The organism is Actinokineospora sp. UTMC 2448, assembly GCF_024760565.1.
GTDB lineage: Bacteria > Actinomycetota > Actinomycetes > Mycobacteriales > Pseudonocardiaceae > Actinokineospora > Actinokineospora fastidiosa.
Map to the genome: position 1 here is coordinate 222947 of NZ_CP031087.1, position 226676 is coordinate 449622.

Annotated in this window: 217 protein-coding genes, 3 tRNA genes, 1 pseudogene and 1 riboswitch (2 of these 222 running past the window's edge); of the genes and pseudogenes, 111 read left to right on the top strand and 110 right to left on the bottom strand. The window is 72.6% G+C overall.

The features are described from left to right. From Actkin_RS01150 to Actkin_RS01160, 3 genes are all read right to left on the bottom strand, one after another. Positions 1–80, bottom strand: the beginning of a protein-coding gene (locus Actkin_RS01150; RefSeq protein WP_189208836.1) for a CsbD family protein. The gene continues 127 nt to the left of window position 1, outside the view; only the first 80 of its 207 coding nucleotides appear in the window; the start codon lies at positions 78–80; the stop codon falls past the left edge of the window. Between the two features lie 64 nt (positions 81–144). Next, positions 145–594 carry a nucleoside deaminase gene (locus tag Actkin_RS01155; RefSeq protein WP_258905529.1) on the bottom strand — a complete coding sequence of 150 codons (450 nt, stop codon included), beginning with the start codon at positions 592–594 and terminating at the stop codon, positions 145–147. Next, positions 591–1070 carry a tRNA adenosine deaminase-associated protein gene (locus tag Actkin_RS01160; protein ID WP_189208834.1) on the bottom strand — a complete coding sequence of 160 codons (480 nt, stop codon included), beginning with the start codon at positions 1068–1070 and terminating at the stop codon, positions 591–593. The genes Actkin_RS01155 and Actkin_RS01160 overlap by 4 nt, the downstream gene beginning before the upstream one ends. Before the next feature lie 46 nt (positions 1071–1116). Between Actkin_RS01160 and Actkin_RS01165 the strand changes: the two genes are divergently transcribed. Together Actkin_RS01165 and Actkin_RS01170 are read left to right on the top strand one after the other, a co-directional pair. After that, on the top strand, positions 1117–2334 hold the full coding sequence (locus tag Actkin_RS01165) for a M20 metallopeptidase family protein (RefSeq protein WP_258905530.1): 1218 nt from the start codon (positions 1117–1119) through the stop codon (positions 2332–2334). Between the two features lie 45 nt (positions 2335–2379). Next, positions 2380–4425, top strand: coding sequence for a DNA polymerase III subunit gamma and tau (locus tag Actkin_RS01170; RefSeq protein WP_258905533.1), 2046 nt, complete (start codon positions 2380–2382; stop codon positions 4423–4425). 19 nt (positions 4426–4444) lie between these two features. Here the strand turns inward: Actkin_RS01170 and Actkin_RS01175 are convergent, their stop codons facing one another. Further along, on the bottom strand, positions 4445–5284 hold the full coding sequence (locus tag Actkin_RS01175) for a WD40 repeat domain-containing protein (protein ID WP_258905534.1): 840 nt from the start codon (positions 5282–5284) through the stop codon (positions 4445–4447). Between the two features lie 117 nt (positions 5285–5401). Between Actkin_RS01175 and Actkin_RS01180 the strand changes: the two genes are divergently transcribed. From Actkin_RS01180 to Actkin_RS01215, 8 genes are all read left to right on the top strand, one after another. Then, a complete protein-coding gene (locus Actkin_RS01180) occupies positions 5402–5713 on the top strand; it encodes a YbaB/EbfC family nucleoid-associated protein (RefSeq protein ID WP_229786536.1) in 312 nt (103 codons plus the stop codon). A 2-nt stretch (positions 5714–5715) separates the two neighbouring features. Then, positions 5716–6312 (top strand): recombination mediator RecR, encoded by a 597-nt coding sequence (recR, locus tag Actkin_RS01185; protein WP_189208829.1) that lies wholly within the window; start codon positions 5716–5718, stop codon positions 6310–6312. 77 nt (positions 6313–6389) lie between these two features. Next, positions 6390–6905, top strand: coding sequence for a uridine kinase family protein (locus Actkin_RS01190; RefSeq protein WP_258905537.1), 516 nt, complete (start codon positions 6390–6392; stop codon positions 6903–6905). Positions 6906–7123: 218 nt separating this feature from the next. Further along, positions 7124–8812, top strand: a complete 1689-nt coding sequence (locus tag Actkin_RS01195; RefSeq protein ID WP_258905538.1) for an ABC transporter substrate-binding protein — start codon at positions 7124–7126, stop codon at positions 8810–8812. 10 nt (positions 8813–8822) lie between these two features. Next, the gene (locus Actkin_RS01200) at positions 8823–9845 is read left to right on the top strand and encodes an ABC transporter permease (protein WP_189208826.1); all 1023 of its coding nucleotides are present in this window, start codon (positions 8823–8825) and stop codon (positions 9843–9845) included. A gap of 3 nt (positions 9846–9848) precedes the next feature. Next, positions 9849–10814: an ABC transporter permease gene (locus tag Actkin_RS01205; RefSeq protein WP_189208825.1), complete on the top strand. Its 966-nt coding sequence runs from the start codon at positions 9849–9851 to the stop codon at positions 10812–10814. A gap of 5 nt (positions 10815–10819) precedes the next feature. Continuing rightward, the gene (locus tag Actkin_RS01210) at positions 10820–11821 is read left to right on the top strand and encodes an ABC transporter ATP-binding protein (RefSeq protein WP_189208824.1); all 1002 of its coding nucleotides are present in this window, start codon (positions 10820–10822) and stop codon (positions 11819–11821) included. A 50-nt stretch (positions 11822–11871) separates the two neighbouring features. Beyond that, a complete protein-coding gene (locus Actkin_RS01215) occupies positions 11872–12945 on the top strand; it encodes an ABC transporter ATP-binding protein (protein WP_189210032.1) in 1074 nt (357 codons plus the stop codon). Between the two features lie 51 nt (positions 12946–12996). Here Actkin_RS01215 and leuA read toward each other — a convergent pair whose 3' ends face one another. Beyond that, positions 12997–14781, bottom strand: coding sequence for a 2-isopropylmalate synthase (gene leuA / locus Actkin_RS01220; RefSeq protein WP_258905539.1), 1785 nt, complete (start codon positions 14779–14781; stop codon positions 12997–12999). A gap of 239 nt (positions 14782–15020) precedes the next feature. Between leuA and Actkin_RS01225 the strand changes: the two genes are divergently transcribed. Further along, a complete protein-coding gene (locus Actkin_RS01225; RefSeq protein WP_189208822.1) occupies positions 15021–15317 on the top strand; it encodes a hypothetical protein in 297 nt (98 codons plus the stop codon). Between the two features lie 16 nt (positions 15318–15333). After that, a complete protein-coding gene (locus Actkin_RS01230; protein ID WP_258905540.1) occupies positions 15334–15651 on the top strand; it encodes a hypothetical protein in 318 nt (105 codons plus the stop codon). Here the strand turns inward: Actkin_RS01230 and Actkin_RS01235 are convergent. Both Actkin_RS01235 and Actkin_RS01240 read right to left on the bottom strand, forming a co-directional pair. Continuing rightward, complete coding sequence (locus Actkin_RS01235; RefSeq protein ID WP_258905541.1) at positions 15632–16216, bottom strand: nitroreductase family protein; 585 nt, start codon at positions 16214–16216, stop codon at positions 15632–15634. The genes Actkin_RS01230 and Actkin_RS01235 overlap by 20 nt on opposite strands. After that, a complete protein-coding gene (locus tag Actkin_RS01240) occupies positions 16206–17387 on the bottom strand; it encodes a hypothetical protein (protein ID WP_258905542.1) in 1182 nt (393 codons plus the stop codon). Before Actkin_RS01240 ends, Actkin_RS01235 begins: the two co-directional genes overlap by 11 nt. Positions 17388–17578: 191 nt before the next feature. On the opposite strand from Actkin_RS01240, the gene Actkin_RS01245 reads away from it, so the two are divergent. Both Actkin_RS01245 and Actkin_RS01250 read left to right on the top strand, forming a co-directional pair. Further along, positions 17579–18844, top strand: a complete 1266-nt coding sequence (locus Actkin_RS01245) for an aspartate kinase (RefSeq protein WP_189208818.1) — start codon at positions 17579–17581, stop codon at positions 18842–18844. Further along, positions 18844–19896 (top strand): aspartate-semialdehyde dehydrogenase, encoded by a 1053-nt coding sequence (locus Actkin_RS01250; protein ID WP_258905544.1) that lies wholly within the window; start codon positions 18844–18846, stop codon positions 19894–19896. The genes Actkin_RS01245 and Actkin_RS01250 overlap by 1 nt, the downstream gene beginning before the upstream one ends. Before the next feature lie 40 nt (positions 19897–19936). On the opposite strand, the gene Actkin_RS01255 is transcribed toward Actkin_RS01250, so the two are convergent. Both Actkin_RS01255 and Actkin_RS01260 read right to left on the bottom strand, forming a co-directional pair. After that, on the bottom strand, positions 19937–21106 hold the full coding sequence (locus Actkin_RS01255) for an MFS transporter (RefSeq protein ID WP_189208816.1): 1170 nt from the start codon (positions 21104–21106) through the stop codon (positions 19937–19939). 84 nt (positions 21107–21190) lie between these two features. Next, a complete protein-coding gene (locus Actkin_RS01260) occupies positions 21191–22237 on the bottom strand; it encodes an alpha/beta hydrolase (protein ID WP_229786533.1) in 1047 nt (348 codons plus the stop codon). A gap of 109 nt (positions 22238–22346) precedes the next feature. Between Actkin_RS01260 and Actkin_RS01265 the strand changes: the two genes are divergently transcribed. After that, on the top strand, positions 22347–22946 hold the full coding sequence (locus Actkin_RS01265; RefSeq protein ID WP_189208815.1) for an NADPH-dependent FMN reductase: 600 nt from the start codon (positions 22347–22349) through the stop codon (positions 22944–22946). Here the strand turns inward: Actkin_RS01265 and Actkin_RS01270 are convergent. Next, positions 22891–24729, bottom strand: coding sequence for a S9 family peptidase (locus tag Actkin_RS01270; protein WP_189208814.1), 1839 nt, complete (start codon positions 24727–24729; stop codon positions 22891–22893). The two genes, Actkin_RS01265 and Actkin_RS01270, sit on opposite strands and share 56 nt — an antisense overlap. Positions 24730–24804: 75 nt before the next feature. Between Actkin_RS01270 and Actkin_RS01275 the strand changes: the two genes are divergently transcribed. The 3 genes from Actkin_RS01275 (at position 24805) to Actkin_RS01285 (ending at position 25995) form a co-directional block, all read left to right on the top strand. Continuing rightward, entirely contained in the window at positions 24805–25014 is a 210-nt protein-coding gene (locus tag Actkin_RS01275) for a ferredoxin (RefSeq protein ID WP_189208813.1), read from the top strand. A 69-nt stretch (positions 25015–25083) separates the two neighbouring features. After that, positions 25084–25692 (top strand): hypothetical protein, encoded by a 609-nt coding sequence (locus tag Actkin_RS01280; RefSeq protein WP_258905545.1) that lies wholly within the window; start codon positions 25084–25086, stop codon positions 25690–25692. Between the two features lie 69 nt (positions 25693–25761). Continuing rightward, the gene (locus Actkin_RS01285; RefSeq protein ID WP_189208811.1) at positions 25762–25995 is read left to right on the top strand and encodes a hypothetical protein; all 234 of its coding nucleotides are present in this window, start codon (positions 25762–25764) and stop codon (positions 25993–25995) included. 117 nt (positions 25996–26112) lie between these two features. Here Actkin_RS01285 and Actkin_RS01290 read toward each other — a convergent pair. Both Actkin_RS01290 and Actkin_RS01295 read right to left on the bottom strand, forming a co-directional pair. Beyond that, positions 26113–26189 (bottom strand) — tRNA-Pro (locus Actkin_RS01290). A 17-nt stretch (positions 26190–26206) separates the two neighbouring features. Beyond that, positions 26207–27154 carry a metallophosphoesterase gene (locus Actkin_RS01295; protein ID WP_229786532.1) on the bottom strand — a complete coding sequence of 316 codons (948 nt, stop codon included), beginning with the start codon at positions 27152–27154 and terminating at the stop codon, positions 26207–26209. 59 nt (positions 27155–27213) lie between these two features. Between Actkin_RS01295 and Actkin_RS01300 the strand changes: the two genes are divergently transcribed. Beyond that, a complete protein-coding gene (locus Actkin_RS01300; protein ID WP_258905546.1) occupies positions 27214–27684 on the top strand; it encodes a GatB/YqeY domain-containing protein in 471 nt (156 codons plus the stop codon). Positions 27685–27740: 56 nt separating this feature from the next. Here Actkin_RS01300 and Actkin_RS01305 read toward each other — a convergent pair whose 3' ends face one another. Then, positions 27741–30263, bottom strand: a complete 2523-nt coding sequence (locus Actkin_RS01305) for a transglycosylase domain-containing protein (RefSeq protein ID WP_258905547.1) — start codon at positions 30261–30263, stop codon at positions 27741–27743. 237 nt (positions 30264–30500) lie between these two features. Between Actkin_RS01305 and Actkin_RS01310 the strand changes: the two genes are divergently transcribed. Beyond that, complete coding sequence (locus Actkin_RS01310; protein WP_189208808.1) at positions 30501–30815, top strand: WhiB family transcriptional regulator; 315 nt, start codon at positions 30501–30503, stop codon at positions 30813–30815. On the opposite strand, the gene Actkin_RS01315 is transcribed toward Actkin_RS01310, so the two are convergent. From Actkin_RS01315 to Actkin_RS01325, 3 genes are read right to left on the bottom strand one after another with little or no spacing between them, the layout of a single operon-like run. Beyond that, positions 30801–31922, bottom strand: coding sequence for an ATPase BagB (locus Actkin_RS01315; protein WP_189208807.1), 1122 nt, complete (start codon positions 31920–31922; stop codon positions 30801–30803). The two genes, Actkin_RS01310 and Actkin_RS01315, sit on opposite strands and share 15 nt — an antisense overlap. After that, positions 31919–32923: an ATPase BagA gene (locus Actkin_RS01320; RefSeq protein ID WP_189208806.1), complete on the bottom strand. Its 1005-nt coding sequence runs from the start codon at positions 32921–32923 to the stop codon at positions 31919–31921. The genes Actkin_RS01315 and Actkin_RS01320 overlap by 4 nt, the downstream gene beginning before the upstream one ends. 45 nt (positions 32924–32968) lie before the next feature. Continuing rightward, positions 32969–33217, bottom strand: a complete 249-nt coding sequence (locus Actkin_RS01325) for a hypothetical protein (RefSeq protein ID WP_258905550.1) — start codon at positions 33215–33217, stop codon at positions 32969–32971. 49 nt (positions 33218–33266) lie between these two features. On the opposite strand from Actkin_RS01325, the gene Actkin_RS01330 reads away from it, so the two are divergent. From Actkin_RS01330 to Actkin_RS01345, 4 genes are read left to right on the top strand one after another with little or no spacing between them, the layout of a single operon-like run. Next, positions 33267–33425, top strand: a complete 159-nt coding sequence (locus Actkin_RS01330; protein WP_189208804.1) for a Sp36 family protein — start codon at positions 33267–33269, stop codon at positions 33423–33425. A gap of 1 nt (position 33426) precedes the next feature. Next, positions 33427–33882: a RidA family protein gene (locus Actkin_RS01335; RefSeq protein WP_189208803.1), complete on the top strand. Its 456-nt coding sequence runs from the start codon at positions 33427–33429 to the stop codon at positions 33880–33882. Further along, positions 33879–34466 (top strand): hypothetical protein, encoded by a 588-nt coding sequence (locus tag Actkin_RS01340; protein ID WP_189208802.1) that lies wholly within the window; start codon positions 33879–33881, stop codon positions 34464–34466. Before Actkin_RS01335 ends, Actkin_RS01340 begins: the two co-directional genes overlap by 4 nt. A 56-nt stretch (positions 34467–34522) precedes the next feature. Beyond that, the gene (locus tag Actkin_RS01345) at positions 34523–35491 is read left to right on the top strand and encodes a hypothetical protein (protein ID WP_189208801.1); all 969 of its coding nucleotides are present in this window, start codon (positions 34523–34525) and stop codon (positions 35489–35491) included. Here the strand turns inward: Actkin_RS01345 and Actkin_RS32520 are convergent. Then, the gene (locus Actkin_RS32520) at positions 35488–36024 is read right to left on the bottom strand and encodes a Gfo/Idh/MocA family protein (protein WP_309569147.1); all 537 of its coding nucleotides are present in this window, start codon (positions 36022–36024) and stop codon (positions 35488–35490) included. The genes Actkin_RS01345 and Actkin_RS32520 overlap by 4 nt on opposite strands. Continuing rightward, positions 36025–36348 (bottom strand): annotated as a pseudogene (locus Actkin_RS32525) (Gfo/Idh/MocA family protein); the annotation flags it as partial. A gap of 686 nt (positions 36349–37034) precedes the next feature. Between Actkin_RS32525 and Actkin_RS01355 the strand changes: the two are divergent. Both Actkin_RS01355 and Actkin_RS01360 read left to right on the top strand, forming a co-directional pair. Continuing rightward, positions 37035–37829 (top strand): NUDIX hydrolase, encoded by a 795-nt coding sequence (locus Actkin_RS01355; RefSeq protein WP_258907817.1) that lies wholly within the window; start codon positions 37035–37037, stop codon positions 37827–37829. Continuing rightward, positions 37826–38617 carry an MBL fold metallo-hydrolase gene (locus Actkin_RS01360; RefSeq protein ID WP_258905551.1) on the top strand — a complete coding sequence of 264 codons (792 nt, stop codon included), beginning with the start codon at positions 37826–37828 and terminating at the stop codon, positions 38615–38617. The genes Actkin_RS01355 and Actkin_RS01360 overlap by 4 nt, the downstream gene beginning before the upstream one ends. Before the next feature lie 731 nt (positions 38618–39348). On the opposite strand, the gene dnaN is transcribed toward Actkin_RS01360, so the two are convergent. From dnaN to Actkin_RS01380, 4 genes are all read right to left on the bottom strand, one after another. Further along, entirely contained in the window at positions 39349–40443 is a 1095-nt protein-coding gene (gene dnaN, locus Actkin_RS01365) for a DNA polymerase III subunit beta (RefSeq protein WP_258905552.1), read from the bottom strand. A gap of 82 nt (positions 40444–40525) precedes the next feature. Then, positions 40526–41758 (bottom strand): MFS transporter, encoded by a 1233-nt coding sequence (locus Actkin_RS01370; RefSeq protein WP_258905553.1) that lies wholly within the window; start codon positions 41756–41758, stop codon positions 40526–40528. 369 nt (positions 41759–42127) lie between these two features. Further along, the gene (locus tag Actkin_RS01375; RefSeq protein ID WP_189208797.1) at positions 42128–42802 is read right to left on the bottom strand and encodes a Crp/Fnr family transcriptional regulator; all 675 of its coding nucleotides are present in this window, start codon (positions 42800–42802) and stop codon (positions 42128–42130) included. Positions 42803–42956: 154 nt separating this feature from the next. After that, entirely contained in the window at positions 42957–43205 is a 249-nt protein-coding gene (locus tag Actkin_RS01380; RefSeq protein ID WP_189208796.1) for a hypothetical protein, read from the bottom strand. Between the two features lie 188 nt (positions 43206–43393). On the opposite strand from Actkin_RS01380, the gene nth reads away from it, so the two are divergent. From nth to Actkin_RS01400, 4 genes are read left to right on the top strand one after another with little or no spacing between them, the layout of a single operon-like run. Further along, positions 43394–44110, top strand: a complete 717-nt coding sequence (gene nth / locus Actkin_RS01385; protein ID WP_189208795.1) for an endonuclease III — start codon at positions 43394–43396, stop codon at positions 44108–44110. An 8-nt stretch (positions 44111–44118) separates the two neighbouring features. Then, positions 44119–44700 carry a TlpA family protein disulfide reductase gene (locus tag Actkin_RS01390; RefSeq protein ID WP_309569101.1) on the top strand — a complete coding sequence of 194 codons (582 nt, stop codon included), beginning with the start codon at positions 44119–44121 and terminating at the stop codon, positions 44698–44700. Beyond that, complete coding sequence (locus tag Actkin_RS01395) at positions 44697–45392, top strand: NUDIX hydrolase (RefSeq protein WP_189208794.1); 696 nt, start codon at positions 44697–44699, stop codon at positions 45390–45392. Before Actkin_RS01390 ends, Actkin_RS01395 begins: the two co-directional genes overlap by 4 nt. Continuing rightward, the gene (locus Actkin_RS01400; protein WP_258905557.1) at positions 45389–46576 is read left to right on the top strand and encodes a MarP family serine protease; all 1188 of its coding nucleotides are present in this window, start codon (positions 45389–45391) and stop codon (positions 46574–46576) included. The genes Actkin_RS01395 and Actkin_RS01400 overlap by 4 nt, the downstream gene beginning before the upstream one ends. Here the strand turns inward: Actkin_RS01400 and Actkin_RS01405 are convergent. The 4 genes from Actkin_RS01405 to Actkin_RS01420 all read right to left on the bottom strand — a co-directional run bounded on the left by Actkin_RS01405 (position 46573) and on the right by Actkin_RS01420 (position 50100). After that, positions 46573–47508: an alpha/beta fold hydrolase gene (locus Actkin_RS01405; protein WP_258907819.1), complete on the bottom strand. Its 936-nt coding sequence runs from the start codon at positions 47506–47508 to the stop codon at positions 46573–46575. The two genes, Actkin_RS01400 and Actkin_RS01405, sit on opposite strands and share 4 nt — an antisense overlap. Positions 47509–47513: 5 nt before the next feature. After that, positions 47514–47993, bottom strand: a complete 480-nt coding sequence (locus Actkin_RS01410; protein WP_258905558.1) for a phage holin family protein — start codon at positions 47991–47993, stop codon at positions 47514–47516. Positions 47994–48112: 119 nt separating this feature from the next. Then, a complete protein-coding gene (gene nhaA / locus Actkin_RS01415) occupies positions 48113–49300 on the bottom strand; it encodes a Na+/H+ antiporter NhaA (protein WP_258905559.1) in 1188 nt (395 codons plus the stop codon). Positions 49301–49371: 71 nt separating this feature from the next. Next, positions 49372–50100, bottom strand: coding sequence for a VIT1/CCC1 transporter family protein (locus Actkin_RS01420; RefSeq protein WP_396122925.1), 729 nt, complete (start codon positions 50098–50100; stop codon positions 49372–49374). 77 nt (positions 50101–50177) lie between these two features. Between Actkin_RS01420 and Actkin_RS01425 the strand changes: the two genes are divergently transcribed. Further along, a complete protein-coding gene (locus Actkin_RS01425; RefSeq protein WP_258907821.1) occupies positions 50178–50888 on the top strand; it encodes a lysophospholipid acyltransferase family protein in 711 nt (236 codons plus the stop codon). Between the two features lie 38 nt (positions 50889–50926). Here Actkin_RS01425 and acs read toward each other — a convergent pair whose 3' ends face one another. Next, positions 50927–52909, bottom strand: a complete 1983-nt coding sequence (acs, locus tag Actkin_RS01430; RefSeq protein WP_258905560.1) for an acetate--CoA ligase — start codon at positions 52907–52909, stop codon at positions 50927–50929. Between the two features lie 366 nt (positions 52910–53275). Here acs and Actkin_RS01435 point away from each other — a divergent pair, with 366 nt between their 5' ends. Further along, positions 53276–54517 carry a GGDEF domain-containing protein gene (locus Actkin_RS01435; protein ID WP_258905562.1) on the top strand — a complete coding sequence of 414 codons (1242 nt, stop codon included), beginning with the start codon at positions 53276–53278 and terminating at the stop codon, positions 54515–54517. On the opposite strand, the gene Actkin_RS01440 is transcribed toward Actkin_RS01435, so the two are convergent. Then, positions 54480–55079, bottom strand: a complete 600-nt coding sequence (locus Actkin_RS01440) for a GNAT family N-acetyltransferase (protein WP_258907822.1) — start codon at positions 55077–55079, stop codon at positions 54480–54482. The genes Actkin_RS01435 and Actkin_RS01440 overlap by 38 nt on opposite strands. Before the next feature lie 97 nt (positions 55080–55176). On the opposite strand from Actkin_RS01440, the gene Actkin_RS01445 reads away from it, so the two are divergent. Then, positions 55177–55902, top strand: coding sequence for an oxidoreductase (locus tag Actkin_RS01445; protein WP_258905563.1), 726 nt, complete (start codon positions 55177–55179; stop codon positions 55900–55902). On the opposite strand, the gene Actkin_RS01450 is transcribed toward Actkin_RS01445, so the two are convergent. The 6 genes from Actkin_RS01450 to Actkin_RS01475 form a co-directional block, all read right to left on the bottom strand. Then, a complete protein-coding gene (locus Actkin_RS01450; protein WP_258905564.1) occupies positions 55899–56822 on the bottom strand; it encodes an N-acetylmuramic acid 6-phosphate etherase in 924 nt (307 codons plus the stop codon). The genes Actkin_RS01445 and Actkin_RS01450 overlap by 4 nt on opposite strands. A 28-nt stretch (positions 56823–56850) precedes the next feature. Continuing rightward, on the bottom strand, positions 56851–57768 hold the full coding sequence (locus Actkin_RS01455; RefSeq protein ID WP_189210023.1) for a MurR/RpiR family transcriptional regulator: 918 nt from the start codon (positions 57766–57768) through the stop codon (positions 56851–56853). A gap of 167 nt (positions 57769–57935) precedes the next feature. Continuing rightward, a complete protein-coding gene (locus Actkin_RS01460; protein ID WP_396122926.1) occupies positions 57936–59642 on the bottom strand; it encodes a serine hydrolase domain-containing protein in 1707 nt (568 codons plus the stop codon). Between the two features lie 7 nt (positions 59643–59649). Next, positions 59650–60873: an exo-beta-N-acetylmuramidase NamZ family protein gene (locus tag Actkin_RS01465; protein WP_258905565.1), complete on the bottom strand. Its 1224-nt coding sequence runs from the start codon at positions 60871–60873 to the stop codon at positions 59650–59652. Further along, positions 60870–62636: a glycoside hydrolase family 3 protein gene (locus tag Actkin_RS01470; protein WP_396122927.1), complete on the bottom strand. Its 1767-nt coding sequence runs from the start codon at positions 62634–62636 to the stop codon at positions 60870–60872. Before Actkin_RS01470 ends, Actkin_RS01465 begins: the two co-directional genes overlap by 4 nt. Positions 62637–63118: 482 nt before the next feature. Next, positions 63119–63916: an HAD family hydrolase gene (locus Actkin_RS01475; RefSeq protein ID WP_373292307.1), complete on the bottom strand. Its 798-nt coding sequence runs from the start codon at positions 63914–63916 to the stop codon at positions 63119–63121. A gap of 380 nt (positions 63917–64296) precedes the next feature. On the opposite strand from Actkin_RS01475, the gene ssd reads away from it, so the two are divergent. The 9 genes from ssd (at position 64297) to Actkin_RS01520 (ending at position 71868) form a co-directional block, all read left to right on the top strand. Then, entirely contained in the window at positions 64297–65370 is a 1074-nt protein-coding gene (gene ssd, locus Actkin_RS01480; RefSeq protein WP_258905566.1) for a septum site-determining protein Ssd, read from the top strand. 646 nt (positions 65371–66016) lie between these two features. Next, positions 66017–67210 (top strand): TadA family conjugal transfer-associated ATPase, encoded by a 1194-nt coding sequence (locus tag Actkin_RS01485; protein ID WP_258905567.1) that lies wholly within the window; start codon positions 66017–66019, stop codon positions 67208–67210. Between the two features lie 81 nt (positions 67211–67291). Next, positions 67292–68080 (top strand): type II secretion system F family protein, encoded by a 789-nt coding sequence (locus tag Actkin_RS01490; RefSeq protein ID WP_258905568.1) that lies wholly within the window; start codon positions 67292–67294, stop codon positions 68078–68080. An 86-nt stretch (positions 68081–68166) separates the two neighbouring features. After that, the gene (locus Actkin_RS01495) at positions 68167–68754 is read left to right on the top strand and encodes a type II secretion system F family protein (RefSeq protein WP_258905569.1); all 588 of its coding nucleotides are present in this window, start codon (positions 68167–68169) and stop codon (positions 68752–68754) included. Positions 68755–68766: 12 nt separating this feature from the next. Continuing rightward, complete coding sequence (locus Actkin_RS01500; protein ID WP_189208779.1) at positions 68767–68943, top strand: DUF4244 domain-containing protein; 177 nt, start codon at positions 68767–68769, stop codon at positions 68941–68943. Then, positions 68940–69290 (top strand): TadE family type IV pilus minor pilin, encoded by a 351-nt coding sequence (locus tag Actkin_RS01505; protein ID WP_258905570.1) that lies wholly within the window; start codon positions 68940–68942, stop codon positions 69288–69290. The genes Actkin_RS01500 and Actkin_RS01505 overlap by 4 nt, the downstream gene beginning before the upstream one ends. Continuing rightward, positions 69274–69633: an Rv3654c family TadE-like protein gene (locus Actkin_RS01510; RefSeq protein ID WP_258905571.1), complete on the top strand. Its 360-nt coding sequence runs from the start codon at positions 69274–69276 to the stop codon at positions 69631–69633. Before Actkin_RS01505 ends, Actkin_RS01510 begins: the two co-directional genes overlap by 17 nt. 784 nt (positions 69634–70417) lie before the next feature. Further along, a complete protein-coding gene (locus Actkin_RS01515) occupies positions 70418–71044 on the top strand; it encodes a bifunctional DNA primase/polymerase (RefSeq protein ID WP_258905572.1) in 627 nt (208 codons plus the stop codon). Between the two features lie 440 nt (positions 71045–71484). Further along, the gene (locus tag Actkin_RS01520) at positions 71485–71868 is read left to right on the top strand and encodes a VOC family protein (RefSeq protein ID WP_258905573.1); all 384 of its coding nucleotides are present in this window, start codon (positions 71485–71487) and stop codon (positions 71866–71868) included. A 235-nt stretch (positions 71869–72103) separates the two neighbouring features. On the opposite strand, the gene Actkin_RS01525 is transcribed toward Actkin_RS01520, so the two are convergent. Continuing rightward, complete coding sequence (locus Actkin_RS01525) at positions 72104–74422, bottom strand: DNA 3'-5' helicase SftH (protein ID WP_258905574.1); 2319 nt, start codon at positions 74420–74422, stop codon at positions 72104–72106. Positions 74423–74653: 231 nt separating this feature from the next. On the opposite strand from Actkin_RS01525, the gene Actkin_RS01530 reads away from it, so the two are divergent. From Actkin_RS01530 to Actkin_RS01555, 6 genes are all read left to right on the top strand, one after another. Beyond that, positions 74654–76948 (top strand): sodium-translocating pyrophosphatase, encoded by a 2295-nt coding sequence (locus tag Actkin_RS01530; protein WP_258905575.1) that lies wholly within the window; start codon positions 74654–74656, stop codon positions 76946–76948. Between the two features lie 123 nt (positions 76949–77071). Further along, positions 77072–77722 carry a hypothetical protein gene (locus Actkin_RS01535; protein WP_258905576.1) on the top strand — a complete coding sequence of 217 codons (651 nt, stop codon included), beginning with the start codon at positions 77072–77074 and terminating at the stop codon, positions 77720–77722. Between the two features lie 81 nt (positions 77723–77803). Next, complete coding sequence (locus Actkin_RS01540; RefSeq protein ID WP_189208771.1) at positions 77804–78385, top strand: hypothetical protein; 582 nt, start codon at positions 77804–77806, stop codon at positions 78383–78385. Positions 78386–78457: 72 nt separating this feature from the next. Next, a complete protein-coding gene (gene topA, locus Actkin_RS01545; protein ID WP_258905577.1) occupies positions 78458–81280 on the top strand; it encodes a type I DNA topoisomerase in 2823 nt (940 codons plus the stop codon). Positions 81281–81523: 243 nt separating this feature from the next. Beyond that, entirely contained in the window at positions 81524–83503 is a 1980-nt protein-coding gene (locus Actkin_RS01550) for a bifunctional MFS transporter/dTMP kinase (protein WP_258907825.1), read from the top strand. Further along, positions 83500–84687 carry a DNA polymerase III subunit delta' gene (locus tag Actkin_RS01555; RefSeq protein WP_258905579.1) on the top strand — a complete coding sequence of 396 codons (1188 nt, stop codon included), beginning with the start codon at positions 83500–83502 and terminating at the stop codon, positions 84685–84687. Before Actkin_RS01550 ends, Actkin_RS01555 begins: the two co-directional genes overlap by 4 nt. A gap of 215 nt (positions 84688–84902) precedes the next feature. Here Actkin_RS01555 and Actkin_RS01560 read toward each other — a convergent pair whose 3' ends face one another. Then, positions 84903–86498 (bottom strand): hypothetical protein, encoded by a 1596-nt coding sequence (locus tag Actkin_RS01560; protein ID WP_258905580.1) that lies wholly within the window; start codon positions 86496–86498, stop codon positions 84903–84905. Positions 86499–86642: 144 nt separating this feature from the next. Here Actkin_RS01560 and Actkin_RS01565 point away from each other — a divergent pair. Beyond that, positions 86643–86716, top strand: a tRNA-Thr gene (locus tag Actkin_RS01565). A gap of 55 nt (positions 86717–86771) precedes the next feature. On the opposite strand, the gene Actkin_RS01570 is transcribed toward Actkin_RS01565, so the two are convergent. Together Actkin_RS01570 and Actkin_RS01575 are read right to left on the bottom strand one after the other, a co-directional pair. After that, positions 86772–87614 (bottom strand): excalibur calcium-binding domain-containing protein, encoded by an 843-nt coding sequence (locus Actkin_RS01570; protein ID WP_258905581.1) that lies wholly within the window; start codon positions 87612–87614, stop codon positions 86772–86774. Positions 87615–87757: 143 nt separating this feature from the next. After that, complete coding sequence (locus Actkin_RS01575; RefSeq protein ID WP_258905582.1) at positions 87758–88099, bottom strand: DoxX family protein; 342 nt, start codon at positions 88097–88099, stop codon at positions 87758–87760. 62 nt (positions 88100–88161) lie between these two features. Here Actkin_RS01575 and Actkin_RS01580 point away from each other — a divergent pair, with 62 nt between their 5' ends. Then, positions 88162–89037 carry a LysR family transcriptional regulator gene (locus tag Actkin_RS01580; RefSeq protein WP_258905583.1) on the top strand — a complete coding sequence of 292 codons (876 nt, stop codon included), beginning with the start codon at positions 88162–88164 and terminating at the stop codon, positions 89035–89037. Here Actkin_RS01580 and Actkin_RS01585 read toward each other — a convergent pair. Together Actkin_RS01585 and Actkin_RS01590 are read right to left on the bottom strand one after the other, a co-directional pair. Continuing rightward, on the bottom strand, positions 89009–90649 hold the full coding sequence (locus Actkin_RS01585) for a serine/threonine-protein kinase (RefSeq protein WP_258905584.1): 1641 nt from the start codon (positions 90647–90649) through the stop codon (positions 89009–89011). The genes Actkin_RS01580 and Actkin_RS01585 overlap by 29 nt on opposite strands. Further along, a complete protein-coding gene (locus Actkin_RS01590; RefSeq protein ID WP_396122928.1) occupies positions 90646–91422 on the bottom strand; it encodes a hypothetical protein in 777 nt (258 codons plus the stop codon). Before Actkin_RS01590 ends, Actkin_RS01585 begins: the two co-directional genes overlap by 4 nt. Before the next feature lie 123 nt (positions 91423–91545). On the opposite strand from Actkin_RS01590, the gene Actkin_RS01595 reads away from it, so the two are divergent. After that, positions 91546–92427, top strand: coding sequence for a hypothetical protein (locus tag Actkin_RS01595; RefSeq protein ID WP_258905586.1), 882 nt, complete (start codon positions 91546–91548; stop codon positions 92425–92427). Here Actkin_RS01595 and Actkin_RS01600 read toward each other — a convergent pair. Continuing rightward, positions 92424–93431, bottom strand: coding sequence for an LLM class F420-dependent oxidoreductase (locus Actkin_RS01600; RefSeq protein ID WP_189208763.1), 1008 nt, complete (start codon positions 93429–93431; stop codon positions 92424–92426). The two genes, Actkin_RS01595 and Actkin_RS01600, sit on opposite strands and share 4 nt — an antisense overlap. 24 nt (positions 93432–93455) lie before the next feature. On the opposite strand from Actkin_RS01600, the gene Actkin_RS01605 reads away from it, so the two are divergent. Next, entirely contained in the window at positions 93456–93971 is a 516-nt protein-coding gene (locus tag Actkin_RS01605) for a gamma carbonic anhydrase family protein (RefSeq protein ID WP_189208762.1), read from the top strand. 34 nt (positions 93972–94005) lie between these two features. Here Actkin_RS01605 and Actkin_RS01610 read toward each other — a convergent pair whose 3' ends face one another. Further along, the gene (locus Actkin_RS01610; RefSeq protein WP_258905587.1) at positions 94006–94953 is read right to left on the bottom strand and encodes a trypsin-like serine protease; all 948 of its coding nucleotides are present in this window, start codon (positions 94951–94953) and stop codon (positions 94006–94008) included. Between the two features lie 159 nt (positions 94954–95112). Here Actkin_RS01610 and Actkin_RS01615 point away from each other — a divergent pair, with 159 nt between their 5' ends. Further along, entirely contained in the window at positions 95113–96114 is a 1002-nt protein-coding gene (locus Actkin_RS01615) for a LysR family transcriptional regulator (RefSeq protein ID WP_189208760.1), read from the top strand. A gap of 680 nt (positions 96115–96794) precedes the next feature. Here Actkin_RS01615 and Actkin_RS01620 read toward each other — a convergent pair. After that, on the bottom strand, positions 96795–97247 hold the full coding sequence (locus tag Actkin_RS01620) for a DUF4442 domain-containing protein (RefSeq protein WP_258905588.1): 453 nt from the start codon (positions 97245–97247) through the stop codon (positions 96795–96797). Between the two features lie 132 nt (positions 97248–97379). On the opposite strand from Actkin_RS01620, the gene Actkin_RS01625 reads away from it, so the two are divergent. The 3 genes from Actkin_RS01625 (at position 97380) to Actkin_RS01635 (ending at position 100331) form a co-directional block, all read left to right on the top strand. Next, on the top strand, positions 97380–97859 hold the full coding sequence (locus tag Actkin_RS01625) for a MarR family winged helix-turn-helix transcriptional regulator (protein ID WP_189208758.1): 480 nt from the start codon (positions 97380–97382) through the stop codon (positions 97857–97859). Continuing rightward, positions 97841–99484, top strand: a complete 1644-nt coding sequence (locus tag Actkin_RS01630) for an MDR family MFS transporter (protein ID WP_396122929.1) — start codon at positions 97841–97843, stop codon at positions 99482–99484. Before Actkin_RS01625 ends, Actkin_RS01630 begins: the two co-directional genes overlap by 19 nt. A 130-nt stretch (positions 99485–99614) precedes the next feature. Then, positions 99615–100331, top strand: a complete 717-nt coding sequence (locus Actkin_RS01635; RefSeq protein WP_189208756.1) for an SMI1/KNR4 family protein — start codon at positions 99615–99617, stop codon at positions 100329–100331. Here Actkin_RS01635 and Actkin_RS01640 read toward each other — a convergent pair. Further along, positions 100328–100825 carry an inorganic diphosphatase gene (locus Actkin_RS01640; RefSeq protein ID WP_189208755.1) on the bottom strand — a complete coding sequence of 166 codons (498 nt, stop codon included), beginning with the start codon at positions 100823–100825 and terminating at the stop codon, positions 100328–100330. The genes Actkin_RS01635 and Actkin_RS01640 overlap by 4 nt on opposite strands. Before the next feature lie 115 nt (positions 100826–100940). On the opposite strand from Actkin_RS01640, the gene dacB reads away from it, so the two are divergent. From dacB to Actkin_RS01740, 20 genes are all read left to right on the top strand, one after another. Beyond that, positions 100941–103571: a D-alanyl-D-alanine carboxypeptidase/D-alanyl-D-alanine endopeptidase gene (dacB, locus tag Actkin_RS01645; RefSeq protein ID WP_258905590.1), complete on the top strand. Its 2631-nt coding sequence runs from the start codon at positions 100941–100943 to the stop codon at positions 103569–103571. 18 nt (positions 103572–103589) lie between these two features. Beyond that, positions 103590–104639: an Rv3626c family coenzyme F420 biosynthesis-associated protein gene (locus tag Actkin_RS01650; protein WP_258905591.1), complete on the top strand. Its 1050-nt coding sequence runs from the start codon at positions 103590–103592 to the stop codon at positions 104637–104639. Next, positions 104636–105571, top strand: coding sequence for a tRNA lysidine(34) synthetase TilS (tilS, locus tag Actkin_RS01655; protein WP_258905592.1), 936 nt, complete (start codon positions 104636–104638; stop codon positions 105569–105571). The genes Actkin_RS01650 and tilS overlap by 4 nt, the downstream gene beginning before the upstream one ends. Before the next feature lie 26 nt (positions 105572–105597). Next, positions 105598–106146: a hypoxanthine phosphoribosyltransferase gene (hpt, locus tag Actkin_RS01660; protein WP_189208752.1), complete on the top strand. Its 549-nt coding sequence runs from the start codon at positions 105598–105600 to the stop codon at positions 106144–106146. Positions 106147–106248: 102 nt separating this feature from the next. Further along, positions 106249–106617, top strand: a complete 369-nt coding sequence (locus Actkin_RS01665; protein ID WP_258905593.1) for a PE domain-containing protein — start codon at positions 106249–106251, stop codon at positions 106615–106617. A gap of 4 nt (positions 106618–106621) precedes the next feature. Further along, positions 106622–107203, top strand: a complete 582-nt coding sequence (locus Actkin_RS01670; protein ID WP_258905594.1) for a DUF3558 family protein — start codon at positions 106622–106624, stop codon at positions 107201–107203. Between the two features lie 10 nt (positions 107204–107213). Then, the gene (locus Actkin_RS01675) at positions 107214–108605 is read left to right on the top strand and encodes a hypothetical protein (RefSeq protein ID WP_189208749.1); all 1392 of its coding nucleotides are present in this window, start codon (positions 107214–107216) and stop codon (positions 108603–108605) included. 4 nt (positions 108606–108609) lie between these two features. Beyond that, complete coding sequence (locus Actkin_RS01680) at positions 108610–109359, top strand: ESX secretion-associated protein EspG (protein ID WP_258905595.1); 750 nt, start codon at positions 108610–108612, stop codon at positions 109357–109359. A gap of 184 nt (positions 109360–109543) precedes the next feature. Next, positions 109544–111829, top strand: a complete 2286-nt coding sequence (ftsH, locus tag Actkin_RS01685) for an ATP-dependent zinc metalloprotease FtsH (RefSeq protein ID WP_258905596.1) — start codon at positions 109544–109546, stop codon at positions 111827–111829. Between the two features lie 43 nt (positions 111830–111872). Next, a complete protein-coding gene (gene folE, locus Actkin_RS01690; protein ID WP_189208746.1) occupies positions 111873–112496 on the top strand; it encodes a GTP cyclohydrolase I FolE in 624 nt (207 codons plus the stop codon). Continuing rightward, positions 112493–113350: a dihydropteroate synthase gene (gene folP, locus Actkin_RS01695; protein WP_229786519.1), complete on the top strand. Its 858-nt coding sequence runs from the start codon at positions 112493–112495 to the stop codon at positions 113348–113350. Before folE ends, folP begins: the two co-directional genes overlap by 4 nt. After that, the gene (gene folB, locus Actkin_RS01700; protein ID WP_258905597.1) at positions 113329–113712 is read left to right on the top strand and encodes a dihydroneopterin aldolase; all 384 of its coding nucleotides are present in this window, start codon (positions 113329–113331) and stop codon (positions 113710–113712) included. Before folP ends, folB begins: the two co-directional genes overlap by 22 nt. Next, positions 113709–114206, top strand: a complete 498-nt coding sequence (folK, locus tag Actkin_RS01705; protein WP_258905598.1) for a 2-amino-4-hydroxy-6-hydroxymethyldihydropteridine diphosphokinase — start codon at positions 113709–113711, stop codon at positions 114204–114206. The genes folB and folK overlap by 4 nt, the downstream gene beginning before the upstream one ends. Continuing rightward, positions 114203–114667 (top strand): DUF3180 domain-containing protein, encoded by a 465-nt coding sequence (locus tag Actkin_RS01710; protein WP_258905599.1) that lies wholly within the window; start codon positions 114203–114205, stop codon positions 114665–114667. The genes folK and Actkin_RS01710 overlap by 4 nt, the downstream gene beginning before the upstream one ends. A 46-nt stretch (positions 114668–114713) precedes the next feature. Next, positions 114714–116849 carry a DUF6779 domain-containing protein gene (locus tag Actkin_RS01715; protein WP_258905600.1) on the top strand — a complete coding sequence of 712 codons (2136 nt, stop codon included), beginning with the start codon at positions 114714–114716 and terminating at the stop codon, positions 116847–116849. Between the two features lie 137 nt (positions 116850–116986). Further along, positions 116987–118081: a PrsW family intramembrane metalloprotease gene (locus Actkin_RS01720; RefSeq protein WP_258907826.1), complete on the top strand. Its 1095-nt coding sequence runs from the start codon at positions 116987–116989 to the stop codon at positions 118079–118081. Between the two features lie 98 nt (positions 118082–118179). Then, positions 118180–119088: a Rossmann-like and DUF2520 domain-containing protein gene (locus Actkin_RS01725; protein ID WP_189208741.1), complete on the top strand. Its 909-nt coding sequence runs from the start codon at positions 118180–118182 to the stop codon at positions 119086–119088. Further along, positions 119085–119948 (top strand): pantoate--beta-alanine ligase, encoded by an 864-nt coding sequence (gene panC, locus Actkin_RS01730; protein ID WP_258905602.1) that lies wholly within the window; start codon positions 119085–119087, stop codon positions 119946–119948. Before Actkin_RS01725 ends, panC begins: the two co-directional genes overlap by 4 nt. An 8-nt stretch (positions 119949–119956) precedes the next feature. Continuing rightward, the gene (gene panD, locus Actkin_RS01735; protein ID WP_189208739.1) at positions 119957–120415 is read left to right on the top strand and encodes an aspartate 1-decarboxylase; all 459 of its coding nucleotides are present in this window, start codon (positions 119957–119959) and stop codon (positions 120413–120415) included. After that, complete coding sequence (locus tag Actkin_RS01740; RefSeq protein ID WP_189208738.1) at positions 120416–121192, top strand: type III pantothenate kinase; 777 nt, start codon at positions 120416–120418, stop codon at positions 121190–121192. On the opposite strand, the gene Actkin_RS01745 is transcribed toward Actkin_RS01740, so the two are convergent. Then, positions 121189–121929: a class I SAM-dependent methyltransferase gene (locus tag Actkin_RS01745; protein ID WP_258905608.1), complete on the bottom strand. Its 741-nt coding sequence runs from the start codon at positions 121927–121929 to the stop codon at positions 121189–121191. The two genes, Actkin_RS01740 and Actkin_RS01745, sit on opposite strands and share 4 nt — an antisense overlap. A 106-nt stretch (positions 121930–122035) precedes the next feature. On the opposite strand from Actkin_RS01745, the gene lysS reads away from it, so the two are divergent. The 3 genes from lysS (at position 122036) to Actkin_RS01760 (ending at position 124499) form a co-directional block, all read left to right on the top strand. Continuing rightward, positions 122036–123490 carry a lysine--tRNA ligase gene (gene lysS / locus Actkin_RS01750; RefSeq protein ID WP_229786741.1) on the top strand — a complete coding sequence of 485 codons (1455 nt, stop codon included), beginning with the start codon at positions 122036–122038 and terminating at the stop codon, positions 123488–123490. A 112-nt stretch (positions 123491–123602) separates the two neighbouring features. Beyond that, a complete protein-coding gene (locus Actkin_RS01755) occupies positions 123603–123950 on the top strand; it encodes a histone-like nucleoid-structuring protein Lsr2 (RefSeq protein WP_189208736.1) in 348 nt (115 codons plus the stop codon). Between the two features lie 165 nt (positions 123951–124115). After that, a complete protein-coding gene (locus Actkin_RS01760; protein WP_258905610.1) occupies positions 124116–124499 on the top strand; it encodes a hypothetical protein in 384 nt (127 codons plus the stop codon). On the opposite strand, the gene Actkin_RS01765 is transcribed toward Actkin_RS01760, so the two are convergent. Then, on the bottom strand, positions 124489–125304 hold the full coding sequence (locus Actkin_RS01765) for a (2Fe-2S)-binding protein (RefSeq protein WP_258905611.1): 816 nt from the start codon (positions 125302–125304) through the stop codon (positions 124489–124491). The genes Actkin_RS01760 and Actkin_RS01765 overlap by 11 nt on opposite strands. A 332-nt stretch (positions 125305–125636) precedes the next feature. Here Actkin_RS01765 and Actkin_RS01770 point away from each other — a divergent pair, with 332 nt between their 5' ends. Next, on the top strand, positions 125637–128180 hold the full coding sequence (locus Actkin_RS01770; RefSeq protein ID WP_189208733.1) for an ATP-dependent Clp protease ATP-binding subunit: 2544 nt from the start codon (positions 125637–125639) through the stop codon (positions 128178–128180). A 234-nt stretch (positions 128181–128414) separates the two neighbouring features. Here Actkin_RS01770 and Actkin_RS01775 read toward each other — a convergent pair whose 3' ends face one another. Continuing rightward, entirely contained in the window at positions 128415–129413 is a 999-nt protein-coding gene (locus Actkin_RS01775; protein ID WP_258905612.1) for an endonuclease/exonuclease/phosphatase family protein, read from the bottom strand. Positions 129414–129494: 81 nt separating this feature from the next. Between Actkin_RS01775 and Actkin_RS01780 the strand changes: the two genes are divergently transcribed. The 3 genes from Actkin_RS01780 to Actkin_RS01790 are packed head-to-tail and all read left to right on the top strand — an operon-like array spanning position 129495 to position 131864. Continuing rightward, the gene (locus Actkin_RS01780) at positions 129495–130421 is read left to right on the top strand and encodes an efflux ABC transporter ATPase subunit, DrrA-related (RefSeq protein WP_258905616.1); all 927 of its coding nucleotides are present in this window, start codon (positions 129495–129497) and stop codon (positions 130419–130421) included. Then, positions 130418–131200 (top strand): ABC transporter permease, encoded by a 783-nt coding sequence (locus tag Actkin_RS01785; protein WP_189208730.1) that lies wholly within the window; start codon positions 130418–130420, stop codon positions 131198–131200. The genes Actkin_RS01780 and Actkin_RS01785 overlap by 4 nt, the downstream gene beginning before the upstream one ends. 10 nt (positions 131201–131210) lie before the next feature. Then, the gene (locus tag Actkin_RS01790; RefSeq protein WP_189208729.1) at positions 131211–131864 is read left to right on the top strand and encodes an endonuclease V; all 654 of its coding nucleotides are present in this window, start codon (positions 131211–131213) and stop codon (positions 131862–131864) included. Here Actkin_RS01790 and Actkin_RS01795 read toward each other — a convergent pair. The 4 genes from Actkin_RS01795 to Actkin_RS01810 are packed head-to-tail and all read right to left on the bottom strand — an operon-like array spanning position 131857 to position 137428. Beyond that, the gene (locus Actkin_RS01795; protein ID WP_258905617.1) at positions 131857–134898 is read right to left on the bottom strand and encodes an ATP-binding protein; all 3042 of its coding nucleotides are present in this window, start codon (positions 134896–134898) and stop codon (positions 131857–131859) included. The two genes, Actkin_RS01790 and Actkin_RS01795, sit on opposite strands and share 8 nt — an antisense overlap. After that, positions 134899–135687 carry an SIR2 family NAD-dependent protein deacylase gene (locus tag Actkin_RS01800; protein ID WP_258907827.1) on the bottom strand — a complete coding sequence of 263 codons (789 nt, stop codon included), beginning with the start codon at positions 135685–135687 and terminating at the stop codon, positions 134899–134901. A 1-nt stretch (position 135688) separates the two neighbouring features. Continuing rightward, positions 135689–135997, bottom strand: coding sequence for an antibiotic biosynthesis monooxygenase family protein (locus Actkin_RS01805; RefSeq protein WP_189208727.1), 309 nt, complete (start codon positions 135995–135997; stop codon positions 135689–135691). A 9-nt stretch (positions 135998–136006) separates the two neighbouring features. Further along, the gene (locus tag Actkin_RS01810) at positions 136007–137428 is read right to left on the bottom strand and encodes a M1 family metallopeptidase (protein WP_258905618.1); all 1422 of its coding nucleotides are present in this window, start codon (positions 137426–137428) and stop codon (positions 136007–136009) included. Positions 137429–137511: 83 nt separating this feature from the next. On the opposite strand from Actkin_RS01810, the gene Actkin_RS01815 reads away from it, so the two are divergent. Further along, on the top strand, positions 137512–138312 hold the full coding sequence (locus tag Actkin_RS01815; RefSeq protein WP_396122930.1) for an alpha/beta fold hydrolase: 801 nt from the start codon (positions 137512–137514) through the stop codon (positions 138310–138312). On the opposite strand, the gene Actkin_RS01820 is transcribed toward Actkin_RS01815, so the two are convergent. The 3 genes from Actkin_RS01820 to Actkin_RS01830 are packed head-to-tail and all read right to left on the bottom strand — an operon-like array spanning position 138244 to position 140141. Next, complete coding sequence (locus Actkin_RS01820; RefSeq protein ID WP_229786514.1) at positions 138244–138750, bottom strand: 2'-5' RNA ligase family protein; 507 nt, start codon at positions 138748–138750, stop codon at positions 138244–138246. The genes Actkin_RS01815 and Actkin_RS01820 overlap by 69 nt on opposite strands. Further along, complete coding sequence (locus tag Actkin_RS01825) at positions 138751–139614, bottom strand: iron-sulfur binding domain-containing protein (protein WP_189208725.1); 864 nt, start codon at positions 139612–139614, stop codon at positions 138751–138753. A 35-nt stretch (positions 139615–139649) separates the two neighbouring features. Beyond that, positions 139650–140141: a beta-class carbonic anhydrase gene (locus Actkin_RS01830; protein WP_189208724.1), complete on the bottom strand. Its 492-nt coding sequence runs from the start codon at positions 140139–140141 to the stop codon at positions 139650–139652. A 178-nt stretch (positions 140142–140319) separates the two neighbouring features. Between Actkin_RS01830 and Actkin_RS01835 the strand changes: the two genes are divergently transcribed. Further along, entirely contained in the window at positions 140320–140979 is a 660-nt protein-coding gene (locus Actkin_RS01835) for a hypothetical protein (RefSeq protein WP_258905619.1), read from the top strand. Between the two features lie 48 nt (positions 140980–141027). On the opposite strand, the gene Actkin_RS01840 is transcribed toward Actkin_RS01835, so the two are convergent. Continuing rightward, a complete protein-coding gene (locus tag Actkin_RS01840) occupies positions 141028–142128 on the bottom strand; it encodes a LacI family DNA-binding transcriptional regulator (protein ID WP_189208722.1) in 1101 nt (366 codons plus the stop codon). Between the two features lie 169 nt (positions 142129–142297). On the opposite strand from Actkin_RS01840, the gene Actkin_RS01845 reads away from it, so the two are divergent. The 3 genes from Actkin_RS01845 to Actkin_RS01855 are packed head-to-tail and all read left to right on the top strand — an operon-like array spanning position 142298 to position 145050. Then, positions 142298–143365, top strand: coding sequence for a metal ABC transporter solute-binding protein, Zn/Mn family (locus Actkin_RS01845; RefSeq protein WP_258905622.1), 1068 nt, complete (start codon positions 142298–142300; stop codon positions 143363–143365). Positions 143366–143412: 47 nt separating this feature from the next. Then, the gene (locus Actkin_RS01850) at positions 143413–144210 is read left to right on the top strand and encodes a metal ABC transporter ATP-binding protein (protein ID WP_258907829.1); all 798 of its coding nucleotides are present in this window, start codon (positions 143413–143415) and stop codon (positions 144208–144210) included. Then, entirely contained in the window at positions 144211–145050 is an 840-nt protein-coding gene (locus tag Actkin_RS01855) for a metal ABC transporter permease (RefSeq protein ID WP_189208719.1), read from the top strand. A 14-nt stretch (positions 145051–145064) separates the two neighbouring features. Here the strand turns inward: Actkin_RS01855 and Actkin_RS01860 are convergent, their stop codons facing one another. The 19 genes from Actkin_RS01860 to fabG all read right to left on the bottom strand — a co-directional run bounded on the left by Actkin_RS01860 (position 145065) and on the right by fabG (position 163670). Beyond that, on the bottom strand, positions 145065–146258 hold the full coding sequence (locus Actkin_RS01860) for a DUF445 domain-containing protein (RefSeq protein ID WP_258907830.1): 1194 nt from the start codon (positions 146256–146258) through the stop codon (positions 145065–145067). Between the two features lie 69 nt (positions 146259–146327). Next, positions 146328–148343, bottom strand: a complete 2016-nt coding sequence (locus Actkin_RS01865; protein WP_258905623.1) for a tetratricopeptide repeat protein — start codon at positions 148341–148343, stop codon at positions 146328–146330. 44 nt (positions 148344–148387) lie between these two features. Further along, positions 148388–149524: an ABC transporter permease gene (locus Actkin_RS01870; RefSeq protein ID WP_258905624.1), complete on the bottom strand. Its 1137-nt coding sequence runs from the start codon at positions 149522–149524 to the stop codon at positions 148388–148390. Then, positions 149521–150696: an ABC transporter permease gene (locus Actkin_RS01875; RefSeq protein WP_258905626.1), complete on the bottom strand. Its 1176-nt coding sequence runs from the start codon at positions 150694–150696 to the stop codon at positions 149521–149523. The genes Actkin_RS01870 and Actkin_RS01875 overlap by 4 nt, the downstream gene beginning before the upstream one ends. Before the next feature lie 12 nt (positions 150697–150708). Continuing rightward, positions 150709–151647 (bottom strand): ABC transporter ATP-binding protein, encoded by a 939-nt coding sequence (locus Actkin_RS01880; RefSeq protein WP_258905627.1) that lies wholly within the window; start codon positions 151645–151647, stop codon positions 150709–150711. Then, positions 151644–152621 (bottom strand): right-handed parallel beta-helix repeat-containing protein, encoded by a 978-nt coding sequence (locus Actkin_RS01885; RefSeq protein ID WP_258905628.1) that lies wholly within the window; start codon positions 152619–152621, stop codon positions 151644–151646. The genes Actkin_RS01880 and Actkin_RS01885 overlap by 4 nt, the downstream gene beginning before the upstream one ends. Next, positions 152621–153097 carry a holo-ACP synthase gene (locus Actkin_RS01890; RefSeq protein ID WP_189208714.1) on the bottom strand — a complete coding sequence of 159 codons (477 nt, stop codon included), beginning with the start codon at positions 153095–153097 and terminating at the stop codon, positions 152621–152623. The genes Actkin_RS01885 and Actkin_RS01890 overlap by 1 nt, the downstream gene beginning before the upstream one ends. After that, positions 153094–153864 (bottom strand): alpha/beta fold hydrolase, encoded by a 771-nt coding sequence (locus tag Actkin_RS01895; RefSeq protein ID WP_189208713.1) that lies wholly within the window; start codon positions 153862–153864, stop codon positions 153094–153096. The genes Actkin_RS01890 and Actkin_RS01895 overlap by 4 nt, the downstream gene beginning before the upstream one ends. 8 nt (positions 153865–153872) lie before the next feature. Beyond that, positions 153873–154685, bottom strand: a complete 813-nt coding sequence (locus tag Actkin_RS01900; RefSeq protein WP_258905630.1) for a hypothetical protein — start codon at positions 154683–154685, stop codon at positions 153873–153875. Continuing rightward, positions 154682–155080 (bottom strand): holo-ACP synthase, encoded by a 399-nt coding sequence (locus tag Actkin_RS01905; protein WP_258905632.1) that lies wholly within the window; start codon positions 155078–155080, stop codon positions 154682–154684. Before Actkin_RS01905 ends, Actkin_RS01900 begins: the two co-directional genes overlap by 4 nt. Then, positions 155077–155964, bottom strand: a complete 888-nt coding sequence (locus Actkin_RS01910; RefSeq protein WP_258905633.1) for an ACP S-malonyltransferase — start codon at positions 155962–155964, stop codon at positions 155077–155079. Before Actkin_RS01910 ends, Actkin_RS01905 begins: the two co-directional genes overlap by 4 nt. 12 nt (positions 155965–155976) lie before the next feature. Then, a complete protein-coding gene (locus tag Actkin_RS01915; protein ID WP_189208709.1) occupies positions 155977–156852 on the bottom strand; it encodes an alpha/beta fold hydrolase in 876 nt (291 codons plus the stop codon). Beyond that, on the bottom strand, positions 156849–158087 hold the full coding sequence (locus Actkin_RS01920) for an FAD-dependent oxidoreductase (RefSeq protein ID WP_258905634.1): 1239 nt from the start codon (positions 158085–158087) through the stop codon (positions 156849–156851). Before Actkin_RS01920 ends, Actkin_RS01915 begins: the two co-directional genes overlap by 4 nt. Beyond that, positions 158084–158797: a nitroreductase family protein gene (locus Actkin_RS01925; protein WP_189208707.1), complete on the bottom strand. Its 714-nt coding sequence runs from the start codon at positions 158795–158797 to the stop codon at positions 158084–158086. Before Actkin_RS01925 ends, Actkin_RS01920 begins: the two co-directional genes overlap by 4 nt. After that, entirely contained in the window at positions 158794–161052 is a 2259-nt protein-coding gene (locus Actkin_RS01930) for a beta-ketoacyl-[acyl-carrier-protein] synthase family protein (RefSeq protein WP_258905635.1), read from the bottom strand. Before Actkin_RS01930 ends, Actkin_RS01925 begins: the two co-directional genes overlap by 4 nt. Positions 161053–161070: 18 nt before the next feature. Next, positions 161071–162126 carry an aminomethyl transferase family protein gene (locus Actkin_RS01935; protein ID WP_189208705.1) on the bottom strand — a complete coding sequence of 352 codons (1056 nt, stop codon included), beginning with the start codon at positions 162124–162126 and terminating at the stop codon, positions 161071–161073. Between the two features lies 1 nt (position 162127). Then, positions 162128–162583, bottom strand: coding sequence for a 3-hydroxyacyl-ACP dehydratase FabZ (fabZ, locus tag Actkin_RS01940; RefSeq protein ID WP_258905636.1), 456 nt, complete (start codon positions 162581–162583; stop codon positions 162128–162130). Beyond that, entirely contained in the window at positions 162580–162879 is a 300-nt protein-coding gene (locus Actkin_RS01945) for an ApeE family acyl carrier protein (RefSeq protein ID WP_258905637.1), read from the bottom strand. Before Actkin_RS01945 ends, fabZ begins: the two co-directional genes overlap by 4 nt. Before the next feature lie 44 nt (positions 162880–162923). Continuing rightward, positions 162924–163670 (bottom strand): 3-oxoacyl-ACP reductase FabG, encoded by a 747-nt coding sequence (gene fabG / locus Actkin_RS01950; protein ID WP_189208702.1) that lies wholly within the window; start codon positions 163668–163670, stop codon positions 162924–162926. A gap of 129 nt (positions 163671–163799) precedes the next feature. Here fabG and Actkin_RS01955 point away from each other — a divergent pair, with 129 nt between their 5' ends. Next, positions 163800–165395, top strand: a complete 1596-nt coding sequence (locus Actkin_RS01955; protein ID WP_258905638.1) for an FAD-dependent monooxygenase — start codon at positions 163800–163802, stop codon at positions 165393–165395. Between the two features lie 148 nt (positions 165396–165543). Here Actkin_RS01955 and Actkin_RS01960 read toward each other — a convergent pair whose 3' ends face one another. Together Actkin_RS01960 and Actkin_RS01965 are read right to left on the bottom strand one after the other, a co-directional pair. After that, a complete protein-coding gene (locus Actkin_RS01960) occupies positions 165544–166923 on the bottom strand; it encodes an AfsR/SARP family transcriptional regulator (protein ID WP_258905639.1) in 1380 nt (459 codons plus the stop codon). Further along, positions 166920–168089, bottom strand: coding sequence for a macrolide family glycosyltransferase (locus Actkin_RS01965; RefSeq protein WP_258905640.1), 1170 nt, complete (start codon positions 168087–168089; stop codon positions 166920–166922). Before Actkin_RS01965 ends, Actkin_RS01960 begins: the two co-directional genes overlap by 4 nt. Before the next feature lie 216 nt (positions 168090–168305). On the opposite strand from Actkin_RS01965, the gene Actkin_RS01970 reads away from it, so the two are divergent. Beyond that, entirely contained in the window at positions 168306–169406 is a 1101-nt protein-coding gene (locus tag Actkin_RS01970) for a DegT/DnrJ/EryC1/StrS family aminotransferase (RefSeq protein WP_258905641.1), read from the top strand. On the opposite strand, the gene Actkin_RS01975 is transcribed toward Actkin_RS01970, so the two are convergent. The 12 genes from Actkin_RS01975 to Actkin_RS02030 form a co-directional block, all read right to left on the bottom strand. After that, positions 169390–170775, bottom strand: a complete 1386-nt coding sequence (locus Actkin_RS01975) for an NDP-hexose 2,3-dehydratase family protein (protein WP_309569102.1) — start codon at positions 170773–170775, stop codon at positions 169390–169392. The genes Actkin_RS01970 and Actkin_RS01975 overlap by 17 nt on opposite strands. Before the next feature lie 11 nt (positions 170776–170786). After that, the gene (locus Actkin_RS01980) at positions 170787–171326 is read right to left on the bottom strand and encodes a dTDP-4-dehydrorhamnose 3,5-epimerase family protein (protein WP_189208697.1); all 540 of its coding nucleotides are present in this window, start codon (positions 171324–171326) and stop codon (positions 170787–170789) included. 38 nt (positions 171327–171364) lie between these two features. Continuing rightward, positions 171365–172282, bottom strand: coding sequence for an NAD-dependent epimerase/dehydratase family protein (locus tag Actkin_RS01985; RefSeq protein ID WP_258905642.1), 918 nt, complete (start codon positions 172280–172282; stop codon positions 171365–171367). Between the two features lie 656 nt (positions 172283–172938). Then, the gene (locus tag Actkin_RS01990) at positions 172939–174141 is read right to left on the bottom strand and encodes a class I SAM-dependent methyltransferase (RefSeq protein ID WP_258905643.1); all 1203 of its coding nucleotides are present in this window, start codon (positions 174139–174141) and stop codon (positions 172939–172941) included. Positions 174142–174168: 27 nt separating this feature from the next. Next, a complete protein-coding gene (locus tag Actkin_RS01995; RefSeq protein WP_258905645.1) occupies positions 174169–176760 on the bottom strand; it encodes an AAA family ATPase in 2592 nt (863 codons plus the stop codon). A 247-nt stretch (positions 176761–177007) separates the two neighbouring features. Beyond that, a complete protein-coding gene (locus Actkin_RS02000) occupies positions 177008–178441 on the bottom strand; it encodes an MBOAT family O-acyltransferase (RefSeq protein WP_258905647.1) in 1434 nt (477 codons plus the stop codon). Between the two features lie 59 nt (positions 178442–178500). Then, positions 178501–179454, bottom strand: a complete 954-nt coding sequence (gene rlmB / locus Actkin_RS02005) for a 23S rRNA (guanosine(2251)-2'-O)-methyltransferase RlmB (RefSeq protein WP_189208693.1) — start codon at positions 179452–179454, stop codon at positions 178501–178503. 2 nt (positions 179455–179456) lie between these two features. Continuing rightward, the gene (gene cysS, locus Actkin_RS02010) at positions 179457–180842 is read right to left on the bottom strand and encodes a cysteine--tRNA ligase (protein ID WP_189208692.1); all 1386 of its coding nucleotides are present in this window, start codon (positions 180840–180842) and stop codon (positions 179457–179459) included. 62 nt (positions 180843–180904) lie between these two features. Further along, positions 180905–181567, bottom strand: a complete 663-nt coding sequence (locus tag Actkin_RS02015) for an HAD family hydrolase (RefSeq protein WP_189208691.1) — start codon at positions 181565–181567, stop codon at positions 180905–180907. Between the two features lie 25 nt (positions 181568–181592). Beyond that, the gene (gene ispF / locus Actkin_RS02020; RefSeq protein WP_258905651.1) at positions 181593–182060 is read right to left on the bottom strand and encodes a 2-C-methyl-D-erythritol 2,4-cyclodiphosphate synthase; all 468 of its coding nucleotides are present in this window, start codon (positions 182058–182060) and stop codon (positions 181593–181595) included. Continuing rightward, positions 182057–182734: a 2-C-methyl-D-erythritol 4-phosphate cytidylyltransferase gene (gene ispD, locus Actkin_RS02025; RefSeq protein WP_258907832.1), complete on the bottom strand. Its 678-nt coding sequence runs from the start codon at positions 182732–182734 to the stop codon at positions 182057–182059. The genes ispF and ispD overlap by 4 nt, the downstream gene beginning before the upstream one ends. 18 nt (positions 182735–182752) lie before the next feature. Continuing rightward, entirely contained in the window at positions 182753–183244 is a 492-nt protein-coding gene (locus Actkin_RS02030; RefSeq protein WP_189208689.1) for a CarD family transcriptional regulator, read from the bottom strand. Positions 183245–183519: 275 nt separating this feature from the next. On the opposite strand from Actkin_RS02030, the gene Actkin_RS02035 reads away from it, so the two are divergent. Continuing rightward, positions 183520–184191, top strand: coding sequence for a copper chaperone PCu(A)C domain-containing protein (locus Actkin_RS02035; RefSeq protein WP_258908097.1), 672 nt, complete (start codon positions 183520–183522; stop codon positions 184189–184191). A gap of 427 nt (positions 184192–184618) precedes the next feature. Beyond that, positions 184619–185974 carry a DNA repair protein RadA gene (radA, locus tag Actkin_RS02040; protein WP_189208687.1) on the top strand — a complete coding sequence of 452 codons (1356 nt, stop codon included), beginning with the start codon at positions 184619–184621 and terminating at the stop codon, positions 185972–185974. A gap of 39 nt (positions 185975–186013) precedes the next feature. Here radA and Actkin_RS32530 read toward each other — a convergent pair whose 3' ends face one another. The 13 genes from Actkin_RS32530 to Actkin_RS02115 form a co-directional block, all read right to left on the bottom strand. Next, the gene (locus Actkin_RS32530; RefSeq protein WP_309569103.1) at positions 186014–187927 is read right to left on the bottom strand and encodes a cellulase family glycosylhydrolase; all 1914 of its coding nucleotides are present in this window, start codon (positions 187925–187927) and stop codon (positions 186014–186016) included. An 82-nt stretch (positions 187928–188009) separates the two neighbouring features. Further along, positions 188010–189569, bottom strand: coding sequence for a polyamine aminopropyltransferase (locus Actkin_RS02060; protein WP_258905653.1), 1560 nt, complete (start codon positions 189567–189569; stop codon positions 188010–188012). Further along, positions 189566–189988: a DUF350 domain-containing protein gene (locus Actkin_RS02065; protein ID WP_189208684.1), complete on the bottom strand. Its 423-nt coding sequence runs from the start codon at positions 189986–189988 to the stop codon at positions 189566–189568. Before Actkin_RS02065 ends, Actkin_RS02060 begins: the two co-directional genes overlap by 4 nt. 6 nt (positions 189989–189994) lie before the next feature. Then, positions 189995–190717, bottom strand: a complete 723-nt coding sequence (locus Actkin_RS02070) for a hypothetical protein (RefSeq protein ID WP_258905654.1) — start codon at positions 190715–190717, stop codon at positions 189995–189997. Further along, on the bottom strand, positions 190714–191151 hold the full coding sequence (locus tag Actkin_RS02075; RefSeq protein WP_258905655.1) for a DUF4247 domain-containing protein: 438 nt from the start codon (positions 191149–191151) through the stop codon (positions 190714–190716). The genes Actkin_RS02070 and Actkin_RS02075 overlap by 4 nt, the downstream gene beginning before the upstream one ends. Next, positions 191148–191750 carry a DUF4178 domain-containing protein gene (locus Actkin_RS02080; protein WP_258905656.1) on the bottom strand — a complete coding sequence of 201 codons (603 nt, stop codon included), beginning with the start codon at positions 191748–191750 and terminating at the stop codon, positions 191148–191150. Before Actkin_RS02080 ends, Actkin_RS02075 begins: the two co-directional genes overlap by 4 nt. Positions 191751–191866: 116 nt before the next feature. After that, positions 191867–192625 (bottom strand): ESX secretion-associated protein EspG, encoded by a 759-nt coding sequence (locus Actkin_RS02085; RefSeq protein WP_258905657.1) that lies wholly within the window; start codon positions 192623–192625, stop codon positions 191867–191869. 3 nt (positions 192626–192628) lie between these two features. After that, the gene (locus Actkin_RS02090) at positions 192629–193924 is read right to left on the bottom strand and encodes a hypothetical protein (RefSeq protein WP_258905658.1); all 1296 of its coding nucleotides are present in this window, start codon (positions 193922–193924) and stop codon (positions 192629–192631) included. 3 nt (positions 193925–193927) lie between these two features. Then, positions 193928–194548 (bottom strand): DUF3558 domain-containing protein, encoded by a 621-nt coding sequence (locus tag Actkin_RS02095; RefSeq protein ID WP_189208678.1) that lies wholly within the window; start codon positions 194546–194548, stop codon positions 193928–193930. Positions 194549–194554: 6 nt separating this feature from the next. Then, positions 194555–195025, bottom strand: a complete 471-nt coding sequence (locus Actkin_RS02100) for a hypothetical protein (RefSeq protein WP_189208677.1) — start codon at positions 195023–195025, stop codon at positions 194555–194557. Between the two features lie 79 nt (positions 195026–195104). Beyond that, complete coding sequence (gene otsB, locus Actkin_RS02105) at positions 195105–197633, bottom strand: trehalose-phosphatase (RefSeq protein WP_258905660.1); 2529 nt, start codon at positions 197631–197633, stop codon at positions 195105–195107. Positions 197634–197670: 37 nt separating this feature from the next. Next, positions 197671–199101, bottom strand: coding sequence for an alpha,alpha-trehalose-phosphate synthase (UDP-forming) (locus Actkin_RS02110; protein ID WP_189208675.1), 1431 nt, complete (start codon positions 199099–199101; stop codon positions 197671–197673). A gap of 103 nt (positions 199102–199204) precedes the next feature. Next, positions 199205–200584 (bottom strand): threonine/serine exporter family protein, encoded by a 1380-nt coding sequence (locus tag Actkin_RS02115; protein WP_189210005.1) that lies wholly within the window; start codon positions 200582–200584, stop codon positions 199205–199207. A gap of 171 nt (positions 200585–200755) precedes the next feature. Between Actkin_RS02115 and Actkin_RS02120 the strand changes: the two genes are divergently transcribed. The 13 genes from Actkin_RS02120 to Actkin_RS02180 all read left to right on the top strand — a co-directional run bounded on the left by Actkin_RS02120 (position 200756) and on the right by Actkin_RS02180 (position 213911). Continuing rightward, a tRNA-Thr gene (locus Actkin_RS02120) sits at positions 200756–200831 on the top strand. Positions 200832–201333: 502 nt separating this feature from the next. Beyond that, entirely contained in the window at positions 201334–201528 is a 195-nt protein-coding gene (locus tag Actkin_RS02125; protein ID WP_189208674.1) for a DUF1918 domain-containing protein, read from the top strand. A gap of 31 nt (positions 201529–201559) precedes the next feature. After that, positions 201560–202282, top strand: a complete 723-nt coding sequence (locus Actkin_RS02130) for a PP2C family protein-serine/threonine phosphatase (RefSeq protein ID WP_258905661.1) — start codon at positions 201560–201562, stop codon at positions 202280–202282. Positions 202283–202330: 48 nt separating this feature from the next. Further along, a complete protein-coding gene (locus Actkin_RS02135; RefSeq protein ID WP_258905662.1) occupies positions 202331–203278 on the top strand; it encodes a methionyl-tRNA formyltransferase in 948 nt (315 codons plus the stop codon). Positions 203279–203363: 85 nt separating this feature from the next. Next, positions 203364–204680 (top strand): lysine N(6)-hydroxylase/L-ornithine N(5)-oxygenase family protein, encoded by a 1317-nt coding sequence (locus tag Actkin_RS02140; RefSeq protein ID WP_229786508.1) that lies wholly within the window; start codon positions 203364–203366, stop codon positions 204678–204680. Between the two features lie 10 nt (positions 204681–204690). Then, positions 204691–205473 carry a PIG-L family deacetylase gene (locus Actkin_RS02145; RefSeq protein WP_258905663.1) on the top strand — a complete coding sequence of 261 codons (783 nt, stop codon included), beginning with the start codon at positions 204691–204693 and terminating at the stop codon, positions 205471–205473. A 128-nt stretch (positions 205474–205601) separates the two neighbouring features. Continuing rightward, positions 205602–206492 carry an Abi-alpha family protein gene (locus tag Actkin_RS02150; RefSeq protein ID WP_258905664.1) on the top strand — a complete coding sequence of 297 codons (891 nt, stop codon included), beginning with the start codon at positions 205602–205604 and terminating at the stop codon, positions 206490–206492. 50 nt (positions 206493–206542) lie between these two features. Continuing rightward, positions 206543–207739 (top strand): DUF445 domain-containing protein, encoded by a 1197-nt coding sequence (locus tag Actkin_RS02155; protein ID WP_258907834.1) that lies wholly within the window; start codon positions 206543–206545, stop codon positions 207737–207739. Positions 207740–207871: 132 nt separating this feature from the next. Next, positions 207872–208375 carry a diaminobutyrate acetyltransferase gene (gene ectA / locus Actkin_RS02160; protein ID WP_189208669.1) on the top strand — a complete coding sequence of 168 codons (504 nt, stop codon included), beginning with the start codon at positions 207872–207874 and terminating at the stop codon, positions 208373–208375. A 45-nt stretch (positions 208376–208420) separates the two neighbouring features. After that, entirely contained in the window at positions 208421–209677 is a 1257-nt protein-coding gene (gene ectB, locus Actkin_RS02165) for a diaminobutyrate--2-oxoglutarate transaminase (protein ID WP_258905665.1), read from the top strand. After that, positions 209674–210072, top strand: coding sequence for an ectoine synthase (locus Actkin_RS02170; RefSeq protein WP_189208667.1), 399 nt, complete (start codon positions 209674–209676; stop codon positions 210070–210072). The genes ectB and Actkin_RS02170 overlap by 4 nt, the downstream gene beginning before the upstream one ends. A gap of 29 nt (positions 210073–210101) precedes the next feature. Further along, positions 210102–211001 (top strand): ectoine hydroxylase, encoded by a 900-nt coding sequence (thpD, locus tag Actkin_RS02175; RefSeq protein WP_258905668.1) that lies wholly within the window; start codon positions 210102–210104, stop codon positions 210999–211001. A 132-nt stretch (positions 211002–211133) separates the two neighbouring features. Continuing rightward, positions 211134–213911 carry an AfsR/SARP family transcriptional regulator gene (locus tag Actkin_RS02180; protein WP_189208665.1) on the top strand — a complete coding sequence of 926 codons (2778 nt, stop codon included), beginning with the start codon at positions 211134–211136 and terminating at the stop codon, positions 213909–213911. Positions 213912–214677: 766 nt separating this feature from the next. Here Actkin_RS02180 and Actkin_RS02185 read toward each other — a convergent pair. Beyond that, positions 214678–215445: an SGNH/GDSL hydrolase family protein gene (locus Actkin_RS02185; protein WP_258905670.1), complete on the bottom strand. Its 768-nt coding sequence runs from the start codon at positions 215443–215445 to the stop codon at positions 214678–214680. Positions 215446–215638: 193 nt separating this feature from the next. On the opposite strand from Actkin_RS02185, the gene Actkin_RS02190 reads away from it, so the two are divergent. Then, a complete protein-coding gene (locus Actkin_RS02190; RefSeq protein ID WP_229786501.1) occupies positions 215639–216277 on the top strand; it encodes a DUF3159 domain-containing protein in 639 nt (212 codons plus the stop codon). On the opposite strand, the gene Actkin_RS02195 is transcribed toward Actkin_RS02190, so the two are convergent. The 3 genes from Actkin_RS02195 to Actkin_RS02205 form a co-directional block, all read right to left on the bottom strand. Further along, complete coding sequence (locus tag Actkin_RS02195; RefSeq protein ID WP_258905672.1) at positions 216232–217137, bottom strand: N-acetylglucosamine kinase; 906 nt, start codon at positions 217135–217137, stop codon at positions 216232–216234. The genes Actkin_RS02190 and Actkin_RS02195 overlap by 46 nt on opposite strands. Positions 217138–217214: 77 nt before the next feature. Further along, entirely contained in the window at positions 217215–217697 is a 483-nt protein-coding gene (locus Actkin_RS02200; protein WP_189208661.1) for a winged helix-turn-helix transcriptional regulator, read from the bottom strand. Between the two features lie 47 nt (positions 217698–217744). After that, positions 217745–218782 carry an SIS domain-containing protein gene (locus tag Actkin_RS02205; protein ID WP_258905673.1) on the bottom strand — a complete coding sequence of 346 codons (1038 nt, stop codon included), beginning with the start codon at positions 218780–218782 and terminating at the stop codon, positions 217745–217747. Positions 218783–218956: 174 nt separating this feature from the next. On the opposite strand from Actkin_RS02205, the gene Actkin_RS02210 reads away from it, so the two are divergent. Together Actkin_RS02210 and Actkin_RS02215 are read left to right on the top strand one after the other, a co-directional pair. Then, a complete protein-coding gene (locus Actkin_RS02210; RefSeq protein ID WP_189208659.1) occupies positions 218957–219703 on the top strand; it encodes a GntR family transcriptional regulator in 747 nt (248 codons plus the stop codon). Between the two features lie 10 nt (positions 219704–219713). Further along, positions 219714–221189, top strand: coding sequence for an MFS transporter (locus Actkin_RS02215; RefSeq protein ID WP_258905674.1), 1476 nt, complete (start codon positions 219714–219716; stop codon positions 221187–221189). Here the strand turns inward: Actkin_RS02215 and Actkin_RS02220 are convergent. After that, entirely contained in the window at positions 221179–222123 is a 945-nt protein-coding gene (locus tag Actkin_RS02220; RefSeq protein WP_258905675.1) for a threonine ammonia-lyase, read from the bottom strand. The genes Actkin_RS02215 and Actkin_RS02220 overlap by 11 nt on opposite strands. 1 nt (position 222124) lies before the next feature. Further along, on the bottom strand, positions 222125–222778 hold the full coding sequence (gene thiE, locus Actkin_RS02225; protein WP_258905676.1) for a thiamine phosphate synthase: 654 nt from the start codon (positions 222776–222778) through the stop codon (positions 222125–222127). Between the two features lie 21 nt (positions 222779–222799). Beyond that, a riboswitch (TPP riboswitch) is annotated at positions 222800–222906 on the top strand. On the opposite strand from thiE, the gene thiO reads away from it, so the two are divergent. The 3 genes from thiO (at position 222901) to Actkin_RS02240 (ending at position 224928) form a co-directional block, all read left to right on the top strand. After that, positions 222901–223974 (top strand): glycine oxidase ThiO, encoded by a 1074-nt coding sequence (thiO, locus tag Actkin_RS02230; protein ID WP_258905677.1) that lies wholly within the window; start codon positions 222901–222903, stop codon positions 223972–223974. (Overlaps the previous riboswitch by 6 nt.) Further along, a complete protein-coding gene (gene thiS, locus Actkin_RS02235; protein ID WP_258905678.1) occupies positions 223971–224171 on the top strand; it encodes a sulfur carrier protein ThiS in 201 nt (66 codons plus the stop codon). The genes thiO and thiS overlap by 4 nt, the downstream gene beginning before the upstream one ends. Before the next feature lies 1 nt (position 224172). Then, entirely contained in the window at positions 224173–224928 is a 756-nt protein-coding gene (locus Actkin_RS02240) for a thiazole synthase (RefSeq protein ID WP_189208653.1), read from the top strand. Position 224929: 1 nt separating this feature from the next. On the opposite strand, the gene Actkin_RS02245 is transcribed toward Actkin_RS02240, so the two are convergent. The 3 genes in view from Actkin_RS02245 to Actkin_RS02255 are tightly spaced (at most 3 nt apart) and all read right to left on the bottom strand, a layout consistent with a single transcriptional unit that may run on beyond the window. Continuing rightward, positions 224930–225526, bottom strand: coding sequence for a DUF3558 domain-containing protein (locus Actkin_RS02245; protein WP_258905680.1), 597 nt, complete (start codon positions 225524–225526; stop codon positions 224930–224932). After that, complete coding sequence (locus Actkin_RS02250; protein WP_258905681.1) at positions 225526–226512, bottom strand: hypothetical protein; 987 nt, start codon at positions 226510–226512, stop codon at positions 225526–225528. The genes Actkin_RS02245 and Actkin_RS02250 overlap by 1 nt, the downstream gene beginning before the upstream one ends. A 3-nt stretch (positions 226513–226515) precedes the next feature. Continuing rightward, positions 226516–226676, bottom strand: the 3' portion of a protein-coding gene (locus tag Actkin_RS02255; RefSeq protein WP_258905682.1) for a hypothetical protein. It continues 130 nt past the right edge of the window; 161 of the gene's 291 nt are visible here — the last part of the coding sequence; its start codon lies beyond the right edge, outside the window; the stop codon is at positions 226516–226518.

Genomic DNA, 226676 nt, shown 5'->3' on the forward strand with positions numbered 1-226676 from the left:
TCGGTGGCGTGGCCCAGCTTCTCCTTGGCGTGGCCCAGCATCTGCTCGGCCTTGTCCTTGGCCTTGTCGAACATGCTCATGGTGCACTTCCTTCCCTCGGTTGAGGGGTGTCCAACTCGGCCACGCAGACCACTTCAATGTGACTCAAATCACATCAAAGAAATCGATCAGCAGGGCCGCGCACTCCTCCGCCAGGACGCCGCCCTCGACCTCGGGGCGGTGGGGGAGGCGGCGGTCGCGGACGACGTCCCAGAGGGAGCCGACGGCGCCCGTCTTGGGCTCCCATGCGCCGAAGACCAATCGGGAGACCCGGGCCAGGACCAGCGCGCCCGCGCACATCGTGCAGGGCTCGACGGTTACCGCGAGGGTGCAGCCCGTCAGCCGCCAGCCGTCGCCGTGGACGGCGGCGGCCGCGCGCAGGGCGAGGACCTCCGCGTGGGCGGTGGGGTCGCCCGTGGCCTCACGGGCGTTGCAGGCCGAGGACAGGACGCGGCCGTCCGCGTCCACCACGACCGCGCCGATCGGGACGTCGCCGGTCAGCGGGGCCTTCCTGGCCGCGTCGAGCGCCAGTCGGACCAGGTCGGCGGACCTCACTGCAGGATGGTGTCGAGGTGCTTGGCGAACTCGTCGGCGAAGCCGAGCCGCTGGGCGATCATCTGCAGCTGCTCGTCGGGGTAGAGGTCCATCTCGTCCACGATGACCTGCATCTCCGCGGCGGGCAGGCCCAGGTCGGCGAGCAGGTCGAGGGAGCCCTCCGGCCAGACGTCGTCGACGTCGTCGGGCGGTTCGACGCGCAGCAGGTCGAGGGTGTCGGCGGCGATGTCGTAGTCCAGCGCGGCGGCGGCGTCCGACAGCAGCAGGGCGACCCCGCCGGGACTCGGGCGCAGCACGATGAAGAACTCGTCGTCCACGGCGAGCAGTCCGAAGACCGCCCCGGTGGACCGGATCCGGCGCAGCTCGGTGATCGCCGCGTCCAGTTCGCGCAGGGCGGCGTCGTCCATCGCCGCGCAGCGCCACCGCCCGTCCTCGCGGATGACGGCGACCCCGAACCCCGGCACCTGCTCGGCCATGAGGCACACGGTATTCCGCCCGGGGAATCGGTGCCAGTATCGGGGAATGACCACACCGTTGACGGATGATCCCAGGTTCACCGGCCTGCGCGAAGCCGCCCACGCCCTGCAGCCCCGCACCGTGGCGCTGCGCAGGCTCCTGCACCGCCACCCCGAGGAGGGGCTGCTGCTGCCCCGCACCCAGCAGGCCGTGATCGAGGCGCTCGACGGCCTCGACCTCAAGATCACCACGGGCGAGTCCGTCGGCTCGGTCGTCGCCGTGCTCGACGGCGGCAGGCCCGGGCCCGCCGTGCTGCTGCGCGGCGACATGGACGCGCTCCCGCTGCAGGAGGACACCGGCCTGGAGTTCGCCTCCGAAGTGGACGGTTCGATGCACGCCTGCGGGCACGACACCCACACCGCGATGCTCGCCTCTGCCGCGCGGCTGCTGCACGAGCGCCGGTCCGAGCTGGCCGGACAGGTCGTGTTCATGTTCCAGCCCGGCGAGGAGGGCTACCACGGCGCCAAGCACATGCTCGACGAAGGCCTGCTGGACGTGGCCGACACGCCGGTCGAGAAGGCGTTCGCGCTGCACATCACGTCCAAGGAGGAGTCCGGTGTGGTGCGCTGCCGCCCCGGCCCGCTGATGGCCAGCGCGAACATGTTCACCATCACCGTCACCGGCCGGGGCGGGCACGCCTCGATGCCGTCGGACGCCTGCGACCCCGTGCCCGCCGCCGCGGAGATGGTCGGCGCGCTGCAGACCGTCGTGACCCGGCGGATCAGCGTGTTCGAGCCCGCCGTGCTCACCATCGCCAGCATCGTCGCGGGCACGACGACCAACATCATCCCGGAGACCGCCCAGCTCAAGGGCACCCTGCGCACCCTGTCCGAGCAGACCCGCAAGATCATGCTGGACGAGATCCCCAAGGTCTGCGAGCACATCGCGGCTGCGCACAGCTGCACCGTCTCGTTCCAGTTCGAACCCGGCTACCCGGTGACGGTCAACGACGACGCCGTGGCCGACCGCGTCCTGGACCTCGCGGCCGCGGTGCTCGGCCCGAAGCACGCGACCCGGATGCCGAACCCGATCATGGGCGCGGAGGACTGGTCGTACGTGTTGGAGCGCGTGCCCGGCGCGATGGCGTTCCTGGGCGCCTGCCCGCCGGAGACGACCCCGGTGGACGCCCAGCCGAACCACTCGAACCGGGTGGTGTTCGACGAGGCCGCGTTCCCGCACGGCGTGGCCGCGTACGCCGCGTTCGCGCTCGACGCGCTGCGCTAGCCCCGCTCGGTCGGGGTCGTCGGTGGTCCCCGGTAGGGTCGTGGCGTGGCGCTCGCCCTCTACCGCAAGTACCGGCCGGCGACCTTCGCCGAGGTCGTCGGGCAGGAACACGTCACCGTCCCGCTGCGCACGGCGCTGGCCGCCGGGCGGGTCAACCACGCCTACCTGTTCTCCGGCCCGCGCGGCTGCGGCAAGACCTCCAGCGCCCGCATCCTCGCCCGGTCGCTGAACTGCGAGCAGGGGCCCACCGACGAGCCCTGCGGCACCTGCGACTCGTGCGTGTCGCTGGCCCCCAACGGCCCGGGCAACGTCGACGTCGTCGAGCTGGACGCGGCCAGCCACGGCGGCGTCGACGACGCGCGCGAGCTGCGCGACCGCGCCTTCTACGCGCCAGCGCAGTCCCGGTACCGGGTGTTCATCGTCGACGAGGCGCACATGGTCACCACGCAGGGCTTCAACGCCCTGCTGAAGATCGTGGAGGAGCCGCCGGAGCACCTGGTCTTCATCTTCGCCACGACCGAGCCGGAGAAGGTGCTGCCGACCATCCGGTCGCGCACGCACCACTACCCGTTCCGGCTCATCCCGCCGGGCGCGATGCGCGAGCTGCTGGAGCGCAACTGCGCCGCCGAGGGCGCCGTCGTCGAGCCCGCGGTGTTCCCGCTGGTCATCCGCGCGGGCGGCGGGTCGGCCCGGGACACCCAGTCGGTGCTGGACCAGCTGCTGGCGGGCGCGGGCCCGGAGGGCGTGACCTACGAGCGCGCGGTCTCCCTGCTCGGCGTCACCGACTCGGCGCTCATCGACGAGATGGTCGACGCCCTGGCCACCGGCGACGCGGCGGCGGTGTACGGCACGGTCGACGCCCTGGTCGAGGCGGGCCACGACCCGCGCCGCTTCGCCGCCGACCTGCTCGACCGCCTGCGCGACCTCGTCCTGCTGCGCGCGGTCCCGGACGCGGCCTCGCGCGGTCTGGTCAGCGCGCCCGCCGACCAGCTGGAGAAGATGACCGGCCAGGCGGAACGCCTCGGCCCGGCCGCACTGACCCGCTACGCCGAGATCGTCCACGCGGGCCTGATCGACATGCGCGGGGCGACCGCGCCCCGGCTGCTGCTGGAGCTGCTCTGCGCCCGCATGCTCCTGCCCGGCGCGGTCCCGACCGACGCCGTCGCCGACTCGGCGGTGCTGCAGCGGCTGGAGCAGTTGGAGACCCGGGTGGCCGCGGGTCAGCCCGGTGTCGCCGCCCCGGCCCGTCAGCCGAGCGCCGAACCCGCGGCCCGGCAGCCACGCCCCGCCGAGGCGGCCCGCCCGCAGCGGCCCGCCGAACCGGCGGCCGAGCGCCCGGCGTCCCGTCAGCAGTTCACCCGGCCGTCCGCGCGCGCCGCGTCCGACGAGTCCGCCCGGCCGAGCACCGGCCCGGCCGACCGCTCCCCGGCAGCCCGGCCCGCCGAGGGCCAGGCACCGCGGCCCGCCGAGGGCCAGGCCGCCCGTCCCGCTGAGGGCCAGACTCCCCGGCCTGCCGAGGCCCAGGCGCCCGCCGAGCCCGCCGCAGCGGGCGCGATGGACGCCGCCGCGTTCCGCCGGGTCTGGCCGGAGATCCTCGCCGCCGTCCGCACGACCGCGACCAGCCGCAGCACGCACGCCATGCTGCTGCCCGCCGCCGTGCAGTCGGTGGAGGGCAACACGGTGGTCATCGGCCACCCGGCCCAGCCGCTGGCCGTGCGCCTCTCCGAGCCGCGCAACGCCGAGGCCATCGCCCAGGCGATCAGCTCCGTCGTGGGCGGCAGCTGGCAGGTCCGCTGCGTGCACGCGGGCGCGGGCGCCGCGGCGCCGCCCGCCCCGGCCCGCCAGGCCGCGCCCCCGCCGCAGCGGCCCGACCCGCCGCAGCGCCGCTACGTCCCGGCCGCCGACCTGCCCCCCGAGCCCCCGCCGGACCCCGACCCGCCCCCGCCGGAGCCGGAGGACGAGGAGGAGATGCTCGCCGAGGCCGCCCGCACGCCGAACCCGGCCGCCGACGGCGAGGCCCGTCAGGACCCGGAAGAGGCCATGCTCCAACTCCTGGCCGACAAACTCGGCGCGAAGCCGGTCGACAAGTAGTCAGCCGTCCACACCGGACTCAGAGCGGGATCGCGCGGACGAAGGCGGACTGGGCGACCACGGTGGCCGCGCCGTCCGCGGTGGCGACGGCGACCGTCGTCGAGTCCGGTGTCCACACGGGAGCGCCGTGGGCGTCGAGTTCGGCGGCGCGCAGGAAGTCGCCGGTGCCCGCGTGGTGGAAGCTGACCCTGCCGTCGTCCACGACCGCCAGGCGGCGGCCGTCCGGGGCGGCGACGGCGACCGCGTCCGGGGTCAGCCCGGTGACCAGGGGCTCCCAGGTGTCGCGCTCGACGTCGTAGCGGGAGACCTCGCCGTCGGCGTTGGCGATCATCCGGGCCGAGTCGGGCAGCCAGGACAGGTGGTGGTGACCGCCGTCCGCCGGTTCCGGGCAGATCAGGCGGACGTGGTCGTCCTCGGTGACGGGCATCGTGTCGACCAGGACGAGCTTGCGGGGCAGGCGGATGGCGATGTGGCGGCTGTTCGGGCTGACCGACGCGGACCGGACGTCGCCGCCTCGGGTGTAGACCGCCTGCTCCTCGCCGACGAACACGTTGCGGATCATCACGTCCCACAGCAGCCGGTGGCGCGGGTTGGCCCGGTAGACGACCCGCCCGGGCAGCACGCCGAGCAGCTCGACGGCGTGGTCGGCGCTCACCAACCGCCTGGTCCTGCCGCGCTCGCGCAGCATCAGCGCGGGGCCGTCCTGGTAGACGACGTCGCGAGTGCCGGGCAGGTAGCGGGCCTCGCCGCCCGCGGGCCCGAGCGGCGTCGCCCGGCCCGTCGTGTCGAGTTCGACCAGGCCATCGTCGGTGCTGATCAGCAAGCGGTCGGCGGCGTCGAGTACCCGGATCCCGGACATGATCTCCACCCTGTCACAGCGCCGTGACCGGGGCGCGGATGGCCCGACTAAGCTGGGTGGGAGACAGCTCCCGACCTGGAAGGGGTCGCAGTGTTCCCTGGTGGCGGCACACCCGACATGCAGGCGATCCTCGAGCAGGCGCAGAAGATGCAGGAGCAACTGCTCGCCGCGCAGCAGGAACTCGCCGACGCCGAGGTCGAGGGCTCCGCGGGCGGCGGCATGGTCAAGGCGACCGTGTCCGGCTCGGGCGAGCTCAAGGCCCTGGTCATCGACCCCAAGGTGGTCGACCCCGACGACGTGGAGACGCTCTCCGACCTCGTGATCGCCGCGGTCCGCGACGCGGGCGCCAACGCGCAGAAGCTCGCCGAGAAGACGATGGGCCCGCTCGCGGGCGGATTGGGCGGCGGGTTCGGCCTGCCCGGGATGTAGCCGTGTACGAGGGACCGGTCCAGGACCTGATCGACGAGCTGGGGCGGCTGCCCGGGGTCGGTCCGAAGAGCGCTCAGCGCATCGCCTTCCACCTGCTGGCGGCCGAGCCTGCCGACGTGACCCGGCTGCAGGAGGCACTGCAGAAGGTCAAGGAGGGCGTCGTCTTCTGCGACGTCTGCGGCAACGTCTCCGCCGAGCAGACCTGCCGCATCTGCCGCGACGCCCGCCGCGACGCGACGGTGGTGTGCGTGGTGGAGGAGCCCAAGGACGTCCTGGCCGTGGAGCGCACCCGCGAGTTCAAGGGCCGCTACCACGTGCTCGGCGGTGCGCTGGACCCGCTGTCCGGCGTCGGGCCCGACCAGCTGCGCATCCGCCAGCTGCTGGCCCGCATCGGCGGCGAGGAGATCACCGAGGTGATCCTGGCGATGGACCCCAACACCGAGGGCGAGGCCACCGCCACCTACCTGGTCCGCATGCTGCGCGACTTCCCCGGGCTCACCGTCACCCGCCTGGCCTCGGGCCTGCCGATGGGCGGCGACCTGGAGTTCGCCGACGAGCTGACCCTGGGCCGCGCCCTCTCCGGCCGTCGCACCATGTGAGCTCCGGATGATGACGTCATATGATGTCATCATCCGGATGGTGCGATCATATGACGGCATCATCTGAAATCCCTTGGATGGGCCCGCCCAAGCTGGGGGCGGTCCGGGTCGTCGCGGTCGACGGGCCGTCGGGGTCGGGGAAGTCGACGTATGCCGTCGAACTGGCGCGGAAGCTGCCCGGGCGAGTGCGCGTCGTCCGCACCGACGACTTCGCCACCTGGGACGACCCGGTCGCCTGGTGGCCCCGGCTCCGCGACGGAGTCCTCCTCCCGCTCGCCGAGGGCCGCCCCGGACGCTATCGCCGCACCGAATGGACCGAAGGCCGCCCGCACCCCGGCGCCTGGGTGGACGTCGAGCCGCCGGACGTCCTCATCGTCGAGGGCGTCTCCGCGGGCCGCCGCGCCATAACACCGGTGTTGTCCGCTTTGGTGTGGATCGAGGTCGACGACCCAGCCGTGCGGCTGGAACGGGCGGTCGCCCGTGACGGTGAGTCGTGCCGTCCGGAGTTGATCGCGTGGCAGCGGTTCGAGGCCGGGTGGTTCGCCGTGGACGGCACGCGCGACCGCGCGACACACCGGCCGCTCACCGGATGATCGATGTCCGTTATCCGGACGAAAGCTCCCGAAAACTCACGTATCGCACCCGCATCACCACATTCAGCTAATTCTGTGGATGTCACTTGGCCGGATCGTGACCTGCGGTAGTGAAGCCAGACCGATATAAGCGGCTATGGTCCCCACCACACGCCGGATAGCCGCGCGCTCGCAACACGGCCGCGGACCGACCAGACGACGTCTCAAGGGGTGGCAAGATGCTCCAAACGCGGGTAACCCGACCACGCCGCATAGCCCTGATCGGGCTGGCGGGCGCGGTCGCGGTCTCGTTGTCCGCCTGTGCCGAATCCGAGCGCGGTCCCGACGCGGGCGGCGGCGAGGGCCAGACCGGCGGCACGCTGGTGTTCGGCGCGGCTGGCGCGCCGTCGAACTTCGACCCGTTCTTCGCCTCCGACGGCGAGACCTTCCGGGTGACGCGGCAGATCTACGAGGGCCTGGTCGGCATCACGCCGGGGACCGCGGACCTCGAGCCGGAGCTGGCCACCGAGTGGACCCCCAGCCCTGACGGCCTGAACTGGACGTTCAAGCTGCGCACCGGCGTCACCTTCCACGACGGCACGCCGTTCAACGCCGACGCGGTCTGCAAGAACTTCGAGCGCTGGTACAACCAGACCGGCGCGGGCGCCACGGCCGCGCTGTCCTACTACTGGATCGAGAACTTCGGCGGCTTCAGCGACGGCAAGCAGCCCTCGCTCTACAAGTCCTGCACGGCCAAGGACGAGAGCACGGTCGAGCTCGCCCTCACCCGCTTCACCGCGCGGTTCCCGACCATGCTGTCGCAGTCGGCGTTCGCCATCCAGAGCCCGACCGCGATGGAGAAGTACAAGGCCGACGACGTCAAGGCGCAGGGCGACAGCTTCATCTTCTCCGAGTACGCCCGCAGCCACCCGACGGGCACCGGGCCGTTCAAGTTCGTCTCCTACGACGAGGCGAACGGCACCATCGAGCTGGCCCGCAACGACGCCTACTACGGCGACAAGGCCAAGCTGGACAAGCTGATCTTCCGGGTCATCCCCGACGAGACCGCCCGCAAGCAGGCGCTCGAGGCCGGTGACATCGACGGCTACGACCTGCCGTCGCCCGCGGACTGGGCCTCCCTCAAGGAGGGCGGCTACAACCTGATGATCCGCGACCCGTTCAACATCCTGTACCTGGGCATCACCCAGAAGAACAACGAGGCGCTGAAGGACCTCAAGGTCCGGCAGGCCATCGCCTACGCCATCGACCGCGAGACGCTGGTCAAGTCCGTCCTCCCCGAGGGCGCCGAGGTGGCCAAGCAGTTCTACCCGCCGACCGTCGTCGGCTACGCCAACGACGTGATGGAGTACCCGCACGACCCGGCGAAGGCCAAGCAGCTGCTCGCCGAGGCGGGCTACGAGAACCTGAAGGTCAAGTTCTGGTGGCCGACGCAGGTCACCAGGCCGTACATGCCGAACCCGCAGAGCATCTTCGGCGCCATCAAGGAGGACCTGGAGGCCGCGGGCATCACCGTCGAGACGGTCAGCAAGCCCTGGGCCGGTGGCTACGTCGACGACGTCGAGGTCGCGCGCGCCGAGCTGTTCCTGCTGGGCTGGACGGGTGACTACAACTCCCCGGACAACTTCATCGGCACCTTCTTCGGAACCACCGAGAACCAGTTCTGGACCTCCGGCTCCCCGTGGGCCGAGGACCTGGCCACCGCCATCGACGCCGCCGACGCCACCGTCGACAACGGCGAGCGCGACGCCAAGTACCAGGACATCAACCGCAAGCTGATGGCCGAGTACCTGCCCGCCATCCCGATCTCGCACTCCCCGCCCGCGATCGTGGTCTCCTCCAAGGTCCAGGGGCTGGTCCCCAGCCCGCTGACCCAGGAGGAGTTCGGCCCGGTCAGCGTCACGAGCTGATCGGCGAGCAGTGCTGCGTTACACCGTTCGACGGGTGCTGCAACTGGTGCTCGTGGTCTGGGTGCTCTCGGTGCTGATCTTCGCGTGGTTGCGCTCGCTCCCAGGAGGGCCGGTCTCGGCCCTCCTGGGGGACCGGGGCACCGCGGAGACCCGCGCCCAACTGACCGAGGCGCTCGGACTCGACGACCCCATCTTCGTCCAGTACCTGCGATTCGTCGGCCGCGCGCTGACTGGGGACTTCGGCACATCCACCGGCGTCTCGCCGGGCAAGCCAGCCATGGACCTGTTCATGGAGCGCTTCCCGGCCACCATCGAGCTGAGCATCGCGGCGGTCCTGATCGCCCTGGTCACGGCCATCCCGCTCGGCTACGTCGCGGCCCGGCGCCGCGGCGGTTGGCTGGACAACACCGGGATCGTCGGGTCGATGATCGGCATCTCGATCCCGATCTTCTTCCTGGCCTTCCTGCTCAAGTACCTGATCTCGATCAAGCTCGGCCTGCTGCCCACCGGCGGCAGGCAGTCGGCGACGATCGACGCCACCCGGGTCACCGGCTTCTTCGTCCTCGACGGGCTGCTCACCAGGGAGTGGGACGCCGCGTGGGACGCGCTGCGGCACCTGTTCCTGCCCGCGCTGGCGCTGGCGTCCATCCCGTTCGCGGTGATCTTCCGGATCACCCGGGCGTCGGTGCTGGACGTCATGGACGAGGACTACGTGCGCACGGCGCGCTCGAAGGGCCTGGCGGGCCGGGTGATCCGCGACCGGCACATCCTGCGCAACGCGATGCTGCCGGTGGTCACCACCGTCGGCCTGCAGACCGGCGCGCTGCTGTCGGGCGCGGTGCTCACCGAGACCGTGTTCGCCTGGCAGGGCATCGGGCAGGCGCTGGCCATCGGGTTCGAGCGCAAGGACTTCCCCGTGCTCCAGGTGGTCATCATCGCGGCGGCGATGGCCTACGTGCTGGTCAACCTGCTGGTCGACCTGTCGTACGCCGTGATCGATCCGCGCATCCGCACGGCGCAGAAGGGGAGCTGAGACATGGCGTCGGCACGCGCGACGAAGATTGACAGGCTCGCCGGCCTGGCCGTGCGGTCCCCGGACGACCAGGACCCCGACGGCGCCGGGCCGGACAGCGGGCTCAGCCTCGCCGCGTCCGCGTGGCGCAGGCTGCGGCGCAACCCGGTGTTCATCGTGGGCGCCGTGGTGATCGGGCTGTTCCTGATCCTGGCGGTGCTGGCCCCGCTCATCGCCCCGCACGACCCGGGGCTGCGGCTGCTGGAGGACCAGGTCTCCCGCGCCCGCAACGAGATCCCGCCCGCCCAGCCGGGCCACCCGATGGGCGGCGACCAGTTCGGCCGGGACTTCTTCTCTCGGATGCTGCTGGGTTCGCAGCAGACGCTGATGGTCGCCGTGCTCGCCACGGTGATCGGCCTCGGCGGCGGCCTCGTGCTGGGCACGCTCGCGGGCGCGTTCGGCGGCTGGGTGGACACGCTCGTCATGCGGATCGTGGACGTCATGCTGTCCATCCCGTCCCTGCTGCTGGCGGTGTCCATCGGGGCGCTGTTCAGCCAGCAGACCCAGTTCACCGTGATCCTCGCGGTGGCCATCGTGCAGATCCCGATCTTCGCGCGGCTGCTGAGAGGCACCATGCTCGGCGTGCGGGAGAGCGACCACGTGCTGGCCGCCCGCGCGCTGGGCGTCAAGGGGCGCTCGATCGTGTTCCGGCACATCCTGCCCAACTCGCTCGGCCCGGTGATCGTGCAGTCGACCCTGGTGCTGGCGATCGCCATCCTCGACGCGGCCGCCCTGTCCTTCCTGGGCCTGGGGGCCGCCGACGACGCGACTCCGGAATGGGGACAGATGCTCGGCAACGCCCAGGACTTCTTCGACAGCCAGCCGCACCTGGCCATCTGGCCAGCGGCCTGCATCGTCGTGGTCGCGCTGGGCTTCACCCTGGTCGGCGAGTCGATGCGCGAGGCGCTCGACCCCCGGCAGCGGCGGTGATGGGGATGGCGCTGCTGGAAGTGCGCGACCTGGCCGTCTCCTTCCGCCGCAAGGGGGAGGAGCCCACGGCCGCCGTCGACGGGATCAGCTTCGACGTGCACCCCGGCCAGACCGTCGGTCTGGTGGGGGAGTCCGGCTGCGGCAAGTCCGTCACGTCGCTGGCGATCATGGGCCTGCTGCCGCAGCGCGGCAACCAGGTCACGGGGTCGGTGCGGTTCGAGGGCACCGAGCTGCTCGGGCTCTCGCAGAAGGCGATGGACGAGCGGCGCGGCCGGGACCTGGGCATGGTGTTCCAGGACCCGCTGTCCTCGCTCAACCCGGTCATCCCGGTCGGGCTGCAGGTCGCGGAGGTGCTGCAGCGCCACCGCGGCCGCTCCCGCAAGGAGGCCATGGCCGAGAGCGCCGAGCTGCTCGACCGGGTCGGCATCCCCGATCCGACGCGGCGCATCGACGAGTACCCGCACCAGCTCTCCGGCGGGATGCGGCAGCGGGCGCTGATCGCGATCGCGCTCGCCTGCCGTCCCCGGCTGCTGATCGCCGACGAGCCCACCACGGCGCTCGACGTGACGATCCAGGCGCAGATCCTCAAGCTGCTCTCGGAGATGGTGACCGGCACCGACACCGCGCTCATCATGATCACCCACGACCTCGGCGTCGTGGCGGGTCTGTGCGACGAGGTGAACGTGATGTACGGCGGGCGGATCGTCGAGCGGGCGAAGCGGCACGAGCTCTTCGCCGAGCCCAGGCACCCCTACACCGCGGGCCTGCTGGCCTCGATCCCGCGGCTGGACGCGCCGCGCGGGGAGAAGCTGGTGCCGATCCGCGGCTCGGTGGCCGACAACATCCCGTGGACGCACGCCTGCGCGTTCGCCCCGCGCTGCCCGAACGCGCTGGACCGGTGCGTCGAGGTGACGCCGGAGCTGGTGGACGACCGGGGCGGGATGCTGCGCTGCCACAACCCCGTGGAGCCCGCGCTGCGGGCGGGCGCAGAGGAGGTGCGGGCGTGAGCGAGCCAGCGGAGCGGGGCGATGCCCTGCTCACCGTCGACGACCTCAAGATGCACTTCCCGATCAAGCGCGGCGTCGTGCTCGACCGCACGGTCGGCTACGTCTACGCCGTCGACGGGGTGAGCCTCGAGGTCAGGCGCGGCGAGACCTACGGCCTGGTCGGCGAGTCCGGCTGCGGCAAGACCACGCTCGGGCGCGGCATCCTCAAGCTGGTCGAGCCCACGGCAGGCCGGGTCGTCTTCGACGGCACGGACCTGTCCGGCCTGCGCGGCGAGCCGCTGCGGCGGATGCGCAGGCGCATGCAGATGGTGTTCCAGGACCCGCTGTCCAGTTTGGACCCGCGCCAGTCGGTCGAGTCGCTGCTCGTGGAGGGCATGCGCGCGCACGACCTGGACAAGGGCAAGGAGAGCACGGCGAAGCGCCTGCGGGAGCTGCTGACCGCGGTCGGCCTGCCGTCGACCGCGCTGCGCAAGTACCCGCACGAGTTCTCCGGCGGGCAGCGCCAGCGGATCGGGATCGCCAGGGCCCTTGCCCTGGAACCGGACCTGATCGTGGCCGACGAGCCGGTGTCCGCGTTGGACGTCTCGGTGCAGGCGCAGGTGATCAACCTGCTGGAGGACCTGCAGGCGGAGTTCGGCCTCACCTACCTGGTGATCGCCCACGACCTCGCCGTGGTCCGGCACATCTCCGACCGCATCGGCGTGATGTACCTGGGCGCGCTGGTGGAGGAGACGGACTCCGACAGCCTCTACGCGGAGCCGCTGCACCCGTACACCAAGGCGCTGCTCTCGGCGATCCCGGTGCCGGACCCGCTGGTGGAGGACGAGCGCGAGCAGATCCTGCTGACCGGCGACCTCCCGTCGCCAGCCAACCCGCCCAGCGGCTGCCGGTTCCACACCCGCTGCCCCTGGCGGCAGGAGACGCGCTGCGACACCGAGCGCCCGCAACTGCGCGAGATCAACGCGGGCCACCGCGTCGCCTGCCACTGGGCGGAGGACATCGCCGCGGGCCGCATCGCCAGGCACGAGGTGCGCCCGGTGTACGAGCCCCCGGACGCCGACGTCATCCCCGACGTCCCGCTCATCGGTCCGGCGTCGATGACCGAGGTCATGGACCACCACTAGAGAACGAACAGGCCCACCGGCGCGAAGCCGGTGGGCCTGTGTCGTTCCCGCTTACTTGTGCGCGCGGTTCACCGCGGAGACCACGGCGCGCAGGGAGGCGGTGACGATGGAGCTGTCGATGCCGACCCCCCACAGGATCTGGTTGCCGATGGCGCACTCGACGTAGGCAGCGGCGCGGGCGTCGTCGCCGGAGGTCATGGCGTGCTCGGAGTAGTCGAGGACGCGGACGTCGTAGCCGACGCTGGCCAGGCCGTCGACGAACGCGGCGATCGGGCCGTTGCCGGTGCCGACCACGTCGTGCGTCTCGCCCTCGACCTCGATGACCGCGGTGATCTCGTCCAGGCCCTCGCCGTCGTCGGAGACGCGGTTGCGGCGCAGGCGCAGCGGCGAGACCCGGTCGAGGTACTCGCCAGCGAAGATGTCCCACATCTCCTTCGGCGTGACCTCGCCGCCCTCGCTGTCGGTGACGGCCTGCACGACCTGGGAGAACTCGATCTGCAGCCGCCGGGGCAGGCCGAGGTGGTGCTCGGTCTTCATCACGTAGGCCACGCCGCCCTTGCCGGACTGGGAGTTGACCCGGATGACGGCCTCGTACGTGCGGCCGACGTCCTTGGGGTCGATCGGCAGGTACGGGACCTCCCACGGGAAGTCGTCCACCGGCACGTCGGCGTCGGCAGCGGCGGCGCGCAGCGCGTCGAAGCCCTTGTTGATCGCGTCCTGGTGGCTGCCGGAGAACGCGGTGAACACCAGGTCGCCGCCCCACGGGTGGCGCTCGGCGACGGGCAGCTGGTTGCAGTACTCGACCGTGCGGCGGATCTCGTCGATGTCGGAGAAGTCGATCTGCGGGTCGACGCCCTGGCTGAACAGGTTCATCCCCAGCGTCACCAGGTCGACGTTGCCGGTGCGCTCGCCGTTGCCGAACAGGCAGCCCTCGATGCGGTCGGCGCCCGCCTGGTAGCCCAGCTCGGCGGCGGCCACGCCGGTGCCGCGGTCGTTGTGCGGGTGCAGCGACAGGATGATCGCCTCCCGGTTGTCCAGGTTGCGGCCCATCCACTCGATGGAGTCGGCGTAGACGTTCGGGGTGGCCATCTCGACCGTCGCGGGCAGGTTGATGATCACCGGCCGCTCGGCGGTCGCGCCCCAGATCGCCGTCACCGCGTTGCACACCTCGGCGGCGTAGGACAGCTCGGTGCCGGTGTAGGACTCCGGCGAGTACTCGAAGCGGAAGTCGGTGTCGCCGTGCTTCTCGGCGAAGGCCAGCACGGTCTCCGCGCCGTCGGTGGCGATCTTCTTGATGCCCGCGCGGTCCTGGCGGAACACCACCCGGCGCTGCAGGATCGACGTGGAGTTGTAGAGGTGCACGACGGCGCTGTGCGCGCCTTCCAGCGACTCGAAGGTGCGCTCGATCAGCTCGGGCCGCGCCTGGGTCAGCACCTGGATGCGCACGTCCTCGGGCACGGCGTCCTCGGTGATGATCTCGCGCACGAAGTCGAAGTCGGTCTGGCTCGCCGCCGGGAAGCCGACCTCGATCTCCTTGTAGCCCATGCGCACCAGCAGGTCGAACATCCGGCGCTTGCGCGCGGGCGACATGGGGTCGATCAGCGCCTGGTTGCCGTCGCGCAGGTCGACCGCGCACCACAGCGGCGCGCGCTCGATGCGCTTGGACGGCCAGGTGCGGTCCTCCAGCACCACCGGCTCCACCAGCTCGTGGAACGGCTTGTACCGGTGGTAGGGCATCGCGCTGCCGCGTTGGCGGTTCCACGCGGGCTGGTCGGAGGGCACGTCACGGGCGGGCTTGCGGATGCGGCTCGACCCGGTGGAGAAGGTGTCGGTCATGACGGGGGCTCCCAGCGAGCGGTCGGGAAGGCGACCGGCGGCGACGCCGAACTCCGCGACGGGGGGCCGGCCTGGATCAGGCCCCGTCGCGGCAGCGAAGCAGGAGGCTGCGAGCCACGCCGCCAGGGTAGTCACGACCGGCGCGATTTCGGAAACCCGCGTCCACATGCTGGACCGCGAAAGGAGGTTGGGCCATTCGGAGCAGTTAAGGACTCGCAGGTCGGGGGCACTTTCCGGACATGGCTACTCACCGATGGCACGCTTACCGCGATCGCGGGTCCGCGGCCCGGATCATCACCGGCATCGGCGCGCTGTTCGCGCTCATCGAGGTCGTCTACATCCTGCTGGTCCTCCTCGGCGCGAACTCGGCCAACGCGTTCGTGCAGTTCATGGCCTCGATCGCCAAGCCGCTGGCGCTGTTCTTCCCCGGGCTGTTCCCGATCGCGAACGACAACCTCAACATCCTGGTCAACTACGGTCTGGCGGCCGTCTTCTGGCTCGTCGTGACGGGTCTGATCGCCCGCGTCGTCCGCTGATGCGACACTCCCCGGTATGGCCGACACCGACTCCGCCCGGGGCGCGACCCGCGCACGCGTGGTCGGCGCCCTGGCCGGGGTCGTGCGGTGGGCGGGCCTGCTCATCGCGCTCGTGCTGGTCGTGCACGTGGTCCTGGTGATGGGCAACGCCAACCCGGACAACCCGATCACCGGCTTCGTCGCCGACGCGGCCGAGCCGCTGGCGCTGGCGTTCAAGGACCTGTTCACCCCGGAGGACCGCAAGCTCGCCGTGCTGGTGAACTACGGGATCGCCGCGGTGTTCTGGCTGGTCGTCTCCTCGGTCGCCGCGCGGCTCATCCGGCGTCTGGGCTGAGGTAGGGCGTCCCCCACGCGTCGGTGAACGACAGCTCGGCCGCCGGGATCCGCCGCCGCGGCCGGGTCTCCCGCTCGCGCTTCTCCGGCGCCAGCAGCTCCGGCGGCCCGAGCACGCCGACGGCGATCGCGGTCAGCGGCCGCACGGTCTCCGGCAGCCCGAACTCCGCGCTGACCCCGGCCTTGTCGAAGCCCGCCATCTGGTGGGCGACCAGGCCCTCGGCGACGGCCTGCAGCACCAGGTTCTCCGTGGCCAGGCCGACCCCGTACTCGGCGTAGGGCACCTCGCCCTTGTCGTTGGCCGTCTGCGCGCACGAGACCAGCAGCGCGCCCGCGCGGAACGCCCACGCCCGGTTGCCGGTGTTGAGCAGCGCCAGGATCCGGTCGAACGTCGAGGTCCCGCGCGGGCCGACCAGGTAGCGCGCGGGCTGGGTGTTGCCGTACGACGGCGCCCACCGGGCCGCCTCCAGCATCCGCCGCAGCGCGTCCGGGGCCACGACGCCGTCGGGGTCGAGCGCGCGGGGGCTCCACCGCGCGGCGATCAGCGGGTGCGGCTCAGATCGCATAGCCCCACGCCGTGATCGCGTACGCCCCGAACCAGGACCCGAACAGGCCGACCCCGCAGAGGGTGGCCACCATCGTCGACGTGCGCCGCCGCGCCAGCGCGATGGCCACCGGGACCAGCAGCGTGACCGCGGGGACCATCAGCCGGGCCTTGGAGTTCATCAGCCCGTTGGAGCACAGGTCCATGGCCAGCACGCCCGCGGCGTAGACCAGCAGCGGCCACTCCAGCCGACGCCGCCAGCCGACGGCGAGCAGGACCAACGCGCCGACGATGAGCCAGACCGTGGTCACCTCCAGCACCGAGCGGCTGTCGGCGAGCACCTGGAGGCTGAACCGCACGGTGGCCGCGCCGCCGTCGAAGCGGGAGTCCCAGCCCTGGCTCTGCAGGGCGAACCAGCCGTTCCACTCGCCGGTCCGCAGCCCGACCCAGGCCAGGTACCCGAACAGCCCGACCGGGGCCAGCGCGCCGCCCAGCCACGGCCGCCAGTCGTCGCGCCGCCGGAGCGCGGCGGCCAGCGCGGCCAGCCCGACGGCCAGCACCAGCGCCGCGGCCGTCGGCCGGATCAGCCCGGCGGCGGCCGTCAGCAGGCCCGCGGCGACCCAGTTCCGTTCGAGCACGAACACCAGAGCCCACACGGCGGCCGCGCAGAACATCGCCTCGGAGTAGGCCATCGACAGCACGATCGACATCGGCGCCGCGGCGAACAGCGCCACCAGGACGAGCCCGGTCCGCCGGGACCCGCCGCGCACCAGCTCGCCCAGCCTGACCAGCCCGTACGCGCAGACGACCCCGGACAGGATCGTCACCGCCAGCGCCGAGGCGACCAGCGGGAAACCCAGGTCGTAGAGCCAGCCGACGACGGTGGGGTAGCCGGGGAAGAACGCCAGCGGGGTGTCGGCCGTCCGCCTGCCGAACGCGTCGACCAGGCCGGGCGGGACGCTGTCGTAGCCGCCCGCTGCGATGGCGAGGAACCACTGCCCGTCCCAGGACCGCAGCGCCGCGCCCGCGGTGGTGCCGTTGGGCCCGGCCATCATGGACAGCACGATCAGGCCGACCTCGCGCACGCCGAGGAACAGCGCGGCCGGGGCCAGCGCGTGCAGCACCCGCCGCCTGCCGGAACCGGCGGCCTGCGCGGCGGCGACGGGCGCGGGCGCCACCTCTGTCGCTGTCACCCGGTGCCCCTCCCTGTTCGGCCATTGAGCGCAGTCGGACAGATCATCGCAGGTCGGACAGTGGCGGACACCACAGACGCAACCTGTCGGAAACGGGCCGACCGGTACCCTTCCCCTTCGATAGGGACGGCGGCCGTCCCGAGAGCGACGTGCTGCCTCCCGCCCCGCGCGGCTTGAGGAGGGTGCAGCCAGTGGCGCTGGTCGTCCAGAAATACGGTGGTTCCTCGCTGGAGAACGCCGATCGCATCAAACGGGTGGCCGAGCGGATCGTGGCGACCCGCAAAGCGGGCCACGACGTGGTCGTGGTGTGCTCCGCGATGGGCGACACCACCGACGAGCTGCTCGACCTGGCCCAGCAGGTGAACCCGGTGCCGCCGGAGCGGGAGATGGACATGCTGCTCACCGCGGGTGAGCGCATCTCCAACTCGCTGGTCGCGATGGCCATCAGCGCCCTCGGCGCCGAGGCCCGCTCGTTCTCCGGCTCGCAGGCGGGCGTGATCACCACGTCGGCGCACGGCAAGGCGCGCATCATCGACGTGACCCCGAGCCGCGTGCAGGCCGCGCTGGACGAGGGCCGCATCGTGCTCGTCGCCGGGTTCCAGGGCGTCAGCCAGGACACCAAGGACATCACCACGCTCGGCAGGGGCGGCTCGGACACCACCGCGGTGGCGCTGGCCGCGGCCCTGAAGGCCGACGTGTGCGAGATCTACACCGACGTCGACGGCGTGTACTCGGCCGATCCGCGGATCGTGCCGGACGCGCGCAAGCTCGACTCGGTCACTTACGAGGAGATGCTGGAGATGGCGGCCAGCGGGGCCAAGGTGCTCATGCTGCGCTGCGTGGAGTACGGGCGCCGCTACGGCGTGCGCATCCACGTCCGCTCGTCGTACAGCACCAAGCCCGGGACCATCGTGTCCGGCTCAGTGGAGGACTTGAACGTGGAACAGGCGATGATCACCGGCGTCGCGCACGACCGGTCCGAGGCCAAGGTCACCGTGACCGCCGTGCCCGACCACGCGGGCGTCGCGGCGCGGATCTTCCGCACCGTCGCCGACGCGGAGATCGACATCGACATGGTGCTGCAGAACGTCTCCAGCACCGAGTCCGGCAAGACCGACATCACCTTCACCCTGTCGAAGACCAACGGCCCGACCGCGGTGGCCGCGCTGGAGAAGATCCGCGCGGAGCTGGGCTTCGGCGCGGTGCTCTACGACGACCACGTCGGCAAGGTGTCCCTGGTCGGCGCGGGCATGCGCTCGCACCCGGGCGTCACGGCCACGTTCTGCGAGGCGCTGGCCAAGGCGGGGGTGAACATCGAGATCATCAACACCTCCGAGATCCGCATCTCGGTGCTCATCCGCGACACGCAGTTGGACGACGCGGTCAAGGCGATCCACGACGCCTTCGACCTCGGTGGCGACGAGCAGGCCGTGGTGTACGCGGGGAGTGGTCGCTGATGGCGCCCACACTGGCCCTGGTGGGCGCGACCGGAGCCGTCGGCACGGTCATGATCGATATCCTCAACGGACGGTCGACCTGGCCGTGGGGCGAGGTCCGGCTGATCGCCTCCCCGCGCTCGGCGGGCAAGAAGATCACCGTCCGCGGCCAGGAGCTGACGGTCCAGGCCCTGGCCCCCGAGGTCTTCGACGGCGTGGACGTGGCGATGTTCGACGTCCCCGACGCCGTCTCGGCCGAGTGGGCGCCGATCGCCGCCGCCCGCGGCGCGGTGGCCGTCGACAACTCCGGCGCCTTCCGGATGGACGACGACGTGCCGCTGGTGGTGCCGGAGGTCAACCGCGACAAGATCGCCGTCCGGCCCCGGGGCATCATCGCCAACCCCAACTGCACGACGCTGTCGATGATGGCCGCGCTGGGCGCCCTGCACCACGAGTACGGCCTGCGCGAACTGGTCGTGGCCTCCTACCAGGCCGCGTCGGGAGCGGGCCAGGACGGCATCGACCGGCTCTACGCCGAGGCGGCCGCCGTCGCGGGCAAGCAGGTCGGCGAGCGCGCGGGCGACGTGCGCGAGGCCCTGGCGGCCGCGGGCCTGTCCGGGGACTCGCCGTTCCCCGCGCCGCTGGCGTTCAACGTCGTCCCGTGGGCGGGCTCGCTCAAGGAGGACGGCTGGGCCAGCGAGGAGCTCAAGGTCCGCAACGAGTCCCGCAAGATCCTCGGCATCCCGGACCTCAAGGTCTCGGCGACCTGCGTGCGCGTCCCCGTCGTCACCACCCACTCGCTGGCCGTCCACGCGACGTTCGAGCGGCCGGTCACGGTGGCTGAGGCGCACAAGCTGTTCGAGGCCGAGCCCTCGGTGGTCCTCGTGGACGACCCGGCGGCTGGCCGGTTCCCGACCCCGGCCGACGTGGTGGGCGGCGACCCGACCTACGTCGGCCGCGTGCGCCAGGCGCTGGACTTCCCGAACACGCTGGACTTCTTCGTGTGCGGCGACAACCTGCGCAAGGGCGCGGCCCTCAACACCTACGAGATCGCCGAAGCCCTGGTGAGCTGAGCAACCACCCGGGGCGCCCGCGCGGGCGCCCCGGGTCGGCTCACGCGGGCGCCGGGGCCAGCGACCGCGACCGGGACAACGCGAACGCCACCGCGGCGACCAGCAGGCCGCCCATCCCGGCCACCACGAAGCCCGCGGCCGGGGCGGTGTGGTCGACCACGAAGCCCGCGACCGGCGCGCCCGCGGCCGCGCCGAGGGTGAACGCCGAGCTCTGCAGCCCGGTGGCCTCGCCGCGGCTGCCCGCGGGCGCCAGCCGGGCCACCTCCTCGCCGGTCGCCGCGACCGTCGGGGCGCAGACGAGGCTCGACGGCACCAGGGCCAGCGCCAGCACCCACCAGGCGTCGCCGATGAGGCCCGCCGGGATCACCAGCGCGCTCAGCAGCACCATCAGGGTCAGCTGCGGCAGCGACCGGCGTACCGCGCCGTGCACGAGCCCGCCGATCGCCGAGGCCAGGCAGATCGCGGCGTACACCGCGCCGGTCCAGTTCAGCTGGCCGCTCTCGCGCAGCGTGGCCAGCGCCGTGACCTCCATCCCGGCCAGCACGAACACCGCGCCCGCGCCGATGGCCAGCACCCCGACCATGCGCGGCGTCAGCCACTCCCGCCTCGGCACCTTCGGCTCGGCGTCCTCGTCGGCCGCGCGCATCCTCGGGTTCATCGCGAACAGCGCCAGCCCGACCACGCCGACCGCCACCGCCATCGCCGACAGCGCCGCCACCGTCGACACCTGGGTGACCAGCGCGACGGCCGCGGCGGGCCCGATCATGTAGGTCAGCTCGACCGACACCGAGTCCACCGAGTACGCCGAGCGCCGCAGCTCCTCGCGGACCAGCGCCGCGATCGCCTGGCGGCCGATCGACATCACCGGGACCATCACGATGCCGCCGAGGAACGCGCACGCCAGCAGGCCGGGAAACGGCAGGAAGCGCGCGGTGGCCCAGAACAGCGTCTCGCCGACCGTGACGACCACCAGCATCCGGCGCAGCCCGTAGCGGTCGACCACCCGGCCCACCACCGGCGACCCGATCGCGATGCCCACGGTCGCCGCCGCGCCCACCAGACCGGCGGCGCCGTAGCCGCGGCCGAGCCCCTCGACGACGTGCAGCGTGAGCACCATCGGAGCGGCGGTCACCGGCACACGCGCGAAGAACATGACGGTCATGAGGGCGCGGACTCCCGGGAGGGCGAACATCGCCCGGTACTGCCGCATGCCCCCGATCCCACCCGGGCGGCCCGGCGGAAAGCAAGCGATTATCGCCGGGCCCCGCGTCTGGTCCGAAGTGGACCGCTCGGCTCAGGGGCGGGCCAGCGCCAGGCCGGTGCGCAGCGCGCCCGCCGCCTCCGCGGTCGCCTCCCGGAAGCGGGTGCCCAGGCCGAGGAAGCTGGCGTAGCCGTGGATCAGGTCGCGCTGGCGGCGGACGGTGACCGGCACGCCCGCATCGGCCAGCTTCGCGCCGAAGGCCTCGCCCTCGTCGCGCAGCGGGTCGAAGCCCGCGGTGGCCAGGTAGGCGGGCGGCAGCCCGGTCAGGTCCTCGGCCAGCAGCACCGAGAAGCGCGGGTCGCTGCGCTGGGCGACGTCCGGGCAGTAGTGGTCGCAGAACCAGTCGATGTTGGCGCTGGTCAGGAAGAAGCCCTCGGCGAACAGGTCGCGCGATGGCCTGCGCACGCTGGAGTCGGCGCCCGGGTACAACAGCAGCTGGAACGCCGGGGCCGGGCCGCCGTCGCGCGTGGTCAGCAGCGACGTCACCGCGGCCAGGTTCCCGCCTGCGCTGTCCCCGCCCACGGCGATGCGGCCGGGGTCGACGCCGAAGTCGGCCGCCTTGGCGTGCGCGTGCCGGAACGCCGAGACGGCGTCGTCCACGGCCGCGGGGAAGGCGTGCTCGGGCGCGAGCCGGTAGTCCACCGACAGCACCTTCACCCCCGCCTCGCGGGCGAAGTAGCGGCAGGTGTTGTCGTGGCTGTCGAGCGTGCCCAGCACCCAGCCGCCGCCGTGGTAGTAGACGAGCATCGCGTCGGTGTCCTCGGCGGGGGTGTAGAGCCGCGCCGGGACGCCGCCCAGGCTCAGCTCGCGCACCGCGACCGGCTCGATCGGCGGGCCCGCGACCAGCGGCACCGTGCGGGCGAGGTTGGCCCTGGCCTGCTCCGGCGTGCCCCGGACGAACTCGTGGTCGCCGAGGCGGTCGAGGACCAGCAGCAACTGCGCGTCCAGCGCCAGCTCCTGCCCGTCGACGCGGATCGGCGGGCCCGCGATGAGGCGGCGGACGGGACCGGGCAGGGCGAACACGGCGCGCGCGAAGCCCGCCTGGACGCCGAGGGGGACGCGGCTCATCAGCTTCGACATGACCGGCACGTTACCCGCCGGTAGCGCCGATCGGTAACCAGTCTCACACGTCTGGACCTCGACCGCGCTGGAGGTCGTACGGTGCTGGGAGCGGTGAAAGGATGGCGGAGTGACGGTCACGGTGGTGGGCATCGGCGGGTCCCTGCGCGCGGACTCGCAGTCCGAGCGCGCCCTGCGACTGGCCCTGGCGGGCGCGGCCGAGGCGGGGGCGAAGACGACCGTGCTGTCCGGCGCCGACATCGTCCTGCCGTTCTACGACCCGACGCTGCCCGAGCGCTCCGACACCGCCCGCAGGCTCATCGAGGAACTGCGCGAGGCCGACGGCGTCGTCCTGGTCTCGCCCGGCTACCACGGCACCGTCTCCGGACTGGTCAAGAACGCCCTGGACTACGTCGAGGACCTGCGCGCCGACGAGCGCCCCTACCTCGACGGCCGCGCCGTCGGCTGCGTGGCCACCGCGTCCGGCTGGCAGGCCAGCGTCACCACGCTGACCGCCCTGCGCTCGATCGTGCACGCCCTGCGCGGCTGGCCGACGCCGCTGGGGGCGTCGGTCAACAGCGCCGAGGTCACCTTCGACGGCGCGGGCGGGTGCTCGGACCCGAAGGTCGCGAGCACCCTGCGCCGCATCGGCCTGCAGGTGGCCGAGTTCGCGCTCAGCGCATCTTCAGGGCACGCAGCGCGAAGTACACCTCGATGGCCGACTGCTTGATGGTCTCCGCGACCACGAGCGAGCCGTGCCCGGCGTCGTAGCGGTAGGTCTCGTACGGCACCCCGCGCTCGGCCAGCCGGTCGAGGTAGTTGTCGATCTGCCGGATCGGGCAGCGCGGGTCGTTCTCCCCGGCCAGCACCAGCACCGGCGCGCGGACCTGGTCGACGTAGGTGATCGGCGACGACTCGACGTAGCGCTCGCGCACCTCGTCCGGCGAACCGCCGAACAGCGCCCGGTCGAACGCGCGCAGCGGCTCCATCTCGTCCTCGTAGGCGGCCAGGTAGTCGGCCACCGGCACCGCGGCGACGCCCGCGGCCCAGCGCTCGGGCTGGGTGCCCAGGGCCAGCAGGGTCAGGTAGCCGCCCCAGGACGCGCCGTTGACCACGCACCGCGCCGGGTCGGCAAGGCCGTCGGCGACGGCCCAGTCGTGCACGGCGGCGACGTCGGCCAGCTCGGTGAGCCCCGGCCTGCCCTCGATGGCGTCCCGCCAGGCCGAGCCGTAGCCGGTGGAGCCGCGGTAGTTCACGTGCACCACGGCGAACCCGGCGTCCAGCCACATCGCCCGGTAGGCCGAGAAGCGGTCCTCGTCGGCGGCGTGCGGGCCGCCGTGCAGGCTGAACACCGTCGGCAGCGGGCCGTCGCCGTCCGGCCGGGCGATCAGCGCGTGCACGGGCCCGTTCGGGGTGTCGACGAACGCGTCCACCAGCGGCTGGGACCGGGGCGCGCGGTCGCCGGGCGGGGTGAGCAGCACGCGGTCGGTGGAGTCGGTGAACAGCGCGCGCACCACGCTGGCCTCCGCAGCGCACGACCACGCGTACTCGACGGTGTCGTCCGGGCGCGTGTGGGCCGAGCTGATCGTGCCTGCCGGGGTGTCGAGTGTGGACAGTGAGCCGGTGGCGATGTCGTAGCGATGCAGGGTGTTGCGCGCCTGGTGCGTGTGCGCGATGAGCAGCGCGGTCCCGTCCATGTACCAGTCGGCGGTGACCTCGCCGGGCAGGTCGAGGACGATCTCGGTCTCGGTGTCGGCGACGACGTCCCAGATCAGCAGCTCCTCGCGGCCGCGCCGCTCGTGCGCGACGAGCAGCCGCTGGTCGCCCGCGACCGGGCTGAACGCGATGCCGTCGAGCCCCTTGCCCTTGCCGTCCCACTTCTCCGCGACGGTCGAGCCGTCGGCCACCGACAGCACGCGCAGCGCGGGGTGGCGGTTGTCGCCGTGCTCGGAGTGGGTGATGGCCAGCAGCGTCTCGTCCTCGGAGAGCGCGGTCACCCCGGCGTCGTGCTCGTTGCGGTAGACCACCTCTCCCGCGCCGTTGTCACGCGAGAGGTAGACCGTGGTGCCCTCGTCGCCGGAGACGCCGACCGCGCACACGCGATCGCCCAGCGACATGCCCGCGGGGTACCCGGCGGGCACGCCCGGCACGGCGATCTCGGCGGCCGTGCCCGACGGCCGCCCGGCGAACGGCTCGCGCCGCCACACGCCGAACTCGTCGCCGTCGGTGTCGTCGAACCACCACACGTGCTCACCGTCCGGGGAGACGGTCGCGTGCACCGTGCCGTTGGGGCGGTCGGTCACCTGGCGGTGGGTGTCGGTCGAGCGGTCCCAGGCGTAGACCTCCCAGACGCCGCTGGCGTTGGAGACGTACACGGTGCGGTCGGGGGCCTCGCGGGCCCAGTCCGGCAGCGTCACCCTGGGCGCCCGGAAGCGGGCCCGCCAGCGCGCCTCCTCGGCGTCGTCGGCGAAGAGGCGGTCGGGGACCTCGGCGGCGGGATGAGTGTGGGTCACGCCCCGATCCTGCCAGGAGTGCGCAAAAGCCAGGGAGAGGATGACGGGGTGGTTCCCGGCGCATACGGTGTCGGTGTGACCTGGAAGATCGAAGTGAGCGCAGACCGCTGCATGGCATCGGGCCTGTGCGTCGCCACCGCCCCCGACCGCTTCGCCATGGACGGCGCCGCCGCGGTGCCCACGGCCGAGGAGATCGAGCCGGACGAGAACGTCCTCGACGCCGCCGAGACGTGTCCCGCCCTGGCCATCATGGTCACCGAGAACGGTCGGGACCTACTCGCTTAGCGGCTGTTTCTGTCGTACCCCCTCGGTAACGTTTCCCCAGGTGGAGGCCCAAATCGAGGGGAGTGCGGCATGCTGGTGACGCTCAGCGCGTTGACCTTTGCCGAGTACGCGACGGGCTCGCGTGCCCGACGCACGGAGATCGTCGCGACCCGGCGCATCCCGGCCGACGAGTACGTGGGCGCCCAGTACTACGCGCCCCTGCTGGAGGCGATCCCGGTCGCCCTGGCCTCGGCCGACCCGACGGCGGTGCTCACCGTCGCCGCCCAGGGCCTGGAGCTGAGCGGGCAGGAGCGGGCGTACCAGGAGGCCACCGACGGCCTGCTGGAGTGGTGGCGCCGCGCGAAGGGCGTCGTCGTGACGGCGGGGGACTCGGTCCTGGAGACCGGCGGCCTGCGGATCGACGTCACCCCCCACCTGGCGTACCGCACGAAGACGGGCGCCGAGGTCGCCCTGTTCCACCTCAAGGAGGCGGAACTGCCCCGCGACACCGCGATTGCCGCCGCCCGCCTGATGCAGGTCTGCATGCTCGACCTGTTCCCCGACGCCACCCCCGTGGTCGTCGACGCCCGCCGCGCCCGCGCGTACCGCATCCCCGCCAACACCAACCTGGCCAAACTCGACGCCTGGCTCGCCTCCCAGGCCACGGCGTACGTCGACCACCAGCGCGCGATCTCCTAGCGGTGCGTCCTTTTCGGACAACCAGGACAAGTGGTTGACGTGTCATGTTCCCTGCGGGAGGATCTTGGCATGAAGAAGACGATGGGGGTTCTCGCGGGGCTGTCGGTCGCCGCGGGTGTCATGATCGCGAGCGCGGGCACGGCAGCGGCTCACCACGACCGCCGGGTCGTGTCCACGCACAGCACCCAGTCCGCCTGCGAGTACGAGGCGAACCAGTGGCGCAGCGGCGACGTGGGCGCCGAGTGCGTCTACTACGCCCCGTACGGCAACTGGCGGCTGATCATCTGGTCGATCCACAACTGATCCACCCGCACCACCGATGACGAAGGGGCGCCCGGGCAACCGGGCGCCCCTTCTCAGCTGATCGGCCCAACCAACGGCACAGGGCCGGTCCACATCTACTGTGGACCGGCCCTGAGCTGGTCGGGGTGACAGGATTTGAACCTGCGACCTCTTCGTCCCGAACGAAGCACGCTACCAAACTGCGCCACACCCCGGTGGAACGTCAGGAAGTCTAGCGGACGCTCGCACGGGCTCCGAATCGGGCACCCCTTGTCGCGGCCGTGCCGCCCGTCGGGCGGGGGACCAGCGTCAGCAGGCTGGCCTCCGGGGGGCAGGCGAAGCGGACCGGCGCGTACGGTGACGTGCCCAGACCCGCCGAGACGTGCAGCCACATGTGGGCGCCCCAGCGGGAGGCGCCCCGGGCGCGGCTGCGATCGAGATCACAGTTCGTCACGATCGCGCCGTAGCCCGGCAGGCGGAGCTGGCCGCCGTGCGTGTGCCCGGCCAGGACCAGGTCGTAGCCGTCCTCGGCGAAGGAGTCCAGCACCCTCGGCTCCGGGGAGTGGGTGACGCCCATCCGCAGGGTCGCCTTCGGGTCGGGCTTGCCCGCGACGTCGCCGTAGCGGTCGCGGCGCAGGTGGGGGTCGTCGACGCCCGCGAAGGCGATCGGGCGGCCGTCGACCGTCAGCAGCGCGCGCGTGTGGGTGAGGTCGTGCCAGCCGCGCTCGATGAAGGCGGCGCGCAGGTCGCGCCAGGGGAGGGCGGTGCCGTGGACGCGCTTCTCGCTCGGGAACAGGTAGCGCGCGGGGTTCTTCGGCTTCGGCGCGTAGTAGTCGTTGCTGCCGAAGACGAACACGCCCGGCCGGTTCAGCAGCGGGCCCAGCGCGCGCAGCACGGCGGGCACGGCCTGCTGGTGGGCCAGGTTGTCGCCGGTGTTCACGACCAGGTCCGGGTCGAGTCGGTCCAACTCGGCGACCCAGGCCTGCTTGGACTTCTGCCCGGGCATCATGTGCAGGTCGCTGATGTGCAGCACGCGCAGCGGACGGGCGCCCTCGGCCAGCACCGGGAGGGTGGCCTCGCGCAGCGTCCAGCGGGTGCGCTCGTACCCCGACGCGTAGGCGAGGGCGGCGGCGCCGAGCGCGGCGGCGCCGATGACGATGGACCGGACGTGGTGGCTCACACCTTCGAGGGTACGTCGCCGTCGGAAACTGACGTGCGCCAGGCGATACCGTGAGTGCCATGGCACAGCTCAAGGAGCGGTTGCAGGCCGACCTGACCGCGGCGATGAAGGACCGGGACAAGACGAGGACGGCCACCCTCCGCATGGCCCTCGCCGCCCTGACCACCGAGGAGGTGGCGGGCGACGTCGCCCGCGAACTGGCCGACGACGAGGTCGAGCGCGTGCTGACCCGCGAGGTCAAGAAGCGCAAGGAGGCCGCCGACGCCTTCCGCGGCGCGGGCCGCGTCGAGCAGGCCGACCAGGAGCTGGCCGAGGCCGCCGTCCTCGCCGACTACCTGCCCAAGCAGCTCAACGACGCCGAGCTGGCCACCGTGGTCGAGAAGGCCATCGCCGAGGTGACGACCGCCCTGGGCGAGACCCCCGGCCCGCGCCAGATGGGCCAGGTCATGAAGGCCGCCACCGCCAGGGCCGCGGGCCGCGCCGACGGCAAGCGCCTCTCCGCCGCGGTCAAGTCCCGCCTGACCGGCTGACCCCCGAGACGACGAACGGGCGGCCACGGAGAGTTCCGTGGCCGCCCGTTCGCCGTTCACGGCTGGATCGGGCCGATCGTGATCGGCGGTCCGTCGTCGTCCGGCGGACCCCCGGGGTTGGTCGGGTCGCCGGGGTTGTCGCCGGGGCCGCCGGGCGGGCGGTCGCCCGGCGGGCGGTCACCGGGCGGCGGGTTCGGCCCGGACGGCGGCGCGTCGGTCGGATCCGTGGTCCTCGGCGGCGGCACGTACCCGGTGCTCACCTGGATCGTGATCGTCTCGCCGGGCAGCGCGGCCCCGCGCGGGGACTGCCCGACGACCGTGCCGCGCTTGCGCTCGGAGTTGAGGTCCTGGGCGACGACCTTGTAGCCCGCCCTGGTCAGGATGTCGGTGGCCTCTTCCCGGGACTTGCCGATGACGTTCGGCACCTTCACCTCGGGGCCGCCCTCCAGGTACCGCTCCGTCGCCGGGGGCAGCGGCAGGTTCGGCTTGCCCTGCAGGATCTTCGACATCGACTGGTAGAACGTCCTGGCGGGCACCGAGCCGCCGGTGATGCGGCCGTTCTCCCCGCACAGGCGCACCGGGTTGAGGCAGATGCCCTCGGGCCTCGGGCTGTCGTTGAACGTCGCCACGGCCCCCGCCAGCTGCGGGGTGGCCCCGATGAACGCCGCGGACTTGAACGCCTGGGTGGTGCCGGTCTTGCCGATCGAGTGCCGGTCCCAGCCGAAGGCCCGCGCCGCGCCCGCCGCGGTGCCGCTGCCCTCGTCGTCGTGGCTCATGCCGATCGCGAGGCTGTTCGCCAGCTTCTCGTCGACGACCTGCTCGCACGGCTGCTCGGTGTAGTCGAGCTTCTTGCCGTTGCGGTCGCGCACCTCGATCAGCGGCGTCGGCGGGCACCACACACCGCCGCTGATGATCGTCGCGGCGACGTTGGCCAGCTCCAGCGTGCTCACCGGGGCGGGGCTGAGCGTGAAGGAGGCGTTGCCGTGCTTGTTGTGCTCGGAGGGCTTGAAGAACTGGGACTGGCTGATCCGCAGGTCCTTGTTCTCGGCGTTCGGGTCGGGGGTCCTGCCGAGGATGTTCGACGCCAGGGTCTTGCGCAGGCCGAGCCGGTTGGCCATCTCGACGACCGCGTCCATGCCGACGCGCTCCTCGAGGATCACGAAGCCGGTGTTCGGCGAGGTCGCGAGCGCCTGCTGCAGCGTCATCTGCGGCGGGTACTTGTCGTTGTAGTTGCCCAGGCAGTAGTAGCGCGTGTTGGGGTAGGGCGCGGCTCCACAGCGCTCACCACCGCCGAGGAACTTGCTGGACTGGTAGCGGTTGGGCGTCTTGATGACGTTGTTGATGCCGCCGCCCGCCTCCAGGTACGCCGCGGCGGTGAACGTCTTGAAGACCGAGCCAGCGCCGAACTTGTTCTCCACGCCGTACGGGTACGGGATGGTGGTCTGGCCCTTGTCGCCGTTGAGCCCGTAGTCCCGGTTGGACACCAGCGCGACGACCTCGTGCCGCTCCTTGCCGGGCCGGACGATGGCCATGGTGTTGGCCACGCCCTCGATCGACTTGGGCACCTGGGCCTCGGCCGCCGCCTTGGCCAGGTCGGTCGCGCGGCGGTCCAGAGTGGTCTTGATCGTGTAGCCACCGGTGGTGATCTGGTCGGGCGTGAAGCCGATCTCCTGCAGGTAGACCCACACGTACTGGCAGAAGAAGCCGATCTCCGGGCCCGCGCCGACGCAGTTGGCCGGGGGCTTGCGGACCTCGGGCAGGATGCCCAGCGGCTCCTTCTTGGCCTCCTCGGCCGCCTCCGGCGACAGCTTCTGCGTCTCGACCATCTTGTCGAGCACCAGGTTGCGCCGGGCCAGCGTGCCCGCCGGGTTGCGCCACGGGTTGTAGAGCACGGGGTTGTTCACCGCGCCCGCCAGCAGCGCCGACTGCGCGACCGTCAGCTTGTCCGGGGTGGTGCCGAAGTACGCGTTGGACGCCGCGCCGATGCCGTAGACCTCGTAGGCGAACTCGACGACGTTGAGATATCCGGTGAGGATCTCCTCCTTGGACATCTTCTGCTCGAGCTGGATCGCGATGCGGGCCTCGCGCAGCTTGCGCGCGATGGTCTGCTCCTGCGCCTTGTTCTGCTCGGTCTTGTTGTTCCGGTTGACGACGTTGATCAGGTAGTTCTTGACGTACTGCTGCGTGAGGGTGGACGCGCCCTGCACGTCGCCGCCGGTCTGGTTGGAGATCGCCGCGCGGATGGTCCCCTTCCAGTCCACGCCGTGGTGGTCGTAGAACCGCCGGTCCTCGATGGCGACCAGCGCGGCCGTCATCGTCGGCGAGATCTGGTCAGGGGTGACCGGCAGCCGGTACTGGTCGTAGATGGTCGCGATGGTCTTGCCCTGCGCGTCGGTGACGCGCGTGACCAGCGGCGGATCGGTGGCGACCAGGTCGGCGGACACGCTGTCGATCGTGTCGCTGGCTCGGTTTGACATCACCCCCAACGCCCCCACCACGGGGAAGAGCATGCCGGCGACGAGCACACCGGCCAGCAGACAGAGACCGAGAAGCTTCAGCAGGCTGTCTCCAACACGCACGGGCACCAGAGTACGCGTCACCCGGTTGGCTCACCTGATCACCACGGCCGCGATATTGACATTGCGTAACGTCTATGCGCCCTGGTGTTCTCGATGGAACCGACGGTCGCTAGAGTCCGTCAACGTCTCACGACAGCGCTTCTTCGACGGACCGTGTATCTGCGCGCCGGCGGGAAGCACCTGATACCGGGGGGTATCGGGTTGATGGGTCGCGACGACGACAGGGGTGGGGGATACATGTATCTCGAAGCACAGGTCGACTGGCGAGTCCGCGCGACGTGCCGGGACGAGGACCCGGACGGCCTGTTCGTCCGAGGCGCCGAGCAGCGCAAGGCCAAGCTGGTCTGCGTCGCGTGCCCGGTGCGGACCGAGTGCCTGGCGGAGGCCCTGGACAACCGCATCGAGTTCGGGGTCTGGGGCGGGATGACCGAGCGGGAGCGCCGCGCGCTGCTGCGCCGCAGGCCCGAGGTCGATTCCTGGCGCGACCTGCTCGACAGCGCCCGGCAGGACTCGCGCCGCCACGACACCGCGCGCGAACTACAGGTCGGCTAGCCGCTCCCCGATCAGCCGCAGCCCGTCGAGGTCGTGCACGTCGGCGGGCATGGCGGGGACCTCGGCGCGGGCGACCGACGGGTGGGCCTTGGTGAACCGGGCGACCAGCCTGCGTTCGCGCCGGTCGAGGGCAACGCGGTCGGCGTGCAGGCGCAGCACGGCCGCGGCCAGCGGCGCGGTGCCCGCGCTCTCCAGGCTCTCCGCGGCGGCCAGCGCCTGCGCCGAGGGCAGCTCGGCCAGCACCGGGTGCGTCCGGTTGACGACCAGACCGGCCAGCGGCATCGACTCGGCCGCCAGCCGCTCGACGAAGTAGCTCGCCTCGCGCAGCGCGTCCGGCTCCGGCGCGGCCACCACCACGAACGCCGTGCCCGAGGACCGCAGCAGCTCCGCCGTGCGCCGGGCGCGCTCGCGGAAGCCGCCGAACATGCTGTCGAACGCCTGCACGAACGCCGACGCGTCGGCCAGCAGCTGGCCGCCGACCACCGTGGACACGGCCTTGGCGAACAGGCCGAACCCGGCGCTGACCACCTTGCGCAGGCCGCGCCCGCCCGCGCGGGCCGGACCCATCAGGAGCTTGATCATGCGCCCGTCGAGCGCGGTGGACAGCCGCTGCGGGGCGTCGAGGAAGTCCAGCGCCGACCGCGACGGCGGGGTGTCGACCACGATCAGGTCGTAGGCGCCCTCCGCGGCGAGCTGGCCCAGCTTCTCCATCGCCATGTACTCCTGCGTGCCGGAGAACGACGAGGAGATCGTCTTGTAGAAGGGGTTGGCCAGCACCTCGCGGGCGCGCTCGGGCCCGGCGTGCGCCAGCACCATGTCGTCGAAGGTGCGGCGCATGTCGAGCATCATCGCGCTGAGCTCGCCCGTCGGGGCGAACCCGTCGACCTCGACCTGGCGCGGGGTGTTGTCGAGCTCGCGCAGGCCCAGCGACTGGGCGAGCCTGCGCGCCGGGTCGATGGTCAGCACGACCGCCTTGCGGCCGCGCTCCGCGGCGCGCACCGCGATCGCGGCCGCGGTGGTCGTCTTGCCGACCCCGCCGGAGCCGCAGCACACGATCACCCGCGTCGCCGGGTCGTCGACCAGCCGGTCCATGTCGAGAGTGGTCATCGGACCCCCTGATCGATCAGGGCCTCGGCCAGCTCGTAGAGCGCGGCGGTGTCCACGCCGTCGACCAGGTCGGGCAGCTCGACGGCGGGCAGGTCCACCTCGGCAAGCTGCGCGCGCGCCCGCTGCTCGGCCTGCACCCGCACGGCGTGCTCCACGGTCTCCTCGACCAGGCCGTCCAGCACGTCGTCGGCCAGCGCCAGGCCCGCGGCGGCCAGCCCGTCGCGCACCCGGCTCGCGTCGACCCGGCCGTCGGCGGCCGGGGTGACCGAGCGGGCGGGCAGCCGGGGCGGGCGGACCCGGTTCAGCACGATCGCGCCCGGGCGCAGGTCGGCGCCGTCGAGCTCGCCGACCGCGTCGACGGTCTCCCGCACCGGCATCTCCTCGAGCAGCGTGACCAGGTGGACGGCGGTGTCCCCGGAGTGCAGCAGCCGCACGACGCCCTCGCTCTGGCCGCGGATGGGGCCCACCTTGGCCAGGTCGGCCATGGCCCGGGTGACGTCGAGGAACTTCACGATCCGCCCGGTCGGCGGGGCGTCGACCACGATCGCGTCGTAGACGTGCCTGCCCCGGGTGTCGGTGCGCCGCGCGCACTCCTTGATCTTCCCGGTGAGCAGCACGTCGCGCAGGCCGGGCGCCAGCGTGGTGGCGAACTCGATCGCCCCCATGCGGCGCAGCGTGCGGCCCGCGAAGCCGAGGTTGTAGAACATCGACAGGTACTCCAGCAGCGCCGCCTCGACGTCGATGTGCAGCGCGCGGACCTCGCCCCCGCCGGGCGCGATGGCGACCTTCTCCTCGGAGTACGGCAGCGGCTGGGTGTCGAACACCTGGGCGATGCCCTGGCGGCCCTCGACCTCGACCAGCAGCACCTTCCGCCCGCCGTGCGCCAGGGCCAGGGCGAGGGCGGCGGCCACGGTGGTCTTGCCGGTCCCGCCCTTGCCGGAGACCACGTGCAGCCGCGCACGGGCGATCTCGGCGGTCCAGCCGACGACGGGAGAGGTCACCTGTTCAGGGTAAATGCCGGGTTGTCGGTCCCGCCCTGTGATGCTTCACCCTACGAGCGTGAGCGCGGCCGCGGCGGCGCACACGACGACGACGGCGCCCCAGGCCACCACGGGCGCGAGCACGGTCGCGGTCAGCAGGCACAGCAGGAGCAGGATCGTGACGGCGATCGCACCCGCCATCGCCACCGGCCCCGACCGGCGCGCGCGGTCGCGGACCTTCGCCATCGTGACCAGCACGAGCAGCAGGCCGCCCGCCCCCAGCAGCACGGTCGCGAAGATCCGCCAGCCCTCCATTCGACCACCGTAGCTCCGCGGGTGATCCGGCCTGCCCTAGGCTGCGGGCATGACTCGATGGGAGTACGCGACCATCCCGCTGCTGATCCACGCGACCAAGCAGATCCTCGACCAGTGGGGCGAGGACGGCTGGGAGCTGGTCACGGTCCTACCGAACCCGACCGGCGAGCAGCACGTCGCCTACCTCAAGCGGCCGAAGGCGGTCTGACGTGGCCATCCGCGAGCGCCTCGCCGAGCTGGGCATCTCCTTACCGTCGGTCGCCGCGCCCGCGGGCTCCTACGTGCCCGCCGCGCGCACCGGCTCCCTCGTCTACACCGCGGGCCAGGTCCCGGTCGTCGACGGCAAGGTCGTCGCCACCGGCAAGGTCGGCGCCGACGTCACGCCGGAGGACGCCGCCGGGCTCGCGCGGATCTGCGCGCTCAACGCCCTGGCCGCCATCGACGCGCTGGTCGGACTGGAGTCCGTGGTGCGGGTGGTCAAGGTCGTCGGGTTCGTCGCCTCCGCGCCGGGGTTCACCGGGCAGCCCGGGGTGATCAACGGCGCGTCGGACGTGCTCGCCGAGATCTTCGGCGAGAACGGCAAGCACGCCCGCTCGGCCGTCGGGGTCGCCGAGCTCCCGCTGGGCGTGCCGGTCGAGGTCGAGCTGATCGTCGAGGTCGCATGAGCACCGCAGAGGACTGCCACGAGCTGCTGCTGCGCTTCGCGGGCCGCATCGACGACCGCGAGCTGTGGCGCCTGCGCGACTGGGTCGCCGCGGGCGCCGTCGACGCCGTCGCCCGCGCGCTGCCGCTGATGCTGCTGCGCGAGCGGGTCGGCATCACCCCCGAGGAGTCGCGCGCGCTCGGCGCCGTCCTGGTGCCCGCCGGGGCCGACCCGGAGCGGCTCAACGCCGTGCCGTGGGTCGACGACGTGCCCGAACTCGGCTACACGTTCACCGCCGAATCGCCCGAATGGGTCAGCCGCGGCGACTCGCTCGCCGTCGTGCTGGGCGCGCTGCTGCGCGGCCGCCCCGAGGTGGTCGAGGCCCGCTCCAGCTGGCGCCGCGGCCGCTCCGGCGACACCCGCGTCGTGCTGGTCACCGTGACGGAGGGGCCCGTGCGGCTGGTCGGGGAGCTGCAGCGGGTGCTGCGCGCCCTGGGCAGCGACGAGCCCGCGGTCGAGGTGCTGGTCCGCGGCCACGAGGTGCCGCAGTACCACCGCGAGGCGCTGGCCGCGTCCGAGCCGCTGATCGCCCTGGCCCACCACTAGACCCGCCAAGTCACGACCAGCCGCCGAACTGGTCCCGACGCAAGGGGAGGACGACCGTGACACAGGTCACCGCGGGGAAGGGGTCGGCCCAGACCGCGCTGCCGATCCGGGTGCACGACCTGCTGCTCGTGCTCGCGGGCAGACTCGACGACGACGCGCTGGCCGAGGCCCGCGAGCTGGTCGCGGCCACCGAGGTCGACCGCGCGCTGGAGTTCGTCGTCGGCTGCCTGGTGGCGGGCCCGATCGCGCTCACCCAGGACGAGCAGGCCGAACTGCACGACCTGATGGTCGCCGCCCACTGCGACCCCACCGTGGCCGCGCGCGTCCCGGTCTCGGAGACCGCGGCCGCCCTGCGGCACCGCTTCGTCGCGGGCCGGGTCGACGGCGTGTCCCCCGAGGACGGCGTCGCCGAGGCCGCGGCGCGCGTGCTCGACGTCCTGCCCGACATCCGCGCGGTGTGGGCCGTCTGGCGCACCACGCCCGCGGGCGCGGTGTCCGGCCCGGTGCCGCACCGGGTCGTGCTGATCGGCGTCGGTCCCGGCGGGTTCGCGCCCGCCACCGCGTACCGCGTGCAGCACGCGCTGCGCCGCGCGGGCCTGACCGCGTCGGTCGAGGTGCTCCGCGAGGGCGCCGACCACAGCGACTACCACCACGCCGCCGTCCGGTACGCGACCGAGGTGATGGCCGAGCGCGCGTCCCTGCCGCCCGCGACCGGCTCGCCCGCGCCCGCGCAGCCCGCCGCCGCCCCGGCCGCGCCGCCCCAGCCCGACCCGGAGCCCGTCTCGGGCCCGTCCTGGATGGAGGAGGCGCCGCAGACCGGCCCGTCGGACTCGCTCAACGACAACGAGCTGGACCTGCTGCGCCAACTGCAGGAGGAACTCGCCCGCCGCGAGCAGGCCGACGGCGCCGCGCCCCAGCCGGGCTGGCAGGGCGACCTGTCCGGCGGCAACCACCCGTTCGACTGGCACGAGGCCAACACGATGGTCAACGGCGTGCCGCTGCAGCCGCCGGACCAGCGCTCCTAGCTGGCCTTCCGCACCGCGTCGACGATCCGGGCAAGGTGCAGTCCCCGGCGCACGTCGAGGTCGTGCCCGGGCTGGTTCCGCTCGATGAGCTCGATGAACCGGTCCATCGCGATCGCGAAGGAGTCGGACGGGTCGGTGGCCCGTCCGACCACCTCGCGGTACCCGTGCTCGCCGTACACCGACACCTCGGTGATGGTGGGCCGCATGGGCAACCGCATCGACAACGTGGCCGTGCTGGTCGCCCCAGTGTCGTGACCGAGCACGACGTTCCACAGATCAGGCTCGACGAAGTGCGCCCCCCGAACCTCCACGACCGTCCCGAGCGCGGCGTCAAGCAGGTCGAACACGTGCGGCCCGACGTCCGCCAACGCCCCACCCTCCTGCCGCCAGGCGGAGCCGGAGTAGTCCCCACCCAACAACGCGCCGGACAGCCACCGCGCATTCCCACCGGCCCACCCGCCGAGCCGGTGCACATCACCAAGCCACTCGATGGTCTCCGGGGCGAACCGCCGCACCAGATTCACGAGCGACACAACCCCCGAATCCCCCACCACCCCCGCCAACCGCTCAGCCCCTGGAACATCGCTGGCGACCGGCTTCTCCAAGAACACATGCTTCCCCCGCCGCACCGCCCGCTCAGCAAGCCCACCCTGCACCCCCGGCGGCACCGCGAACGCCACAGCATCCACTTCGGACAGCAACTCGCCGAAGTCCCCGAACACCCTCCCCAACCCCACAGCCCCCTCCGGCCGCCGAGCCCACACCCCCACGAACTCAACACGGGGGTGCGCAACCAACCCCGGCCCATGAACCCGCCGCGCCCACGGCCCCGCCCCAACCAACCCAACCCGCACCATGCGGCCATTAAATAACCCCACCAACCCCAACGCCCCGCCGCCACCCTCCGCCCCCACACCCTCGCCGCCACCGCCCGCACGACGACGTCCTCGCCGGACCACCCGTACCCCCTCGTCGGACCACCTTCGCCGGATCACCCGTACCCCTCGTCGAACCACCTTCGCCGGACCACCCGTACCCCTCGTCGGGCACCTTCGCCGGTCCGCCGCATCGCCGCGCCCTCACCCTCGCAACCACCTGCGCCGAGTGATCCCGGCCCGCCCACGGCCACCGCTTCCAGCCGTCTGCCGCGCCCGGCACCGCCACCACCTCCGCGCCTGCCGCAGCCCGCCACTGGCACCCACCTGTCGCCGTCACCCGCCGCCACCGCCCGGAATCGCCGCTCCGCCCGGCACCGTCGCTGCCCGGCGCCACCACACCCCCACCATCGTCGCTCGGAACCGCCGCCCGCCGCTGGCCCGCTCTGCCGCCGCTGTCGCCAGCCGCCCACGCCGGGCCACCACCGTCGTTTGGGTCGCCGCCCGCACGGCCACTGTCGCCTCACCGCCCTCGCCGGGGCACCATCCCTTGCCTCGCCGTCAGCCAAGGGGCTGGCGCCAGCGTGGGTGTCGGTGGCTTGCGCCTGCTGGTCCTCGTGGTGGGCGGGCGCGTATAGGGTCGGGGTGTGCGTGAGCTACCTGCGGAGATGGTGCTGCCCGAGGGTTTCGTGCCGCCGACGCCGCCCGAGACGCCTGCTGTGCCTCGGGATGCGGCGACCGTGATGTTGGTGCGCGACACCGCCGAGGGGCTGGAGGTCTTCCTGCAGCGTCGGGTGGTCGGTATGGCCTTCGCCGGGGGCATGACGGTGTTCCCCGGCGGCGGTGTCGACCAGCGGGACGTCGACGCGTCGGTGGCGTGGCACGGGCCCGACCCGGACTGGTGGGCGCACCGGTTCGGTTGCTCGCCTGCGCTCGCGCGTGCGTTGGTGTGCGCGGCCGTGCGGGAGACGTTCGAGGAGTCTGGTGTTCTCCTCGCCGGGACGGACGCGGGCAGTGTGGTGGCCGATGCCAGGCCGTACCACGAGGCGCGGGGGGCGTTGGTCGCCCGCGAGGTGTCGTTCGCGGGGTTCCTCGCCGACGCGGGACTCGTGCTGCGGGCCGACCTGCTGCGGCCGTGGGCGAACTGGGTCACCCCGGCCGAGGAGCCGCGCCGCTACGACACCCGCTTCTTCCTCGCCGCCCTCCCCGAGGGCCAGCGCGCCGACGGGGAGACCACCGAGGCCGACCACGCCCACTGGCAGCGCCCCGCCGACACCCTTGCCGACTGGGGCAACGGCGAGTGCGCCCTGATGCCGCCCACCTGGGTCACCCTGTCCGACCTGGCCGAGCACCCGACGGTCGCCAGCGCCATGTCCGCGGACCGCACCCTGGGCAAGATCATCCCCAAGATCGTCCGCGACGGCGGCGTGACCCGCGTCGTCCTGCCCGAGGACCCGGCATGACCCATCCCGCCTACGGCGTGGTCCGCCCCGTGACCGCGTTCGCCTCGGTGCTGCTCGAGGACAACCCCGGCACGATGACCCTCGACGGCACCAACACGTGGCTCCTGCGTGCCCCCGGGGCCGCAGAGTGCGTGGTCGTCGACCCCGGCCACGAGGACGAACCCCACCTGCGCCGCGTCCTGGAGGCCGCCGGTCAGGTGGCGGCGATCCTCATCACCCACCACCACGACGACCACGTCCAAGGCGCCCCCTGGCTGGCCCGAGCCGCCAACGCCCCGATCCGCGCCTTCGACCCCGCCCTGTGCGCGGACGAAGGCCCGCTCCGGGACGGCGAGGTCCTGACGCTGGCAGGCCTGGACCTGGAGGTCCGGCACACCCCCGGCCACACCGCCGACTCGATCTGCCTGGCGATCGCGCACGAGAACCAGACAGCCGTCCTGACCGGCGACACGGTGCTCGGCAGGGGCACGACGGTCATCGCCCCACCCGACGGACACCTGGGCCAGTACCTGGACTCCCTGCGCCTGCTCGCGGGCAGCCCGCCCGGGACGGTCGTCCTCCCGGGCCACGGCCCCGACCTCCCCGACCTCCCGACGACCGCCGCGATGTACCTGGCCCACCGCGAACAACGCCTGGACCAGATCCGCGCCGCCCTCACCCACCTAGGCCCGGACGCCACCGCCCGCCAAGTGGTCGAGGTCGTCTACGCCGACGTCGACCAGTCCCTGTGGGAGGCAGCCGAGTGGTCGGTCCACGCCCAACTCGCGTACCTGCGCGAGTCAGCCTGACGATCACTCCCTGGCCCAGTGGTGTCGCGATGCCTGGACGTGCCGAGTCCTCGGGCGCAGACCAGTGCGCTTCTCGGCCGGTGGCTGGCTGAGGGAACGGCGGGCTGCTTGCCGCTTTCGGGTGGTGAGCCGAGATGCCGAGAAGCTCGGAACTCGATTCGGCCAGATATGAAGTTGTGGGGCAGGGCTCCTGATTGGCTCCCTTCGCTGGCGGGCTGGCGGGCTGGCGGGCTGGCGGGCTGGCGGGCTGGCGGGCTGGCGGGCCGAATTCGGTGGGGTGATGGTTAGCCGGTGGGCTTGATGTAGGTGGCGGTGGGTGGGTGGCGGCCGTGAACGCGTGGGTGGGTTGGGTGGGCGCGGCTGGCTGCGGAGTGTGGATAGGTGGGGCGTTGGTGGGCAGGTGATGGGTTCGGACAGGTGGGTTGTGGACCGGCGGTGGTGTATGTGGGCAGCTGGCGGAGGTGTGGGACGAGAGCGGGGCCTGGGGTAGGTGTGGGACCGGTAGCGGGCTGGGGCAGGCAGCGGGGGTGAGGTCGATCGGTGGGAGGGGAGGGACGGTGGCTGGCGATGGCCCGGAGTTCGGTGGGTTGCGGGGTGGGCTGGGAAGTTCGCCAGGCCGGTAGGTGGGGGCGTGAGGGGGTGGTGTGGGCGCGGGCCGACCACGCCACCGTGACCGCCCGGTAGGTGAGGGGCGTGAGGGGCTGGTGCTGGTGGGTGGGATCGGCGCGGGTTTATTGGCGTGGTGGAAGGAGCGGCATCATGAGGTACTTGATGGGGACCTCCTGCTCGTCCACCGACGTGATCACTGTGGCGCGCATGCCGGGTTGGATGGAGAGGCGGATGCGGGTGCCGGTGTAGGGGCGTAGGGCGTCGATCAGGTAGCGGGACTGGACGGCGGGGCTGGTTCGGCCTCCCTCCACTGTGGCCTTTACCGACTCCTCGGCCTCGCCTGCCTGCGGGTCGGTGCCTCGGAGGCGGAGTTCGTGGTCGCCTACCTCGATCTGGAGTACGCCTCGGGCATCCGTGTAGAGGGCGACTCGGCGGGCTGCGGCTAGGAGGGCGTCGGCGTCGGTTTCGACCCAGGTGTCCACTGTGTTCAGGACGAGGCTCGACTCCGACAGGAAGACGCCGTCCAGTACTGCTGTGGTGACTGTGGTGTTGCCCCAGGAGAGGGTGAAGCGGTTGGGGTCGGTGGCCAGGGAGACCTCGCCGCTGGCTTGTTTGGCTACTTCGGACAGCAGGCCCGCGGGGACCAGGACGTCGATGTCGGGGGACAGGTCGGTCGCGGGGACGGTGGCGATGGCCATGCGGTAGCGGTCGGTGGCGCGGAGGACGAGGGCGCCGTCCTCGGCGCGGAGGCGGACGCCCGCGAATACCGGGAGGGTGTCGTCGCGGGAGGCCGTCGCTGACACTGTGGACAGTGCTGTGGACAGCTTCGCTCCCGACACCGTGCCACCGGGTGGGGGTGGGGTGGGGACGCCGGGGTGGAGGGCGGCGTCGAGGAGGGGGAGGGCGAAGCGGGCGCCGTCGGCTCGGATGGCCAGGCGGCTGCCCTCGACGACCAGGCGGACGCGGTCGACGTCCAGCGCGCGCAGCGTCTCGGCCAGGGGTTTCGCTGGCACGAGCACCGTGCCGTCGGTGTGCACGAGGGCGTCGCAGGACACCCGGGCGGTGCGTTCCCGGTCGCTGGCGGCCAGGACGACGCCGTCCCGGCCCGCTGTCAGCAGGAGGCCGCTGAGGAGCGGGTCGGTGTAGCGGGCCGGGACGAGGCGGACGATGTCGGCCGCGGCGGCGGCCAGGGTGGCTGTGGATGCGCTGAGGTCCATGCCACGAAATTAGCCCCGGCCGCCGACAGCCCGAGAAAGTTATCCACAGGTCTGGGAGTTATCCACATTCTGTGGACAAGCCCTAGACGAGGGCGGGCACCGGCTGGGTGGGAACACCGGCGAGGACCGTGTGCCGACGCAGGTACACCGCGAACGCGATCAGCAGGCCCGCGCCCGCCGCCGCCAGGTACGCCGACCACACGCCGACGTGCTCCACCAGCTGGCCGCTGACCGACTGGCCGAGGGCCAGGCCCAGCGTGACCGCCGTGATGACCCAGCCGAACGCCTCGGTGATGGTCCCCGGCGGGGCCACCTGCTCCAGCGCCGCCGAGTGCGCGGTCGCCTGCGGCGTGACCAGCGTGCCCGCGGCCAGCAGCGCGATCGCCAGCCAGACCAGCGACGTCGGGATGGCCAGCAGCGTCAGGAGCAGGGCGAACCCGGCCAGCAGCACCGGCATCCGCAGGTGCAGCGGGCGGGGCCATGGCCGCGTCCCGTAGTACACGCCGAACAGCACCGAGCTCACCGACCAGACGCCCAGCAGCACCCCGCCCATGGGCGGGCTGCCCGCCTGCGTCGCCGCCGCGGGCACCGCGACCTCGACGAACCCGATGGTGACGCCGAACCCGGCCGCGGCGAGCGCCACGGTCTTCATCCCCGGTGACGCCAGCGGGCCGAGCAGGCTGCCGCCGCCCGCCCGCACCGGGGGACGGTACGACCGGATCGTCGGCATGAGCGCGAAGGCCACCCCGCCCAGGATCATGAACGCCGCCCCGAGGACCACGCCGGTGCCCGCCCACGGCGCGGCCACCAGCACGCCGGACAGCGCAGGGCCGACGATGAAGAAGACCTCCATGCTGATCGCCTCGTAGGAGTACGCCGCCGTGCGCACCGGGCCGGGCGGGACCAGCCGGGTCCACATCGCCCGCGACGCGGAGCCGATCATCGGCTCGGTCGACCCGATGGCGAAGCCCAGCACCACCAGCAGCCAGGTCGCCGCCGCCTGCTCGACGGCGGTGATGCCCAGCGTCACGAACAGGGCGAACAGCCCGACCGTGCCGAGCAGCGGGCGCGACGGCCCGACGCGGTCCATCAGCCTGCCCTGGGCGACGGACCCGATGGCGACGCCGACGAGCGTGCCCGCCGAGACCATGCCCGCGGTGGCGAACGACCCGGTCGAGTCCTGGACGTACAGCAGCAGGGACAGGCCCACCATGGCGATCGGCAGCCTGCCCACGAGGGAGGCCAGCACCGGACCGCGCGCGCCCGGGGTGGTGAGCGCAGCGCGGTAGTCGGCCAGACCGGCGGAGTGGGACATGCGTACCAGTATGCCGGGACTGGTACGTCCGTACCAGTAATTACCGGGGTGGTTTCAACCACCGGCCGCGGTGGTATGTCTCGATCGGATAACGGAATGCGGCAATCGCGGTGAACCCGCGCAACGAACCCTGGGGAAGCGAGTCCTTGAGGGTGAATGGGCTTGTTAAGCAGGTGGGGTGCCGTGCGATGGTTTCCCTGTCACCCGCGAGTGGCCCAACGCAACTGAAGAGACTCCCTCCGGCGAACGGGTCGGGGCCTGCGGCCGGAGGGCGGGGAGCGTGGATCGTCGGGGGATGGTTCACGCAGGCGAAAGGCCGGTGCGCCGCGTCGGGGGCGGCGCCCGGCCTTTCGTTTGCTCTGCGTCCGGCTAGCGGGCCCGGCGGGCCAGCCGCTCCGGGTCCAGGATCAGCACGCTCTTGCCTTCGAGGCGCAGCCAGCCGCGGTGGGCGAAGTCGGCGAGGGCCTTGTTGACGGTCTCCCGGGAGGCGCCGACGTACTGGGCGATCTCCTCCTGGGTGAGGTCGTGGGTCACCCGCAGCAGCCCGGCCTCCTGGCTGCCGAAGCGCTGCGCGAGCTGCAGCAGCGCCTTGGCCACCCGGCCGGGGACGTCGGTGAAGATCAGGTCGGCCAGCATGCCGTTGGTCCGGCGCAGCCTGCGCGCGATGACCCGCAGCAGCTGCTCGGCGATCTCCGGCCGGTTGTTGATCCACTGCCGCAGCGCGGGCCGGTCCATGGTGACCGCGCGGACCTCGGTGACCGTGGTGGCGGTGGACGTGCGCGGCCCGGGGTCGAAGATCGAGAGCTCGCCGAACATGTCCGACGGTCCGAAGATCCCCAGCAGGTTCTCCCGGCCGTCCGGCGACTTGCGGCCGAGCTTCACCTTGCCCGACTGGATGATGTAGAGCCGGTCACCCGGCTCACCCTCGGCGAAGATCACGTGCCCCCGCGGGAACTCCACCGACTCGAGCGTCTGCGCGAGCGCCTCCGCCGCGGCCGGCTCGACCCCTTGGAAAATGCCCGCGCGGGCAAGGGTCTCATCCACCTCGGTCCTCCGTTTCCACCCGGCGCACACAGACGCTGTGCGGCCGATCACCGCATTCAGTGTAGGGCCTGACCCGTTAACGCCATCACGGCGCGCCGTCAAGGTCCGTTATGGATCCTTCAACCAAGCCCAGCCGGAGAACAATAACGCCTAGTCAGGCCCCCTTGCGACCACGCAGCTTGGCGGCGCGTCCGCCCAGCCTGCGCAGCCGGAAAAGCTCCAGCGCACGGCCGATGCCGTGGCCGTAGAGCGCCCGCACCTCGTCCGGCCTGGCCTGCTCGAGGAACTCCTCGACGTCGGTCTCCTGCACCGCCGCGTGCCGGATGCGGGTCTCCACCCGCTCCATGAAGAGCGCGAAGAACATGATCACCAGCGGCACCGCGAACACGAACCAGACAGCCATGTGTCGTAGATCCTCGCTCCCAGCCGGACCCGCCCGGTCCGACTTTCCGATGGACTCGCTTTGCTAGGACGTCCGGGGCACATCTCGGGTTGTTCGTCGGGCCGTAGGCTAGCGACGTGCCCGCGACCACCCGACGCCCGCCCCTGGATGCCGAACCCAGTCTCGCGCTCACCCGGCGTGTTCGCCGGATGACCAGGGCGTTAGCGGAGGGCTACCCCGACGCCCACTGCGAGCTGGACTTCACCACCCCGCTGGAGCTGGCCGTCGCCACGATCCTGTCCGCGCAGTCGACCGACGTCCGGGTCAACCTGACCACCCCCGCCCTGTTCGCCAAGTACAAGACCGCCGCCGACTACGCCGCCGCTGACCGCGCCGAGCTGGAGGAGCTGATCCGCTCCACCGGCTTCTACCGCAACAAGGCCGCGTCGCTGATGGGCTTGGGCGCCGAGCTGGTCGAGCGCTTCGACGGCGAGCTGCCCGCCAACCTCGACGACCTGGTCACGCTGCCGGGAATCGGTCGCAAGACCGCCAACGTCATCCTCGGCAACGCCTTCGGGGTACCCGGGATCACCGTCGACACACACTTCGGCAGGCTCGTCCGCCGCTTCCAGTGGACCGACCTGGAGGACCCGGTCAAGGTCGAGCACGCGATCGGCGCACTCGTCCCGCGCAAGGACTGGACGATGCTGTCGCACTACGTGATCTTCCACGGCAGGCGGGTCTGCCACGCCAAGAAGCCCGCGTGCGGGGCCTGCTTCCTGGCCAAGGACTGCCCCTCCTACGGCACCGGCCCCACCGAGTACGAGGCGGCCGCCAAGCTTGTGAAGGGCGAGGAGGCCGAGCACCTGCTGGAGCTCGCCGAGCGGGTGCGCCAGGGCTACCGGCCGGGCCGGTCGACCGGGTGATCCCCCGCGTGCGGTGGGTCGTGGTCGCGGTGGTCCTCGTGGTCGCCGCGGCCATTGCGCTGTGGCCCAGGGACGACGGGCCCGTCACCCGCACCGCGCCGCCCGGCCCGGACGTCGCGGACGCGCGAGCGGCGGCCGCGCTGGCAGACTGCGCGACCGGGACGCCGGGGCCGGAAGGGCTGCGCGGTGTCACCACGACCTGCCTGGGCACCGGTGAGCCGGTGGACGCCGCCGCCGCGCTGGGCGGGCGCGACCTGCTGCTCAACGTCTGGGCGACCTGGTGCGAGCCCTGCCGCGCCGAGCTGCCACTGCTGGCCGAGTACGCCGCGGGCGCGGACGCCGTCGACGTGGTGACGCTCGCCGTGCAGAGCCCGCAGGGCGACGCGCTGGTCTTCCTCGGCGGCGTCGGGGTGAAGCTGCCGACCCTGCACGACGGCGACGGCGCGGTCGCCCGGGCGCTGCGGCTGCCCGTCGGCCTGCCCGCGTCCTACCTGGTGCGGGCCGACGGCACGATCACGCTGATCAGCGACCCCAGGGTGTTCGAGTCCGTCGAGGAGATCCGAGCGGCGGTCGACGGGGGACTGGGATGAGCCACGGCCCGCTGGTCGACCCCGACACCGTGCCCGGCTGGCTGCGGACGCTGGTCGCCTCGACCGGGGACATCGACGTCGGCCTGTTCACCCGCTTCGCCGCGATCGGCGAGGGCGCGCGCGAGGCGGCCGTGCTGATCCTGCTCGGCGAGGACGAGCACCACGGGCCCGACGTGCTGCTGCAACTGCGGGCCGCGTCCGGCGACGCCCACGCCAACCAGGTCAGCTTCCCCGGCGGCAAGGCCGAGCCCGAGGACGACGGGCCGGTGGCGACCGCGCTGCGCGAGGCCGTCGAGGAGACCGGCGTCGACCCGGCCGGGGTGCGGCCGGTGGCGCTGCTGCCCGCCCTGCACATCCCGGTCTCGGCCTTCGACGTCACCCCGGTTGTCGCGCACTGGGAGAAGCCCAGCCGGGTGTGGGCGGTGTCGGAGCGGGAGACCCAGGCCGTGGCCCGGGTCCCGATCGCGCACCTGGCCGACCCGGCGAACCGGTTCCGGGTCAGGCACCCCTCCGGGTACGTCGGCCCGGCGTTCGCCGCCCCGGACATGCTGGTCTGGGGCTTCACCGCCGGTCTGCTGACCATGGTCCTGGCCGCAGGCGGCTGGCACCGGGAGTGGGACGCGCGCGATGTGCGCGATCTTGACGTAGCGTGGCGCTCCGTCCGCTCACGGGGTCCGGAGGTCAGCGCGTGAACTGGGTCGACGTTCTGGTGGTCGCGCTGGCCGTGCTCGCCGCGGTGTCCGGCGCCCGGCAGGGCGTGGTCACCGCGCTGCCCGCGTTCCTCGGCGTCCTGGTGGGTGCCATCGTCGGGATCAAGGTCGCGCCGCTCGTGGTCGCGGGCATCTCGGCGACCCCGACCCGGGTGGCGTTCGCGGTGGCGATCTTCGTCCTGCTGGTCGCCCTGGGCGAGACCCTGGGCGTGTGGGCGGGGCGGACGCTGCGCCAGCGCATCTCGTCGCCGAAGCTGGCCGGGGTGGACAGCGTGCTGGGCGCGGTCGTGCAGGGCGCGGTCGTGTTCCTGGTGTCGTGGCTGATCGCGCTGCCGCTGACCACGGTCGGCGGGCTGCCTGGGCTGGCATCGGCGATCAACAACTCGGTGGTGCTCGGCGGCGTCGATGACGTCATGCCGCAGGCGGCGCGGGGCCTGCCGGACGAGCTGCGCGAGCTGCTGGACGTCTCCGGCTTCCCGGCCGCGGTCGACCCGTTCAACCGCACGCCCAACCGCGAGGTCGCCCCGCCGGACCCGGCGCTGCAGGCCAGCGCGGTCGTGCAGCGCGTGCGGCCGAGCGTGCTCAAGATCAACGCCCGGGCCACGGCCTGCGAGCGGGCGCTGGAGGGCAGCGGGTTCGTCATCGCCCCGCAGCGCGTCATGACCAACGCGCACGTCGTCGCGGGCGCTGAGGAGGTCAGCGTCGAGTCCGGCGACCGGACCCTGCGCGCCGAGGTCGTGCTCTACGACCCGCGCACCGATGTGGCGGTCCTGCGGGTGCCGAGCCTGGCGGCCGACCCGCTGGACTTCGCCGACTACGAGGTCGAGAGCGGCCAGGACGGCATCGTGCTCGGCTACCCGCTCGACGGCCCGTACACCGCGGAGGCCGCGCGCGTGCGCGACCGCATCCCGCTGCGCGGCCCCGACATCTACGACTCACCGAACCCGGTCGACCGCGACGTCTACACGCTGCGCGCGAAGGTGCTCAGCGGGAACTCCGGCGGCCCGCTGGTCGACACCAACGGCGACGTGCTCGGCGTGATCTTCGGCGCGGCCGTGGACGACTCGGAGACCGGCTTCGCGCTGACCGGGGCCGAGGTGCGCGACGAGGTCGACGCCGCGTCCCGGCTGACCGAGCCGGTGTCGACGGGCCGCTGCGCGGGCTAGTGCGACTTGAGGAACGCCGTGATCGCCGCGCTGGTCCCGGCCGGGTCCTCCTCCGGGGGCAGGTTGCCCACCCCGGGCAGTTCGAGGTGCTCGGCAGGCCCCTTGAGCCAGGGCGCTGACGCCATGCGCGTGTACGGCAGCACGCAGGGGTCGTCCGCGCCGTAGAGCTGCAGGACGGGCGTGCGGATGCGGCGCTGCATCGCCTCGGTGTAGCGCCTGCCCTCGCTGCGGAACTGGGACCGCACCGCCCACCGGTAGTACTCCAGCGCGCAGTGCGCGACGCCCGGGATCAGCATCGCCTCCTGGTACCGGGCGACGGCGTCGGCGAAGTCCGGCGACTCGCGCCACCGCCGCCCCGACCACAGGCCGAACAGCCGGGGAAGCGTGTCCTCGCGGACCAGCCAGCGCTCGGGGGCGATGGGCAGCTGCGAGCGCAGCATCGGGCTCAGCGCGCGCGCCTGGTTGCGCGGCCGTCGCCGGAGCACGGTCCGCCTGGCCTCGTCGCGCAGGGCGATCGGGTGGGGGGCGGACACGGTGCTCACCGAGTCCACCAGGCGCGGGTGCAGCGCGGCGGCCGACCAGGCGAGCAGGCCGCCCCAGCCGTGTCCGACGAGGTGCGCCCGGGGCGCGCCGAGCGCCCTGATCAGGCCCGCGACGTCACCGGAGAGGGTCCAGGCGTCGTAGCCGCGCGGGGGCTTGTCGGAGTCGCCGTAGCCGCGCAGGTCGACGGCGACGGCGCGGAAGCCGGCGTCGCCGAGCGCGGTCAGCTGGTGGCGCCAGGTCCACCAGAACCCGGCGAACCCGTGCAGCAGGACGACCAGCGGGCCGTCGCCCGCCTCCGCGGTGTGCAGCCGGATCCCGTTGGCGTAGACGTCGCGGTGCGTCCACGGCCCGTCGATGCGGACCGCGGCGGGGTCCGGGGCGCGCCTCAGCGCCTTCAGTCCCTGGGCTCGTCGGAGCCGCGCTGGCGCAGGGTCGCCGCGGTCTCCTTGACCGAGTCGATGGTGCGCTTCGGGGCGCGGACGGTGCGGAACTTGCGGTAGCCGATGAAGGCGAAGAAGCCCGCCATCAGCAGCATCAGGAAGAACACGATCCCGAACGCCGCCGAGCGCCACAGCCCGATGTCGGCCAGCAGCTCGGCCAGCGCGAAGAACAGGAAGAACGAGCTGTAGAGGAGGATGACCAGGGCGAGGATCGCGAAGACGCTGCCCTTGAGGCCCTTCTTGACCTCCCGGGCGACCTCGGTCTTGGCCAGCTCCACCTCGGCCCGCACCAGGGTCGACAGGTGGGTGGTCGCGTCCTTGACCAGGTTCCCGATCGACGGGTCGGCGGCGGCGATGGTGCGGTCGTCGGCCAGTGGGATGGACGGCACCGGGGGCAAGCCGTCGCGTTGTCCGTTTCCGTGTGCGCTGGTCACCGGGTCATCGTGCCATGCCGCAGCTGCCAAGCGCCTGCGGACTCCCAAGCCCGCGCGCCGCACCCGAGCAGCGGACTACCGCGGGAAGTCCCGGAGGCGACCGGATCACTCAGGCGGGATCAGGAATCCGCGTGCGCCTTGCTCCGCTTCGCCAACATTCCCGCCGCCAGCAGCGAGGCCGCGGCCGAGGCGATCAGCACCGCCGCCTTCGCCAGCTCCGCGTCGGCCTCGGCGAGCGACAGCTCGGCGATCAACAGGCTGACGGTGAACCCGACGCCGCCGAGCATCGCCACCGCCCCCATGTCGCGCCAGCCGAGGCCGCTGGGCATGGCCGCGAGCTTGAACTTCACCGCGACCAGCGAGAACCCGACGATGCCGAGCAGTTTGCCCGCGACCAGCCCGATCATGATCGCCAGCCCGATCCGCTCGGTGAACACCGCGCCGAGGGCGTCAGCGCCGATCGGCACGCCCGCGGCGAACAGCGCGAACACCGGCACGGCCACGCCCGCCGACCACGGCTGGAGGCGGTGCTCCAGGCGCAGCGCCGGGGCCTCCTTCTCGTACGGGTCCTTCCGCACCCGGGTCAGCAGGCCGAGCGCGACGCCCGCCACGGTCGCGTGGATGCCGCTGGTGTGCACCGCGATCCACACCCCGATCGCCAGCGGCACGTAGAGCCACGGCGAGGTGATCCGCTTGCGCTGCAGGTACCAGTACAGCGCCAGGAGCACGACGGAGACGCCGAACGCGATGAAGTCGAACTTGGACGTGAACAGGGTGGCGATGAGCGCGATGGCGCCCAGGTCGTCCACCACGGCCAGGCTGAGCAGGAACACCCGCGCGCTGCTGGGCATGTGCCGCGCGGTCAGCGCGAGCACGCCGAGGGCGAAGGCGATGTCGGTGGCGACCGGGATCGGCCAGACCTGCCCGGCCAGCGGATCGCCCGCGGCGATGAACAGCGCCAGCAGGGCGGGCACGACCATGCCGCCGAGCGCGGCGATCACCGGCAGCAGCGCGGCCTTGAACCGGGACAGCTCGCCGATCACCAGCTCGCGCTTGAGCTCCAGGCCGACGACGAAGAAGAACAGCGCCAGCAGCCCGTCCTTGGCCCAGTCGCCGACGGTCAGGTTCAGGTGCAGGAACTCGGTGCCGACCCGGGTCTCGCGCAGGTCGCGGTAGGAGTCGCCGAGCGGGGAGTTGGCCCAGATCAGGGCCAGCGCGGTGGCGGCGAGCAGGACGAGCCCGCCGACGGTCTCGGTTCGCAGGTAGCGGGCGAACTCCGAGAGGCGCGGCGTGTGTCGGTTCGTCAAGGGCTGCTCCCGGCTCGGCGTACACGTCTCCCGTACGCCGACCAGACTTCCCGGCACACCTGTTTCGAAGCCTAACCCACGGTCACGCCGAACAGGACACCGACGAAGTACGTCACAGTCATCGCCAACGTCCCTACCAGGACGTTCCTTAGCACAGCACGACCCACGCGCGCGTCGCCCAGTCGTGCGCTGATCGTGCCGGTGAGCACGAGCCCGATGATCACCGCCGCCACGCAGGTCCACACGCGCCACTCGACCGGGGGCAGCGCGATGGCGGTCAGCGGCAGCAGCGCGCCCACCGCGAACGCGATCAGCGACGCCCATGCCGCCTGCCACGGGCTGGTGAGGTTGTCCGGGTCGATCTGCAGTTCGGCGTCGGCGTGCGCGGCCAGCGCGTCGGCCTCGGTCAGCTCCCGGGCGACCTGCGCGGCCAGCTCGGGCGAGAGGCCCTTGGCCTGGTAGATGCCCGCGAGTTCGCGCTCCTCGGCCTCGGGCATCTCGCGCAGCTCGCGCGCCTCCGTCCGCAGCGCGGCGCGTTCGGTGTCGCGCTGGGTGCTGACCGAGACGTACTCCCCGCCCGCCATCGACAGCGAGCCCGCGACCAGCCCGGCGACCCCGGCGGCGAGGATCGCCGTCCGGTCGGTCGTCGCGCCCGCGACGCCGACGACGAGGCCCGCGGTCGAGATGATCCCGTCGTTGGCCCCGAGCACGCCTGCCCGCAGCCAGTTGAGCCGGGCGCTCAGGCTGTCGTGGTGCGGCTCGGCCGGATGGGTGCCGGTCTGCTCACTGTCGGTGCTCACCTGCGTATTCTCGCCCGGTCGGGCGCATCCCGCCGATCTCCTGCCGCGAAGATGGGGGTGTGCGAAGCGACCGACCCATGGGCACCCTGCGGGCCCTGACGCTCATGTTCCGCGTGCCCCGGCGCGGCCGCGGCTTCTGGTTCAGCCTGGCGATCGACCTCATCTGGCCGCTGATGGCGCTCAGCGCCCGGCTGCGGTTCGCGGGCTCGCTGCCTCAGCGCGGCGGGGTGGTGCTGGCCTCGAACCACCTCTCGTTCGCCGACCCGGTGACCGTCACCGCCTTCACCCTGGCCGCCGGGCGCATCCCCCGGTACCTGGCGAAGGCCAGCCTGTGGAAGGTGCCGGGGATCAAGCAGGTGCTCGACGGCGGCGGGCACATCCCCGTCGTCCGCGACACCGCGCAGGCGCGCGCGGCCTATGTGGGCGCTGTCGACGCGGTGAAGCGCGGGGAGTGCGTGATGTTCTTCCCGGAGGCGGGATTCTCCGACGACGTCTCGCACTGGCCGTCCGCCCGGGTGAAGAACGGCGTCGCCCGGGTGGCGATGGAGACGGGCGCGCCGGTGATCCCGGTGGTCAACTGGGGCACGCACGAACTGCTGCCCGCGCACGCCCGCTTCCCCCGGCTGTTCCCGCGCCGCACGGTCCAGATCGTCGCCGGTCCGCCGGTCGACCTGTCGGACCTGACCGGGATCGACCGGGAGACGCTGAACGAGGCAACCAAGCGGATCATGCACGCGATCACCGAGCTGCTGGCCGAACTGCGCGGCGAGGAACCGCCGGTCCGGTGACGCGGACGGGGCCCCGCTGCCGCGGGGCCCCGACGTGATCAGTCCTCTTGCGACTTCTGGTTGCTCAGGCCTTCGGTGATGAGGTTCATGACGGTCTGGTCGGCGAGGGTGGTGGTGTCGCCGAGTTCGCGGTTCTCGGCGATGTCGCGCAGGAGCCTGCGCATGATCTTGCCGCTGCGGGTCTTCGGCAACTCCTCCACGATCAGGATCTGCCTGGGCTTGGCGATCGCGCCGATCTCCTGGGCGACGTGGTTGCGCAACGTGCTGATGTGGCTGTCGCGGTCCTCGGCCGCCTTCCCGCGGGGGATGACGAAGGCGACGATGCCCTGTCCGGTGGTGGGGTCGCTCGCCCCGACCACCGCCGCCTCCGCCACCGTCGGGTGCGACACCAATGCCGACTCGACCTCAGTGGTGGAGATGCGGTGGCCCGACACGTTCATCACGTCGTCCACGCGGCCGAGCAACCAGATGTGGCCGTCGTTGTCGTATTTGGCGCCGTCACCGGCGAAGTAGTAGCCCTGCTCGGCATAGCGGGACCAGTACGTCTCCTTGAAGCGGTCGGGGTCGCCCCAGATGCCGCGCAGCATCCCCGGCCACGGCTCGGTCAACACCAGATACCCACCGGAGCCGTGCGGGACCTCCACGCCGGCGTCGTCGACCACCTGGGCGCTGATCCCCGGCAGCGGGACCTGCGCCGACCCCGGCTTGGTCTTGGTCACCCCGGGCAGCGGGCTGATCATGATGGCGCCGGTCTCGGTCTGCCACCACGTGTCCACCACCGGGCAGCGCTCACCGCCGATGTGGGTGCGGTACCACACCCAGGCCTCGGGGTTGATCGGCTCGCCCACCGACCCCAGCAGGCGCAGGGAGGACAGGTCGTGGGCGGCGGGGTTGTCCGTCCCCCACTTCATGAACGTGCGGATCAGCGTCGGCGCCGTGTAGTAGATGGTGACGCCGTACTTGGCGATGATCTCGAAGTGGCGGCCCTGGTGGGGCGTGTTGGGGGTGCCCTCGTAGACGACCTGGGTGGCGGCGTTGGCCAGGGGGCCGTAGACGATGTAGGAGTGGCCGGTGACCCAGCCGATGTCGGCGGTGCACCAGTAGACGTCGGTGTCGGGTTTGAGGTCGAAGACCGCGTGGTGGGTGTAGGCGACCTGGGTGAGGTAGCCGCCGCTGGTGTGCAGGATGCCCTTCGGCTTCCCCGTGGTGCCGGAGGTGTAGAGGATGAAGAGCGGGTGCTCGGAGTCGAACGCCTCCGGCGTGTGCTCGGTGGACTGCCCGTCCATGAGGTCGTGCCACCAGATGTCGCGGCCCTCGGTCCAGCCGCAGTCGGTGCCGGTGCGCTTGACCACGATCACGCGCTCGATCGTGGGGGTGTGCGCGGTGGCCTCGTCGGTGTTGTCCTTCATCGCGACGGCCTCGCCGCGGCGGTACTGCCCGTCGCTGGTGATCAGCACGCGGGCCTGCGCGTCCTCGATGCGCGAGCGCAGCGCGGCGGGGGAGAAGCCGCCGAAGACGACGCTGTGCACCAGGCCCAGGCGGGCGCAGGCGAGCATCGCGACGATGGCCTCGACCAGCATCGGCATCTGGATGGCGACCCGGTCGCCCGCCTTCAGCCCCAGTGACGAGAGCCCGTTGGCCGCCTGGCACACCAGCCGCTGGAGATCGGCGTAGGTGACCGTGCGGGTGTCGCCCGGCTCGCCCTCCCAGTGCAGCGCCACCCGCTCGCCCAGCCCGGCCTCGACGTGCCGGTCCACGCAGTTGTAGGCGACGTTGAGCCTGCCGCCGACGAACCACTTCGCGAACGGGGCGTCCGACCAGTCCAGCACCTGGTCCCACTCGGAGTCCCAGGCCAGCCTCCGCGCCTGCTCGGCCCAGTAGCCCAGCCGGTCGGCCGCGGCGCGCTCGTAGGCGTCGGCCCGCACGTTCGCCGCGGCGGCCACGGCCTCCGGCGGCGGGAACGCCCGCGTCTCGGTCGACAGGTTGTCCAGCGCCGGGCGTGGGCCGGATAGCTCGGTCATGGGGTGACCTCCTCGTCGGGGCAGGTTCGCACGCCGGGTGCGAATCTAGCCCCAACCCGGGGCGCTGGACAGCCCGGACCCCCCTATTGGTTTGGACCAATATGGCCGCGTGCTCCGTTCGGTTGGCCTTGCCGGAATCAGCGGACGGTGACGCGGCGAGGACGTACCGTGGTGATCGGTACGGCCGCGTTCGGCAGCGGCGGGCACAGCGCGTGTCCGCCGTCGCCCGGACGCGGTCGCCCGGATTCCCTGGGGAGGGGAGCCGGGCGGGCCAATCCGGCCACGCCGGTCACTCCGGGTCGTCGGCGCCGCTTAAGGGGGACCATGGACCGCCGGATCAGCCCCCGCTTCCGACCATCCGCGGCGGTGGTCTGGGCGGTGGGCTGCACCGTTGTCGGCCTCGGCTGGGCACTGCGCTCGGCCGGTGGCCCGCTGCCCGACGCCGAGTCCTGGTGGCTCGCCCTCGTCCTGGTCGCGGTCGCCCTCATGCACGCCGAGGCCACCCGGCCGCCGCAGGAGCGCCGCCGGGTCGCGCACCTGGCCGTCGAACGGGTCGACCACGGCGCGGCGTGGGTGCTCGGCGGCGCGCTGGTGCTGCCCACCGCGCTGGCGCTGGTGCCCGCGATCGTCGTCACCGGCCGCGGCCTGGTCGTCCGGGAGGGCGGTCGGCACGTCGTCGACGCCTGCACCCTCATCGCCGCCGCGGTCGCCGCGCACACCGTCGCGGTCGCCAGCCCGGCCCGCGAGTGGGTGGTCGAGGGCACGCTGCCGCCTGCCACGCTCGCCGTCGCCGCGATGGGCCTCGCCGGAGCGGTCGCGGCGTTCTGGCTGGTCTGGCGGGTGATCCCGGGCGCGGTCCGGGCGCTGCGCGGAACCGTGACGTGGACGCGCGTGCTCAGCGACGGCGATTTGCTCGTGGTGCTCGCGCTCGGCGTCATCGCCGCGTGGTCGGCGGGCGTCGGGCACGGTGCGCCGCTGGTCGCGGTCGCCGCGGTCGCCACCGGGGTCACCCGGCGGACCCAGCGCATCGCCGAACTCGCCAGGGAACGCGACCGCTTCGAGGCCGACGCCCTGCACGACCCGCTCACCGGCCTGGCCAACCAGCGCGGCTTCAACCCGGCCGCCGCCCTGGCCCTGGTCGCCGACCAGGCCAGGCGCAGGCCGACGGCCGTGCTGATGCTCGACCTCGACGGCTTCCGCCAGGTCAACGCCCGGCTGGGCCACCTGGGCGCCAACGAGGTGCTCAAGAGCTTCGCGACCCTGCTGCGCGGCATGGTCCGCCGCGACGACCTCGTCTGCCGGTGGGGCGGCGAGGAGTTCTCCCTCGTGCTGCCCGGGACCGGGCGCAGCGACGCGTGGGCGGTCGCCGAGCGCATCCGGCGCTCGGTCGAGGCCATGACCGTCGAGCTGACGCCCACGCGCGGCGCGGGCATCGAGCGGGTCGGTCAGTTCACCGTCTCCGGCGGCATCGCGGTGTCCCCGACCGACGGCACCGACCTCGCCACCCTCCAGACGCACGCCGACGACGCGCTGGCGGAGGCGAAAGCGGGCGGCCGCAACCAGATCCGGCTCACGCCCGCGCCCGCCGAAGTGGACTCCCCGCACTGAGCCGCGCGGCGAGCCCGTCGCGGACCGCGGGCCACTCCTCGACCGTCACCGAGTAGACGACGGTGTCGCGGATGGTCCCGTCGGGGCGGAAACGGTGGTGGCGCAGGACTCCCTCGCGCTGAGCGCCCAGCCGCTCGATCGCGCGCTGCGAGCGCTCGTTGCGGATGTCGGTGTGCCAGCCGACGCGCAGCGCGCCGAGGGTGTCGAACGCGTGCGTCATCAGCAGCAGCTTGGCCTCGGTGTTCAGCGCGGTGCGCTGCCACGGCGCGCCGATCCAGGTGTGTCCGATGTAGATGCCGCGGTGCTTGGCGTCGACCTCGTAGTAGGACGTGGTGCCCGCGATCTCGCCGGACGCGGCGAACTGGGTGAACGGGAACCGCGTCGGGTCGGCGATCGCCTCGGCGACCTGGGCGTCCATATCGGCCTGGGACTCCGGATACCGTTTGCCCAGCCACGTCCACACGGACCGGTCCGCGCCCGCGGCGTAGAGGCCGGGGGAGTCGGCCATCGTGGTGGGGGCGAGGCGCACGTGCTCGCCGACGAGGGTGGGCTGCAGGTCCATCACGACCGTGACGGTAGCCAGCGAAGTGGCTATCCGACACCGTCCACTTCTGGTGAGTTTCAAGAGGCCACTTGACGCGCCGGTACTGTCCTGCGGCGTGAGCGATCCCCTGGCCGCGCTGCTCGACCTTCCCGGGGTGACGGACGCCGTCGCCGCCGCCCGGGACGCCGTCGCGCAGGTGCACCGGCACCAGACCAACCGCCGCGGCTGGCCCGCGACGGCCGCCGAGGCGTCGGTGCGCGCCGCCCGGGCCTCCGCCGCGCTCGACGGCGGGCCCACCGACATCCCCGCCGAGGGCCAGGTGTCCGACCCGGTGCTGGCGGGCGCGCTGCGCGCCGCCGAGGCGCTGGGTCCGCTGCTGCCGACGTGGGAGCGGGCCCCGCTGCAGGCGCTGGCCCGGCTGCACGTGCTCGCCGCGGCCGACATCGCCGGGCCCGACGCGCTCGGACGGCCCCGACCGGGCACCGGCCAGCGGCTGGAACTGCTCGCCGACCTCGTCGCGGGCGGCACCCGCGTGCCCGGCCCGGTCGTGACGGCCGTCGTGCACGGCGAACTGCTCGCGTTGGCCCCGTTCGGCAGCGCGGACGGCGTCGTGGCGCGGGCGGCCGCCCGGCTGGCCATGATCGCCACCGGCCTCGACCCGAAGGGGCTCGGCGTCCCCGAGGTGTTCTACCTGCGCCGCGCCGAGCGGTACCGGGAGCTGGCCGAGGGCTTCGCGACCGGGGAGCAGCAGCGGCTCGCGGACTGGATCGTCTTCGCCTGCGAGGGCATCCAGGACGGCGCGCGCGAGGCGACGAGCATCGCGGACGCTGCCGTCGGCTAGACCGCGTGGGCGTTCAGCAGGCCCAGCGCCGCGCGCACGTGCCCGTCACTGCTGTCGAGCGCGGCCGCGGCCCGGCGGATCTCCGCGCCGGACAGCAGGTGCACCATCGCGACCTTGAGGTCGCCGTGCGCCTCGGTCAGCGCGGTCGAGCACTCCTGCTGGGTCAGCCCCGTGGCCTCCCGCAGGATGCGCAGCGTCCGGCCGCGCAGCTTGGCGTTGGTGGCCCGCAGGCTGACCATCAGGTTCTCGTACGTCCGGCCCATCCGCACCATGACGGCGGTGGAGAACGACGTCAGCACCAGCTTCTGCGCCGTGCCTGCCTTCATCCGGGTCGAGCCTGCGATCGCCTCCGGGCCGGTGTCCACCACGACCAGCACGTCCAGCCAGCCGGGCTGGGAGGTGTTGGGGTTGTTCGACACCAGCGCGGTGCTCGCGCCGCGGTCGTGGGCGGCGGCCAGGGCGCCCAGCACGAAGGGCGTGCGGCCGGACGCGGTCAGGCCCAGCACGAAATCGCCGGGCCGCACGGTCGCCATGGCGTCCGCGCCCGCCGCCTCGTCGTCCTCGGCGTCCTCGACCGCGTCGCGCAGCGCCCGGTCACCGCCCGCGTGGTGCACGGCGAACCAGCCGTCGGGGACGTCGAAGGTCGGGCGCAGCTCGGCGGCGTCCAGCGTCGCCAGCCGCCCCGAGGTGCCCGCGCCGACGTAGTGCACCCCGCGGCCCGATGACAACGCCGCGACGGCGAGGTCGACGGCGACGCCCAGCTGCGGCAGCGCGTCGCGCACCGCGTCCGGCACGAGCCGGTCCTCGGCGTTGATCAGGCGCAGGACGTCCACTGTGGGCAGTGTGTCGATCCGGGCGGTGCGCGGGTTGCGTCGCTCCGTGGGGGAGTCGACGTGCACCGACTGTCGAGGGACGGTCATCTCGGTACCCCTTCCCGCGCACCCCCGGTCACTTCCCGGTCTCCCGGGGCTTGCGCCTGCCGTCGTGCCTGGTCTCCAGACGGTGGCCGGACACCGCGTCGCGGGTGGCGTCCAGCGCGCTGATCGATTGGTCGATGTGCCGCTGGGCGATGCCGATGAACAGGCAGTCGACCACGGTGAGCTGGGCGATCCGGCTGGCCGTCGCGCCCGAGCGGAACGTGGTCTCCCGGGCGGCGGTGGTGAGCACGAAGTCGGCGACGTCGGCGATCGGCGACGTCGGGTAGTTCGTCAGCGCCACCGTCGTCGCGCCGTGCGTGCGGGCCACGCGCAGGGCCTCGACCGTGTCGGTGGTGGCGCCCGTGTGCGAGATGCCCACCGCGACGTCGTCGCCGGTCAGCACGGCCGCGGACGTCAGCATGATGTGCGTGTCGCTCCACGCGAAGCTGGTCCGGCCGATGCGGTGCAGCTTCTGCTGCAGGTCGGCGGCGACGAAGGCGCTCGCGCCCACGCCGTAGACGTCGACCCGGCGGGCGCCCGCGATCGCGTCCACGACCTGGGCCAGCACGTCGATGTCGAGCTGCTCGGCGGTCTCCTCGACCGCGCGGGCGTCGGCGAAGGTGACCTTGCCGACGACCGTCTTCAGGTCGTCCTCCGGCGCGATCTCGCCGCCGAGGTCGCGGTCGGCCCGCACCGACGCGCGCGCGGTGTCGGCGGCCAGGGCGATCCGCAGCTCGGGATAGCCCCCGACGCCGATGGCCTTGCAGAACCGGGTGACCGTGGTCTCGCTGGTCCCGGCCGCCTCGGCGACCTCGGTGATGCTGCGCCGCGCCACGCTGGAGGGGTTGTCGAGCACGACCTTGGCCACCCGCTGCTCGGCCCGGGCCAGACCCGGCAGCAGAGAGCGAATGCGGACCAGGGGACTTGACTCGCTGTGTTCTGTCGTCATGTGACTCGCACTCACGTGGGAAACTTACTAACAGTTAACGGGTAGGACAAGGCGAAGCATCACATCCGGAAGCTACGCTACCGAAATGTGCCCGCCGAGGCAGGCGCCCCGGTCGGGGGCTTGCTACCCGCATCGCTGCGCGAACGCGGATTGTTAGCACTCCAAGGTCAACGAGTTTCGCTCGTCCACCCGACCGGCAGCATCAAGTGAGGTTGTTTCTCACCGTTGAGCAGGATTCCGTCACTATCGGTCACCAGAATGCGGTCGAGGTGAATCCCACGTCCGGTGTAGCGACCGTCCGTAGTGGACCGCCACCGAATTGTGAGCATTGCCGCGTACGGCAACTCCGCGTGGACACTCCACCAACTGCGGTGGCCTGAGCCCGCCAAACCGGTCTGGTCGCCGCGCGGCGCCCCCCGGCCCGCCGCCTGCAGGACCGCGGTCCGCCACTCCGCGCCGTCGACGGTGTATTCCACAGTCAGCGGGTCGGTGCCCTCGGAGTCGACGAAGGCGTCGAACGCGACCCGCACCGGTCCGCGCGGGGCCAGTTCGGGCGTGGTCAGGGTCGCGGTGCTCGCGTCCGCCTGCGCGGCGAACCACGTCGTCGGGCCGTGCTTGGGCGGCACGGCCATCGCGCGCGCCAGCCCGGTCGCCCAGGTCTCCCTCGCCTTGTTGATCGAGCCCCACGACCGGCTCGGGTGCACCCGGTTGGTCAGCAGGATCGCGATCGACCGCGACGCCGGATCGATGACCAGCGAGGTCCCGGTGAACCCGGTGTGCCCCGCGGTGCGCGGACCGCTGAGACCGCCCATGTACCAGCGCTGGTCCAGCTCGAACCCGAGCCCGTGGGCGTTGCCGGGGAACTCGGTGTTGTAGTCGGTCAGCATCGCGCGCACCGTCTCCGGCTTCAGCACGCGCGTGCCCCCGTACTGGCCGCCGTTGAGGATCGTCTGCGCGAGGACGGCCAGGTCGCGGGCGGTGGAGAACACGCCTGCGTGCCCGGCGACGCCGCCGAGCGACCAGGCGTTCTCGTCGTGCACCTGCCCCCGGACCATCCCGCGCGGCGGGGTCGCCTGGTACTCGGTAGCGGCGGTGCGCTCGACGTCCGTGGGGTTGTATCCGGTGTCGTCCAGCCCGAGCGGACCGGTGATCCGCTGCGCGAGGAACTCGTCCAGCCCGACCCCGGAGACCCGCTCGACCAGCACGCCGAGCGCGATCAGGTTGAGGTCGGAGTAGACGTAGCGGGTGCCCGGCTCGTCCCGGGGCGCGCGCTCCAGCGCGGCGCGCAGCCGCGACTCCCGGTCCGGCCAGTCCCGCCACAGCGGGATCCACGGCTCCATCCCGGAGGTGTGGGTCAGCAACTGCTCGACGGTGATCGCCGCCTTGCCGTTCGCGGCGAACTCCGGCACGTGCTCGGCGACCGGGTCGGTCACGGCGACCTCGCCGTCCTCCACCAGGCACATCACGGCCAGCGACGTGAACAGCTTGCTCACCGAGGCCACGTCGAACACCGTGTCGGGCCGCATGGGCACCTGCTGCTCGGCTGGTAGTTCCGTGCCCGCGGCGTCGGCGTAGCGCAGGGCCTGGCCGACGGCGGAGTGGTGCACGATCACGCCGTCGTGGACCATCAGCGCGACCGCGCCGGAGAACAGCGGCCGCTGCGGGGCCGGGCGCGTCCACGCGGCGATCGCCTCCGCCGCCGCGTCGATCGGCGCCGGGTCGAGGCCCGCCTGCTGGGGTGTGCCGGGGCGCAGGGTCGTGTCGGCGAAGCCGTGGTGTGGTCGGTCGAACCGGCTCATCGCCGGTTCGGCCGCCGCCGCGCCCGAGGACGCCATCGTCAGGACCACCGTCGCGACCACGGCCGCTGTGCGCATCTCCACCTCACCGGTACAGCAGATACGGTTGTCGAAGCCGGTTGAACTCGGCGAGCTCGTCCGCCCACGCGCCGGTGATGGCGTCGGTGTCGGCGCCCGCGTCCACCATGCGCCGCAGGCGATCGGAGCCCGACAGCAGATCGATGAAGTTGTCCGGGCGCCATGCGAACTTGTCCGGGTACAGGCGCCTTGCCGTCACGATCATCGCCACGGCCGTGCGGATCGCCTCGAAGCCGCGGTCGGGGTAGACCTGCACGCCGCCGCAGGCCACGCGGGTGAACTTGCCGAACGTCGGGACGAAGTACTGCTCCCGGAACCGCGCTCCGGGCAGGTTCAGCGCGTTCAGCTCCTCGGCCCAGCGCCAGTCGAGCCCCGGCGCGCCGATGATCTCGAACGGGCGGGTCGTGCCGCGGCCCTCGGAGAAGACCGTGCCCTCGAACAGGCAGGTGCCCGGGTAGACCAGCGCGGTCGTCTGCGTGGGCATGTTCGGGCTGGGCAGGACCCAGGGCAGGTCGGTGTCGATGTCCGTGCGCTTCCAGCCCTTGACCTGCACGACCGTCAGCTCGCGCAAACGCTTGCCAGCGTCGGCGGGCAGGTACTCGGCGTCGAAGAACCGGGCCAGCTCGCCGACCGTCATGCCGTGCTGCTGGACGATCGGCTTGCGGCCCACGCCCGAGGCGTACGCCGGGTCGAGCCGGGGACCGCGGGCGTGGCCGCCGATCGGGTTCGGGCGGTCCAGCACGATGAACGCCGCGTCCGCGATGACGGCGGCGTGCATCGCCGTATACATGGTCCAGATGTAGGTGTAGAAGCGCGCGCCCACGTCGGCGATGTCGAAGACGACGGTGTCCACGCCCGCCTTGGCGAACTGGCCCGCGAGCTTGGCCGCGCCCGCGCCGTACGCGTCGTAGACCGGGATGCCGGTGCGCGGATCGAGGTAGTCGCCCTCCGAGCCACCCGCCTGCGCCGTGCCGCGGAAGCCGTGCTCGGGCCCGAACACCGCCACCGGGCGGGGCATGGCGTCGACGATGTGAGTGCCGTCGCGCAGCACACCGGTGGGGTTGGAGACCACCCCGACCTTCCGCCCGTCGAGCAGCTGCCAGCCCTGGCCCGCCAGCACGTCCGCGCCGGGGGTTACCTGGCGGCGCGGGTCCGCGCTCGCGGTCGACGCGCTCAGCAGGGGCGCGGAGAGGGCGGTCGCGGCCAGGAAGTGCCTGCGTTGGATGCTCATCGGCCCAGCCCGTGGCCGTACGGGTAGCGGATCACGGTCGGGTCGGCGCCGTCGGGCACCGCGACCGGCAGCTTCCCGCTGGGGGAGACCTCGCCGGTCAGCACCTTCGCCAGGGACTTCATGGAGACCCCGCGCCAGGAGTACGTGGCCAGCCAGGTGGGGGCGTCGACGAAGCCCGCGTCGTAGGGGACCTGCGACGCCACGGCGACGACCGGGGTGCCGGTCGCGATGAGCCTGGTCAGCAGGGTCCGCTGCTGGGTGAACACGGAGAGGTTGTTGGTCAGCACGACCACGGCGTCCGCGTCGCGCGCGGCGGCCTCGGCCTGGGCGATGACGGTCTCCGACGGGCGGGTGCCGGTGGGCATCGCGGTGCCGCCGAGCGCGGCCGCCAGCGCTTGTGGCGACCTCGTCGGGTTCACCGTGTCGCCCACGCCTGCCACCAGCACGTTCCCGCTCAGGGGCAGGGCGTCGGCGTCGTTTCGGAGCAGGGTGACCGTGCGGTCGGTGAGCGCCTGAACGGCGGCCAGGTTCTGGGGAGTGCCCACGTGGTCGCCGATGCGGCGCACGTCCACGAGCGGACGGGTGATGATGCCGCGCTCCCACTTCTGCTTGAGGATCCGCCGCACGCTCTCATCGATGCGCGCCTCGCTGATCCGGCCGCTGCGCACGGCGGCGAGGACGGCGTCGCGGGCCAGCGGCAGGTCCGGCGGCATCAGCAGCTGGTCGACGCCCGCCTCCAGGGCGAGCACCGGGACCTCCGCGTCGCCGAACATCTCCCGCACGCCCTGCATGCCCAGCGCGTCGGTGACGATGAGGCCGTCGTAGCCGAGTTCGTCGCGCAGCAGGCCGGTCAGGATGGGCCTGCTCAGCGTCGCCGGGACGCCGCTGGGGTCCAGGCTGGGGAACTGGATGTGCGCGGTCATGATCGAGTCGATGCCCGCGTCGACCGCGGCCTTGAACGGCGGCAGGTCCACCGCCCGCCAGTCCTCGGCGCTGCGGTCGATCCTCGGCAGGCCGGTGTGGCTGTCGGTGGCGGCGTCGCCGTGTCCGGGGAAGTGCTTGGCCGAGGACGAGACCGTCTCCGTGCGGCGTCCGCCGTCCTGGTAGCCGCGGACCTGGGCGGCCACCATCTGCGCGGCCAGCTCGGGGTCGGCGGCGAACGACCGGGCCCCGATCACCGGGTTGAGCGGGTTGGAGTTCACGTCGGCGACCGGCGCGAAGTTCTGGTTGACGCCCATCGCGCGCAGCTCGCGCCCGTTGATCACCGCCGCCGTGCGCGCGTCCTCCTGGCTGCGGCCCGCGCCGAGCGCCATCGCGCTGGGGTACTCGGTGGCGGGCGACTCGACCCGGGTGACGTTGCCGCCCTCCTGGTCGATGGCGATCACCAGCGGGATGTGCGGCGCGGAGCCGAGCGCGGCGCGCTGCAGGCCGTTGGAGAAGGCGGCGAGCTGCGCGGGGTTGTCGACGTTGTCTGTGCTGCTGTTGTTGAAGTAGATGACACCGCCGAGCTGGTAGCGGCTCACCACCTCCGCAGGCGTGGCGACGCCGTATCGCGCCTGGTTGTTCGGGTGCGCCTCAGTCGCCGACTTGCCCCAGACGGTCGCCACGAACAACTGGCCGACCTTCTGCTCCAGGCTCAGGCGGTCGAGCGCGGCGTCGACCCAGTTGGCTGCGGACGTGGGCTGCGGGGCGATCGTGACGGCGCCGATCGCGGCGGCCGTCAGGGTGACCGCGGCGGCGAGCGCCGTTCGGGAGCTGGGCACCGGTGCCTCCTGGCTGAGAGGTAAGTTGTTCACCAGGAACGACTTCCCCTTGGAAGTTACTCACGAAGCGCGCGTTGTCAACGCGCGCTCGCCACCGGGCCCCGAACAGGGATTGGGCGGCCCCACCGACCGGTGGAACCGCCCAAGTCCGCAGCGCGAGCGACTCAAGTTACCAAGCGTGCAACGGTGTCGTACATTCCTGGACTCGGCGCCCGGCGTCCCGGTACGCAGTCCCTAGACGACATGCCTCCCGCGGCGTGCTGCGCGTGGGTGCTTGGTGCTCGCGCACGGAGTTCGCCATCGGGGTGGATCGGAACTTCTCTTCGTTCCGTCCCTGGCCGATCCGAAGTCCGCAACTCCTTTCTACCCAGTGCTGAAGGTCACTTCAAGGGCACGTTCGGGTGCACCGGTCAAGACACGGCTGACGCCCCGTGAACACCGCTGGATGTGGTACCGCCGAAGGGGTTGTCCGCCTGGGACGGTCAGCGTCTCTTCCTTCGGTGGTAGCCGTACCAGGCCGCTCCGGCGGTCGCGACGGCGCCCAGCCCGATGGCGGTGACGGCCACCGCGGTTCCGGACGGGACGGTGAACCGCGAGCGCAGCGAGATGGGCTTGCTGAAGGCGAGCACCGGCCAGCCGCGCTCGGCCGCGACCCGGCGCAGCGCCCGGTCGGGGTTCACCACGCTGGGGTGGCCGACGGCCTCCAGCATCGGCAGGTCGGTGCTGGAGTCGGAGTAGGCGTGGCAGGCGGCGAGGTCGTAGCCGTGCGCGTCGGCCAGCTCGCGCATGGCGGCGGCCTTGTTCTCGCCGTAGCAGTAGAAATCGATCTCACCGGTGTAGCGGCCGTCGACGGCCACCATGCGGGTGCCGACGCTGTGCGTCGCCCCGATCATCCGGCCGATCGGGGCGACGATCTCCGCCCCGGACGCGGACACGACGACCACGTCGTGGCCCTTCGCCCGGTGCTCGGCGACCAGCTCGGCGGCCTCGGCGTAGACCAGCGGGTCGACGATGTCGTGCAGCGTCTCCTCCACGATCGCGCGCACCTGCTCGACGTCCCACCCGGTGCACAGCGTCGTCAGGTGGGCCCGCATCCGCTCGACCTGGTCGGCGTCCGCGCCGGACGCGGCGAACACGAACTGGGCGTAGGCGCTCTTGAGCACGCCCCGGCGGTTGATCAGCCCGCCCTGGAAGAAGGGCCTGCTGAACGCCAGCGTGCTTGAGCGGGCAATGACCGTCTTGTCGAGGTCGAAGAACGCCGCTATCCGGGGCTCGTGCACGGGTGTCAGCATAAAGACCCCGGGCTGCTCATCCGGATGGCGCAGGACCCGCGCGCCGTATGGGCGAGGACCGGGGGCGGATCATGCTGTCTTCGACCGTATCTGGCGTACCGGCCCGGCGAACGGGATACAGTACTCCTACCCCGGCCGCGTGCCGGGACGGTTCAGTCCGACCCCCCGGGGCTGAACCTGTCGACGACCCCCGCCCCTCCCCCCTGGCGGGGGTCGTCCCCTGTCTGCCGAGTTTGCCGTGCGGCGCCGACGTTTCCGCCGAGTTGTCCACAGGCGGCCAAACTGTCCACAGGCGGCGAATCGGGGTGGCGGGCCGGGCGCGCTGCTGCGGATCGTGGAGTCAGAACCCGCGATCCGAGGAGGTCCCCATGTCCCGTCCCATCGCCTGCCTGCGCGACGAATCCCTCGCCGACGAGGTGCTGCGCCTGGCCGCCGTGGCGCAGTGCCCGCTCGACCGCGTCGCCGACCCGGTCGAGCTGAGCGCCCGGTGGAGCGGCCCGCCCCTGGTGCTCGTCGACGACCCGGCGTCCTGCCGCGGACTGCCGAAACGCGAATCCCTGCTGGTGATCCACGCAGGCCCGCCGCCGACAGCTTTCCTCTCCGCCGCCTACGACGCGGGCGCGACCCGGGTCGTCTGCCTGCCCGACGACGCCGACTGGCTCCAGTGCGCCTTCGCCGACGCCGTGGAGTCCCCGGCGGGCCGCGCAGGCCCGGTGCTCGCGGTCGTCGGCGGGACGGGCGGCGCGGGCGCGTCCGTCTTCGCCGCCGCCCTCGCCCTGACCGCCCTCGACGCGGGCGAGCCCACCCTCCTGGTCGACTGCGACCCTCTCTCCGGCGGCCTGGATCTGGTGCTGGGCACCGAGACCACACCCGGCGTCCGCTGGCCGGACATCCGCCTGTCGTCGGGCCGCGTCTCCGCCGCGAGTCTCCACGCCGCCCTCCCCGGCCGGACGAAGGGCAACGCCCGCCTGACCATCCTGTCCGGAGCCCGCGCAGGCGAGGGCCCCACAGCCGACGCGGTGTCCGCGGTCGTCGCCGCGGGCCGCCGCACCGGCGAGACGGTCATCTGCGACCTCCCCCGCCACCCCACCGAAGCCACCCGCTCCGCACTGTCCTCCGCCGACCTGGTCGCCATGGTCGTCCCCGCCGACATCCGCTCCTGCGCCGCCGCCCACCGCACCATGACCACCCTCCGCGACCACGGCGCCCACCCAGCCCTGGTCATCCGCGGCCCCTCCCCATCCCGCCTCACTCCACAGGAGATAGCCAAAACCCTCTCCACCCGCCTACTCGCCAAATACACCTTCGACCGCGACCTCCCCCGCCTGATCGACCAAGGCCTGTTCCACCCCCGCCCCTCCCTCACCCGAGCCGCCAAAACCGTCCTCCGCGAACTCACCCCCAACTCCCCCCGCGCTTCCCCCACCCCACGCCACCCCTGACCGAGCCCACCCAAACTCCCCAGCCCTACCCCTGACCTAGCCAGCCCGAACTCCCCAAGTCCTACGCCCCCGACCCAGTCCGCCAGAACTCCCCAAGTCCTACGCCCCCGACCCAGTCCGCCAGAACTCCCCAAGTCCTACGCCCCCGACCCAGTCCGCCAGAACTCCCCAAGTCCTACATCCCTGACTCAGTCCGCCAGAACATCCGCGTCTCACACCCCTGATCCAGCGCCAGGACTCGCCGCGTCCTACACCCCCTGACCCAGTCCCCTCGACCTTCCCCGTCCGCCCCACTCCACCTCTGCCCCGGTCCTCCCGAGTCTTCCCTTCCCGCTACCCGCGCTACTCCTGCCCCTAGCCCCACCAGCGTCTCCCCTCAGCGCCTCACACCACTCCTGCCCCCTCGGGCTTCCCTCCCCAGTTCGCTCACGACCCCTGACCCCAGCCCCTCGTCCTTTCCCGTCCGATGCCCTTCTGACTCTGCTCCTGACCCCGCGCCCCCGGCTTTCCCACCACACCTACGCCACCTCTAACCAGTCCCCTCCACCGCACGATTCCTCTCCGCCCGTGTACCCCAGCCCGCCTTGCAATGCGGCCTTCCCCAACCCACGCCGCCTTTTCTGCCTACAACCTCCGGAGCTGATCCATGATCCCCGACCTCACCGATCGCGTCCGCCTACGGCTGGCCCGGCGCGACAGTGCTGCCGTCACCCCGGCGATGGTCGCCGAGGCCGTGCGCGAATGCGCGGGCGGTGTCGTGGGCCAAAACGACATGAACACCGCCCTTACCGAACTCCGCCGCGAGTTCATCGGCGCGGGCCCGCTCGACCCCCTGCTGTCCACCCCCGACGTCACCGACATCCTCGTCACAGCGCCCGACGAGGTCTGGACCGACGGCCCCCAAGGCCTTCGCCGCTCCGACACCCGCTTCCCCGACGACGACGCCGTCCGTCGCCTGGCCCAACGCCTAGCCCTGTCCGCTGGCCGCCGCCTGGACGACGCCCAGCCCTTCGTCGACGCCTGGCTTCCCGAGTCCGTCACGCCGGTCCGAGTCCGCCTGCACGCGGTACTCCCTCCCGTCGCCACCACCACCTACCTCTCCCTCCGCGTCCTCCGCCCCGCCACCCACTCCCTCCCCGAGTTGGTCCGCCGAGGCACCTTCTGCCCCACCACCGCCGACCTCCTTACCAGAATCGTCCAAGCCCGCTTGGCCTTCCTGGTCTCCGGCAGCACCGGTAGCGGCAAGACCACGCTCCTGTCGGCCTTGCTCTCCGCCGTCCCCGCCACCGAACGAATCATCTGCATCGAGGACGCAGGCGAACTCCACCCCAAGCACCCCCAGTTCGTCCGCCTCCTGTCCCGCCCACCCAACATCGAGGGCGCAGGCGAGATAACCCAACGCGACCTAGTCCGCCAGAGCCTCCGGATGCGCCCCGACCGAATCGTCGTAGGCGAAGTACGCGGCCCCGAGGTAGTAGACCTCCTCACCGCCCTCAACACCGGCCACGAAGGCGGCGCAGGAACCGTCCACGCCAACACCCCCACCGACGTCCCCGCCCGCCTAGAGGCCCTAGCCGCCCTGACCTCCCTCCCCCGAGAAGCCCTCCACACCCAACTAGCCGCCGCAATCCACTTAGTACTCCACATGACCAGAACCGGCCCCCAACGCCACCTGACCGAAATCGCAGTCCTCCACCGCCCCACCACGACAGTCCAGGCCACCCCCGTCTGGCAAAACGGCCACCCAACGGCCCACTACCCCCTCCTAGACCGCCTACTGACCCGACCAACCAACCAAGTCTCATCCCACCGCCACCCCCACCCCGGCTGGCACCCATGACCTAACCGACCACACCCGTCACCACCCCACCCCAACTCTCTCCGCCGCGCCTTCCCCCCATCCCCATCCCCAGGAGGACCAATGACCGCCGCCGTCGCGCCGCTACTGCTCGCCGCCGCCATCGGCGTGTGGCCCGCGGACGTCGCTCGCCGCAGACTCCGGGCTCTGCAAGGAGACCGTGCGTCGCCTCGCACTCTGCGCCTACCCGAGAGTGGTGCTCTGGCCCCCGTTCTGCTGGCGTTGCTGGCCTGGGCCGTCCTCGGACCCGCCGGGGCGGTCGCCGCACTCGTCCTCGCCGTGCTCGTTCGCGGGGCCTCCCGCAGACGCAAGCGGATGCGGGCAGCGCTCGTCGCCGATGATGGGTTGGCTGAGTCCCTTCGCGCCATGGTCGCGGAGCTGCGGGCGGGGGCGACACCGGTCGCTGCGGCTGAGTCGGCGGCCGAGGACGCGCCGCAGGAAGTCGCTGTCATGTTGCGGTCGGCTGCGGCCGCCGCGCGTCTGGGCGGGCAACCGCCCTTACCGGAGTCCTCCACCGCTGCCACTCAAATCATCCGCGCCTGGCAGCTGGCTACCCACCACGGTCTGCCGCTGGCCGCCGTCCTCGACGCGGTCAGGGTCGACCTCGAGCAGCGGACGCGGTTCGCGCGGCAGGTTGACGCGCGGATGTCGGGGACGCGGGCGAGTGCGTGCGTGCTCGTCTGCCTTCCCGGGGTCGCGCTCCTGCTCGGGCAGACCGCGGGCGCCGACCCGCTGGCCGTGCTCGCCGACACCACGCTCGGCCAGCTGCTGCTCCTCGTCGGCGCCGCCTTCGCCGCCGTCGGGCTGCGTTGGTCCGAACGCATCACCCGCACAACGGAAAGACCGACATGACCATCCCACTCCTCGCCCTCGCGGCCGCTCTCCTCCTCTGGACACCGCACCGACCGGGGGCGGCTCGCCTGAGACGACTGTTCGACATGCCCAAGCGGTCCCCGCCGCGCATCACGCGGGCGGTGGCCGTGGGTGTGGCGACCGGCGCAGTCACCTCCGCGCTCGTGCACCCGCTGGCTGGACTCGCGGCCGGGCCTGCCGCCTGGCTGCTCGTTCACCGGCTGCGCCGAGGGCGGGCACCCACGCTCGGCTTCACCACCGCCGCGGGGTTCGACCTGCTGGCCGCGTGCCTCGCCGCCGGGATGCCGGTGCCGACGGCGGTCCACGCGGTCGCCGGGCACTTCCCGCCGCACGTCACCGCCGCGCTCACCGGTGCCGCCGATCTGCTCGCCCTCGGCGCGGCCCCGCGTGACGCGTGGTCAGCCGTCGCGTGTCCGGAGATCGCCCCACTGGCCCGCGGGGCGAGCCGCAGCGCGCGGTCCGGGACGGCGTTGGCCGACCTGGCCCGCGGCCTGGCTCGCCGTGCCCGTGAACAGGCCGTCGACGCGGCCGAGGCGCGGGCGCAGCGGGCGGCGGTGCTGATCGCCGGGCCGCTCGGCCTGTGTTTCCTGCCTGCCTTCCTCTGCCTGGGCATCGCCCCGGTGGTGATCGGCATGGCGACAACCCTCCTCTGAAAGGACAAACCCATGTATCTGTTCCTGTACCGACTCCTCCGCCGCGACAGCGGGATGTCCACCGCCGAGTACGCCCTCGGCACGGTCGCCGCCGCCGCGTTCGCCGCGCTGCTCTACGGCATCCTTACCGGTGACCACATCCTCGAGCGGATGACCTCGCTGATCTCCGGATCACTGGAGGAGCCGTGAACGACCGCGGCGCGGTGACCGTGGAGGCCGCCGTCGCGGTCGTCGGCCTGGTGGTCGTCCTCGGCTTCGTCCTGCTGGGCGGCTCGGCGGCGATCAACCAGATCCGGTGCGTCGACGCCGCGCGGGAAGCTGCCCGACTGGCCGCGCGAGGCGATCCCGACGCTCATGCGGCCGCAGCCGAGCTGGCGCCGTCCGGCGCGACCGTCCGGCTCAGCTACGCCGGGGACACGGTCGACGCTCACGTCGAGTCGACCGGTCCACTGCCGGGCCTGACGCTGGTCGCGGACGCGCGAGCAGTGCTTGAACCCGGGGCACGGCAAAGGGAAACCGATGCCGCGCCACCGTGACGACGGCGTCGCCACGGTCTGGGCGGCCATCGTGATCACCGCACTGGCCGCCCTGCTGGCGGCGGTGGTCGGGTTCGGCGCGGCGGTCGCCGCCCGCCACCGGGCCACCGCCGCCGCCGACCTGGCCGCGCTCGCTGGAGCGGCCCAAGCGTGGTCTGGACCGGAGGTCGCCTGCGCGACCGCGACCGACGTCGCGAGCCAAATGGGCAGCGAGGTACGCGCATGCGAGCTGACGGGCCTGGAGATCACCATCCGCGTCGCGCGCCCGTTCGCGGGATTCGGGTGGGCTGAGGCAACAGCGCGCGCAGGCCCAGTGGACGCCGTGGCGACATCGCGGCACTAGAGGACCGAGAGAGACGTGGGCTGGCTCGGCGGACGCCGGGGCAGTGCGCAGGAATGGGAGGAGACGAGGAGACGACGCGAGGCGGTTGGCTGCCGTCACGATTCGGGTGGAGGTGACGGGTACTCCGAATCGGGGCTGCGATCGCAGGTTCAGGGGGAGGCGAGGAACTGCCCCGATCGCGCCGAACCGGATTCCGGCGCGGCCGAGGGATGCTCCGGGCGGTGGCTGCCGCGCGAGATCCCGTGCGGGCGGGAGTCCGTGTCGGGAGGCTGGCCGGAGTTCGTGCGAGCCAGCGGAGGCGAGTGACGCTGCCCGCCGAGGCGAGTGACGCTGTCTGCGGAGGCGAGTGCCGCTGCCAGCGGTCGGGCGGAGGTGGCCGTTCGGCCCTGCCGAAGGGCCGTTCGGCCGTTATCCGGCCGTTGATCGCCTTCCGGCGGGGGCAAGCGGTTGCTGCCGCACGGTGAGCGGCAGGGGCGTCGGGTGCCCCTCGTCGTGGGGTGTGGGTGGGCACACTCTGCGTAGAGGGCCGTTCGTGCTGGTCATCAGGGTTTCCGGGGCGGGGGGAGTCGAGAATGGCCGGATAACGCGGTTACCCGGACGTGTGAGCCGGGTGGGCGCGGTAACCGGTTGTCGGGTGTTCGGCTGCCCGGTGGCCTGCTCGCACTTCACCCCGTCATAACGACCAGTTGTCGACTGCAAGTTTCCCGAGGGTGGGGTGATGCCGTTGAGTAGGTCACAGGACGCCGAGACTTCGGGTCCGCATCGCGAGGAGGCTCCACCAAAGATGTTGGACAGCAGCGAAAGGTCCGATACCTGGCGCCGGGCGTTCCGGCCGGAACTGCGTGCCGAGGCCATCGGGTTGGCGTTCCAGGGCTGGTCGGTCCTGCCCGGCACCTACCCGACGGCTCAGGGATGGGCCGGTCGCGACGGCGTCGAGGCCGACGGGCCGGTGCCGGTGTACGCCGACTGGCGGCAGCGCGTGGGCACCGACGCGGCGCAGGTCGCGACCTGGTGGGCGGGACAGCCCTACAGCCTGCTGCTGGCCACCGGGGCCGGGGTCGACGCCATCGAGGTCGACGGTGACCTCGGCAGGCGCGCGGCCCGGGTGCTGCGGACCTTCGGCCTTCCGGTGCCGATCGTGGCGACGCCGGAGAGCCGCTGGTTCTTCCTGACCCGCTCCGGCGGGCGGCTGCACCGCGACCTCGGGGAGCACGACGTGACGCTACGCGCCGACGGCGAGTGGGTCTCCCTGCCGCCGAGCCCGGGCAGGCACGGTGTCGTGCACTGGCGGGTCAAGCCGGACGTGTGCAACTGGGTGCTCCCGGACTCCCGCATCGTCCAGGACGCCCTGCTGGAAGCGCTCGACGCGCCGGTGGACAGCCGGGCGGCCGCGCTCGTCGCCGCTGACTGACCGGTCACGGACCTGACAACTCCATAGTGGACCACTGCGGCCGGGTGGGGTGAGGCCTCCTCCCGTAACTCCCCTGCCCGGCCGCAGAACCAGCCTGTCCGCTCGCGCCGCGCCACACTCCCGCCCTCGGTGGCGGCGCCGGGGACAGGCGGCCAGCCGAGAGCATGCTGGGGGATGCGCCTCCCAGACCACTCGTGGCCACCGGACGACGACGCGGCCTCCGCCCGGCCGCGGTCGGCGACCCGCCCCGGGACCGCGCCGCTGCCCGACGACGGCAAGCGCGCGCGGCTCCGACGCCGACTCGCCCGAAGAGACCACAGTGGACTCCAGGTAGCAGGCGCCTCGCCAGCTCCTCGGCGGCACCGCAGCGCGCCGGGAAGCGCGTCGGACCCGAAACCCGACGCGCCCCGGCGCGCCGCCCTGTGCGGCAGGATGTCCCCATGCTCGACCTGGTGGCGATCATCGTCCGCGACTACGACGAGGCGATCGACTTCTACGTCAACGCCTTGGGCTTCACCCTCCGCGAGGACACGCCCCAGCCGGGCAAGCGGTGGGTGGTCGTCGACCCGCCCGGCGGCGGCACCGGCCTCCTCCTGGCCAGGGCCGCCACCCCGGAGCAGCGGGACCGCATCGGCGACCAGACCGCGGGCCGGGTCGGCTGGTTCCTCACCACCGACGACTTCGCCCGCGACCACGCCCGCTTCCAGGCCGCCGGGGTCCGCTTCGACGAACCACCCCGCCACGAGCCCTACGGCACAGTCGCCGTCTTCCGCGACCTCTACGGCAACAGGTGGGACCTCATCCAGCCGACCAGCAATGGCTGATGAGGGAGGTTGGGCGGGAGTCGAGGAATCGCCATCCGATCGAGCAGCATGGGTGCGACGTTCGGCTGGAGCTGGCGGAACGCCGTCCCCGGGAGCTGCAAGTCGGACCGACAGCCAGCCGAGGTGACCACCATGCGGTGGTCACCGCCGTAGCCTGGGCCGCTAGCGCAACGTGCCGCGACTACGGCCGGCTGGTTGGCGGACCAGGACGAGCGACACCTTTCGCGGCCAGTGATCAAGCGTCGGGAGCATCACCGGCGATGGCGGTGAGGACGGTGTGGAGGACCGCGACGGCCGCCTCCTTGTCCAGCGGCTCGTTCCCGTTGCCGCACTTGGGGGACTGGACGCACGACGGGCAGCCCAGGAGGCATTCGCACGACGTGATCGCCTCGTGGGTGGCGCTCAGCCAGGCGGTGAGGGCGGTGTGGCCGCGTTCGGCGAAGCCCGCGCCGCCGGGGGCGCCGTCGTGGACGAAGACCGTGGGGTGGCCCGTGTCGGGGTGCCAGTCGGTGGAGACGCCGCCGATGTCCCAGCGGTCGCAGGTGGCGAAGAGGGGCAGCAGGCCGATCGCGGCGTGTTCGGCGGCGTGGAGGGCGCCGGGGATGCGGTGGGGCTGGACGCCCGCGCTCGCCAGGAGGGGTTCGGGGAGGGTGTACCAGACCGCGCGGGTGTGGAGGGTCTGCGGGGGGAGGTCGAGCGGGATCTGGTCCAGGACCTCCCCGGACGGCAGGCGGCGGAGGTAGCCGATCACCTGGGAGGTGACCGCGACCTCGCCGAAGCACACCGTCACACCCCCGGGGAAGTCCGCGCGGGACAGCACGTTCAGCACGACGATGTCGACGTCCTCGCGCGGTGACGTCGACCAGTCCGGCGTCTCCTGGTGGACCATGGCCAGGCACGCGTCCAGGTCCAGCTCATCCACCACGAAGGACACGCCCTGGTGCAGGTACACCGCCCCGGGATGGACCGTGGCGCACGCGCTGCCCGCGCCGACGGTGCCCAGCATGCGGCCCGAGTCGGCCTCGACCAGGGCGATCTGCTCGCCGCCGGAGCCGCGGATGTCGACGTCGGCGTGCGGGCGGTCGGGGGACGTCCAGTACCAGCCCGTCGGGCGCTTGCGGAGGACGCCGTCGCGGGTGAGGTCGGCGAGGACGGCCTCGGCGGTCGGGCCGAAGGCGGGCAGGCACGCCGGGGTCAGCGGCAGCTCGGCCGCCGCGCACGCGAGCTGCGGGGCCAGCACGTACGGGTTCCCCGGGTCGGTCACCGTGGCCTCGACCGGCCGGTCCAGGACGGCGGACGGGTGGTGCACCAGGTAGGTGTCCAGCGGGTCGTCGCGGGCCACGAAGACCACCAGCGCGCCGTCGCCGCCGCGGCCCGCGCGGCCCGCCTGCTGCCAGAACGAGGCCAGCGTGCCCGGGTAGCCCGCGACCACCACCGCGTCCAGGCCCGCGATGTCGACGCCGAGTTCCAGCGCGTTCGTCGAGGCCACGCCCAGCAGGTCGCCCGTGGCCAGGGCGGCCTCCAGCTCACGGCGCTCCTCGGGCAGGTAGCCCGCCCGGTAGGCGGCCACCCTCGGCTCCAGTTCCGGGTCCACTTCGGACAGGATCCGGCGCGCCCCGAGCGCGGCCAGCTCCGCGCCCCGCCGGGACCGGACGAACGCCAGCGTGCGGGCGCCCTCGATGACCAGGTCGGCCATGATCCGCGACGCCTCCGCGCCCGCCGAGCGCCGGATCGGCGCGCCGTTCTCGCCGGTCAGCTCGGTCAGCGGCGGCTCCCACAGCGCCACCGTCCGCGCGCCCCGAGGCGAGCGGTCGTCGGTGACCGCCACGCAGTCGGCCCCGCACAGCCGCGACGCCGACACCGCCGGGTCGGACACCGTCGCCGAGGCCAGCACGAACACCGGGGACGACCCGTAGCGCGCGGCCACCCGGCGCAGGCGGCGCATCAGCAGCGCGACGTGCGAGCCGAACAGCCCCCGGTACGAGTGGCACTCGTCGATCACCACGTACCGCAGGTGCCGGAAGAACTGCGCCCACCGGGCGTGTGACGGCAGCACACCTCTGTGCAGCATGTCGGGGTTGGTGAACACCCAGCGCGAGTGGGCGCGCACCCAGTCGCGCTCGGCCATCGGCGTGTCGCCGTCGTACGACGCCGCGCGCAGGTCCGCCAGGCCCAGGCTCTGCACCGCGCGCAGCTGGTCGGCGCCCAATGCCTTGGTGGGCGAGAGATACAGCGCCGTCGCCCGCCGGTCGGACAGCAGGGCGGTGATCACCGGCAGCTGGTAGGCCAGCGACTTGCCCGAGCCCGTCCCGGTCGCGAGCACCACGTGGCGCCCGGAGTGCGCCAGCGACGCCGCCTCCGCCTGGTGCGCCCACGGCGCGGGCACCCCGCACGACCCGAACGCCGCCACCAGCTCCGGCGGCGTCCACGACGGCCAGGGCGCGACCTCGGCGGGCCGGGCGGGCAGGGACGCGACGTGGGTGATCGGGTCCTCACCCGGCGGCAGCCCCGCCACGACGCGCTTGAGCAGCAGATCGCCCCGGTGCTCGCCCATCCCCGCAGCTTCGCACAGCCGACCGACACTCCCGGAAATCCGCGAGATGTTGGTCACAATCAGTTTGATGAACCACTACAGACCGTGCACGGTGCGGGACGGCTGGCGAGTCGGAACTGCTTTACCAATAGACTCCGCGCCCATCCCACTGAATGTGGTGGTGCACACGTCGGTAACGGAGTCGGTCCAGCAGACGTCGGCTCCGGAACAGGCAGATCAACAGGAGGACGGATGCAAGGGCACTTCCTCGCGGCGGACCTGACGCTCACCGGCGCTGATCGCGGTGTCGTCGTCGTGGTCGCCGTGATCGCCCTCGCCGCTCTTGCCGTCGGGTATGTGCTGCTCAAGGAGGTTCTGGCCGCAGGTCAGGGAACCGCCAAGATGCAGGACATCGCCAAGGCGGTGCAGGAGGGCGCGGCGGCGTATCTCAAGCGGCAGCGCAACACGCTGCTGATCTTCGGAAGCATCGTCTTCCTGCTGCTTTTCGCACTGCCCGCGGACAGTACGGCGGAGTTGATCGGGCGGTCGCTGTTCTTCCTGGTCGGCGCGGCGTTCTCCTTCGCCATCGGCTACCTCGGCATGTGGCTGTCCACCCAGGCCAACCTGCGCGTCGCCGCGGCGTCCGTCGAGGACGGCGGCCGGGAGAAGGCCATGCGGATCGCCTTCCGCACCGGCGGCGTGGTCGGCATGGCCACCGTCGGCCTCGGCCTGTTCGGCGCCGCGGTCGTCGTGCTCGTCTACACCGGCATGGCCCCGAAGGTGCTGGAGGGCTTCGGCTTCGGCGCCGCGCTGATCGCGATGTTCATGCGGGTCGGCGGCGGCATCTTCACCAAGGCCGCCGACGTGGGCGCCGACCTCGTCGGCAAGGTCGAGCAGAACATCCCCGAGGACGACCCGCGCAACGCCGCGACCATCGCCGACAACGTGGGCGACAACGTCGGTGACTGCGCAGGCATGGCCGCGGACCTGTTCGAGTCCTACGCCGTCATGCTCGTCGCCGCCCTGATCCTGGGCAGCACCGCGTTCGGCGTGCAGGGCCTGCTGTTCCCGCTGATCGTCCCCGCGCTCGGCGTGCTGACCGCGATGCTCGGCGTCTACATCACCAAGGCGAAGGCGGGGGAGAGCGGCCTGACCGCGATCAACCGCTCCTTCTACATCTCCGCGCTCGTCTCGGCGGTGCTGTGCACGGCGGCGGCGTTCATCTTCCTGCCGACCTCGTTCTCGGAGCTGACCGGCGCGTCGGAGACCAACATCGCGGGCAGCCCTGCGCTGGTGGCCGCGGTCGCGGTGATCATCGGCATCGTGCTGGCCGGCATCATCCTCTGGCTCACCGGCTACTTCACCGGCACCGACTACAAGCCGGTCAAGGACGTGGGCCGCACCGCGCTCACCGGCCCGGCCACCGTCGTCCTCGCGGGCATCTCGGTGGGCTTCGAGTCCGCCGTCTACACCGCGCTGGTCATCGGCGGCGCGGTCTACGGCGCGTTCCTGCTCTCCGGCTCGATCACCGTCGCGCTGTTCGCCATCGCCCTGGCGGGCACCGGTCTGCTGACGACCGTCGGCGTCATCGTCGCGATGGACACCTTCGGCCCGGTGTCGGACAACGCGCAGGGCATCGCGGAGATGTCCGGCGACGTGCACGGCGAGGGCGCGGCGATCCTGACCGAGCTCGACGCGGTGGGCAACACCACCAAGGCCATCACCAAGGGCATCGCCATCGCCACCGCGGTCCTGGCCGCGACGGCGCTGTTCGGGTCCTACCTCGACGCGATCAAGGCGGCGTTCGCCAAGGCGCAGAACGAGTTCTCCAACGACATCTTCACAGTGTTCAGCCCGAACGTGCTCGTCGGCGTGATCATCGGCGCCGCCGTGGTCTTCATGTTCTCCGGCCTGGCGGTCAACGCGGTCACCCGGGCGGCGGGTGCCATCGTCTTCGAGGTCCGACGCCAGTTCCGCGAGATCCCCGGGATCATGGAGGGCACCACCCGCCCCGAGTACGGCCGGGTCGTCGACATCTGCACCCGCGACTCGCTGCGCGAGCTGGCCACCCCCGGCCTGCTCGCCGTGCTGGCCCCGATCGCCGTCGGCTTCGGCCTCGGCGTCGGCCCGCTGGCCGGGTACCTCGGCGGCGCGATCGCGGCGGGCACGCTGATGGCGGTGTTCCTGGCGAACTCCGGCGGCGCGTGGGACAACGCGAAGAAGCTGGTCGAGGATGGCCACCACGGCGGCAAGGGCTCGCCAGCCCACGAGGCGACGATCATCGGCGACACCGTCGGCGACCCGTTCAAGGACACCGCGGGCCCGGCCATCAACCCGCTGATCAAGGTCATGAACCTGGTCTCGGTGCTGATCGCGCCCGCGATCGTCGGCCTGTCGGTCGGCGCGGACGCCTCCACCGGCGTCCGGCTGGCCATCGCGCTGGTCGCCGCCGCGCTGATCGTGGTCGCGGTCGTCGTCTCCAAGCGGCGCACGACGGCGATCGCCGACACCCCGGCGGAGACGCCCGTCTCCAACGGCGTGTCCTGACGCTGTTCGCCGGGGCAGGCTCAGCCGAAAGGCTGAGCCTGCCCTGCGCTATTCGGCCTGCGGGCGGCTGCGCCGCGTGGAAGGATCGGCGACGCCGACCCGAGCAGCCCGAGGAGCCCCGCCATGGTCCGCCGCCCCCTGATCGCCGCAGCCCTCGCTCTGGTCCTGGCGGGGTGCGGCAACGACGAACCCGCAGCGCCCGAGCCCGCCCCGCAGCCCCCGGCGACCACCACCACGACGACCGGCGACGCCGTCGCGTGGGCCGAGCGGGTCTGCTCGTCGGTCGCGCCCGAGGTGAAGAAGCTCAGCGCCGGGCCGGACATCGACCCGAACGACCCGAAGGCGGCCAAGACCAACCTCGTCGCCTACCTCGACACGCTGGTCGCCGCGCTCGATCGGATGACAGCGGCCATCCGCGACGCTGGCGCGCCGCCGGTGCCCGACGGCGAGGTCGCCGCCGACCGGGCCATGCAGACCCTGCAGGAGGCCAAGACGCAGGTCGAGCAGTCGCGCACCGAGCTCGCCGCGGCCGACGTCAGCAACCAGGCGGCGTTCCAGAAGGCGTTCACCAACGTCGGCGAGGACCTGCAGCGGCTCTCCGAGCTGGAGAACCCGATGGCCGGGCTGCGCGGCAACGAAGAGCTCGACGCCGCGTTCGAGAAGGCCCCGTCCTGCCGCACGCTCGCGGGCTCCGACCCGTCCGGCTCGACGACGCCGAGCGTGACCGGGTCGCCGACGCCCTCGGCACCGCCGACCCCGACCCCGACCTCGTGACGTTCGCCACGTGACGAGGCGACCGCGCTGCGTGGTCGCCGACGCTTCCGCTGGTCGAACTTCTGTTCTAACCTGGCCGCCGTGGAGCAGCTGTCCTTCTACTCCGCCGAGGCGTCGACCCCTGCCATGGCCGACCTGGCGGGGCTGCTCTGCGGGCCGGGCCGGATCCGCCTCTTCGCCAGGGGCACCGCCCGGCTGACCGTCCCGGTCGCCGGTCAGGCGCGGGCGAAAGCGCTGGTCAGCGCCCTGGGCTTGCGCGGGGTCGCGGTCAGCAGGCACATCTGCGAGTACACCGGCGAGCTTGAGCTGCGCACCGCGTTCCGCGCCGACCTGGCGCCGCTCGCGCTGGAGTGGGGTCAGCGCAAGCGCGTCCCGGACGACTTCACCCCCGACGGCAACACCCTGCGGCTGTGGACGCTGGCGGCAGGCCGCTGGACGGACGGGGGGTACCTGCTCGGCACCGACGGGCTCGCGCCGCATACTCGGGACGCTCTGGTGGCCGCCCTCGGCCGGTGCGGCCTGCCCGCTTCGGCGTATTCCGGCGGCCTGCGCATCCGGGGACGGCGTAGGCTCGCCCGGCTTGGGGAACTCGTGGGTCGCTCTCCGGGACTAGGGTGCGACGCACAGTGGCCCACCGGCACGGAGATGCGTGTGGTGTCATGAACGTGTATTGGTGGCCGATGGCAGGGTGGTAGGGACTCAGGCTGTCGAGCGGTAACAGAGAGAGCGGGATCCGTGGCCGGAACGAAGACCAACAGCAGCGCCGGGGGTGGACGGCGGCGGCTCGTGATCGTCGAGTCCCCGGCCAAGGCCAAGAAGATCGCCTCCTATCTGGGGCGCGACTTCGTGGTGGAGTCCTCCCGCGGCCACATCCGCGACCTGCCCCGCAAGGCGGCCGAGGTGCCGGAGAAGTTCAAGGGCAAGGCCTGGTCCAACCTCGGCGTCAACGTCGACAACGGCTTCGAGCCCATCTACATCGTCACCCCGGACAAGAAGTCCACGGTCACCGAGCTCAAGGGCCTGCTGAAGGACGTCGACGAGCTCTACCTGGCCACAGACGGCGACCGCGAGGGCGAGGCCATCGCCTGGCACCTGCTGGAGGCGCTCAAGCCGAAGGTGCCGGTCCGCAGGATGGTGTTCCACGAGATCACCGAGTCGGCCATCCGCGCCGCCGCGGAGAGCACCCGCGAGCTCGACCGCGACCTGGTCGACGCCCAGGAGACCCGCCGCATCCTCGACCGCCTCTACGGCTACGAGGTCAGCCCCGTGCTGTGGAAGAAGGTCATGCCGCGGCTGTCGGCGGGCCGCGTGCAGTCGGTGGCGACCCGCATCGTCGTGCAGCGCGAGCGCGAGCGCATGGCGTTCGTGTCCGCCTCGTACTGGGACATCTCCGCGACCCTGGACGCGGGCGCCGACGCCGAGCCGCGCACGTTCGGCTCCCGGCTGCTGTCGGTCGACGGCACCCGCCTGGCCACCGGCCGGGACTTCGGTCCGGACGGGCGGCTGAAGGGCGGTAGCCCCAGGGGAGATGGCGCAGTCCTGCTGCTGGAGGAGGCCGAGGCCCGCCGCCTCGCCGAGGGCCTGCGCGGCGCGGCGCTGACGGTCACCAGCGTCGAGGAGAAGCCCTACACGCGGAAGCCGTACGCGCCGTTCATGACCTCCACGCTGCAGCAGGAGGCGGGCCGCAAGCTGCGCTTCTCGTCCGACCGCACGATGCGCGCGGCGCAGCGGCTGTACGAGAACGGCTACATCACCTATATGCGCACCGACTCCACGACGTTGTCGGAGACGGCGATCCAGGCCGCGCGCGCCCAGGCCACCCAGCTCTACGGCGGCGAGTTCGTCTCGCCGCAGCCGCGCCAGTACACGCGCAAGGTGAAGAACGCCCAGGAGGCGCACGAGGCCATCCGCCCCGCTGGCGAGGTGTTCCGCACCCCGGGTGAGGTCGCGCGCGAGCTGGAGGCCGACGAGTTCCGCATCTACGAGCTGATCTGGCAGCGCACCATCGCCTCCCAGATGGCCGACGTGCGCGGCACCACGATGACCGTGCGCATCACCGGCAACGCCGCCTCCGGCGAGGAGTGCGTCTTCTCCTCCAGCGGCCGCACGATCACCTTCGCGGGCTTCCTGCGCGCCTACGTCGAGTCGGTCGACACCGAGACCGGCGGCGAGGCCGACGACGCCGAGCGCAGGCTGCCCCGGCTGGCCAAGGGCCACCCGGTGACCGCGGCCGAGCTCGCCGCGGACGGGCACGCCACCAGCCCGCCGCCGCGCTACTCCGAGCCGAGCCTGATCAAGCAGCTGGAAGACCTCGGCATCGGCCGCCCGTCGACCTACACCTCGATCATCAAGACGATCCAGGACCGCGGCTACGTGTGGAAGAAGGGCTCGGCGCTGGTCCCGTCGTGGATCGCGTTCTCCGTGGTCGGGCTGCTGGAACAGCACTTCGAGCGGCTGGTCGACTACGACTTCACCGCCGCCATGGAGGACGAGCTCGACCGCATCGCCGTGGGCGACCAGGAGCGCACGACCTGGCTGTCCGGCTTCTACTTCGGCGGCCCGGTCGGCCCGGAGGGCTCGGTCGGGCGCTCCGGCGGGCTCAAGAAGCTGGTCGGCTCGGGCGTGGAGGAGATCGACCCCAAGGAGGTCAACTCCATCCCGGTGTTCACCGACACCGAGGGCCGCCCGGTCGTGGTCCGGGTCGGCCGGTACGGGCCGTACCTGGAGCGCGAGGTCGACGGCGAGGCGCAGCGGGCCAACCTGCCCGAGGACCTGCCGCCGGACGAGCTGACCCCCGATGTGGCCGAGCAGCTGTTCTCGGTGCCGATGGAGGGCCGCTCGCTGGGCACCGACCCGGTGACCGGGCACGAGATCGTGGCCAAGGACGGCCGCTTCGGCCCGTACGTCACCGAGGTGCTGCCGGAGGAGGAGCCCGAGCCGGGCAAGAAGAAGGCCAAGGCGAAGGCCAAGCCGCGCACCGGCTCGCTGTTCCAGTCCATGTCGCTGGACACGGTGACGCTGGAGGACGCGCTCAGGCTGATGTCGCTGCCGCGCGTGGTGGGCACCGACCCGGCCAGCGGCGAGGAGATCACCGCCCAGAACGGCCGCTACGGGCCGTACCTGAAGAAGGGGACCGACTCGCGCTCGCTGACCAGCGAGGAGCAGATCTTCGAGATCACCCTGGACGAGGCGCTGAAGATCTACGCCGAGCCCAAGCAGCGCGGCAGGCGCGCCGCCGCCGCCCAGCCGCCGCTGCGCGAGCTGGGCCCCGACCCGGTCTCGGGCAAGCCGATGGTGATCAAGGACGGTCGGTTCGGCCCGTACGTGACCGACGGCGAGCACAACGCCTCGCTGCGCAAGTCCGACAGCGTCGAGACGATCTCGGTGGACCGCGCCTCGGAGCTGCTGGCCGAGAAGCGGGCCAAGGGACCGGCCCCGAAGCGGACCCCGACCCGGCGGACCCCGGCCAAGACGGCGGCGAAGTCGACGGCCAAGACCGGCGCGAAGACCGCGGCGAAGTCGACGGCGAAGAAGTCCACGGCGAAGTCGAAGGCCTGATTCGCCCGGTGCGCCGGGCGCCGGTCCAGGACAATCCCAGTCAGGCGCCCGGGCGACGGGTTTTACCGAAAGTCACCCCCGACCTGCGGCCGGGTGGCTAACCTGGACAAACCACGCCAGCGTCACCTGAACGGCGCAGGCCAGGTGGTTACGCTGGGACGCCGTCGGTGTGGATTGGGGTGGAGGGCGATCAGCGCAGGCTTGAACGGGCAGGTGGTGGGCCACGCCGACGCCGAGGCGTCGATGGCCCACCGCGTGCGCAGCGTGCTGTCCATCCGGCCTTTCCGCAGGCTGTGGGGCGTCACCTACCTGTGCAGCACGGGTGACTGGCTCTCGCTGCTCGCGCTGACCGGGCTCGTCACGACGTTCCTCGACGACTACCGCGCGCAGAGCTTCGCCTTCGCGGGCGTCGTGCTGACGCAGCTGCTGCCGGGCCTGCTGTTCGCGCCGCTGGGCGGGCTGTTCGCCGACCGGTTCGACCGGCGCAAGGTGATGGCGCTGGCCGACGTCGCCCGCTGCGGGCTGTTCGTCTCGATCGCGGTGGTCGGCTCGCCGCTGTGGCTGTTCATCGGCAACTTCCTCATCGGCTGCTGCGCGCTGCTGTGGATCCCGTCGAAGGACGCCGCGGTGCCCAACCTGCTGCGCCGCCCCGACCAGGTGGAGACGGCCAACCAGCTGGGCATGGTGATGACCTACGGCATCGCGGTCATCAGCGGCGCCGGGCTCTACGCGCTGATCACCGGGACCAGTTCGGCGTTCCACCTCGACCCGTCCGGGTTCGGCATCGCCAAGATCATCCTGCTGCTCAACGGCGCGCTGTACCTGACCAGCGCGATCATCATCGCGACGCGGATCCCCGAGCTGTCGCGGCGGGCGGACGACACGGTCCAGGCCGAGACCGAGGCCAAGCCGGGCTTCCGCGCGATGATCGGCGACGCCGCCCACTTCGTGCGCACCACGCCGCTGGTGCGCGGCCTGCTCATCGGCATGATCGGCGCGTTCGCCGCCGCGGGCGCCCTCATCGGGTCGGCCAAGCTCTACGCCGACAGCCTCGGCGGCGGCGAGTCGGCGTTCGGCTGGCTGTTCGTGGCGCTGTTCATCGGCCTGGCCACCGGCATGGGCGGCGCGCCGAAACTGGCCCGCACCCTGCCGCACAACCGGCTCTTCGGCGTGGCGATCGTGATCGCGGGCATCGTGCTGTCGGTCATCGCGCTGTCGCCGCACCTGATCGTGTCCCTGATCGCGGTGTCGGTCCTCGGCGCAGGCGCGGGCGCGGCGTTCCTGACCGGCGTGACCATCATCGGCACGCAGGTCGAGGACGCCATCCGCGGCCGGATCAACGCCGTGTACCAGTCCCTCATGAAGATCATCCTGGCTGGCGCGATGGCGGCGACGCCGGTGCTGGTCGGCCTGGTCAGTCCTCGGCAGGTGAGCCTGTTCGGGCGCGACATGCTCATCGACGGCACGCGTCCGGTGCTGCTGGGCGCGGGCGTGATCGCCACGCTGGTGGGCGTGGTGGCCTACCGGCAGATGGACGACCGCCGCTCGGAGAAGATTCTCACCGACCTGCTCGCGACGCTGCGCCGGTCGCCGCGGCGCACGACCGGGCTGCTCATCGCCGTCGAGGGCGCCGCCGGGCTGGACACCAGCACCCAGGCCCAGCTGCTGGTCGACTGGCTGCGCAAGCCCGGCCGCAAGGAGATCCTGCTCGCCGAGGACCCCGCGCTGGACGACGGCAGGCTGCGGGCCGTGCTGACGGGCGCGCAGCTCTCCAGCGCCCGCGCCCAGGCCCTTGTCGCCGCCGCCGTGCGCGCCGACCTGGTGGAACGCGAGATCCGGCCCGCGCTGGAGCGGGGCGCGCTGGTCGTGCTGGAGCGGTTCGTGGACAGCCCGCTGGCCTACCTGTCGGCCAAGGCGGGCCTGGACACCGCCGAGCTGGAGGGCCTGGCCGACTGGGCCACCTCGCGGCTGCGCCCCGACCTGACGGTGCTGCTGGACCGCGAGCCGGGCACCCTGCCGCCGCGCTCGCCCGCGACCGAGCATCATTGGCACGTGCAGAAGCTGCTGACCGACATGGCCGCTGCCGACCCCGACCACTACATCGTCGTCGACGGCGACGGCCCGGAGGACGCGGTCGCCGAGCGCGTGCGGGTCGCCGTGCGGTCCGCGCTGGCCGACCGCAAGCTGGGCGACCTGCTCCCCGTCCCGACGGACGCGGCATGACGGTCTGGTCCGAGCTCGTGGGCCAGCCGGAGGCCGTGGCCACGCTGAGCACCGCGGCCCGGGCGGCCGCCGCGCTCGTCGACGGCACCGGCGACGCTGCCGGGATGACGCACGCCTGGCTGTTTACCGGCCCGCCCGGCTCGGGGCGCTCGGTGGCGGCGCGCGCGTTCGCCGCTGGCCTGCAGTGCACGACCGGCCAGGCGGGCTGCGGCGAGTGCTCCGGCTGCCGGACGAGCATGGCGGGCACCCACGCCGACGTGCGGGTGGTGGAGCCGGAGGGCCTGTCGATCTCGGTGAGCGAGATGCGCGCGCTCGTGCAGACCGCGGCGCGCCGCCCGACCGGCGGCCGCTGGCAGGTCGTGATCATCACCGACGCCGACCGGCTGACGGAGGGCGCGGCGAACGCCCTGCTCAAGGCCGTCGAGGAGCCGCCAGCCCGCACGGTGTTCCTGCTGTGCGCGCCGTCGGACCACCCCGACGACGTGTCGGTCACCATCCGGTCCCGCTGCCGCGCTGTCCCGCTGCGCACCCCGGCCGCGGACGCGATCGCCGAGGTGCTGTACCGCAGGGACGGCGTCGACCAGGAGACGGCCCGGTGGGCGGCGTCGGTCTGCGGCGGGCACGTCGGCCGGGCGCGCAGGCTCGCGACGGACCCGGCGGCCCGGGAGCGCCGGGAGCGGGTGCTGCGCATCCCCCTGCACCTGCCGACGCTGACGCACGTCTTCGACAGCGCCGACGACCTGGTGAAGGCCGCGGAGGCCGACGCGGCGGAGGTCTCGGCCAGCCGCGACGAGGTCGAACGCGACGCCCTGCGGACCGCGATGGGCCACGGCGGCACCGGCAAGGGCGCGGCGGCGGCGACCCGGGGCAGCGCGGGGGCGTTGAAGGACCTGGAGAGGCGGCAGCGGTCCCGCGCCACTCGTACGCAGCGCGACTCGCTGGACCTGGCGCTGGTGGACCTGGCGGGTTTCTACCGGGACGCGCTGGTCGTCGGGGCGCGGTCGGAGGCGACGCTGAACCACCCCGACCACGCGGAGGCGGCGGCCCAGGCGGCCAACTCCTGGCCCCCGGAGTCCATCCTGCGGCGGCTGGAGGCCGTGCTGGCCTGCCGGGACGCGCTGGAGCAGAACGTCAAGCCGCGCATCGCGGTGGAGGCGATGGTCTCGGCCCTCTACCGCGGCTGAGTTTCAGATGATCTGATCATATGATCGCATCATCCAGATGGTGTGATCATATGATGCTGTTATCTGAAATTGGGCGGCTCCGGTGCAGGGCGAGCCACCGGGGGCGGCCTCAGCACGAGGTGCGAGGTCGGAGCCGCGGGCCTGAGCGCGAGGTCTCAGCCTGCGGTCTCAGTCCGCGGTCTCAGTGCGAGGCCGGAACCCGAGGGCCTAGCGCGTCAGCGGGTGCGCCTGCGGGCGGGCAGTGCGGCCACCATGATCACGCCGAGCAGGAGCAGGGCGGTGCCGGTCCAGAAGATCGGGACCGAGTGGTAGGCGGCGTTGGTGTAGGCCAGCTGCGGCGGAGCCTTGCCCTGCGGGGCGGGCGCGGGCGGCTCCTGCGGCTGCTGGGTCGCCGTGCCGCAGACCACGCCGCCGGTCGGGGCGTAGGCGCGGGCGACCTGCTCGCCGAGGGAGATCTGGGCCAGCGCGGAGGGCAGGTTCGGCAGGCCGAGCGCGTCGGTCGGCAGGACCTGCAGGTCGAGCATGCGGGCCGACGCGCCGAGCTGGTAGCCCTTGAACGGCGTCGTGGCCTGCTCGCCCTTCTGGGTCAGCCCGGCCACCGACAGGCGCAGGACGCCGAGGTCGAGCTTCTTGAGGCCGTCGGACACCGCGTCGGCCAGCGGGCTGCCGTCGCCGAGGACGCCGCCGATGATCGGCAGGTCCTTGAGGCCGGGCAGCGCGTCCGCGCCGGGCAGCGGGATGCCGATCGGGATGTCCAGCTTCGGGTTGGCCGCGTCCAGCCTGCCGAGGCTCTTGCCGCCCTGCGTGACCTCCAGCACCGGCGCGGTGTAGGCGACGGTGGAGGTCGCCTTGTCGCCGGTCGAGGTGACCTGCAGCGTCGGCTGGCTGACCACCTTGACGGTGATCTCGAACGGCGTGCCCGCCAGCAGCTTCACCGCCGCCACCTGCAGCGTCGAGGTCGACTGCACGGCCTTGTTCTTCGAGCCGGGGATGTCGACGAGCTTGACGACCGACCGCGCGGAGAGCGTGTTCGGCAGGCTCAGCAGCGACCCGGACCCGGTGGACCCCGGCCCGCCCAGCACACCGCCGAGGGTGCTCAGCGGCCCCCCGAGTTCCTTGAGCCCCTCGACGAGCGCCTTGTCGCCCGCGGCGTCGAGGTTGGGCGCGTCGAACACGCCGGAGAGGTCCTGGGCGCTGGGAAGCGTCGGGATGGCGTTGAGCGCGGACAGGCTCGCCAGCTCGGTGGAGGCGTCGGCGATGGTGTCCACGCAGGGGCCGAGCGTGTCGCTCCACTGGGCGTGCACCCTGCCGTTGAGCACGCCGATCTTGAGAAGTGTGTCCAGCGGCGTCGACGGCGGGTTGATGCCCCCGCCGCGCGGCTCGGTGTTGTTCGGCGGCGCGGTCTGCGCCAGCGACCCGGGCGCCTGCGGGCTGCTGCCCTGCACAGCGATGCCCCCGGGCGCCGCCTGCGCGACCGCCTTCTCGTAGGACAGGTACGCCTCGGAGTTGGCCTGCGCGCTGGCCAGCCCGAACCCGAGCTCCACGGCGGCCTGCTTCGGCAGCTTGTCCTCGGCCCCCGGAATGATCGACTCGGTGGGCTGGGAGTTCGGCGCGATCCGGATCACCGCGAGCCCGGTCCCGGCGTCGCCCACCGCGTGCCCCAACGGCTGCGGCCCGATCGGCGCACTCGGCGGCGGCGCGCTCGGATTGGCGGGCGAGGGCACCGGCGTGGTCGGCTGCGCGCCCACCGGCCCGGCGCACAGCACCAGCAGCGCGACCGACATCGGCACCGCCAGGAGACGACGATCCATCTTCGGGCCCCTCCCTCACCACGTGCGCGGCGTTCAGACGCACGCAAGAAGTAAACGACGCTACCCCGCCGGAGTGACGCACCCCCCACCCCCGACCCCACCCCCACCCCCGATGGAGTGAGCCCGCTACACTTGGCCCCACCTGCCGCCTTAGCTCAGTCGGCCAGAGCGGCTCACTCGTAATGAGCAGGTCAAGGGTTCGATTCCCTTAGGCGGCTCGCAGGTCGAAGGCCCGTTCCCCGTGGGGACGGGCCTTCTGCGTGGCAGGGGGATTCACCGCTCGCAGGCGAGGCCGTTGTGGTCGCGGTCGAGGGCCGGGCGGTAGCCGGGGGCGTCGTGGGGGATGGGGGCGTTGCCGGAGGCTCGGGCGGCGGCGCAGTTGCGGTAGTAGTTCCTGGGGTCGCCCTTGGGGGCTGGGGGCGTCCGGTTCGCGGTGGTCGGGTTCGGCGCGGGTGGGGGGACTTGGACGTGGAGGATGTCGTCGCCTAGGCAGGGTTGGCCCCAGAGGCCTTGGAGGGCGGCGCCCGCGGCGGTGGCGGCGGCGTGGTGGGTGGTGGCGGCGTCGGGGGTGGGTTTGGCGTGGCCCAGGTGCAGGGCGGTGGCGGCGTAGTCGCTGCCGTCGGGGAGGGTCAGGGCCGCGGTGACGGCGCTGACTTCGTCGTCGGCGGACAGTGCGGTGGCGCGGCCAGGGTCGTCGGCGGACAGGGTGCTGGAGCGGCCAGGGTCGGTGGAGGGTTCGGCAGGTAGGTGGGCGGCGAGGATCGGGGTCGGGTCGACGATCGTGACCTCCGTGCCCAGCAGGGTGACGGTGGCGAAGTCGGTGGCGGCGGTCGCCCAGCACGGGCCGGGTGGGGCGAGGCCCGCCACCACGATCCGGTCGCCCGCCGAGGTCAGGACGGTTCGGGCGTCGACCACCCGGGACACCGTGGCTTTCGCCGGCGCGGACGGTGTGGTGGGGGTCGGGGACGTGATCGTGGTGGCGGGCCTCGCCGGGGTGAGCTGTGCGGAGGTGGGCCGTGTCCGGCTCAGGTCGCTGCCCAGCCAGACCACGGCGCACGCGCCGACGACGGCCGTCGCGGTGGTCAGTCGCGAACGGGTCGGGCGCGCTCTCGTCATGTGGTCCCCTCGCGCACGGGTGCACTCGTGGGGGAGGTCGACAGGTCGACGACCCACCGTTACTTGAACCGTCAAGTATCACTCTAATGGAGCAGTGCCCCGGCGGGCGGTCCTCGCAGGATAGACCTGCTCCGCGGACTGTCCTACCAGGCGGTGACGAGGGATGCGACGGCGAGCGCGAGGAACACCGACGGGAACACCAGGTGCGAGTACCAGCGCGCCCTGACGACGGTGATGACGGCCCCGGCGAAGTAGAGCGTCAGGCAGGCCGCCGCGGCGATGCCCAGCGCCGGCACGACCAGGCCCGCCAGCAGTCCCAGCGCGCCCGCGGCCTTCGCGATCCCCAGTGGACCGAGCCACGACTCCGGCAGCCCGTACTTCGCCAGGTTCCCGACGATCCACTCGGCACGGAGGAAGTCGGCGACGGCGGCGGCGATGTTGGCCGCGGCGGTCACGATCGCCACGACGACGTATGCGGTGGACACGCTGTCGACTCTGCTCCAGGGGCGGCGATGACGTCCAATACCTGCGGCTATAACCTGCCGGAATGGACACGCGGCTGCTGCGCTGCTTCCTCGCCGTCGCCGAGGAGGGCAGCCTCACCCGCGCCGCCCGGCGCCTGTTCGTGTCCCAGCCCGCGCTGACCAAACAGGTCAGACGCCTGGAGGACGAGCTCGGCGTCGGCCTGTTCCACCGGACCCGCACCGGCATGGCGCTCACGGACGCCGGACGCGCGCTCGCCGACCGCGCGCCCGCGGTGCTCGCCGCGTGGGACGACGCGGTCCGGGAGACCAAGAGCGCGGCGCGCGTGCTGCGGGTCGGGTTCCTCGCCAGCGCGGCGAACGAGGCCACGCCGCTGATCATCGAGCGCTTCGGCCAGGCGCGGCCGGGCTGGCGGGTGGACATGCGGCAGGCCGCCTGGTCGGACCCGACGGCGGGGCTGGCGGGCGGCGACGTCGACGCCGCCCTGGTGCGCCTGCCGTTCCCCGGCATGGACGGCTTCCGCGTCGAGGTCCTGCTCACCGAGCCGCGCTGGGTCGTGCTGCCCGCCGCGCACCCGCTCGCCGACCGCGCCGAGATCGCCTTCCGCGACCTGTGGGACGAGCCCTTCGTCGCAGCCCCCGCCGAGACGGGCCTCTGGCGCGACTACTGGCTCGCCACCGACGAACGCGACCGGCCGCCCCGCGTCGGAGCGGTCACCGACCAGCCCGACGATTGGCTGCAGGCCGTCGCCAACGGCTACGGCGTCGCGCTCGCCCCGGCGTCGGCGGCGCGGTTCTACGCGCGTCCGGGCGTCGTCTACCGGCCGGTCATCGGCGTGAGCCCCAGTCAGGTCGCCGTCGCGTGGCCCGTCGACGCGGACCCGGTCGTCGTCGACTTCGTCCGCGCGGCGGTCAGCGCCTGCGCGCCGCCCACGCCGTAGCCAGCACCAGCGCCGACGCCGCCACCGCGCCCGCCACCGCGGCCCCGATCCCGTAACCCGCGACGGGCTCGCGGACGGTCAGCGCGGACACCAGCATCCACACCGACGCCCCGAGCAGCGCCCCCAGCGGGACCGCCGCGACCGGCGCGGCGGGCCGCCGGTGACCGCGACGCAGCGCGCGGGCCAGGGACTCGATGTACGCCAACGCGAACAGCGCCAGCAACAGGCTCCCTGCCCCCATCGCGCTCGCCATCGGGTGCTGACGGGTCAGCACGGTGAACGCCTGGACGCGCCCGTCCTCGGTGATCTCGCCGGTGACCGCGCCGCCGACCAGCCAGCGCAGCAGCGGCCCCGGCTCGCCCGCCTCGACCGACCCGAGCGGGATGCCCGCGGCGTTCAGCGTGAACGACGGCGGCGCCCCGGTGATCGCCACCGGCTCGCTGAGGTCCATGGTGACGGGACCGCTGACGTCCTGGCCGTTCACGGTGACATCGCGGAGGATCGTGGGATGGTCGACGGTCGGGCCCGCCAGGAACGGCAGGACGGCCATGACGACCAGCGCCAACGCGGCGACCAGCCCCGGCCACAGCGGCGACGGTGCGGTGCGCAGGAGGTCCCGCGCGGGCCGCATGCCTTTGAGCGCGTGCGGGTCGAAGGTGCGGGTCGGCTCCGGCGCCGCGCCGCGGATCGGCGGTGTCGCCACCGTCGGCGCGTCGGGCCGGGACTGCCGGGTGATGGCCGTCAGCACGCGCGGCGCCAGGTGCACCGGCACGCCCGCGCGGTCCAGCCAGCCGGGGCCGAACACCGCCGTCGCCGCCCCGGCGACGTCCACCGCGAACGCCTCGGCGTCACGATAGCGCTCGGCGGGGTCGCGGGCGAGGCTGCGCATAACCACAGTGGACAGTGGTGCGGGAATGCCCGACAGCGGGCGGGGATCGGTGAAGACGCGCTGGCGCATCATGCTGACCGCGCCCCGGGTCCGGTCGAACGGGAGATCGCCCGACAGCAGTTCATAGAGGACGGTGCCCGCCGCGTAGATGTCGGCGGCGGGGGTGAGCGGGTTGCCAATCGCCTGCTCTGGCGCGATGTAGGCGGGGGTGCCCAGCACCTCGCCGCCGTGCGTCACCAGCGTCGCGCCCTCGCTGACCACCTGCGCGATGCCGAAGTCGGCCACCTTCATCACCCCGGCCGAGGTGAACAGCAGGTTCTTCGGCTTGACGTCCAGATGCAGCACGCCAGCCTGGTGCGCGGCGTGCAGCCCGGCGAGCATCGCCAGCGCGATCGCGCACGACTGCTCGCCGGTGAGCCCCGCGCCGTGGAAGCGGCTGTAGACGGTGCCGCCGTCCAGCTTCTCCATCACCAGCAGGTTGTCCTGCCCGGTCTGCACGTAGTCGTACACCGGCACGATGTGCGGGTGGTCGAGGCTGGCCAGCACCCGCGCCTCCCGGTCGAAACGGACGTTGACGTCCGGGTCGCCCGCGACCAGCCGCTTGATCGCCACCGCGCGCCCCAGCGAGCGGTGCACGCCCTCGAACACCACGCCCATGCCGCCGGAGCCGATCTTGTTCCCGACGGCGTACTGCGGCAGCGCCGCGCCCACGTCCGCGGTCATGCCAGCGGCCTGGTCGTCAGCCCGACGGTGGGCCCGTCGACCGGGTCGGCGGGCGCGGGCGCCGGGTGCGGGGTGAGGAACCCGAGCAGCATCGCGATGACGGCCGCGCCGAGCACGATCGGGATCTCGACGGCCGGTTCCGGCGGGACCAGCCGCAGCACGGACAGCGTGACCACGGCGACGAGACCGGTGCCGACGCCCGCGGGCAGGAAGCGCAGCGCGCGGCGGAAGCGGTTGGGGGACAGCCGGTGCCTGGCCAGCGCCAGCAGCGCGCTCGCCCAGGTCAGCGCGGTCAGCAGGGCCATGGCGATGCCGAACACGCCGTAGACCGACCACAGTGAGCCGCGCACGTCGGTGACGGTGTCCACGCTCCCGAGCACCGCGCGGTCGTCGTCGAGGAGTTCGACGGAGGCGGGGAGCAGGCCGATGGCCTGGCCGTCGAGGTCGCGCACGTCCAGCGGGAAGGTGCGGGTGGCCTCGCCGCGCGCGGGCACCTCGAACGGGATCGCGGTGTCGTAGGCGAAGAAGGTCAGCGCCAGCGCCACACCGGAGACCCGGATGACGCGCACCTGTCTGGCCTGTCCGGTCGGGTTGACGGCGGTGACGCGCAGCTCGGCAGGGCGGGTCGGGTCGAGGGTGACGGTGCGGCCGGTGACGGTGCCGCCGTCGACGGTGACGATGACCTCCAGCGGCGCGCTCGGCGCCGCCGCCGCGGGGGTTCCCATCAGGGAGATCCCCACAAGCGCAACCGCGACGACGGTGAGACGTCCCATGGGTGACCCCCGGTAGGTACGGGCCCGAACGAGGCGGAATGCTACAGCGGGCCGGGACCCGCCGGGCGTCGCTTTCCGGACAACGGACAAGGGATGTGGACTGTGCGCGCTTTAGGACGCATCGTGGGCATCGCGGTTGCCGCCGCCGTCGTGATGGTGGCGCTGGCGGTTGTGACACCCGCCTCCGCGCAGCAGCAGACGACCCTGTCCGCGCGCGCCGTGCCGTCGTCTGGACCCGCGGGCGGCACGTTCCAGGTCGAGTGGACGATCGCCTATCCGGCCCGGGCGTGCACCACGATGTACCTGTCCTGGGCGTACGGCGAGTACGAGCAGCCGCGCACGGACCTCTCGGGCGCGTTCAGCGTGCCCGTGCCCCGCGAGGCCGAGCAGGGCACGCACCCGATCAGCCTCCATTGCTACAACGCCAAGTCCGGCACCCGGTTCACCGTCCGCGGCGTCATCCCGACGACAACCAACCCACCGGTCACGACCACAACGCGTCCGCCGGTCACCACGACGACCCGCCCGCCCGTCGTGACCCGTCCGCCCGTGACCACCACGACCCCGCCGGTCACGACGACCACCACTACCGCGCCGACGACGACGAGCACCACGCCACCGACCACAACGGACACCCCGGCCACGACGGCCACCACCGCCGACGAGCCCGACGACGGCGGCCTCACCCTGGACCGCGAGACCATCCAGCCCGGCGACCCGCTGTCCGCCAGCGGGAAGGGCTGCGAGCCCTACGCGACGGTGCGGCTCACGTCCAAGGGCGAGACCGTCGGCGAGACCACCGCCGACGCCGAGGGCGCGTTCACCGCGGCCGTCGAGTTCACCCGGGTCGAGCCCGGCAGGCACATGGTGGTCGCCGAGTGCGGCGTCGTGCTCACCGGCTCGGTCGACCAACTCGTCACCAGCTCGACCGGCGGCGGCTCGACGGCGCTGGTCGTGCTCGTGTTCTTCGTGCTCGCGGGCGCGGCGATGATCCGCTTCGCCTAGCGCAGCGCGGCGAAGACCGGCGCCCAGCGCTGCGGGTCCGGCGGGCCGGACGTCGTGAGCGTCATGCGCTGGACGACGTCGCCGTAGCGGCGGCCGATCTCCGCCGCCGCGGTCGCCGGGTCGCCGACCACCGCGAAGGCGTGCAGGACCTCGTCGGTCACCAGCCCGGGCATCTCGGCCCACCGGCCGCGCTTGGCCAGCGCGTTCAGCTCGTCCTGCAGCCCGCCCCAGCCGTGCAGGTCGAGGACCGGGCGGTAGGACGGGGTGGAGCCGTAGAAGGCGATCTGGCTCTTGGTCTCGGCGATGGCGGCCTCGAGTTCGGCGTCGGTCGAGCCCGTGGCCACAAAGGACGGCCCGCTGATCTCGAAACCGTCGAGCGTCTTGCCCGCCTTGGCCCGACCGCGCTCGACCGCGGGCAGGGTGACCTCGCGCAGATACCGTTCGGTGCTGAAGCTGTGGCACAGCAGCCCGTCGGCGACCTCGCCCGCCACCTCGGCCATCAGCGGGCCGACGGCGGCAAGCCAGATCCTGGGGTTGCCGTGCGGGTTCGGGCCCGGGTTGAAGAACGGCGTCATCAGCGTGTGCGTGTAGAACTCGCCGGTGAAGCCGGGCCGCTCGCCGGTCTCGAACGCCGCCCAGATCGCGCGTACGGCCAGCACGAACTCGCGCATCCGCTGCGCGGGCCGCGACCACGGCATGCCGAAGCGCTTGGTGATGTGCGGCTTGACCTGCGAGCCCAGCCCGAGCACGAACCGGCCGCCGGAGTGCAGCTGCAGGTCGTTGGCGGCCACGGCCACCGTCATCGGGTTGCGGGCGAAGGCGACGGCGATGCCGGTGACCAGGTCGATCCGGCTGGTCCGCTCGGCGGCAACGGCCAGCGCCACGAACGGGTCGAGCTTGGTCTCGGCCACCCACGCGCCGTCGTAGCCCGCGGTCTCCGCGGCGGCGACGGCGGCGGCCGCCTCGGACACGGTCTCGGCGTAACCACCGGAGTCCAGCTTCATGCCCGATGACATTACTGTGTGGTAATGCCGTTGTATTCCTTTGAGGGCAAGAAGCCGGTGGTCCACCCGTCCGCGTGGATCGCGCCGACCGCGACGCTGATCGGCGACGTGACGGTCGAGGCGAACGCCTCGGTCTGGTACGGCGTGGTCGTGCGCGCCGACTTCGGCCCGGTGCTCATCCGCGAGGGCGCGAACGTCCAGGACAACACCGTCGTCCACGTCCAGCAGGGTGTGGACATCGGGGAGGGCGCCACGATCGGGCACCTGTGCGTGATCCACGACTGCACGATCGGCGCGGGCGCGCTCATCGGCAACGGCGCCACCGTCCAGGACGGCGCGGTCATCGGCGAGCGCGCGCTGATCGCGGCGGGCGCGATGGTGGGACCGGCGACGATCATCCCGCCGGAGGTCGTGGCGATGGGCGTGCCCGCCAAGCGCCAGGTGCCGCTGGAGGGGACGCCCAAGGTGTGGGTCGACCACAACGCCGCGATCTACCAGGAGCTGGCCCGCAGGCACGCGCGCGGCATCGAGCAGGTGTGAGCCCCCGGCGCGGGGCCGGGGGCTCACGGGTGGATCAGCAGGCGCCCAGGTCGGTCCAGTACGCGTAGGCGCTGTTGCCGGGCTCCCAGGCGCGGACGTACCAGGTGGCCTCCCAGCGGTGCCCGTTGTGGGAGACCTCGTCGCCCGGACTGTAGAGCGTCTCGGCGTTCCACGCGGGGACGCCATCACACCCCTCCGGCGGGTCCGGCGGGTCGTCCGGCGGGGTCGTGCCGCCGGTGACCGAGTCGATCCAGCTCTTGTAGGCGGGGACGTTCATGTAGATCGCCGGGGCCTGGCCGCAGGTCGGCTGGCCCTGACCCGCCCGGCTGGTGGCGCCGGTCAGCTCCCAGCGGCCGCCGACGTTGCGCACGGCCGGGCCGCCGGAGTCGCCGTAGCAGGCGCCGGTGCCCTGGCGGTCGCCGAGGCACAGCTCCTTGGCCGGGTCATAGCCCGCCGTGCAGCCGGAGGCGAGCACCTTGACGTCGATCTCCTGCAGCGTGCTCGGCGGTCCGCCGCAGCCGCGCGTCGGGCAGGTCTGGCCCCACCCGATCAGCCGCGTCACGGTGCCGGTCGGGCCCGCGGACGCCGAGATCGGGATCGGCGCCTGCGTCACCGGCTGGGCCAGCTTGACCAGCGCGATGTCCTTGCCGTCGGAGGGCGTGTGGTGCTGCGAGGCGATCCCGACGAGCGTGCCGCCGGAACTCCACGTCGTGGTGCCGACGCGCGCCCGGACGAGGCTGCCGACGCAGTGGCGGGCGGTGACGACCCACTGGTTGGTGATCAGTGAGCCGCCGCAGGTGTGCCCCCCGCTGGATTGCAGGGAGACCATGAAGGAGTAGACCTGGCTGGCCGGGCGGCCCCCGATGATCATTGGGGCGACGGCGCCGTCATCGGGTGGCGGGGCGGCGGTGGCGGTGGCGGGCGGTCCCAGAACGACGGTCGCCGCGACCGCCAGGCCCAGTGCGATCTTGCCGAATCGCATGGTTGGCGTGTCCTTTCCACCCCCGTGTGCTCCCGTGGGACGCCGGGCGCGGGAGTGAGTGCAGGGTGGTGACTATCCGTTATCGGTCGGCTCCGATATCCGCACTATGGCCGCTTGGCATTACCCGCATCACATCCGAGCGGGGTATCAATGGCCCTTATGGCAGAGCTTGAGCTGCGGCATCTCCGGGCGATCTGCGCCATCGCCGAGGAGGGCAGCGTCTCCAAGGCGGCCAGCAGGCTGGGCGTCACCCAGCCAGCGCTGACCGCCCAGCTGCGCTCCATCGAGCGCATCCTGGGCGGCGAGCTGTTCCGCCGTTCGCCCAACGGCAGCGAGGCGACCGAACTCGGCCGCAGCGTCGTCCGCTCGGCGAAGGTGGTCCTGCAGGACATGGCCGCCCTGATGGCCTCGGCCCGCACCGATGCGCCCGTGCCGGGGGAGTCGCCCCTGGTCCTGGCGTCGAGCCCCATGCTGTTCACCAGCGCCCTGATCGGCGAGCTGCGCGCGTGGTTCCGCTGCTCGGAGCTGCGCACGCAGATCGACAGCTCGGGCCCGGCGCTGCTGGACCTGGTGGTCGCCAAACAAGCCGACCTGGCGGTCTTCGAACGCTTCGAGGGCCTCGAACAACGCTCCCTGCCGGACGTCGAGATCCGCACGATCGTCGAGGAACCCCAATTCGTCGCCCTGGCCGCCGACCACCCCTTGGCGGCGGGTGAACAGGTCGAACTGGCGGATTTGGCGGACATGGACTGGGTGGTCCCGCCTCCCGACCAGGACGCCATGCGCCTGCGCTTTCGAGAGGTCTGCGAATCCGTCGGGTTCACCCCGCGCATCACCCATCACGTCACCGAGGCCAGGACAGCGATGGCCCTCTGCGCGGCTGGGGCGGTATGCCTGGCCCAGCCCGCTTCTTTGGGCGGCCCAGGATTCGTGATCCGCCCCCTACGCGACAGCCCCCTACGCCTACCGGTCGTCCTGGTGACCCGCTCGGATGGGTTGTTGGCGGGCAGGAAACACGAGGTTTTCGCGTGCGTGGCACATGCTTATCGGTCGATCGTGAACAGAAACCCTCGATACGCCCGCTGGTGGGACGAACACCCGGAATCCCATGCGGACCTGGACGCCGCCCTGGCCCTACCCCGCCCCAGCCGGCCGAAGTAGGTGAGAAGGGGGAAGTAGGGGGAAAGGGGGAGGGGGAAGAGGCAGGAGGGAAGAGGAGAGGCGAACGGGCCGAAGGGGACCGAGAGAGAGGGCCGGAAGGTCGGAGGGCGAGAGGGCGGGCGGCGAGAGGCCGGAGGCAAGGGGGCCGGGCGGCGACAGGGCCGGAGGGTGAGAAGGCCCGGGGGAGAGGGCGAGAGGCCGGAAGGTGAGGAGGCTGGAAGGCAAGAGGGCCGGGGGTGCGAAGAGCGAAGGGCCCGAATGTGAGTAGGCCGGAAGGCGAGAGGCCGGAGAGCCGGAAGCCAAAGGTCCGGAGGCAAGAAGGGCCGAGGGGCGAGGGGCCACAGGGCAAGAGGCCAGGGAGCCGGGGAGCCGGGGAGCCGGGGAGCCGGAAGGCGAGAGGGCCAGCGGCCAGCGGAAGTATGGGCAAGAGCAGTCGGGGAAGCAGAGCGACCACCCACTAAACGCAACACGCCTCAGCCGACTGTCCGATGGGGTGGACTCGCATTCGTGGGGAGCGAAGCGGTGCTACCCTCGCTCGGGCGTGGACGGCTTCGCCGCTCCGCCCTTTGTTCACGCCCGCGCCGCTTCGCTTAGGGGCCCCGCGAATGTGAGTTCACCCCATCGGACACCACCGATTAAATCGCGTCGCCACCAAGGGGGCGCGAATCAATTCGTGCGCGTCAAGAACGAACAGCCTTCAGCGTCCACACCACAGTCATCTCAGCTGTGGTCACCCCGTCAGCGTTTCGGATGACGCACTCCACCGGCAGCTCCGGCCGCGTCCCCGCGTCCAGCTCCGCCAGCACCTCCGCCACCTCCCGCGACGGCACCGCCTCCGCCGTCAGGGCTCCGAGCGCCAGCTTCCGGTACCGGATCTCCGACCGCACCACCAGCGGCGTCGCGCGTCCCATCTCCGCGGCGAACGCCGCCAGCGCCACCGCGCCTGACGCGGTCTCCGCCAAGCCGAACATCACCGCCGCGTGCGGGCCGCCCGCGTGATTGCGCTGGTCAGGGCGGTCGGGCAGCGAGCACACGACCCGCGACGGCGTGACCGACTCGAACGTGACGCTGGCCGTCTTGACCCAGGGGACGGTCGCGGAGATCGTCTCGGCGACCCAGTCGTACTCGCTCATGGCGCACACATTACCCGTCAGTAACTTCGCTGCGCCACAACTCACAGTTAATCCGGTTGTCTTCGATCTTGCTCGATGTGCATCCTTGTATGGACCAACTACTTGGGTGATGCAAGCAATGGGAGTCAGGCGATGGAGCTGACCGAGGCCGAGCTGGAGAACGGCAAGCGGCTGGCGTCCGTGCTGTTCGCCTTCGGCAAGCAGCAGGCGACCGTGGCCGCCCGGCTGAGCAGGGCGGGGGTCGACCGCTCGGCGATCGTCCTGCTCAAGAACCTGGTCGCGCTCGGACCCGCCCGGCTGGGCACCCTGGCCGAGGCCGTGCACTCCGACCCCTCGACCGTCTCCCGCCAGGTGGCCGCCCTGGTCAAAGAGGGCCTGGTCACCCGGCAGGCCGACCCGGACGACGGCCGCGCCAGCCTGCTGGTGCCGACCGAGGAGGGCCTGGGCGTGCTGGAACGCCAGCGGGCCCGGTTCGCCCACTCCATCGCCCGGATGGTCCGCGACTGGGACCCGGACGACCTCGACACCTTCGTGGGGCTGTTCGAGCGGTTCATCGCCGACCACGAGAAGTACATGCCGAACTTGATCGCTGAATGTGGGGGGAAACCTTGACCACCAACGCCGAAGCGCCACCGAGCAATCACCTCAGCCACCGGCAGATCCTGGTGATCCTGTCGGGCCTGATGCTGGGCATGCTGCTCGCCGCGCTCGACCAGACCATCATGTCCTCGGCGATGAAGACGATCGCCGACCAGCTGCACGGCCAGACGATCCAGGCGTGGGCCACCACCGCCTATCTGATCACCGCCACCATCTCGACCCCGCTCTACGGCAAGCTCTCCGACATCCTCGGCCGCAAGCCGCTGTACCTGACCGCGATCACGGTCTTCCTGATCGGCTCGGTGCTGTGCGGCATCGCCGACTCGATGTACGAGCTCGCCGCCTACCGCGCGGTCCAGGGCCTCGGCGCCGGTGGTCTGATGTCGCTGGCGCTGGCGATCATCGCCGACATCACCTCGCCGCGCGAGCGCGGGCGCTACCAGGGCTACTTCATGGCCGTCTGGGGCCTGTCCAGCGTGGCGGGCCCGGTCGTCGGCGGGTTCTTCGCGGGCATCGACACCGTCGCCGGCATCGACGGGTGGCGCTGGGTGTTCCTGATCAACGTGCCGATCGCGCTGGTGGGCCTGTTCGTCGTGGCCCGCAACCTCAACGTCCCGCACAAGCGGGTCCCGCAGAAGGTCGACTACCTGGGCGCGATCACGCTGACCATCGGTCTCGTCCCGCTGCTGATCGTGGCCGAGCAGGGCCGCGAGTGGGGCTGGGCCTCGCCCGCGGCGCTGACCGCCTACGCCCTCGGCGTCGTCGGGATCGCCGCGTTCATCGCCGTCGAGCGGCGCATGGGCGACGCGGCGCTGCTGCCGCTGCGGCTGTTCCGGCGGTCGGTGTTCACCGTGGCCAACCTGGTCAACTTCATCATGGGCATGGGCATGTTCGGCGCCATGATGTCGCTGCCGCTGTACCTGCAGATCGTCAAGGGCGCCAGCCCGACCGAGTCCGGCCTGATGACGCTGCCGCTGACCTTCGGCATCATCGTCTCGGCCATGGCCAGCGGGCAGGCCATCGCCCGCACCGGCCGCTACCGGGTGTTCCCGATCGTCGGCCTCGGGCTGACCACGGTGTCGCTGATCGCGTTCTCCCTGATCGGCGTCGACACCCCGCTCTGGACGACCATGCTGATCATGGTGGTCATCGGCGCCGGGCTGGGCCTGTGCATGCAGACGCTGATCCTGGCCATCCAGAACGACGTCCCGGTCCGGGACATGGGCGTGGCCACCTCGGCGGGCACGTTCTTCCGGTCCATCGGCGGCACGGTCGGCACGGCGACCTTCCTGTCGATCCTGTTCACCGTGGTCGGCGGCCGCATCCAGGGCTCCATCGACGCCGCCCGCACCGACCCGGCGTTCCTGGCGGCGCTGCAGCAGAACCCGCAGTTCACGCCCGGGCAGATCGACCTGAACAACACCGCGTTCCTGACCCAGATCGACCCGGCGCTGGCCCGCCCGATCCTGGTCGGCTTCGCCGACGCGCTGAGCACGGTGTTCCTGGTCGGCGGCATCGTGATGGCCGTGGCGTTCGCCGCCGTGTGGTTCCTCAAGGAGGTGCCGCTGGCCGACAAGTCCGGCATTCAGCGGGTCGCCGACGAGGACGCCGACAAGGTGCCCGCGATCGCGCACTGAGCGTGTGACCGTGGTCCCCCGATCCGGTCGGGGGACCACGGTTTCGCTTCCGGGTGGTCTCGCGTAGGCAACAGACGTGCACCGAGCGTGCCGCCATCTGGGATAGTGGGCACCGACATTTGGGGGTGCCGTGCGCGTCGTCCTCGCCATCTTTCTGGTGGGCGGTCTGGTGATCGCCTTGGCGTACGTCGTGGGCGGCCGTTCGCACCAGCCGGGCCCGCCCGCGGCCCTCGGCGTACCCGAGACCAGCGCGGCGCCGTCGTCGGCGCCGACCGCCCCGCCGCCCGAGCCGGACTGCGCCGACGGCGAGGGGCCAGAGGAGATCGCCCCGGTGCCCGCCGACGTGCAGGCGGGCGTGGACCGCTCGTGGGAGCGCGTCGAGAAGTGGCTGGCCGCGAGCGTGCCGGTCCCGGTCGTGTGGAACCCGCCAGCCGACGACGCCGCGATCGCGCGCGCCCAGCGGGCCGCGGGCATGGCCTTCCCGCCGGAGCTCGTCGCCAGCCTGCGCAGGCACAACGGGGTCCGGGCCGCGGGCTTCACCTTCGCGCCGTTCTACGCGCCGATGTCCACCGGCGAGATCGCCGCCGACGTGGGCAAGCTCTGCGCCGCCGACGGCGGCTGGGACGGCGACGGCATCCCCTTCGCCCGCGACAACGGCGGCTGGTACCTCTACCTGGACCCCGACGGACGGGTCAGGGAGCACTCGCCGGGCGCGGCGGGCGGCATCGCCGCGGACTCGCTCGCGCTGCTGGTCGAGCAGACGGCGGACGTGCTGGAGGGCCGCCGCACCGGCGCGTATCTCCCGGCGATCGGTGCGGACGGCGTGCTCAGCTGGCGCCTGCGCTAGTGCTCCGCGGGGGCGGCTTCCTTCAGGCGGGCGTAGGAGCGCACGATCTCGGCCTCGGCCTCGGCGCGCCCGACCCAGTTGGCGCCCTCGACGCTCTTGCCCGGCTCCAGGTCCTTGTAGACCTCGAAGAAGTGCTGGATCTCCAGGCGGTGGAACTCGGCGAGGTGGTGGATGTCGCGCAGGTGCTCGCTGCGCGGGTCGTTGGCGGGCACGCACAGCACCTTGTCGTCGCCGCCCTTCTCGTCGGTCATGCGGAACATGCCGATGGCCCTGGCGCTGATGAGGCAGCCGGGGAAGGTGGGCTCCTGGACCAGCACCAGCGCGTCCAGCGGGTCGCCGTCCTCGCCGAGGGTGTTCTCCACGAACCCGTAGTCCGCCGGGTACTGGGTGGCGGTGAACAGCGTCCGGTCGAGCCGCAGCCGCCCGGTGACGTGGTCCACTTCGTACTTGTTCCGGCTCCCCTTGGGGATCTCGATCGTGACGTCGAACTCCACGCCGTTCCTCGCTCGTCTCGGCTGTCCTCGTTGAGGCCTTAGTGTGGACCACGGTATGCCGGTGGCCCGCACCTGCGGTGGGCGGCCGACGACGGGGGCTTCGGGAGGGCGACAGGTGGGCGAGACATCGTCGGGGGAGCGGGGAAGAGCCCGCGAAAGCGGTCCTGACCAGCGCGAGAACCCGGAGCCGACGGACATCGCCTGGCCCGGCGCCGACGCCGAGGACTGGCCGGGGACCGACACCGACGACCAGGACGCGCCAGCGGTTGCCACCCCGTTACGTGACGAGACCCACGTCGCCGACGGCGAGCCGCGCGTCACACCCCCGGGTGAACCGGCCTGGCCCGACGAGGAACCGGGCCCGACGACCGAACTGCCCACCCCGCCCGCCGAGGCGACCCGGGTCATGCGCCCGGTCGCGCGGACGGAGCGTCCGGCCGAGGACACCGCTCCCGGCATCCCCGCCGTCGACCCCGCACCGTCCGGTGAGGACACCCACCCGGGCATGGCCCCGGCCGACCGCACCCAGCCGACCGCCCGCCCGCGGTCGTTCGAGGGCGCGGACACCACGCGCCTCACCCGCCCGGAGAACCCGGCCGAGCGCACCATGCTCGTCCGCCCGGTCGCGACCGACCGACCCGCCGGCGACGAGGAGTCAAGGCCCGCCCCGGCTGATGCCCAGGCGGAGGAGACGAGGTTCGTCCCAGCTGACGCGCAGCGCTCGAACGAGGGGACGAGGCCCGGCCATGCCGACGCCCACCGCTCGACCGAGGGTCCGCGATTCGGGCCGGGCGACTCGCAGCGCTCGGCTGAGGAGACACGGTTCGTTCCTAGCGACGCTCAGCAATCGGCAGAGGGGGCGCGGTTCGGGCAGGCCGATGGCCAGCGCTCGGGCGAGGGGCGGTTCGGTCAGGGCGATGCGCAGCGTTCGGCTGAGGAGACGCGGTTCGTTCCGAGTGACGGGCAGCCTTCGGCCGAGAGGCGGTTCGGCCAGGTTGAGGCTCAGCGCTTGGGCGAGGGGGCGCGGTTCGGGCAGGGCGACGGGCAGCGTTCGGCGGAGGAGACGCGGTTCGTTTCGGCCGAGTTGCCCCGTCGTGGCGATGGGCCCGGGGCGCAGGCGCGGCAAGGGGGTCGTTCCGCGGGTGAGGCCGGGCCGCACGGGCGGCGGCCGGTGGGGGCGTCGGGGGCGCATCCGGCTGAGGAGACGCGGTTCATCCGGGGTGAGCAGCGGCGTCCGGAAGAGGCCGCGCCCTTCGCCGAGGAGACGGGCGCCGCCGACCGTTCTGGTGGAAAGGGGCACGTCGACCCGCCGGTGGACGACGGTCCGGGCGAGCCCCAGCCGGACGGCGGCAGGCCGCGGCGCAGGCGGACCGGGCTCATCGTGGCCGTCGCCGCGGCCGTCGTGGTCGCGGTCGCCGCCGGGATCGTGTTCGCCGTGCCCGGGATCGCCGAGCGGTTGGGGCTGGTGGACGGGGATGAGGTGGCCATCGCACCGCCGCCCGCGGCCGTGCGGTTCGAGCCGGTGCTCGCGGGGCCCCGGGAGGGAGCGACGCCGCCGAGCGCCGAAGGGGTAGCGAGCGCGCTGGCCGGGCCCGCGAACGATCCCGATCTCGGCACGCTCACCGGGGTCGTCATCGACCCGGTGACCGGGCAGACGCTGTTCAGCCGCGACCCGGACACCGCGCTGGTCCCGGCGTCGACGACCAAGCTGCTCAGCACCGCCGCCGTCCTGCTGACCCTCCCGCACACCGAGCGGCTGGTCACCAAGGTCGTCGCGGGGGACGAGCCGGGCACGGTGATCATCGTCGGCGGCGGGGACCCCACGCTGTCGTCGCTGCCCGAGGGCAAGGACTCCGTCTTCCCCGGCGCGGCGCACCTGGACGAGCTGGTCGCGCAGGTCAAGGCCACCGGTCCCGTCGACACCGTCCTGGTCGACCTGAGCCGCTACACCGGCGACGGCCTCGCCCGCGGCTGGCTGCCCGCCGACGTCCCCGCTGGCCACATCACCCCGATCGTCCCGGCGATGATGGACGCGGCCCGGCAGGACCCGACCGACGCCGTCAGCCCGCGCTCGAACAACCCCGGCCGCGCGCTGGCCGAGGAGTTCGCCCGCCGCATAGGCGCGACCGTGCCGTCTGAGGCGCAGACCACGGCGAAGCCGGACGCCCGCGTGCTCGGCGAGGTCGAGTCCGCGCCCATCGCCGAACTGGTCCACACCGCCGTGCAGCGCTCGGACAACGTGCTGGCCGAGACGCTGATCCGCGAGCTGGCCATCGCCACCGGGCAGGAGCCGTCCTTCACCGGCGCGACCACCGCGGTGGTCAACGTCCTGCGCGAGAACGGCTTCGCCGTCGACGGCCTCGTCCTGCGCGACGGCAGCGGGATGTCGACGGAGAACCGGGTCACCTCCGCGCTGCTCGGCGAGGTGCTCAAGGCCGCCGCCGCCCCGGACGGCGCCGACCCGCGCACGGCCAAGCTCCGGCCGCTGCTGTCCGGGCTTCCCGTCGCGGGCGGCAACGGCACGCTGGACAAGCGGTACCTGGACGGCCCGGCCGCGGCGGGCAAGGGCTGGGTCAGGGCCAAGACCGGCACGCTCTCCGCGGTGAACTCGCTGGCAGGCGTCGTCCTCGACAGCGACGGCCGCCTGCTGGTGTTCGCCCTGATGTCCAACGGGACCAATCCCCTGGACGCTCGGCCCGCGCTCGACGCCGTGGCCGCCGCTTTGCACAAGTGTGGCTGTCAGTGAGCGGGTAGCGTTCGGGGCGTGAACCCCGCTACCCGGACCGGGCCCGCACCCGTCGATTGGGACCTCGCCACGTCGACGGCCAAACGGCTGGTCCGGCCGGGGCCGGTGGTGTCGCTGGCCGAGGCCGAGCGCACCGTGGCCGACCTGCGCGCGGCCACCGTCGTCGCCGAGGAGCACGTGCGCGGGCTGACCGGCATGGGGCACGGCCTGCCGGTGCGCGAGGGCGACGTCGTCGACCGCGACGGCTGGATCGAGGCCGCAGCCCAGGGCATTGCAACGCTCACCGACGGCGCGCTGCCCGCGCGGTCTGGCCGGGTCGGCGGCGTGCTGTCCGGCAGCGCGGGCGTGCAGGCCGGGATGGTGCTGGCATACCTGGGCAGCCGTGTCCTCGGCCAGTACGACCCCTACGGCGGCGCCGACGGCAGGCTGATGATGGTCGCGCCCAACATCGTCGCCGCCCAGCGGGCCCTCGACGTGCCCGCCGAGGACTTCCAGCTGTGGGTCGCCCTGCACGAGAGCACCCACCGCCTCCAGTTCACCGCGGTGCCGTGGCTGGCCGAGTACTTCCGCGGCCAGGTCGCCGGGTTCATCGCGGGGCTGGAGGACGAGGCGACCGGCCTGCTGTCGCGGCTGCCCGAGGTGCTCAAGGCGGCCCGCTCGCGGCCCGACCCCACCGCATCCACCGGGCCGCTGGCGATCGTCGAGATGCTGCAGTCGCCCGCCCAGCGGGCCGCGTTCGACCGGCTGATCGCGCTGTCGACGCTGCTGGAGGGCCACGCAGACCACGTCATGGACGCCGTCGGCCCGGCCGTGGTGCCCAGCGTCGCCACCATCCGCCAGCGGTTCACCGCGCGCCGCCGCGGCGGCGGCCTGCTCGACCGCGTCCTGCGCTCGCTGCTGGGCGTGGACGCCAAGATGAAGCAGTACGCCGTGGGCGCGAAGTTCACCAACCACATCGTGGGCGCGATCGGCATGGAGCGGTTCAACCGCGTCTGGGAGTCCCCGGACACCCTGCCGCTGCGCGCCGAGCTGGGCGACCCGGACGCCTGGCTGCGCCGCGTCGCGTGAGCAGGCCCGACCCGGCCGTCGCCGACGTCCGCAGGGCCGTTCGCGCGCTGCTGTCCAGGGTCGAGCCGGATCGGGTCGCGGTCGCCGTCTCCGGCGGCGCGGACTCGCTCGCGCTGGCCGCGGCGGCCGCGCACGTGTGTCCGGTGGAGGCGCTGATCGTCGACCACGGCCTGCAGGCGGGGTCGGCGCGGGTCGCCGCCCGGGTCGCGGAGCAGATGGCGGCGCTGGACGTGCCCGCGCGCGTCCTCACGGTCACGGTGTCCGGCTCGGGCGGGATCGAGGCCGCCGCCCGCCGCGCCCGCTACGCCGCGCTGCGGGAGGCGGCCGACGGCGCGCTGGTCCTGCTCGGACACACCCGCGACGACCAGGCCGAGACCGTGCTGCTCGGCCTCGGCCGGGGCTCCGGCCCCCGGTCCATCGCCGGGATGCGCGCCCTCGACCCGCCGTGGGGCCGCCCGCTCCTCGACCTGCCGCGCGCGACCACCGCCGCCGCCTGCGCCGCGCTCGGGCTCACCCCGTGGCACGACCCGCACAACGCCGACCCGCGCTTCACCCGCGTGCGGCTGCGCACCGAGGTCCTGCCGCTGATGGAGGAGGTCCTGCAGGGCGGGGTCGCCGCCGCGCTGGCCCGCACGGCCGCCCAACTGCGCGAGGACCTCGCCGCCCTCGACGACCTCGCCGCCGACCTGCTCGCCCGCGCGGGCGACGACGGTGATCTCGTTGTGTCCGAACTCACCCCGGCCCCGCCCGCGCTGCGCCGCAGGGTGCTGCGGACGTGGTTGTTGCGGGCAGGCGTCCCGGAGTTGACGGACGCGCACCTGCGCGCCTGCGACGGCCTCGTCGGCGACTGGCGCGGCCAACGCGGCGTCGCGCTGCCCGGCGGCTTTGTGGCGCGGCGCGCGCATGGCAGGCTGACCTGTGACGCGCCGTGACCTGCGAGGGATTTGAAGGGACCACTGTGTACGACGGTGATATCGCCTCCGTGCTGATCAGTCAGGACCAGATCGACGAGAAGATCACCGAACTGGCCAAGCAGGTCGCCGCCGACTACGCCGACACCCCGTCCGACCTCGTGCTGGTCGGCGTGCTCAAGGGCGCGGTCATGTTCATGACCGACCTGGCCCGCGCGCTGCCCGTCCCGGTGCAGCTGGAGTTCATGGCGGTCAGCTCGTACGGCTCGTCCACGTCGTCCTCGGGCGTCGTGCGCATCCTCAAGGACCTCGACCGCGACATCGCGGGCCGCGACGTGCTGATCGTCGAGGACATCATCGACTCGGGCCTGACCCTGTCGTGGCTGCTGAAGAACCTCGCCTCCCGCAACCCGCGGTCGATGGAGGTCTGCTCCCTGCTCCGCAAGCCCGACGCGGTGAAGGTGGAGGTGCCGGTGAAGTACATCGGCTTCGACATCCCGAACGAGTTCGTCGTCGGCTACGGCCTCGACTTCGCCGAGCGCTACCGCGACCTCCCGTACATCGGCACCCTCGACCCGCGGGTCTATACCTCGTAGCACGAATTGTCGTGATCCCCTGACCGGGTGTACCTCGGTGCGTTAGCCTCCAGATCAACTGCTGCGGGTGGAGCAGCCGACGGGGACCAGGGGAGAGCAGACGTGTACGACGCAACCGGTATCGGCGGCGCCGTCGGCGCCTTCGCGGGCGCCGCGGCCAGCGGCATGGTCTCGGTGGACCCGGACGCCGCCCAGGACGCCATCAAGGAGATCGGCGCGGTCCGGGACGAGCTTTCGCTGCTGGTGCAGGGTGCGGACTCCGCCGGTGCGGAGGTGCAGATCGGCGCAAACCCGGTCGGCACCGCGATGGCGAAGAAGTCCATGGAGCGCTTCGACGGCTCGGGTGACTCCTTCCTCCACCTCGTTCGGCAGTTGTTGGAGCAGACCGACCAGGCCGAGCGCGCGCTCAACCAGGCGATCGCCAATTACAAGGACACCGACTACGGCAACGCGACCAAGGTGCGGGGCTGAGCTCGTGCGTTCCACACTCGCCGTGACGGTCGCCTGCGGTGCGCTGCTCGCGTCGCTGAGTGCGTGCGGGTCGGAGCCGGGGACGCCGACGACCACCCCGACCACCGGCGGAACCGGGGCCGTCACCACGACGACCGCCTCTCCCACGACCGCGGCCACCTCCACCACGGCCGCCGATCGGGAGATCAATTACCAGCGCGATGAGCTGTGCGAGCTGCTGACCCCGGCTGAGACAGCCGAATTCGGCTCCAGGAACCCCCGCCCGGGCAACAGCTTCACCACCGGCTCCGAGCAGTGCCAGTGGAGCGGCGACCTCGGGATCACCATCGACTTCAAGTTGGATGCGAGTGGTGTCCGCCCCGCGGAGGGCACGAAGTCGGACATCGAGGTGGCTGGGACCCCGGCGGTGTTGACCAAGACCACCGAGAAGAGCGGGTTGTGCTTGGTGCGGATCAAGCTCAACAAGGACCGTTCCGCAATGACTTTCGGTGTGGGTGTGCTGAGCAGCGGGCGCGACAAGGGCTACGAAACGTGTGATGTGGCGAAAAAGGTCGCCGAGATCGTTATTCCGAAGGTGAAGGGCTAGGGGGCAGGACATGCCGAACGGCGATCAGCCGCGTTACGAGACGCACGATTACGCGGGCGACCGGGCGGACGACGTCTCGATCGCCATGCGGAACATGCCTGAGGAAGACCGGTCGACCACCACCGAGCTTCAGCAGAGCATCGCCGAGTACCAGCGGGAGCAGCTGGCGCCCGACGTCGAGATGGGCAACGACCGGGTGGTCGTCCCGCAGAACTGGGAGAGCCGCACCAGCACCGAGCTGTACGCCGCCGCCACCGAGAAGAACGTGCCGACCAGCGCGGACGGGCTCGGGCGCGGTTTCACCGAGGGCGGCAACCGGCTCGCCGAGGCGGCTAACCGGCTGTTGGACGCGGTGACGCGGCTGGAGCACGCCTGGCAGGGCGAGGCCGCCGACGCCGCGCGCAACGCGCTCAAGCCGCTGGCCCAGCGGACCGGGCAGGCGGGAATCTCCGCGCAGTACATGGGGACCGCCATGTCCGACCAGGCGCTCGCCGCCGCCACCGTGCGGAACATGCCCGAGCCGATGGAGTTCGACCGCGACGCCGAGTTGACCAAGGCGCTCGCGAACCCGAACCCGGTGGCGGGCATGAACGACATGCAGGCCAAGGAAGAGCAGGCCAGGGCGGTCAAGGCCGAGCAGGTCAAGTACATGACCGAGTACACCAACACGATGGCCGAGATCGACTCGCGCACGCCGACCTTCGTGCCGCCGCCCCCGCGCAGCACCGACACCGGCGGCGGCGACGGCTTCCAGGACGGCACCCGGGTCACCTACGACCGCACGGGCAGCACCGACTCCTACACCCCGCGCGGCAGCACCGGCGACGGGGACAGCAGGCCGGGCTTCATCGACGGCCACCACGCCACCAACCCGCACACGGTGCCCCCGGCCCCGGGCTACGACGGCCTCGACACCGGCACCGACCTCTCCGGCTACACCCCGCCGCAGACCTCGCCCGTGCAGCCGCCCGTCACGGTCAACCCGACCCCCGGACCCGGCCCGCAGCCCGGCCCGACGCAGGGCCCCGGCCCGTTCAGCCCGGTCAGCACCGGCCCGACCGGCCCCACCGGCGGCCGTTCCCTCACCGGCGGGCCGCGCGGCCCGTTCGGCGGCGGGCCCGGCGGTCCCGGGGGCGCGGGCGGGCCCGGCGCGAAGCCCGGGCTCGGCGCGGGCATGGGCCAGGGCGGCCCCGGCGCGGGCGGGCGGCCCGGCGGCGCGGGCGCGGGTGCTGGCGGCGCTGGCCGCGGCGCTGGCGCCGGAGCGGGCGCCGGTGCTGGCGGTCGCGGCGGCCAGGGCGATGAGGACCTGGAGCACCAGCGGCCGTCGTACCTGGTCGAGCCGGACCCGGAGGACACCTTCGGCACCGACCAGATCACCGCGCCGTCCGTCATCGGGGAGTGACGCGGTGCCCTCCGCGGAGACCCTCGACCAGCTCGCCCTCGACTTCCTCTGGGAGGCCATGGACGCGGGCGACCTCCCGTACCCGCTGCAGGTGCGCTCGCACGGCGAGACGCTCGACGAGCGCACCGCGCTGCGGCACCGCATGCACGCCGAACTCGCCGCGCGCGGCCTGATCGACCGGTACGGCCGCGTCGAGCCGCACGTGGAGGACTGGCTGGGCGTGCTCGCCCGGCCGGACGTGGCGATCGACGCGCTGTTCATGCCCCAGCTGCCCGGCAGGGCGGTCGCGGTGTTCGCCGCGGCCGCGGGCGGCACGGGCGTGGTGGCCACCCAGTCCGGTGACGACCTGCACCTGCGCCGCGTCCGCGCCGACGGCCTGGTCGCCGAGGTGATCGGCCTGCTGCCCGCCGCCCCGCGCGGGGCGGAGACCTCGGTCTCGCTGCCCGCCGACGAGTTCGCCGCGGTGAACCCGAGGGCGGTGCGCGGCCTGGCCGACTCCGACCCCAGGGCGGCGGCCGCGCGGCTGGTCGCGCAGCCCAACCTGCGCGGCGGCCAGTTCGGCGTCACCGCCCGCGACCGGCACGGCGCGCGCACGCGGGGGCCGGTGCTGTCGTGGTTCGACAAGCCCAACGGCCGCTACCTCGCCTCGACCAGCCGCGGCCGGGACGGGCGGGACTGGGTCACGGTCGCCCCGGCCGACATCCAGACGATGCGCCACCGGCTGGGTCAACTTGTGGCCGAGGTCACACGCTGACCCGGACCGGGGAACTGGACGCGGCCGTGCGCCGTTGAGCTTGGTGGCGCCCTTGTCAATCGGTGAGGGTGTCGAAGCGGGCGGTACTCTGGAGCGACCGGAGCGCCGCCCGGCCGGGTAATGGTCGTCATTGCCCTCACGTGCACGTCCAGGGAGGGTCGAGGCCGCCCCACGGCCGTATGTAATGGACCGAAAGCGACTGCTGCGCAACCCGCTGCTGTGGATCCTGGCGGTGTTGCTGATCTACTTCGCCTTCAGCATGCTGTTCGACGACACGCGTGGCTACACCTCGGTGCCCACGTCGAAGGCCGTCGCGCAGATCGAGGCCAACAACGTCAAGGCCGTCGAGCTGGGGGACAAGGAACAGCAGCTCAAGCTGACCCTGAACAACCCGATCGAGCACGAGGGCCAGCAGGTCACCCAGCTCATCGCCCAGTACCCGGCCGGGGCGACGTCACAGCTCTACGAGACGATCATCGACAAGCCGGGCATCGAGTTCCGCACCACGGTGACGCAGGACTCGTTCCTCACCCAGATCCTGATCTTCCTCATCCCGTTCGCGCTGCTGTTGCTGCTGCTCATGTGGATGATGAACAACGTCCAGGGCGGCGGGAACCGGGTCCTCAACTTCGGCAAGTCCAAGGCCAAGCAGTTGTCCAAGGACATGCCCAAGACCACCTTCGCCGACGTGGCGGGCGCCGACGAGGCGGTCGAGGAGCTCTACGAGATCAAGGACTTCCTGCAGAACCCGGGCCGCTACCAGGCCCTGGGCGCGAAGATCCCGAAGGGCGTGCTGCTCTACGGCCCGCCGGGCACCGGCAAGACGCTGCTGGCCCGCGCGGTCGCCGGTGAGGCGGGCGTGCCGTTCTACTCGATCTCCGGCTCGGACTTCGTCGAGATGTTCGTCGGTGTCGGCGCCTCCCGCGTGCGCGACCTGTTCGAGCAGGCCAAGCAGAACGCGCCGTGCATCATCTTCGTCGACGAGATCGACGCGGTCGGCCGCCAGCGCGGCGCGGGCCTCGGCGGCGGGCACGACGAGCGCGAGCAGACCCTCAACCAGCTGCTGGTCGAGATGGACGGCTTCGACGCCCGCGGCGGCATCATCCTGATCGCCGCGACCAACCGCCCCGACATCCTGGACCCGGCGCTGCTGCGCCCGGGCCGCTTCGACCGGCAGATCCCGGTGTCCGCGCCGGACCTGTCCGGCCGCAAGAAGATCCTGCAGGTGCACGCCAAGGGCAAGCCCTTCGCAGGCGACGTCGACCTCGACGGCCTGGCCAAGCGCACCGTCGGCATGTCCGGCGCCGACCTGGCCAACGTCATCAACGAGGCCGCGCTGCTGACCGCGCGCACCAACGGCACCGCGATCACCGGGGCCGCGCTGGAGGAGTCGGTCGACCGGGTGATCGGCGGTCCGGCGCGCAAGAGCCGGATCATCTCCGAGAAGGAGAAGAAGATCACCGCCTACCACGAGGGCGGGCACGCGCTCGCCGCGTGGGCGATGCCGGACCTGGAGCCGGTCTACAAGCTGACGATCCTGCCGCGCGGGCGCACGGGCGGGCACGCGCTCGTCGTCCCCGAGGACGACAAGCAGCTCATGACCCGCTCGGAGATGATCGCCCGGCTGGTGTTCGCCCTGGGCGGGCGCGCGGCCGAGGAGCTGGTGTTCCACGAGCCGACCACGGGCGCGTCCAGCGACATCGACCAGGCCACCAAGATCGCTAAGGCGATGGTCACCGAGTACGGCATGAGCGCGCGGCTCGGCGCGGTCCGCTACGGCCAGGACCAGGGCGACCCGTTCCTGGGCCGGTCGATGGGCCACGCGCCGGACTACTCGCTGGAGGTCGCGCACGAGATCGACGAGGAGGTGCGCAGCCTGATCGAGGCAGCGCACACCGAGGCGTGGGACGTGCTCAACACCTACCGCGACGTGCTCGACGAGCTGGTGGTCGAGCTGCTGGACAAGGAGACGCTGACCCGCAAGGACCTGGAGCGGATCTTCTCCGGCGTGGAGAAGCGGCCCCGGATCACCGCGTTCAACGACTTCGGCGACCGGGTGCCCAGCGACAAGCCGCCGATCAAGACCCCGCGCGAGCTGGCGCACGAGCGCGGCGAGCCGTGGCCGGACGAGGAGCGCGAGCGGGAGAAGACCCCGGTCGCGGCCTTCCCCGGCGCGGGCGAGCTGCCCGGCGGCCCGCCCAGGACCACCCCGGAGCTGCCGCCCGGCGGCAACGGCAACGGCGTCCCGCCGCACCCGCAGCCGCCCTACCCGCCCGCGCCCGGCTACCCGCCGCCGCATTACGGCGGGGAGTACCGGCCCGGCGCCGGCCCGCCGAACTACGGCGCGCCGCCCGGGTGGACGCCCGCGACGACGCCGGGCGGCCAGCCGTGGCACCCCGCGCCGCCGCAGCCCGGTCCGGACGCCCGTGACCAGGACAACTCTGACGGGCGCACGCACGGGTCCGAATGAGAGGGTTGCGGCCGCACGGCCGCGACAATCTCGGAGACTGGCGATGAGTGATACCGCGAAGCAGGCGGGCGGGAACCACCCGGTCCCGCTCGCCGCTTTCGATCCCGACCGGGCCGAGAAGGCCGTCCGCGAACTGCTGCTCGCCTGCGGCGAGGACCCCGACCGCGAGGGCCTGCTGGAGACCCCCGCGCGGGTGGCGCGCGCGTACCGGGAGCTGTTCGCCGGGCTCTACACCGAGCCGGACGCGGTGCTGGACAAGACCTTCGACGAGAGCCACGACGAGCTGGTCCTGGTCACCGACATCCCGATGTACTCCACCTGCGAGCACCACTTGGTGCCGTTCCACGGGGTCGCGCACGTCGGGTACATCCCGAACGAGCGCGGCCAGGTGACCGGGCTGTCCAAGCTGGCCCGCCTGGTCGACCTCTACGCCCGCCGCCCGCAGGTGCAGGAGCGGCTGACCTCGCAGATCGCCGACGCGCTCATGCGCAAGCTGACCCCGCGCGGGGCGATCGTGGTGATCGAGGCCGAGCACCTGTGCATGGCGATGCGCGGCATCCGCAAGCCCGGCGCGCGCACCACGACCTCGGCGCTGCGCGGGCTGCTCAAGACCGCGCCGTCGTCGCGGGCCGAGGCGATCGAGCTGATCAACGGGCGGACCCGGTGACGCTGCCCGCACCCGGCCGCTGCGCGGTGGTGGGCGTCCTCAACGTCACCCCCGACTCCTTCTCCGACGGCGGCCGCTACCTCGGCCTCGACGACGCCATCGCGCACGGCGTGGCCATGTGGGAGCGCGGCGCGGACGTCATCGATGTGGGCGGGGAGTCCACGCGCCCGGGCGCGGACCGCGTCGACGCGGAGACCGAGATCGCCCGGGTCGTGCCGGTGATCGCCGAACTGGCGACCGCGGGCGTGGTGATCAGCGTGGACACGACCAGGGCGCGGGTCGCCGAGGCAGCGCTGGCCGCGGGGGCCTCGATCGTCAACGACGTCTCGGGCGGGCTGGCCGACCCGCAGATGGCGCGCGTGGTGGCCTCCGCGGGGGTGCCGTGGGTGCTGATGCACTGGCGCGGGCACAGCCGGGACATGCAGTCGCTGGCCACCTACGGCGACGTCGTCGCCGAGGTGCGCGACGAGCTGCGCGCGCGGGTGGACGACGCCCTGGACGCCGGGGTCGTCGAGTCGGCGATCGTGCTCGACCCTGGGCTGGGGTTCGCCAAGAACGCCGACCACAACTGGGCGCTGCTGCGGTCCCTGGACACCCTGCTCGACCTGGGCTTCCCCGTGCTGGTCGGGGCGTCGCGCAAGCGGTTCCTCGGCGCGCTGCTGGCCAGGGACGGCGTCGCCCGGCCCTCCGACGGCCGGGAGGACGCGACCGCTGCCATCTCCGCGCTCGTCGCCATGGCGGGGGCGTGGGGCGTGCGGGTGCACGACGTGGGGCGCTCGCTCGACGCGGTCACCGTGGCCGCCGCCATGGGCGGGACGCCGAAGGGGGTGTCATGGCCGATCGGATCGCGCTGACCGGGCTGCGGGTGCGCGGGCGCCACGGCGTCTTCGAGCACGAGCGCCGCGACGGGCAGGACTTCGTCGTCGACATCACCCTGTGGCTGGACCTGCGGCAGGCGGCCGAGACCGACGACCTCGCCCACACCGTGCACTACGGCGAACTCGCCGAGCGGGCCGCCGCCGTGGTCGCCGGGCCGCCGAGGGACCTGATCGAGACCGTGGCCGCGGAGATCGCCGAGGCCGAGATGGCCGACGAGCGCGTGCTCGCCGTCGAGGTGACCGTGCACAAGCCGAGCGCGCCGATCCCGCTGTCGTTCGCCGATGTCGCGGTGACCGTCCGGCGCTCGCGCAAGTCGGCGCGCGGGGCGGGCTCATGAGCCGGGCGGTGCTGTCGCTGGGGTCCAATCTGGGGGACCGGGCGGCGCACCTGCGTGCGGCCGTGGCGGGGTTCGCGGACGTGCTGGTGGCCGTGTCCCCGGTGTACGAGACGGCGCCGTGGGGCGTGACGGACCAGCCGGACTTCCTCAACGCGGTGCTCATCGTCTCCGACGAGGACGCCGACGAGTGGACGTGGCTGCGCCGGGGCCAGGCGCTGGAGCAGGCCGCCGGGCGCGTGCGGGAGCAGCGCTGGGGGCCCAGGACGCTGGACGTGGACGTGGTGACCGTCGACGGCGTGCGCAGCGACCACCCCGACCTGGTGCTGCCGCACCCGGGGACCGCCGAGCGCGCGACCGTGCTGATCCCGTGGCTGGACGTCGAGCCCGACGCTGTCGTGCCCGGGCAGGGATCGGCTCGGGAGCTGTTGGCGCGGTTGGACACCGCGGGCGTGCGCGCCCGGCCGGACATCGACCTGCGGGGGGCGGCCGGGTGAGGTTCACCAAGGCGTCGGACCTGGTGCCCGCCGGGCTGGTCACGGCGGTCGCGCTGTACCTGTTCATCCGCCTGCTGTACGGCGAGCTGCCGCCGCTGCCGACGTTCGCCGGGGTCACGCTGCTGGTGCTGGCCGTCGTCGAGGTGGTGTTCGGGTACGTGCTGCGCGGGCGGGTGCGGCGCACGTCGTCGGGCAGGCCGCTGCAGCCGATCACCGCGGCGCGGGCGCTCGCGCTGGCGAAGGCGTCCTCGCTGCTGGGCGCGATCATGCTGGGCGCGTGGGCCGCGGTGCTGGCGTACGTGGTGCCGGAGAGCGCCCGGGTCGAGGCGGCCCGGTCGGACATCCCGAGCGCGGTGATCGGGGCGGTGAGCGCGGCGGTCCTGATCGCCGCGGCGCTGTGGCTGGAGTCCTGCTGCCGCGCCCCGCGCGACCCCGATGACCAGCGTCGAGACGCGGTGTGACATCCGTTTGGTCTCGCGGAGGTAACGGCCGGGTACGGTGTGCTGCATGACCGGCCGGAACGACAACCTCCCGCGGCTGCTCTTCCTGGCCGCTCTCGCGCTGGCGGCGGGCGCGACCGCCGTCCTCGTGCTGAGCGACTCGCTGCGCTGGATGCGCCTCGGCGTGGTCGCCGCCCTGTGGGCCGCGCTGGCCGGGGCGTTCCTCGCCGTCCGCTACCGCAGACAGTCGGCGGACCGGGCCGAGGAGGCCGAGCAGGCCCAGCGCGTCTACGAGCTGGAGCTGGAGCGCGAGATCGCCGCCCGCCGCGAGTTCGAGCTCACCGCCGCCGCGGAGGCCCGCGCCGCCGCCGACGACCGCTCCCGCGACGACCTGGCCGAACTGCGCGCCGAGCTGAAGGCCATGCGCGAGCACCTCGAACTGCTCCTCGGCGGCGAGGTGCTCGTCGAGCGCATCGCGCTGCACGCCGAGGCGACCCGCATGCGCGCGCAGGCAGTGGAGGGCCGCTCCGAGCCGGTCAAGCGCATCGCGGCCGCGGCCGGGGACCCGAAGACCGACATGATCGAGCGCGTGCGGGAGCCCTGGCTGGAGGACACGCCGAGCAGCCGCCCGATCGATCCGACCTGGACGCCGTCGTGGGAGACCGGCGAGCACCGCCGCCCCCGCACCCCGACGCGTGGCCGCCCCGCCGACCCGGCCCGCCGCCGCGAGGAGCCCGGCGTCGCCGCCCGGCTCGACGGCGGGGCGGACCCGCGCACCGAGGTCGGCCGCCCGGTGCGTCCGCGCGCGGAGGCCCAGGCCTCCGAGCCGGGCCGCGCGGACGCCTACCCGGGCCAGCGCGTCCGGCCGGAGGAGCGGGTGGGCAGGCCCCACCCGGAGGGCGCGCCGGGGGAGGCCTACCAGCGGGGCAGGCCGGACGCCGACGCGCAGCGGCGCCGCCAGGAGTCCGAGCAGGATGCCCGCCCGGCCGCCCGGCCCGCGGGCGGCCGCGCCGACGCCGAGGCCACCCGGCAGGGCGTGCGCCCGGTCGAGAGCCCGACCCAGCACGGCGCGCGCCCCGTCCCGGCCGACCGCAGCGCCCCGCCCCGGGTGATCTCCCGGCGGCCGGGGGAGGAGTCAGTCTCCTCACCGGAAGAGGCGGTCCGCGGCCGCCGCGCCGTGGACTCGGCGGTGATGCCCTCGGTGCGCCAGTCCGGCGCTGCGCAGCCCGAGCCCGCCCGAGGCAAGCGCGCGGCGGAGTCCGGGGTCTTCCCGCCCGCGAGCGAGCCCGCCCGAGCCAGGCGCGGCGCGGAGTTCCCGCCCGAGGCAGGCCGTGGGACCCCGGCGGACGCGCCCGCCCGAGGCAAGCGCGCGATCGAGTCCGGCGTCTTCCCGGCTGCGGGCGACGCGGGTCAGGGTGGTGCGCACGGTAGGCGCGCGGTGGAGTCCGGCGTTTTCCCGCCTGCGGGCGACGCGGGTCAGGGTGGTGCGCATGGCAGGCGTGTGGCGGAGTCGGGGGCGTTCCCGTCCGCTGCGGACGCTGGGCGTGGGGCGGCTGAGGTCGCTCGGGGGAAGCGGGCGGTGGAGTCGGGTGTTTTCCCGCCTGCTGGTGAGGCCGGGCGGGGCGGTTCGGTGGGGGCGCATGGCAGGCGTGCCGCGGAATCCGGGGTGTTCCCGCCTGCCAACGGTGCGGGTTATCGGGCCGAGGGTGAGGCGGCGCGGGGGAAGCGGGCGGCCGAGTCGGGGGTGTTCCCGCCCGCGGCTGAGGCGGCGCGGGGGAGGCGTGCGGCGGAGTCGGGGGTCTTCCCGCCTGCGGGCGACGGCGGCCGTGGTGGCCTCCCGGGCGGCGATGGTGCTCGGGGGAAGCGGGCGGCGGAGTCCGGTGTGTTCCCGCCCGCGGCCCGGGGCCAGGCGGGGGAAGCGGCGCGGGGCAAGCGGGCCGCCGAGTCCGGGGTGTTCCCGCCCGCGCGCGGCAAGCGGGCCGCGGAGTCGGGGGTGTTTCCGCCCGCTCGGGGCAAGCGCGCCGCGGAGTCCGGGGTGTTCCCGCCAGCGGGGCACCGGGCCGTGGAGTCCGAGGTGGCCGATCCCGGTGGCCGCGCGGCGGAGGGTGAGGGCACGCACGCGGAAGGCACCTCCGTCGCCGAGTTGTTGGCCGCCCACGGCGGTTCCACGCCGCGGCGCAGGCGCAGGCGGGACGAGGACTGACGGCGGTTTTCGCCCGATCCGGTGAAATCCGGATACGCCCGTGCGCGCCGTGGCCGGGACTGGGCTGACCGTCCGCCCCTACTATCAGGCCCGTGTCCGAAGATCAGCTGCAGCGGCACACGCCGCGGCGCAAGACGGTGCTGCTGCCCGTGGTGGGGCTGCTGGCGCTGGCCGTCTGCGGAATGGCGTTGCTCGCCGTCAGCACCGCGCGGGTGGGGGTGCAGGCCGAACTCGTCGGCATCCTGGCCGCGCTGCTGCCCGTCGGGCCCGTCGTCGCGGCGTTCCTGTGGATCGACCGGTGGGAGCCCGAGCCCGCGCGGCTGCTCTGGCTCGCCTTCGGGTGGGGCGCGTGCGTGGCCGCCATCACCGCGCTGCTCATCAACAACACCGCCGAGGCGGTGGGCGACATGCTGCTGGGCAAGGGCAACGGCGACACCATCAGCGCGATGGTGTCCGCGCCGCTGTTCGAGGAGTTCGTCAAGGGCGCCTTCGTCTACGGCATCTACCTGTTCCTGCGCCACGAGTTCGACGGCGTCATCGACGGCATCGTCTACGCCGGACTCGTCGCGGCCGGGTTCGCCTTCACCGAGAACATCTACTACTTCGGCCGCGCCTTCGCCGAGTACGGCATCGGCGACGGCACCTCCCCCGGCGTGATCACCGCCTTCATCCTGCGCGGCGTGCTCTCCCCGTTCACCCACCCGCTGTTCACCGCGTGCATCGGCATCGGGATCGGCCTGGCCGCGCGGTCGCCGAAGCGCGGGGTCGTCGGCCTGGTCGGCGGGTACGTCGCCGCGGTCGTGCTGCACGCGGCGTGGAACGGCGCGGCGACCCTCGGCGGGGGCACCGCCTTCCTCACCGTCTACTTCCTGGTGATGGTGCCGCTGTTCGCCCTCGCGGTCTGGTTCATCACCTGGCACCGCCGCCGCGAACAGCGGATCATCGCCGCCGCGCTGCCCGGCATGGTCGCCGAGAACCTGATCCTCGACAACGAGGTCGAGGCGCTCGCCCGCCTCGACGCCCGCCGCAAGTGGCGCAAGCGCGTGCGGGCCCGCTCCGGCCGCGCCGCCGCCAGGCTCATGGCCGAGTACCACGCCGCCGTCAGCGAGCTGGCCTTCCTGCGGCACGCCGCCGCGCAGGGCGCGACCGGCAGGCACGACGTCAGCGAGAGCCACCTGGTGGCCGTGGTGCGGGCCACGCGGCAGGCCGCCGTGCGCGCCTCCGCCCGGTGAACCTGGTCACCTGGCCGCCACCCGGCCGGTAACGGGCGGTTACGCTCGCGCCGTCGTCTGGTACCCGCGAACGCGGGACTGGAACGAAGGGACTTGTCATGGACGCCGGTCAGACCCGGCCAGCCAGGTTGGCGGTCGGAGTCGTCTCAGCGGGCCGGGTGGGCGCCGTGCTCGGCGCTGCCCTGGCCAGGGCGGGGCACACCGTCTCGGGCGCCTCCGGCGTCTCCCGCGCCTCGCTGCTGCGCGCCGAGACCCTGCTGCCCGAGGCCCCCGTCGCCCCGCCGGACGAGGTCGCGGCCGCCGCGGACCTGGTCCTGCTCGCCCTCCCCGACGACGCGCTGCCCGGCACCGTGCGCGGCCTGGCCGCCGCGGGCGCGCTGCGGGCGGGCCAGATCGTCGTGCACACCTCCGGCGCGTACGGCGTCGACGTCCTCGCGCCCGCCGCCGAGCTGGGCGCGCTCGGCCTCGCGCTGCACCCGGCGATGACGTTCACCGGCAGGCCGGAGGACCTGGAGCGCATCGCCGCCTGCTGCTTCGGCGTCACCGCCGCCGACGGCGACGACGCCGCGTGGAACGTCGCCGAGGCGCTGGTCGTGGAGATGGGCGGCGAGCCCGTCCGGGTCCCGGAGAGCGCCCGCCCGCTCTACCACACCGCGCTCGCGCACGGGGCGAACCACCTGGTCACGCTGGTCGCCGAGGCCGCGGACCTGCTCAAGGGAACCGGCGTCGGCACGCCGGAGCGCCTGCTCGGCCCCCTGCTGTCCGCCGCGCTCGACAACGCCCTGCGCCACGGCGACCGCGCCCTCACCGGCCCGGTCGCGCGAGGCGACGCGGGCACCGTGCGCAAGCACGTCCGGGTCCTCTCCGAGCACGCCCCCGCCATGCTCCCCGCCTACCGCGCCATGGCGCGCCGCACCGCGCAGCGCGCCGCCGCGTCCGGGCTGCTGCGCGCCGACCTGACCGACGACGTCACCGCCGCCATCGACACCGAAGAGGGCCACCCATGACACCCGTGTTCACGCCGGGCAAGCTGCACGTCCACAGTGGACCGGCCGAGCTGGCCAGGGTCACCCGCGCCCTGCGCGCCACCGGGCGCAAGATCGCGTTCGTGCCGACCATGGGCGCCCTGCACGACGGCCACCGCGCGCTGCTGCGCCACGCCCGCCGCCTCCCGAACACGGTGCTCGTCGCCTCGATCTTCGTGAACCCGCTGCAGTTCGGCGCGGGCGAGGACTTCGACCGCTACCCGCGTCCACTGGAGACCGACCTCGACGTCTGCGCCGACGAGCGCGTCGAGCTGGTCTTCACGCCGACTCGGGAGGACATGTACCCCGAGGGCGCGACCACCACCGTCCACCCGGGACCCCTGGGCGACGAGCTGGAGGGCGCGGTCCGGCCGGGGCACTTCGCGGGCGTGCTCACTGTGGTCAACAAGCTGTTCAACATCGTCCGCCCCGACTACGCTCTGTTCGGTGAGAAGGACTACCAGCAGCTCACCCTGATCAAGCGCATGGTGAAGGACCTCGACATGGAGGTCGCCGTCATCGGCGTGCCGACGGTGCGCGAGCCCGACGGCCTGGCCCTGTCCTCCCGCAACGCCTACCTCGACGACGCGCAGCGCCAGGCGGCCGTGACCCTGTCCGCGGCCCTCGCGGCGGGCGCGCACGTCAGCGCCCAGGGAGCGGCGGCCGTCATCGACGCCGCGCGGGCCGTCCTCGACCAGACCCCCGACCTGTCCGTCGACTACCTGGAACTGCGGTCGCCCGACCTCGGCCCCGCCCCGGCCGACGGCGACGCCCGCCTGCTGGTGGCCGCCCGGCTCGGCCGCACCCGACTCATCGACAACGTCCCGGTCCTGCTCGGTTAGGGGAGACCATGTTCCGCACGATGCTCAAGTCCAAGATCCACCGCGCCACCGTGACCCAGGCCGACCTGCACTACGTCGGCTCGGTGACCATCGACCCGGTGCTGATGGAGGCCGCCGACCTGCTGCCCGGCGAACAGGTCGCCATCGTCGACGTCACCAACGGCGCCCGCCTGGAGACCTACGTCATCGAGGGCGAGCGCGACAGCGGGGTCATCGGCATCAACGGCGCCGCCGCGCACCTGGTGCACCCCGGCGACATCGTCATCCTCATCGCCTACGGCCTGATGGACTCCGCGGAGGCCGCCGCCTACCAGCCGCGCGTGGTCTTCGTCGACGCCGACAACAGGATCGCCCACCTCGGCGCGGACGCCGCCCACGCCCCCGAGGGCTCGGGCCTCAAGAGCGGGGCCACCTCCGAGACCGACGACGCCGCCAAGCTGGACGCGCTCCTGGCCGCCGAGGTCTAAGTGCTCCTGGCCATCGACGTCGGCAACACCAACACCGCCTTCGGCCTGTTCGACGGCAAGGAGCTGGTGCGCGACTGGCGCACCCGCACCGACGCGCGCATCACCGCCGACGAGCTCGACCTGTCGCTGCGCGGCCTGCTCGGCCCGCACGCCGACGAGGTCACCGCCATCTCCGCGCTGTCGACCGTGCCGACGGTGCTGCGGGAACTGCGCGCCATGCTGGGCAAGTACCACGGCCGCGTGCCCCGCGTGGTGGTCGAGCCGGGCGTGCGCACGGGGGTGCCGCTGCTGGTGGACAACCCCAAGGAGGTCGGCGCCGACCGGGTGGTGAACACGCTGGCCGCCCACCACCTGTTCAACACCGCGTGCGCGGTGGTCGACTTCGGCACGTCGACCAACATCGACGTCATCTCGGCCAAGGGCGAGTTCCTCGGCGGGGTGTTCATGCCGGGCATCGAGATCTCCATGGACGCCCTGGCCACGCACGCCGCCGCGCTGCGCAAGGTCGACGTCGTCCGACCGCGCTCGGTGATCGGCAAGAACACGGTGGAGTGCCTGCAGTCGGGGATCATGTACGGGTTCGCTGGCCAGATCGACGGCATCGTCACCCGCATCCGCCGCGAGCTGGCCCGGCAGGGCCACGACGGCCCGATGACCGTCATCGCCACCGGCGGACTGGCCCCGCTGGTGGTCGACGAGTCGGCGACCATCGACCACCACCGCCCCGACCTGACCCTGCTGGGTCTGCGCCTGGTCTACGAGCGCAACCAGCGCTAGATCCGGATGGCCCTGATCGCCTCGCAGATCAGCGGCCGCACGAACACCCCGCGCGAGTCCGGCAGCCCCGACAGGTACTCCCTGGCCCTGGCCAGGATCTCCGCCCGCTCGGCCTCCGGGGCCACGGCGATGTGGGAGTAGGTGCGCAGCGACTCCACCATCGAGTCCACCGTGCGCACCTGCTGGTGCTTGAAGTCCTTCGCCTCGGCGTCGCCGAGCAGGTCGTGCTCGGGCACGTGCCGCTCGCGCCGCCGCGCCGGGTCGTCCACGCTCGACGCGGTCAGCTCGACCAGCGTCCGCACCCACGGCACGCGGTCGTCGTCGGCGATCCACAGCGCGCCGAAGACCCCGCCGGGGCGCAGCACCCTGGTGATCTCGGCCAGCGCCTCGGGGTTGTTGAACCAGTGGAACGACTGGCCCGCGACCACGGCGTCCACCGAGGCGTCGCGCAGCGGGATCCGCTCGGCCCGCCCGTCCATCGTCGGCACGTCCGGCAGCCGCCGGGTCAGCTCGGCCCGCATCTGCGGGTCCGGCTCGACCGCGGTGACGTCCACCCCCAGGTCGAGCAGGCGCTCGGTCAGCTTGCCGGTGCCCGCGCCGAGGTCGAGCACCCTGGTGCGGTCGCCGATGACCCATTCGACAGCCTCGGCCGGGTAGTCCGGCCGGTGCTCGGCGTAGGTCGCGGCATTGGCGCCGAATGAACCCGCTCTGGTCGCGCGCATCTGCGGATCGTCCACCGGACAACCGTAAGGCAATACCGGTTGTGACCTCGCGGGGATGCCCTCGTACCCTTGCGCCGTGAACGAGGAGACCACCCCCGACGTCGACGACCTGCCCGAGCAGATGCGGATTCGGCGGGAGAAGCGGGAGCGAATGCTCGCCGCCGGTGTCTCGCCGTACCCGGTCGAAGTGCCGCGCACCCACTCGCTGGCCGAAGTGCGCGCCGCCTATTCCGATCTGCCCGCCGACACCGCCACCGGCGACAAGGTGTCCGTGGTCGGCCGGGTCATGTTCCTGCGCAACACCGGCAAGCTGTGCTTCGCCACCTTGCGCGAAGGCGACGGAACCGAACTGCAGGCCATGCTGAGCCTGAACAACGTCGGCGAGGACGCCCTTTCCGCGTGGAAGGCCGATGTCGATCTTGGCGACCACGTATTCGTCACCGGCGAGGTGATCACCTCCCGGCGCGGCGAGCTGTCGGTGCTCGCCGACGAGTGGGGAATGGCGGCCAAGTCGCTGCGCCCGCTGCCCGTCGCGCACAAGCCGCTGGGCGAGGAAACGCGTATTAGGCAGCGCTATGTCGACCTCATCGTGCGGCCCGAGGCCCGCGAGACGGTAAGGGTCCGTTCGGCGGTTGTGCGGTCGCTGCGCGAGTCTTTCCACGCCCGGGGTTTCCTGGAGGTGGAGACCCCCATGCTGCAGACCCTGCACGGCGGCGCCTCGGCCCGCCCGTTCGTGACGCACTCCAACGCGATGAGCATGGATCTGTACCTGCGGATCGCCCCCGAGCTGTTTCTCAAGCGCTGTGTGGTCGGCGGCATCGACAAGGTCTTCGAGATCAACCGCAACTTCCGCAACGAGGGCAGTGATTCCTCGCATTCGCCCGAGTTCGCGATGCTGGAGTTCTACGAGGCGTTCGCCACCTACGACACCAACGCGGCCATGACCCGCGAGCTGATCCAGGAGGCTGCCCGCTCGGTCTTCGGCGGCGAGGTCGTCACCCTCGACGACGGCTCGGAGTACGACCTGTCCGGCGAGTGGACGACGCTGACCATGTACGGGTCGCTGTCGGAGGCGCTGGAAGCCGAGGTCACCCCGGAGACCGGCGTCGACGAGCTGCGCAAGCACGCGGCCGCCGTCGGCCTGGAGCACGACCCGGCGCTCGGCCACGGCAAGCTGGTCGAGGAGCTCTGGGAGCATCTCGTCGGCGATCACCTGCACGCGCCGACTTTTGTTCGGGATTTCCCCGTCGAGACCTCACCGCTGACGCGTGAACACCGGTCCAAGCCGGGCGTGGCCGAAAAGTGGGACCTCTACGTCCGCGGTTTCGAGTTGGCCACCGGCTACTCGGAGTTGGTGGATCCGGTCGAGGAACGGCGGCGGCTGACCGAGCAGGGCAGGCGCGCGGCATCCGGCGACGACGAGGCGATGCGCCTCGATGAGGACTTTCTGCGCGCGTTGGAGTACGGAATGCCACCGAGCGGCGGCGTCGGAATGGGCATTGACCGGCTGCTGATGGCCCTGACCGGGCTCGGCATCCGGGAGACCATCCTGTTCCCCCTCGTCCGCCCCGAATGAACCCCGGTCTAACACATTCCCGCTGATTTGCGCTAGCCTGCCCCCAGGGAGTATTTCTACTGGTGGCCGAGACGCTCGCTGAGCCGGCACATTTCAGCCTGAGGGAGGCGCTATGGCGCAGAAGGTCACGGTTTCGCTCGTCGACGACATCGACGGTTCCGAGGCCGAGGAGACCGTGGAGTTCGCACTCGACGGGGCGACCTATCAGATCGATCTGTCCAGCAAGAATGCCGAGCGCCTGCGTTCGGCCCTGTCCGACTTCGTCGACCACGCCCGCCGTTCCGGCGGCCGCAAGCGCCCCGTCGGCAAGGCTGCCGCTGGCCGCGCGCCGCGCACGGCCTCGGCCGACCGCGAGCAGAACCAGGCAATTCGCGAGTGGGCGCGCAAGCAGGGCATGAAGGTGTCCGACCGGGGCCGAATCCCCTCGGAGGTCCTCGACGCCTACAACGAGCAGGCCTAAGCGCCGACCGGCTTAAGGGCCGCCGCACTCCGCGGCGGCCCTTGTTGCATTCACCCGATCGTCGGGTGGACTCGCGGAATGGTGTGCGCGGCGTCACCGGGTCCGGTGATCGCCGGTTGTCGCAACCGGCCACGACGGTGATGCCGGTCCGCTAGTTTCTGCCGCATGACGATCGTGGTCCGCATTGTCCAGGGCTTGCTCATCCTCACGGGCCTCGCCGCCTGTGTCATCGCGGCGGTGATGGCGGGCATGACGCACGACGACGCGGACGCCCGCTGCTACATGACCGAGGTCCAGGACGGCACCGGCGGCTACTCCGACGTCCCCAGCCCCGGCTGCGGCACCATGGCGGTCTACCAGACCGAGGCGATCTCGGCGGCGGCCGTCGGGCTCTCGGGCATCGGGATCATGGTCGGCGCCGCCGCGATGAACGGCATGGCCTCGCCCAGGCCCAAGCAGGTCGCCCAGCCCGCGCCGTACGGCGGCTACGGACCCCCGACCGGCCCGCAGCCGTACCCGCAGGGCCCGTACGGCCCGCCTAACGCCTAGGCAGCACGCGGGGGCAGGTGCCGCACGCGCCCTCGCCCCGCTCCAGCAGGTAGTGGAAGCAGCAGCTCTCCCGCCTGCGGGTCCACTCGCCGTCGACGGTCCGCATGGTCGAGCCCGAGGTGAGCGGCTTCACGCCGTCCTCGAGCACCAGCGCGGCGTCGAGCGCGCCCGCGCCCGCGTCGCCGCCGCAGCGGCCCGCCTGCCACAGCGCGCTGTCCAGGGCGTCGGTCGCCGCGGCCCAGAGCGTGCGCCTGCCGAGGCGCACCTGCGGCGCGTACACGTCGACGAACCGTTTGGCGTGGGCGATGAAGCGCCCGCGCAGGATCGCGGCCAGGGCGGCGTCGTCGGGGGCCACCACGACATCGGGCCGCCCGGCCGCCGGGTCGTCCGGCAGGCAGGCGAAGGCGGGGGAGAGCACCGCGACCGAGCCCGGGTGCGGGCGGGGGTAGGCGGTGCGGAAGGCCAGGTCGGCCGGGCGCAGCGACGGCACCCGGCGCTCGTGGTGGAACAGCAGCGCGCCGACGTAGGCCGGGACGCCGAGGTACCAGGTCATGACGTACCCGGCGGTCGTCTGGTCCGGGGCATCGTCGTACTGGTCGCGCAGCCAGCGCGCGAGCGAGGCCCGCCAGCGGCCGAACGCGTCGGGGGTGGCCAGGACGCTGCCGCAGGTCACCCAGCCCGGCTCGGCGGGCAGCCCGTAGCGGACCTCGACCCGGTCCTGCCGCCCGTTGAGCACGGAGAGTGATTCCGGCAACGTCCGATGGCCGGACCGCGCCGCGGGGCGGATGCTGTAGTCGAGGGTCATCGACGGCGCCGTTCGCGCGCGTCCCGGAGCCCGGCCGACTGATAAGGCATGCCTAACCTTACCCAGCAGCCCTGACACGCGCCTGTCGCGGTCGGGGTGGGATAGCCCACAGTCGGGACGACAGCGACTGTTCGCGGAGAGCGGACAGCGGAATCCAGACCGGTCACCGCACGTTATCCAGGGTGACGGGGCCTCCGTCCGGCTGATGTTGCCATGTTGAGCCGCTCGCGGCACTGAGCGTGGCAGCCCGGCCTACTACAGTGGTCCCACGGTGCTGAATCCACTACGAAGGGGTGGAGAAGGGCCGCCGGCGCAGCAGTCAGGGAGTGAGAATGTTCGAGAGGTTCACCGACCGCGCGAGGCGGGTGGTCGTCCTGGCCCAGGAAGAGGCCCGGATGCTCAACCACAACTACATCGGCACCGAGCACATCCTCCTGGGTCTGATCCACGAGGGTGAGGGTGTCGCCGCCAAGGCGCTGGAGTCGTTGGGGATCGCCCTCGAGGGCGTGCGCCAGCAGGTCGAGGAGATCATCGGCCAGGGGCAGCACGCGCCCAGCGGGCACATCCCGTTCACCCCGAGGGCCAAGAAGGTGCTGGAGCTGTCGCTGCGCGAGGCGCTGCAGCTCGGCCACAACTACATCGGCACCGAGCACATCCTGCTCGGCCTCATCCGCGAGGGCGAGGGCGTGGCCGCCCAGGTGCTGGTCAAGCTCGGCGCCGACCTCAACCGGGTCCGCCAGCAGGTCCTGCAGCTCCTGTCGGGCTACCAGACCAGCAAGGAGGCCGCCGAGACCGGCGGCCGGGGCGAGGGCACGCCGTCGTCGTCCCTGGTGCTCGACCAGTTCGGCCGCAACCTCACCGCGTCCGCCCGCGAGGGCAAGCTGGACCCGGTCATCGGCCGGACCAAGGAGATCGAGCGGGTCATGCAGGTGCTGTCCCGCCGCACCAAGAACAACCCGGTCCTCATCGGCGAGCCCGGCGTCGGCAAGACCGCCGTCGTCGAGGGGCTCGCGCAGATGGTCGTCAAGGGCGAGGTGCCCGAGACGCTCAAGGACAAGCAGCTCTACACCCTCGACCTGGGCTCGCTGGTCGCCGGTTCCCGCTACCGCGGTGACTTCGAGGAGCGCCTGAAGAAGGTGCTCAAGGAGATCAAGACCCGCGGCGACATCATCCTGTTCATCGACGAGATCCACACCCTCGTCGGCGCGGGCGCGGCCGAGGGCGCCATCGACGCGGCCTCCATCCTCAAGCCGATGCTGGCCCGCGGCGAGCTGCAGACCATCGGCGCGACCACCCTCGACGAGTACCGCAAGTACGTCGAGAAGGACCCGGCCCTGGAGCGCCGCTTCCAGCCGATCCAGGTGGGCGAGCCGTCGCTGGAGCACACCATCGAGATCCTCAAGGGCCTGCGCGACCGGTACGAGGCGCACCACCGCGTCACGATCACCGACGCCGCCCTGGTGGCCGCCGCGACCCTGGCCGACCGCTACATCAACGACCGCTACCTGCCGGACAAGGCGATCGACCTCATCGACGAGGCGGGCGCGCGCATGCGCATCCGCAGGATGACCGCGCCGCCGGACCTGCGCGAGTTCGACGAGAAGATCGCCGACGTGCGCCGGGAGAAGGAGTCGGCGATCGACGCGCAGGACTTCGAGCGGGCCGCGAAGCTGCGCGACACCGAGAAGCAGCTGCTGGGCCAGAAGGCCGAGCGGGAGAAGCAGTGGAAGGACGGCGACCTCGACGTCGTCGCCGAGGTCGACGACGAGCAGATCGCCGAGGTGCTGGCGAACTGGACCGGCATCCCGGTGTTCAAGCTGACCGAGGAGGAGACCTCCCGGCTGCTGCGCATGGAGGACGAGCTCCACAAGCGCATCATCGGCCAGGAGGACGCCGTCAAGGCCGTCTCCCAGGCGATCCGCCGCACCCGCGCGGGTCTGAAGGACCCCAAGCGCCCGTCGGGTTCGTTCATCTTCGCCGGTCCGTCCGGTGTCGGTAAGACCGAGCTGTCCAAGGCGCTGGCGAACTTCCTGTTCGGCGAGGACGACGCGCTCATCCAGATCGACATGGGCGAGTTCCACGACCGCTACACCGCCTCGCGGCTCTTCGGCGCGCCCCCCGGGTACGTCGGCTACGAGGAGGGCGGCCAGCTCACCGAGAAGGTGCGCCGCAAGCCGTTCTCGGTCGTGCTGTTCGACGAGATCGAGAAGGCCCACCAGGAGGTCTACAACACCCTCCTGCAGGTGCTGGAGGACGGTCGCCTGACCGACGGCCAGGGCCGCACGGTCGACTTCAAGAACACGGTGATCATCTTCACCTCGAACCTGGGCACCCAGGACATCTCCAAGGCCGTGGGCCTCGGGTTCACCTCGGGCAACGACCAGGGCTCGAACTACGAGCGGATGAAGAACAAGGTCAACGACGAGCTGAAGAAGCACTTCCGGCCGGAGTTCCTCAACCGCATCGATGACATCATCGTGTTCCACCAGCTGACCGAGGACCAGATCATCAAGATGGTCGACCTCATGATCGGCCGCGTCGAGACCCAGCTCAAGAACAAGGACATGGCTCTGGAGCTGACCGACAAGGCCAAGAAGCTGCTGGCCAAGCGCGGTTTCGACCCGGTGCTGGGCGCCCGCCCGCTGCGCAGGACGATCCAGCGCGAGATCGAGGACCAGCTCTCGGAGAAGATCCTCTTCGGCGAGCTGGAGCCCGGCCAGATCATCATCACCGACGTCGAGGGCTGGGACGGCGAGGAGGCCAGCGCCGACAAGGCCCGCTTCGTCTTCCGCGGCGAGAAGCGCGCCAGCGTCCCCGACTCCCCGCTGGTGGAGATCGCGGCCGGTGGCGAGGACTCCGCCGAGTCCGCCGACTGACGCCACGCACGACGACCGCCCCCCGAGGACTTCCTCGGGGGCGGTTCGCGTTTCGGGCGAAAGTGATGGCCACTCCGGCTCGGTCGACGGAGACCCGAGGGGGTCGCGGGAGGTGGTGGCCGGTCGTGGACGGCCACCACCGGGAACGCCGTCGGCCGAGTGGCAGGCAACGGACCTCACCTGTGGGCTGCGCCCGGTGGCGTCGGGGGCTCCTGTGCGGCTGGCGGGCCGTCGTTACTGCGGTAGGACCAGTTCGGCCACGACGGCGTTGTGGTCGCTGCCGGGCAGGTCGTAGACCGCCAGTGAGGTCGCCGTGATGCGGCGGTCGACCAGGATGTGGTCGATGGTGACCGGCGGCCCCCAGGGGTACTGCGACCAGGTCGGCCGCAGGCCCTCGCCGGTCAGCTCGGCGGCGTCCCAGTAGCCGCGGTCGATGATGCGGGTCATGGCGGCGTGGTCGAGGGTGGCGTTGAAGTCGCCAGCGAGGATGCGCGGGCGCCCGCCCGCGTCGGGGGACGGCAGGTCGGCCAGCTCCCGCTGCCAGATGCGGTACGCGCCCGCGTTGTGCACCCCGGGCAGCACGTGCACGGACAGGATCTCCACGTCGGTCGGTCCGGAGAGGTCGGCGACCACCGCGACCTGCTCCAGCACGGACTCCTCGACCAGCACGATCTGCCGCAGCGGCACCTTGGCCACGATCCCGCTGCCGGAGCCGCCCGCCTCGGCGCGCAGCACGCGGTAGGGGAACTGCCTGCGCATCCCGGCAGCGTCGAGCGCCTCCACGGCGGCGGGGGTCAGCTCCTGGAAGGCGAGGACGTCCACCCGGGAGTCCCGGGCCAGGGTGAGCAGGGTGGTCGGGTCGGCGCCGCCGACGAGCAGGTTGGCCGTCATGACCCGGATGCGCTGGCCGTCGCCGGTGTGGGCGCCGTCGTCGAGGCTGCGCGGCACCAGCACCGAGCCCAGCGAGACCGTGGCGATGAGCGCGGTGGCCATCAGCGCCCGCCTGCCCGCCACGAGCGCCAGCAGGGTGATGAACGCGGCGAACGCGGTGAGGTACGGGGTCAGCGCGAGGGCCGCCATCGTGTGGCGGTCGCCGTCGACGCCGACCAGCCGCAGCACCGTGGCGGCGACGACCACCAGCACCGGGATCGCCAGCAGGGCCGTGACCCACCGGCGCTTCCGGCGACGGGGCGGTTCCACCGGGGCGGGAGCGTCGATCTCGGCCGTGCGCATGACCACAGGATGCCTGACAGGGCGCTGTGCGGGCGCTGACAGCGCGGGTGGGGAGTGTGGAGGTCGCGTGAAAGGAGTTCTATGTACGCGATCGAAGCCGAGGGCCTGGTGAAGCGCTACGGCGACACCACGGCCCTCGATGGGGTCGACCTGGCCGTGCCCGAGGGGAAGGTGCTCGGCGTCCTCGGCCCGAACGGGGCGGGCAAGACCACGGCCGTCCGCATCCTGGCGACCCTGCTGCGCGCCGACGCGGGCACGGCCAGGGTCGGCGGGCACGACGTCGTCGCCGAGCCGACGGCGGTGCGCGCGCTCATCGGCCTGACCGGGCAGTACGCCTCGGTCGACGAGGACCTGTCCGGACGGGAGAACCTGGTGCTCATCGGCAGGCTGCTCGGCCTGCCGGACGCCCGCGCCCGCGCCGTCGACCTGCTGGCCCGCTTCGAGCTGGCCGAGGCGGGCGACCGGGCGGTGAAGACGTACTCCGGCGGCATGCGGCGGCGGGTCGACCTCGCCGCCAGCCTGGTCGGCCGACCGCGGGTGCTCTACCTCGACGAGCCCACCACCGGACTGGACCCGCACAGCCGCAACGAGGTGTGGAGCATCGTCCGGGGCCTGGTCGACGAGGGCGTGACGGTCCTGCTGACCACCCAGTACCTGGAGGAGGCCGACCAGCTGGCCGACCTCATCACCGTCTTCGACCACGGCCGGGTGATCGCCACCGGGACGCCGCACGAGCTCAAGCGCAAGACCGGGACCCAGGCGCTTCAGGTGCGGCCCACCGTCGCTGCGGACGTGCCCGCCGTGGCGGCGATCCTGTCCGACATCACCGGCGCCGTGCCGCACACCGACGCCGACACCCACGTCCTCACCGTCCCGGTCGCCGACCCGGTCCTGCTGTCCACAGTGGTGCGCAAGCTGGACGAGGCCGGGATCACCGCCGACGAGCTGGCCCTGCGCCTGCCGAGCCTCGACGAGGTCTTCCTCAGCCTGACCGGGAGCCGAGCATGACAACTATCCACATCGGACCGGCGGCCGGACTGCGGCACGGTCTCGCGCTGGCGGGCCGGGGCCTGACCAAGATCAGGAAGAACCCCGAGTCGCTCCTGGACGTGACGGTCCAGCCCATCCTGTTCCTGGTCGTCTTCGTCTACCTCTTCGGCGGGGCGATCTCCGGCGGCACGGGGGAGTACCTGCAGTACCTGCTGCCGGGGATCATGGTGCAGAACATCGTCTTCGCCAGCCTCGGCACCGGCATGGCGCTGAACACCGACATCACCAAGGGCGTCTTCGACCGGTTCCGCAGCCTGCCGATCGCCCGCTCGGCGCCGCTGGTGGGCGCCGTGCTGGCCGACGTCGTCCGGTTCGCGGTGACCCTGGTCGTCCTGATCGCCTTCGCCTACGTGCTCGGCTTCCGCGCCACCACCGACCCGGCGCGGTTCCTGATCGCGATCGTGCTGATGATCGTGTTCGGGCTGTGCCTGTGCTGGATCTCGGTCTGGGTGGGCATGCTCGTCAAGTCGCCGCAGGCGGTTCCCGGCACCCTGGTGGCGTTCATGCTCCCGCTGACGTTCGGCAGCAACGTGTTCGTCCCCGCCGAGACGCTGCCGGGCTGGCTGCAGGCGTGGGTGGACATCAACCCGGTGAGCCACCTGGCCACCGCCGCCCGCGCGCTCCTGCTCGGCGGCGACTGGCTGGCGAGCACCGGCTGGGCGTTCCTCTGGGCGGCTGGCCTGGTGGCGGTGTTCTTCCCGCTGGCCCTGCGCGCCTACCGCAAGCGCGTCTCCTAGCGTTGGCGGTGTGCCCGACACCGCCGAGGACGCCATCGCCGACCAGCTCCGACTCGCGCCGTCGGTGCTCAGGGAACCGCCACCGGGGTTCGCCCCCCGCGTCGCGGCCGGGCTCGACGTGGCCTACCTCGGCGAGACCGGGCGGCTGGTCGCGGCCGCGGCCTGCGTCGACGTCGAGACCGGTGAGCTGGTCGACGCGGCCGTGGTCGCCGGGCACACCGACTTCCCGTACGTCCCCGGCCTGTTCGCCTACCGCGAGCTGCCGTCCCTGCGTGCTGCCCTGTCCGCGCTCACGACCACGCCGGACGTGCTGGTCTGCGACGGGCAGGGCCTGGCGCACCCCCGGCGGTTCGGCCTGGCCTGCCACGCTGGCGTCGTGACCGGCCTCCCCGCCATCGGCGTGGGCAAGACGCCCATGGGCCGCTACGACCCGCCCGCGCCCGCCCGGGGATCGTGGACGCCGCTGATCGACGACGGGGAGGAGGTCGGCCGCGCCCTGCGCACCCAGGACGGCGTCAAGCCGGTCTTCGTCTCCATCGGTCACCGGATGGACATCGACACCGCCACCGCGCTCGTCCTCCGCCTCTGCCGCGGTTACCGCCAGCCGGAGACCACCCGCGCCGCCGACCGGTTGTGCAGGCAGGCGCTGCGGGACCTCAGGTGAGCCGCACGCCCAGGAATCCCGCCAGGTCCGCGAGGGCAGCCGCCTGATCCGACGCCGCGCCCGCGTCGTGGGCGCTGATGCGCTCCGCGGTCCCCAGCTCGGCATCCACAGTGGACCACAGCGCGGCCAGCTCGGGATTGCCCGCGTCCGGTCGGCCCCGGATCGCCGCGCCGACGCCGACCAGGCGGGCTGCGGTCGCGAAATCGCCCGCTGCGGCAGCGGCATGGGCGGCGGAGTCGGCGATGGCCGCGGTCACCGGCATGTCCGGGGTGGCCGCCATGGCCGTCATCGCCTCGCGCAGCCACTCCATCGCCGCGGCCGCGTCCCCCGTGGCGCACGCCAGGTCGGCGGACACGCAGCAGTGGATCGCGACCCACTGCGCGGACGGCCGGTCCACCGTCGTCAGCACCGCCCGCCCCTCGTCCAGCAGGCGCGCGGCACGGTCGAGGTCGCCCATCCGGCGGGCTGTCGAGGCCAGCCAGAACCGGGCGAGCGCGGCGAGTTCGTGGCCGCCGCGCTCCTCGGCCAGGCGCAGTGCCTCGCCCAGGTCGCGCTCGGCGCCCGCGAGGTCGTCCGCCCTGGCCCGCGCGACGCCCAGCCGCGCCAGCGCGCCGACCATCTCGTCCACCGCGCCCAACTCGGCCACCAGCCGCACGGCGTCCTCATGGGCGCGCAGCGCCGCCGGGTGGTCGCCGCGCTGTGAGTGCTGCTCGGCGATGTGCATGCTGGACAGCGCCTGCCCCCAGCGGTCGCCCAGCGCGCGGAACTCGGCCAGCGCGGCGGCGGCGGTGTCGTCGTCGCCCGAGCGCCCGCCGTTGTCGGCCAGGTACGCGCGGCCGAGCAGCCCGGCCGCCCGGCCCCACGGGTCGGCCAGCGCGGCGGCCCGGTCCAACCGCTCCTCGGCCAGCCGCGCGTCCCCCATGGCGGAGGCGAGTAGGGGCTCCAGCATCGCCATGACCGGGAACCGTGCCATGGCGTCGGAGTCGGCGAGGTCGGCGAGCAGGCCGCGCATGACCTCGCGGTCCGGCATGCCGCCGAACTCGCCGAAGGCCGCGTAGGCCGCCAGGGTCGCCCTCGTCGACGCGGGCACGTCCCCCGGCAGCGCCATCAGCTCCGAGGCGATCTGCCCCGCCTCCAGGTGCCGCCCGGTGACCACCCAGAACCAGGTCGCCCGCACCGCGATCTCGCACGCCAGCCCGACCTCGCCCAGCGACACCGCCACGCGCACCGCGGCCAGCAGGTTGGCGTGCTCGGCGGAGAGCCTGCCCAGCCACTCGACCTGGTCGGGCCGCCGCAGCCGCGGCTCGGCGTCGGTGACGAACGCGAGCATGTGCCGGGCGAACGCCAGCCGCACCTCGGCGGTCAGGCCCTCCCCGGCGTAGGCGCGCACCGTCTCCAGCATCCGGTACCGGTCCTCGCCGCCGATGACCAGCGACTTCTCCACCAGCGACGCCAGCACGTACACGACGTCGTCGACGGGCAGCCCCGCCACCGCGGCGACCGACTCCGCCGTGGCGCCGCCGGGGAACACCGACAGCCGCGAGGCCAGCAGCCGCTCCTCGGCCGTCAGCAGCTCCCAGCTCCACTCGACCACCGCGCGCAGGGTCCGGTGCCGGGGCAGCGCGGTGCGGTCGCCGCCGGTCAGCAGCCGGAAGCGGTCGTCGAGCCGGGCGGCCACCTGCCGGGGTGTCATCGACCGCAGCCGGGCGGCGGCCAGCTCCAGCGCCAGCGGCAGCCCGTCGAGCCTGCGGCAGATCTCCGCGGCGATGTCCGGCTCGACCACCGCGCCCGCCGACGCGGCCCGGTCGGCGAACAGGGCCAGCGCGTCGGCCTCCGGCAGCGGCCCGACCGCGAGCACCGCCTCCCCGGTGATCGCCAGGGGCTCCCGGCTGGTGGCCAGCACCCGCAGCCCGGGGCAGCGCGCCAGCACCGCGTCGACCAGGTGCGCGGCGGCGTCGACGACGTGCTCGCAGTTGTCGAGCACCAGCACGCCGGGCCGCGCGGACAGCACCTCGACCACCCGGTCCAGCGCGGCCTTCGGCGGCATCGCCTCGAACAGCTGGGCGTCCCGCCCGCCCAGGGCGTTCAGCACGCCGGACACGACGTCCTCCTCGGCGCGGACCCCGGCCAGGCCGACGAACGGCGTGGGCGCGTCGAGCTCGTCGGCCAGCACGGTGGCCAGCCGGGTCTTCCCCGCCCCGCCCGGTCCGACGAGCGTCACCAGCCTGCGCTCGACGAGCAGCGCGCGCAGCCGGGCCAGCTCGGCCGTGCGCCCGACGAAGCTGGTCAGCGGCGGCGGCCTGCGCGGCGCCAGTTCGCCGCGCAGCACCGCGAGGTGCAGGTCCCGCAGGCCCGGCGACGGCTCCACACCCAGCTGGTCGGCCAGGTCGCGGCGGACGCGGTCGTAGGCGGCCAGCGCCTCGGCCTGTTGACCGGTCATGCCCAGGGCGCGCACCAGCAGGGCGGCGGGCCGCTCCCGCAGCGGCTGCGCGGCCACGGCCGTGCGCAGGTCGGCGACGACATCGGCAGCGCGGCCCGCGAGGATGTCGGCCTCCCAGCGGTCCTCGACCGCGCTCGCGCGCAGCTCGGTCAGCCGCACGACCTCGGCGGCGGCGAACCCGGCGTCGCCGATCCCGGTCAGCGGCTCGCCCCGCCACAGCGCCAGCGCCGCCCGCAGGCCCGCCGCCGCCTCGGCGTGGCGGCCCGCCCGCGCGGCATCCCTGGCCTCGCCGACGGCGTGCTCGAACCGGACGGTGTCCACCTCGGCTGTGAGCCGGTATCCGGTGGCGTGCGACTCGACCGACGCCGGGTCGCCGAGGGCCTTGCGCAGCCGCGAGACCAGCGAGTGCAGGGCGTTGACGGCGTCACCGGGCGGGTGCGCGCCCCACAGGTCGTCGATCAGCGTGCCCGTCGGCACCACCCGGCCGGGGGCGAGGGCCAGGCGGGCCAGCACTGCCTTGAGCCGGGGGCCGCCGACCGGCAGCTCGACCCCGTCCCGGACGGCCCGGACCGGGCCGAGCAGCGACACCTCCACTCAGGTCAGCCGCTTCCGCAGGCCGGTCAGCGCCGCCAGCGCGCCCATCGGCACGCCGACGCCCCGGCCGTGCCGCACGTCGGGCTCGCGCGGGTTGATCCGGATCAGGGCCCCGGACGCCGCGCTGGCCAGCTCCGCCATCCGCCGCACGGTCGAGACCGCCGTGCCCGCGCCGATCTCCAGCACCGCGACGCGGCCCGCCGAGCGCCGCCACTCGGTGAGCGCGGTCAGCTCGGCTTGGCTGCGGTCGGGCACCCAGCCGAAGTCGCCGAACATGAGGATGTTCGGCCGCGCCAGGCTCCCGCAGTCCTCGCACGCAGGCAGCGGGCCGACCGCGCGCATCGTCTCCGGGTCGACCTCGATGTCCAGCCCGTCTGCCGACCACACGCGGCTGGAGCACGGCCCGAGGCACTGCAGGTGGTGGATCGACCCGTGCACCTCGGCGACGCCGGTGAACCCGGCCTTCTGGAACTGGCCGTCCACATTGGAGGTGAACACCCGCGCGCCGAGCTCGCGCAGCACGGCGAAGCCCTCGTGCGGCTCGGTCGCCCGGTACATCGCCAGCCGGTGGCCGTAGAAGCCCCAGGCCAGCTCGGGGTCGTTGGCGAAGTGCACCGGGTCGGCCAGCTCCACGAACCGCAGCCCGAGCCGCTGATAGGGCGGGTAGGCGGCCCAGAAGCCGTGGTCGCCGCGGAAGTCGGGCAGGCCGGAGTCGACCCCCATGCCCGCCCCCGCGCACACCAGCACCGCGTCGGCCGCGGCGATCAGCTCGGCCGCGGCGTCGAGCACATCAGGCACGCGGCCCCGCGCTTTGCACGACCTCGAACTCCAGCAGGCTGGACCCGGTGCCCACCGGCTTGGCCCGCTCGCCGGAGTGCGCCTCCTTGGCCGAGCCGCCCATCCACGCCTGGAAGGCCTCCTCGCTCTCCCAGCGCGTGTAGACGAAGTAGCGCGTCTCGCCGCCGGTCGGGCGCAGCAGTTCGAAGCCGAGGAACCCCGGCTGGCCCTCGACCGCGCCCAGCCGGGCCGCGAACCGCTTCTCCAGCTCCGGGCCCGCGCCCTCGGGGACCTCGATCGCGTTGATCTTCACGATTGCCATACGGCCACACTAACGCGCCAGCGGGCCAGGGTAGAGGTGCTCGTCGGCCGGGCGCGACGGCTGGCGGAACCAGGCGTCCAGGAACGGGCGGACGTCCTCGCCCGCGACCTTGGCGACGAGGTCCTCGAACTGCTCCCACGAGGCGTTGCCGTCGGCGTGGGTGGCCAGCCAGGTGCGCAGGATCTCGTTCCACGCGTCCTCGCCGACGCGCTTGCGCAGGGCGTGCAGCGCGAGCTGGCCCTTGTCGTAGACGGCGGTGAACTCGTTGCCCGCGCCCATGTCGTAGAGCTTGCGGTTCCAGAACCGCTCGCGCTCGTAGCCGCGGGCCACCGCGGTCCGGTACCGCTCGTCGAGGTCAGCGCCCTGGGACTCGTCCCACATCCACGATGCGTAGGAGGCGAAGCACTCGTTGAGGCAGATGTCGGCCCAGCTGTCGACGCTGACGCTGTTGCCCCACCACTGGTGGGCCAGCTCGTGGACGACGACGTCCAGCTCGGCCCACTTCGCGTAGATCGGCCTGCCCTGGGTCTCCAGGGAGAAGGCGATGTTCTCGTTGAGGTAGATGCCGCCCGCCGCGCTCTGCGGGTACTCGCCGAACCTGCTCTCCAGGAACGCCAGCACCTCGGGCATCCGCGACTGGACGGCCTTCTTGGCCTCCGTGCCGGGGGCGTAGGCGTTGACCACCGGCGTGCCGTCCGCGAGCTTCGAGCGCTCGAAGGTCCACTTGTCGATGCCGATGGTGGTCAGGTAGGTGGCGATGCGGTTGGGCTCGACCCACCGGTACGTCGTCCAGCCGCCCTCGGCCTTGGCGGGCTCCTCGACGCCGTTGGAGACCACGCTCCAGCCGTCCGGCACACGCGCGTTCAGGGTGAAGGTGGCCTTGTCGCGCGGGTGGTCGTTGACGGGGAACCAGCTGCTGGCGCTGTGCGGCTCGCCCGCGGCGTAGGCGCCGCCGGACTTGCTGATCTGCCACCCGCCCGCGCCGAGCGGCCCGTTGGTCTCCGACCGCGGCTTGCCCGCGTAGCGCACCCGGACCGCGAACTCCTGGCCGGGCGTGAGCGGCGTGGCGGGGGTGATGACCAGCTCCTGGTCGCCCTCGCGGGTGTGCTCGGCCTGCGCGCCGTCCACCTCCACCGACCGCACGTCCAGACCGGTGAGGTCGAGGTTGAACCGGCTCATCGGGGCCGTGGCCGTCGCCTTGACGACGGTGTCGCCGTCGAGGTGGCGGGACTCGGGGTCGTAGCTGACGCTGACCTCGTAGGCGGTGACGTCGTAGCCGCCGTTGCCGTCCTCGGGGTAGTACGGGTCGCCTATGCCGTCGGCGCCCACCCCGTCGACCGTCGCGGGCGCCTCCGGCTGCGGCTGCCGCGGCTGGGGCTCGGGAGCGGAGGTGCACGCGGTGACCGCCGCGGCGGCCGCCACGGCGCACATCACTCGAACGGGGACTGGACGCACCCGTCCATCATGACCGGCCCGCTGTGTAGCCCGGGTTGCCTCGGGCAGACTCGCTGCCTGTGGACGACGTGATCGACTTCGGCGGGCAGGGGCGGACGATCCTGCTCCTGCACGGGCTCATGGGCCGGGCCACCACGTGGTGGCCGCTGACCCGCTGGCTGACCCGCTACGGGCGCGTCGTCGCCATGGACGCGCGGTCGCACGGGCGCAGCAGGCACCGGGGTTCGACCTGGCGCACCCCGGACTTCGTCGCCGACGCCGCCGAGGTGCTGTCCCACTACGGCCCCGGCGTCGTGATCGGCCACTCCATGGGCGGCCTGCACGGCCTGGGCGTCGCCGCCACCCACCCGTCCCTGGTCCACGGGCTGGTGGTGGAGGACATGGCGGTGGACCTGCGCGGCCGCACGGTCGACGCCTGGCGCGGCCTCTTCGACGCCTGGCCCGTGCCGTTCCGGTCCCTGGCCCACCTGCACGAGTTCTTCGGCCCGGTCGTCGGCCCGTACTTCGCCGAGTGCGTCGAGGAACGCGCGGACGGCTACCACCTGCTGTCCGAGGTGGACGACCTCTTCGCGATCGCCGCCGAGTGGGGCCGCGAGGAGTACTGGTCCTGGGTCGACGCCGTCCGCTGCCCGATGCTGGTCGTCGAGGCCGAGCACACCGCGATGCCCCCGGGCCAGCAGGCCGAGATCGCCCGCCGCGCGGGCGGCGCCCACCTGCTGGTCGAGGGCGCGGGCCACCTCGTCCACGCCTCCGCCCCCGACCTCTTCCGCGGTGCGGTCGAGGCGTTCCTGTCAGGTCAGGAGGTCGACCTCCCCGGTGGCGGAGTCCAGGACGGCGACTCCCGACACGCGGGCGCGTAGCGGCTCCACCGGGAAGACCGTGCCGAAGCCGCGCACCAGTTCCTCCGTGCTCACCTGCTGCAACAGCGTGCAGTGCGGCACCCACGATCCCGGCAGGTAGTACGCGCTCGGGTTCTTCACCGCGCCCGCGAGGACATCGTGGATCGCGGAGTGGACGGCGAGGAGTTCGGGGTCGGTGACGGCGGCGAGCATCAGGACGTTCTCGGTGTTGGCGAACGTCGACAGCGAGCCGAACCACAGCGACGGGATGTGCAGCACGCGCAGGGACGCGCGCAGGGCGTCGCGGGTCCGGGGCGGGATGACGGAGGCCATGGCGAAGGTCAGGTGCGGGGGGAAGTCCCGGCGGGACGGCAGCCCGGCCGCGTCCAGGCGGGCCCACAGCGCCCGCACCGCCCGGTCGGCCGCGTCGTCGAAGAGGACCACGACGCCCTGGGCCACCTAGGACTCCCCGGGCAGGGCGAAGCGGCCGTCCTCGGTCTGCTCGACCAGGCCGTCGACGAGCAGCGAGTCCAGGCAGCGGTCGCGCTGGCCAGCGTCGGCCCACACCAGGTCCAGCCGCGACTTCGGCTCCGGGGTGGCCGACCCGCGCAGCACGTCCAGCAGCAGGCCGCGCACCTGCCGGTCCGTCCCGGCGAACTTCTGCGCCGCCTTCACCGGACCCTGGTAGGCGGGCCGTCCCGCCTTCTGCCAGGCGCAGGAGGCGAACACCGGGCAGTCGGCGCACCGCGGCGAGCGGGCCGTGCAGACGACCGCGCCCAGCTCCATCAGCGCGGCCGAGAAGTGCGCGGCGCCCGAGGACGGCAGCAGCCTCTCCACGTCGGCCATGTCCCGCGCCGTCGAGGGCGGTCCCGCCTCGCCGGACCCGTGCACGGCCCGCGCCACCACCCGCCGGACGTTGGTGTCCACGACGGGGCAGCGCTGTCCATACGCGAACGCCGCCACCGCGCGGGCGGTGTAGGCGCCGATGCCCGGCAGTGCCAGCAGCGTCTCCACGTCGGACGGGACGACGTCGCCGTGCGACTCCGCGATCACCGCGGCCGCCTCGTGCAGCCGCAGCGCGCGGCGGGGGTAGCCGAGCTTGCCCCACGCCCGCACGACCTCGCCGCGGCCAGCGGCCGCCAGCGCCGAGGGCACAGGCCAGCGGGCCATCCACTCCAGCCACACGGGCTCGACCCGCGCGACCGGGGTCTGCTGCAGCATCACCTCGCTGACCAGCACACCCCAGCCGGTGCGGTCGGGGGCCCGCCAGGGCAGGTCCCGCGCGACATCGTCGAACCAGGAAACCACCGCGCGCACGTCCATCGCGGCGACTCTAAGCGGTCAGGGGGACCGGGCGATCAGTGGACCTCGGTGAGGGCCGCGGTGTTCACGTCGTAGACGAACCCGCGCACGTTGTCCACGTACGGGATGAACGGACTGCGCCGCACCCGCTCCACGGACTGCCGCACGCTGTCCTTGACCTCGCGGAACGCCTCCACCGCCCACGGCGGGCGCAGCCCGGTGGCCTCTTCCAGCTCGTCCTTGAACTCGTCGTCGGTGATCGTCGCCAGGCCGCAGTAGGTGTGCTGCATGACGATGACCTCGCGCGTGCCGAGCTTGCGCTGGCTGATCGACAGCGACCGCACCACGTCGTCGGTGACGACGCCGCCCGCGTTGCGCAGGATGTGGACCTCGCCGTGCTTGAGGCCGAAGACGTCGAACACCTTGATGCGGGCGTCCATGCAGGTCACCACTGCCAGGTGCAGCTTCGGTGACGGGGTGAGGATGCCCGGGGCCCCGATGTCGGGCCCGTCGAGGTGGCGCTGCAGCAGATCGTCGATGGCGCTCATCAGGCCTGCTCCCGGCGGTCGGTGGTTTTGATCAGTGATTGGAACCCGCTTCCCAAAGATTGAACAAGGGGAGTGGAACCAAGCTCACTGTGGCATGTGCCGCTGACGCGATATCGCCCGATCGAGCGACGTTTTGCTGCCACAACCGGCCGCCTTCCCGGGACTACCGTCGATGTCCATGTACGACCCCCGCGGCGTGTACGTCCGGCGCCGGGTCGGCGCCCTGGTGGCCGCGGTCGTGGCCATGGTCGCACTGATCTGGCTGATCGACGCGCTCATCGGCGACGACGAGCCGGTCGTCGGCGTGGCCGCGTCGGCGTCCCCGGCGCCGCCGTCGTCCGGGCCGTCCACGGCGGTCAGGACGTCGGCGACGGCCAGCGCGTCGGCGTCGCCGAGCCCGAGGTCCCGCACGCCCGAGCAGGTGCCCGCCGACCCGAGCGCGCCCTGCCCGGACACGTCCGTGCGGCTGCGCGCGGAGACCGGCGAGCGCTCCTACCAGGTGGGCAGGCGCCCGCTGCTGCGGCTGGTCGTCGTCAACGCCGGACCGGTGCCGTGCACGTACGACCTCGGCCGCTCCCGCCGTGAGCTGGTGGTGACCAGCCGCGACGGGAAGACCCGCCTGTGGTCGAGCAACGACTGCTACTTCGGCGCCGACGCGCCGGAGCCCACGGTGCTCGAACCGGGGATGCGCAACGGCTTCGAGGTGCGCTGGGCGGGCCGCACCTCGGCCCCCGGCTGCCCGGTCCGCCGCGACGACGTCCCCGCCGGGGACTACCGCGTGGTGCCCAGACTCGGCCCCCTGACCGGCGACGCGGCCGCGCTGACGATCACCCGGTAGCCGCGAAACCCCGCACCGGCGCGACTCGCCGGTGCGGCGCGGTAGCCGTCAGGGTCCGAACCAGCGCTCCTCGCTGGTGCGCGGCGGGGCGGCGGTGCTGCCGGGCACGAGTTCGGTGTCGAGGATGACCTCGCGGGGGCGGGTCGGGTCGGGGGCACCGAGCAGGAGCTTTCCCGCGGCTCGCCCCTTCTCCAAGACCGGCTGGCGCACGGTGGTCAGCCCGACGCGGTCGGCGTCGGCGATGCCGTCGAAGCCGGTGACCGTCAGGTCCTGGGGCACCCGGAGGCCGCGGCGGCGGGCCTCGGTCAGCGCGCCGAGGGCGAGGATGTCCGAGGTGCAGATCAGGGCCGTGACCTGCGGGTCGGCGTCGAGGAGCTGGGCGGCGGCCGAGGCCCCGCTGGCCGTGGTGTGGTCGAAGCGCTCCACCACGCGCACGCCCGACCAGTCGACGCCGACGGCGCCGAACGCCTCGGCCAGGCCCGCGAGGCGGGCGCGCTGGACGTGGAAGTGGGCCGAGCGCTGGCGCTCGGGCGAGGCGAAGCCGTCGTTGCGGTCGCGGGACAGGCGCATGCAGAGCACGCCGATGCGGCGGTGCCCGAGCGTGATGAGCTGCTGGGCCAGCGCGGTGATGGCGGCGTGGTCGTCGATGCCGACCTGGTCGACGCCCTCGACGTTGGGCTGGTCGGCCACCACGGTCGGCACCGGCCGGGACAGCACGGCGGCCAGGTGCGGGTCGTCGTCGGGCACGGAGTAGACGACGAAGCCGTCGACGCCCGCCCTGTGCACGGCGGCGACGTCCTCGCGCTCGGGGTTCACCGGCACCAGGTGCAGGCCCTGGCCCGCGCCCTCGCAGGCCAGCGCCAGGCCCTCGAGGAAGCCGAGCGCGGCCGGGTCGCGGAAGGCGTAGGAGAGGTTCTCGGTGAGCAGCAGCCCCACCGCGCCCGCCTTGCGCGTGCGCAGCGAGCGGGCGACCGGGTCCGGACCGGGGTAGCCCAGCCTGCGCGCGGTCTCCAGCACCCGCCTGCGCAGTTCGGGCGACAGCTGGTCGGGACGGTTGTACGCGTTGGAAACCGTGGTCCTGGAGACCCCGAGTTCCGCGGCCAGCGACGCCAGTGTCGCAGGCCGCCGGACATGAATAGACCGCGCCATGATCTGACCGTAACGGTTCAGAACCAATTGCAGAAGTCCGAGCTGACCTCGCCACGCGCTGCGCATTCACCCAGTGGTGTGAATTGATCACTCGGACGTGGCGTAAACTGAACTCGACAACGGTTTCCATTGTCGCCGTTCGGCGGCCATCGCCCAGCAGGAGCCCCAGATGACCTCTCGCCTCCGCAGACCGGCCACCGCGCTCGCGGGCATCGCCGCGACGGCGCTTCTCGGGGTGGCCGCGTGTGGGGAATCACCTCAGGCCCCCACCGGCGGTGACGCGTCCGCCACGGTGGTCGTGACCTCCACGAACGTCTGGGCCAGCGTGGTCAAGGCCGTCGGCGGCGACGCCGTCGAGGTCCGGCCGATCCTGGCCGACGCGGCCGCCGACCCGCACGGCTACGAGGCCAAGCCCGCCGACGCCGTCGCCTTCGACGGCGCCCGCCTCGCGGTGTCCAACGGCGGCGGCTACGACGACTTCTTCACCGGCCTCGCCGACGCCGCGGGCGGCGACCTGCGCCGGATCGTGGCCGTCGAGGTCGCCGAGGGCCACGCCGAGTCCGCGCCCGCCGAGGGCTCCCCCACCGAGGACCCGCACGCGGAGGAATCCCACGCTGAGGACCCGCACGCCGAGGAATCCCACGCTGAGGACCCGCACGCCGAGGAGACCCACGCTGAGGAGCCGCACGGCGAGGACGGGCACGGCCACGACCACGGGGCGAACGAGCACATCTGGTACGACTTCGAGGCCGTGCACGCCGTGGCGGAGAAGGTCGCCGAGGACCTGGCCGCCATCGACCCGGCGAACGCCGAGACCTTCAAGGCCAACGTCGCCTCCTTCGGCCAGGGCCTCGACGGCCTGACCGAGAAGGCGAAGGCGATCGGCGAGCCGGGCGCGAAGGTCGTGTCCACCGAGCCGGTCGCGGCCTACCTGCTGGAGGCAGCGGGCCTGGTCGACGCCACCCCGTCCGACTTCGCCGAGGCCGTCGAGGAGGAGAGCGAGCCCTCGGCCGCCGCCCGCGCGGCCACCGAGAAGCTCATCACCGACAAGCAGGTCGAGGCCGTCGTGTTCAACCAGCAGACGGCGACCCCGGTCACGGAGGCGGTCAAGGCGACCGCCGAGCGTGCCGGCGTGCCCGTCGTGGGCATGACCGAGACGCTGCCCGAGGGGGTCAGCGGTTACCTTGAATGGATGACCACGCAGGTCGACAGCCTGGCCGCGGCCGTGGCGAAGTGACCGCCCAGCCCCAGCACCTCACCGCGTCGCCGCGCACCGGCGGCGCGGTGTCGCTGTCCTCGGCCCGCCTGGCCTACGGCGAGCGGGTGCTCTGGGACGGCCTCGACCTCGACATCGCCCCGGGTGAGTTCGTCGCCGTCCTCGGCCCGAACGGCTCGGGCAAGACGAGTCTGCTGCGGGTCCTCCTGGGTCTGCAGAGGCTGACCTCGGGCACGGTCCGGGTCGCGGGCGCGGCGCCGGGCCGGGGCAACCGCGGCGTCGGGTACATCCCGCAGCAGCGCGCGCTCGACCCGTCGCTGGCCATCCGCGGCCGCGACCTGGTGGGCCTGGGGCTCGACGGGCACCACTGGGGCCTGGGCCTGACCGGCCGCCGCGACCGCGCCGCCCGGGTGGCCGCGGCCATCGAGTCCGTGGACGCCGCCGCCTTCGCCGACCGCCCGGTGGGCCTGCTCTCCGGCGGCGAGCAGCAGCGGCTGCGGGTGGCGCAGGCGCTGGTGGGCGACCCGTCGGTGCTGCTGTGCGACGAGCCGCTGCTCTCCCTGGACCTGGCCAACCAGCGCGCGGTCAGCACGCTCATCGACGCCCGCCGCCGCGAGGCGGGCACGGCCGTGCTGTTCGTGACCCACGAGATCAACCCGGTCCTGCCGCTGGTGGACCGCGTGCTGTACCTGGTAGACGGCCGGTTCCGCGTGGGCCGCCCGGACGAGGTGATGACGTCGGAGACGCTGTCGCAGCTCTACCGCACGGAGATCGAGGTGATCAGGGTCCGGGGCCAGATCCACGTCGTCGGCGCGCACAGCGACCTGTGCGAGGACAACCCGCACCACGACCACGAGGTGGGCTAGGTGGCCAACTTCTTCGACTTCGGCCTGACCCTGGACCTGCTGCGCCTGCCGTTCGTGCAGCTGGCGCTGGTGGTCGCGGTCGTGCTCGGCCTGCTCGCCGGGGTGCTCGGCCCGCTCATCGTCAGCCGCAACATGGCGTTCTCCGTCCACGGCACGAGCGAGCTGGCGTTCACCGGCGGCGCGGCGGCGCTGCTGCTGGGCTGGGACATCGGCAACGGCGCGCTGGCCGGCGCGATCATCGCCGCGCTCGTGCTCGGGCTGCTGTCGCGGCGCTCGTCGGAATACGACTCGGTGATCGGCGTCGTGCTGGCGTTCGGCCTGGGCGTCGGCGTGTTGATGTTGTATTTCTACAAAGGCCGCGCGTCGAACAAGTTCGGATTGCTGACCGGCCAGATCGTGGGCCAGGACTTCGCGAGTTTCGCGTTGCTGATGGCGTGCGCGGCGGGCGTTTTCGCCGTCCTTGCGGTGATCTACCGGCCGCTGCTGTTCGCGTCGGTGGACCCGGAGGTGGCCCGCGCCCGCGGCGTGCCGGTGACGGCGCTGGCGCTGGTCTTCGCGGTGCTGGTGGGCGTGGCGACCGCGCTGGGCGTGCGGACCGTCGGCGCGCTGCTGGTGCTGGCGCTGATGGTCACCCCGGCTGCTGCCGCGTGCCGGGTGACGGCGAGCCCGCTGCGCGCGACGGTGCTGTCGGTGCTCTTCGCCCTGGTCTCCGCGGTCGGCGGGATCATCCTCTCGCTGGCGCCCGGCGCGCCGATCAGCGCGTTCGTCACCGCGATCTCGTTCGTGATCTACGTGGTCTGCTGGGCGGTCGGCCGCGCCCGCGGGCTGACCCGCGCCTAGCCGGGCCCGCCGGGTCAGAACCAGCCGGAGGACAGGAACACCAGCACCTGCAGCTCGCCGACCAGGGCCCCGATCACCGCGCCGACCGCGATCAGCTTCCACTCGTCCTGGCGGAACGCGGGCCGCAGCAGGCCCTCGTACTCCACCCGGGTCAGCTTGTCCATCTTGGAGGCGATGACCTTGCCCAGGTTGATCTGCTCGGTGGCGTACGGCGCGGCGATGCGGGCGGTCTCGTCCAGGTAGGACAGCGCCTTGTCCGCGGCGGCGTGCTTCATCTGCTGGAACCGCCGGGTGCCCACGGCCACGGCGACGAACGGCTTGGCGAGGCTGGCCTGCTCGTCGACGACCTTGGCCACCGTCCGCTGGATCATGCCCAGCACCCGGTCGGAGCGGGGCCCGTGCAGGATGCCGTTGATGATGTTCGGCACCGTCATGACCTCGCGGGCGACGATCTCGCCGTACTGGCGGGCGACGACCTTCCTGCGCCGCTGGAACACGCCCTGGAACACGAACAGGCCCAGGACGCGCCGCGGCTCGCGGGGGAAGAACACCAGCTTGATCGCCAGCCAGTCGGTGAACCAGCCGATCAGCCCGCCGAAGATCGGCAGGACCAGCGGCTCGCGGGTCAGCGCCCAGACGACCGTCTGCACCAGGCCGAGCGCGAACCCGAAGTAGATGCCGCAGCGGGCGATGAAGGCCATCTCCGGGCGCGAGATGTCGCGCACCAGCCGGACCAGCAGCTCCTTGTCCCGCTCCAGCGCGTCGATCGCCACCTGCTGGATGTCCAGCACCTCGTCGATGTTCGTGCGCAGGTCGGCCACGATCTGGCGGACCATGGCCGGGGCGCCGGCCTGGACCTGCTTGATGATCATGTCCTGGACGAACACCGGCAGCGTCTCCCACAGCTGCGGGTGGTGCTCGGCGATGACGTCGCGCGTCACCTCGTCGATCATCAGCAGCAGCGGGCCCTGGATCTCCCTGGCCAGCTCGTCGGGGTCGAGGCGCTCGGCGAGCTGCCGCGCGTCGACCAGCCGGGTCGTGATCATCTCCGTTGACACCCGGATCATCCGCGCCGAGTTGCGCGGGACGACGCCCTGCCAGCCCAGGTACGGCTCGGCGATGCCGACGAACTTGAGCGGCCGGAACATCATCTCGATGGCGACGCGCTTGGTGACGTAGCCGATGATCGCCGCGATGACCGGCATCATCGCGTAGAGCGGCCAGTCGGCCGCGATGTCCGCCACGATCCGGCCGACGTCCAACTCCACCTCCACGACTTAACCGCCGGGTAGGTTATCCGACCGCGGCGGCCGGTCGTGCAGATAATCCTGGTAGCGCTGGACGGTGAGGGTGTCCGGGTGGTCCGGCCCGAGCACCCGCAGGCAGTCAGCGAGCAGCGCCGGGATCTCCTCGGCGACCGCGGTGTCCCCGGCCTGCCAGCGGCACACGGCGAGCGCGCCCCGGGTGCGCAGGGTGTCGGTGTGGTCGGGGCCCAGGACGCGCAGCCGGTCGGTCAGCAGGTCGGCCAGCTCGGTGGCGCACGTGCTCAGCTCGCCCGCGGTCAGCAGCATGACCGCCCGCTCGAAGCGGGTGGTGAGCGTGTCGGGGTGGTCGGCGCCGAGGACGCGCGACTGGTCGGCCGCCAGGTCGGCCAGCGCGGTCGCGGCCGACGCGGGGTCCCCGGTCGCGACGAGCGCCGTGGCGAGCAGCCCTCGGGTGTGCAGCGTGTCGGGGTGGTCGGGGCCCAGGGCGCGGGTCTGCTCGGCGAGCAGCGCGGCGAACTCCAGCGACGCGGAGTCCGCCGCGCCCGCCCGCTCGCGCCAGGTGGAGAGGGCGCCCCGGGTCGCCGCGACCGCCGGGTCGTCCGGGCCGAGGACCCGCAGCCGGTCGGTGAGCACGTCGGCGAACCGCTTCGCCGCGCCCGCCGGGTCGCCCGCCTCGCCCTGCCAGTGCGCGTGCCGGGAGCGGATCACCAGCGTCACCGGGTGGTCGTGGCCCCAGCGCTCGGCCGCGCTCTGGGCCAGGCGCAGCAGGTCGGCCGCGGCGGCCACCGGCTGGCCGGACTCGCCGAGGCTCTGCGTGGCCCGGATCAGCACCGGGTAGCCGTCCTCGCCGAGGGCGTCGCCCGCGGCGTCGTCGAGCGCGGCCGCGTTGGCCCGCAGCGACCGGGCGTGCGCGGCGTCCTGCTCGACGTCGGGCCAGACCTCCAGCAGGGCCGATGCCGCAGCGCGGGCGACGGCCGCCCTGTCCTGTGGGGACAGCGCCGCGCGGACGACGCGCTGGACCAGCGCGTGCACCCGGACCTCCTGGTCCACACTCGCCAGACCCAGCCGCTGCAGGACGGCCAGGCCCTCGCGCACGTCCTCCAGCCGCGCGCGGCCGCGGATCGCGGTCGAGGCGAACACCGGGGCCGGGACGCCGTCGGGGTCCAGCACGCTCGCCACGCGCAGCAGCCGCTCGGCCATGCCGCGCGGTCGGCGCCCGTTCGCGTGCTCGACGGACAGCGCCACGGTCGCCGCGAGCGCGGCGGGGCAGTCGTCCGGGACGGGGCCGGACTCCGCGAGCCTGCGCCGCAGGCGCTTCCCGTGGTCCCGGCAGGTCGTGCCCCGGCCGGTCAGGTCGGCGGCGGCCAGGGCGAGGGCCAGCGGCAGGCGGCCCAGCCGGTCGGCCAGCTCGTCGGCCCCGGCCAGCAGGTCGGGCGGGACCACGGCGGCGAGGTAGCCCGCGGCCTCCGCGGGCGCGAACACCGGCACGTCCACCAATGGCCCCAGGGCGCTGTCCGCGTGCCGGGTGGTCACCACGACCTGGCCGCGACCGGTCGGGCACAGCCCGTCGAGGTGCGCGGGCGAGCGCACGTCGTCGATCACGACCAGCCACGGCTCGCGCGCCGAGGCCAGCCACTCCAGGAAGCGCAGCGCGCCCACCTCGGCGTCGCGGTGCCGGACGCCGGTCAGCGCCGCGCCCACCCTGGCGTACTCGGCGACGATCTCCTCCCGCGACCCGGCCCGCACCCACACCACCAGCCGCGCCCGCCCGGACACCCACCGCCGCTCGGCCAGGTCCGCGGCCAGCTGGCTCTTGCCCACCCCGCCGGGCCCGGTCAGCACCACCGTCCCCGACAGCGGTATCCGGCGTTCCTGGAACCCCAACGCGCGCGGCGGGCGCGACCCGAACCAGTGCGGCAGCGGCACGACCGGTCGCGTGTGGACGCGCAGCTCGCGGGTGAGGTCCCGCGCCTCGACGACCGGGCCGTAGACCGACCCGGTCACCGAGTTCCCGTGCTCGTCCGGCACGACTGACATGATCGCCCCGGGTTCGCCCCACCCGCAACGCGGCGTCAGGCCACCCGCAGTGCCCGTCGGCGGAACACGATCAGGGCGATTCCCAGTGCCAGGGCGGCCATTGCTGCCAGAACCGCCACCTCCGTCCACACCGTCCCCAGACCGCTACCCGGACGGGTGAGGGCGAGGAGCGCGTCCATGGCCCAGGAGTGCGGGAACAGATACCCGATCGTGGTCAGCGCCTCGCCCGCGACCTCCTTCGGCCACAGGCAGCCGCCCAGCATGCCCAGGACGATGCCCAGCGGCGGGCCGATGGCGGGCGCCTGCTGCGGGTTGGCCACCAGCGCGCCGACCAGCATGGCCGCGCCCGTGGCCACCAGGCAGAACAGCGCCACGACGACGGTGACGCCGAGCGGGTCGCCCCAGGAGACGCCGAACATCAGAGCGCTCACCACGATGATCAGCAGCGCCTGGGCGGCGGCGACCACGAGCCTGCTCAGCGCCTCGCCGAACAGGACGGTGCCCTCGCGGACGGGCGCGGCCAGCGTGCGGCGCACCATGCCGATCCGCCTGCTCTCCACCAGGGCGGCCGCGACGGCCATCGAGTTGATGAAGGTGAACAGCAGCAGGTTCGCCGGGGCGGTGTAGGCGAAGCCGGTCGGCTCGCCGCTGTCGCCGCCGGTGTCGCGCACGGCGACCGCCGCGGACTCGGCCTGCGCGGCGCGCACGTGCTCCGCGGCCAGCTCCGGGCCAGCGCCCGCCTTCTCCGCGGCCCGGGTGGCCTCCATGACCGCCGACACCTTGCCGACCGCGACGTCGATCTCCGAGCGGGCGGCCATGCCGCTGCCGCTGGTCTGCGTCATCACCAGGTCGAACCGCGTGGACCCCTGCGGGATCACCAGCCCGGCGGCCACCGCGCCGCGCCGCACGTCGGCGCGCACCTCCTCGGCGGAGTCCGCGCGCCGGACCTCCAGCGCCGGGCTCGACGACAGCTCGCGCAGCACCGCGGCCGCGGTCGGGTCCCCGTCGGCGGCCACGACGGCGACCGGGATGCGCGCGTCGGCCGCCCCGCCCATCGCCAGGCCGACGAACATGATCGTCACGAACGGCATGACCACCATGAAGAACAGCCCGACCCGGTCCCGGGTCTGCCGCAGCAGGTTGGCGACCACGATCGCCCGCACGGCGCTCACGCGAGCATCCCCTTCCGGAATCGCAGGACCGCGAGGACGCCCGCGACCACGCCGATGCCCGCCACCACCGCGACCGGCAGCGCCACGTCGGCGAGCCCGCCGCCCGCGGCCAGCTCGGTCAGCCCGGCCGACACCCACCCGTTGGGGGTGGCCAGCGAGACCGTCTGCAGGAAGTCCGGCAGGTTGTAGACGGGCACCAGGCTCCCGCCCAGGAACGCGAACACGAACGCCACGCCGAGGGTGTAGCCGTCGGCCTGGGCGTCGGTGCGCGCCCCGCTCGCCACCAGCATCACGATCATCGTCGCGGCGAACACGTGCGCCAGGATCAGCGCGAGCACGCCCAGCGGCGGCCCCCAGCTCGCGCCGAAGATCAGTTCCGACGACAGCCAGGTGGCGCACATGCTGACCAGCGCCAGCAGGAACCCGACCGCGCCCTTGCCCGCGACCGCCGTCCACGCCGGGATCGGCGCGGCCCGCATCCGGGCCAGCGTGCCCAGCTGCCGCTCGGTGAGCAGCCCGCGCGCGGAGAGCCCGACGACGAAGAACGCGAACATCACCGCCATGCCGGAGCCGTAGTACACCGCGAGGTCCACCGCGCCGCCGCTGACGGGATCGCTGGCCAGCTCCAGGGACGGCCCGGCTGCCCCGTTCTCCTCCACGAACAGCTTGACGTCCTCGGGCGGCACGCCCGCGCGCAGCGAGGCCCGGACCGCCAGCGTGCGGGCGTCCACCAGGGCGGAGATCCGGTCGACCATGCTGCGCGCGATCACCCCGGCCAGCGGCGTGTCGGCCGACTCCAGCACGGTCACCTCGCCGCCGTCGCCAGCGCCCACGCTCGCGCTGAACCCGGCCGGGAACACGATCGCCGCGCCCGCCTCGCCGGAGTCGATCGCCGCCCGCGCCGCCGCCTCGTCCACATAGGACTTGAAGGTGAGCACGCCGCGCAGCTCCTCCGCGTTCAGCGCCTCGCGCCGCACGCTCGCGGGGAACTCGCCGCCGTCGTGGTCGACGATGCCGATGGTGGCGCGCAGCGGCGGGTCGTCGTCACCGCCGAGGGCGAAGCCGAACATGGTCGCCAGCACGATCGGCGCGACCAGGGCGATCAGCAGCGCGGTGCCGTCGCGCAGCCGCGCGGCCAGTTCTCGGCCGCCCACCACGAGGAGGGGTCGCATGGGGTCCCGTCCTCAGTCTCTCAGCGTGCTGCCGGTCAGGTGGAGGAACGCGGCCTCCAGGTCGGGCTCGACGACCTCGACGCCGGTCACCGCCGCGGTGCCCGACGCCGCGGCGATCAGCGTCGGCAGCAGGTGCCGCCCGCCGGTCGCCAGCAGCCGCACCGACGATGTGCCGGTGACCACGGCCTCGGAGACGCCCTCCACCGCGCGCAGCTTCTCCGCGGTGGCCTCCACGTCGCCGTCGACGACCAGCTCGACGCGGTCGCTGCCGCCCAGCTCGGCGACCAGCTCGCGCTTGCTGCCGTCGGCCATCAGCCTGCCCCGGTCGATGATCCCGACCCGCGTGCAGACCCGCTCCACCTCCTCCATGTAGTGCGAGGTGTAGAGCAGGCTCATGCCCTCGGCGACCAGCCGCTCGACGTTGTCCAGGATCGCCACCCGGCTCTGCGGGTCGACGCCGACCGTGGGCTCGTCGAGGATCAGCAGCCGGGGCCGGTGCAGCAGCGCGACCGCGATGTTGGTGCGCCGCTTCATGCCCCCGGAGTAGGTCTCGACCCGGTCGTCGGCGCGGTCGGCGAGGCCGACCAGCTCCAGCACCTCGCCGATGCGCGCGGCCAGCTCCCGGCGGGGGAGGGCGTAGAGCCTGCCGAAGAAGCGCAGGTTCTCGCGCGCGGTCAGCTCCGGGTAGAGCGCGATGTCCTGGGGCACGTACCCGATCAGCCGCTTGGCCGCGATCGGGTCGGCGGCCACGTCCACGCCGCCGACGGTCACCGTCCCGCCGTCGGGGCGCAGCAGGCCCACGAGCATGGAGATCGTCGTGGTCTTGCCAGCGCCGTTCGGGCCGAGCAGCCCGTAGGCCTCGCCCTCGTCGATGTGGAACCCGACGTGGTCGACCACGGTCCGGTCGCCGTAGCGCTTGACCAGGTCCGTGCACACCAGGGCTGGTTTCATGTGGCCTCGCCGATCACGTTGTTCACCACGCGCTGGCCCTCGGGGTCGATCAGCGCGTCCGCCGGGCTGTTGCCGGTGACGGTGTTCCACTCGATGGTGTTGTCCGCCGACGCCGAGCCGCCCCAGTCCGCGGACGAGGCCACGACGAGCGCGGCGGGCATGACCGACGGCCCGCCCGGGTGGTTGCCGGTGATCCGGTTGCCGATCACCGCGACCCGCTGGACGCCGATCATCGCCAGGCCGACGCCCGACATCGGCGGCCCGGCCGCGCCCGGCGCGTCCGGGTCGTCGCCGCCCGCGGCCAGGGTGTTGCCGGTGAGGTCGCAGTCGGCGACCAGGCAGTCGGTGACGCCGCCCTCCGGCTCGCCGGGGTAGGTCTGGTGCAGCAGCAGGATCCCGGCGGCGTTGCCGTGGGCGCGCACGCGCTGGACGCGCGCGCGGCTGGAGTTGTCGACGAACACGCCGAAGGCGTTGCCGGTGGTCTCGCAGTCGGCGATGTCGGCGTCGGCGGCGGCGCAGAACGCCAGCGCGATCCCGCCGTACTGGCTGCCTGCCGCCCGGCAGCCGCGCGCGGTGAGCCCGGTGGACTCCCGGAAGTACAGGCCCCACACGCGGTTCGCGTCGGACTCGACGTCGACCAGCCGCAGCCCGGAGACGGTGTGCGCGTACACGCCCGCGCCGGAGAACCCGCGCAGCGTGAGGCCTTCCACCACGACGTCGCTCGCGGCGTGCACGACGACGCCGTGGTCGACCGCGTCGGGGGCGTCGTGCAGCGGCGGGACGACGCTCTCGGCGCGCGCCCCCGGCACGATCACGGTCTTCCCCGCGCCCGCGCCGATCAGCCGGGCGCCGTCGGGCAGCGCGACACCGCCCGGGTAAACACCTTCGGACAGGCGGATGGACAGCGCGCCGCCATCAATCGCCTGTTGAATGGATTCCCCGGGGTTGACCTGGACCTCGACCGCCGTCGGCATCAGTGTGCTCCTTCCGGGAACGCGGTCAGTATGGCAAGGGCGACGAGCAGATTCCCGCGCCAGCCCCACCGGGCCGCGCCGACGACACCGCCCGCGCCGTCGGGGAAGCGGGTCAGCGCGGCCGCGGCGCTCGCGCCGTGCAGCGAGTAGGCGCTGAAGCGGGTCAGCGCGATGTCGGTCGTGGCGGCGAACTCGGGCACCGCCGCGTCCAGCAGCGGGCCCGCCGGGCCCACCGCGATGTCGCCCACGGCGGTGAAGTCGTGCCATGAGAAGCCGGGCGGGCGTCCGCCCAGCGCTTTCACCAGGCACTCCTTGACCGCCACGCTGGCCGCGGTCGCCAGTTCGGGGTCCTCGTGCAGCGGGTGCTCCCCGGGGGCGACCACGTGGTCGGCGTAGGCCGGGCCGCTGTAGGCCACGGCCCGGCTGATCCGGTCGACCTCGACGACGTCGACGCCGACCAGCACCGGCGCGGTCATCCGGCGACCCGGTCGAGGAACCGCAGCAGGTGGGCGTTGTACTCCTCGGCGGCCTCGACCATCGGGATGTGGCCGCAGTCCTCGACGGTGACGAACTCCGTCCCGGCGTGCCTGGGCACGATCTCCAGCCAGGGGTCGATCGGCGTCATGCGGTCGTGGCGGCCCCAGACGTACAGCGACGGGCAGGCGACCTTGTCCATCGCGGGGTCCACTTTGTACGTCCGGGTCGCGCGGATGCTGCGCGCCATGGCCACCATCGCCGGGCCGGTCTGCAGCAGCCTGCCGACCTCCTCGACCTGCTCGTCGCCGAAGAGCGGCGTGCCGTGGAAGAGGGCGGCGAGCATGCGGTCGCGGAACTCCGGGCCGGTCGGGCGCACGTCGGCGCGCCGGTCGATGTTGAGGCCGACGTCCGGGTCCGGGGTCAGGCCGGGCGCGCCGCTGACCACGATCGCGCCGATCCGGTCGGGGTGCCTGCCCGCGAGGTCGATGGCGACCAGCCCGCCCAGGGAGTTCGCGCAGATCACGACCCTGTCCGCGCCGACGGCGTCGCAGGACTCCATGAGGGCGTCGCCGAGGCGCTCGATGGACCCGGCGACGCGGCTGTCCAGCGCGCAGATGGGCTCGTTGGTGCGCAGCACCGGCCAGCCGCGCTCGGCCAGCGCGGCGAACGGGCGGTCCCAGATCCAGCCGCCCGCGAACAGCGCGGACATGAACGCCACCAGCGGCTTCCCGGCCGCCGGGCGGTGCTCTGCGGTGAAGGTCGTCATGCGGGCTCCTAGAACAGCGGGTCGGTGGTCGGGGTCCAGCCGCAGGCGCAGGGCCGCTCGGCCGCGGCCATCGACCCGCAGTCGGCGCAGCGGGCGAAGTGGCTCTCCTTGGCCAGGGTCCACACGCTGGTGTACGCGCCGGTGCACAGTCCGCCGCGGAAGAAGCGGCGCATGGCGCGCTGGTGGGCGCGGGCGTGGATCGAGCGGATCGACTCGGGCTTGTCGAAGGCGGTCAGGGTGTACTTGCGGTCGCCGATGTCGAAGGTGCCCACGCCGAGGAACCCGCGCGCGGCGCGCATCGACTTGACCACCTCCACGCTGAGCAGGTCGACGTCGGCGGCCTCGTCGTCGTCGCGGACCGACAGCCAGGTGAGGGCCATGGCGCCCGGCGTGCCGGGGCTGCCCGGGGTCCGGGAGCTGACCCCGAACTCGCGGGCGCCGTCGGAGCGGGGCACGAACCGCGGCGTGTACCCGATGGCCTCGGCGATCGCGAGCCGGTCGAAGTGCCGGTGCACGTGGAGTTCGCCCGCGTCCTCGGTGAGCAGGTCGGTGCCGGTGATCGTGAGTTCGGCGCCGGTTCCCGGCATGCCGAGGTAGCTGTCGCGGTGGGCGGTCGTGAGCGTCCAGGTCGCCGCGGCGGGGGTGACGCGGGTGAACTCGAACCCGCCGGGGAAGCGGGCCATGAAGCCGCGCGCGTGCTCGGCCAGGGCGTGGCCGGTCAGCGGCTTGTCGGTGTCGGGGTCCACAAAGGAATGGACGGTGGCAGCGGCGTCCGGGTCGCCGTCGCGCCAGGCGGCGAGGTGGCGGTCGATCAGGCTCATGTCTCGTCCTCCGGCTGGCTCAGGGCCACGGCGACCGCGAGGTCCGCGGTGTGGCTGACCGAGACGCGGATGGGGCGGTCCGCGCTGAGCGGCGAGCGCAGCCGCACCTCGGGCGGGTGGCCGTGCAGGCAGGCGGCGCTGCGGGCGCACATCGCCGACGGTCGCGGCAGCACCTCCACCCCGCCCAGCGACTCCGCCGACACCGGCACGCCCAGCAGCCGCAGCACGGCGTGCTTCGCGGCGAGCCTGCCCGCCCAGTGCTGCAACGTGCGGCCCTCGCCGGACCGCAGTCGCTCCGCGCGCGTGTAGACGCTGTCCAGCGCCATCGGCGCGACCAGCTCCTCGGGCGCGGACAAGCCGCGGAAGGCGACAACGGCGCTGCCCCAGCTGCTCATGCGACCGGCTCCCTGCGCAGCCTGCGCGGCGTGCCGGGATCGGCCATCGTCACGCAACGCGGGCCGGACGCGCGCATCAGGCCGGTGAGGACCTTGCTGTCGCCGACCTCGACACAGGTGTCCGCTTCGGAGAGACGCGCCATCGTCGCCGTCCAGCGCACGCGCGCGGTCAGCTGCTCGATCAGGGCGTCCTTGACGACCGCCAGGTCCGTCGTCGGCTCGGCGGTGGCGTTCGGGATGACCGGGACGCGGGGCGCGGACATCGCGGTCTCGCGCACCGCCAGCGCCCAGCCGTCCACCGCCGCGGCCATCAGCGGCGAGTGGAAGGCGTTGGCGACCTTGAGCGGGACGACCTTGCGCGCCTCGGACTTGTCCATGCGCTCGATCGCGGCGAACGCGCCGGAGACGACCACGTGGTCTGCGGCGTTCTCCAGGCCGACGACCAGCGGCTCGTCCGGCGTCGCCGCCGCGGCCGCCAGCTCGGCCACCCGCGCCACCGGCAGCCCGATCACCGCGGCCATGCCGCCGGTGTCCGGGACCGCGGCCATCAGCCGCGACCGGATCGCCACCAGCCGCAGCGTCGCATCGACGTCCAGCACGCCTGCCGCGCACAGCGCGCTCAGCTCGCCGACGCTGTGCCCGGCCACGACGTCCGGCCGGACGCCGCGCTCGGTCAGCACGGCCAAGGCCGCCAGGTTGCAGGCCGTCACCGCGGGCTGGGCCGCGTCCACCAGCCGCTCCAGCGGTCCCCGCGCGCACAGCTCCGACACCGGGGCCACGGCGTCGGCGCGCGCGAGCACCTCGGCCGCCACCGGGTCTCGGCGCAGCCAGCCGCCCATCCCGACGCGGACCGTGCCCTGGCCGGGGAACACGAACGCGATCACGGCCGTCCCCTCCTAGAGCCGTCGGCGCCGCGAGGGCGTGGTCGCCGCCCGCTCGGTGCCCAGGAAGCCCAGCAGCAGCTTGGTCACCTGCTCCGGCTGGTCGAGCGGGATCCAGTGGCTGGCGTCCTCGACCCGCTCGTACCGCCACGGGCCCTTCACGAACTTCACCGAGCCCGTCATGCCCTCCTCCAGCAGCGCCTTGTCCCCGGAGGACCAGATGCCGAGCGTCGGGGCGAGCACGGGCGGGAAGTTGCGCTCCACGCGCAGCTCGGCCTCGGGCGAGCGGTTGGCGCGGTACCAGTTCAGCGCCGCCGTCAGCGCGCCCGGCTTGGCCAGCTCCCTCGGGTAGCGCTGGTAGTCGCCCTCGTTCCCCATGATCTCCTTGAACAGCCGCCAGCCGTTGCGCCGCAACAGCTGCTCGCTGACCCCGGGGAACTGGTAGAAGAGCATGTACCAGCTCGCGGCGCGCTGCTCGATCGACGGCGTGCTGAACACGCCGGGGTGTCCGACGGAGAGCACCGCGAGGTGGTCGACCCGCCGCGGCATGAGGAACGCGTACATCCACGCGATCGCCGCGCCCCAGTCGTGGCCGACGATGTGCGCCCGCTGGATGCCCAGGTGCAGGGTCAGCGCCACGACGTCGTTGACGATCGTGCGCATGTCGTACGCCTCGACCTCCTGCGGCTTGCTCGACGCGCCGAAGCCGCGCAGGTCCGGCACGATCACCCGGAACCCGGCCTCGACCAGCGGGTCGATCTGGTGCCGCCAGAGGTAGTGCGAGTCGGGGAACCCGTGCAGCAGCACCACCGGATCACCCTCGCCGCGATCGACGTAGGCGATCTCGACCCCGTTGACCTGGGCGGAGCCAGTCAGCAAGCTCTCTGTCATACCCTCTCCCTGAACAGCCGCTCGGCGAAGAACTCGCTGAACCCGAACTCCGGGACGTCCTCCGGCGGGACCATGTTGAGCAGGCCGGTGACCTGCGCGGCGAAGTTCTCCGCCATCAGCTCGCGCACCCGGCGGCGCCGGGCGACGGCCTCGGGGCCGAACTCGCAGTGCAGCTTGGCGATGATGCCCGCGCCGAAGTGCAGCCGCTCCATCCGGAACTTCCGCTCGACCAGGTACGGCTCGAACGCCGACGGCGACCAGTCGTCGCCCAGCAGGATCTCGCAGACCGTGCGGGTGTCGCGCAGGCTGCACGACAGGCCGGTGCCGAGCACCGTGTCGGCGTTGCCCGCCTCGTCGCCGACGAGCACGACCCCGTCGGTGACGATCGGCCGCTCGGGGAACATCGCCACCGACGGCCACACCTTCAGCGGGCCGATCGGCCGCGCCGCCGCGTAGACCGACTTGCCCCGGTCGGGCAGGCTGTCCAGCTCGAAGTCGGCGATGAACCGCTCGGTGCCGCCCTCGCCGCGGTAGCGGTGCTTGTTGGCGGTGGGGAAGTTGATGTAGAGGCGGGCCATGCCGTCGCCCTGCGGGAAGACCATGAACATCTTCTCGCCCTCGGTGCCCATGGCCTGCACGTCCATCGGCCAGTCGTCCAGGCCCTCGACGCGGACGCCGCCGCCCCAGTGGTGCACGGAGGTCGCCATGGTGACGCCGATCTGGCGGCCGACGGTGCAGCCGCGCCCGGTCGCGCCGATGATCATGCCCGCGCGCAGCTCGTGGTCGCCCGCGTCGGTCTGGTACCGGACGACGGGGCCCTCGCCGACCGTGGCCTTCCGCGCGCCCATGACGACCCGCGCGCCGTTGTCGGCGGCCTGCTCGGCCATCAGCTCGCAGACGAGGTGGTGCGGGAACGACAGCGGGCCGCCGACGCCGGGGACGAAGCGGGTCATGTCGACGGTCTCGGCGGTCTCCGGGTCGTCGGTGGTCTCGTCCCACTGCGTCCACTCGCGGATCTCCCACGCGCCGCCGAGGCCGAACGCGTCCTCCACGCCCAGCAGCTGCGCCTCGCGCATGCCCCACGGCGCGATCCACTCGCCGCGGACGATGTCGGTGTAGCGGTCCTGCTTCTCCAGCAGCACCACGGACACCCCGTGCGTGGCGAGGTAGGCCGCGGCGGAGGCCCCGGCGATGCCGCCGCCGACGATGGCGACGTCGGCGTGCTCGGTTCTCATGGCTGCCACCTCTCCCAATGGGTGCGTTCCTTGGCCGCGTGGCGGTTGGCCGGGCGGAAGTCGGTGCCGATGGTGTAGGCGACCGGGACGAGGCAGACCTGCGTGACGCCCGCCGGGATGCCCAGCAGCTCGCCGACCTGCCGCTCGAACGGCACGTGCGTGCAGGTGATCGTGCTGCCCAGGCCGCGGCTGCGGAGGGCGAGCTGGAACGACCAGATCGCCGGGAAGATCGAGCCGTAGAAGTTGCTGGCCCGCATCGCGCCCAGCGTCACGCCCTCGGTGCCGACGATCTGCTTGCGCCGCTGGGCGGCCAGCCACTGCCGGTCGATCTCGCCGATGTCCGGCGGCCGCCCCAGCACGCACGGGATGACCAGCACGGGCACCCTGGCCAGGGTCGCGACCAGCGCGGCCGCGGACTCGCGGTTGCGCTTGGCCTGCTCGCGCCTGCGCCCCGAGCGGGTCCAGGACTCCTTCTCGTGGAAGTTCCAGGAGATCTCGACCAGCTCGGCGATGCGCTCCTTGGTCGCCGCCTCGGTGACGACCACCCACCGCCAGTTCTGCTGGTCGTTGGCGGTGGGCGCCTGCACGGCCACCTCCAGCGCCTCCTCGATCACCGACCTCGGCACGGGCCGCTCCAAGTCGAGGCGGCGCCGCACCGACCGGGTGGTGCTGAGCAGCCGGTCGGTCTCCAGCACGTCGAACGGCGTCATACCGCCCCCAGCACGACCCCGCCGCGCACCGAGCCCGGCGCGGCGGTCAGCACCAGCGCCCTGCGCACCGCGCCGGGCAGCACCGGCTTGGCCACATAGGACTCGACACCGCCGGTGTGCGGGTTCTCCAGGCCGGGGATGGCCGTGACCACGCCGTCGCGGATGGCCAGCGCGGCCAGCGCCAGGTTGAGCGCCCCGGTGGCCGAGCCGCAGTCGCCGGTCAGCCCGGTCGAGGCGGTCAGCGGGCTCGACGGCAGCCCGTCCAGCACGGCGGCGGCCTCGTCGGCGTCGTGCCGCGCGCCGGTCGCCGAGCCGATGACCAGGTCGATGTCGGCGGGCAGGCCGGACAGGTTGCGCTCCACCAGCCCGCGCTCGCCGTCGTCGCCCGCGCCCGCGTGCCGCGTCGTCACGACCCGGGCGTACGGGGTCGCGCCCCGGGCCGCGGCGTGCTCGGCGGACTCGACCACCAGCGCCACGGCCGCCGACGCCTTCGGGGCCGGGGCGGAGTCGCGGTCGTACGGGGTGACGCCGTCGAGCGCGCCGCCGGTCTCCGGCGCCTCGTCGGCGGCGACGACCAGGACGACTTCGGCCTTGCCCGCGCGGATCGTCTCCACCGCGCAGTCCAGCGCGATGGACGCCGACGCGCCGCCGTTGCAGATCGTGGTCGTCGGGCCGCGCAGGCCCAGGGTCTGGCAGACCGCGCCGCCGGTTGCGTTGAGCACGACGTTGGAGAAGCTGAGCACGGCGGGCTTGTTCGGGTTGGCGAGCACGCTCTCGTCGAAGCCGTCGGTGCTCTCCACCGAGCCCGCCGCCGTCGCGAACATGACGCCCACGGCGTCGCAGGCCGCCCGCGACAGCTTCAGGCCCGCGTCCTCCCACGCCAGCCGGGACGCGGCGATGGCCATGCGGGACAGGTTGTTCATGTGCCGCCACAGCGAGCGGGGGGCGAACGTGCGCCCGTCGAGCGACGGCGGGCCCGCGCTGGCCTGACCGGCGGCGATGGCCGAGGTGACCTCGGCGATCCCGGTGCCCAGCCCGGTCACCGGCCCGAGCCCGGTGACCACCACGTCGCGCTCGGGCAGGCCGGTGTGCTCGCGCAGCGGTCCGGGCGTGCGCAGGACGAGCGCGGCGTTGTTGCCGCCGAAGGCGTAGTTGTTGGACACCACCACCGACATCGGCATCTCGCGCGCCGCGTTCGGCACGAAGTCCAGGGTGGACGCCGCGATCGCCTCGTCGGTGAAGCCGATGGTGGGCGGCGCCGTCGCGGTGCGCAGGGCCAGCACGCTGGCCACCGCCTCGACCGCGCCCGCCGCGCCCAGCGTGTGCCCGATGAAGGACTTGATGCTGCTCGTGGGCACGCTCGCCGCGCGCTCGCCGAAGACGGCGCGCATGACCTTCTTCTCCATGGCGTCGTTGGCGGGCGTTCCCGTGCCGTGGCCGTTGACGTAGTCCACGTCCTCGGCGGCGAGCCCCGCGTCGGCCAGCGCCCGGCGCATCGCGCTGACGCCGCCTCGGCCCGTCGGGTCCGGCGCGGTGGCGTGGTAGGCGTCGGCGGACAGGCCGTACCCGGCGACCTCGGCGAGCGGGACCGCGCCCCGGGCCAGCGCCCGGTCCAGCGGCTCGACCACCAGGAACGCCGCGCCCTCGCCGAGGTTGAGCCCGTCGGAGCGGCTGTAGGGCGCGCACGGCCCGGAGCTCAGCGCCTGCAGCCCGGCGAAGCCCGCGTAGGTGCCGAACAGCAGCGGGTCGACCCCGCCCGCGAGGACGACGTCGGCCTCGCCGGTCAGGATCTTGTCCTTGGCCAGCCCGACGGCGTTGCCGCCCGCCGCGCAGGCGGTGGAGACCAGGATGCGCGGGCCGCGCATGCCCAGCCGGGCCGCGACGACGTCGCCGGTGGCGTGCATCGGCTGGTAGCCGCCGTCGGCGGCCGGGGTGGCCTGGCACTTGCCCAGCACCAGGCCGAACCGCTCGCCCGGCACGTCGGCGACGCCCGCCATGGCCACCGCCTGCCGCGCCGCGACCAGGGCGAGCCGGGCGGTGCGGTCCAGGCCGCGGTCGGTGTCGGGCAGCTGGTCGTCGATCCACTCGGTGGGGACCTGACCGGCGTACCGGGCCTCGAAGGCGGCGAACCGCTCGTCGGCGACCGCGGTGATGCCGCTCTCGCCCGCGGTGAGCCGCGCCCAGAACTCCTCCGGGTCCCGGCCCGCCGCGCAGATCACCCCGATCCCGGTGATGACCACGGGGCGCAGCGCCATGGTGGGTTCCTCCCTCGATCAGATGATCGGCGTGCTCCACGACTTCGGGGTGACATAAGGGCTGGTCAGCGTGGTGACCTCGGCGTCGCCGACGGTCAGCCGCAGCCCGGCGGCGGCCAGGTCGGCAGGCACCCGGATCAGGCCGAGCGCGGCGTCCAGGCCGACGCTGTGCACCGCGTGCACGACCTCGCCGATGCGCTCGCCGTCCACGGTGACCGGAGTGCCCGCCGCGGGCGCGTCCGCCGAGGTGGTGAACCCGACCGTGCGCATGCCCTCGGGCCCGGCGAACGCGGCGAGGACGGCGTCGCGGCCGACGAAGTCCTCCTTGGTGATGTCCACCAGCCAGTTCGCGCCCATCTCCAGGATGTCCGCCGCGCCCGCCTCGCGGTGCACCAGCGGCTGGCGCACCTCCAGCATGGCCAGCTCCAGCGCCTCCTGGCCCGCCGGGACGGCCTCGGCGACGGCGGCGTCCCACAGCCGCTGGGCCTCGGTCCTGGGCAGCAGCACCTTGTAGCCGTACTCGCCGGTGAACCCGGTGCGCGCGAACACGATCGGCACGCCGTCCCACTCGGTGTCCACGACGGACTCGAACGGCAGCGCGGCGAGCTCGCCGTCGATGAGCCTGCCGACCACGCCCCAGGAGTAGGGGCCCTCCAGGCCGAACAGGGTCAGCTCGGCCGAGCGGTCGGTGATCTCCACGCCGTCGCCCGCGAGGCCGGTCAGGTGCTCCAGCAGCCGCGCGCCGCCGCCGACCGAGCTCTCCAGCAGCATGCCGGTCTCCCGGCCCCACACCACGACCTGGTCGACCACGCGTCCGTCGGCGTCGAGCACCAGGCTCGTCATGCAGCGCTCGGCGGTCAGGTACTCGACGTCGCGGGCCAGCACGCGCTGGGCGAAATCGACAGCGTCCGCGCCGCCGATCTCGATGATCCGCGCGCCGGAGAGGTCCAGCACGGCGGCGCGTTCGCGGATGGCGCCGTACTCCTCGGCGAGCGTGGTGTACCGCAGGGCGACCCTGGCCTCCAGGATGTCGCCGTGGACGGCGCCTGCGGGCTGGGCGATCGGGGATTCCATGTCAGGCCTTTCCGTGTGCGGGGTCTGCGATGCTGATGGAGCCTTCGGCCGCGACCTGCCCGTCCACCCGGGCGGTGACCTTGTACTCGCCGAACCCGCGCCCGCCCGCGGTGCGGTCGGCGGTGATCACGAGCTGGTCGCCGGGCACGACGGGGCGGCGGAAGCGCATCGACCGCACCCCCGCCAGGTAGCTGATCCTCCCTGCGCCCGCGAGCGCGAACACCACGCCCGCGAGCTGGGCCATGGCCTCGATGACGACCACGCCCGGCAGCACGGCCTCGTCCGGGAAGTGGCCCTGGAACCACATCTCGGTGCCCGCGACGTTCTTGACCGCGGTCCCGCTGACGCCCGGCTCGACCTTCTCGACCCGGTCCAGCAGCAGCATCGGCCAGCGGTGCGGCAGGATCGCGCGCACCTCGTCGTGGGTGAGGCGGGTGGGCGCGGCGGTCGCCGTCATGCGCTGGTCTCGGCGAGGGTGAGCGCGGGGTCGACGTGCCCGGCCAGGCGCGAGACCGAGCCGAAGACGGACATGTCGCTGTCGTAGAGCGCGACGCCGAACTCGGCCTCGATGGCCACGTACAGCTCCAGCACGTCGAGGCTGTCGAGTTCGAGGCCGCGGCCGAACAGCGGCTGGTCGTCGGTGATCCACTCCGGCTCGATCGGCAGGTCCAGCCGGGAGACGATCATCCGCTTGATGCGCGCGCACGTCTCCCGGCGCGCGGCGGCGGCGGCGCGCAACTCATCGATGGTCATATCGACTGCCCCTCACGGTTCTTCGCTTGGCTCGATGTGGACGGTCAGGCCAGCCCGCCGCCGTTGGCCACGACGACGGTGCCGGTGATGTAGGAGGCCTTCTCCGAGGCCAGGAACGTCACCAGGTTTGCGATCTCCTCCGGCCTGCCCATGCGGCCGAGCCGGATGCGCGACTCGTAGCCGCTGCGGATCTTCAGCGGGATGGCCCTGGTCATGTCGGTCTCCACGAACCCGGGCGCGACCGCGTTGACCCGCACGTTGTGCGGCGCGGCCTCGGCGGCCAGCGTCTTGGAGAAGGAGATGATCGCGCCCTTGGACGCGACGTAGTTGGTCTGGCCGGGGAACCCGCCGTCGAGGCCGCTGGTGGAGCTGATCGCCACGATCGACCCGCGCTGCTGGTGCTGCATGATCCGCATCGCCTCGCGGCAGACCAGGAACGTGCCGAACATGTTGATGTCGAGCGTCTCGCGGAACATGTCCGCGCTCATCGCGATCAGGTGCCGGTCGCGGGTGACGCCCGCGCTGGTGACCAGCACGTCCAGTCTCCCGTGCTCGGAGCGCAGCGCGCGGAACATCTCGTGGACGGCGGCCTCGTCGGTGACGTCGGCCTGCGCCGTGCTCGCGCTGCCGCCCTCGGCCTCGATCTGGGCGACGACCTCCTTGGCCTTGTCCTCCGACCGGGAGTAGTTCACGACGACGTGCACCCCGTGGGCGGCCAGGTCCACCGCGACGGCCCGGCCGATCCCGCGCGATCCGCCGGTCACCACCGCCACCGCGCCTTCGCTGAACATCGACGTCTCCCCGTGTGTAGACCGCTAGCCAGCGTGCACGGCCACGCTACTGACCTGCGTTTTCTTTCCCCTATCAGTTCGATATCCCCGGCATTGACGGGCTCGCGCGCATGGCAGACATTGGCTGCCATGGACGTCGACGTGCTGATCGTGGGCGGGGGACCGGTCGGCTTGTCCTCGGCCATCGAGTGCTCCCGCCACGGCCTGAGCAGCCTGCTGGTGGAGAAGCACGCGGGGACCTCGATCTTCCCCAAGGCCCGGCTGGTGACCACCCGCACGATGGAGCTGGTGCGCGCCTGGGGCATCCAGGACGAGGTGGAGCGCGCCGGTCTACCGCGCGAGGACACCCTCGCCGTCGGCGTCGGCACGTCCCTGACCGCCGACGACTTCCACCGCGCCGCGGCCCCCATCGCCGAGGACGCGCCGCACAGCCCGACCTACGCCTTCATCTGCGCCCAGGACAAGTTCGAGGTGATCCTGCGCTCGCTCGCGTCATCGGGGTCGGACGTCCGCTTCGGGACCCGCATGGAGTCGCTGGCCCAGGACGCCGACGGCGTCACGGCGCGCCTGTCGACCGGCGAGGTCGTGCGCGCTCGCTACTGCATCGCCGCCGACGGCGCGCGCAGCGGCATCCGCTCGTCCCTGGGGATCGGCGTGGACGGCCCGCCGCCGCTGGGGCACATGATCAGCATCATGTTCGACGCGGACATCGTGCACCTGCTGGAAGGCCGCATGTGCGCGCTGTACTTCCTGCGCAGCGAGATCCCGTGCGCGGTCGAGGCGGTGGACAACCAGCGGCGCTGGATGGTCCAGACCGGCTACGACCCGGCCGAGGGCGGCAGCGAGGCCGACTTCACCCCGGAGTTCTGCGTCGAGATCGTCCGCGCCGCCGTCGGCGTCCCCGACCTCGACGTGTCGCTGGTCGGGATCATGCCGTGGCTGCAACAGGCGGTGACGGCCCAGCGCTTCCGGTCGGGCCGCGTGTTCCTGGCAGGCGACGCCGCCCACGTGACCACGCCGCAGGGCGGGTTCGGCATGAACTGCGGCATCCAGGACGCCCACAACCTGGTGTGGAAACTGGCCGCCGTCACCCAGGGCCGCGCGGGCGAGGCCCTTCTGGACACCTACGAGACCGAACGCCACCCCATCGGCGCCCGCACAGTCGAGGAGAGCCTGGCCAACGCCTTCATCACCTTCCGCATGATGGAAGGCGAACTGACCCTGTCAGAGGCGATCACCCTGCAAGCAGGCAGACGCAGCTCCGAGGGCCTGGTCCTGGGCTTCCACTACACCTCAAGCGCGGTTATCCCCGACGGCACGCAGCCACCCCCCGTGCCCGACCCCTACCGCACCTACACCCCCACAGCCCGCCCCGGCCACCGAGCCCCCCACGTCTGGCTGACCCGCGAGGGCCGAGAGCTGTCCACACTGGACCTACTAGGCCCCCACTTCACCCTAATGACCCCAACCGGCAGCGGCTGGTCCCAAACAACCCCTGACCAGGTGAAAACGGTGGAGATCTCCCCCGACGAATCCCCCACCTGGCCCAAGGAATACGGCACCACCCCCACCGGCGCCGTCCTGATCCGCCCCGACGGCCACGTAGCCTGGCGCACCCCCAACCCCCCAGAAACTCCCGAGACCTTAAGCACGATTCTCCAGACCGTACTCAGCGCCCCAGTCGACCGCTCTGCCCCCTTGCTCCCTCGTCCTGGCCGTCTTTAAGCCTGGGATGGCGGTGTCAAGGGCAGGCGAAGCCTGTCGCGCAGCGACGCCGAAGGCGCCCTTTACACCGCCATCCCAGGCTTAAACAATCGAGGCCGAGGGAGCACCCCCGCGCTAAACCGCGGAACCGCCGAGCACGCAGAACACCTCAAGCAGGCACAAGCGCAGCCCGCGATCGAGCACACCCGACACGCCCCACCCGAGCCGCAGCCCGCCGCAGCACCAACGGAAACCCACCCGCCATCGCACTGAGCCGAGCGACCTCCCCAGCCTCAGCCGCCACCCACTCCCGCCCCAACAACATCGCCAACAACGCCCGGCTCTCCTCCACCCCCAACGGCTCCAGGAACAACTGCCGAGCCCCGAACCGGGCCTCGAACTCGTCCAACGGCTCCCGGCTCGTCACGATCACCCGGCAATGCGGCCCACCAGGCAGCAACGCGGCCACCTGAGCGCTGTCGGAAGCGTTGTCCAGCAGGACCAGCATCCGCCGCCGCGCCACGCTGCTGCGGTACAGCGCCACCTTCTCCCCGGGATCGTCCGGAATCGCACGGACCCCGAGCGCCCGCAGGAAACGGTCCAGGACCGGCCCGCCCGCGGCCAGGTCGGCGTACAGCTGCCCGTCCGGGAAGCGGTCGAGCCGCTGGTGCGCCCACCGCAGCGCCAGCGCAGTCTTGCCCACCTCGCTCGGCCCGCACACCACCACCGCGCCGGGCGCGTCCACGCCGTCGGACAGCGCCTCGTCCAGGAACGCCGTCTCCGCGACCCGGCCCGCGAACGGCAGGGGCTGGCGGGGCAGCTGCGACGGCGTCTCCACCGGGACCGGCGACGGCAGCGCGTCGCGCAGGATCTGGTCGTGCACGACCCGCAGCTGCGGCCCCGGCTCCAGCCCGATCTGCTCCACCAGCGCCCGCCGCGCGTCCTGATACACGCGCAGCGCCTCCGCGCGCCGACCGGATCGGTAGTGGGCGACCATCAGCTGCGCCCGCGCCCGCTCGCGCAGCGGGTGCTCGGCCACCAGCGCGGCCAGCTCCTTGCCCACCCGGTCGTGCAGGCCCAGCTCCAGCTCCAGTTCCGCGCACGCCTCGGCGGCGTCCAGCCGGGCCGACTGCAGCCGGGCCGACTCCGCGCGCAGGCCCGGCACGTCCTCGAACGGCACGCCCCGCCACAGCGCCAGCGCCTCGCGCAGCAGCGCGACCGCGCCCATCCGGTCCCCGCACGCGCGCGACCGGGCGACCAGCGCGTTGAACCGGCACCAGTCCGCGTCGTCGTCCGACAGCCGGATCACGTACCCGGGGCTCGCCGTCGTGATCACCTGCGGCACCGACCGCCGCAGCCGCGACACCAGGATCGCCACCTGGCCGCGCGCGCTCGCGGGCGGCGACCCCTGCCACACCGCGTCGATCAGCCGGTCCACGCTCACCACGCGGTTGGCGTCGAGCACCAGGCGGGCCAGGACGGCGCGCTCGCGGGGGCCGATGTGCACGTCGCCGCCGAGGACGCGCACCGGCCCGAGGATGCCGATCATGCGCGCTCGATCTCGTCAGCGGCTCGCGCCGCGCCGCCCGCCGCCGCGATCGCGGCCGCCATCTCCCCGGCCCGCGCGGCGTAGGACGCGGTGCCCATCACCGAGCCGACCGCCTCCACCAGCGCCGCCGCCGACAGCGTCGCCGGGTCGAGCGCGACCCCCAGCCCCAACTCCTCGATCCGCCGCGCGGTCGGCCGGTCCAGCGCCGACGTCGGCACGCACACCATCGGCGTGCCCGCGCGCAGCGCCTCCATCGCCGTCCCCATGCCCCCGTGCGTCACGCACAGCGACGCGTGCTCCAGCACCGCCACGTGCGGCACCCAGCGGTGCACCTCCACATTGGACGGAAGCTCGCCCAGCGCCGCCGGGTCCAGCCCCTCCGCCACGGTCATCACCGCGTGCCACGGCTGCCCCCGGAACGCCTCCACACACGTGCGGAAGAAGTCGGCGTGCTCGTTGAACACCGCCCCCAGCGACACCAGCACCACCGGCAGCCCGCTCGACGGCGGCTCCCACGACCCGAGGAACCCGCGGTCGCCCACGCACGGCCCCACGAACACGAACCGCGAGTCGAACGTCTCGCCCGCGTACTGGAAGTCCCGCGGCACGGTCACCAGGCTCAGCGACGGCACCTCGAACCACAGCTGCGGCGGCTCCACGGCCACCCCGTGCTCGGCGCACAGCTCGCCGATCCGCCGCATGGTCGTCATCACCCACGACGGCATCTCCGCGGGCTTCTCCTGCGCGCCACCGGGGTTGTACATCGCGTTCAGGTACGAGAAGTGCTCGTTGGAGGCGAACACCGGGATCACCTGCGCCGAGGGCACGCCCAGCTTCCTGGCCAGGATCCGGCCAGCGAACAGGATCGACGTGTCGTAGACGAGCACGTCCGGCCGCGACGGCAGGTCCACCGCCAGCATCGCCGCGCTCTCGTCCAGCAGCAGGTCCATCAGGTACCCGGGGTCCTCGGCCACCTTGCGGAAGTCCGCGTCGCGGTAGCGCGACTCGTAGGTCACCACCGAGGCCCCGGCGTCGGTGGCGATCCCGGCCATGCTCGCCGCGGTCAGGTAGGTCACCTGGTGCCCGCGCCGCGCCAGCTCGGTCACCATGGCCAGGTTGGGGATGACGTGCCCGTGGTCGGGATGGCACAGGAACAGCAGATGCATGCGCTCGCCTCCGGGAGATCCGGCCGCCACGGTAAGTCGGCGGTCGCGCGCGGTGACACCCCTAACCCCGACCCCTAGGCCTACTCCGCGTTCGGCCTAATCGCCGATACCGCCACAAGCACCAGTGCAAGGGTGCTGACCTGCGAATATAGGGGTTACCCCAGGTTTTTCCCCGGCTTAGGCTGGCGCGGAGTCGGACACCACGAAAGGGCGGCCATGACCACGCTCGTCTGGGACTACACGCGCGAGTACGAGGCCGAGCGCAAGGACATCCTCGACGCGGTGGAGACCGTGTTCTCCTCCGGCCGCCTGGTCATGGGCCCCAGCGTGGCGGGCTTCGAGCAGGAGTTCGCCGCCTACCACGGCGTCGCGCACTGCGTGGGCGTCGACAACGGCACCAACGCCATCCGCCTTGCCCTGCAGGCGCTCGGGATCGGCCCCGGCGACGAGGTCATCACCGTCTCCAACACCGCCGCCCCGACCGTGGTCGCCATCGACGCGGTGGGCGCCACCCCGGTCTTCGTCGACATCCACCCCGACACCTACCTGATGGACGTCGCCCAGGTCGAGGCCGCCGTCACCGCGCGCACCCGGTGCCTGCTCCCGGTCCACCTCTACGGCCAGTGCGCCGACCTCGCCCCGCTGAAGGCGCTCGCCGACAAGCACGGCCTGCACCTGCTGGAGGACTGCGCCCAGGCCCACGGGGCCCGCCACCACGGCGTGGTCGCCGGCGCGACCGGCAACGCCGCCGCGTTCTCCTTCTACCCCACCAAGGTCCTCGGCGCCTACGGCGACGGCGGCGCCACGATCACCAACGATCCCGCGGTCGACGCCAACCTCCGCCGCCACCGCTACTACGGCATGGAGAAGACCTACTACGTCGTCGAGACCCCCGGCCACAACTGCCGCCTCGACGAGGTGCAGGCGGAGATCCTGCGCCGCAAGCTCACCCGCCTCGACGACTACATCGCCGCGCGGCAGGCCGTCGCCGCCCGGTACGCCGACGCCTTGGGCGACACCGATCTCGTCCTGCCCGCGACCGCCGAGGGCAACACCCACGTGTACTACGTCTACGTCGTCCGCCACCCGCGCCGCGACCAGATCCTGGAAGCGCTGAAGGCCCACGACATCGTGCTCAACATCAGCTACCCGTGGCCGGTGCACACGATGACCGGCTTCGCCCACCTCGGCTACGCCAAGGGCAGCCTGCCGGTGACCGAGGCCGTCGCCGACGAGATCTTCTCCCTGCCCATGTACCCGTCGCTGCCGACCGACGTGCAGGACCGGGTCATCGACGCGGTCAGGCGCGTCCTCTAGGGATCAGGCTGCGCAGGCACAGCACCAGCGACCGCGCCTGGATGTTGACGTAGAAGCTGTGCCGCAGCAGCTCCTCGTACTGGTGCAGCGTCAGCCAGCGGTACCGGGGGTCGTCCGGCGCCACGTCGGCGTCGGTCTCCACGACCATGTACCGGTTGCGCGCGCCCAGGAACCGCCCGCCCTCCTCGGAGAGCACGGTGTCGAACCGCACCCGCGACGAGGTGAGCACCTCGTCGAGGAACCGCGGCCGCCCGGGCAGGTGCGCGTAGTTCTCCGGCACGCACTGCACGGTCGGCGCCAGCTCGGTGACGTCGGCGTACCCCGGCTCGGTCCGCGCGTGCGTCAAAATGTGCAGCACGCCGTCGATGGCCTTGACCAGGAACGCGATCACCCCGGTGCCGACCGGCTCGACCATGGGCTGCGACCACGCGGCGACCTCCCGGCCCCCGGCCTCCACCCGCACGCCGACCACCGAGAAGAACCCGCCGGTGCGGTGCGCGATGCGCCCGTCGTCGTAGAGCCAGTCCGGCAGCCCCGCCAGCGGTCCGCGCTCGACCCGCAGGTCGGTGTGCGTGCGGACCTCGGTGATCCAGCTCAGGATGTCGCCGAGCCCGTGCACGCTCGGGGACGCCGGGTCGGCCGAGCGGACCAGGGCCGAGGTGAAGTCGTCCGCCGCCGCGCGGGCCAGGGCCGCGCCGCCGCCGGGCAGGCACGCCAGCACGGTCCGGGCGTCCATGTTGACCAGGTCAGGCACGGACATCAGCTCGGCGATCTGGCCGAGCGTCAGCCAGCGGAACCCCTCCCGCTCCTCGACCGCGTCGACCTCGACGACCATGTTCCGGTTGCGCTTGCGGTAGAACCACGCGCCCTGCTCCGACTGCCGGATGTCGATGACGACCCGCTCCGGCGAGCGGAAGTGCTCCAGGTACGGCACCGCCTTGCCCTGGTGCACCCCGGTGTAGTTGCTGCGCGTGGCCTGCACGGTCGGCGAGATCTGCAGGCCGTTGGGGTTGCCGGGCTCGTGCTTGGCCTGCATCAGGCAGTGCAGCACGCCGTCGATCTCGCGGACCAGGATGCCCAGGATGCCGATCTCCGGCTGGTTGATGATCGGCTGGCGCCAGTGCGGCACCGGCGCGCCGGGCAGGTCGACGCTCAGCGACTCGACGGTGAAGAACTTCCCGGTGTGGTGGCGCAGGTTGCCCGTCCCCGGCTCCACCTGCCAGCCCGCCAGCTCGCCGAGGTCCGCCCGCTCGACCCGCATCCACCACCGGTCGGCCAGCCCGGCCAGCCACCCGGCCACCTCGGCCGGTCCGGTGTGGAGCATCGAGTCGGCCACCCGCTCGACGGGGTTGCGCGTGGGTGCGGACACCGGGACTCCCTCTAGTAGTGCGGCAGCAGGCCGTCGGCCAGCGCCTCGGCCAGCGTCGGCGCGTCGCGGTCGCGCCGGGACAGCACGGCCCCCGCGGGGATGGGCAGGTTCAGCTCGGGGTCCAGCAGCGACACCGCCAGCTCGTCGGCGGGCTCGTAGCCGCGGGAGAGCAGGTAGCAGACGGTGGAGTCGGGCTCCAGCGCGACGAAGGCGTGACCGAGCCCGGCGGGCAGGTACACCGCCCGGAAGTCGGCCAGCTCCACGCTGTCCCACTGCCCGAACGTCGGCGACCCGACCCGCAGGTCGACCACGAAGTCGAGCACGCGCCCGCGCGCGCAGTGCACGTACTTCGCGCAGCCCGGCCGAGTCCTGGCGTAGTGGACCCCGCGCGCCACCCCGTCCCGGGAGACGCTGGTGCTGACCTGCGCGACCGGGAACAGCGGCCGGAACTCCCGCTCCTCGAACGGCGAGACGAACAGCCCGCGGTCGTCGCGGTGGAGGTCGGGGGTGAAGGCCCAGGCTCCGCCGACGGCGAGTTCGCGCGCTTCCACCCGCCCAGCTTCCGACCGGGCACGACCGGGGTAAACCCCTATGGACCGAGGATAGGGGTACCCGCCGTGTCCTTTGTGGAGGCGACCACGCGCGCGACGCCCTCGGCGAGTCCTGTCGTGGCCCGCCAGCCGGTGACCTCGGTGAAGGCGCGCGGATCGGCCACGAGCCCGCGCAGGTCCATCGCGGTCGCGTGCGGCGGCGGGGGCACCGACAGCACCGGCACCGGCGGCCGCCCAGTCCGCTCGGCGACGGCCGCCGCGATCGTCTCGAACACCGTCCGCACCGGGACGCCCTGCCCGGACCCGATGACCCAGTGCCTGCCTCTGAGCGCGTCGAGATGCCGCACGGCCAGCAGGAACGCCTCGGCGACGTCCTCGACGAACACCAGGTCGCGCAGCATCGACCCGTCCCCCCAGACCGTCAGCGCCTCGCCCGCCACCGCCCGCCGCGCCATCGCCGACACGACGCCCCGGTCCAGCGGCCCCGGGCCGTAGACGGTGGGCAGCCGCAGACAGCAGCCACCCGCCGCCACCACGATCCGCTCGGCGGCCAGCTTCTGCCGGTCGTACTCACTCTCCGGCGCGTCCGGCTCGCTCCCGTCGATCCACTCCCGTCCCGGCCCCACCTGCGAGGTCGACCCCGCGACCACCACCGGCACCCCGCTCGCCGCCGCCGCCCGCACGATCCCGACGTTGACCGCCTCGGCCGCAGCCGCCTGCCCCGGCTCAACCCGCCACGACCCGCTCCCGGTGTGCAGGACCAGCGACAGCACGACATCCACACCCGCCACCACCTCCGCCGCCCGCCCAGGCTCCGTCAGGTCCGCCCTCACCACCTCATGCGGCGACCACCCCGGATTCCGCGCCACCACCCGCACCCCCAACCCCGCCCCCGCCAACCGCTCCGCCACCACCGCCCCGACAAACCCCGACCCGCCGAGCACCGCCACCTTCATCCGAGCACCCTCTCCCGATGACCCGCAGCCACGGTCCAACCGCCGCCAACCGGGTCCACGACCGCCGGATACCGCCACCCGAGCACCTCCATCCGCTGGCCCGAACTCACCGGCATCGCTTTCACCCGAGCACCTTCATCCAATGACCCGCGCCGCCAGACCAGCCGTCACCAGCTGGCCCGCCACGGCCGAGCGCCATCTCCATCGAAGCACCTTTGTCCGGTAGCTCGGGCCTGCGGGCCAGCCGGGCCGCCACGGCCGCGCGCCGCCGCTTGCACCCGAGCACCTTCGTCCGGTGGCCCGGAGTCGCAGGTCAGCCGTCGCCAGCTGGCCCGCCACGGCCGAGCGCCATCTCCACCGGAGCACCTTTGTCCCGTGGCTCGGGTCTGAGGGCCAGCCGGGCCGCCACGGCCGCGCGCCACCGCTTGCACCCAAGCATCCGTATCCGCTGGCTCGCACTCGCGGCCCAGCCGGTCGTCCGTCACCGTCGCCTGCACCGGAGCACCTAGGTCCGGTGGCCCGGACGCGCAGGCCAGCCGGACCGTCCCTCACCGTCGAGCACCCTCATCCGAGCGCCTTCACCCGGTGCCCTGCGCCCGCGGCCAGGCCAGCCACCCCCACCGTCCGGACCGCCGTCACTGCCACCCCCGGCGCCCTCACCCGATGACCCGCACCTCGGGCACGTACACGATCCACTTCCCGCCCGACTCCCGGAACGCCGTCTCCTTCGCCATGATCTCCTCGGCGTGGTTCCAGGCGAACAGCAGCGCGTACGGCGGGTAGTCGGCGGCGAAGTCCGCCGGGGGCCGCACCGGGATGCCGGAGCCGGGCGCGAGCCGGTGCTGCTTGGCGGGCGTCGTGTCGCTGATGAACTCCACCAGGTCCGGCCCGATCCCGCACAGGTTCGTGATCGTCGCGCTCTTGGCCGTCGCGCCGTAGCCCACGACCCGCTCGCCGCGCTCGCGCAGGTCGGTCAGCAGCGTGACCAGGTCCGAGCGGATCTTCTGCACCCGGGAGGCGAACCCGTCGAGCGTCGTCCGCGATGCCAGGTCGGCCTCGGCGGCCAGCAGCTCGTCCACCGCCGAAGTCCGGGGCCGCGCGCCGGGCCGGGCCAGCGTGTAGCGCACCTCGCCGCCGTGCACCGGCAGCCGCTCGACGTCGACCAGCTCAAGGCCGTGCCTGCGCGCCATCTCGTCCACTGAGCGGGCGGAGAACAGGAAGAAGTGCTCGTCGTAGATCTGGTCGAACGACGTGCGCTCGACGATGTCGCCCAGGTACGGGTCCTCGAACACGAACACCCCGTCGTCGGCGAGCAGCGCGTCCACCCCGCGCAAGATGGAGCCCATGTAGGGGATGTGGCACAGCGTGTTCGCCGCGTAGATCACATCGGCCGGACCGTCCGCCGCCCGGATCTCGCGGGCCGTGGCCTCTTCGAAGAAGTCCTTGCGCACCCGCACGCCCGCCGCCGCGGCCAGGTCGGCCACCGCCCCGGACGGCTCCACCCCGAGGTGGCGCACCCCGGCCTCGGCGACCACCCGCAGCATGGTCCCGTCGTTGCAGCCCAACTCCACGATGAACGACGCCCCGGCGGCCAGGAACCGCTCCGCCGCGGCTCGGAAGTGCGCCCGCATCACCGACGACCCCTGGCTGACATAGGGGTAGTCCTGGTGGAACATCCGCTCGCGCGGCACCTCCTCCATCAGCTGGACCATCGAGCACGTCCCGCACACGCCGACGGCCAGGCGGTAGAAGAACTCCTCGCTCGGGTCGTCGGGCAGCCGGAAGGCGTCCGACAGCGGCTGCCGTCCCAGGTCCAGGAACTCGGTGACGGCGCCCGCGCAGATGCGGCAGGTGGACATGAGCGCTTCTCTCTGCTCGAAGGGGAATCAGCGCACCGGGGCGCTGGCGAGCCGGTGCGGCAGGTCGGCCCGGCCGGTGACGCCGAGCTTGCGGTAGACGCGGGTGAGGTGCTGTTCGACGGTGCTCACGGTGATGTAGAGCGCCCGGCCGATCTCGCGGTTGGTGTGCCCGGTGGCGGCCAGCTCGGCGACGCGGCGCTCGGACTCGCTGAGCACCGGGTCGGCCCAGTCGGCGATGGCGCGCGCGGGCTCGCCGCCCGGCGTCGCGGCGCCCAGGTCGGCCATCGCCCGCGCGAGCCCGGCCCGGTCCCCGCAGTCGCGCAGGCACTCGACGGCCTCGCGCAGCAGCGCCGGGCGGTGCGCGGGCTCGCGCGCGGCGGCCAGCAGGCGCAGCGACTCGCCGCGCGTGCGCTTGTCGCAGCCGGGCATCCGCAGCTGTTCGCTCAGGTGCCGGTCGGCGACGTCCGGCCTGCCCAGCAACAGGTTCGCCTCGGCAAGGTGCGTGCGCCACGGGACCAGCGCGGGCAGGTCGACGCCCCACGCCCGCATCCGCCGCCCGCAGTTCTGGAAGTCGCTGATGGCCGCCAGGACGCGTCCCGTCGCCATCAGCGCACGGCCGCGCGCGTGCAGGTAGCGCAGGCCGCACAGGGTGTCGAACATGGCCTCCGGCACCCGCAGCCGCATCAGCTGCTCGACGACGGCGTGCCTGCCGAGCACGGTGTTGGCCGCCATCAGGATCGACAGCGGGTACCCGATCGACACGCCCCAGCCCTGCGGCAGCAGCAGGCCCATCGCCGCCTCCGCGCGCGCCGCCGCGGCCACCGCCTCGCCCCGGCGCAGCGCGATGTCGGCGCGGACGCCCTCGACCATCGCCTGCCAGGTCGGCGCGCCGCGGCGGGCGGCGTCGGCGGCCAGCCGCTCGCACCACTCCGCCGCCCGCTCGGTCCCGCCGCCGTGCGCCAGGATCAGCAGCGCCGTGGCCACCATCTCCGGCGCGGTGTGCCCCGGCCAGCTGTTGCTGAGGATCAGCTCGGCGGCGGCGACGGTCGCGCCGTCGGCCTGCCCGGTCCAGATCGCGCCCAGCGTCCGCGCGGTTGCCGTCCACGGGTCGTCGCCCTCGGCTGACAGCGCCTCGGCGGCGGCCGCCACCGGCCCCCGGCCGTGGAACCACTGGGCGATCATCCGCAGCTCGGCGGCGCTCTGCGGGTCCAACGGCTCGGGGGCGTCGGCGAGCATGCCCAACGCGCGCAGCGCGGTGTCCTGGTCGCCGGTCCACAGCGCATGGCGCACCAGCGTCACCGCGTCGCGTCCGCGCAGCTCACCGGCCCACATCGCGGCGTGCAGGGGTCCGATGTGGGCGGCGGCGGCCGACGGGTTGGTCCACCACAGCGCGCGCACCAGCGCCTTGGTCACCTCCAGCCGCTGGTCGCCGTCGCGCAGCGCCAGTTCCAGCAGCCGCACCGCGCCCGCGGCGTCGTCGCCGGTCATGGCCTGCTCGGCGGCGTCCAGCAGCACCGGCACCGACCAGCCCGCCACGACCCGGTCGGCGGCCAGCAGGTGCGCGGCCACGGTCGACGCCGCCGCGCCGCGCTGATAGCGCAGCTCGGCGGCCACGGTGTGCATGGTCGAGCGCTGCGCGACCGGCATCGCGGCGAGCACGGCCGCGGCGGCTGCGGCGTGCCGGAACCCGCCGTCGGTCAGCAATCCGGCGCCGGTCAGGATCCGCTCGGCCCGATCGGCGACGTCCGGCGTGGTGCCCGCCAGCCGGGCGACCAGCTCGCGGTCGCGCTCGTCTCCGAGCACCGCGACGGCCCTGGCGACGTCGAGCAGGTAGGGCTCCCAGCGGTGCAGGCAGGCCAGCACGGCCCGCCCGTACGCGGGCCCGGCGCGCTCGTCGTCCGCGGTGATCCCGGCGGCGAGGTCGTCGGCCATGGCCTGCACGAGCATGGGGTTCCCGCCGCTGACCCGGTGCCAGACGGGCGCGAGGTCCGGCCGGTCGGGCAGCAGCGCGGCGATGCCCGCCTCCGACAGCGGCGCCAGCCCGATCCGGTGGTGCTGGCGCCGGGTGATCTCGGCGTGGAAGACCGGCAGCGTCGGCTGCGGCTGCTCCCACTCCGTCAGTGCGATGAGTACCCGCGCGGACGCCATCCGCTTGCGTAAGTACAGGATGAACTGCAGCGACGAGCTGTCGGCGAACTGCACGTCGTCGATGCCCAGCACGACGGGACGCTCCCGGGAGAGCTCCAGCACCGCCGAGCACACCTCGTGCACCATCATCGCGCAGCCCTGCCGCATCGTCCGCGCGTCCGACCCGGACTCCTCGTCCGCCCTCGGCGACACCACCCGCGACATCCGGTCGGCCACGGCGGGCGGCAGCCCGGCCCCGTGGAACAGCTGATCGATCACCCCGGCCCGCAACGCCCGCTCCGCCCGCGACCCGGTAGCGGTGAGCAGCAAAGCCCCCGCCTCCCGCGCGTGCGCGCAGAACCGGTTGAGCAACCGCGTCTTGCCACTGGCCAAACCACCGGTGATCAGCGCCAACCCGCCGTGCCCCGCACGGCAGTCCTCGAACAGTCCCATCAACTCGGTGAGCGCCGTGTCGTGGTCCGTTCGTACCATTCGACATGCCCCCTAACGGCTTGTGGCCAAGCAAGTCTCATATGGACGCTTTAGGCGGTCTGCCGCTGGTTTATAGCACGCTCGCCACGCAGTTCGGGTAATGAAGAAACTTTGCGAATCGGTTTACGCCTGTGCTCTCAGTGGTCGCCCTTTAGCACGCTCCGCCCCTGGTGGGACCGCTGGACGGGCCTTCTTTACCCGGAATTCGCCTATTCCGGTGCAGCCGATAGGCCGAAAAGCGTAGATATCAGAATTGGTAGTACAGGAAGGGGCTGAAGGTGCCCGTGGCGACCAGGATGGCCGCCCACAGCATTCCCGGGACCATCACCGCCACGCGCAGGGCGGAGGCGGTGCGGGTGCGGGAGGACTCCAGCATGGGGCCGGTGACCGGGGCGGCGGGGAGGAAGACCACGGCGAGGGCGATCAGGAGGGTCACCAGGGCCTGGTTGTTCAGCGCGGTGTCCACCTCGGCCGTCAAGCCGGTGAAGTCCGGCAGCAGCATGTGGCCGATCATCACCAGCGCCTGGCCCATGTCGGCGGCGCGGAAGAAGACCCAGCCGAGGCAGACCAGCAGGAGGGTGAGCGCGCGGCGGCCGACGCGGGCGCGGCGGTCGGCGGGCGCGTGTTCCCAGCCGAAGCCGCGTTCCATGATCAGCAGGGCGCCGTGGAACAGGCCCCAGACCAGGAACGTCCAGTTGGCGCCGTGCCACAGGCCGGTCAGGACGAAGACGATGAACAGGTTGCGGTACGTCCGCCCCGCCCCGGACCTGTTGCCGCCCAGCGGGATGTAGACGTAGTCGCGGAACCAGCGGGACAGCGACATGTGCCAGCGCCGCCAGAACTCCGTCACCGTCACCGACGAGTACGGCCGGGCGAAGTTCTCCGGCAGCCGGAACCCGAGCATGCGCCCCAGCCCGATCGCCATGTCCGAGTAGCCGGAGAAGTCGAAGTACAGCTGCAGGGTGTAGGCGATCGCGCCGAGCCAGGCGATCGCGAAGGTCATCTCGTCGGCGGGGGTGGTGAAGCACTGCTCGACGACCGGGCTCAGCGAGTCGGCGATGATCACCTTCTTGCACAGCCCGAGCGCGAACCGGGGGAAGCCTGCGGCGATGTCGTCGAGGCGGTGCGTGCGCAGCTGGGGGAGCTGGTCGGCGATCTCCCGGTAGCGCACGATCGGCCCGGCCACCAGCTGCGGGAACATCGCGATGTAGGTCACGAACGCCACCGGCTGCCGCAGCGCGGGCCGCTCGCCGCGGTAGATGTCCACCACGTAGGAGATGTGGTGGAAGGTGTAGAACGAGATCCCGATCGGCAGCAGCAGCTCGATCACCGGGAAGTCGCCGCCGAACAGCCGCATGAACCCGGCGATCTGCTCGGTGGCGAACCCGGCGTACTTCCAGATGACGAGGATCGCCACGTCGAGCCCGACGACGGCGTAGAGCAGGTTCCTGCGCCGCCTGCGGTTGGTGTCCCACTCGTCGGGCTCCAGGTACGGCCCGACGAGGAAGTTCACCACCATGCAGAGCAGCAGCAGGATCGTGCTCGGCCCCGCGCCGACGGTGTAGAACAGCAGGCTGGCGAAGGCGACGATGCCGTTGCGCCAGTGCCGGGGCGCGACCAGCACGGCCAGCAGGACCAGTGGCGTGAAGAACCACAGGAACAGCGGGCTCGCGAACGACATCATTCCCCCTCTCGGGGGCAGACTTTAGCCGCTCCCGATCCCCCATTAGGCGGATACGGTCAGACCCTCCCGGCCACCCGCCGCCTGCGCGCCGCCTCGGCCAGGACGACGCCCGCGGCGACGGAGGCGTTCAGCGACTCCACGCCCGCCGACATCGGGATCGAGATGGTGGCGTCGCACGCCTCCCGGACGAGCCGGGACAGCCCCCTGCCCTCCGAGCCCACCACGACCACCAGCGGCGACGTCGCCAGGGAGAAGTCGTCGAACGGCAGCGTCCCGTCGGCGTCGAGGCCGACCACCATGAGCCCCTCGGCCGCGTACGCGCGCAGCTGCCGGGTCAGGTTCGTCGCCACCGCGACGGGCAGCTTCGCCGCCGTGCCCGCCGACGTCCGCCACGCCACCGCGGTCATCCCGGCGCTGCGCCGCTGCGGCAGCAGCACGCCGTTCGCGCCGAACGCCGCTGCCGAGCGGATCACCGCGCCCAGGTTGCGAGGGTCGGTGACGCCGTCCAGCGCGACGATCAGCGGCGGCTCGCCGCTGTCGGCGGCCGCGGCCATCAGGTCGTCGGGGTGGGCGTACTCGAACGGCGGCACCTGCAGCGCCAGGCCCTGGTGCATCGCGCCGCCGGTGAGCTTGTCCAGCTCGGCGCGCGAGACCTCCAGCACCGACACGCCGCGGTCGGCGGCCATGTGCACCGACTCCTTGACCCGGTCGTCGGCGTCGATGCCCAGCGCCACGTACAGCGCGGTCGCGGGCACGCCCGCGCGCAGGCACTCCGTCACCGGGTTGCGCCCGGCCACAAGCTCGTTGGCGGGCTTGGCCCCGCGCGCCTGCTCCCGCTTGGCCGCCGCGTTGGCCTTCTTGTACGCGACGTGGCCCACCCGCTCCTCGGCCTTGGGCGTCGGTCCCTTGCCGCGCAGCCCGCGCCGCCGCTGGCCGCCGGAGCCGACGACCATGCCCTTCTTCGTGCCCGCCTTGCGGGTGGCGCCCTGGCGCTTGGAGTTGCCTGCCACGTCTACTCGTCCTTCAAAGTCCACTTCGGACCGTCGGGGGTGTCCTCGACGGCGACGCCCGCGGCCAGCAGCCGGTCGCGGATCGTGTCGGCCAGCGCGAAGTCGCGGTCGGCCCTGGCGCGCTGGCGCTCCTCCAGCAGGCTGCCCACCAGGTCGTCCAGCGCGGCGCGCAGCCCGGATTCCGCCGACGAGGAGTCCGCCCACGCCAGCGGGTCCAGCCCGAGAACGTCCATCATGGACCGGACCGACGCCGCAGCCGCCCGCGCGCCCGCGTCGTCCCCGGCGTCCAGCGCCCGGTTGCCCGAGCGGACCGCGTTGTGCACCTCGGCCAGCGCCGCGGGCGTGGCCAGGTCGTCGTTCAGCGCGGCGACGAAGCCCTCCGGCAGCTCGCCGGGCTCCACCGAGCCCGTGCGGGCGACCACGTTGCGCACGAACGACTCGACCCGCTGGTAGGCGCGCTCGGCCTCGGCCAGCGCGGCCTCGCTGTACTCGATGTTCGACCGGTAGTGCGGGCCGACCAGGTAGTACCGCAGCTCCTGCGGGCGCACCCGCCGGACCATCTCCGGGATCGAGACGGTGTTGCCGAGCGACTTGGCCATCTTCTCGCCGCTCATCGTCACCCACGCGTTGTGCATCCAGTAGCGGGCGAAGCCGTCCCCGGCCGCCCGCGACTGCGCCTGCTCGTTCTCGTGGTGCGGGAAGATCAGGTCGATGCCGCCGCCGTGGATGTCGAACTCCGACCCCAGGTAGGTCGCCGCCATCGCCGAGCACTCCAGGTGCCAGCCGGGGCGCCCGGCGCCCCAGGGCGTCGGCCACGACGGCTCGCCCGGCTTGGCGGCCTTCCACATCGTGAAGTCCCGCGGGTCGCGCTTGCCCGCCGCGGTGTCCTCGCCCTGCTGCACGTCGTCGAGCTTCTGCCGCGACAGCTCGCCGTAGGCGGGGTAGGACGACACCGCGAAGTAGACGTTGCCCTCGGCGGCGTACGCGCTGCCCGCGGCGATCAGCCGCTCCATCAGCTCGACCATCTGCGTGACGTGCCCGGTGGCGCGCGGCTCCACCGACGCGGGCAGGCAGCCCAGCAGCGCGTACGCCTCCTGGAACGCCCGCTCGTGGGTGGCTGCCCACTCCCACCACGGCCGACCAGCGGCGGCGGCCTTGGTCAGGATCTTGTCGTCGATGTCGGTGACGTTGCGCACCAGCGTGACGTCCAGCCCGCCACGCGCCAGCCACCGGCGCAGCACGTCGAAGTTGAGCCCGCCTCGCATGTGTCCGATGTGCGGCACGCCCTGCACTGTCGCGCCACAGACGTAGATCGACGCCTTGCCGGGTGTCCGGGGCGTGAACTCGCGCGTCGTGCGGGTCGCGGTGTCGTACAGGAACTGAGGCACGGGGGCTCCGTGAGGGATAGACGGAACAGCGGTATGGCCGGAATGGTAGTGGTCGACGTCACTCAGACCGCGATGTCATAAGCATTCAGCATACTGACCAGCGAATCGGGCCGGTCCTGCGTCGGCACGGGAGCCACCCGCCCGAACCGGCAGCCCAGCGCCGTCGCGCCCCCGTCGGCCTCCGCGCTGTCGCCGATCATCAGCGTCTCCGCCGGGGCGACCCCGATCCGCTCGCACGCGATGGCGAAGATCTTCGGGTCGGGCTTGACCACTCCCTCGACGTAGGACAGGACGTACGCGTCCACCTCGATGCCGTGCAGCTCCAACGTCGGCCGGATGTCCCAGGCGATGTTGCTCAGCACCCCGACCGGCAGCCCCGCGTCCCGCACGGCCCGCACCGCGGCGGCGGTGTCCGGGTACGGCTTCCACGACGCCGGGTCGATCATCTTGGCGTAGACCTGCTCGACCAGGCCGGGCACGACGTCCATCCCCGCGGCCCGGTACGCCGCCAGGTACACCCGCCGGTGCGTCTCCGGGTCCAGGTCGCGGCGGTCCCAGTCGGCCCGCAGGTCGTCGGGCAGGTGCCGGGAGGGGCCCAGCGTCAGCTGCACCATGATCTCGGTCTGCTCGTGCCCGTCCAGCCCGGTCCCGTCCAGCCACGACACGTCCGGTTCGAGGCGGAAAAGGGTGCTGGAGAAGTCGAAGAGGACGCCGCGGATGGTCACGTCCCCCACGGTAGCCGCCTGACCGCTATGCGAGATCGAGGAGCAAAGCGGTTGCGACGGCCGCCACACCCTCGCCGCGTCCGGTCAGCCCCAGCCCGTCGGTCGTCGTCCCGGACACCGACACCGGCCCGCCGACCGCGGTCGACAGCGCCTCCTGCGCCTCCGCCCGCCGCGTCCCGATCTTGGGGCGGTTCCCGATGACCTGCACCGCGGCGTTGCCGACCCGCAGCCCGGCCGCGGTCAGCAGTCGGCGCACCTCGACCAGCAGGTCCACGCCGCGCGCGCCCGCCCAGCGCGGGTCCCCGGTGCCGAACACCGCGCCCAGGTCGCCCAGGCCCGCCGCCGACAGCAGGGCGTCGCACAGGGCGTGCGCGGCCACGTCGCCGTCGGAGTGGCCTGCGCAGCCGTCCACGCCGTCCCACCGCAGCCCGGCGATCCAGCACTCCCGCCCGGCCTCGACCGGATGCACGTCGGTGCCGATCCCGACCCTCACAAGCCCTCCACCAGCACCTTCTCCGCCACCGCCAGATCGTGCGGCGTGGTGACCTTCATCGCCGACGGGTGCCCGGCGACCGTGGCCACCGGCACGCCCAGCTTCTCCACCAGCCCGGCGTCGTCCGTCGCGGAGACGCCCGACCCGTGGGCCCTGACCAGCGTGTCCACCGCGAACCCCTGCGGGGTCTGGACCACGCGCAGCGCCGACCGATCCGGGGTGTCCAACACCACACCGTCGGCATCCACCCGTTTGACGGTGTCCGTGACGGGCAACACGGGGACGACGGCCTCCGACCCCGCCGCCACCGCGTCCACCACCCGCGCCACGACCTCCGGCGGCGTGAACGCCCGCGCCGCGTCGTGCACCAGCACGATCCGGACGTCGGGGAACGCCGCGACCGCGTGCCGCAGCGCGGCGCCCACGGAGGCCGTGCGGTCGGCGCCGCCGGGCACGACGTCCACCGGCAGGCCGTCGACCAGGGCGGACACGGCGTCGACGTCGTCGGGCGGGGCCGCGACGACAACATGCCGCACGCGGCCCGCGTCAAGCAGGCCGCGCACGGCATGGACAAGCAGGGGTACACCGCGGACAGGCACGAGCGCCTTGGGCATCCCGTAGCCGAGACGTTCTCCACGGCCGGCCGCGGGCACCAGCGCCACGGCCGAGTTCAGTTGTGTCACGGGCGGACTTTAGACCGCCGCGGCTGCCAGCACCTCGTCGAGCAGCACCTCGGCCTTGCCCTCATCGGTGCCTTCGGCCAGCGCCAGTTCGCTCACCAGGATCTGCCGGGCCTTGGCCAGCATCCGCTTCTCGCCCGCGGACAGGCCACGGTCCTTCTCCCGCCGCCAAAGGTCACGCACCACCTCGGCCACCTTGTTCACGTCGCCGGACGCGAGCTTCTCCAGGTTGGCCTTGTACCGACGCGACCAGTTGGTCGGCTCCTCGGTGTGCGGAGCGCGCAGCACATCGAACACGCGGTTGAGGCCCTCCTGGCCCACGACGTCCCTGACGCCCACGATCTCGGCGTTGTCTGCGGGAACGCGGACCGTGAGGTCGCCCTGCGCGACTTTGAGGACGAGGTACTTCTTCTCCTCGCCCTTGATCACGCGGGTCTCGATCGCTTCGATGAGTGCGGCACCGTGGTGCGGGTAGACGACGGTCTCTCCGACCTTGAAAACCATGTGTCCTCTGCCCCTTTCGCTGGCTCCATCTTAACACGAGTCGCACTCCCGAACAGCTCAACCCGGATTCGGTCTCCGCAGGTCACAGGCCAGATGGGGGGTTGACAACGCCCCTTCGGACGTGCTCACCCAGCTCCGCCCGCGAATGGCAAAATCTCCACAGTGGACCTGATCGCCGATCGTGGTTTCGCCCACCACGCGCGGGCGCGGGCGATCGCGCGGGCTACTCTTCGGTCCGGAAGAACGCAGCAAGCCTCGACCGCAGGAGCCCACCCGTGAGCCGTGCACAGCAGAACTCGACCGGTCGGCTGCGCCGCGCGTCCCTGGCCATCGGCCTGGCCGCGCTCCTGGCCACCACGGCCTGCGGCGCCGGGCAGATCACCCAGACCGACTCGCAGCGGCCCGCCGTCAACGGGTCCAGCGTCGACGCGGGCGCCATCGCCGTCCGCGACGCCAGGCTGGCCTACCCCCACGACGGCCACTACAGCCAGGGCGGCCAGGCGGCGGTGATCGCGTCCCTGATCAACACCGGCACCGAGGCGGACACCCTCGTCGAGGTCACCAGCCCCATCGCGGGCAAGGCCGAGCTGACCGGCGACACCGCCCTGCCCGGCGGCGTCGCCCTGGCCGTCGGCACCCCGAACGAGGACTTCCACCCCGAGACCACAACCGCCGCCCCCACGACCACCACCGCGCCAACCACCACCGGCACGGAGACGACGGGCGCGACCACCACGACAACGACCCCGGTCGCCACGACGGGGGCGATCGAGCTGGGCAAGCTGCAGATCCTGCTCACCGGCCTGACCGAGGACCTGTACCCGGGCCGCGTCTACCCGGTCACCTTCGTCTTCGCCAAGGCAGGCGCCGTGACGGTCGAACTCCCCATCGCCGCCCCCACCGACCCCCGCGAGTCGGAGGACCACGGCAACACGGGCGAGCACTAACTTCTAGACCTGACTGTCGGGGCGGCGCCGCGTTCTGCGCCCGCCCCGACGGCTCGGCTCTGCGGCTCCTCACGTGGCAGAGCAGGGTTAGCCGTGGTGGCTGTCGCACCCGCACGCCGGATGGTCGCCGATCTCTCGGCACTGCTTTGAGACCTCCAGGACGGCCAGCCACTCGAACGAGTGGTCTCTGTGGATGGCTGCTGGCTCAGCCCTGGCGCTTTCAGGTCCAGACCGCTGCTCAGCGCCCATCGGTATGAGCTCCTCCATTCATTCGGAGTGTCGCTTCCGTTTTTGTCGTTCCCCTTCGATAGGATCAGAACCAAGGGGGTCTGCCCCCTGGGTGGGCGGGGTCTGTCCCAGGTGGGGTGGGGGGTGGGGTGGGTGTTGCTTGTGGGGAGGTGTCGGGTGGGGGCGATAGCGTCAGGGTGTGGCGAGTAAGAGTGGGTTTCGGTGTGAGGAGTGCGGCGCCGCTGTTGTGAAGTGGGTGGGGCGGTGTCCGGAGTGCCAGGCGTGGAACACCTTGCGGGAGGTGGGGGTCGGGCGGCCTGGGCGGGTTGCCGCTGGGGCTCCTAGTGCGCCTGCGCGGCGGATCGATGAGGTCGATGTCGAGTCGGCTCGGGCCCTGTCGACTGGGGTGGGGGAGCTTGACCGGGTGTTGGGTGGGGGGCTCGTGCCGGGAGCCGTGGTGTTGTTGGCGGGGGAGCCGGGGGTGGGGAAGTCGACGCTGCTGCTCGAGGTCGCCTACCAGTGGGCGCGGCGGGCCAATGGGCCCACTCTGTACGTCACGGGGGAGGAGTCGGCGGGGCAGGTGCGGTTGCGGGCCGAGCGCACGGGCAACGTGGATCCGGGGATGTTCCTCGCCGCCGAGAGTGATGTGTCGGCGGTGATGGGGCACGTGGACGACATCAAGCCGGGGCTGCTCGTCGTCGACTCGGTGCAGACGTTGTCCTCGCCCGACGTCGACAGCACGCCGGGTGGGGTGACGCAGGTGCGGGCGGTGACGGCGGCGCTGGTCGCGTTGGCCAAGGACCGGGCGCTGCCGGTGCTGCTGGTCGGCCACGTCACCAAGGAGGGGTCGATCGCCGGGCCGCGGGTGCTGGAGCACCTGGTCGACGTCGTCCTGCTGTTCGAGGGCGACCGCCACTCCAGCCTGCGGATGCTGCGCGGGGTCAAGAACCGGTTCGGGCCTGCCGACGAGGTGGGGTGCTTCGAGCTGGTCGACCGCGGCATCGTCGACGTGCCCGACCCGTCCGGGCTGTTCCTCAACCGCCACGACGTGGGCGTGCCCGGCACGGCCGTCACGGTCGCCATGGACGGCAAGCGCCCGATGCTCGTCGAGGTCCAGGCGCTCGTCGCCAGCTCGCCGCTCAACACGCCGCGCCGGGCGGTGAGCGGGCTGGATTCGGCCCGCGTGGCCATGGTCCTGGCCGTGCTGGAGCGACGCGGCGGCGTCCGCCTCGGCGACCGGGACGTCTTCGCCGCGACGGTCGGCGGGATGAAGGTCGCCGAGCCCGTCGCCGATCTCGCCGTGGCGCTCGCGGTCGCCACCGCGGCCAAGGACGTCGCCCTGCCGCCGGACCTCGTCGTCCTCGGCGAGGTGGGGCTGGCGGGGGAGGTGCGCCGGGTGGGCGGCGTCCGCGCCCGGCTCGCCGAGGCGCTGCGCCTGGGCTTCACCAAGGCCCTGATTCCGCCCGACTGCGGCGACGTCCCCGACGGCCTGCAGGTGCGCATCGTGCGCGACCTGGGCTCGGCCATGAACAACCTGCAGGTCCTGCGCGAATGACCAAGGGGCCCCGGGAATCGCCGGGGCCCCTTGGTCCTGTCAGCTCCCCGTGCAGCCGGCCACCGTCACGCCCGCGGCCTGGCCGGTGCCGACGAAGCCGAAGGTCGTGCTCGCCGACGCGCCCAGCGCGCCGTTGTGCGCGGCGTTGGTGACCCGGCTGCCGGTCAGCGTGCCGTTCCACAGGCTGCTGATCGCGCTGCCCGACGCCACCGCGAGGTCCACCGTCCACCCGCGGATCGCTGTGGCCCCGGTGTTGGCGACGGTCACCTCCGCCTGGAACCCGCCCTGCCAGCTGTTGACCGCGCGCAGCGTCGCGGTGCAGCCCGACGACCCGCTGCCGCCCGAGGAGGTGCGTGCCGACAGCGCCGCGGACGCCGCCGACACGTTGCCCGCCGCGTCACGCGCCCGGACGGTGTAGCTGTAGGCGGTGTTCGCGGTCAGTCCACTGTCCGTGTAGGACGTTCCCGCGACGGTCGCGACCCGGGTCGTTCCACGGTAGACCTCATACCCGGAAACGCCCACATTGTCCGTCGAAGCGTTCCAGGACAGGGAAATGGACGACGAGGTGACCGCGCCAGCGGTAAGTCCACTCGGGACAGAAGGGGCCGTCGTGTCGACCGGGCCGCTGCCGGAGTAGCGCTCGCCCAGGCTGATCCCGGTCGTGCTGCCCGCGCCGCCGAGGCGCACCTGGTGGTCGAGGCTGACGAACTTGCCGTTGTGCTGCCACAGGGCGGGCTTCAGCAGGGCGTACTTCTGCTCGTCCCACGTGCGCCAGTCGTCCAGCAGCAGGCCGCCGGTGTCGCCGGAGTTCGGGTTGAGCACCCAGAACGTCTGGTGCAGGCCCTCGTCGACGATCAGGTCGCGCAGCGCGGTCATCCAGCGGTCCTGGCGCTCGTCCTGGCCGAGGCGCCCGCCCCACTCGCCGATCAGCAGCGGCGCGATCTCCTGCTCGTGGATGTAGAGCCAGTTCGGCCCCCACACGTCGACGATCAGCGACTCCTTGTCGAACGGCTTCTGGAACCACGGCTGGTCGAACACCAGCGGCCCGTAGTCGTGCGGGGAGTACACCAGCTGGTCCTGGTTCGCGCCCAGGTTCACCGGGTGCTCGGCGACGCCGCGCAGGTTCCCGCCCCACCAGGTGTAGAAGTAGTTCGGCGAGAGGTCGGGGTCGGTGTTCGGCGAGCTCCAGGTCTCACCCGGCCTCGGGTAGACCTCCACGCCCTCGCACAGGATCAGCACCTTCGGGTTGATCGCCAGGATGCGCTTGCCCGCGGTCTCGCAGACGTGCTTGAAGTTGTCGGCGTCGGTCGTGGAGTCCCACTTGGCGCGCGGCGGCTGCGTCGGCGTGCCGTGCGGCTCGTTCTTGACGTCCATCGCGACGACGGTGTCGTTGTCCTTGTACCGCGCGGTGACCCACTCCCACGCCTGGTAGAAGTCCTCCGTCGTGATCGAGCCCTTCCACCACACCGGGTGGATGTGGCCGGAGTTGTCGGCCTCGGCGCTGTGCACGTCGATCATGACCTTCATGCCGAAGCGCTCGCACAGCTCCAGGAAGTAGTCGAACACCTGGAGGTTGTTCTTGCCCGCCAGCTCCGGGTTGGCGTAGGTGTTGACGTTCGGGGTCGCCGTCTGCCCCGCCTTCCACTCCAGCAGCAGCTGGGTGGAGATCGGGATGCGGACGATGTTGATGCCCCGGTCGGCCATCGCCTTGCTGATCTCGGTGATATTGCCCGACCACAGCCCGTGGAACACCCGCTCGGTGGCGTTGAACCCGAACCAGTTGGCGCCGGTGAGCCACACCTGGTTGCCCGCCTCGTCGACGATGCGGTTGCCCTCCACGTGCAGCCAGTCCTGCTCCGGCGCCGCCGCGGTGGCCGCCGGACCCGCGGAGACGGTCGCCAGCACTGTCGCGGCGGCGGCCAGCAGGGCGGCCGCGGTACTTCTGACCTTCATGGGACCTCGATCGCTGGGGAGTTATGGGAGCGCTCCCAATCGCCAGCCGAGTGTAGGAGCCCGCGTGACCGCGAGGCAATACTCAGTAGTTGGTCCACTCCTGGCGCGAGTAGCGCAGGATCACCGGGTCCATCAGCGTCGACGCCCGCACGTCGGCGGGGGCGCGCCGGTCCGGCGGGAAGACGGCGGCCGCGGCCAGCGTCCGCTCGTCCAGCGAGCGCAGCGGCAGGTCCGGCAGCCGCAGCGCGGGCGCGGTCCGGGCGGCCAGGTGGAAGCCCCACTCGCCGAAGGACGGCACCGTCACCTGGTAGGCGGTGGTGGACAGGCCCGTGGCGCGCAGCGACTCCTCGATGCACCAGTACGCGTGCGGGGCGAAGAACGGCGAGCCGGACTGCACCACGATCCGCCCGTCGTCGGCGAGGGCCTGCGCGACCATGCCGTAGAACTCGATGGAGTAGAGCTTCGCCGTCGCGGTGGAGTCCGGGTCGGGCATGTCGACCACGATGACGTCGAAGTCGGCGGTCACCGAGCGCAGCCAGGTGAAGGCGTCCTCGGCGCGGACGGTGACGCGCGGGTCGTCGAAGGCGCTGCCGTTGGCCGCGACGAGGCGGGCGTCCGTGCGGGCCAGCTCGATCATCGCCGGGTCCAGCTCGACCAGCGTCACCGAGGAGACGTCCGGGTACCGCAGGATCTCGCGCAGGGCCAGGCCGTCGCCGCCGCCGAGGACCAGCACCCGCGAGTGCGGCCCCGCCATCGCCGGGTGCACCAGCGCCTCGTGGTAGCGGTACTCGTCGACGGAGCTGAACTGCAGGTCCCCGTTGAGGAACAGCCGCACGTCCCGGTTGCCCGACAGCGAGACCGACTCGGTGATCACGATGTCCTGGTACGGCGTCCGCTCCGCGTGCACGACCGGGTCGGCGTAGAGCGCCTGGCGGGCCGTGACCTCGAAGTCCTCGGCCAGGACGTAGGCGCCGCCCAGCACCCCGAAGACCGCGACCGCGCCGCCGATCAGCGCCGCCTTGCCGCGCACGCCGATCTCACCGCGGAACACGGTCAGCACCAGCCCGAGCCCGGCCAGGGCGTTGACGATCCCGACCACCAGCGCGCCCTCGATCTGCCCGAACACCGGCAGCAGCACGAACGGGAACGCCAGCCCGCCCAGCAGCGCGCCCACGTAGTCGGCGGCGAACAGGTCGGCCACCGCCGAGCCCGCCGCCTGCGCCCTGATCCGCTGCAGCAGCTCCATGAGCAGCGGGATCTCCGCGCCGATGAGGACACCGAGGATGAGCGCCATCGCGATCAGCGCGGGCGTGTAAAGGCTCAACCACGCGAACGCCGCGTACAGCAGCAACACGCTCAGCCCGCCCAGCAGGGCGAGGATCAGCTCGATGAAGGCGAACGAGATCGCCGCCCGCCGCTGCAGCGGCTTGGCGAGCAGGGCGCCGATCCCCATCGCGAAGACCATCAGCGACAGCACGATCGACGCCTGGCCGACGGTGTCGCCGATCAGATAGCTGCCCAGCGCGACCAGGGCGAGCTCGTACACCAGACCGCAGGCGGCGCAGATGAAGACCGTCGCCAGCAGCGCCACCCGGGCCGGGCGGGCGCGCCGGACGGGCGCCCCGCCCGCGGGCTCGCTCACGTGATCGCGGCGGCGATCACCACGGCGACGACGAGGTGTGCCACCGCCGACACCCACACGCCGGGGTGGTGCTCCTCGGCGCAGATGACCTCGCCGAGCTTCCCGGGCGTTAGCACGTCGATGATGATGAACGACAGCGCCATGATCGCCAGGCCGAGCAGGCCGTAGACGGCGGTGTTCGCCAGGCCGGTGCCCAGGTCGTCGGCGCTGGTCAGGATGGCCGTGGTGAGGATGACGCCGATGCCGAGCAGGCCCGAGCACAGCAGGATCGAGGCGTTGCGGTTGCGCTCGGTCCAGATCAGGTCGGCCAGCTTGCCCGGCGTGGCCACGTCGACCAGGACGTAGCCCAGGGCCATCAGCACCAGGCCCGCACCCGCGTAGGCCAGGGTGCCGAGCAGACCGGTCAGCAGTTCGGACACGGGTGGTTACCTCGCTTCTTTCCCGCGCTTGCGGATGATCAGGCCGATGATGAGGCAGAGCAGGGCGATTCCGCCGATGATGCCCAGCGCGATCAGCGCGCCGGTGTGGTTGCCGACGAAGTCCGACCCGGGGCGGCCGATCGGGGTGGGCTGCGCCGCGTCGGCCGGGGTGGCGGGCAGCGCGTGCGCCGCGCCCTCCTCCACCATGAGCAGCGGCAGCGACAGCACGCCGAGGCCGGTGGTGGCCGCCGGGTCGTTCAGCGCGGCGTCGCGGGTGACGCCCATGCGCTCCAGGTCGCCGGAGTAGGGGTGCTTGCCGGTGAGGCTGTCGGAGGAGTCCACGTCGATCGCGGCGGAGTCCTCCGACTCGCTGCTCGCGCTGGTGTACTCGACGCCGACCTGCAGGATCACCCAGTCGTCGCACTCGCGCGCGGAGACGTTCGCGCCGCGGCTGGAGCCCATGCTGACGACGTCCTCGGGCCGCGTCGAGTAGGTCGACGAGGACAGCTCCCACCCGTAGCAGATGCCGTGCGCCTTCTCGGCCTCGGCGAGCCGGGCGGCGAGGTCGGCGGTCTCCTGCGCGGTCGGCGGGGGCACGCTCGTGTCGTTGTCGCTGGAGTCGAAGCCGCCCTCGCCCGCGATGATGGCCAGCACGATGCCGACGAGGATCACGCCGGTGATGATCCAGCCCGCGGCCCCGCCCTTCTTGGTCTGCTGCTGGGTGCTCACTTGCCCGCCCCCGGTCCCCGGCCGCGGAAGGACTCGCCGTGCCCGGACGTCCAGCCCCAATACCCGCTGACGTGCGAGTGGTAGCGGCGGTAGGCGCGGTCGACGTCGTCGACGCGGATGACGCTGCCGCCGTTGTGCGGGCGGACCAACACCATGTCATCGTTGTAGCGCAGGTACACCCCGCTGGCGTCGGCGTACTGCGACACCGGCTTCCACGCGCCGACGATGGCCGCGGTGACCGCGCTGGGCGCCTCAGTCGTGGTGTAGGCGATCTCCTCGTCCTGGTCGAGGGTCGCCGCGCGGGTGTAGGTGTTGTCCACGTAGTCGCGCACGGACGTGCCGCGGGCGAACATGGTGATCGCGATGATCCCGGCGATCGCGGCGAAGATGCCCGCGATCCAGAACCAGGTCCTGGGTTTGGTCTTGGTGCTCATCCGTTGGCCGCCGGGAAGATCTTGACGTCGTATGTGGACAGCTTCTCGCCCGTGGCCGCCTCCCAGGGGGCGTCGCCGTAGGACTCGAAGGAGAGGAGCCGGTCGCGGCTCTTGTAGTCGTGGTAGCGGACGGAACCGTCCTTGAGGCCGGTGGTCGCCTCGGTGGTGTAGGTCGCCGTGCCCTTCTCGTCAGACCGGTACTCGACGCCGTCGAGGGTGAGGGTCTTGGGGCCAGGCTGCAGCTCGGTGTCGATCTCGGTCCACGCCACCAGGATCAGGTCTGGGTCCTCCTCGACGGAGAGCCAGACCCGCTCCTCGGTCGCGGTCTCCAGCAGGTGCTCCGACCAGGTCCAGCCGCCCTCGTCGCAGCGCACGGAGCCGCGCACCGAGTACGAGACGCCGCGCAGCTCGACCAGGTCGCCCGCCTTGAGGGAGCGCGGATCGCCGTAGACGGCGTGGTGGTCGGAATCGGCGAACGGGTCCTGCGGGGCCGGGACCGCCGGTGGACGCTGCTGCCGTTTGCGCACCACGAGCCCCGCTATGAGCGCGCCGATGGCCGCGGCCACCACGATCAGCAGGACGATGCCGAGCCCGTCCACTTGCGACCCCCTACCCGATTGGCTGAACCAGCCGACACGGTAGGGGATGGACCCGCGGGTCGTGAGAGGAGTGTCCTAATTGCGACCAAGGGAACACGCACGGCGGCGCGGCGTGTTCAGCGCGTCGTCAGGCCGCGGTGCATCTCGTAAAGCCGCTGCGCGAGCGCCCGCCGGTCGGCGGGTCCGACGAGTACGCGGTCGCCGGGCAGCGCCAGGTTCAGGTACCGGCCCTGCACCGTGTCGGCGTAGCGCAGCGGCGCGGGCACCTTGTGCCTGCGGCCCGCGCTGTCGCGCACGGCCGTGAACAGCTGCCCGCCGCCGGTCGTCGGCAGCTCGGTGATGCGCTGGACCTCCCGCACCTGCGGCGGGGCCTGCCGGGTGCCGACGCCGGTCGCCGTGCGCTGCCGCCCGCCCGCGGCGCTGCGCACGTCCTCGCCGAACACCGTGATCACCTGCCCGCGTCCCGGCGGCACCTCCGGCGTCTGCGCGACCAGCGCCTCCGCCGGGGCCTCCGGGTTCACCGGCGTGATCGAGACAACGCCGTCGTCGTTCCTGACCAGCACGGCGGTGCGCCCGGTCACCGCGACCAGGACGCCCACCGTCCGCTTCGCCTGGCTGATCCACCCGTAGAACTCCGCCCGAGGCGTGCACAGCATGGCCAGCACGGCGAGCATGTCCGCGTCGACCCGCCCGCGCTGGTCTATGCCACCGGCGCGGGCGAGCTCGTCGCGGGCCATCTGCTCGGCCCTGCGCTCCTCGTCCCGGGGAAACCACAGGGCCTCCGGCGAGATGGTGAGGTGCAGCTGTCCCAGCCCCTCAGCCTTCACCGTCCTGGCGACGGTGTTGACCGACAGCTTGAGCGGCCTGTCCAGCACCTACTACTCCCCAATCACCGGCGGGGCCGTCATCTGGTCGGTCCCGAACAGGCTGTCCGGGTCGTCTTCCACGAGGAACGACGCGCGCGTGTGCTCCTCGTCCTCGCCACCCTGGCCGCGGGCGCCGCCCGCGCCGCCGCCCATCGGCGCGCCGCCACGGCCACCGGCGCCGCCTGCGCCCATGCCGCCAGCGCCCATGCCACCGGCGCCGCCCGCGCCGCCGAAGCCGCCCCGGCCCGCGCCGCGCGCCTCCTCGGCGCCGCCGCCCATGCCCGCGCCGAATCCGGCGGGACCGCCGCGCAGGCCGCTGGAGCCGCCGAGCCCGGGCCCGCCGGGGCCGCGGGTGGCGGGGTTGCCACCGGGACCGCCGCCCGGGATGCCCGGGGGCCGACCGCCGGGGAAGCCCGGCGGACGCCCGCCCGGCCCGTTCGGTCCGCGCCCGTTCGGCGGGTTCTGCCCCGGCCCGCCCGGCGGGTACGGCCCGGGGTACGGGCCCGGGTAAGGACCGGGTCCGGGCGTCGGGCCGGGGCCGGGCTGGTAGGGCCCGGGGCCGCCCGGCGGGTAGGGCCCGCCGCCGCCGCCGATCGGCGGCTGGTAGCCGCTGGGGTTGGTCGGGTCGTAGCCGCTCGGGTTCGTCGGCGGCCTGCCGCCGGTGTCCCAGCTGCCCCCGTTGTCGTCCGGGTTCCCGCTCGGCGGCGTCACGTTCTGCCGGTCGTCGCCGCCCCCGTCACCGTCGCCGTCGTCGCCACCGCCGGGCTTGTTGATAGTGATCTGGGAGTTGTCGGGCTGCATCTGCCCGTACTGCGTGGGCATGTTCTCGCCGTTGTGGAGCGACGCGCTCTCGTAGGCCTGCATGACCTTGACGTTGTTCTCATTGGCCGCGCGGTTGGCCTCGACCTGCTGCTCGTAGTCGTCGCCCGCCCCGCCGAGGCTCCACACGTTGTCCCAGAACCCCGGCTCCTCCGGCACGTTCGGGATCGGCTGCACCGAGCTCTTGGCCTGGTCGTAGGACTCCACCTGCCGGTGCGTCAGATCCTGCACGTTGTGCAGCTCCGGCTGCGCCAACTCGTGCTCCACCGCCAACGGCCCCGCACCCCGCTGAGCCGCCCCGGCCGAAGGCCCCTCCCAGATCGCCTCCATGTCGATGGTCAGCGACCGGATCTCCGACGCCAACAGGTCGTACTCCTGCTTGGCGGAATCGACCTTCGTCGCCGCCTGGCTCAGCTCCTGCCCACCCCGACCGTTGACGAAGTTGTCGTAGATCGCCTGGCCGGACATGCACTGCATCTGGAACGACATGGCTCAGCCCCCGTTCTTCAGGGTGTCGACGACTGCCGCGGCGACTTCCTTGACCTGGTCACACGCGGTCTTCGGCTCCGCCCGCCTGCTGAAAACCGAGAAATGAAGCTGATCCGTCACACCGACCGAGATGGTGCAGTAACCACGTGACCGGTTGTCGCTGGCGTGCTGGTAGACGGCCGGGTAGCCGTTCACGGTCGTGGGCTCCCAGTACTCCCACTGCCCCTGCTCCTGACCTCGGTAAAGGTCAGCCAACCCGTTCTTGTTGGGAACGATGTACGACACCACGAAGGTGACGAGGTCCGGCGTCTTCCACAGGCAGGAGGGATCGGTGTCCTCCGGGTCCGAGCCGAACGCCTCGAGGTTCCCCAGAGCACGCTGCTGGTCGGCGGTCAGTGAGCTGCAGGGATCTTTGAGCTGTTTCGTCGCGTCCAGAGGATTCTCGACGGAGGGCGCTCCATAGCGGTCGTTCTCGGCCGTCGTCGTGGTCGACCCGCTCGTGGGGCGGGGATTGGTCGTCGTTTCTCGATCACCGCCAGGGGTCGGAGTTCCGCTCTCGCTGCAGGCGCTGAGTCCGATCACGCAGAGGGCGGCGACGGCTGCTCCGATGAACCGAGTGGGCATGGTCGGTCAAGCTCCCGAGTTGTTGACGGTGGCGGTGTTCTCGCTTTCGGTACCGGCGTAGTCCGCGCGGGCAGCCTTCAGTTTCTCGATGTAGCCCTTGGCGTAGTCGGACATCACGATGTTGTGGTCCAACGCGGCCTGGAGGCTGGCCTTGGTCCTCTCAGCCTCGAAGTTGCTGGGCGCGTCTTCGGCAGGAGGGAGAACGTGTGCGAGTGCGTCGTCGAGCTTGCTACCGCCCTCATCGATCTTCACCAGGATGCTTTCCCAGCGCGCGATCAGGGCGTCGAGTTCGGCGAGGCTGGAGATGGCGAAGCGGCCGCCTTCGCCGCCGCCGCCGGAGGAGTACATGGCCGTGGCCGCGGGACCGAGGAACGGCAGGTTCTCCAACACGGTGATCATGTTGACCTGCTGGTCGATCTGGTCGCCCGCGGCGGGCGGCTGGTCGGTCGTTGGCTCGGTACCGGTCCCATCCGGCATGGGTGCCTCCCCGTCAAACACCTGTATCCGCCCGACAGGGTACCGATCGGGCGGATCAGGCATGGGCCGAATGGGGAAATCAGGCGGACAGGAGTTGCGCGCACCTGATCAGGCCCAGGTGGGAGTACGCCTGGGGGTGGTTGCCCAGCGACCGTTCGGCCACCGGGTCGTACTCCTCGGGGAGCAGGCCGGTGGGTCCGGCGGCGTCGACGATCTGGGCGAAGAGGTCCTCGGCCTCCGTGCGCCTGCCGGTGAGCAGGTAGGCCTCGATCATCCAGGCCGCGCACAGGTGGAAGCCGCCCTCGTCGCCGGGCAGGCCGTCGTCGCGGTGGTAGCGGTAGACCGTGGACCCGCTGCGCAGCTCGGCCTCGGTGGCGGTCACCGTGGCCTGGAAGCGCTCGTCGGCGGGGTCGATCAGGCCGACCATGCCGATCAGCAGGGTCGCCGCGTCGAGGTCGGTGCCGTCATAGGCGGTGGTGAACGAGCGGACCTCGTCGTTCCACCCGTTGGTCAGCACGTCGGTGGCGATCTCGTCGCGCAGCGGCTCCCAGGTGGGATCGATGGCGCGGCCGTGGGTCTTGCCCAGCTTGAGCGCGCGGTCGATCGTCAGCCAGCACATCACCTTGGAGTACACGTGGTGGCGCGGCCGGTGCCGCTCCTCCCAGATGCCGTGGTCGGGCTCGTGCCAGCGCCGGGCCACCGCCTCGGCCATGGCGCAGACCATGCGCCAGTCGTCATCGGTCAGCGAGCCCCGCACTTCGGACAGCGCGGCCACCAGGTCGACGACCGGCCCGAACACGTCCAGCTGGACCTGCTGGTTGGCGAGGTTGCCCACGCGGACGGGACGCGAGCCCGCGTACCCGGGCAGCGTGTCGATCACGGCCTCGGGCGGCAGCGTCGTGCCCGCGATCGTGTAGAGCGGGTGCAGCCGCTCCGGGCCGGGCAGCGTCGCCAGCACCGCGTGCAGCCAGCGCAGGAACGCCTCGGCCTCGGCCGTGGACCCCAGCGAGACCAACGCCTTCGCCGTCATCGACGCGTCGCGCAGCCAGCAGTACCGGTAGTCCCAGTTGCGGATCCCGCCGATCTCCTCCGGCAGCGACGTCGTCGCCGCGGCCATGATCGCGCCGGTCTCCTCGTGGCAGAGCCCGCGCAGGGTCAGCGCGGAGCGGGCCACCAGGTCCTTCTCGACCTGCGGCAGCACGAGCGTGTCGAGCCAGTTGGACCAGTACGTCCCGGCGACGGCCTTGCGCTCCTCCAGCGGGACCGGGTTGGGCGCGAGGTCGTCGGTGCCGCAGCGCAGCTCGAACACCACCGGCGCGTCCGAGGTCAGCTCGACCCGCGCGCGGGCGGTGTCGTGCATGCCGTCGGAGACGATCTCCCAGCGCACGCCGGGCGAGCGCAGCGCGATCGGGTCGCCGGTGCCCTGCACCAGCAGCCCGTCGGCGCGCGCCTCCAGCCGCACCTGCACCTGCCCGAACTCCGGGCGCGGCGCGAACTCGACCAGCGCGGTCGCGTTGCCGGTGAGCACCCGGGTCATGTCGGTGCGGAACGGGTCGGCGTCGTTGTCGAGGAAGTCCGTGACCAGCAGCCCCGACCAGCGGGTCTCCACGGTCATCGTGCCCGGCAGGTACCGCTGGCCGAGCGGGAGGCCGCCGCGCTCGGGCGAGACGCTGAAGTGCCCGGCGCCCGGCCCGCCCAGCAGGTCGGCGAACACCGACGCCGAGTCCGGCTCGGGGTGGCACAGCCAGGTCAGCCGCGCGTCCGGCGTCACCAGGGCGACGGAGCGCTCGTTGGCCAGCATCGTCAGCCGCTCGATCGGCACGGCCTGCTCGCCGTACAGCCACGCGCGGCGCTCCTCGAGCAGGAACGCCAGGACGGTCGCCACCGTCGTCGGGTTGTCGATGCGGTACCCGGCGAGCGACACGCCCTCGCCGACCTTGATGCCCAGGTCGGGCCCGCTGATCCGGGCGAACGCCTTCTCGTCGGTCACGTCGTCGCCGACGAAGACGGTCGCCGTCGCGCCCGCCTGGTGGCGCAGGACGTCCAGGGCGTGGCCCTTGTCGGTCTGCAGGACGGCCAGCTCGATGACGGCCTTGCCCTCGGTGACGTGCACGCCGTCCCAAGTGCACGGGCCCTTCCGGACGGCGTCCAGCACGCGCGCGGCCACGTCCGGATCGGCCCGGCGCACGTGCACGGCGATGCTCGCGGGCTTGATCTCCAGCTGCACGCCCGGCTCGCCCTCGACCAGGATCGCCAGGTCGGCCTCCAGCCGCCGGTGCAGGCGCCGGGCGTCGGCGTCGATCGCGTGCACGAAGCCCACGTCGAACTCCGAGCCGTGCGAGCCGACGAGGTGGACCTCCGACGGCAGCCGCGACAGCGTGGCCAGGTCGCGCAGGGCGCGCCCGGAGATGACCGCGGCCGTGGTCTCGTGCAGCCCGGCCAGCGCCCGCAGCGCGTGCACCGACTCCGGCAGCGGCCGCGCGTTCTCGGGGTCCTCGACGATGGGCGCGAGCGTGCCGTCGTAGTCGCAGGCGACCAGCAGGCGCGGAGTGCGGGCGATCTGCACGATCGCACGCCGCAACTCGGCGGGCAGGGCCTCGGCGGTCAACGCCTTCTCCTTGGGGATGTGCGGGGGCGGGCTCTGTCTAATGGTTGCTGTCGGGATCCAACGCGTCCAGGAACGAGCGAGCCCAACGGTCGACGTCGTGGGTCAGCACCTGACGCCTCAGAGCGCGCATCCTACGGCGACCCTCCGCTGGATCGATCGTGAGGGCAGCGTGCATGGCGTTCTTCACCCCGTCAAGATCGTGCGGATTGACGAGGAATGAACTTGTCAGCTCGGCAGCAGCGCCCGCGAACTCGCTGAGCACGAGTGCGCCCCCGAGGTCGTGCCTGCACGCCACGTACTCCTTGCAGACCAGGTTCATGCCGTCGCGCAGCGGCGTGACGAGCATGACGTCGGCGGCGGAGAAGAACGCGGCCAGCTCGGCGCGGTCGACCGACTGGTGCAGGTAGTGCACGACCGGGTGCCCCACCCGCCCGAACTCGCCGTTGATCCGGCTGACGGTCAGCTCGATCTCGTCACGCATCCGCTGGTAGTGCTCCACCCGCTCGCGGCTGGGCGTGGCCAGCTGGATCATCACGACCTCGGTCGGGTCGACCCGGCCCTCGGTGAGCAGCTCGCGCAGCGCGTTGAGCCGCAGGTCGATGCCCTTGGTGTAGTCGAGTCGGTCGACGCCGAGCATCACCTTCTTGGGATTGCCCAGGTCGGCGCGGATCTGCTGGGCGCGGTTGACGGTCTCCTTTTTGCGGGCGACCGCGTCGAGGCCCGCGGAATCGATCGAGATGGGGAACGCGCCCACCCGCACGGCCCGGTCGCCGACCTGGATGACACCGGGTCGCGTCCGCACGCCGACCGCGCCCCGGGTCGGTTCCAGGCCCAGCAGCCGCCGGGCCAGCCAGAGGAAGTTCTGCGCGCCGCCGGGCCGGTGGAAGCCGACGAGGTCGGCGCCGAGCAGCCCGCGCACGATCTCCGCGCGCCACGGCAGCTGCATGAACAGCTCGGTGGGCGGGAACGGGATGTGCAGGAAGAACCCGATCCGCAGGTCGGGACGCTGGTCGCGGAGCATCGCCGGGACCAGCTGCAGCTGGTAGTCCTGGATCCAGACGGTCGCGCCCGGCGCCGCCGCCTTCGCGCACGCGTCGGCGAAGCGGTGGTTGACCTTGACGTAGGCGTCCCACCAGGCCCGGTCGAACACCGGCGGGGCGACGACGTCGTGGTAGAGCGGCCAGAGCGTGCCGTTGGAGAAGCCCTCGTAGTAGTCGCGGACCTCGGTGCCGGTGAGCGTGACCGGGCGCAGGGCCAGGCCGTCCTCCTCGAAGTCGTCCACCTCGGCGTCGGCGACGCCGGGCCAGCCCACCCAGGCGCCCTTGTGATTGCGGAGGAAGGGCTCCAGGGCGCTGACCAGCCCGCCGGGACTGTGCTTCCAGCGGGTGGTGCCGTCGGGGAGGCGCTCCAGGTCCACCGGCAGACGGTTGGCCACGACTATGAAGTCCGAGCCGTTTCTGCTGCTCACGAGCGGTTGCCTCCTCGTAGTTGCCCTGATTCGAGGCTAACCAGGGTTGGCCGTGCCCGCGTCCTGCGTCCGGTGGGGATGGGGGGTGGCACCGCTCACGTTTCTATTCCAGCCGCCGTCGCGTGGGGCGCAGCGGCCCGGACATCCTCGGTCCGGCGATCTTGCGCTCCAGCCTGCTCAGGCCCGTTCGCACTGGTTGGGCCAGGAATTCGCCGAGCACCACGCCCGCGGCGAGGGCGAGCGCGATGGCCGCGGCGGTCATCAGGGTGGGGATGCCCGCGGTCGTCTTGGCGATGGCCAGTTCGTAGAGCGCGCGGTAGGTGGTCAGGCCGGGCAGCAGCGGGACCATCCCGGAGACGGCGATGACCAGCGGCGGCATCCGCAGCCGCCGGGCGATGAGCCCGCCTGCGAACCCGACGGCGACGGCCGCGCCCGCCGACGCGGTGATCGCGCCCGCCCCGCCGAGGGCGAGGGCGCCGAACCCGGCCGCGCCGAGCCCGCCAGCGGCGCTGGCGATGAACAGCGCCTTGGGCGTGGCGTAACTGGCCAGCGCGAAGCAGCCCGCCGCGGCCGCCCCGGCGAGCGCCTGCACGGGCAGTCGCAGCGCTGTTTGCGGGAGCGGATCGGCCAGCGGTTGATAGGGGAACCCGAGGGCGACGGAGATGTTCAGCGCGAGGACGACACCGGCGATGAGCCCGGCGGTCATCAGCGAGACCTCCATGGCCCGGCCCGCGGCGGTGACGTTGTAACCGGAGATGGCGTCCTGCACGGTGGCGACGACGGACAGCCCGGAAAGCAGGACCGTGATCGCGGCGCCGACGAGGACCGTGGGCCGTACGGACGGGAGCATCCCGCTGGACAGCAGCGCGAGCGCGCCGCCCGTGGCGAGCAGGCCGCCCGCGAGCTGTTGGAAGAAGAACGGCAGCGCGCGCCGGTTGAGAATCCGGCCGACCCGGTCGACGACGGCGGTGATCAGCGCGGCCCATCCGGCCATGTCCCACTGGCCGCCGATGAGGATGGTGACCGCGGCGGCCATCCCCGCCCAGGCCAGCGTGGCCACCCACCGGGGGTAGGGGTGGTCGGCGTTGACGATCCGGTCCAACTCGGTGTGCGCGTCCTTGAGCGCGACCCGGCCCGCGGTGATGTCGCGGACGAGCGTCTCCAGGTGCGCGAGCCGGGTGTAGTCCAGGCTCCGCGAGCGGACGACCCTCAGCGAGGTCACCGGGGACATCTCGGTGCCCCGGTGGCAGGCGACGGTGATCGAGGTGAAGATGACGTCGACCTCGCAGTGCGGCAGCCCGTAGGCGCTGGTGACGGCCATGATCGTCGCCGTGACGTCGGCCGCCCCCGCCCCCGATGCCATCTGCACGTCCCCGACCCGCAGCGCGAGATCGAGAACGACGTTGACGGTCCGGTCATCCGGCAACTCCGGCCCGTGCACCGCCCCCCACCTGGGCGGTTCCGCCTTCGTCTGCCACCACATCCCATTCGCCCGCCCCCGCTGAGCGAACCACACGCCTACCACCTCCTACCCGGATTGATCGGATGACCCCACCAACATGTTGCAGTGGCCGCCCTCACCGTCTGGGAATCCCCCGGTAGGCGCAACCGCGCAGCCTTTAGGATGACCCCGGCGCACCACCCCGGCGCCGAGGCCGGCATAGCTCAATTGGCAGAGCACTCGCCTTGTAAGCGAAAGGTTGCGGGTTCAAGTCCCGCTGCCGGCTCCATCTACCTGCGGATACGTCGCGATGGCTAGCAAGATCCACTGACGGCGTGAATGCCTGCGAAGTCTCTGGCGGGCGGTGGACTCACGCCTGCCGGTCCGGAGGCGGCGCCATGCCTGGGGGACGAGGAAGTTCCCGGGCCACTCTGCGGGGGTCGTGGTCACAGAGGTTTCTTGGGCACTTGCCCACCTGGTGATACCAGGCGTGGCGATGGCCGAGTCCGTAGACCCAACCGATGAGGAAGTCGGCTCGCATCAGGCGCTTCAGCCACCAGGGCCTGCTCGGGCACCATTGGAAGCGTGGTTGCGGTCCCGGTCGCCCAGCCTTGATCACGCCCATTGTGGACCTCCTCTTCCTCAGGGTAGGAGCCCTGCGATGGCGCCACGGTGAAGGTGACCGGTGGTGGTCGGTGACCGCTCGACCGGGCAGGTTGGTTCGCGCTGACCTCGCGCTCGGGGGGCGGACGGGGAATACTCGGGGCGTCGCCTACCGGAAGGGGTTTGCCGTGCACGCCCGATCTGGAGACCGGCTGGTGGTCCACGGCAAGGTTGTGGGCAGCCACGACCGTGTGCTCGAAATCGTCGAGGTCATGGGGCCCGATGGCGCCCCGCCCTACCGGGTGCGGGATGACGCGGGGCACGAGACGATCATGCAGCCGGGGGCGGACTGTGTCGTGCAGCCGCGTCAGGCGAGCGACTAACGGTCCGTTGCCTGCTGACGATCACCCGGGTATGGGGGACATGATCCGCGCGGGGGCGGCCACCGACGTCGGGGTCGTCCGGGCCGGTAACGAGGACTCGCACCTCGTCGCCGACGGGGTCTACGTGGTGGCCGACGGGATGGGCGGGCACGCGGCGGGCGAGGTGGCCAGCGAGGTGGCCGTCGCGGTGGCCAAGGGGCTCGTCGGGCGGACCGTGAAGCCCGAGGACGTGCGGGCGGCCGTGCTGGAGGCCAACGCCGCCGTCCTGGCCGCGGCCCGGCGCGACCCGGTGCACCGCGGGATGGGCACCACCCTCACCGGGCTCTGCCTGGCCGACTTCCGGGGAACGCCGCACTGGGTCGTGTTCAACGTCGGCGACTCGCGCGTCTACCGGCACGTCGACGGCACGCTCACCCAGCTCACCACCGACCACACCGAGCTCGCCGAGTTGGTGCAGGCGGGTGACATCAGCCCGGAGGAGGCCGTCGGCCACCCCCTCGGCAACGTCCTCACCCGCGCCATCGGCATGACGCCGGCGCCCGAGCCCGACCTCGACGTCTTCCCGGTGGCCCCGCCCGAGCGGTTCCTCATCTGCTCCGACGGCCTGACCCTGGAGGTCCCCGAGACGGCGATCGCCGGTGTGCTGGCCGACACCGACGACCCGGGCGCGGCAGCGGAACGCCTGGTCACGATGGCCGTGGACGCTGGCGGGCGGGACAACGTGACCGCCGTCGTTGTGGACCTGCGGCGCTGAGGCGTTAACCTCAGGCTAGGTAACCCTTACCTAACTGAGGAGAGGCTAATGCGGGTCGTCATGTTCGGCTTCCAGACCTGGGGGCACCGCACGCTCCACGCCTTGCTCGAGTCGGAGCACGACGTGGTCCTCGTCGTGACCCACCCGCGCGGGGAGGGCGCCTACGAGCGCATCTGGGCCGACTCCGTGGAGGACCTCGCGCGCGAGAACGGCATCCCCGTCCTCATCCGCGAGAAGGCCGACGACGACGACCTCGTGCTGGCCCTCAAGGAAGCCGAGCCGGACGTGATCGTCGCCACGAACTGGCGCACCTGGATCCCGCCGCGGGTGTTCGGCTTCCCGCCGAAGGGCACCCTCAACGTCCACGACTCGCTGCTGCCCGCCTACGCGGGCTTCTCCCCGCTCATCTGGGCGCTGATCAACGGCGAGAAGGAGGTCGGCGTCACCGCCCACATGATGGACGAGACGCTCGACGCCGGAGACATCGTCGCGCAGGAGGCCGTCGAGGTCGGGCCGAGGGACACCACAAAGGACCTGTTCGACAAGACGCTCCCGCTCTTCGGCAAGCTCACCGTCGAGGGATTGGCGCGAATCGCCAAGGGCGACAAGGACTTCATCCGCCAGGACCGGAGCAAGGCCAGCTTCTTCCACAAGCGCGCCGAGGAGGACCTGCGCATCGATTGGACGTGGGAGGCCGAGGAGCTCGACCGGCTCGTGCGCGCGCAGTGCGCGCCGTACCCCAGCGCGTTCACCTACCACCGGGGGCGCAGGCTGGAAATCGTGGAAGCCCAGGTGTCCCAAGCGGTCTACGGCGGCACGCCCGGCCGGATCTTCTACCGCGAGGGCGACGGCGTCGCGATCGTCGCGGGCGCGCAGGCGCGGCGCGGGCGCAGCAAGGCCTTGCTGGTCACCAAAGTCCGGACGGACGAGGGCGTTGAGCTGACCGCGCACGAGTACTTCACCCGCATGGGCGGATACCTGACCGCCCGGCCGTAGGCGAGAGACGCAGACCACTCCCGAGGGCTGCTTGATTAGGTTAGCCTTACCTCCGTTCCGCTCCTTGATCGCGACGGAGGACAACGTGACCACTGAGGTGTACGACCTGGTCGGAATCGGGTTCGGCCCGTCCAACCTCGCCTTGGCGGTCGCCGTCGACGAGCACAACCGGCGCCACCCGGAGCGCGCGCTGCGGACGCTGTTCTGTGAGCGACAGGCGCGTTTCGGATGGCACCGGGGGATGCTCATCCCCGACGCCACGATGCAGGTGTCGTTCCTCAAGGACCTGGTCACGATGCGCGACCCGGCCAGCGACTTCAGCTTCCTGTGCTACCTGCGCGACCGCAGCCGCCTGGTCGACTTCATCAACCACAAGACGATGTTCCCGCTGCGCACGGAGTTCCACGACTACTTCGAGTGGGCCGCCGCGCGCGTGGCCGACCAGGTCCGCTACGGCGTCGAGGTCATCTCCGTGCGTCCGATCGAGATCGACGGCGAGGTCGCCTACTTCGACGTGGTGGCCGCGCCTGCGGGCGAGGACGCGGTGATCTCCCTGCGCGCCCGCAATCTCGCGGTCGCCACGGGTCTGCGGCCCGTGCTGCCGGAGGACGCCGAGACCTCCGACCGCGTGTGGCACAACATCGAGCTGATGCACCGCATCGACTCCCTCGACGGCGCGGGCCGCGTGCTCGTCGTCGGTGCGGGCCAGAGCGGCGCGGAAACGGTGGCACAGCTGCATTCCGCGCTGCCCGACACCGCGGTCACCGCCGTCTTCGCCAAGTACGGCTACACGCCCGCCGACGACAGCCCGTTCGCCAACCGCATCTTCGACCCCGCCGCGGTCGACGACTTCCACGGCGCGAGCCCGGAGGTCAAGGGCCTGCTCATGGCCTACCACCGCAACACCAACTACTCCGTGGTCGACCTCGACCTCATCGAGGAGCTGTACCGGCGCGAGTACCGGGAGAAGGTCGCGGGCGTGCGGCGGCTGGACATCCGCTCGGCGTCGCGGCTGCGGTTCGTGCGCGAGACCGACGAGGCCGTCTACGCCGCCGTTGAACACCTTCCGAGCGGTGAGGTCGAGACGCTGCGCTGCGACGCGGTGGTCTATGCCACCGGGTACCGGCCCGGCGACGTGTTCGAGCTGCTGGGCCGCGCGGGCGCGGTCTGCGAGCGCGACGCGGCGGGGCTGCCGGTGGTCGAGCGGGACCACCGCGTGCGCACCGCGGAGAACGTCACCGCGGGCATCTACCTGCAGGGCGGGACCGAGCACAGCCACGGGCTCACGTCCACGCTGCTGTCGAACACCGCGGTGCGCGTCGGGGAGATCCTGGAGTCCGTGCTGGCCGGGGCGTCTCGCTCAGAGCGAACGTCCGTGCGGACTGTCGGTGCCCCCGCGTAACTTCGGCCGCATGGCGACCCTTGTCACCTTCCACGCCCACCCGGACGACGAATGCATCGCCTGCGGGGGCATCATGCGCAAAGCCGCCGACGCCGGTCACCGCGTCGTGCTGGTGGTCGCGACCAGGGGAGAGGTCGGCGAGGTCCCGGACGGCTTCCTCGACCCGGGCGAGCAGCTGTGGGAGCGGCGCGTGGCCGAGACCCACGCCGCCGCCGAGATCCTGGGCGTGTCGCGCGTGGAGTTCCTCGGCTACCGCGACTCCGGCATGGTCGACACCGCCGACAACGACCACCCGGCCGCGTTCTGGCGCGCCGACGTCGAGGACGCCGCCCGCAAGCTCGCCGACATCCTGATCGACGAGAAGGCCGACGTCCTCACCGTCTACGACGACTTCGGCGGCTACGGCCACCCCGACCACATCCAGGTCCACCGCGTCGGCTACCGCGCCGCCGAGCTCGCGGGCACGCCCCGGGTGTACGAGGCGACGATGAACCGCGACCAGATCCAGGCCGACGCCGCCGCCGCGCGGGAGAACGGCGAGGCCGACTGGGGCCCGCCGGAGGACATGGAGGTCGGCAAGCCGGAGGCGGAGCTGACCGCGGCGGTCGACGTCACCGCGTACCTCTCGGTCAAGCGCGCCGCGATGCGCGCGCACGCCAGCCAGATCGCGGAGGACTCGTTCTTCCTGGCCATGCCGGACGAGCAGTTCGCCAGGGCCTTCGGCACCGAGTGGTTCATCCGCCGCGACGGCGGCCCCGGCATCACCGAGACGGACCTGATGGCGGGCCTGTAGGCACCGCGCTGCCGAGGCCGCTGGGGGTGGCCTCGGCGGCGCCGCCGTCGGCAGGGCCTGCGTGACCTGCGGTTACTTCGCTCGTTGTGGTACACCAGTACTCCCGTCGTCGGCAGAGGGTGGTGGCCATGGACCAGCGGCGTGCCCTGCCTCCCGCCGACGGGCCCGACCCGGCCGCGGGGCTGGGGCGGGTGCTCGGCAGGCTCTACCGGGGCGGCTGGGAGGTGGCCCGACTGCTGCCCGGCGGCGACGCCGTCGAACGGCGGGTGCGTCGGATCGAGCAGGGCGTGGTCGACGAGGTCCGCAAGCGCCTGGACGGGCCCGACCCGCTCGGCGGCGGGGCCGAGTCCGCGCTGGACCGATCGCGCGCCGAGGTCGACGACCTGGCGGGCGGCGTCGACCGCCTGCCCGGCGGCACGGCCTATCGAGGGCGTCGGGCGAGCGACCGTTCCGACAGCGCCCACCGATCCCGCGGCAGCACGCCCTATCGACCCCGTGGCGGCCTGTCCTCCCCGGCGCGCGGTGCGGGGGAGCCGTTGCGGGCGGCCATGGCCGAGCTGCTGGAGCGCTCGGTCACCGACAGCCGCGACGCCGCTCGTGAGCACTACTTCGCGCTCGTCATGCGGCAGCTGCTGCCCGACGAGGCGCGCATCATCTCCGCGTTGTCCGACGGTTCCGTCTTCCCGCTGGTGCACCTCGTCGCCCGCACCGGGATCGCGGCGCCGCACCGGTACCTGCTGGAGAACGCCTCCACCGTCGGGAGGGCCGCGGGGGTCGTCGCGCCCGGGTTGGTGCCCTTCTACGTGACGCGGCTGCTGCGGTTCGGCCTCGCCGAGATCGGCGACGAGGTCCCGGCCCTGAACACCCAGTACGAGCTCCTGCTCACCGACGAGCGCGTCCGCGCGCTGGACGTCGGCAGGCTCGGCCCGCGCGTGATCCGGCTCTCGCTGCACGTCTCGGAGCTGGGCGCCCAGTTCTGGGCGGCGAGCGACCCGTCGGCGCGCGGGGCAGGCCGGTGATCGGGGAGATCCTGCGCGACTTCGCCGTCAACTGGCCCGTCTACGCCTCCATGCCGGTCATCGCCGCGCTCATCGGGTACGGCACCAAGCTCGTCGCCATCCGGATGATGTTCCAGCCCGTCGAGTTCGCAGGCATCCGGATCAGGGGCAGGCCGGTGCTGGGCTGGCAGGGCATCGTCCCCCGCCGCGCCGCGCGGATGGCGGCGATCGCCTGCGACACGATGACCGACCGGCTGATCTCCGCCGGGGAGGTGGTGCACAGGCTCGACGCGGAGCGCATCGTCAAGGAGATCGAGAAACCGCTGCTCGCAGGCGTCGAGGAGATCGCGCGGGAGATCGCCGCCGAGTACCGGCACGGGCTCTGGGAGTCCCTGCCGGACGCCGTGCGCAGGCGGATCATCCGGCGCGTGCAGGACGACGCCCCTGCGGTCGTGCGCGAGCTGCTTGACCAGGTGAAAGAGGACGTCGACAGCGTCTTCGACCTCAAGGACATGGTCGTCACCAACCTGGTCAAGGACAAGGAGTTGCTCAACCGGATCTTCCGGCACGCGGGCCGCAAGGAGTTCCGGTTCATCGCGCACTCCGGCATCTACTTCGGCTTCCTCATCGGGCTCGTGCAGATGGTGGCGTGGGCGACGCTGAAGAACCCCTGGGTGATGCCCATCTTCGGCGGGCTGACCGGCTGGTTCACCGACTGGCTCGCGCTCAAGATGATCTTCAACCCGAAGCGGCCCACCCGCTACCTCGGCGTCTTCGAGTGGCAGGGCCTGTTCCTCAAGCGCCGCGCCGAGGTCGCCACCGACTACGGCGAGCTCATCGCCAGGGAGATCATCACCCCGAGGAACGTCATCGAGGCCGTGCTGCGCGGCCCGCTGGCCGACCGGCTGTTCGCGCTGATCGCCCGGCAGGTGCGCCAGGTGCTCGACCGCCAGGCCGGGCCGGTGCGCCCGCTGGTCGTGCTGGCCGTGGGCAGCGGCCGCTACCGCGAGATCAAGGACTCCATCGCCGAGAAGGTGATCCAGCGCCTGCCCGAGACGTTGGCCTACATCGAGGACTACGCCGCCGACGCCATGGACATCCGCAACACCCTCGTCGCCAAGATGCGGGAGCTGACGGAGGAGGAGTTCGAGGCGCTGATCCGCCCGGCCTTCGAGCAGGACGAGTGGATCCTCATCGCCGTCGGCGCCGCGCTCGGCTTCGGCGTCGGCGAGTTGCAGGTGTTCCTCGTCGAGCACCTCAGTCGTTAGCACAGGCCCGACGAGACCGGCAACCGTACTGTTGTACTCCTCACCGGGGTTTCTGCGTCTGCGCAGGTGAGGCGGGGTGCGCGAAATGTCAGAACCGGTAGTCGCAGTATGACCCTGTTACGTTGCCTTGGTATGTCCGGAAAGCACCTGATCGAAAAGCCGTCCACCCGCGACGGCTCCGTCATGTGGCGAATCGCGCGGGATTCCGGGAAGCTGGACCTGAACTCCTCCTATGCGTATCTGCTGTGGTGCCGCGATTTCGCGGACACCTCCGCCGTGGTGCGCGTCGACGGGGCCGTCGTGGGATTCGTCATCGGATTCATCCGCCCCGCCGACCCCGAGACCGTCGTGGTCTGGCAGATTGCCGTCGATGACTCCCAGCGCGGCAAGGGTCTGGCCGGGAAGCTGCTCGACCACCTGGTCGAGCGCCTCGCCGAGCGCGGCGTGCGGTACCTGGAGACGACGATCACCCCGGACAACGCCGCGTCGATCGCGCTGTTCGACGGCCTGGCCCGGCGCAGGGGAGCGCGCCGCGAGGCCACCGCGCTGTTCGCGGCCGACGCGTTCCCGGACGACCACGACCGCGAGGACCTGCACCGGATCGGCCCCCTGCTGCCCGTGGCCGTATCCGCGTGACGAGTCAGCCGGAACAGCCCTGCCGAAACCCTGGATGGTGAGCGAATGAACGTGTTCGAGACGACCGAATCCGAGGTACGCAGCTACTGCCGCAGTTGGCCGGTCGTGTTCGACCGCGCTGTCGGCGCCCACATGTACGACGAGTCCGGACGCGAATACCTGGATTTCTTCGCAGGCGCCGGAGCGCTCAACTACGGGCACAACAACCCGGTGTTGAAACAGGCCGTCATCGACTACATGATGGCTGACCGGGTCACCCACTCGCTGGACATGAACACGGTGGCCAAACGCGAATTCCTGGAGACCTTCCGGGACATCGCGCTGGCCCCGCGCGACCTCGACTACAAGATCATGTTCCCCGGCCCGGCTGGCGCCAACGCCGTCGAGGCCGCGCTGAAGCTGGCCCGCAAGATCACCGGCCGCCAGTCGGTCATCAACTTCACCAACGCCTTCCACGGCATGACGCTGGGCGCGCTGTCGGTCACCGGCAATTCGATGAAGCGCGGCGGCGCGGGTATCCCGCTGGTGCACGCCACCCCGATGCCCTACGACAACTACCTCGACGGCAAGGTCGAGGACTTCCTGTGGTTCGAGCGGCTGCTCGGCGACAGCGGCAGCGGCCTCAACGAGCCCGCCGCGGTGATCGTGGAGACGGTGCAGGGCGAGGGCGGCATCAACGTCGCGCGCGCGGAGTGGCTGCGCGGCCTCGCCGACCTGTGCAAGCGGCACGGGATGCTGCTCATCGTCGACGACGTGCAGATGGGCTGCGGGCGCACCGGCCCGTTCTTCAGCTTCGAGCAGGCCGGGATCGTGCCCGACATCGTCTGCCTGTCGAAGTCGATCGGCGGCATGGGCATGCCGCTGGCGCTGACCCTGCTGCGGCCCGAGCTCGACGTGTGGGAGCCCGGCGAGCACAACGGCACCTTCCGCGGCATCAACCCGGCCTTCGTCGCCTCCACCGCCGCGCTGCGCGAGTACTGGACCGACGACACGCTGGAGAAGGGCACCCTGGCCAAGGGCGAGCAGATCGGCCGCGTGCTGGACGACCTCGCCGAGGCCCACGGGCTCAAGGCCAAGGGCCGCGGCCTGGCCAGGGGCCTGCAGTTCGCCGACGGCGACACCGCGGGCGCGGTCTGCCGGGCCGCCTTCGAGCGCGGCCTGCTGATGGAGACGGCAGGCCCCGAGGGCGAGGTGGCCAAGCTGATGCCGCCGCTCACCGTCACCGAGGACGAGGTCGAGCAGGGCCTGTCCGTGGTCACCGAGGCCGTGCACACGGTGCTTGGGAAGGAGAAGAACGCATGATCGTCCGAACCCTGGACGAGATCACCGACACCGACCGCGACGTCAAGACGCCGAACTGGCGCAGCAAGCGGATCATCCTCGCAGGCGACGGGGTCGGGTTCTCGCTGCACGAGACCGTCCTCGAGGGCGGCACGGTCAACGACTTCTGGTACGCCAACCACGTCGAGGCCGTCTTCGTCGTCGAGGGCGATGGCGAGCTGCTCGACAAGGAGACCGGCGAGACCTACCGGCTCGCGCCCGGGTCGATGTACCTGCTCGACGGGCACGAGCACCACCAGCTCCGCCCCAGGACCAGGATGCGCACCGTGTGCGTGTTCAACCCCCCGGTGACCGGCCGCGAGGTGCACGACGAGAACGGCGTGTACCCCCTGATCGTCGAGCCCACCGCTTCCTGACACCTGAGGACCCCAAGGAGGACAGACGCATGACGCTGACCGACGTAAGGACCGAGGACCGCTACCGCACGCGCACTGCCGACCCGGTGGACCTGATCGAGCGCGCCGAGCCCACGGTGTGGGCGGGCGTGGACGGTCCGCTGGACGCGGCGACGCTGGCCGCCCACGACGCGCGCGGCTACTCGCAGTACCCGGGGCTGCTCAGCCCGGCCGAGGTGCGGGCCTACCTCGACGAGCTGACCCGCCTCGCCAGCGACGAGAAGCTCAAGGCCGACGAGCGCACGATCGTGGAGAAGGAGTCGGCGGAGGTCCGCTCGATCTTCGAGGTGCACAAGATCAGCGACCTGATCGCCGAGCTCGTGCGCGACCCCAGGGTGCTCGACCGGGCGCGGCAGATCCTCGGCTCGGAGGTCTACGTGCACCAGAGCCGGGTCAACTACATGCCCGGTTTCAAGGGCAAGGGCTTCTACTGGCACTCCGATTTCGAGACCTGGCACGCCGAGGACGGCATGCCGCTGCCGCGCGCGGTGTCGATGTCGATCGCGCTGACCGACAACTACCCGTTCAACGGCGGCCTGATGGTGATGCCGGGTTCGCAGCGCACTTTCGTGCCGTGCGTCGGGGAAACCCCGGCCGACCACTACAAGGCCTCGCTCAAGGAGCAGGAGATCGGCGTGCCCAGCCGCGAGCACATCACCCAGCTCGCCGCGACGTACGGGATCGACCAGTTCACCGGGCCCGCGGGCTCGGCGCTGATGTTCGACTCGAACATCATGCACGGCTCGGGCAACAACATCACGCCGTTCCCGAGGTCGAACATCTTCGTGGTGTTCAACAGCGTCGAGAACTCCCTTGTGGAGCCCTACGCCGCGCCGTCGCCCCGACCGGGCTTCATCGCGGCCCGGACGTTCACCCCGCTTTCCCGCTAACCAGGAGTTAATGAGCGTTTACGCCATCCGGGTAGGGGATTCGTGAAATCGGGCGTCCAGTACGCCTGTCCCGCCTAGGTTGTCCTTTGCGTGCTCGGGGAGGAGCCGCAAAGGGGGTTGGGACTTGTGAATGTGGGAACAGCGGAGGGCGCGGAGCCGGTTCGGTTCCGCGTCCTCGGCCCGGTCTGCGCGACCCGCGGGGACGAGGTGTTCACCGTGGGCGGACCGGGAACGCGCGCGTTGCTGGCGATGCTGCTGCTCGACGTCGGACGGTCCGTGCCGATCGCGCGGATCGTGGACGTGCTGTGGAACAACGAGCCGCCGACGACCGCGCGCACCATCGTCCAGGGCTACATCTCCCGGCTGCGCAAGTGGTTGTCCACTGTGGACCCCGGCGGCGCGGTGATCGAGACCGAGGGGTCGGACTACCGGTTGGTGGTCGATCCGACGCGGGTCGACCTGTTCCTGGCCCGGTCGCTGCTGGCCGACGCCCGCGGCAGGCCCGCGCCCGCCAGGGCCGAGCTGCTGGCCCGCGCGCAGGAGCTGTGGCGCGGCCCTGAGCTGTCCGACATCGACCAGCGGGTGCGCGCGCCGGAGCTGGCCGAGCTGCGGTTCACCGTCATCGAGGCGCGCATCGACGCCGACCTCGACCTGGGCCGTCACGACGAGGTGATGGGCGAGCTGGCGGCCCTGGTGGACACCTACCCCTTCCGCGAGCACTTCGTCGCGCAGTTCATGCTCGCGCTGTACCGCGGCGGTCGGCGCGCCGCCGCTTTGGAGGTCTACCAGCGCTTCGCGCGCCGTGCCGCTGCCGAACAGGGCCTGGAGCCGGGGATCGCGCTGCGCGAGCTGCACAGCCGCGTCCTGCGCGACGACGAGAGCCTGTCCCGCTCGCCGGGGCCGGTGACGCCCAAGGTCGGCGTGGTCACGCCCGCCGAGCTGCCCGCGCCGCCGCGCGGGTTCGCCGGGCGGGAGCCGGAACTGGCCTGGCTGGACGGGCTGCGCCTCAGCGCGGACGGCACGGGCCCGGTGATCGGCGTGATCGCGGGCCCGGCCGGGATCGGCAAGAGCGCGCTCGCGGTGCTGTGGGGAGCGCGCAACGCCCAGCACTTCCCCGACGGCGTCCTGCACGTCTCGCTGCGCGGCTTCGACCAGCGCCGCCCGCCGCTGGAGCCCGCCGAGGCGCTGGCCCGCTTCCTGCTCGCGCTCGGCGTCGCCGTGCACGACGTGCCTACCGACCTGGCCGACCGCGTCGCGCTGTACCGCTCCCTGCTGGCCGGGCGGCGCGTGCTGGTGGTGCTCGACGACGCCCGCGACGCCGAGCAGGTGCGCCCGCTGCTGCCCGGCGGCGGCACGTCGCTGGCCCTGGTGACCAGCAGGCGCAGGCTGGACGGGCTGGTCGTCGACGGCGCCCGGCTGCTCGTGCTGGACATCCTCTCCGCGGGCGCCGCCGAACGCGTGCTCGAACACGTCGCCGGGCCCGCGCGCGGCGCCGACGAGGCGGTGGCCCGCTCGCGGCTGGTGGAGTTGTGCGGGTATCTGCCGCTGGCGCTGCGGATCGCGGGCGCGCGACTGGCCGTCCGTCCTCAGTGGACGGTCGAGGACCTGGTGGCCGAGCTGGCCGACGAGCGGACCCGGCTGGCCGGGCTCGGGCTGCCGGACGAGACCGGCGTGCGGGCCGCGCTGGACGTCACCCTGCGCGGGCTCGACTCCGCGCAGGCGGGCACGCTCGGCATGCTGGGCGTGTTCCCGGGCCAGTGGTTCGACGTGTACGCCGTGGCCGCGCTGTGCGGGGTGCCGGTCGCCGAGGCCCGGGCGCGGCTGCACGCGCTGGCGGAGGCGTTCCTGGTGGTGGAGACCCGGGCGGACGTGTTCGGGATGCACGACCTCGTGCGGCTGTTCGCCAGAGACCTCGCGGGGGACTCGCTGACGCCGTTGCGGGCGTTGTTGCGGTACTACACGGTCGTCACCGACGCGGCGCGCAGACAGCTGCGCTGTGTCGCGGACGGGCTGAACCCGGCTGCGGACCCGGTGCCGCGGCCGGAGCTGTCCGACCGGGCGGCCGCGCTGGAGTGGTTCGAGCGCGAGTGGCCCAACCTGCTGGCCTGCCTCGCCGCGGGCGCGGAGGCGGGCTGCCACGACCTGGTGTGGCGGCTGGCCTGCTTCGCGGGGGAGTACCGCCGCGTCCGCCAGCGCCGCGACGACTGGGAGTGGCTGGTCGACGTCGGCCTCGACAGCGCCCGCGCCGTCGGCGACGGCCGGGGCGAGGTCCTGCTGCTGCTCAGCCGCATGGTCATGGCCAGCCGGTTCGGGCTGGCCCCCGAGCACTTCGCCGACGCCGAGCGGGCCGTGAAGATCGCCATCGACCTCGGCGACCCGCAGATCCTGGCGATGGCGTACAACGGGCTGTCGTCGGCGCACTTCAGCTCCCGCCGCTACCCGGAGGCCCTCGACGGCTACGAGCGCGCGCTGGTCCTGGCGCGGGAAGCGGGGAACCGGGTGACGGAGGGCAACCTGCTGAACAACATCGCGCAGGTCCACCTGAACCTGGACGACCCGGGCGCGGCGATGGCCCCCCAGCGCGCGGCGGTGGCCGTCTACCGGGAGGTCGGCGACCTCGGCTCGGTGGGCCTGGCCCTGGCCAACCTCGCCGAGCTGGAACACCTCATCGGCGACTACGCGGCCGCGGAGGCCGACGCGCGGGAGGCGGTGTCGCTGGCCGAGCTCAACGGCCAGTGCCTCACCGAGGGCTTCGCCAGGGAGATCCTGTCCCGCGTCCGCCGCGACGTGGGGGACATCGAGGGAGCGCGGGCGGAGCTGGTGGTGGCGATCGACCGCTACGACCAGATCCGCTCCCCCCTGGCGGACTCGGCCCGCGCCGCCCTCAACTCCCTCCCGCCCGCCGTTTAGCCGGGATTTAGCGGTACCCCACCCCCATCCGGCAAGCTGTTCCCCCGCGCCGCTCTGGCGCACACCCGGGCGGAGGGGGGAGCCCCGCCCGACGGGCCGGTCTGCGCCAAGGGGGGACGGCGCAGACCGGCCCTTGGCGTTATCCGGGCCGGGTAGCGGACGGCTTGGCAGGCCGCAGCGGGAGGCGGCGAAGGGCACTCGGCGACGCCCACAGGCCGAGTTGGGGCGCAGGCTCGAAGCCACGGAGCCGCCGATCCGGGAGCGGTCGGCCCCGAGGTGCGCCGACGCTGACGACGTGCCGGTGTCGGCGCCGGTCGGGCGATGCGGGCTGCTAGCTGGCTGGATGCCGGAGTGGGCGGCGGTGGTGCCGCATTGTGGGGCGCGGGGCCGGTGCGGCGGTCAGGCGAGGGAGGCTTCCAGCCAGGCGGGCGGCGGAGGCGCTGGGGTGGCGCAGGCTGCCGCCGCGATGGGTGGCCGGGCACCGGGCCCGGTCGACTGGGTCTAGGAGCGGTCGGCCATGAGGTCGACCGGCGCTGGCGCCGTGGCTGTGTCTGCGTCGGTCAGCCGATGTGGGCTTCTGGCCGGATCGGTTGCCGGAGTGGGCGCGGAGGTGCTGGGTGCTGCTGCGGTAAGGCGTGGTCGGGCACGGGGCCGGTCCGGCCGGGAGCCGGAAGCCCTCGCCGCGAGTCAGGCAGCCAGGTCCGCCGCGTCGCCTCCGGGTGGGATGACTCGGAGGCGACGCGGTGGCGTGGGCCGGTCGGAGTCCTCAGACGTGCTGGTCGAGGGGGGTCAGTTCGGGGCGCTTGGGGGTGAGGCCGTCGCCCAGGGATTCGCCGGTCAGTTGGCGGCGGACCCAGGGGAGGAGGTGGGTGGTGGTCCAGGCCAGGTCGGCCTGGCGCATGCGCAGCCAGCGCTGCGGCGGCTCCGGGGGGAGCGGGTCGCGCCAGTCCTCCGTGGTGGGCACGTCCAGGACCTCGGCGGCGCGCAGGGCGATGCGGCGGTGGCCCTCGGGGGAGAAGTGGAGGCGGTCGTCGCACCAGGAGCGGCGGTCGTGCAGCGCGCGCAGGGACCACAGGTCGATCACGCGGGCGCCGTGGGTCTCGGCGATGGCGCGGACGTGTCCGTTGTAGATGGCGACCTTGCCGCGCACCCGGCGCAGCAGGGGCTGGACGCGCGGGTCGGGGCCGGTGAACACCGCGACCTCGCAGCCAGCGGCGCGCAGGCGCTGCACCGCGGACTCGAACAGGGCGGCGACGTCGTCGACGTCACTGCCCGGGGTGATGATGTCGTTGCCGCCGCCGCACAGCGTCACCAGTTGCGGACGCGCCGCCTCGGCGATCGGCACCTGCTCGTCGACGATCTCGGCGAGCATCTTGCCGCGCAGGGCCAGGTTCGCGTACCGCAGACCCGGATTCTGGTCCCCCATCGTCGCCGCCAGCCGGTCGGCCCAGCCGACACAGCCCCGCGGCCCGTCGTCGCCGACGCCCTCGGTGAAGCTGTCCCCTAGCGCTATCCAGCTCTCCCAACCCGGCACCGCCCGGTCCTCCCCTCGAACCCGTTGGCTTCCCCAACCAACTTGCCCAATATCTCAAGTGGGCGCCCACCTACGCTACCGTCGGTTACCGCAGCGTATGACCGGCGGCCATTATCGCCAACCGATTTCGTGCCCTCGTCCATTCCCGGGGTTAGGACTACCTCACTTTCCGGGCGTAGGGCAGGCTGGAGGCGTGAGCGACTCCCTGGCCGACCTCCTCGGCGGCAGACGCGGCGCGCTGGACGCGACCGTGCCGCCGGTCGTGTTCGGCCTGGTCTGGCTGCTCGCGAACCACTCGATCGGGTGGGCGGCAGGCGCTGCCTGCGCTGTGGCGTTGGTCATCGCCGTCTGGCGCGGGTGCACCGGCGGCAAGGCGACCGCGGTGCTGGGCAGCCTCGCCGCCGTGGCCGCGGGCGCGCTCGTGGCGCTCTACACCGGCCGCGCGCAGGACTTCTTCCTGATCCGGCTGCTGTCCAATGTGGGCAGTGGGCTGGCCTGGGCGGTGAGCATCCTCATCCGCTGGCCGCTGCTGGGCGTGGTCGTGGGCACCGTGCTCGGGCAGAAGGCCCGCTGGCGTCGCGATCCCGACCTGCTGCGCGCGTACGGCAGGGCGAGCTGGGTGTGGGTCTTCGGCCAGTACACCTTGCGCTCGGTCGTGTTCGCACTGCTGTGGTGGTCGGGATCGATCTGGTGGCTCACCGTCGCGCAGATCGCGCTGTCGTGGCCGTTGGTCGCCCTCGTCCTCGCCGCGAGCGCGATCGTGCTGCGCAGGACGCTGCCCGCCGATCACCCTGGGTTACGCCACCCGCGCGTCGAGGTCCCCGCCGACTGACCGGAGAACGCGGTGATCACCGCGAGCCGGGCCGCGCCGAGGACGCCGTCCGCCGCGGTGCGCACGTCCAGGTGCGACAGCAGCTCCCGCACCCGCACGCCGACCGGGGTGTCCGGCGCGGCGACCGAGCCCGCGATCACGACCGGGCCGGTGCGGCGCACCCGCGTCGCCAGCCCGGCGAGGCCCAGCGCCGCCCGCTCGATGATGTCGGCCGCCACCGGGTCGCCAGCGTGCGCGCTCACCAGCGGCGCGAACCGGGCCAGCGCGATCGGCGGCGCGGCGTTCACCACCGTGATCAGCTCGCCGAAAGCGTTTGCCCCCGCCTCCGCGAGCACGGCCGACACGAACGGCCCCGACGGCGCCTCCCGCTGCAGCCCGTCCAGCGCCGCCCGCACCGCCTCCCGGCCGAGCCAGAACGCCGAGCCCTCGTCGCCCAGCAGCCAGCCGTACCCGCCCGCGGTCGCCGCCCTGCGGTGCCCGGCGATGCGCATCGCGATCGACCCCGTGCCCGCGATCAGCACCGTCCCGTCGGCCTCGGTGGCCCCCGACGCGAAGGCCACCTCCGCGTCCGACACCACCACCGGCGGCTCGGCCGCCCCGACGTCCGCCAGCGCGGCGGCGAAGCGCGCGAACACCGTCGGGTCGGCGTAGAGCTTCGACGACCCCGCCATCCCGATCAGGCACCCCGCGCACGGTCGGCCGCCCAGCGCGGCCCCGACCGCGGCGGCCATGTTCGCCGCGGCCGCGTCGACGCCGTTGGAGTTCGGGTTCGCCCCGCCCGCCGCGCCGCGCCCGACGATCGTCCCGGCCGCGTCCACGGCCACCGCTCGGGTGGTTGTGCCGCCCGCGTCGACCCCCACGGCGACGCGCGTTGCTCCATTCGGCGTAGCATGGGTGTCGGCCCGCTCCGTTCCACCCCCTCGACGGAGCGGGCTGCTCATGTCCCCGCCAGGCGGGCGCGCTCGTCCGCGGGCATCCCCGGCCCCGGCTCCACGACCACGCCTGCCGCCGTCAGCTCGCCGCCGCACTCGCCGCAGCTCACCACCGCCGTCGTGGCGTGCCCGCACCCGCGGTGCCGCAGCAGCAGCGGCACGCCCGGCCCGTCGCCCAGCCACTGGTCGCCCCAGCGGATGATCGCCGCGAGCACCGGGAAGAAGTCGCGGCCCATGTCGGTCAGCACGTACTCATAGCGCGTCGGGCGCTCCTGATAGCGGACCCGGGTGAGCAGGCCCGCCCCGGTGAGCCGGTCGAGCCGCTCGGTCAGCGTGTTCCTGGCGATCCCGAGCGCGCCCTGGAAGGCGTCGAAGCGCCGGGTGCCGTAGAACGACTCGCGCAGCACCAGCAGGGTCCACTGATCGCCCATCAGATCCATCGTGCGGGCGATGGAGCAGGGCCAACGCGCGAACGAGGTCCTCCGCATCGGGCCAGTGTAGGGAGATCGTGAGATCGCGCACAGAGACCGAATGGCTACCGTGTGCGGGTCACCTTGCTCAGGCCGCGCGGGGCGTCCGGGTCGCCGCCCCGGGCCAGCGCCAGGCCGTGCGCCAGCCGCTGCAGGGGCAGGATCTCCAGGATCGGCGCCACCTCCTCGGGCGCCTCGGGCAGCTCGATCCGCAGGGTGGCGGGCACCGACGCGGCGGCGGAGCCCGCGGCGATGATGTCCGCGCCGCTGGCCGCGACGACCTCGAGCGCCTCGCGCACGGCGTCCCCGCCCCGGCCCGCGCTCGCCACCGCGACCACGGCCGTCTCCTTGTCGACCGCGGCCACCGGGCCGTGCAGCAGGTCGGCCGCGCTGTAGGCGCGCGCGGGCAGGTAGCTGGTCTCGGCGAGCTTCAGCGCCGCCTCCGCCGCGGTCGCCGAGGAGTACCCGCGCCCGGTCGTCACGACCCGGTCGACGAACCGCAGCCGCGCCACGGCCTCCTCGACACCCTCCGCTCCCAAAGCGGCGGCGCTCAGCGCCCCGATGTCGGCGACGGCCTCGCCGGAGCCCCCGCGCACGGCGTCGATGAGCAGGTACAGCGACAGCAGCGTCGCCGTGTACGTCTTGGTCGCCGCCACGGCCAGCTCCGGCCCGGCGCCGATGTCCACCGCCAGCTCCGCGGCCCCGGCCAGCGGCGAGTCCGCGGTGTTCGTCACCGCGACCGTGAGCGCGCCGCGCGCCCGCGCCGCGTGCGTGGCCTCCACCAGGTCAGGCGACCCGCCGCTCTGGCTCACCGTCACGTACAGCACGTCCGTGAGATCGGGCTTGGCCCCGTATAGCGTCGTCGTCGAGGGCGACACCGACCCAGCGGGAAGGCCCAGCAGCACCTCGGTGAGGTACTTCGCGTACAGCGCCGCGTGGTCGCTGGTCCCGCGCGCGGCGAACAGCACGAACCGGGGCCGCGCCGCCGCGATCCGCCCGGCCACGTCGGCGAGCGCGGAGCGGCGCTCGACCAGCCCGGCCAGTACCTCGGGCTGCTCGGCGATCTCGGCGCGCATGCGCTCGCCGGGGGGCGGGTTCGTCATCGACGGCTCCTCACGCGTTAAGGTCTAGACCAATCATAGCGCGGTGGCCGCCCCGGTAGTCCACATCAGCGGGGGTGGTTCACACCTGTTCACGCCCGTTCACCCGGGGTGTGATCGCGGAGACGGGCCTGGACAGGGCATTCTGTACGCGGGAGCGAGACACAGGAGGACACCATGCTGGAGATGTCCACTGCCGAAGGTTCGGTGGCCAGGGGGCAGCGCGAGCCCAAGTACTGGGGGCTCAAGCGCCATCTGCTCGACCTGCTCGGCAGCCTGCCGCCCGGCTCGCCCATCCCCACCGAGCGCTCCCTGGCCACCGAGTTCGACGTCTCGCGCACCACGGTCCGCCAGGCGCTGGCCGAGCTGACCGTCGAGGGCAGGCTGCTGCGCGTGCAGGGCAAGGGCACCTTCGCCGCCGAGCCCAAGGTCGCCCAGCGGCTGCAGCTGTCCTCCTACACCGAGGACATGATCGCCCAGGGCCGCGAGCCGTCGTCGAAGCTGCTGGACGTCTCCGAGATCCCCGCCGAGGCCGAGCTGGCCCGGCTGCTGCGCATCCGCGCCGGGGCCAAGGTGCTGCGCCTGCACCGGCTGCGCCTGGCCGACGGCGAGCCGATGGCCATGGAGACCACCCACCTGCCGCTGGGCCGCTTCCGGGGCCTGCGCCGCTACGTCAGCTCCGGCGGCTCGCTCTACCAGATCCTGCGCGAGCGCTTCGACGTCGAGATGGGCCACGCCGAGGAGACGATCGAGACCGCGCTGGCCGGGCCGCACGAGGCCGAACTGCTCGGCGCCGACGTCGGCATGCCCATGCTGCTGCTGTCCCGGCACTCCTTCGACGTCGACGAGCGCCCCTTCGAGTGGGTGCGCTCGGTCTACCGCGGCGACCGGTACAAGTTCGTCGCCACCCTCAACCGGCCGTGAACACCGGGCGATGAGCACCGTCCGGTGGGGAACACCCGCCGCGAGGGGCATCCTCGCCACCGCCATCCTCGGCTCGGGGATGGCCATGATCGACGGCACGGTGGTCAACGTCGCCCTGCCGCACATGGGCGCCGAGCTGGGCGCCGCCGTCGCCGGTCTGCAGTGGATCGTGGACGGCTATCTGCTCGCGCTGGCCGCGCTCATCCTCGTCGCGGGTTCGCTGGGCGACCGCTATGGACGGCGGCGCGTCTTCGTCGTCGGCGTGATCTGGTTCGGCGTCGCGTCGGTGCTCTGTGGACTCGCGTGGTCACCGCAGGTGCTCATCGGCGCGCGCGTGCTGCAGGGCGTCGGCGGGGCGCTGCTGACCCCGGGCTCGCTGGCCATCCTGCAGTCGGCGTTCGTCCGCGAGGACCGCGCGCGGGCCATCGGCGCGTGGTCGGGGCTGTCCGGCATCGCCGCCGCCGCCGGTCCGGTGCTCGGCGGGCTGCTGGTGCAGCTGTGGTCGTGGCGCCTGGTGTTCCTGATCAACGTCCCGATCGCCGCGCTGTGCGTGTGGCTGGCCTACCGGCACGTGCCCGAGACGCGCGGCGCCGTCGGCCGCATCGACGCCCGCGGCTCGGTGCTGGGCGCGGTGGGCCTCGCCGCGGCCACGGCGTGCCTGGTGGAGGCGCCGGTCCGCGGCCTGGACTGGCTGGTGGTCGGCTGCGGCGTCGTCGGCGTGGTCTCCCTGGTCGTCTTCGTCGTCCACCTGCGACGCGCGGCCGACCCGCTTGTGCCGCCGTCGCTGTTCGCCGACCGCACGTTCACGATCTCCAACGCGCTGACGTTCGTCGTCTACGGCGCGCTCGGCGGCGGCCTGCTGCTGATGGCGATGCAGTTGCAGGTGTCGCTGGGCTACAGCCCGACCGAGGCGGGACTGGCGGGCATGCCGATCACGGTCGTCATGCTGCTGCTGTCGTCCCGATTCGGGCAGTGGGCGTCGAAGGCGGGGCCGCGCTGGTTCCTGGTCGTCGGCCCGCTGCTGGTGGCCGCCGGGATGCTGCTGCTGATCCGCGTCACGCCGGGCACGTCCTACCTCGGCGCGGTGCTGCCGGGCGTGCTCGTCTTCGGCATGGGCCTGGCCGTCGTCGTGGCCCCGGTGACGGCGACCGTGCTGGCCGCGGCGCCCGACGAGCACGCCGGGGTCGCCTCCGGGGTGAACAACGCCGTGGCCCGCACCGGGAGCCTGCTGGCCATCGCCGTGCTGCCCGCCGCGGCGGGCCTGTCCGGCGACGCCTACACCGACCCCGTCGCGCTCACCGCGGCCTGGCAGAACGCGCTGGTCATCGCCGCTGTCATGGCGGCCATCGGCGGTCTGCTGGCCATCGGCGTGCGCGGCAATGTGCTGGCGGAGGCGCACACGCCGGAGGAGACCGCCGACGCGCCGCACCCGGGCGAGTGCCTGCACTGCGACATCGACGCGCCGCCCACGCACGTCAGGAACTGAGGATCTCCGAGAGCATCGCCGGGTCGACGTTGCCGCCGGAGATGACCGCCACCGTCTTGCCCTCGGGCAGGTCGCGGAACAGGTATCCGGCGACCGAGACCGCGCCGCTGGGCTCGGCCACCAGGTTCGCCTTATGCGCGAGCAGCGCGACGGCCGCGCGGATCTCGTCCTCGGAGACGGTCACGATGCCGTCCACGTACGCCTGCTGGTGGGCGAAGGTCAGCGGGGACGGCTGGCTGCGCAGGCCGTCGGCGATCGTGCGGTTGCGGTCGGCCACCGACCAGTCGACCAGGCGGCCCTCGGCAAGGCTCGCCGCGGTGTCGGCGGCCAGCTCCGGCTCGACGGCCCACACCTGCGTCTTCGGCGAGCGGTTCTTGATCGCGGTGGCCACGCCGGAGATCAGCCCGCCGCCGCTGACCGGCACCAGCACCACGTCGGCGTCGGGCAGGTCGTCGGCGATCTCCAGGCCGATCGTGCCCTGGCCCGCGATGACGTCGGGGTGGTCGAACGGCGGCACCAGCGTCGCGCCCGTCTCCTCGACGATCTCGTACGCGCGCGTCTCGCGCTGCCCGACCGCGCACAGCACGACCTCGGCGCCGTGCGCGCGGGTCGCGTCGATCTTGACCCGCGGGGTGTCCTCGGGGACCACGATCCACGCCCGGATGCCGAACTCGCGCGCGGCGTAGGCCACGGCCTGGGCGTGGTTGCCGCTGGAGTACGCCACGACGCCGAGCGCGCGCTGCTCGTCGGTCATCCTGGCGATCGTGTTGTACGCGCCGCGGATCTTGAACGCGCCGATGGGCTGCAGGTTCTCCGGCTTGAGCCAGAGCGGGCCGCGCGGGGCCCACGGGCAGGGCAGCAGCGGCGTCCGCACGGCGGTTCCGGCGACGCGACCGGCCGCGGCTTCGATGTCGGCGAGGGTGACCAGGTCCACGTCAGCCAGTCTGCCTCAGCGCGGCGAGCAGATTCGCCGCCGCGGCGGCCGGATCGGTGGCTTCGGTCACAGCCCGCACGACCACGACACGCTCCGCGCCCGCGCGGGTGACCTCCGCGATCCGTCCCTCGTCGATGCCGCCGATGGCGAACCACGGCCGGTCCGGGCGCAGCGCCGCGGTCGCGCGCACGAGGTCGAGGCCGGGGGCCGGGCGGCCGGGCTTGGTGGGGGTGGGCCAGCAGGGCCCGGTGCAGAAGTAGTCGACGCCGGGCTCGCGCGCCGCGGCCGTGGCCTGGTCGACGTCGTGGGTGGAGCGCCCGATGGCCATGTCGTCGCCGACGACCGCGCGGGCGAGCGGGACCGGCAGGTCGTCCTGCCCGAGGTGCAGGATGTCCGCGCCCGCAGCCTTGGCCACGTCGGCGCGGTCGTTGACCGCCAGCAGCGCGCCGTGCTCGGCGCACCGCTCGGCGATGACCGCCAGCGCGGCCAGCTCCGGGCGCGCCTCCAGGCCCTTCTCCCGGAGCTGGACGATGTCCACGCCCCCGGCCAGCGCCGCGTCGACGAACTCGCCCAGGTCGGGCCGCAGCCCCGTGCACAGGTACAGGCGGGCGGCGGCCAGCCGGTCGCGGATCTGGGTGGCGTCTAGTCCGGGCATGCGGTTCACGCTACGGTTGGGGCCTGGTCGCACGGGAGTCCGGGTACGGGCTGAGAGGGAGCTGCGCCGCTCCGACCGTCGAACCTGATCCGGGTCATGCCGGCGCAGGGAGCGTGGGAACTGTGGAAAGCGTTGCCGTCGTGGGTGGCGGTGTCATCGGCCTGTCGTGCGCGTGGCGGCTCACCGCCGCCGGGCACCGGGTCCGGCTCATCGATCCGGCGCCCGCCCGGGGCGCGTCCTGGGTGGCGGGCGGGATGCTGGCGCCGCTGACGGAGTCGTGGCCGGGCGAGGAGGCCGCGCTCGACCTCGGCGCCGCCGCGCTGGAGCGCTGGCTGTCCTTCGCCGACGAGCTGGGCTTCGAGCTGCGCCGGGAGGGCACGCTCGTCCTGGGCGTCGACTCGGCCGACACGGCCACGCTCGACGTCCTGGCGGACTTCCTGGCCGCGCGGGGCCGCGAGGTGGACCGGCTGACCGGCCGCGCGGCGCGCGCCCTGGAGCCGTGCCTGGGGCCACGGGTGCGGTCGGCGTTGTCGGTGCCGGGGGACCTGGCGGTCGACAACCGGGCGCTGCTGGCGGCCCTGCTGCGCGCGTGCGACGCCGTGGAGTTCGTCGCGGAGCAGGCCGTCGCGGTCCGGCCTGGCCGGGTGGAGTTCGCCGGGCACGCGCTGGACGCGGACGTGGTCGTGGTGACCGCGGGTGCCCACAGCCGCGGCCTGCACCCCGCGCTGACCGGCGTGGTGCGGCCGGTGAAGGGGGAGATCCTGCGGCTGCGGGCGCGGGCGGGCACGCTGCCGCCGCCGTCGCGGACCGTCCGCGCCCTGGTCGCGTCCCGCCCGGTGTACCTCGTGCCGCGCGCCGACGGCGAGCTGGTCCTGGGCGCGACGCAGCACGAGGTCGGATACGACACCGAGGTGACGGCTGCGGGCGTGCGCGACCTGATCGCCGACGCCGAGCAGGTCATGCCGGGCATCGGCGAGTACGCGCTGGTCGAGACCGCCGCGGGCCTGCGCGCGGGCAGCCCGGACAACGTGCCGGTGATCGGATGGCTCGAACCCGGCGTGCTCGCCGCCACCGGCCACCACCGCAACGGCCTGCTGCTGGCCCCCACGACCGCCGACGCGGTGGTGGCGCTGGTGGCCGGGGAGCCGGAGCCCGCGGCGACGTCGCCGTCCCGCTTCGCGAAGGGAGTCCGATGAGGATCGTCGTCAACGGCGTGCCGCGCGAGGTCGCCGACGGCGCGACCGTCGCCGAGGTGCTGGCCGCGCTCGGCCTGCCGTCCGTGGGCATCGCCGTGGCCGTCGACGGCGCCGTGGTGCCGCGCGCGTCGCACGCGGTAGCCGTGGTGGCGCCGGGGGCGGCGCTGGAAGTCCTGACCGCTGTCCAGGGAGGCTGACATGGACGACCCGCTCGTCATCGCCGACCGCGAGTACTCGTCGCGGCTGATCACCGGCACCGGGGGCGCGGCCAACCTGGCCGTCCTCGAACGCGCCCTGGTCGCCTCCGGCACCGAGCTGACCACGGTGTCGTTGCGCCGAGTCGACGCGGGCGGCGGCACCGGCGTCCTCGACCTGCTGACCCGCCTGGGCATCGACCCGCTGCCCAACACCGCGGGCTGCCGGACAGCCGCCGAGGCCGTGCTGACCGCTCAGCTGGCTCGTGAGGCGCTGGGCACGAACTGGGTGAAGCTGGAGGTCGTCGCCGACGACCGCACCCTGCTGCCCGACCCGGTCGAACTGCTGGACGCGGCGACGACCCTGGTCGACGACGGCTTCGTCGTCCTGCCCTACACCAACGACGACCCGGTGCTCGCCCTGCGGCTCGAGGAGGCGGGCTGCGCCGCCGTCATGCCGCTGGGCTCGCCGATCGGCACCGGCCTGGGCATCCGCAACCCGCACAACATCGAGCTGATCGTGGCGCGCGCGTCCGTCCCGGTCATCCTCGACGCGGGCATCGGCACCGCATCCGACGCCGCGCTGGCCATGGAGCTCGGCTGCTCGGCCGTCCTCCTGGCCACCGCCGTGACCAGGGCGGAAGACCCCGAACGCATGGCCGCCGCGATGCGCCACGCCGTCACCGCAGGCCGCCTCGCCCGCGCCGCGGGCCGCATCCCCCAACGCTTCTGGGCCCAAGCCTCAAGCCCGCCGAGGTGACTCACACCCCCAACCGCCCCACGACGATCTCCGCCGCGGAGACCGCTGAGTCGCAGGTGTCGGCGAAGTCGGGTGCGGGCTTCCCGGGGCGGTAGTCGATGCGGAATCCCTGGTCGCTGTCGGTTCCGACCGCGACGTAGCAGCTGTCCCCGGCTTCTCCGGAGCCGTATCGGACGGCGGGCATCCCGCTGATCTCGAGCGGCTCGAAGACCTCGGACGAAGTCTTGTGGTGGTAGGCCATCACCAGCGGCGACCCGACCGGCGATGCCTCGAACAGGGCCAGGTCGAGGCTGCCCGCGTCGAGGTCGCCCGAGGAAGAGCAGGAAGCCAGGTCCCGGCTGAACTGTTCAAGCTGCCGCACCTCGGCGCCGAGGTCGAACGCCCGAAGGTCTTCCACCGGAGTCAGCGCGCACGGCTTCGAGAGATACGGATCCATATCGATCGGCCGGTGTACTGGTGGAGCCGATGGTGTCGGCAACGCCGCGCTCGTCGATGTCGGCCGCGGTGGTGTGGTCGGGTCGCCGCCGATCGCCTTCGAGCAGCCGCTGGCTAGGAGGAAGACGCTGAAAGCGATGGCTCCCGTCGTCACCCTGTGCATCAACGGTCCTCCTCAGGAGCAAGGCGTCGTCGAACCGCGCTTGTGGAGATGTCCGACGACGCGCTTCCGCCTGCCGCCATCCGCTCTCGCTCGTTCTCGACCCGTTGGTTGAATTCGTCGTCCGGGAGCCTTTCCTTCGTGAAGAAATGCTCGTAACGAAAGTCGGGGCTGTCGACGTCGGTGTTCGACGGCAGCGGGCGGTACATCGAGAAGGCCTCGTCGGCCAAGTCGCCGTCCGCCAGTCGCAGCGAGTGGCTGATCGCGTCGAGTTCCGCCTCGTAATCCCGGCGCAGCCGGTCCTCCTCGTGCACGTAGGAGCCGAGCACCTCGTTGAAGTCGGCTCCCTTGATCCCGTAGTCCACCGTCTCCACGGCGAAATCGATCACTCCCTGCGCAACCGTGGCCAAGGCGGTCCTGGGGTCCGCGAGGGCGCCGATCACGGTCTTCGCGATGCCGCCGCCGATCTTCAACGCGAACGCCGCTCCGGACTGCTCGCCGTCCCTGATCACCTTGTCAATGGCGCTGACCGTGTTGTCTGCCAATTCCAGGTAGTCCCGGCGAACATGTGTCGCCACCGCGACCGATGCGCCCAGAGCGCCAACCGACCTGGTGATGAGATCACTATGGCGATTGGTGAAGGCTTCGATATGCGTGAGCTGCTGACGAAAGGCGTCCGCAGCGGGGCCAAGCCAGTCCGACAGGTGATCGCGGGCCTGCCGCATGGCTGCCCTGAACTCCTCGGAAAGATCATATGCCACCGCGCTCGCGGCGGACTGCGCGCGCTCCATCTCGTCTATGATCTTCTGTGGATCCAGCGTGATGAACGACTCGGACCGCTGGTGGAACATCGGTTTGTTCGTGGCGAGCCAGTTGTGCGCGGTTTCGGCGCCGAACGGGTTGGTGTGCACCATGAGTTCGAAGAACTTCTGGGCGAGTAGATCGGCGCTGGCGTGGATGTCGGCCTCCGAGGGCCAGGGACCGGCCATTGTTCACCCCTGTCCGTCGGCTCGGCGGTACAGGAGGACTATCTTTTCCAAGGCCTGGGCGGTCTCGTGGATGATGCCGACCGCATCCACCAGGCGAGCCGCCAGGTTGTCGCTATAAGTGGCATACGTCACCTGGAGCGCGTCAAGGGCGGGAAGGCTTTCTC

Coding starts and splice junctions, on each gene's coding strand:
- Actkin_RS01535 (WP_258905576.1), top strand. CDS start 77,072: ATGGTCCGCCGCCCCCTGATCGCCGCAGCCCTCGCTCTGGTCCTGGCG.
- Actkin_RS01190 (WP_258905537.1), top strand. CDS start 6,390: ATGGGCCCGCCCAAGCTGGGGGCGGTCCGGGTCGTCGCGGTCGACGGG.
- Actkin_RS01425 (WP_258907821.1), top strand. CDS start 50,178: ATGGGCACCCTGCGGGCCCTGACGCTCATGTTCCGCGTGCCCCGGCGC.
- Actkin_RS01775 (WP_258905612.1), bottom strand. CDS start 129,413: ATGCGCACGGCCGAGATCGACGCTCCCGCCCCGGTGGAACCGCCCCGT.
- Actkin_RS01525 (WP_258905574.1), bottom strand. CDS start 74,422: ATGGGCGAGCACCGGGGCGATCTGCTGCTCAAGCGCGTCGTGGCGGGG.
- Actkin_RS01600 (WP_189208763.1), bottom strand. CDS start 93,431: ATGAAGCTGGACTCCGGTGGTTACGCCGAGACCGTGTCCGAGGCGGCC.
- Actkin_RS01765 (WP_258905611.1), bottom strand. CDS start 125,304: ATGACCCTCGACTACAGCATCCGCCCCGCGGCGCGGTCCGGCCATCGG.
- Actkin_RS01500 (WP_189208779.1), top strand. CDS start 68,767: ATGTATCTGTTCCTGTACCGACTCCTCCGCCGCGACAGCGGGATGTCC.
- Actkin_RS01970 (WP_258905641.1), top strand. CDS start 168,306: ATGACCACGCTCGTCTGGGACTACACGCGCGAGTACGAGGCCGAGCGC.
- Actkin_RS02210 (WP_189208659.1), top strand. CDS start 218,957: ATGCTGGAGATGTCCACTGCCGAAGGTTCGGTGGCCAGGGGGCAGCGC.
- Actkin_RS01990 (WP_258905643.1), bottom strand. CDS start 174,141: ATGTCCACCTGCCGCATCTGCGCGGGCGCCGTCACCGAGTTCCTGGAC.
- Actkin_RS01235 (WP_258905541.1), bottom strand. CDS start 16,216: ATGCGATCTGAGCCGCACCCGCTGATCGCCGCGCGGTGGAGCCCCCGC.
- Actkin_RS01675 (WP_189208749.1), top strand. CDS start 107,214: ATGCCGAACGGCGATCAGCCGCGTTACGAGACGCACGATTACGCGGGC.
- Actkin_RS01355 (WP_258907817.1), top strand. CDS start 37,035: ATGGTGCTGCCCGAGGGTTTCGTGCCGCCGACGCCGCCCGAGACGCCT.
- Actkin_RS01760 (WP_258905610.1), top strand. CDS start 124,116: ATGACGATCGTGGTCCGCATTGTCCAGGGCTTGCTCATCCTCACGGGC.
- Actkin_RS01885 (WP_258905628.1), bottom strand. CDS start 152,621: ATGCCGACGGCGGTCGAGGTCCAGGTCAACCCCGGGGAATCCATTCAA.
- Actkin_RS01810 (WP_258905618.1), bottom strand. CDS start 137,428: ATGTGCGCCGTGGCGGCCGCCGCGGCGGTCACCGCGTGCACCTCCGCT.
- Actkin_RS01215 (WP_189210032.1), top strand. CDS start 11,872: ATGCACTTCCCGATCAAGCGCGGCGTCGTGCTCGACCGCACGGTCGGC.
- acs (WP_258905560.1), bottom strand. CDS start 52,909: ATGACCGAGCTATCCGGCCCACGCCCGGCGCTGGACAACCTGTCGACC.
- Actkin_RS01960 (WP_258905639.1), bottom strand. CDS start 166,923: ATGATCGGCATCCTCGGGCCGGTGCGCGTCCTCGGCGGCGACGTGCAC.
- Actkin_RS01875 (WP_258905626.1), bottom strand. CDS start 150,696: ATGCGACCCCTCCTCGTGGTGGGCGGCCGAGAACTGGCCGCGCGGCTG.
- Actkin_RS01325 (WP_258905550.1), bottom strand. CDS start 33,217: ATGGAGGGCTGGCGGATCTTCGCGACCGTGCTGCTGGGGGCGGGCGGC.
- Actkin_RS01490 (WP_258905568.1), top strand. CDS start 67,292: ATGACCGCCGCCGTCGCGCCGCTACTGCTCGCCGCCGCCATCGGCGTG.
- folE (WP_189208746.1), top strand. CDS start 111,873: ATGAGTGATACCGCGAAGCAGGCGGGCGGGAACCACCCGGTCCCGCTC.
- Actkin_RS01250 (WP_258905544.1), top strand. CDS start 18,844: ATGGCGCCCACACTGGCCCTGGTGGGCGCGACCGGAGCCGTCGGCACG.
- Actkin_RS02170 (WP_189208667.1), top strand. CDS start 209,674: ATGATCGTCCGAACCCTGGACGAGATCACCGACACCGACCGCGACGTC.
- Actkin_RS01550 (WP_258907825.1), top strand. CDS start 81,524: ATGGCCCACCGCGTGCGCAGCGTGCTGTCCATCCGGCCTTTCCGCAGG.
- ectA (WP_189208669.1), top strand. CDS start 207,872: ATGTCCGGAAAGCACCTGATCGAAAAGCCGTCCACCCGCGACGGCTCC.
- Actkin_RS01770 (WP_189208733.1), top strand. CDS start 125,637: ATGTTCGAGAGGTTCACCGACCGCGCGAGGCGGGTGGTCGTCCTGGCC.
- Actkin_RS01715 (WP_258905600.1), top strand. CDS start 114,714: ATGACCGGCCGGAACGACAACCTCCCGCGGCTGCTCTTCCTGGCCGCT.
- Actkin_RS02075 (WP_258905655.1), bottom strand. CDS start 191,151: ATGAGCACCAAGACCAAACCCAGGACCTGGTTCTGGATCGCGGGCATC.
- folK (WP_258905598.1), top strand. CDS start 113,709: ATGAGCCGGGCGGTGCTGTCGCTGGGGTCCAATCTGGGGGACCGGGCG.
- Actkin_RS02200 (WP_189208661.1), bottom strand. CDS start 217,697: ATGCGGAGGACCTCGTTCGCGCGTTGGCCCTGCTCCATCGCCCGCACG.
- Actkin_RS02215 (WP_258905674.1), top strand. CDS start 219,714: ATGAGCACCGTCCGGTGGGGAACACCCGCCGCGAGGGGCATCCTCGCC.
- ectB (WP_258905665.1), top strand. CDS start 208,421: ATGAACGTGTTCGAGACGACCGAATCCGAGGTACGCAGCTACTGCCGC.
- Actkin_RS01570 (WP_258905581.1), bottom strand. CDS start 87,614: ATGACGAGAGCGCGCCCGACCCGTTCGCGACTGACCACCGCGACGGCC.
- Actkin_RS01380 (WP_189208796.1), bottom strand. CDS start 43,205: ATGGCTGTCTGGTTCGTGTTCGCGGTGCCGCTGGTGATCATGTTCTTC.
- Actkin_RS01555 (WP_258905579.1), top strand. CDS start 83,500: ATGACGGTCTGGTCCGAGCTCGTGGGCCAGCCGGAGGCCGTGGCCACG.
- Actkin_RS01835 (WP_258905619.1), top strand. CDS start 140,320: ATGTACGACCCCCGCGGCGTGTACGTCCGGCGCCGGGTCGGCGCCCTG.
- Actkin_RS01955 (WP_258905638.1), top strand. CDS start 163,800: ATGGACGTCGACGTGCTGATCGTGGGCGGGGGACCGGTCGGCTTGTCC.
- Actkin_RS01580 (WP_258905583.1), top strand. CDS start 88,162: ATGGACACGCGGCTGCTGCGCTGCTTCCTCGCCGTCGCCGAGGAGGGC.
- Actkin_RS01625 (WP_189208758.1), top strand. CDS start 97,380: ATGGAGCTGACCGAGGCCGAGCTGGAGAACGGCAAGCGGCTGGCGTCC.
- Actkin_RS01300 (WP_258905546.1), top strand. CDS start 27,214: ATGGCACAGCTCAAGGAGCGGTTGCAGGCCGACCTGACCGCGGCGATG.
- Actkin_RS02240 (WP_189208653.1), top strand. CDS start 224,173: ATGGACGACCCGCTCGTCATCGCCGACCGCGAGTACTCGTCGCGGCTG.
- Actkin_RS02115 (WP_189210005.1), bottom strand. CDS start 200,584: ATGTGGTGGCAGACGAAGGCGGAACCGCCCAGGTGGGGGGCGGTGCAC.
- Actkin_RS01915 (WP_189208709.1), bottom strand. CDS start 156,852: ATGACAGAGAGCTTGCTGACTGGCTCCGCCCAGGTCAACGGGGTCGAG.
- Actkin_RS02135 (WP_258905662.1), top strand. CDS start 202,331: ATGCGGGTCGTCATGTTCGGCTTCCAGACCTGGGGGCACCGCACGCTC.
- Actkin_RS01285 (WP_189208811.1), top strand. CDS start 25,762: ATGAAGAAGACGATGGGGGTTCTCGCGGGGCTGTCGGTCGCCGCGGGT.
- Actkin_RS01985 (WP_258905642.1), bottom strand. CDS start 172,282: ATGAAGGTGGCGGTGCTCGGCGGGTCGGGGTTTGTCGGGGCGGTGGTG.
- Actkin_RS02030 (WP_189208689.1), bottom strand. CDS start 183,244: ATGGTTTTCAAGGTCGGAGAGACCGTCGTCTACCCGCACCACGGTGCC.
- panD (WP_189208739.1), top strand. CDS start 119,957: ATGTTCCGCACGATGCTCAAGTCCAAGATCCACCGCGCCACCGTGACC.
- leuA (WP_258905539.1), bottom strand. CDS start 14,781: ATGACCGACACCTTCTCCACCGGGTCGAGCCGCATCCGCAAGCCCGCC.
- Actkin_RS01225 (WP_189208822.1), top strand. CDS start 15,021: ATGGCTACTCACCGATGGCACGCTTACCGCGATCGCGGGTCCGCGGCC.
- lysS (WP_229786741.1), top strand. CDS start 122,036: ATGCGGATTCGGCGGGAGAAGCGGGAGCGAATGCTCGCCGCCGGTGTC.
- Actkin_RS02155 (WP_258907834.1), top strand. CDS start 206,543: ATGCCGGTCATCGCCGCGCTCATCGGGTACGGCACCAAGCTCGTCGCC.
- Actkin_RS01255 (WP_189208816.1), bottom strand. CDS start 21,106: ATGCGGCAGTACCGGGCGATGTTCGCCCTCCCGGGAGTCCGCGCCCTC.
- Actkin_RS01460 (WP_396122926.1), bottom strand. CDS start 59,642: ATGCGCACAGCGGCCGTGGTCGCGACGGTGGTCCTGACGATGGCGTCC.
- Actkin_RS01900 (WP_258905630.1), bottom strand. CDS start 154,685: ATGAGCCTGATCGACCGCCACCTCGCCGCCTGGCGCGACGGCGACCCG.
- ftsH (WP_258905596.1), top strand. CDS start 109,544: ATGGACCGAAAGCGACTGCTGCGCAACCCGCTGCTGTGGATCCTGGCG.
- Actkin_RS01930 (WP_258905635.1), bottom strand. CDS start 161,052: ATGGCGCTGCGCCCCGTGGTCATCACCGGGATCGGGGTGATCTGCGCG.
- Actkin_RS01615 (WP_189208760.1), top strand. CDS start 95,113: ATGGCAGAGCTTGAGCTGCGGCATCTCCGGGCGATCTGCGCCATCGCC.
- Actkin_RS01485 (WP_258905567.1), top strand. CDS start 66,017: ATGATCCCCGACCTCACCGATCGCGTCCGCCTACGGCTGGCCCGGCGC.
- Actkin_RS01860 (WP_258907830.1), bottom strand. CDS start 146,258: ATGATGCCGGTCATCGCGGCGATCATCGGCTACGTCACCAAGCGCGTC.
- ssd (WP_258905566.1), top strand. CDS start 64,297: ATGTCCCGTCCCATCGCCTGCCTGCGCGACGAATCCCTCGCCGACGAG.
- Actkin_RS01160 (WP_189208834.1), bottom strand. CDS start 1,070: ATGGCCGAGCAGGTGCCGGGGTTCGGGGTCGCCGTCATCCGCGAGGAC.
- Actkin_RS01780 (WP_258905616.1), top strand. CDS start 129,495: ATGTACGCGATCGAAGCCGAGGGCCTGGTGAAGCGCTACGGCGACACC.
- thpD (WP_258905668.1), top strand. CDS start 210,102: ATGACGCTGACCGACGTAAGGACCGAGGACCGCTACCGCACGCGCACT.
- Actkin_RS01280 (WP_258905545.1), top strand. CDS start 25,084: ATGCTGGTGACGCTCAGCGCGTTGACCTTTGCCGAGTACGCGACGGGC.
- Actkin_RS01825 (WP_189208725.1), bottom strand. CDS start 139,614: ATGGACGTGCGCGCGGTGGTTTCCTGGTTCGACGATGTCGCGCGGGAC.
- Actkin_RS01630 (WP_396122929.1), top strand. CDS start 97,841: ATGTGGGGGGAAACCTTGACCACCAACGCCGAAGCGCCACCGAGCAAT.
- Actkin_RS02250 (WP_258905681.1), bottom strand. CDS start 226,512: ATGGCCGGTCCCTGGCCCTCGGAGGCCGACATCCACGCCAGCGCCGAT.
- Actkin_RS01905 (WP_258905632.1), bottom strand. CDS start 155,080: ATGAGCAGCTGGGGCAGCGCCGTTGTCGCCTTCCGCGGCTTGTCCGCG.
- Actkin_RS01340 (WP_189208802.1), top strand. CDS start 33,879: ATGAGCACCGCAGAGGACTGCCACGAGCTGCTGCTGCGCTTCGCGGGC.
- nth (WP_189208795.1), top strand. CDS start 43,394: ATGACCAGGGCGTTAGCGGAGGGCTACCCCGACGCCCACTGCGAGCTG.
- Actkin_RS01755 (WP_189208736.1), top strand. CDS start 123,603: ATGGCGCAGAAGGTCACGGTTTCGCTCGTCGACGACATCGACGGTTCC.
- Actkin_RS02100 (WP_189208677.1), bottom strand. CDS start 195,025: ATGCCGGATGGGACCGGTACCGAGCCAACGACCGACCAGCCGCCCGCC.
- Actkin_RS02150 (WP_258905664.1), top strand. CDS start 205,602: ATGGACCAGCGGCGTGCCCTGCCTCCCGCCGACGGGCCCGACCCGGCC.
- Actkin_RS01465 (WP_258905565.1), bottom strand. CDS start 60,873: ATGAGCATCCAACGCAGGCACTTCCTGGCCGCGACCGCCCTCTCCGCG.
- Actkin_RS01895 (WP_189208713.1), bottom strand. CDS start 153,864: ATGACGACCTTCACCGCAGAGCACCGCCCGGCGGCCGGGAAGCCGCTG.
- panC (WP_258905602.1), top strand. CDS start 119,085: ATGACACCCGTGTTCACGCCGGGCAAGCTGCACGTCCACAGTGGACCG.
- Actkin_RS01175 (WP_258905534.1), bottom strand. CDS start 5,284: ATGTCCGGGATCCGGGTACTCGACGCCGCCGACCGCTTGCTGATCAGC.
- Actkin_RS02090 (WP_258905658.1), bottom strand. CDS start 193,924: ATGTCGTTCCAGATGCAGTGCATGTCCGGCCAGGCGATCTACGACAAC.
- Actkin_RS01315 (WP_189208807.1), bottom strand. CDS start 31,922: ATGACCACTCTCGACATGGACCGGCTGGTCGACGACCCGGCGACGCGG.
- Actkin_RS01785 (WP_189208730.1), top strand. CDS start 130,418: ATGACAACTATCCACATCGGACCGGCGGCCGGACTGCGGCACGGTCTC.
- Actkin_RS01925 (WP_189208707.1), bottom strand. CDS start 158,797: ATGACGCCGTTCGACGTGCTGGAGACCGACCGGCTGCTCAGCACCACC.
- Actkin_RS02095 (WP_189208678.1), bottom strand. CDS start 194,548: ATGCCCACTCGGTTCATCGGAGCAGCCGTCGCCGCCCTCTGCGTGATC.
- Actkin_RS01945 (WP_258905637.1), bottom strand. CDS start 162,879: ATGACCATCGATGAGTTGCGCGCCGCCGCCGCCGCGCGCCGGGAGACG.
- Actkin_RS01725 (WP_189208741.1), top strand. CDS start 118,180: ATGGACGCCGGTCAGACCCGGCCAGCCAGGTTGGCGGTCGGAGTCGTC.
- Actkin_RS01205 (WP_189208825.1), top strand. CDS start 9,849: ATGGCGTCGGCACGCGCGACGAAGATTGACAGGCTCGCCGGCCTGGCC.
- Actkin_RS02130 (WP_258905661.1), top strand. CDS start 201,560: ATGGGGGACATGATCCGCGCGGGGGCGGCCACCGACGTCGGGGTCGTC.
- Actkin_RS01165 (WP_258905530.1), top strand. CDS start 1,117: ATGACCACACCGTTGACGGATGATCCCAGGTTCACCGGCCTGCGCGAA.
- Actkin_RS01515 (WP_258905572.1), top strand. CDS start 70,418: ATGTTGGACAGCAGCGAAAGGTCCGATACCTGGCGCCGGGCGTTCCGG.
- Actkin_RS01995 (WP_258905645.1), bottom strand. CDS start 176,760: ATGGTACGAACGGACCACGACACGGCGCTCACCGAGTTGATGGGACTG.
- Actkin_RS01510 (WP_258905571.1), top strand. CDS start 69,274: ATGCCGCGCCACCGTGACGACGGCGTCGCCACGGTCTGGGCGGCCATC.
- Actkin_RS01455 (WP_189210023.1), bottom strand. CDS start 57,768: ATGACGACAGAACACAGCGAGTCAAGTCCCCTGGTCCGCATTCGCTCT.
- Actkin_RS01395 (WP_189208794.1), top strand. CDS start 44,697: ATGAGCCACGGCCCGCTGGTCGACCCCGACACCGTGCCCGGCTGGCTG.
- Actkin_RS01845 (WP_258905622.1), top strand. CDS start 142,298: ATGACCTCTCGCCTCCGCAGACCGGCCACCGCGCTCGCGGGCATCGCC.
- Actkin_RS02000 (WP_258905647.1), bottom strand. CDS start 178,441: ATGTCGTTCGCGAGCCCGCTGTTCCTGTGGTTCTTCACGCCACTGGTC.
- Actkin_RS01440 (WP_258907822.1), bottom strand. CDS start 55,079: ATGGACCTGCAGCCCACCCTCGTCGGCGAGCACGTGCGCCTCGCCCCC.
- Actkin_RS01560 (WP_258905580.1), bottom strand. CDS start 86,498: ATGGATCGTCGTCTCCTGGCGGTGCCGATGTCGGTCGCGCTGCTGGTG.
- Actkin_RS01840 (WP_189208722.1), bottom strand. CDS start 142,128: ATGGCGCGGTCTATTCATGTCCGGCGGCCTGCGACACTGGCGTCGCTG.
- fabZ (WP_258905636.1), bottom strand. CDS start 162,583: ATGACGGCGACCGCCGCGCCCACCCGCCTCACCCACGACGAGGTGCGC.
- Actkin_RS32530 (WP_309569103.1), bottom strand. CDS start 187,927: ATGAAGGTCAGAAGTACCGCGGCCGCCCTGCTGGCCGCCGCCGCGACA.
- Actkin_RS01330 (WP_189208804.1), top strand. CDS start 33,267: ATGACTCGATGGGAGTACGCGACCATCCCGCTGCTGATCCACGCGACC.
- Actkin_RS01260 (WP_229786533.1), bottom strand. CDS start 22,237: ATGTCGAAGCTGATGAGCCGCGTCCCCCTCGGCGTCCAGGCGGGCTTC.
- Actkin_RS01370 (WP_258905553.1), bottom strand. CDS start 41,758: ATGTCCCACTCCGCCGGTCTGGCCGACTACCGCGCTGCGCTCACCACC.
- Actkin_RS01965 (WP_258905640.1), bottom strand. CDS start 168,089: ATGCATCTGCTGTTCCTGTGCCATCCCGACCACGGGCACGTCATCCCC.
- thiS (WP_258905678.1), top strand. CDS start 223,971: ATGAGGATCGTCGTCAACGGCGTGCCGCGCGAGGTCGCCGACGGCGCG.
- Actkin_RS01805 (WP_189208727.1), bottom strand. CDS start 135,997: ATGGCAATCGTGAAGATCAACGCGATCGAGGTCCCCGAGGGCGCGGGC.
- Actkin_RS01530 (WP_258905575.1), top strand. CDS start 74,654: ATGCAAGGGCACTTCCTCGCGGCGGACCTGACGCTCACCGGCGCTGAT.
- Actkin_RS01180 (WP_229786536.1), top strand. CDS start 5,402: ATGCAGGCGATCCTCGAGCAGGCGCAGAAGATGCAGGAGCAACTGCTC.
- Actkin_RS01195 (WP_258905538.1), top strand. CDS start 7,124: ATGCTCCAAACGCGGGTAACCCGACCACGCCGCATAGCCCTGATCGGG.
- Actkin_RS02205 (WP_258905673.1), bottom strand. CDS start 218,782: ATGACGAACCCGCCCCCCGGCGAGCGCATGCGCGCCGAGATCGCCGAG.
- Actkin_RS01450 (WP_258905564.1), bottom strand. CDS start 56,822: ATGACCGTCCCTCGACAGTCGGTGCACGTCGACTCCCCCACGGAGCGA.
- Actkin_RS01620 (WP_258905588.1), bottom strand. CDS start 97,247: ATGAGCGAGTACGACTGGGTCGCCGAGACGATCTCCGCGACCGTCCCC.
- Actkin_RS01495 (WP_258905569.1), top strand. CDS start 68,167: ATGCCCAAGCGGTCCCCGCCGCGCATCACGCGGGCGGTGGCCGTGGGT.
- Actkin_RS01210 (WP_189208824.1), top strand. CDS start 10,820: ATGGCGCTGCTGGAAGTGCGCGACCTGGCCGTCTCCTTCCGCCGCAAG.
- Actkin_RS02245 (WP_258905680.1), bottom strand. CDS start 225,526: ATGCACAGGGTGACGACGGGAGCCATCGCTTTCAGCGTCTTCCTCCTA.
- dnaN (WP_258905552.1), bottom strand. CDS start 40,443: ATGGACCTCAGCGCATCCACAGCCACCCTGGCCGCCGCCGCGGCCGAC.
- Actkin_RS01585 (WP_258905584.1), bottom strand. CDS start 90,649: ATGACCGCGGACGTGGGCGCGGCGCTGCCGCAGTACGCCGTCGGGAAC.
- Actkin_RS01830 (WP_189208724.1), bottom strand. CDS start 140,141: ATGAGCGCCATCGACGATCTGCTGCAGCGCCACCTCGACGGGCCCGAC.
- Actkin_RS01360 (WP_258905551.1), top strand. CDS start 37,826: ATGACCCATCCCGCCTACGGCGTGGTCCGCCCCGTGACCGCGTTCGCC.
- Actkin_RS01310 (WP_189208808.1), top strand. CDS start 30,501: ATGTATCTCGAAGCACAGGTCGACTGGCGAGTCCGCGCGACGTGCCGG.
- Actkin_RS01935 (WP_189208705.1), bottom strand. CDS start 162,126: ATGGAATCCCCGATCGCCCAGCCCGCAGGCGCCGTCCACGGCGACATC.
- Actkin_RS01880 (WP_258905627.1), bottom strand. CDS start 151,647: ATGAAACCAGCCCTGGTGTGCACGGACCTGGTCAAGCGCTACGGCGAC.
- folB (WP_258905597.1), top strand. CDS start 113,329: ATGGCCGATCGGATCGCGCTGACCGGGCTGCGGGTGCGCGGGCGCCAC.
- Actkin_RS01230 (WP_258905540.1), top strand. CDS start 15,334: ATGGCCGACACCGACTCCGCCCGGGGCGCGACCCGCGCACGCGTGGTC.
- Actkin_RS01590 (WP_396122928.1), bottom strand. CDS start 91,422: ATGGGACGTCTCACCGTCGTCGCGGTTGCGCTTGTGGGGATCTCCCTG.
- Actkin_RS01890 (WP_189208714.1), bottom strand. CDS start 153,097: ATGACCGCGCCGGTGCTGGTCGGCGTCGACGTCGTCGAGGTCGACCGG.
- Actkin_RS02145 (WP_258905663.1), top strand. CDS start 204,691: ATGGCGACCCTTGTCACCTTCCACGCCCACCCGGACGACGAATGCATC.
- Actkin_RS01605 (WP_189208762.1), top strand. CDS start 93,456: ATGCCGTTGTATTCCTTTGAGGGCAAGAAGCCGGTGGTCCACCCGTCC.
- Actkin_RS01920 (WP_258905634.1), bottom strand. CDS start 158,087: ATGAGAACCGAGCACGCCGACGTCGCCATCGTCGGCGGCGGCATCGCC.
- thiE (WP_258905676.1), bottom strand. CDS start 222,778: ATGCCCGGACTAGACGCCACCCAGATCCGCGACCGGCTGGCCGCCGCC.
- fabG (WP_189208702.1), bottom strand. CDS start 163,670: ATGTTCAGCGAAGGCGCGGTGGCGGTGGTGACCGGCGGATCGCGCGGG.
- Actkin_RS01610 (WP_258905587.1), bottom strand. CDS start 94,953: ATGCGATTCGGCAAGATCGCACTGGGCCTGGCGGTCGCGGCGACCGTC.
- Actkin_RS01520 (WP_258905573.1), top strand. CDS start 71,485: ATGCTCGACCTGGTGGCGATCATCGTCCGCGACTACGACGAGGCGATC.